This window comes from Pseudomonas sp. UYEF17 (assembly GCF_040546125.1).
GTDB lineage: Bacteria > Pseudomonadota > Gammaproteobacteria > Pseudomonadales > Pseudomonadaceae > Aquipseudomonas > Aquipseudomonas putida_Z.
On the sequence record NZ_JBEPNE010000005.1, the window covers coordinates 1 to 225,385 of the forward strand.

The following is a 225,385-nucleotide window of genomic DNA, read 5'->3' on the forward strand; positions in this document are numbered from 1 at the left end:
TGCTGCAATTCCTGTCGCCGCTGGGCTGGGAGCACATCAACCTCACCGGCGATTACGTCTGGCGGCAGAGCCGCAGACTGGAAGACGGGAAGTTTCGGCCCCTACGGATGCCCGGAAAACCTTAGCGTACGATTTTTTCCGAATTCTGCGAGCCCCCCTGCTTCTGCTGTCGCCTATCCATCCTTACCTTTCCTCGACAACACCCCCCCGACGTTGGCGGCGGTGTGTTGATCAGGTGTCTACCGGCCGATCAATGCGACGGCGACGGAACGTTCTCGTGGAAAGCTGCGCGCTCGATCTGAATGGTGCAGTGATGGATTTCGAACGCGTCGCTGACTGCATCCACGACGGCCGCTAGCACAGCATCTCCATCTGCTGCGTCTCGGACGACCACGTGCGACGTCATCACGTTGCTTCCGCTGCTGACGGCCCAAACGTGCAAGTCATGGACATCCGTGACGCCGTCGACCTTGAGGATCGTGGCCTCGATTGCCGCCACGTTGAGCCCCCGGGGTACACCTTCCATAAGAATCCCCAGGCTCTCTCGAAGCAATTGCCAAGTCCGCGGCAATACCCAAAGGCCGATCGCTACGGCGACAACCGTGTCGACCCAGGTCCAGCCGGTAAAGCGGATAATGAGGGCTGCGATGATCACGCCCAACGATCCGAGCATGTCGCTCCAGACTTCGAGGTAGGCGCCTTTGACGTTGAGGCTCTCGTTGCTGGCAGATGCCAGCAGTCGCATTGAAATCAGGTTGATGATCAGGCCGACAATTGCGATCCACATCATCGCCCCGGTGGCGATCTCCGCCGGCATGAAGAAGCGCTGGTAGGCCTCGTACAAGATGTACATCGCCACCAGGAAGAGCAGCACGGCGTTGAACGTGGAGGCTAGGATCTCCAACCGCGCATAGCCAAAGGTTCTTTTCTGATCCGCCGGCCGCTTTGCGATCTGAAGCGCAATCAACGAAATTGCCAAAGCGGCGGTGTCGGTGAACATGTGAGACGCATCCGACAGCAACGCCAGGCTGCCGGTAATCCATGCGCCGATCACTTCAGCGATCATGAAGCTACCGGTCAGGACCAATGCCATGACTAGTTTCTTCTGATGCCCCTCACGAAGCGCGGCACTGCCATGATCATGATTCGATCCCACGTATTTCTCCTTGCACAGGGTAGTGGTCGCGTTGGATTTCCAGTGTGGCCATGCGCTAATGGGTGGCTTGGCCGCACTGGCTGCAGAATTTTGCTCCTGCTGTCAGGGATGAGCCGCAGGCCGTGCAACCACTCGATAGTGGTGTTCCGCAGTTTAGACAAAAGCGTGCGGACGGGGCGTTTGCGGTCCGGCAGTGCCTGCAAGTCTGCAGATCTTTGATTGGGGCTTGAGCTATTACGCGACCATCCTCAATCACCCGGTCATTACTGTCGCAGGATTGCTGCTGCTCGAAGCGACCATGCCGGTCATGTCGATCACTCCCGTGCCCACTACCGTGATGCTTGCCACCGCCGTGGTTGCCACGGCCGTGGTGGCCGCCCAATAAATTTTTGAGAAAACTCATGGTATTCGTCCCTCATCGATAGGTGACATCAGCACGAGCAAAAGGTGAAAGAAGTGTTCTGCTCGTTAGAATGACTTTTAAGTTAAAGTAAAAGTTCAAAATTAGCGTACGACAAAACGAAGCTGGTTTGTTTATGAAATTTAATTTAATTCGCCAGATGGCATTGACTACTCAAAGAGTCGGACCTGTCCGATTTTTTATCATAGCCTGAGCATTTACAATCGAAAAAGTCATTATCGCGATTCTGTCAGCATTGTAATCGCGAAGTCATCATGACGTTATCGTGTGGCGGAAATAATGCGCCTAGCGAGAGCTAATTTCTCATTTAATCCTATGCCTCACACATCCTAAGCGTCCTCAGGCTAAGGGGATCAAGGTCTCTGGCGCTCTGTACGGCCTGATTCGCTCAGTGTCTGTCGATGGCTTGCCGTTTAGCTCCCGACTATTCATAACCAGCGCCATGGATGAGCAGCTCCCTAGAGTTTGATAATGACACCTTCTAAATCCATTGTTCACATCCTGTTAAGTAAATGGATCCATGCTATTCGCAAAGTTAGACAGGAAGGCATCAGCACCAATTTACTCATCGCGCTAGTAACTTTTTGGTTGTTGTTGTTCGTGAACGCTGAGCTTTGGCGTGTGCTCTGGCGCCTGGCATTCAACACTGATGAAGTTAACTGGTTGCTCGCCGCCAGCCTGCCAGTCGTAGTGTTCGTTTGGGTGTTCACCGTACTTAGCTTGCTGTCATGGTCAAGACTCGCAAAACCTCTGCTGTGCCTGGTGCTGATCAGCGCGTCGTTCGCCAGCTACTTCATGAGTGCTTACGGCATCGTCATTGATTACACGATGTTCACCAACGTCGTGGAGACCGACGTCGGTGAGGTGTCCGAGCTACTGAACTGGAAACTTGGCCTCTGGGTGGCAATGGTAGGGGTATTGCCCGTCTACCTGATCTGTCTGGTGCCCCTGCGACGCAAGCCCTGGACCAAAGCGTTGGGTAGCAGACTCATCGTCCTGTCGCTCGCACTGGTAACCCTTGCTGGTATCGTGCTGAGCCAGTACCAGTCTTATGCCTCCCTCCTACGCAACAATCGGGAGATCCGGCTCATTCTGGTTCCCACCAATTTGTTTGCTGCCGGTCATGGTTACCTGAAACGCAAGCTGGCCACACCGAAAGCGCTGACCTCCATTGGTACCGACGCCGTGGTGACCAGGCAGGGAGCGGCTCGCAAACCCAAGCTGCTGGTACTGGCAGTGGGGGAAACCGCACGTTCCGCCAACTTCTCCCTTAATGGCTACTCCCGCGATACGAATCCAGAGCTGGAAAAGCGCAATGTCATCAGCTTCTCGAATGTGAGCTCGTGCGGCACTGCCACTGCGGTTTCCCTGCCATGCATGTTCTTGGACGTCGGGAGGGATGAGTACAAGGACGGCTTGGCCAAGAGCCGAGAAGGGCTGCTCGATGTGCTTCAGCGGGCAGGCATCAGTGTCATGTGGACTGATAACAATTCGGGCTGCAAAGGGGTCTGTGATCGGGTGCCAAACCACAAGGCTACCCAACACGCAGATGCTCAACTGTGTACCAGCGACGAGTGCAAGGACGGGGTGCTGCTTTCGGAGATGGAGGACTTCATCAAGCGTCAGGAAGGCGATGCAGTCCTGGTGCTCCACTACAAAGGTAGTCACGGCCCGGCCTACTACAAGCGCTACCCCCCGCAGTTCAAGAAATTCGGGCCGGTCTGCGAGACCAATGAGCTCGACAAATGTAAGCAGCAGGAGGTGATCAATGCCTACGACAATTCGATCCTCTACACCGACTACGTGACGGCCGGGCTGATCGACATCCTGGCTGCGAATACCAAATTCGACACTGCGCTCATGTACGTCTCAGATCACGGAGAGTCACTGGGAGAGGGTGGTCTTTACCTGCATGGGCTGCCCTATGCGATGGCCCCAGATGAGCAAACCAAGGTGCCATTGGTGCTCTGGATGTCTGATTCTCTCGCGAAAAGCGAACGCCTCAATGTGGGCTGCTTGAAAGCACAGACGAGCTCGCCACTGAGCCACGACAACCTGTTCCACACCGTACTCGGGATGATGAACGTCCAGACATCCTCGTATCGCTCAGCTCTTGATTTTACTGCCCCTTGCAAGACTTTGACCGGAAGCACCTACTCAGGCCTCTAATGCTGCAACGGGCTGAACACGTGAGGTCGATAGCGATTCCACATCGAGCTGCTTTGACAGCAGCCAGAAGCTCGACTAACTACATAGCAGTACTCAACAACCCAAGCGGAAAAGGAAATTTGCATGAGCATCAAGCCAGGCCCTAAACGCACCAACGAAGATGGCACTCCGGACAAGAGGCAGCGGGTCACGCCTGAGAAGCAGAAGGATCACCCAGACCTGAAACCCCACAAGCATAAAAAGGGGGAGTAGGGCAGAAAAGCAGCTTTTCGGAGCTGCTTTTTTATCTGCAGACAGTGTCCTGAAAAGCTCTCTAGCCCAGGAATGTCAGGCATGAAAGGACGGCTGAAGCCACCTGATGCCACTACCACAGCACGCGTAGTGAAATTCGCTCCGTTGGCGGTGCGAACCTCAAATGCCTTGCCCTTCTGTACGACCGCCACCACTCGGGTACCGCCCTGAAAAGGGAGCTGAAACTCGGCGGCGTATGCCTCCAGGTACTGCACCACTTCATTTCGCACCGGGTAGTCCTTGGGATCGCCAAGAAACGCTCGCCCCGGCAGCGCTGAGTACTCCGATGGTGAGAACAACTGCAAGCTTTCGTAGTAGTTACGCCAGTTACCGCCCGGGGATGTCTGCTCATCCAAGATGAGGTAATCCAAGCCGTGCTGCTGTAAATGCCAGCCAGTCGCCAAACCTGCTTGCCCACCACCGATAACGACCACATCCAGAACGCGATCCAACTCATTCATATATGCGCACTCATGCATATCTAAAGGCAAAAAAAGGCCGGACTACGGACAGCAGATCGATACTAGACCTTTGGTTCGCTGGAGCAGGCCCTCCAGTCGCTCGACGATCGACCCACCATTTACTTCATAGAACACCTGCCGACCCACCTTGGTGGCCTTCACGATCTTGGCGTCATGCAATACCTGCAGGTGCCTGGAGATCACCGAGCGCTCCTGTGGCAGCTCTTTGGCGATTTCGCCGACATCCGCCCGGCCGAGCAAAAGTACGCGCTTGAAAACCGCGACTCTGGAAGGCTCGCAAAGCGCTTTGAAGAAGGTCTCGTCTAGCGACTCGATGGCGGCTTCGATGGCTTGAGCACGGAGATTTTGGTTGGTCGTCATGCAGCCAATATATGTGCATGAACGCGCACATGTAAAGCCACCCATCATCGAGGGGTTGCGACACATTCGAAAAAGCGTATATTCGAAAAACCATATACACTCAGGGTACCAAGTGATGACTGGCAAGACCCGCGTTCTGTTTGTTTGCACCGCAAACGCCGCTCGCTCCCAGCTCGCCGAAGCTTTGCTCCGGCACACAGACCCTGTGCATTTCGAAGTTTTTAGCGCAGGTACCCAGCCTGGCCAAGTCGATCCGCGCACCTATGACGCCCTCGAATATCTCGATATCGATACCAAGGCTCTACGCAGCAAGTCCATCGACGAGTTTGCAGGGGAACGGTTCGACTACTTGATTACGCTCTGCGACAAGGCAGCCCATGAGTGCCTTACTTTGCCTGCCCTCGGCGAGGTTCTGGCGTGGAACTTCGAAGACCCTGTTACCAGTGACCAACACGATGCCTTCCGACGCACGCTTCATGAGATTCATGAGCGCATCAAAATGTTCGTCCTCGTGAAAACTAAACACTGAGAATTGCTATGACTGACTCGCTGACACCTACCAAGGTTTTCAAATGCCTCGCCGACGAGAACCGCATTCGGATGATGCTGCTGATCTCTCGCGAGGAAGAACTCTGCGTCTGTGAACTGACCTGCGCGCTGGAAGAAAGCCAGCCCAAGGTTTCCCGCCACCTGGCGCAACTGCGCACGTGTGACCTGCTGGAAGACCGGCGTCAGGGCCAGTGGGTTTATTACCGCCTGCATCCATCGCTTCCCGGCTGGGTACGTGAGGTCCTGGCGACGACGCTGGAGGCCAACCGCGAATGGCTGAGTGCTAGCACTAAACGACTGGACACAATGGGTGACCGCCCTCAACGCGTCGCCTCCTGCTGCTGATCATTGCCGAGAAAAACCGATGAAAGTTCTGTTCCTCTGCACCGCCAATAGCTGCCGCAGCATCCTCTCCGAGGCTGTTTTCAATCATCTGGCCCCGGCCGGCATGAAGGCCTACAGCGCCGGCAGCCAGCCAAAGGGTGATGTGCACCCGCTGTCCATCACCGCGCTGCAGCGTGCTGGTATCTCCACCGAGGGCCTCAGCAGCAAGTCAAGTGACGCGCATGCCGAGCTGGCACCGGACTTTGTCATCACCGTCTGCGACAAGGCCGCTGGCGAAGCCTGCCCCGTGTTCTTCGGACCAGCAGTGAAAGCCCACTGGGGGCTTTCTGACCCTTCTGACCAGCAGGGCAACACCGCCGAACTGGACGCAGCGTTCGACGTCACGCTTGAGCAGATCAAACGACGCCTCAATGCATTCCTCGCGCTGCCTTTCGAACAATTGGATGCCGCCCAGCTTAAGGCCGAGCTGGCCCGTATCGGAACGCTCTGACGTTTAGGGAGATCCACCATGAGCAAAAGCCGACTTTCCTTTCTAGACCGCTACCTGACGGTGTGGATCTTTCTGGCCATGGGCCTGGGCATTGGTCTGGGCAGCCTGTTCCAGGGATTGCCTGCGTGGCTGAATAGCCTGTCGGTAGGCTCGACAAACATCCCCATCGCCATTGGCCTCATCGTAATGATGTACCCACCTCTGGCGAAGGTGAAATACGAGGAGTTGCCACAGGTATTCAAGGACAAGCGCATCCTTGCCCTGTCGCTGATCCAGAACTGGGTGATCGGCCCGGTCCTGATGTTCGGGCTGGCCGTTGTCTTCCTTTCCGACAAGCCTGAGTACATGACCGGCCTGATCCTCATCGGCTTGGCACGCTGCATCGCCATGGTGCTGGTGTGGAACCAGATCGCCGGTGGCAACAACCAGTACGTGGCGGGTCTGGTCGCCTTCAACAGCATTTTCCAGATCCTGTTCTTTAGCGTGTACGCCTGGATCTTCCTGGGGCTGTTGCCGCCGCTGTTTGGCCTTGAAGGTAGCGTCATTGAGACCAGCTTCCTCGATATCGCCCAATCGGTGCTGATCTACCTGGGCATCCCGTTCCTGGCTGGTTTCCTGACCCGCAAGATCCTGATCAGCAGCAAGGGCGAGACCTGGTACCAGGAGCGATTCATCCCGAAGATCAGCCCGCTGACCCTTGTGGCGTTGCTGCTGACCATCGTCGCCATGTTCAGCCTGAAAGGCGACATGGTGCTGCAACTGCCGCTGGATGTGCTGCGCATCGCTATCCCGCTGACCATCTACTTCGTGGTGATGTTCTTCATCAGCTTCTGGATGGGCAAGCTGTTGGAAGCTGACTACCCACGTACCACGGCGCTGGCGTTCACTGCAGCGAGCAACAATTTCGAACTGGCCATTGCCGTGGCCATCGCCACCTTCGGCCTTGCCTCGCCGGTCGCGTTTGCCACCGTCATCGGGCCCTTGGTGGAAGTGCCGGTACTGATCTCCCTGGTGGGCGTGGCCTTGTGGCTCAAGCGCCGCTGGTTCGATCAGCCATCTGGCGCCTTGACTCAGGAGTAAATCATGACCGAACACCATATCCCGAATATCGACAACGATCTGGTCGACCTGCCGACAGCAGACAAACTGGCAGTCGAGCAAAAGTCCACCCATAACCCTCGCATCCTGCTGCTGTACGGATCGACCCGCGAACGCTCGTTCAGCCGCCTGCTGACGGAAGAAGCGGCACGCCTGCTGGAGCACTTCGGTGCCGAGACGCGGATCTTCAATCCGACCGGGCTGCCACTGGCGGATGACGTGCCCGATGACCACCCCATAGTCAAGGAGCTGCGCGACCTGGTGCTGTGGTCGGAAGGCATGGTCTGGTGCTCGCCAGAGCGCCACGGCGCGATGACTGGCGTGTTCAAGTCGCAGATCGACTGGATTCCACTGAGCATGGGCGCCGTGCGCCCCACTCAAGGCAAAACCCTCGCGGTGATGCAGGTCTGCGGCGGCTCGCAGTCTTTCAACGTGGTCAACCAGCTGCGCGTCCTCGGCCGCTGGATGCGCATGTTCACCATCCCTAACCAGTCGTCCGTGCCGAAGGCCTATCTGGAATTCGACGAGGCGGGTCGCATGAAACCCTCTTCGTACTACGACCGTGTTGTCGACGTAATGGAGGAGCTGGTGAAGTTCACCCTGCTGCTTCGTGATCGCTCCGACTACCTGGTCGATCGCTACTCCGAACGTAAAGAGTCGGCTGAAGAACTATCCAAGCGTGTCAATCAACGATCCATTTGAGGCTTTGTGAGCATGCAATTGCACCCGTATTCAGTGTTGGCTAATTCCGAACTGGTCGGCCAGCTGATCTTCACTCCGTGCCCAGGTACCAAGGAGACATCGGTATCTCAGGCTCTGGCAACGTTGCACGATGCCGGCGCAAGCGCGCTGGTAACCCTGATGCCGAGTGAAGAACTGCTGCAGAACGAGATCGATCTGCTTCCCGAGGAGTGCCAACTGCTGGGCCTCGAATGGTTCCACCTGCCGGTCGAGGATGACGAAGCGCCCGGTGAGCCGTTTGCGGCCGCCTGGAAGGCTCACCGGGAACGCCTGAAAGAGCTGGTGATGACCGGTAAGACGATCGCCATTCACTGCAAGGGCGGCTCTGGCCGCACCGGCCTGTTTGCCGCCCGCCTGATGATCGAGTGCGGCATCCCTGTGCAGGAAGCTGTTTCCCAGGTCCAGGCCCTGCGTCCACGTGCGATCCAGAACCCTGCGCACGTTGGGTATATCAACCAGTTCAGCGACACCCTCTGACCTTTCGCTAATCGCGATTCGAGAAAAAGAACATGGCTATCAAAGTAGGTATCAATGGGTTTGGCCGTATTGGTCGCTTGGCGCTTCGCGCCTCCTGGGACTGGCCGGAATTCGAGTTTGTGCAGATCAATGACCCGGCCGGTGACGCCGAGACCCATGCCCATCTGATCAACTTCGATTCGATCCACGGACGCTGGCACCGTGAAGCCCGCGCAGAGGGCGACGCGGTAGTGATCGAGGGCAAGCGCATCAAGGTCACCGCCAACAAGACCATCGCGGACACCGACTGGTCGGGCTGTGACTTGGTCATCGAGGCCAGCGGCAAGATGAAGTCGGTAGCCGTACTCCAGGCCTACCTGGATCAAGGCGTCAAACGTGTGGTCGTCTGCGCTCCAGTGAAGGAGAAAGGCGCACTGAACGTGGTGATGGGCGTCAACCAGCACCTATTCGACCCGGCGCAGCATCGTATCGTCACCGCCGCTTCCTGCACCACTAACTGCCTGGCCCCGGTGGTCAAGGTGATTCACGAGAACCTGGGCATACGCCACGGCTCGATCACCACCATTCACGACCTCACCAATACCCAGAGCATTCTGGATACACCGCACAAGGACCTGCGTCGCGCCCGAGCCTCGGGCATGAGCCTGATCCCGACCACCACGGGATCTGCCACCGCAATCGCCGAGATCTTCCCCGAGCTACGCGGCAAGCTGAATGGTCACGCCGTACGTGTACCACTGGCCAACGCCTCGCTGACCGACTGCGTGTTCGAAGTGGAACGTGAGACAACGGCTGAAGAGGTCAACGCGCTGCTGAAAGCCGCAACCGAAGGACCGCTGAAGGACATCCTGGGCTACGAAGAACGCCCCTTGGTGTCCATCGACTACCGCACCGATCCGCGGTCCTCGATCATCGATGCGCTGTCCACCCTCGTAGTCAACGGTACCCAAGTGAAGATCTACGCCTGGTACGACAACGAGTGGGGCTACGCCAACCGTGCGGTTGAACTAGCACGCCTGGTCGGCGCAGCGGAGTAAATGGCGATCATGAAGGCGTTGTCAGCCCTGTCTGCGGAAGTGCGTCAGTACCTGCTGGTTACCGGCAATTACTGGGCCTTCACCCTTACCGACGGCGCTTTGCGCATGCTGGTGGTACTGCACTTCCATTCGCTGGGCTACACGCCGCTGCAGATCGCGGCGCTGTTCCTGTTCTACGAAGTGTTCGGCGTGATCACTAACCTCGTGGGCGGCTACCTCGGCGCCCGCCTGGGGCTCAACCGCACCATGAACATCGGCCTTGGCATGCAGGTCTTCGCCCTGCTGATGCTCACGGTACCAGCAGCCTCGCTGACGGTGCCGTGGGTGATGGCGGCCCAGGCGCTCTCCGGCATCGCCAAGGACCTGAACAAAATGAGCGCCAAGAGCTCCATCAAGCTCCTGGTGCCGGACAGCCAGCAAGGCATCCTCTACAAATGGGTGGCCATCCTGACGGGCTCGAAGAACGCTCTCAAAGGCGTGGGTTTTTTCCTCGGGGGAGCATTGCTCGCGTTGCTCGGTTTCACCCAGGCGGTGCTGGCCATGGCGGCGGTGCTGGCCCTGATCTGGATCGGTAGTCTGATGCTGCTGAAAAAGGACTTGGGCAAGGCCAAGGCCAAACCGAAGTTCCGCGACATGCTGTCCAAGAGCCGGGCCATCAACATCCTCTCGGCCGCACGGCTGGTTTTGTTCGGTGCGCGGGATATCTGGTTCGTCGTGGCACTACCGGTGTACCTGAGCTCTGCGTTTGGCTGGGACTTCTGGCTGGTCGGCGGTTTCTTGGCCGTCTGGGTAATCGGCTATGGCATCGTCCAGTCGTTTGCCCCCCATATCACCGGCAAGAGGCGTGGTCATGTACCCGATGGCCGAGCAGCCTTCATCTGGGCAATCGCTCTGGCCGGACTGCCTGCGCTCATTGCCGTGGGCCTGTCGGCAGGCTGGTCGGCAAAGGTAGTCTTGCTCGGTGGGTTGATGCTGTTCGGTGTGCTGTTCGCCGTGAACTCATCGCTGCACAGCTACCTGATCGTCAGTTATGCCAAGGAAGATGGCGTCTCCCTGGATGTAGGCTTCTACTACATGTCCAACGCCCTCGGTCGTTTGGTCGGCACACTGCTGTCAGGTTGGGTGTTTCAGGCCTATGGGTTGGAGGCTTGCTTGTGGGTTTCCAGCGTCTTCGTATTGGTCGCTGCACTCATCTCGATTGCTCTGCCCAGGCACACTGAAATGGCACAGCAGACGCACTGATCTGAGAGGAAATGCGGAAGCCATCAGGCCTTCGCTTTCATCACAAAGTGCTCCATTTCTGCTGCGGTATTTCGGGCCGTGCGGGACACCCCGTTCACAGAACGTGTTGCTTACGCGCCTCCGCCACAGGCGGGACCATCATGACATCGCCCAACCCACCGACTGGCTGGTCAATGACGCGCCCGGGGAGTTTTTCTCTAGCGCAACCGTCCTGGCACAGTTCAATTCTCTAACTCCACTGTCTCCGTTCCAAGCACAAAAGATACCATCATAATTTTTTCGGGTTTTTTCCGAGGCGTACCCCTGCGATTTTTCTCCGGCTGAACCTTTGCTGTGACAACCGTTATTGTTGTGACAACCTTTATTAAACGAAAACCCCCGAGATTTTTTGAAAAGCGATGCTTTGTGACAACCTTTAATTTCGCTTCCACAGGATCAACCTCCCCGCTAGGCCGCGAATTTCCAGAGGTTTTGTGACAGAGTTTATTAATAAGCAACATTTGCGCCCCATCGCGACACAAGGCCGCTCCTACAGGAGAACGCAATTTCCTGTAGGAGCGGCCTTGTGTCGCGATGGGCTGCAAAGCAGCCCCCCGGCTATCTCACATCAAATCTGCATCGCCATCCCGTCCACATTCATCGCTGCCTGGCGCAAGGCCTCGGAGCGGGTCGGGTGGGGGTGGCAGGTGAGGGCGATGTCTTCCGCCGAGGCCGAGAACTCCATGGCCACGCAGAACTCACCGATCATCTCGCTGACACTTGGGCCTACCAGGTGCACACCCAGCACTTCGTCGGTCTCGGCATCGGCGATGACCTTGGCGAAGCCTTCGGTCTCGTGGTTGATCTTGGCCCGGCTGTTGGCCGTGAACGGGAACTTGCCGACTTTATAGGCACGCCCTTCGGCCTTGAGCTGCTCTTCGGTCTTGCCCACGGTGGCCAGCTCCGGGCGGGTGTAGATCACGCCAGGGATAAGGTTGTAGTTGACCTCGTGGGGCTTGCCGGCGATGCGTTCGATGCAGGCCACCGCTTCGTCTTCGGCTTTGTGCGCCAGCATCGGGCCGGAGGTGACGTCGCCAATCACCCAGATACCCGGCACGGAAGTGCGGTGGTGGTCGTTGCCGAGCATGCCGCGCTTGTCGGTTTCCAGGCCCACGCTTTCCAGGTTCAGCCCTTTGGTATAGGGGCGGCGGCCAATGGCGACCAGTACGTAGTCGGCCTGCAGCGTTTCTGCGGTGCCACCGGCGGCCGGCTCCAGGGTCAGGCTCACGCCTTCGGCGCTGGCGCTGGCCTGGGTCACCTTGCTGCCCAGCTTGAACACCATGCCTTGCTTGGCCAGGGCCTTCTGCAGGGTCTTGGCGGTTTCTTCGTCGGTGCCCGGGCAGATGCGGTCGAGGTATTCGATGACCGTGACCTGGCTGCCCAGGCGGCGCCATACCGAACCCAGCTCAAGGCCGATCACGCCGGCGCCGATGACGACCAGGTGCTTGGGCACCTGTGGCAGCGACAGCGCGCCGGTCGAGTCGATGATGCGCTGGTTGTCGATGGTCACGCCTGGCAGGGGCGTAGGTTCGGAGCCGGTGGCAATGACAATGTCCTTGGCCTGCAGTGCGGTTTCGCTACCGTCCTCAGCCTTGACCACGACCTTGCCGACGCCGTCCAGGCGGCCCCAGCCCTTGATCCAGTCGACCTTGTTCTTGCGGAACAGGTACTCGATGCCCTTGGTCAGGCCGGTCACGCTCTCGTCCTTCTGTTTCATCATCTGGGCGAGGTTGAGGGTAGGTTTGACTTCGATACCGAGGTGGGCGAACTCGTCACCACTGGCGGCTTCGTACAGCTCGGAAGCATGCAGCAATGCCTTGGAGGGCATGCAGCCCACGTTCAGGCAGGTGCCGCCCAAGGTCTGGCGGCCTTCCACGCAGGCTACGCTCAGGCCCAGTTGGCCGGCGCGGATGGCTGCGTTGTAGCCGCCAGGGCCACCGCCGATGATCACCACGTCATAGGATTTCATGGGTTCAACTCCAGGATGAAGAAGCGCAAGAGGGGCACAAGGTTAAGCTGAGATGCAAAAATTGTATACAATCTGCTGCGTGGATAAGATCAGTTGGTTCTAGACCATGGTCTCGTTTAGAGGAAACATCCCACGAATGAACTACTCTGATCCGGCGACGTTCGAAATATCAGGCGTCGTGGCCAAATACGGACAGGAGGGTCGTTCATGCTTGCGCAACTTCCACCGGCACTGCAGAGCCTGCATCTGCCGCTGCGGCTGAAACTGTGGGACGGTAACCAGTTCGATCTGGGGCCTAGCCCGCAGGTCACTATCCTGGTCAAGGAGCCACAGCTGATCAGCCAGTTGAGCCACCCGAGCATGGACCAGCTGGGCACAGCTTTCGTCGAAGGCAAGCTGGAGCTGGAGGGCGATATTGGTGAGGCCATCCGCGTATGCGATGAGCTGAGCGAAGCGCTACTGACCGATGAGGACGACGCCCCACCGGAGCGCCGGGCCCATGACAAGAGCACCGACGCCGAAGCCATTTCCTACCATTACGATGTTTCCAACGCGTTCTACCAGCTATGGCTGGATCAGGACATGGCCTACTCGTGCGCCTACTTCCGCGAGCCGGACAACACCCTGGATCAGGCACAGCAGGACAAATTCGATCATCTATGCCGCAAGCTGCGCCTGGACGCAGGTGAGTACCTGCTCGACGTCGGCTGCGGCTGGGGCGGGCTGGCGCGTTTCGCTGCTCGCGAATATGGCGCCAAGGTGTTTGGTATCACCTTGAGCAAGGAGCAACTCAAGCTCGGTCGCGAGCGGGTGAAGGCAGAGGGGTTGGCCGACAAGGTCGACCTGCAGATTCTCGACTATCGCGACCTGCCTCAGGATGGCCGCTTCGACAAGGTTGTCAGCGTTGGCATGTTCGAGCATGTCGGGCATGCCAACCTGGCGCTGTATAGCCAGAAGCTGTTCGGTGCCGTGAGGGAAGGGGGGCTGGTGATGAATCACGGTATCACCGCCAAGCATGTCGATGGCCGCCCGGTCGGGCGTGGCGCTGGCGAGTTCATCGATCGCTACGTCTTCCCCCATGGCGAGCTGCCGCACCTGTCGATGATCAGTGCCAGCATCTGTGAAGCGGGACTGGAGGTGGTAGACGTGGAAAGCCTGCGTTTGCACTACGCCAAGACCTTGCACCACTGGAGCGAGAACCTGGAGAACCAGCTGCACAAGGCGGCGGCGCTGGTGCCCGAGAAGACTTTGCGCATCTGGCGCCTGTACCTGGCCGGGTGTGCCTATGCCTTCCAGAAAGGCTGGATCAACCTGCATCAGATCCTGGCCGTGAAGCCGTACGCCGATGGGCACCATGACCTGCCTTGGACGCGTGAAGACCTGTATCGCTGAATTGCTCCAAAGCATGCAAGCGCGCCACCATACCCTGTGGGAGCGGGTTTACCCGCGAATGCGTCGGTACAGCCACTGACGTCTTCGCGGGTAAACCCGCTCCCACAAGGTCCGCGATAACCAGAGAGGGGCGTACTCGCATCAGAGAATCGGCGAAATCAGCCGCGCAATCCGCATCCCCAGTTGCTGCAGCCGATGAGTATCGCGGCTGTCCTCCGCAGTAATTTCCCGTGCCTGTTCAAAGTCATTGTTCAGCATGTCCTCGACCTGGTCAGCGAAGCCGCGGTCGACCGTGAGCAGGGTGATTTCGAAGTTCAGGCGGAAGGAGCGGTTGTCCAGGTTGGCACTGCCGATCGCGCTGACATCGTCATCCACCAGCACCACCTTCTGATGCAGGAAGCCCGGTTGGTAGCGGAACATGCGCACACCCGCACGTACCGCTTCGAAGGCGAAAAGGCTGGAGGCGGCATAGACGATGCGATGGTCTGGGCGTGACGGAATCAGCACTCGCACATCGACCCCACGCAGTACCGCCAAACGCAACGCGGCGAACACCGCCTCGTCGGGGATGAAGTACGGGCTGGTGATCCACACGCGCCGGGTGGCTGAATGGATCGCCTCAAGGAAGAACAGCGAGCAGGTTTCCTGTGGGTCGGCCGGGCCGCTGGCCAAGGCTTGGCACAGCACGCCGTTGTCCGGGTAGGCATCCGGCAGAATCAGCGGCGGTAGCTGGCGCGTGGCCCAGTACCAGTCTTCGGCGAACGATTCCTGCAGGCAGGCCAGCACTGGCCCGCTGATCTGCACATGGGTGTCGCGCCAGGGTGAGAGCTGCGGGTGGCCACCGAGGTACTCATCGCCCACGTTGTGCCCGCCGATGAAACCGAGCAAGCCATCCACCACCACGATCTTGCGGTGGTTACGGAAGTTCACCTGGAAGCGGTTGAACCAGCCACGACGGGTTGCGAAGGCATGAATCTGTACACCACCGTCGCGCAGCAACTGGCTGTAGCTTGCCGGCAAGGCATGGCTGCCGACACGGTCATACAGCACGAACACCCGCACACCCTCGGCGGCCTTGCGCAGCAGCAGTTGCTGCAGCGCTTTGCCAAGGTTGTCGTCATGGATGATGAAGAACTGCACCAACACCACGTCGCGGGCTTTTTCGATGGCGGCGAATATTGCATCGAATGTTGCGTTGCCATCGATCAGCAGCTTCACCTCGTTATTGGCAAGGCAGGGCATGCGCCCGAGCTTGGGCATGGCGCGCAACGCCGCATAGCTTTCCGACTCGCGGGCGGTAAGGGCTTCTTCTACCCAAGGCCGCCAGTTGAGGTTGGCCATGGCCACATGCATTTCCTGGTTGGCCTGGCGCCGGGCCTTGATGTAGGCATAGAACGAGCGCGCACCGAAGATCAGGTAAGGGATCAGAGTGAGGTAAGGGATAAAGAACAACGGCATGGCCCAGGCGATTGCGCCTTGGGCAGTGCGCACGGTGAACAGTGCGTGCAGTGCGGCGACGATACCCAGCAGGTGAACCAGGCCGAGTAGGTAACCGAAGAAGTAGGGGCTGTGGTAGTCCATATGCATCCTGCTTGCCGAGTACACTTGAGTAACAGAACACGTTCCCGGTCCGCCTTGCAACCTGCAGGTGGATTTGGCGTCTAAGGCTCAGCCCGGCCCGCTTGGCCGGCTTTTTCCAGGAGCGTTCGTCCATGAAGATTCGTCTGCCACTGTTGGCGTTGGCCCTAGGTGTGAGCAGCCCGCTGGTGCATGCTCAGATGCTACAGCCAGGTTTGTGGGAGCTGACCACCAGCAACATGCAGGTCGATGGCAAGCCGTTACCCGACATGGAGTTCATGCTCGGTCAGTTGAAGAACCTGCCGCCAGAGCAGCGCGCGATGATGGAAGGGGTGCTGGCCAAGCAGGGAGTGACTGTTGGGGGTAAGGGGGTGCGCTCGTGCCTGACGCCAGAACAGGTGGCAACCAACGATATCCCACTGCAGGACCCGAAGTCAGGGTGTACCCAGAAGATCACCGACCGCACCGGCAATGTGTGGAAGTTCCAGTTCAGCTGCCCCAAAGCGCAGGGCAGCGGCCAGGCGACTTTCCTCAGTGACCGGGAATTCACCACCCAGGTCAATGGAACCTTCAACGCCTCGGGTGTACAGCAGCAAGGCAGCATGAACACCCGTGCCGTGTGGTTGGGTAATGACTGCGGCTCGGTCAAGCCGCGCAGCTGACATCCCATTGCCACTGGCTGGTCGCGACAGCATCGTGGGCATGCAGGCTTTCTGCATGTTCCACGCGCAGCTTGAAGGCCGTGCTCCATTCCATTTGCCGTAGCGCCTTGTGCAGGCGTCGTGCGGCGTCTTCGCAGAACATCAGGTTCTGGCCGTTGGCCAAGGCAAAGGCTTGTTCGTCTGCGCGCTTCACTGCGGTCTGCACCGCCGTCCCCAGGCTTGCTTCTATCCGGTCGATCAACTCGGTGATTGGCAGAACCTGCTGATTGCTGCGCAGCCTTACCTGGATTTGCGCGTTACTACGTTGGCTATGGGGCGTCGCTACGATGCCTTCGGCGCTGCCAAGCCACTGTAGGACTGCAGATTTGTCGACCTGCTCGGCGCTGAAATGCGCCTGGAACTGCTGCTGAATCAGCTGCCGTGCAAGTGCAGCCGAGCATGGGCAGGTCGAGGAGTAAGGGATGGAAACGGATAGTTCCACGTGGAACATTTCATTTTCGATCCTTGCATCGACTGTGACGGCATAGCTTTTCCAACCCTCCAGCGGGCTGATCAATGCAGGCCTTTTTAGCAGATGCTCGAAGCGCAAACGCAGATAGGCGGCTGAAGAAAGGCCTTCGTGGCTGCTGAGGAAGTCAGCCAGCAGCTGGCGGATGGTGAGCGGCGTCAGAGGCTGATGCTCCAACGACTCCAGGGCGAGATAAAGCCGCGACATATGGATACCGCGTGCGCTGCCGTCTACCAGGCTAACGCCGGCATCGACAGTGGCAGCTGCTGTGCGCCCCTCGAACTGCACAGGTTGGGCGATCCCGCACATACCCACCCAGTTCAAAGGCAAGGCGTATTCATGGGTTTGTGCGGCAATGTCGGGGAGCTTGAGCTGAGTCATCTGCTATTCCAAACAAAAGGGAGATCAGCGGCCACCACCGATCAAGCTGCAATGCCGGGAGGGGTACCCTGGCACGTGGCGGGTTCATTTGTCCTCCCGGTGGGTACTCGTTCGTCACGAACGACTTGGCGAAATTGTATTGTTACTTTATAACATTGCGCAATGCATCGTTTCGAATGCGCTCGCCTGAAGAGGTTTCGCCATGTCCAACCGTCTCCCTGTCACCGTGCTGTCCGGCTTCCTTGGCGCCGGCAAGAGCACCTTGCTCAACCATGTGCTGCGTAACCGCGACAACCTGCGGGTTGCGGTCATCGTCAATGACATGAGCGAAATCAACATTGATGCCAGCGAGGTGCAGCGCAACGTAAGCCTCAACCGTGCCGAGGAGAAGCTGGTGGAGATGAGCAATGGCTGCATCTGCTGCACGCTGCGTGAAGACCTGCTCGAGGAAGTGGCGCGGCTGGCCGAAGAAGGGCGTTTCGATTATTTGCTGATCGAGTCCACGGGGATCTCGGAGCCACTACCGGTGGCCGAGACCTTCACCTTCCGCGACGAACAGGGCCGCAGCCTGTCCGACATGGCGCGTCTGTACACCATGGTCACTGTGGTCGATGGCCTGAACTTCCTGCGTGATTACCAGGCAGCAGACAGCCTGGCCAGCCGTGGCGAAACCCTGGGTGAGGAAGACGAGCGCTCGATCAGTGACTTGCTGATCGAGCAGGTCGAGTTCGCCGATGTACTGTTGCTGAGCAAGATCGACCTGATCAGCCAGCACGAACGCGAAGAGCTTATAGCCATTCTGCGCAGCCTCAATGCCCGGGCGCAGATCGTGCCCATGGTCATGGGCCAGGTACCGCTGGAACGCATCCTCGACACCGGCCTGTTCGACTTCGACCAGGCCGCCCAGGCACCGGGCTGGCTGCAAGAGTTGCGCGGCGAGCATGTGCCGGAAACCGAAGAGTACGGCATTGCCGCCACCACCTGGCAGGCCCGGCGCCCCTTTCATCCACAGCGCTTTTTCGACTTTATCCACACGCCCTGGAGCAATGGCCGACTGCTGCGTTCGAAAGGTTTTTTCTGGCTGGCCAGCAAATACCAGGAGGCCGGCAGCTGGTCGCAGGCAGGCGGCATGATGCGCCATGGCCTGGCGGGCCGCTGGTGGCGTTTCGTGCCCCGCGAGCAGTGGCCACAGGATGTGGATAACACCGCCGCGATCTTGAAGAACTGGGTTGCCGAGAGCGGTGACTGCCGCCAGGAACTGGTGTTCATCGGGCAGAATATTGACTTCGAAAAATTATCCACAGCACTCGATGCATGCCTTTTGACCGATCAGGAAATGGAATTGGGGCACATGGGCTGGTTGCGCCTGCCCGATCCGTTCGGTCCATGGCATGAGGAGGCGGCAGCATGAATCCGGCACGCAAGCCTGTGGGTATTTTTCAGGTATTTGGCGAGACACCGCAGGTGCTGACCGATGTGCTGCAGGATGGCGTGAACCTGGCGGTATGGCGCCGACGCTTGCCGCCACAACTGGAGGACTTTGCCGCGCTGGTAGTCAGCCTCGGCCAGCCCTTGGCAGACCAGCGCGTCATCGATGTGGACGAGCAGCACATGCCGGTATTCACCGAACTCTTGCGCGAAGCGGCCGACTTGCACGGCTATGAGGCATTCGTGGCGGATGTGGCCTGGCTGGTGGCGGCCTATACCTGCCTGGTGGGTGCGCAGCGGGTAGGTTTGCGCCTGCGGGTACTGACAGGCCCGATGTGCCCGCGCTTCCATGTGGATAACGTTCCGCTGCGTCTGCTCACTACCTACGCAGGCCCAGGTAGCGAGTGGTTGAAAGAGGACGCGAGCCCTCGTGGCAACTTACACACAGCAATACTGCCTGTGGATAACGTTCAGCACCTGCAAGCTGGCGACGTGGCTGTGCTCAAAGGTGAAAAGTGGCAGGGCAACGAAGGCGCGGGTCTGGTGCACCGCTCGCCCTCGGGGCAGCTGGGGCGCCTGCTGCTCAGCCTTGACTGGCTGGCCTGACAGCGCATAGTGAGGCATCCCCATCGCCCGAAGCCGCCCCATGCTGCAGAACATTCCCACCCACGTGATTGCCGGCCCGCTGGGGGCCGGCAAGACCACCCTGATCCGTCACCTGCTGGCCCAGCGCCCCGCCAATGAGCGCTGGGCGGTATTGATCAACGAATTCGGCCTGGTAGGCCTGGATGCGGCCTTGCTCAGCCGTGACGAAGACGGCATCGCCATCGGCGAGGTCGCAGGTGGCTGCCTGTGCTGCGTCAATGGCATGCCGTTTCAGGTGGGCCTGGGCCGACTGCTGCGCAAATCCCGCCCTGACCGGCTGTTCATCGAGCCGTCCGGGCTGGGTCATCCCTTGCAGTTGCTTGCTCAGTTGCAAAAAGCCCCTTGGGCTGGAGTGCTGACAATACAGCCCCTTCTGATGGTCGTGGACGCGCAGTCGATGGTCCGGAACGAGCAGCTTCCGGAGGCTCAACAGCAGGCGTTCAATGCTGCTGAAAGCGTTGTCTTGAACAAATCAGAGGCTGTGGATGAAAGTACTAAGTTGTTGATAACTAATAGATTTCATCAAAAGAAAATCTTCTGGGCCGTCCAAGGTAGGCTGCCCTTGTCGGACCTTCCGGCTGTAACTAATGGCATTGTCGACAGCTCGGTTGTGGATAACAGGATTGTCGACAATCTTGTAAATCCACCGACAGCGCTATGGGCAGACCCCGGGCAGCCGATCTGTCTTGCACAGCAGGGAGAGGGAGGTTGGAGCATCGGCTGGCGCTGGCACCCTGGCCAGCAGTTTTATCCACAGCGGCTGCAGGCGTTCTTGCGGGCTTGGCCGTGGCGGCGCGCGAAGGGGGTTATCCACAGCGTGGAGGGCTGGCAATCATTCAATGGCCTGAATGGGGACATGCCCGCCTGGCAGCCAAGCGACTGGCGCAGGGATACGCGTATCGAGCTGATTTTCGACCAGCCGCAATCGCAATCCGCGCTGCAGGCCGGGTTGAGCGAATGTCGTGTCAGCTGATCAGTTGCGCCAGCGGTTGTGCTCCTGGCGCCACTGCTGCATCTCGATGACATTGTCGGTGCGCGGTGGGGTCTTGATCTCGAAGGGGTAGGGCGCCAGTTCAATCTGCACGCTGTGGGCGCCGAACTGGGTCACGGTACCGGGGTGGCGCTGTTCGCCCGTGACGGTGAACTCGAATGCGTAGACGCGCGCCAGGCGCTTGCGGCCGTTGGCGTCACGGACAAAGGCGATACGCTTGAGAGCGACCGCGTCGTCGAGCAGTTCGAGGTCGAGCTTGGCGCAATGCTGTTTGACCCGTTCCAGGGCTTTCTCGCGCAACCCGTGGTTGTGCCACAACCAGGCGCCTGCCGTGGCGACCAGCATCAGGACGAAGAGGTTTTCCAGGGTCAACATTTGCGTATGCTCCAAACAGGTCGATCCAGCTTAACTGCGTCCCTGGCCTGTCGTACAGGTGGCAATCGAGTTCATACTGCGTTGCGCACAATCCCTGAAACAGCTTTGGAAACCTCCCGCATGAAACGTACCCCGCACCTGCTCGCCATCCAGTCCCACGTGGTGTTCGGCCACGCCGGCAACAGCGCCGCGGTGTTTCCCATGCAGCGTATCGGGGTCAATGTGTGGCCGCTCAATACCGTGCAGTTCTCCAATCACACACAGTATGGCCAGTGGGCGGGTGAAGTGCTTGCCCCCGCGCAAATTCCTGCGTTGGTGGAAGGCATTTCCAACATCGGCGAGCTGGGCCATTGCGACGCGGTGCTGTCCGGTTACCTGGGCAGCGCCGAACAAGGTCGGGCGATTCTGGCCGGCGTCGAGCGGATCAAGGCAGTCAACCCAAAGGCTTTGTACCTTTGCGACCCGGTCATGGGGCACCCTGAGAAGGGCTGCATCGTGCCAGCGGAAGTCAGCGAGTTCCTGCTCGACGAGGCGGCTGCCAGGGCTGACATCCTGTGCCCCAACCAGCTGGAACTGGACAGCTTCTGTGGCAGCCGAGCGCAGTCGCTGGAGGACTGCGTGAACATGGCGCGCAGCCTGTTGCAGCGCGGGCCGCAGGTGGTGCTGGTCAAGCACCTGGCCTACCCCGGGCGTGCCGAGGACCAGTTCGAGATGCTGCTGGTGACTGCCGAGCAAAGCTGGCACCTGCGCCGCCCGCTGCTGGCGTTCCCGCGGCAGCCGGTAGGGGTGGGTGACCTGACCTCAGGCCTGTTCCTGGCCCGCGTTCTGCTCGGCGACAGCTGGGTGCAGGCGTTCGAATTCACCGCTGCGGCCGTACACGAAGTGCTGCTCGAAACCCAGGCCTGCTCCAGCTATGAACTGCAGCTGGTGCGGGCCCAGGACCGCATTGCGCATCCAAGGGTGCGCTTCGAGGCACAGCCGCTGGCGCTTTAAATCGCGTCGGTTTTCAGGTCCTGGTAGCGCTTTTCCAGCTCCTGACGGATCTGTCGGCGCTGCTGGCCCTGCAGGAAGCGGCGCTTTTCTTCACTGCTTTGCGGCTGGCGCGGCGGTACCTGCACCGGGCGACGGTTGTCGTCGACCGCGACCATGGTGAAGAAGCAGCTGTTGGAATGGCGCACCGAGCGCTCGCGGATGTTCTCGGTCACCACCTTGATGCCCACCTCCATCGAGGTGTTGCCGGTGTAATTGACCGACGCCAGGAAGGTCACAAGTTCACCCACGTGCACCGGCTCGCGGAAGATCACCTGGTCGACCGACAGGGTGACTACATAGCTGCCGGCATAGCGGCTGGCGCACGCATAGGCCACTTCGTCGAGGTACTTGAGCAGGGTGCCGCCATGTACGTTGCCAGAAAAGTTGGCCATGTCCGGGGTCATCAGGACGGTCATGCTCAGCTGGGCGTTTCCAGGTTCCATAGTGTGCTCACGGTGAGGTTGCGCTGAATCGGGCGAATGGGGGGCATTATCTGCAGACACTTCTGTTCCCCTCTTTTGAATTTGCCTTCCTGGTACGGGACGTTGGCTGACGCTCCATCGTCACGCCGATCATGCCATCAGCGGCGCTTTTCCAGCCGATCTGTTTCTGCATATTGCACCGCCTTTTTGCGGCGGGGTGCGATGTTAACCTGACTACACCCATGCAACATGGGCTTTTCCTGCATTCAAACAGTATGTACTTGCTGCTCGCTCGGGGTTGCCTTGGCAGAGGAGCGGTCTGCCCAGGCATCCAGCAACGGACGAGAAAAGGAGTATCACGCCATGCATGCCATCAGCTTCATCCAGGACCTGGCAGTCATCATGCTGGTTGCTGGCGTGGTCACCATTCTCTTTCACCGCCTCAAGCAGCCTGTGGTGCTGGGCTACATCGTCGCCGGCTTCATCATCGGCCCGCACACCCCACCGTTCGGCCTGATCCACGACGAAGACACCATCAAGACCCTCGCCGAGCTGGGGGTGATCTTCCTGATGTTCTGCCTGGGGCTCGAATTCAGCTTGCGCAAGCTGTTCAGGGTAGGCGCCACGGCGTTCATCGCGGCGTTCCTGGAAATCGTGCTGATGATCTGGATCGGCTTCGAGATCGGCCGCTGGTTCGGCTGGAACACCATGGATTCGCTGTTCCTCGGCGCCATCCTGGCGATTTCCTCGACCACCATCATCGTCAAGGCGCTCAACGACCTGAAGATGAAGAACGAGCGTTTCGCCCAGCTGATATTCGGCGTGCTGATAGTCGAGGACATCCTCGGTATCGGCATCATCGCCCTGCTGTCGGGCATCGCCGTCAGCGGCACGGTCAGCTCGGGCGAGGTGTTCTCCACTGTCGGCAAGCTGTCGCTGTTCATGATCGTTGCGCTGGTCATCGGCATCCTGCTGGTGCCGCGCCTGCTGGCCTACGTGGCCAGGTTCGAAAGCAACGAGATGCTGCTGATAACCGTATTGGGCCTGTGCTTCGGCTTCTGCCTGCTGGTGGTGAAGCTCGAGTACAGCATGGTGCTTGGCGCCTTCCTGATTGGCGCGATCATGGCCGAATCGCGCCAGTTGCTGAAAATCGAGAGCCTGATCGAACCGGTACGCGACCTGTTCAGCGCCATCTTCTTCGTCGCCATCGGCCTGATGATCGACCCCCAGGTGCTGATCGACTACGCCTGGCCGATCGTGGTCATTACCCTGGCGGTGGTGTTGGGCAAGATGTTGTCGTGTGGCATGGGCGCGTTCATTGCCGGAAATGACGGGCGCACATCGCTGCGGGTGGGCATGGGGCTTTCGCAGATTGGCGAGTTTTCCTTCATCATCGCCGCGCTGGGCATGACCCTGCAGGTGACCAGCGACTTCCTGTACCCGGTGGCTGTGGCGGTATCGGCAATCACCACGCTGCTGACACCCTACCTGATCCGTGCCGCCGACCCGCTGTCGCTCAAGCTGGGCAAGGTGGTGCCCAGCCGCCTGGCGCGGGTGTTGTCGTTGTATGGCGAATGGTTGCGCAGCATCCAGCCGCAGGGCGAGGGCGCCATGCTCGCGGCGATGATCCGGCGCATCCTGTTGCAGGTTGGGGTGAACCTGGCGCTGGTGATCGCCATCTTCTTCAGTGGTGGCTATTTCGCCGGGCGGATCGGCAACTGGCTCAGCGAGTGGGTCAGCGATGCCAGCCAACAGAAAGCGCTGATCTGGGGCGCAGCGCTATTGCTGTCGCTGCCATTCCTGATTGCCGCCTATCGAAAGCTCAAGGCGCTGTCGATGCTGTTGGCAGAGATGGGCGTCAAGCCAGAAACGGCCGGGCGGCATACCCAGCGCGTGCGCCGTGTGATTGCCGAGGTGATCCCGCTGTTGTCGCTGCTGGTGATTTTCCTGCTGCTGTCGGCGCTGTCGGCGAGCATTCTGCCAACCAGCGAACTGCTGCTGGTGATTGCCGTGGTGGCTGCGGTGGTGGTGGCCTTGCTGTGGCGCTGGTTTATCCGCGTGCATACGCGCATGCAGATTGCCTTGCTGGAGACGCTGGAGAACAGCCGCGAGAATACGCACTGAAGGGGCAATGCTCCCTGCGCAAGATTTCACCGTCGTCCGAGGGGATGGAGCGGTAGCGATGTCGCCAGGCGCAGAAAGCCTGGCGATTTTAACTACATTGATGGCACTGGGCCATATCTTTCCTGTCTCAGACCCCAGAGCTCAATTCGTAAGCGCGACGCGGCCCCTGTGGGAGCGGGCGTGCCCGCGAAGAATTCAGCGCGGGGTTGGCACCGGCTGCGCCGGTGTTCGCGGGCGCGCCCGCTCCCACAGAGACCCTGCTAAATCAATCAGTCATGTGCAGTTCTATGAGAACGGCCTGGGCAATGGAATAGAGATCAGCTCTCCAACCAGACATCCCGCGCCCAGTGCCACACCGATTCCCAGCTGTCTTCACCGACGATTTCCTCTTCGGCATCCCACAGCACCACGGTGCCATCCTCTTCGACGCAGTAGTAGTTGTCGCCGTCCTGGCACAGTGGAATCAGGTCACGTGGTACGCCGGCATCCCAGGCGTTGGCGGCGACTTCTGGCAGGTAGGTATGCGACTGTGGGTCGGTAACGGTCACCGGCTCCAGTGAGCCATACACCACGTCACTGACGGTCAGCAGGAACTCTTTGAACACGAACGGAATGTTGATGAACAGCTCTTCTTCGATCTCGACCAGTTGGTCCTCGTCGGGAAGCTCAAGGGGCACCGGCACTGGCTCGTTGGCTTCACGGAGTTGTTCGATCACTTCTTCCACGGTTCACTTCCTCTGACCTAGATGACAACGCTGCGCGTTATACCCTAGTAGGCCACTCTGGCAAAAGCAAAAACCCCGGGACAGGCCCGGGGTTTTTTGTGCAGCACGCAGCGGTTAGCCGTTTTGACGGATACCGGCCACCAGCCAAGGCTGGTTTTCGCCCTGGGCGCGAACCATGTGCCAGCTTTCGCTGAACACTTCGCCCTGGTCGAAGCGCGAGTTCTTCGACACGCCACGGAAGGTCAGGGTGGCGTCGGTACGGTCGGCGCGGTCGTCGACACCGTCCAGCTGTACCTCGAGGTTGTCGATGTAGGTGGACTGGAAGCCATCACCCAGTTCGGCGCGCTCGCGCTTGAGGAACTCGAGCATCTGCGGGGTGACGAACTCGGCGATCTTGTCCATCTCGTTGGCGTCCCAGTGCTGCTGCAGCGCCTGGAAGTGGTTACGGGCAGCAGCCAGGAAGTTCTGCTCGTTGAACCAGGCAGGGGCGTTGATCACCGGGGCGGCTGCGGCAGCAGGTGCGGCCGAACCACCGAAGATCGACGGCTGGGCAGGCTGCGCGTGAGCTTCACGCTGCATCGGCGCATGGCCCGGCATGGCCATTTGCGGCTGCTGCTGGCGACGGCGCGCGGCGATGAAGCGGAACACCAGGAAGGCGATGAGCGCCACGATCAGGAAGTCCATGATCTGGAAGCCTTCGAAACCGTCGCCCATGAACATGGAAGCCAGCAGGCCACCGGCGGCGAGGCCGGCCAGAGGGCCCAACCAGCGCGAAGCACCGCTGGCGGCCGGGGCGGCACGGCCAGGTGCGGTCGGCGCGGCGGCAGGCGTGGTTGGCGTGGCCTGGCGGGTCTGGTGAATAGGCGCGGAGCCCGAGCTCTTGCCGCCGCCAAAACGCTTGGCGTTGGCGTCCAGGCTCAGCGTCAGGCCGACGCAGAGCGCCAGAGCGATGCTAAGAAAACGTTGCATAAGTGGGATATCCCCTGTTGTGGATTGCACGCGCGTCATGGTGCACAGGTTCCCGGGCACATGACCAGCGACATAATGTTTCGAGCTTTTGCCTGAATGTTACAAGGTGCTTATGACGGACCTGTAGGAGCGGCCTTGTGTCGCGATAGGGCTGCGAAGCAGCCCCGAGATATCAGTGTCAACGCCATGATTGTGGGGCCGCTTTGCGGCCCTATCGCGACACAAGGCCGCTCCTACAAGGGACTGCGCAGGCTTTTAGATGGCCTCGAGCTTGGCATACCCCAGCATCAGCCACTTGCTGCCTTCGGCAAAATTCACCTGCACCCGCGCCTGGGCGCCGGAGCCTTCGAAGTTGAGGATCACACCCTCGCCAAACACCGCATGCTGAACACGCTGGCCCAGGTTGAACGCGGTCTGCGGAATGCTGGCATTGGCGAACAGGTTGCTGTTCGTGGCCGTCTTGGCCCCGCCGAACGGGCGGCTGACGCTGTTGGACAGGCGCACTTCCTGAACCAGGCCTGCCGGAATTTCGCGTACGAAACGTGACACCTTGTTGTAGGTCTCGCTGCCATACAGGCGACGCGTTTCGGCGTAGGTCATGACCAGCTGGCGCATGGCGCGGGTGATGCCCACATAAGCCAGGCGGCGTTCCTCTTCCAGGCGGCCAGGCTCTTCCAAGCTCATCTTGTGCGGGAACAGGCCTTCTTCCATGCCCACCAGGAACACATACGGGAACTCCAGGCCCTTGGCGCTGTGCAAGGTCATCAGCTGGACGCTGTCTTCATGCTCGTCGGCCTGGGCATCGCCTGCCTCGAGCGAGGCGTGGCCGAGGAACGCCGAGAGTGGCGAGAGGTCGGCGTCTTCTTCGGTGGACTCGAAGTTGCGCGCTGCGCTGACCAGTTCCTCAAGGTTTTCTACCCGTGCCTGGCCCTTCTCACCCTTTTCTTCCTGGTGATAGATGATCAGCCCGGACTGCTCGATAGTGGTCTGGGTCATGGTATGCAGTGGCATGTCCACGACCTTCGCCGCCAACCCCTCGATCAGCTCGATGAACGCACCCAGGGCACTGGCCGCGCGGCCTTTCAGGGCTTTGGCAGCGAGCAGCTGGCACATGGCCTCCCACATCGACAGCTGGCTGTGGCGGGCGTGCTCGCGGATGGCTTCGACGGTTTTTTCGCCAATGCCACGTGGCGGCACGTTGATCACCCGCTCCAGGGCGGCATCGTTGCCACGGCCTTCGATCAGCCGCAGGTAAGCCATGGCGTTCTTGATTTCGGCGCGTTCAAAGAAGCGCTGGCCACCGTAGATGCGGTATGGGATGCGCTCGCGTAGCAGGGCCTCTTCCAGCACCCGTGACTGGGCGTTGGAACGGTACAGGATGGCGATCTCGTTGCGCGCATTGCCCTGCTTGACCAGGCTCTCGATGGTTTCCACCACGTAGCGCGCTTCGTCGTGCTCGTTGTAGGCCGCGTACAGGGTCAGCGGTTCGCCTTCGCCCATGTCGGTCCACAGCTCCTTGCCCAGGCGCCCGCTGTTGTTGGCGATCAGCGCGTTGGCCGCCTTGAGGATGCCGCCGGTGGAGCGGTAGTTCTGCTCCAGGCGGATCATCTCGGCGTCGGGGAAGTCGGCAGTGTACTGGTGAATGTTCTCGATCTTGGCACCGCGCCAGCCGTAGATCGACTGGTCGTCATCGCCCACCGCCATCAGGCTGTCAACGCCGCGCGCCAGCAGGCGCAGCCAGGCGTACTGCACGGCGTTGGTATCCTGGAACTCGTCCACCAGCACGTGGCGGAAGCGCCGCTGGTAGTGCTCCAGCAGGCCCGGGTGGTCGCGCCACAGGTCCAGGGCGCGCAGCAGCAGCTCGGAGAAGTCGATGACCCCGGCGCGCTCGCAGGCTTGCTCATAGGCGGTATAGACGTCGCGCATGGTCGACAGGAACAGGTCGCCCCCGGCCTGGATATGCTGTGGGCGCAGGCCTTCGTCCTTCTGCCCGTTGATGAACCACTGGGCCTGGCGTGCCGGCCATTTCTGCTCGTCCAGGCCCAGCTCGCGCATCACCCGCTTGATCAGGCGCTGCTGGTCGTCGCTGTCGAGGATCTGGAAGTTCTGCACCAACCGTGCTTCCTGCCAGTGGGCCCGCAGCAGGCGATGGGCCAGGCCGTGGAAGGTGCCGACCCACATGCCCGCCGGGTTGATGCCCAGCAGTTGCTCGATCCGCTGGCGCATTTCTGCCGCGGCCTTGTTGGTGAAGGTCACCGACAGGATCGAGTGCGGCGATGCCTGCTCCACCTGGATCAGCCAGGCAATGCGGTGCACCAGCACGCGGGTTTTACCGGAACCGGCGCCAGCAAGCACCAGTTGACGCCCGAGCGTGGCCGCTACGGCCTGGCGTTGGGCATCGTTGAGGGAATTCAGCAGGAGGGAGAGGTCGTCTGTGCGCATCGGGCCATTCTAGGGTGCGGCAGGAAATGGGGCAAACCTCTACTGTATAAATATTCACCTGCCGCATGCCCGTTTATCGAGCCGATGGCAGGTGCCAGGCCACCGCTCGGGCGGCCTGGCAGGCAGTGGTTCAGTCAATCGCCTCGATGGTGCGAATTTCGCAGCGCTGCGAACCGTCGGCATGGATGATCTCCACGGTTTTCCAGCCAGTGCCGCCTGCACGTTCGAAAACCACGGCTTTTTCGGTCAGCACCTGCGGGGTGATTGCGCCGCTATCCAGCAGTTGAAGCTCCAGCACTTCCCAGCCACCCCGGTGGCGCAGCTTGGGCTCGACCAGCACCGGTTCGATGGCCGGAGAGGCGACCGTAACGGTGCCATGAACCCTGAAAACCTGCTTGCCGTGGGCGATGTCGTTGAGTGCAACGAGGTTGGTGATAGTAGCCATTGTCTGCTCCTGTCTCGGGTTGAAAGTAGCGCCAGCGCGCTGGGGCTACTTTCTGCCCTTTAGCCTGCCACGGGAGCAGGGCAGTGCTTCAGCTATGCCAGTGCCTGCCGTGCCTGGCCAGCAGGCTGTTGGCTTGCTCCGGCCCGTTACTGCCTGCCGGGTACGGTCGCGGTGCCTGGAAGTGCTCTTCACAGCCCTTGATGATCGGGTCGATCCAGGCCCAGGCCGCTTCCACTTCATCGCGGCGCATGAACAGCGTCGAGTCGCCCTCCAGCACATCCAGCAGCAGGCGCTCGTAGGCGTCCCAGCGGCGGGTCTGGCTGAACACCTGGGCCAGGTTCAGGTCCAGGTCCACAGGTTCCAGGCGCATGCCCTTGCCCGGGCTCTTGGTCATCATGCGCAGGCTGATGCGTTCGTCCGGTTGAAGCTGGATCAGCAGCTGGTTGACCTGGCCGCCATTGAAAAGCTCGTGCGGCACCGGCTTGAACTGGATGACGATCTGCGATGAGCGCCGTGCCATGCGCTTGCCGGTACGCAGGTAGAAGGGCACGCCCGCCCAGCGCCAATTGTCGATGTGCGCCTCGATGGCGATGAAGGTTTCGGTGTCGCTGTCGTTGTCGACGTCTTTTTCGAAGTAATAGGCCGGCACTTCCTGGCCGCCGATGCGCCCGGCGCCATACTGGCCACGTACGGTCTTGTCCTGCACGTCCTGGCCAGTGATGGGCTTGAGGGCCCGCAAGATCTTCACCTTCTCGTCACGCACCGCTTCGGCCTCGAACTGCGCGGGGGGCTCCATGGCCACCAGGCATAGCAGCTGAAGCAGGTGGTTCTGCAACATGTCGCGGGTCGCCCCGGCGCGGTCGTAGTAGGCGCCGCGGTTCTCTACCCCCAGGGTCTCGCAAACGCTGATCTGCACGTGGTCGACCTGGTTGTTGCGCCACACCGGCTCCAGCAGGGCGTTGGCAAAACGCAGGGCCATCAGGTTCTGCACGGTTTCCTTGCCCAGGTAGTGGTCGATGCGAAATACCTGATTTTCCTCCAGCACTGCGCCAATCGCTTCGTTGATGGCGGTAGCCGATTCCAGCGAGTGGCCGATCGGCTTTTCCAGCACGATGCGCGCTTCGGCGTCGGCCAGGCCGGCGTTACGCAGGTGCTTGGCAATCGGCACGAACAGGTTGGGGGCGGTGGCCAGGTAGAAGATGCGCGTCAAGCCGCCGGGTTCGCCCAGGTAGCGCGCCAGGCGGCCGAAGTCGGCGCTTTGCGAAGCATCCATGGCGAAATAGTCGACCCGCGCGGAAAACCGCTGCCAGACCTCTTCGTCGAAGTCGTTGCGGGCAATTTGTGCCCGGCAATGGCGCTCGGCGAGCTTGAGATAATCGTTACGTGGCAAGTTGCGTCGTGCCAGCGCGATGATGCGCACGGCGTTGTTCAGACGGGCCTCGCGAAACAGGTGGTAGAGCGCCGGAAGCAGTTTGTGCAGGGCCAGATCGCCGGTGCCGCCGAAGACCAGAATGTCGCAAGGAATAGTCAAACCACCACTCTCCACGTTCGTTTAACTGGGCGGGTTGGCGTCCATGTAGTATAACTACAAGATAGCTACAACCCGGCCAGCCGATCATAACCGAGTCCAGCCTGTGAATCTGTTGCAACATATCGCCCAATCGCGCCACCTGCTGCGCAAATCGGAACTCAAAGTAGCCGACCACGTGCTACTCGACCCGGCTGCCGTCATGCACAGCTCCATGGCCGACCTGGCGCACAGCGTGGGTATCAGCGAACCGACCATCGTGCGTTTCTGCCGCGCGATCGGTTGCTCGGGCTTCCAGGACCTGAAGCTGAAGCTGGCGCAGAGCCTGGCTGCGGGGGCCAGTTTCGGCCAGTTCGCCATCCATGAAGACGACTCGGTCGCCGACTACAGCCTGAAGATCTTCGACACCACGCTGCACACCCTGATGGAAGTGCGCGAGCACCTCGACCCGCAGGCGTTGCAGCAGGCGGTGACCGCCATGGCCCAGGCGCAGCGTGTGGAGTTCTATGGCTTTGGCGCCTCCGGTGCGGTAGCGGCCGATGCCCAGCACAAGTTCTTCCGCCTGCTGCTCAGCGCGGCAGCCTATTCCGACCCGCACATGCAGGCGATGTCGGCGGTGACCCTGAAGCCAGGTGATGTGGCGGTATGCATTTCCCAGTCGGGCCGTTCCAAGGACCTGCTGATCACCGCCAACCTGGTCCGTGAGAGCGGCGCCAACCTGATTACCCTGTGCCCCAGCCAGACACCACTGGCGGAGCTGTCGACGGTAAACCTGGCGATCGACGTGCATGAAGACACCGAAATCTACACCCCGCTGACCTCGCGTATCGCCCACCTGGTGGTGATCGACGTGCTGGCCATGGGCGTTGCCATGGCGCGCGGGCCGAGCCTGGTCAACCACCTGAAGAGTGTGAAGCGCAGCTTGCGCAGCCTGCGCTTGTCGCCCAAGTCGATCAAGGCTACCGACGACTGATCTGCATTGCCTGTGCTGGCCCTATCGCCGGCAAGCCGGGCTCCCACACAGTCACCACAGGCCTCGAGTCCTGTGGAGTACCTGTGGGAGCTGGCTTGCCTGCGATAGGGCCAGCACAGGCAGCAAAAATTCACTGTTTTGTCACCATTCCACAGCCAAACCGTAAACCACTCAAGCCAGTCTGAAACTCCCGCATCCTATCTGGGAGACAGGCAATGGCTCGTGACTTCGACGGTACGTACCAACCCAGCGCCAAGGCTCGCAAGCAGCAGGAAAAGGATCAGCGCCGCATGGAATACCGCCGCGCGATCGAGAGCTATTGCGACCAACGTCAACTGCTCCGCGAACTAGTGGACTACCCCGAGCTGCAAGAGCTCACGGTCTGGCAGGCGTCGGCAGCAGCCTCCCCGAAAAACGCTCAACCAGCGCGCTGATCAGCGCACGTTCGCTGCGGATGAACGCCAGGAAAGCCAAGGCCACCGGCGACTGCCGTTTGGCCTTGGACTGCACCACGCACCAGCTGCGGTACAGCGGCAGTTCCTCCACGGGCAGCTCCCTCAGCACACCGGTGGCCAGCTCCAGGTTGACCGCATGGCGGGTAAGCATGGCAATGCCCAGGCCGGCGATCACGCACTCGCGCTGGGCGTCGGCCGAGGCCACCTCCAGGGTCTGGGTGAAATGCACGCGCTTGTCCTTGAAGTATTCCTCGCAAGCCTTGCGCGTGCCCGAACCCTGTTCGCGGACCAGCAGGGTATGAGGCTCCAGGTCCTGCAGGCGCAGTTGCTCCAGCTTGCACAGCGGGTGCTCGGGCGGTGCCACCGCGACGATCGGGTTGTTGAGGAACGGCAGAAACTCCAGGCCCATGTCCTGCGGCACCATGGACATGATGATCAGGTCGTCGCGGTTGTCCGACAGGCGGCGGATGGCCTGGGCGCGATTGACCACCGTCAGGGTCAGGTTTACCTCCGGGTGACGCTGCTTGAAGGCCGCGAACAGGTGTGGCACGAAGTACTTGGCACTGGATTCGATCGCCAGTTTCAACTGCCCCTGCAATGAACCCTGCATGTCCGAAAGCTGCATGTCCAGGCTCTCCAGGCGCCCGAAGATATCGCGGCTGGCGCGTTGCAAGGCCTCGGCAGCTTCGGTCAGGTAGAGCTTCTTGCCCACGTACTCGAACAGCGGCTGGCCGATCAGCTCTTCGAGCTGGCGGATCTGTAGACTAACGGCGGGTTGCGTCAGCGCCATCTCTTCCGCCGCACGGCTGTACGAACGCAAATCGCATACCTCGTTGAAGATCTGCAATTGACGCAAAGTCATACGCATCAAGGACTTACGCATTTTTATCCGCCCTTCGGCAACACCTTGTTACCGCACTATAAGCTTTTGCTAATACAGCCCCTAACAAATATTGATTTTTGTTTATCAACCTACAGCGCTAGGGTGAATGTGCGACTGGCCAGCAACGTCTGGTCACGCGCCGACCGGGAGAACCGGCTCGACTGTTCCTACGGCTTTGGGAAGACTCCAGTGATAAAAAAAATCCTGATCGCCAACCGAGGTGAAATTGCAGTTCGGATCGTGCGTGCCTGCGCCGAGATGGGCATTCGCTCGGTGGCGATCTATTCCGACGCCGACCGCCACGCGTTGCACGTCAAGCGCGCCGACGAAGCCCACAGCATTGGTGCCGAGCCGCTGGCCGGTTACCTGAACCCGCGCAAGCTGGTGAACCTGGCTGTGGAAACCGGCTGTGATGCCCTGCACCCGGGCTATGGTTTCCTGTCGGAAAACGCTGAACTGGCAGAGATCTGCGCCGAGCGCGGGATCAAGTTCATTGGCCCGGCCGCCGAGGTCATTCGCCGCATGGGCGACAAGACCGAAGCACGCCGCACCATGATTGCCGCCGGTGTACCGGTAACCCCGGGTACCGAAGGCAACGTTGCCGATATTCACGAAGCCCTGAGTGAAGGTGACCGCATCGGTTACCCGGTCATGCTCAAGGCCACCTCTGGTGGTGGCGGCCGTGGTATTCGCCGTTGCAACAGCCGTGAAGAACTGGAACAGAACTTCCCCCGCGTCATCTCCGAGGCTACCAAGGCCTTTGGTTCTGCGGAAGTGTTCCTGGAAAAGTGCATCGTCAACCCCAAGCACATCGAGGCGCAGATCCTCGGTGACAGCTTTGGCAACGTCGTGCACCTGTTCGAGCGCGACTGCTCGATCCAGCGCCGCAACCAGAAGCTTATCGAAATCGCCCCGAGCCCACAGCTCACCCCCGAACAGCGCGCCTACATCGGCGATCTGGCGGTGCGTGCGGCCAAGGCAGTGAACTACGAGAACGCCGGTACCGTGGAGTTCCTGCTCGCCGATGGCGAGGTGTACTTCATGGAAATGAACACCCGGGTGCAGGTGGAACACACCATCACCGAGGAAATCACCGGTATCGACATCGTCCGTGAGCAGATCCGCATTGCCTCGGGCCTGCCGCTGTCGGTCAAGCAGGAAGACATCCAGCACCGCGGTTACGCGCTGCAGTTCCGCATCAACGCCGAAGACCCGAAGAACAACTTCCTGCCCAGCTTCGGCAAGATCACCCGTTACTACGCCCCCGGCGGCCCGGGCGTGCGTACCGACACGGCGATCTACACCGGCTACACCATTCCGCCGTTCTACGACTCCATGTGCCTGAAACTGGTGGTGTGGGCGTTGACCTGGGAAGAAGCCATGGACCGCGGCCTGCGGGCCCTGGACGACATGCGCGTGCAAGGGGTGAAGACCACCGCCGCGTACTACCAGGAAATCCTGCGCAATCCCGAATTCCGTAGCGGCCAGTTCAACACCAGCTTCGTCGAAAGCCACCCGGAACTGACCAACTACTCGATCAAGCGCAAACCCGAAGAGCTGGCCCTGGCCATCGCCGCTGCCATCGCCGCCCACGCAGGCCTGTGAGGAACCCCATAATGTCCAAGAAAATTCACGTAACCGACACGATCCTGCGCGACGCCCACCAGTCCCTGCTGGCCACCCGCATGCGTACCGAAGACATGCTGCCGATCTGCGACAAGCTCGACAAAGTCGGCTACTGGTCGCTGGAAGTCTGGGGTGGCGCCACCTTCGACGCCTGCGTGCGCTTCCTCAAGGAAGACCCGTGGGAGCGCCTGCGCAAGCTGCGCGCGGCGCTGCCCAATACCCGCCTGCAAATGCTTCTGCGCGGCCAGAACCTGCTGGGCTACCGCCACTACAGCGACGATGTGGTCAAGGCGTTCGTCGCCAAGGCAGCGGTCAACGGTATCGACGTGTTCCGCATCTTCGATGCCATGAACGACGTGCGTAACCTGCGCGTGGCCATTGAAGCGGTCAAGGCTGCCGGCAAGCACGCCCAGGGCACCATCGCCTACACCACCAGCCCGGTACACACCATCGAAGCCTTCGTGAAGCAGGCCAAGCAGATGGAAGCCATGGGTTGCGACTCGGTGGCGATCAAGGACATGGCCGGCCTGCTGACCCCGTTCGCCACCGGCGAACTGGTCAAGGCTTTGAAGGCCGAGCAGTCGCTGCCGGTGTTCATCCACTCCCACGACACTGCCGGCCTGGCCGCAATGTGCCAGCTGAAGGCTGTGGAAAACGGCGCCGATCACATCGACACCGCCATCTCCAGCTTCGCCTGGGGCACCAGCCACCCGGGTACCGAGTCGATGGTTGCCGCGCTCAAGGGCAGCGAATTCGATACCGGCCTGGACCTGGAGCTGCTGCAGGAAATCGGCCTGTACTTCTATGCCGTGCGCAAGAAGTACCACCAGTTCGAAAGCGAGTTCACCGCCGTGGACACTCGCGTGCAGGTCAACCAGGTACCGGGCGGCATGATTTCCAACCTGGCCAACCAGCTCAAGGAGCAGGGCGCCCTCAACCGCATGAACGAAGTGCTGGCTGAGATCCCGCGCGTGCGTGAAGACCTCGGCTTCCCACCGCTGGTAACCCCGACCTCCCAGATTGTCGGTACCCAGGCGTTCTTCAACGTGCTGGCCGGCGAGCGCTACAAGACCATCACCAACGAGGTGAAGCTGTACCTGCAAGGCGGTTACGGCAAGGCTCCGGGCGTGGTCAACGAGCAGCTGCGCCGTCAGGCGATCGGCAGTGAAGAAGTGATCGACGTGCGCCCGGCCGACCTGCTGAAGCCGGAAATGGCCAAGCTGCGTGCCGATATCGGCGCCCTGGCCCGTTGCGAAGAAGACGTGCTGACTTTCGCCATGTTCCCGGACATTGGCCGCAAGTTCCTCGAAGAACGCGAAGCCGGCACCCTGACCCCTGAGGTCCTGCTGCCAATTCCTGAAGCGGGCGCAGTGGCGTCCCACAGCGGTGAAGGCGTACCGACCGAGTTCGTTATCGACGTGCACGGCGAAACCTACCGCGTCGACATCACCGGTGTGGGCGTGAAGGCCGAAGGCAAGCGCCACTTCTACCTGTCGATCGACGGCATGCCGGAAGAAGTGGTGTTCGAGCCGCTCAACGAATTCGTCGGCGGCGGCAGCAGCAAGCGCAAGCAGGCCAGTGCCCCGGGCCATGTCAGCACCACCATGCCAGGCAACATCGTCGATGTGCTGGTCAAGGAAGGCGACATGGTCAAGACCGGCCAGGCCGTGCTGATCACCGAAGCCATGAAGATGGAGACCGAAGTGCAGGCGGGTATCGCTGGCAAGGTCGTGGCCATCCACGTGGCCAAGGGCGACCGCGTGACACCGGGCGAGATCCTGATCGAGATCGAGGGCTGAGATAAGCCCTCATCTAAAAGCGGTTTACCTCTGGGGAGCGGATGCTCCCCTTTTTTTTGCGTTGAATCTGCCGGCCTCTTCGCAGCACAAGGCTGCTCCTACAGGACCCCGCAAGCCTAAGGTCAGTGTTGTACCTGTGGGAGCGGGTTTACCCGCTAATAGGCCGGCTGATCCAACACAACCCTCAACCTTTACGGCATGCCTCAAGTGTTTCTACCTGACCTCCAGGTTGTTGGTTGGTATCGCTCAACCACCGCTCGAACCCGGCAACCACCGCCGGCCACTCATCATCGGTAATCGAATACCACGCCGTATCCCGATTGTGGTCCTTCACCACCAGGTGCTTGCGGAACACGCCTTCATAGACAAAGCCAAACCGCTCCGCCGCACGCTTGGAGCGTGCGTTGGCGTTGTTGCACTTCCATTCCAGCCGGCGGTTGCCCAGCTCGAAGCCCAGCTTGCCCAGCAAATACACCGCCTCGGTGCCCTTGGGCGTACGCTGCATGGCAGCGCCGAAGGCGATGTGGCCGATTTCGATGCGGCCGTGGTCGGGCACGATCGACATCAGGCTCAGGATGCCCTGGGCCTGGCCGCTGGCGCGGTCGATGACGGTGTAGAACAGTGGGTCGCGGCCAGCGGCGTTGCCTTCCAGCCAACGGTCGAAGGCGGCACGTTCGATGAACGGGCCATAGGGCAGGTAGTCCCACAGCGCCGGGTCGGCCGCCGGGCCTTGCAGCACCTCCCAGAGGTCGTCGCCATGGCGCGCCGGGTCGAGCTTTTCCAGGCGGATGAAGCGGCCGTCGATGGGCTCGGCCTGGGGGGCTGCGGCGGGTTTCCAGTTCAATGCGTCGGTCATGTTCGGCTTAGAACTCTTTGCGGAATTGGATGAAGCCCGAGCGCTCGGCAACCTGTTGGTACAGGCTGATGGCGGTGGCGTTGGTCTCGTGGGTCAGCCAGTGCACCTTGGCGCAGTTGTCGGCCTTGGCTTTGGCGTAGACGTGCTCGATCAGCTGGCGGCCGATGCCCAGGGCGCGCTGTGTGCTGTCCACGTACAGGTCCTGCAGGTAGCAGGCGTTTCCGATGCTCCAGTTGGAACGATGGTAGATGAAGTTGACCATGCCCACTGCCTTGCCATCGACCCAGGCAAGGGCCGAATGGGTCGGTTCGTTCGGGTCGAGCAGGCGTTGCCAGGTGCTGAGGCTGACCTCTTCGGTCAATTCGGACTCATAGAAGTGCAAGTAGGCCTGCCACAGGCCGAGCCAGGCAGCATGGTCTTGGGTGGTAACAGGACGCAGGGTAACGCTGGACATGGGCTATTCCTTCAGAGTTGGCGCATGTGCGCCGCGAGTTGGTTATCCAGGTAATCGGGGCTGGCGCTCAGGCCTTCACGCACGCCGGCAATGTCTTGCTCAGAGCGGTTCTGGCTGAGCTTGCGCGCGCCTTGCAGGCGGGCGATGGGCAGGCGGATGCCGACGATGGCGCGGAGCATGCCATCGAGGTAGTCACGCGGGGCATCGGTGACGTTCCACGGTTCGCCGCGGCCTTGTTCGTGGCGCTCGGTCAGGCGGCTGACAATGGCCAGCAATGGCTCGGCTTCGTGAATCACTTCGGCCGGGCCATAGGCGTGCACGGCCAGGTAGTTCCAGGTTGGCACCACCTTGGGGTTGTCGGCCTTGCTCGGGTAGTAACCGGGGCTGACATAGGCATCGGCGCCGGGGAACACCAGCAGGGCTTCGCCATCTTGCTTCAGGTCGTGCCACTGGGGGTTGGCCCGCGCCAGGTGGGCATAGACGGTGCCGAATTCGCCTTCGGCGATATCGACCAGCACGGGCAGGTGCGTGGCCAGCAGGCCTTGTTCGCCCTTGCTGACCAGGATGGCCAGGCGGGTGTCGAGCATGTGCTGGTGCAGGCGCCCGAGGTCGTGTTCCTGATGGGGTTTGCTGTTGTACATGCTCGGTTTCCTTGTGCGATGGCTCCATCCTAGGCAGGCTATTGGTTCATAGTAAGAGCCATTAACAGCTGTTTTTATAGGTCCAATACCGTGAGCGAGCGCACCCTAGTATTGCCTTTCGACCCTGCCGGAATCGCCCTCGATCGCCGCCGCGGGCTCAGCCAGCAGCTGTACCAGGCGCTACGTGCGCGGGTGCTGGATGGGCGCCTGAGCAGTGGCACGCGGCTACCGGCCACTCGTGATCTGGCCGCCATGCTGGCGCTGTCACGCAACAGCGTGGTGCGGGCATATGACCAGCTATATGCCGAGGGCTACATCGAAAGCCGGGTAGGCGACGGCACCTATGTCAGTCAGTTACCGAAACTCTCCACTGCAAAACTATCCACACAAGTATCCACAGGGTTATCCCGGGGGTTATCAACAGACTTATCCACATTCTCCTCAGAAAATACTGAGGATTTATCCAGCAAACGCTGTTCCAGCGAGCCTTTGCAGCGCCTGAAAAGTAACCATCTGCCGCCCCCAAGAAGCGGTGCACCGCGTGCTTTTCGCGTCGGTATTCCGGCGTTCGACCTGTTCCCGTTCGACGTCTGGGCCAAGCTGCAGGCGGGTTTCTGGCGCAACCCGGCTCCGGCGCAGTTGGGTTATGGTGACCCGGCAGGCGAGCCACTGCTGCGTGAACTGATCGCAGCCTACCTGCGTCGCTCGCGTGGGCTGAGTTGCACTGCTGAACAAATTGTGATCACCAGTGGTGCGCAGCAGGCCATCAGCCTTTGTGCACAGTTGCTGTTGCAGCCGGGCGACGGTGTGGCTGTGGAAAACCCGGGTTACCGCGCAGCCGGGCATGCCTTTGCGCTGGCCGGTGGCAGGTTGTGTGGCGTGCCGGTGGACGAGGATGGCATGGACTGTCGCCGGCTCGGGCAACTGACGGATTGCCGGCTGGCCTATGTCACGCCAGCTCACCAGTACCCGACCGGGGTGACCATGAGCCTGGCGCGCCGCCTGGAACTGCTGGCCTGGGCCGAGCGCAGCGAAGGCTGGATCATCGAAGACGACTACGACGGCGAGTATCGCTACAGCGGTGCGCCCTTGGCCCCGCTAGCGGCGCTCGACCGGCACGGGCGGGTACTGTACGTCGGTACCTTCGGCAAGATCGCTTTTCCGGCGTTGCGCCTGGGCTATCTGGTACTGCCGCCGCAACTGGCGCAGGCGTTCAGCCAGGGCAGGGCGCTGGCGGTGCGGCATTCGGAGGTCAGTAGCCAGTGTGTGATGGCCGAGTTCATGGCCCGGGGGCACTTCCAGCGGCATATCCGGCGCATGCGCAAGGCGGCGTTGAGCCGGCGAAATGTGCTCAAGGCCGGCTGGCCTGTGGATATTCCGGGGTTGGGCGGCATGCCGGAAGTGGCGGCCGGGCTGCATGTGAAAGTCGATGTGGATAACTTTGCGCGGGAGCAGGAACTGGTGGCCAAGGCTGAAGCGGTGGGGGTGGAGGTGACGCCGCTGAGCAATTTCTGGCTGGCGGACAGCGAGGTACCTGTGGATAAAAGGGCAGGGCTGGTGCTGGGGTTTGCGGCGGTGCCGGAGGGGGAGATTGCCGAGGCGTTGATGAAATTGCGCAAGGCTTGGCGGCCTATTCGCGGGTAAACCCGCTCCTACAGGTACAGCGCTGGCCTTGAGTGTGGCGCAGATCCTGTGGGAGCGGGCGTGCCCGCGAAGCAGGCGACTCAGGTACCGGACTTGATCCGCGTCCAGGCCCGGGTCCGCGCCCGCTCTGCATCTCGCGCCAGGGGCTTGAGGGTATACAGCTTGGCCATCGCCTCCGCCGTCGGGTACAGGTTGGGGTTGTTGCGAATCGCCGGGCTCACCTTGTCGGTCGCGTCCTTGTTCGGGTTCGGGTACCCGACAAAGTCGCTGATCGGCGCAATCACTTCGGGCCGCAGCAGGTAGTTGATGAACGCGTGGGCATCTTCCGGGTTGGCCGCGTTCTTCGGAATCGCCAGCATGTCGAACCAGATCGGTGCACCTTCCTTGGGCAGGCGCATGTCCACCACTACGCCATTCTTCGCCTCGACAGCGCGGTTGGCGGCCTGCGAGAAACTGCCGCTGTAGCCCACTGCCACGCAGATATCGCCGTTGGCGATGTCGGCCATGTATTTCGAGGAATGGAAGTAGGTGATGTGCGGGCGAATCTTCAGCATCAGCGCTTCGGCTTTCTTGTAATCAGCCGGTTTGTCGCTGTTCGGTGGCAAGCCCAGGTACTGCAACGCCAGCGGCATGATCTCCGACGGCGAGTCGAGCAGGGCCACGCCGCACTGCTTGAGCTTGGCGATGTTTTCTTCCTTGAAGATCAGGTCCCAGCTGTCCACCGGGGCGTTGTCGCCGAGCGCAGCCTTGACCTTGGCCGGGTTGAAGCCGATCAGCACGGTGCCGTACATGTAAGGCACGGCAAATTTGTTGCCGGGGTCGTTGGCCTCGATCAGCTTCATCAGCGCCGGGTCCAGGTGCTGCCAGTTCGGCAGCTTGCTGCGGTCCAGCGGCTGGAACACCCCCGCTTCGATCTGCTTGGCGAGGAACACGTTGGACGGCACTACCACGTCATACCCGGAGTTGCCGGTCAGCAGCTTGGCTTCCAGCGCCTCGTTGGTGTCGAAGATGTCGTAGACCAGCTTCACCCCGCTGTCTTTCTGGAACTCGGTGAGGGTTTGCGGGGTGATGTAGTCGAACCAGTTGTACACCCGCAGGGTGCGCTGTTCGGCCTGGGCTTGCAGGGCACCGGTGAACAGGGTGGCGGCGATGAACGGGGCGAGCAGACGCTTGAGTCGGACCATTACCGGGCTCCTGGCTGGGCGTGCTGGAAGCCTTCCAGCACATTGACCGCGTTGATACCGATTTCTTCCACAGCGTAGCCGCCTTCCATCACGAACAGGGTCGGCTTGCCGAGTTGAGCGATGCGCTTGCCCATTTCCAGGTAGTCCGGGCTGTCCAGCTTGAACTGCGAGATCGGGTCGTCCTTGAAGGTATCCACGCCCAGCGAGATCACCAGCACATCGGCGTCATAGGCGGCGATGCGCTGGCAGGCGTCCTCCAGGGCAGCGCTCCAGGCGGCCCAGTCGCTGCCGGCCGGCAGTGGGTAGTTGATGTTGCAGCCTTCACCGGCACCCTCGCCGGTTTCATCGGCATAGCCGAGGAAGAACGGGAACTCGTCGCGCGGGTCGCCATGGATCGAGGCGAAGAACACATCGTTGCGGTTGTAGAAGATGTCCTGGGTGCCGTTGCCGTGGTGGTAGTCGACGTCGAGGATGGCGACCTTGCGCCGGCCCTGGTCGAGGAAGGCCTGGGTGGCGATCGCGGCGTTGTTCAGGTAGCAATAGCCACCCATGACTTCGCCGGCGGCATGGTGCCCTGGCGGGCGGCACAGGGCGAAGGCGGAATGGGCGCCTTGCTGGATAGCCGCCTGCGCGGTGAGGGCGACCTGGGCGGCGCTGTAGGCGGCCTGCCAGGTACCGGCGGTGATCGGTGCGCCGGCATCGAAGCTGTAGTAGCCCAGCTCACCGTGCAGGCCGGTGGGTTTTACCTGGCGCAGGGTGCGTGCGGGCCAGGTGAACGGCAGCAAGTCGCCTTCCTGGCCCAGTGCGGCCCAGCGCGCCCAGGCGCCTTCGAAGAAGTCCAGGTAGCCGGCGCTGTGGATGCGCAGCAACGGTGCGCGACCGAAGTCGGTGGGGCCCTGGATGTCGCCAAGGTTGCGCTTTTTGACCTGGTCGAGCACATGGTCGGCGCGTGACGGCATTTCGAAACAGGGCATCAGCTTGCCGTCGATCAGCTCGCAGCGGCCGTGGTGCAGGCGGTGGTCATCGGAATAGATCGTCAGCATTGTTGTTCTCCGGTGGGTACTGGCGTGGGCCCATTCTCATGGGCGGGCCAGTGGGGGAGAACGACGCAAGTGGCCAAAAGGGGATCGATATGGCCAAGCTCTTTGGCTGGATTTGTTGGTGGCCTGTACTGGCCCTTTCGCGGGTGAACCCGCTCCCACAGGTACAGTGTTGCACCTGAGTGTGTGCAATCCCTGTGGGAGCGGGTTCACCCGCGAAAGGGCCGCTACAGGTCAACCGCGAAAATGGCTGGGCGCGACGCCACTCCAACGCTGGAAGGCATGCCGAAAACTGGCGGTCTCGCTGAACCCCAGGCACTCGGCAATCCGATAGATCGGCATCTGCTCATCAGCCAGCAATTGTTTGGCCCGCTCGAACCTCAGTTCATCCAGCAGCTGTTGATAACTGCTGCCCAACGCCTGCAAATGCCGGCGCAGGGTGCGCGATGAGCAGTTCATCTGCCGCGCCAGCCCTTCCAGCCCGGGCGCTGCATCCAGTTGCTGCGCCAGCAGTTGGCGAATCCGCCCCAGCCAGGCCTGGCGGCCGGTGAATTCCAGGTTCAGGCGCCGGCAGCGTTCGCTCATGGCCTTGTGGGTAATCGGGTCGGCCAGCGGCAGTGGCGTGTCCAGCCAGCGCTGTTCGAAGGCAAAGGCATTGTCCTCGGCGTCAAAACCGACCGGGCACTGGAATGCCCCGGCATAGAGTGCGTGGTAACCGGGCCGTGGGTGTTCGAAACGGGCTGCCAGCAGGGGCAGCGGGCGGCCGAGCAGGTCGTCGCAGATGACCTTCAGCGACACCAGGCAGAACTCGGCGTTGAAGGCGGTCAGCGTCGGGCTGTCGTGGTAGTCGCTGGCGCTGAACCAGACGCGCTGGCCGTCGTCGAGCAAACGCAGCTTGAAGACTGTTCCCAGCAGTGCCGGATACTGCAGCGCCAGGCGCAAGGCGTCACCCAAAGTGGCACTGGAGAGCAGGGCGTAACCGAGCATGCCGTAGCACGACACATGCATGCGCCGGCCCAGTTCCAGGCCGATATCCTCGCGCCGGGCAACGGCGTTGGCGCACACCTGCAGTTCCTGCTGGGTGGTGATGCGCGCATCGGCATGGCCCAGGTCTGCCGGGCCGATGCCGCTGCCGGCCAGCAGCGCCGACGCCTCGCAACCGTCTGCCTGGAAGACATTGAGGATCAGCGAAACCGCGTTGAGGGTGGTCAGGTGGCTGTGCAGCATGCTGGGTAATCCCGTTGGGCTGGGACGCATTATGGAGCAAGTTGTGTGCCGATGTTCGGGGGCCGCTCCCACATTGGCCGTTGTACGCAGGGCTTTTGTAGGAGCGGCCTTGCGTCGCGATGGGCTGCAAAGCAGCCCCAAATCCTTCAGGCAAAAAAAAGGCCCGAAGCATAGGCTCGGGCCTTGGAAAGGTTGAGAGGTGTCTAGTCCCTCGACCTGGTGAGACTGTTTACAGCGGCCTGGTTACGCCTTCAGCGGAACCAGACGGGGAGCGATCATGTTTTCCGGACGCAGGATGTCGTCGAGCATCGCGTCGTCCAGCAGCTTCTCTTCGCGCACCAGTTCCAGTACGCCGCGGCCGGTTTCCAGGGCAACGCGGGCGATACGGGTGGCGTTTTCGTAGCCGATGTACGGGTTCAGGGCGGTGACCAGGCCGATCGAGTGCTCGACCAGTTCACGGCAGCGCTGTTCGTTGGCGGTGATGCCGACGATGCAGTGCTCGCGCAGCATGTCCATGGCGCGTTGCAGCAGGCGGATCGAGTCGAAGATCTTGTAGGCGATCAGCGGCTCCATAACGTTCAGCTGCAGCTGGCCACCTTCGGCGGCGACGGTCAGGGCCAGGTCGTTGCCCATGATGGCGAAGGCCACCTGGTTGACGGCTTCCGGGATAACCGGGTTGACCTTGCCTGGCATGATCGAGCTGCCTGGCTGACGCGCTGGCAGGTTGATCTCGTTGATGCCGGTGCGCGGGCCGCTGGACAGCAGGCGCAGGTCGTTGCAGATCTTCGACAGCTTGACGGCGGTACGCTTGAGCATGCCGGAGAACAGCACGAAGGCACCCATGTCGGAGGTAGCTTCGATCAGGTCGGCAGCTGGTACCAGCGGCTGGCCGCTGATGGCAGCCAGGCGCTGTACGGCCAGGGCCTGGTAGCCAGGGTCGGCGTTGATGCCGGTGCCGATGGCGGTACCGCCCAGGTTGATTTCGGTCAGCAGTTCCGGGGCCAGCGAGCGCAGGCGCTGCAGGTCTTCGGTCATGGTAGTGGCGAAGGCGCGGAATTCCTGGCCCAGGGTCATCGGTACGGCGTCCTGCAGCTGGGTACGGCCCATCTTCAGTACGTGGTCGAACTCTTTACCCTTGGCAGCGAAGGCCTGGATCAGGCTGTCGAGGCTGGCCAGCAGGGCGTCGTGGCCCAGCAGCAGGCCCAGACGGATGGCGGTCGGGTAGGCGTCGTTGGTCGACTGCGCCATGTTCACGTCGTTGTTCGGGTGCAGGTACTGGTACTCACCCTTCTGGTGGCCCATGGCCTCCAGCGCGACGTTGGCGATGACTTCGTTGGCGTTCATGTTGGTAGAAGTACCAGCACCGCCCTGGATCATGTCCACCACGAACTGGTCGTGGTAATCGCCTTTGATCAGGCGGGCGCAGGCTGCGGTGATGGCAGCGTGCTTGGCATCGCTCAGGTGACCCAGCTCACGGTTGGCGTCGGCAGCAGCCTGCTTGACCATGGCCAGGGCCACGACCAGCTTCGGGTAGTGCGACAGCGGAACACCGGAGAGGTGGAAGTTGTTGGCAGCGCGCAGGGTCTGGATGCCGTAGTAGGCATCTGCAGGAACTTCAAGGGTACCCAACAAATCTTTTTCGACGCGGAACGATGCAGCGGAGGACATGATGTATATCATCTCGATTTTGACCCGGCACATGCCGGAATGGCGCCAATCCTAGGCCTGAAGGTGATTTTGCGGCCAATGCTGTTGCACGCTAACCTATGCACAAACGGCATAGTGTTTCATGTGACGCCAATTGACATTCGAGCGTGTTCCATTTTGGTGCACGCCAGGAGATGTGCTTCGTGAACCTTGAAAGCAAATGGCTGGAAGACTTCAGCGCGCTGGCCGCCACCCGCAGTTTTTCTCAGGCGGCAGAGCGGCGTTTCGTCACCCAACCGGCCTTCAGCCGGCGCATTCGCAGCCTGGAAGCAGCCTTGGGCCTGCAATTGGTGAATCGTTCCCGCACGCCGATCGAGCTGACAGAGGCCGGCCAGCTGTTTCTCGTCACGGCGCGTACTGTTGTCGACCAGTTGAGCGAAATTCTCCGCCACTTGCATCATCTGGAAGGCGGGCAGGGTGAAGTGGTGCAAGTGGCCGCGGCACACTCGCTGGCATCGGGCTTTTTCCCGCGTTGGGTGGCCCAGTTGCGCAACGACGGGTTGAACATCGCCACCCGCCTGGTTGCGACCAACGTCGGAGATGCCGTGCATGCATTACGCGAAGGTGGCTGCGACCTGATGCTGGCCTTCTATGACCCGGATGCTGCCCTGCAGATGGATGCCGAGATCTTCCCGTCGCTGCACATGGGCACCACTGAAATGTTGCCGGTATGCGCCGTGGATGCCGACGGCAAGCCGTTGTTCGACCTGGAAGGCGAGGGCAGCGTGCCGCTGCTGGCCTATACCGCCGGCGCCTTCCTCGGTCGCTCGGTCAATTTGCTGCTGCGTCAGCGCAACCTGCGCTATACCACCGTCTATGAAACCGCCATGGCCGACAGTCTGAAGAGCATGGCGCTGGAAGGCATGGGCATCGCCTGGGTGCCGCGCCTGTCGATGCGTGGCGAACTGGAGCGGGGCGAACTGGCGATCTGCGGCGGCAGCCAGTGGCACGTGCCGCTGGAAATCCGCCTGTACCGCTGCGCCCTGGTGCGCAAGGCCAATGTAAGGCTGTTGTGGCGCAAGCTCGAGGGGGCGGCGATGGTTGACCCAAAAGTCAGTCAAAGCCCCGAAAAATAAGGGGCGACAGTTGGTCGCCGGGGTGCCTTAAACGCACCACCTTACGGTATACTGCGCGGCCTTTCGACCGGATGCGTCCGGTCCTGATCAGCAAACAAGCCACGCCGGTCGTCCCGCGTGGCTTGTTGTTTTTTGACGCGCCCAAGGGCGCACAAGCGAAGAGGCTCGACGATGAGTGCACTGGTTGGCGTGATCATGGGCTCCAAGTCCGATTGGTCCACCCTTAGCCACACCGCCGATATGCTGGAAAAACTCGGCATTCCCTACGAGGTGAAGGTGGTTTCCGCCCACCGTACCCCGGATCTGCTGTTCCAGTATGCCGAGGAGGCTGAGGGCCGTGGCATCGAGGTGATCATCGCCGGTGCCGGTGGCGCAGCCCACCTGCCAGGCATGTGTGCCGCCAAGACCCACCTGCCGGTGCTGGGCGTGCCTGTGCAATCGTCGATGCTGTCGGGTGTCGATTCGCTGCTGTCGATCGTGCAGATGCCAGCCGGCGTGCCGGTTGCCACCCTGGCCATCGGTCGTGCCGGTGCGGTCAACGCCGCGCTGTTGTCGGCCAGCATCCTCGGCGCCAAGTACCCGCAGTACCACGCGGCGCTCAAGCAGTTCCGCACGGAACAGACCGACACCGTGCTGGACAACCCAGACCCGCGCCAGGCTTGAGGCTCAACCCATGAAGATCGGTGTAATCGGTGGCGGCCAGCTGGGCCGCATGCTGGCCCTGGCGGGTACCCCGCTGGGCATGAACTTCGCCTTCCTCGACCCGGCGCCGGACGCCTGCGCTGCGCCGCTGGGCGAGCACCTGCGTGCCGACTACGGCGACCAGGACCACCTGCGCCAGCTGGCCGACGAAGTCGACCTGGTCACCTTCGAGTTCGAAAGCGTCCCGGCCGAGACCGTGGCCTTCCTCTCGCAGTTCGTGCCGGTGTACCCCAGCGCCGAAGCGCTGCGCATCGCCCGTGACCGCCTGTTCGAGAAGAGCATGTTCCGCGACCTGGGTATCCCTACCCCGGCCTTCGCCGACATCCTCTCGCAGGCCGACCTGGACGCCGCGGTGGCCAGCATCGGCCTGCCGGCCGTGCTGAAAACCCGCACCCTGGGTTACGACGGCAAGGGCCAGAAGGTGCTGCGCACGCCTGAGGACGTGGTCGGTACCTTTGCCGAGCTGGGCAGCGTACCTTGCCTGCTGGAAGGCTTCGTGCCATTCACCGGCGAAGTGTCGCTGGTGGCCGTGCGTGCCCGTGATGGCGAAACCCGCTTCTACCCGCTGGTGCACAACACCCACGAAAGCGGCATCCTGCGCCTGTCGGTCGCCAGCCAGGCGCACCCGCTGCAGGCCCTGGCCGAAGACTACGTGGGCCGTGTGCTCAAGCAACTGGACTATGTGGGCGTGATGGCCTTCGAGTTCTTCGAAGTCGACGGCGGCCTGAAGGCCAACGAAATCGCCCCGCGCGTGCACAACTCCGGGCACTGGACCATCGAAGGCGCCGAGTGCAGCCAGTTCGAGAACCACCTGCGCGCCGTCGCCGGCTTGCCGCTGGGCTCGACTGCCAAGGTCGGCGAGAGCGCGATGCTCAACTTCATCGGTGAAGTGCCGGCGGTGGACAAGGTGGTTGCCATCGGTGACTGCCACCTGCACCACTACGGCAAGGCCTTCAAGGTTGGTCGCAAGGTTGGCCACGCCACCCTGCGCTGCCACGACATGGCCACCCTCGAGCGCAAGATTGCCGAAGTAGAAGCCCTGATCGGCAACTGATCGAACTTCTACCAGCGGCTTGCCCTCTGAAATGGCAACGAGCCAAAGCGCTGTCTAGGCTTTGGCTTGTTCCATCTTCACTGCAGAGGGATTGCCATGGGTATCATTGGAACCATCTTCATCGGCCTTATCGTCGGCCTGCTGGCCCGCTTCATCAAGCCGGGCGACGACAGCATGGGCTGGATCATGACCATCCTGCTGGGGATTGCCGGCTCCCTGCTGGCCACCTACGGCGGCCAGGCGCTGGGTATCTACCAGGCCGGGCAGGCTGCCGGTTTCCTTGGCGCGCTGATCGGTGCGGTGATCCTGCTGGTGATCTACGGATTCATCAAGAAACGTTGAATACTGGTTAGAATGCCCGGCAATTCATTCGAGTTGCCGAGCATTTTGATGCGTGCCTTTTTTCTCGCCCCACTGCTGTTGGCCAGCGCCCTGGCCCATGCCGAACTGCCTGAAACCGACTGGCTGGAGCTGATGCCCAAGTCGGACCAGCAGGCACTCGAGCAAATGCCCGATATCGACCACAATTCGCCGGAAGCCATGGGCACCTTTACCGACAAGGGCGGCCTGAAGCAGAGCAAGGGCCTGCCGGCGGTGATGTACTCGACCAAGACCGTGGCGGCCATGAACGGCAAGGATATTCGCCTGGGCGGCTACCCGGTGCCGCTGGAGAGCGATGCCAAGGGCAACAGCACGTTGTTCTTCCTGGTGCCGTACCCGGGCGCGTGCATCCATGTGCCGCCACCACCACCGAACCAGCTGGTGCTGGTGCGCTACCCGAAAGGCCTGAAGATCGATGATATCTACACACCACTGTGGGTCAGCGGCAAGCTGAAGGTGGAGAAGGTCAGCAATGACCTGGCCGATGCGGCCTATGCGCTGGATGCCGGGAAGGTGAGGGTGGTGGAGGACGCAGACCTCTGATTGCCTTGAAGGGGCTGCTTTGCAGCCCGTCGCGACACAAGGCCGCTCCTACAGGCGACCGTATACCCTTGTAGGAGCGGCCTTGTGTCGCGAAAGGACTGCGCAGCGGTCCCAACGGCTTCAGATCAAAGCGCTTCGCTAGCCACCACCAAGCCAAGCGAATGACTGGCCCCAGGCTTCAATTCCACCAGGTCATCCCACACATTCGCCGTCTCGATGCACAGCATCCGCTGCCACCCGTCATCGGCCATGTCCGGCAGTTCCTTGGCCCGCTCGGTCCAAGGGTTCCAGATCACCGCCGAGCGCGACCCACTGCTGGTCAAGGTAATGCGCCGCTCCCAATGCGGGTCGACGATGCTCAGGGTTTGCGGGGTCGCCAGGTAGATCCGGTCTGTTTCCCCGACAAACCCCAGCGGCCCCTGCTGCTGGCGCTGCTCCCAGTCAGCCAGGGTCTCGATATAGCTCAGCCCCTCGACCCCTTCGACCCGCGCCTGGCGCACGTCACTGACCGCGAAGTAGCTGTGCAGGGCCTGGCTGATGGTAACGGGGGTATTGCCCATGTTGCGGCTGGTCAGGTTCAGCTGCAGGTCTTCGCCCAGCTCCACTACCAGCTTCAGTTCGACGTCATGAGGCCAGCCAGGCAGGTCACCCTGCGCTTCCGGCAGTTCGAATTCGATGCGCAGGCCTTTGCCCGCTTCCTCGATAGCCAGCAATTGCCAGTCGCGCGCGCGCGCCAGGCCGTGCGCGGGTGCCTGTTCGCCGTGGTACATGGCCTGCACGGCCTGGGGGTTGCGCTGCAGGTTGCCGAACCACGGCCAGCACACCGGCACACCGGCGCGTACCGACTTGCCCTGGCGGAAGATGGCCTGGTCGCTCAGCCACAGCAGCGGTGGCTCGCCAACGCGCTGGTAGCTGAGGATCTGCGCGCCCTGCTGGGCTATCAGTAGTTCGGCTTGGTCGCTGCTGATACGCCAGCAGTTGAGTTCGCCATGTTGCTCGGTTACGACCTGGAAGGTAGCCATTGCATTCATCTCATTGATTGCCAGTGGGCCTTGGACCCGGGCACATGCAATGAGTTTACCGCCGGCGTGGCTCAGCGACGAGGTACGGAGCGGGTGCGGCCACTGCCGTCGATGGCGACGAAGACGAAGACTGCTTCGGTTACCTTGCGCCATTCGCTGGACAGCGGGTCGTCGCTCCACACTTCGACCATCATCTGGATCGAGCTGCGGCCGATTTCCAGGGTCTGGGTATAGAACGACAACTGCGCGCCGACGGCGACCGGGACCAGAAAGGCCATGCGGTCGATGGCCACGGTGGCCACGCGGCCGCCGGCGACACGGCTGGCCATGGCGGTGCCGGCCAGGTCCATCTGGGCGACCAGCCAGCCGCCGAAGATGTCGCCAAACCCGTTGGTCTCGCGCGGCAGTGCGGTGATCTGCAAGGCCAGGTCACCTTGCGGGATAGGATCTTCTTGTTCGAGCTCAATCATGCGATGGGGCCTCTGACCCGTGACGCTTTTCGTTGGTGTGGCGCAAAGGCCGGGTAAACGATTCAGCTTGAAACATACTACGCCGATTTCGTTTCACTGAGCGGCCGTAGGGAAACTCTGCGAAACCGCCTGACATAAAGACCGGCGTTTTCGCACAACATCCCACGCTAGCAGCAACCTTTTCCTACGAACTGCCAGTATATAGAGCATAACGGCCAGCGACGACCGTGCATTCATGAATATGTGTAGGGATTTTGTATCGCTTCCGGCGCAGCTCAGCAATTTGCTATCTTCGCCTGTCTCCCACTCCAGAAGCCGCGTGCCAAGCGGCCTGCATGCCTACAAAGAGAACAATCAGCGATGACTTCCGTGCCGAGCAGTATCGAGCAGCCCTCGCGGCCGCTGACCCGCAGTGACTACAAGACTCTCTCACTGTCCGCCCTGGGCGGCGCGCTGGAGTTCTACGACTTCATCATCTTCGTGTTCTTCGCCACGGTGGTCGGCAAGCTGTTCTTCCCCGCCGACATGCCCGAATGGCTGCGCCTGATGCAAACCTTCGGCATTTTTGCCGCCGGCTACCTGGCGCGGCCGCTGGGCGGCATCATCATGGCCCACTTCGGTGACCTGCTCGGGCGCAAGAAGATGTTCACCCTGAGCATCTTCATGATGGCCCTGCCAACGCTGATCATGGGCCTGCTGCCCACCTATGCACAGATCGGCATGTGGGCGCCGATCCTGTTGCTGCTGATGCGCGTGATCCAGGGCGCGGCCATCGGCGGCGAGGTACCCGGCGCCTGGGTATTCGTGTCCGAGCACGTGCCAGAGCGCAACACCGGCTACGCCTGCGGCACCCTCACCGCAGGCCTGACTGCGGGTATCCTGCTTGGCTCGTTGGTGGCGACCCTGATCAACAGCGTCTACAGCGCACAGGAAGTGGCCGATTACGCCTGGCGTATCCCGTTCCTGCTCGGCGGTGTATTCGGCCTGTTCTCGGTGTACCTGCGCCGTTGGCTGCACGAAACCCCGGTGTTCGCCGAGATGCAGCAGCGCAAGGCGCTGGCCGAGGAACTGCCGTTGCGCGCGGTGCTGCGTGACCATCGCGGTGCGATCATCCTGTCGATGCTGCTGACCTGGATGCTGTCAGCCGCCATCGTGGTACTCATCCTCATGACTCCGGCGCTGCTGCAGAGCATCTACCACATCAGCCCCACCGACTCGCTCAAGGCCAACAGCCTGGCCATCGTGCTGCTCAGCTTCGGCTGCATCGGCGCTGGCAGCCTGGCTGATCGTTTTGGCGCGGGCCGGGTGTTCGTGATCGGCAGCCTGTTGCTGCTGGCGACCTCCTGGACCTTCTACCACAGCCTGCCTACGCGCCCCGAGCTGCTGTTCCCGCTGTATGCGGTGACCGGCCTGTGCGTGGGCGTGATTGGCGCGGTGCCTTATGTGATGGTCAAGGCGTTCCCGGCGGTGGTGCGCTTCAGCGGGCTGTCGTTCTCGTACAACGTGGCCTACGCAATCTTTGGCGGGCTGACGCCGATGGTGGTGACTGCGCTGCTGAAAGTGAGCCCGATGGCGCCGGCCTACTATGTGGCGGGGCTGTGTGCCGTTGGTCTGGTTGTGGGCCTGTACCTGCTCGCCAACAAGCGCTGATCGGCACCGATTGGTCAACGCAGTCATTGTAGGAGCGGCCTTGTGTCGCGATGGGCTGCGCAGCAGCCCCAGAGATCGCAAACCCGGCACAAATTGCCGGGGCTGCTGCGCAGCCCATCGCGACACAAGGCCGCTCCTACAGGTATTGCCAAGCAGCTGAGCGGTGATGGCTTTTCATCCAATTGTCATATTCAAGTCATATCGTATTCATGCGGCCTGCAGATACTTGGGCCCGTTCCATCCAACACCCCAATATTCCTGCTAGGAGCAAGGCATGAAACTGAAGCGTTTGATGGCGGCCCTCACCTTTGCCGCCGCTGGCGTTGCAACCGCCAACGCGGTAGCCGCTGTCGATCCTGCGATCCCGACCTACACCAAGACCACCGGTGTGTCGGGCAACCTCTCCAGCGTCGGTTCGGACACCCTCGCCAACCTGATGACTCTGTGGGCCGAGGCCTACAAGAAGGAATATCCGAACGTAAACATCCAGATCCAGGCTGCCGGCTCCTCCACCGCGCCACCCGCGCTGACCGAAGGCACCGCCAACCTCGGCCCGATGAGCCGCAAGATGAAGGACGTCGAGCTGCAGGCCTTCGAGCAGAAGTACGGCTACAAACCGACCGCCATCCCGGTCGCCGTAGACGCCCTGGCTGTGTTCGTGCACAAGGACAACCCGATCAAAGGCCTGACCATGGCCCAGGTCGACGCTATCTTCTCTTCCACCCGCCTGTGCGGTGGCAAAGCCGACGTCAAGACCTGGGGTGACCTGGGCGTGACCGGCGACCTGGCCAACAAGCCAGTACAGCTGTTCGGCCGTAACTCGGTATCGGGCACCTACGGCTACTTCAAGGAAGAAGCCCTGTGCAAAGGCGACTTCAAGCCTAACGTCAACGAACAGCCTGGCTCGGCTTCGGTCGTGCAGTCGATCAGCTCCTCGCTGAACGGCATCGGCTACTCGGGTATCGGCTACAAGACCGCCAGCGTCAAGACCGTGGCCCTGGCCAAGAAGGAAGGCGGCGAGTTCGTTGAAGACAACGAAGCCAACGCCCTGAACGGCACCTACCCGCTGTCGCGCTTCCTGTACGTCTACGTCAACAAGGCCCCGAACAAGCCTCTGGCCCCGCTGGAAGCCGAGTTCGTCAAGCTGGTGCTGTCGCAAGCTGGCCAGCAGGTCGTGGTGAAGGATGGCTACATCCCGCTGCCGGCCAAAGTCGTCGACAAGACCTTGGCTGACTTGGGCCTGTCCCACGCTGGTAACGTCGCAAAAAAGTAAGTAATTGAAGGGGAGGCCGGCGCTGATGCCTGGCCTCTTCCACGAAATTCCAGTCCGAAGCCAGGTTTCCTGTGCGGCGGGCTTTCGTGCGTCACCACTTTGTAATGTTTTTGTCACACGGGACCGCTAGGGTGTGCGCATGAATGATCTGGCCAACTCCAACATGACCCAAAACTCCCAGCCCGTGCGGATTGATTTCAATACGCCGGAGTTGCAACGCAAGCGCCGCATGCGCGCGCTCAAGGACCGCCTGACCCGCTGGTATGTACTGGTGGGCGGGCTTGCCGTATTGGCGGCGATCACCCTGATCTTCTTCTATCTGGCCTATGTGGTGCTGCCGCTGTTCCAGGGCGCCGAGCTGACCAGCAAGAAAGCCCTGGAGCCGACCTGGCTGCAACAGGATGCCGGCAAGCCGCTGATGATCGCGCTTGAAGAGCAGAACCTTGTGGGCATGCGCGTTTCGGACAAGGGCCAGGCACTGTTCTTCGATACCAAGACCGGTAACGAGCTCAAGCGTTTCGACCTGCCGGTACCGGCAGGCACCCAGGTCACTTCGATCAGTGCCGACCAGCCGGGTAGCCCGCTGGTGGTGCTGGGCTTGTCCAATGGCCAGGCGCTGGTGTTCCACCACACCTACAAGATCACCTACCCGGACAACAAGAAAACCATCGCCCCCGGCATCGACTACCCGTACGGCGAGCAACCGTTCGTGCTCGACGAGCAGGGCCGTGCGCTGGAGCATGTCAGCGTCAACGTCAATGGCGACACCCTGCTGATGGCCGGTTCCACCGGCGCGCACCTGCAGGTGGTCGAGCTGACCCGCACCGAAAACATGATGACCGAAGAGGTCACCACCGAGCAGAACCGCATCGAATTGCCGCAGATGACCGAAACGGTGAAGAACATCTTCATCGACCCGCGTCAGCAGTGGCTGTATGTGATCAACGGCCGCGCCACCGCGGACGTGTTCAACCTGCGCGACAAGAGCCTCAACGGCCGCTACAAGCTGTCTGAAAGCGCCGACACCGAAATTACCGCCACCGCCCAGCTGGTCGGCGGCATCTCGCTGATCATCGGCGACTCCAAGGGCGGCCTGGCCCAGTGGTTCATGGCCCGTGACCCGGATGGCGAATCCCGCTTCAAGCTGATCCGCACCTTCCAGATGGGCAAGGCCGCGGTCGTGCAGATCGACGCCGAAGAGCGCCGCAAGGGCTTCGTCGCCCTCGACGCCGCAGGCGAGCTGGGCGTGTTCCACAGCACCGCGCACCGTACCCTGCTGGTCGAGCCGGCCGCCGAAGGCCCTGGCATCCTGGCCCTTTCGCCACGTGCCAACCGCATCATCATCGAAGAAGGCGGCAAGCTGCTGCCACTGAGCCTGCGCAACCCGCACCCGGAAATTTCCTTCAGCGCGCTGTGGGGCAAGGTGTGGTACGAGAACTACGACGAGCCGAAATATGTCTGGCAATCGACCGCATCGAACACCGACTTCGAGCCCAAGCTGAGCCTGTCGCCGCTGACCTTCGGTACCCTGAAGGCCGCGTTCTACGCCATGATCCTGGCGGCCCCGCTGGCGATTGCCGCAGCCATCTACACCGCCTACTTCATGGCCCCGGGCATGCGCCGCAAGGTCAAGCCGGTGATCGAACTGATGGAAGCGATGCCGACCGTGATCCTCGGCTTCTTCGCCGGCCTGTTCCTCGCCCCGTACCTGGAAGGCCACCTGCCGGGCGTGTTCAGCCTGTTCCTGCTGATGCCGCTCGGTATCCTGCTGGCCGGCTTCGCCTGGACCCGCCTGCCCGAGTCGATCCGCCTGCGTATCCCGGATGGCTGGGAAGCGGCGATCCTGATCCCGGTCATCCTGTTCACCGGCTGGTTCGCCCTGACCATGAGCCCGCACCTCGAGAACTGGTTCTTTGGCGGCGACATGCGCCTGTGGATCACCAACGACCTGGGGATAACCTACGACCAGCGCAACGCCCTGGTCGTGGGTATCGCCATGGGCTTCGCGGTCATCCCGAACATCTACTCCATCGCCGAAGACGCCGTGTTCAGCGTGCCGCGCAGCCTGACCCTGGGCTCCCTGGCCCTGGGGGCGACGCCATGGCAGACCCTGACTCGCGTGGTCATCCTCACCGCCAGCCCGGGTATCTTCTCGGCGCTGATGATCGGCATGGGCCGTGCGGTGGGCGAGACCATGATCGTGCTGATGGCCACCGGCAACACCCCGGTGATGGAGCTGAACCTGTTCGAGGGCATGCGCACCCTGGCCGCCAACGTGGCCGTGGAAATGCCGGAGTCGGAAGTCGGCGGCAGCCACTATCGCGTGCTGTTCCTGGCCGCGCTGGTGCTGCTGATGTTCACCTTCATCATGAACACCTTGGCCGAGCTGATTCGCCAGCGTCTGCGCAAGAAATACTCGTCGCTTTGATAGAAAGGTAGCGATCCGTGAAAAAGGACTCCCTCAAAGGCTGGTTCAAGAGCGGCGCCCCAGGCGTCTGGATGAGCGGCGGCGCGGTGGCCATGGCAGTGATCATGACCGTTGGCCTGCTGGCGGTGATTGCCGTGCGCGGCCTGGGCCACTTCTGGCCGGCCGATCTTGTCCAGGCCACCTACAAGGTGCCGGGCCAGGCCGACCACGTCGTCATTGGCGAAGTGGTGCAAAAGGAAGAAGTACCCCGTGCCCGCCTGAAGGGCGCCGGCCTGCCAGTGCCTGACCAAGGCCCGGAGTTCATGACCCGTGAGCTGATCAAGGTGGGCAACCGCGACCTCAACGGCAGCGACTTCACCTGGGTGGTCGGCGACTGGCTGGTCGACGAAAAGCGCCCGACCGACCTGATCGCCCTGGAGCGTCGCGAGTGGGGCAACTTCTACGGCTACCTGGTCAGCGTCAAGGAAGAAGGCCGTGTGGTCGCCGAAGGTGCTGCCGCCTGGGCCGAGCTGCAGGCCCGCCTCAAGCGCGCCAACCAGCTCAACAGCGAACTGCAAAGCCTAGAGAAGAAAGACATCGGCGCCATCAACCATGGCCTCGAGCGCCTGCGTCTGCAGGCGCGCAAGCTGGAGCTGGACGGCAAGCTGGACGCCGCCGCCCAGGCCGACATGGACGCCGAGCGCGCCGAGCTGAACAGCCGCTACAAGGCCATCGAAGACCGCCTGACCGGCCTGCACCAGGCCTTCGCCCGCGACAGCCTGGTGGCCCGCGATGGTGACGGCCGTGAGGTGGAAATCAACCTCAGCAAGGTGGTGCACGCCATCCAGCCGAACGCCATGTCGGGCTTCACCAAACTGGGCGCCTACTTCACCAAGGTCTGGGAGTTCCTCAGCGACGACCCGCGTGAAGCCAACACCGAGGGCGGTATCTTCCCGGCCATCTTCGGTACCGTGATGATGACCCTGATCATGGCCGTGATCGTCACCCCGTTCGGCGTGCTGGCTGCCGTGTACCTGCGCGAATACGCCAGACAGGGCCCGGTGACCCGCCTGATCCGCATTGCGGTGAACAACCTGGCCGGTGTACCGGCGATCGTCTACGGCGTGTTCGGCCTGGGCTTCTTCGTCTATGTGCTGGGTGGCTCGATCGACCGCCTGTTCTTCCCCGAAGCACTGCCGGCGCCAACCCTGGGTACCCCGGGCCTGCTGTGGGCATCTTTGACCCTGGCGCTGCTGGCCGTGCCGGTGGTGATCGTGGCCACCGAGGAAGGCCTGGCGCGTATTCCGCGTACCGTGCGTGAGGGCTCGCTGGCCCTGGGCGCGACCAAGGCCGAGACCCTGTGGAAGATCGTCCTGCCGATGGCCAGCCCGGCGATGATGACCGGCATGATCCTCGCCGTGGCACGCGCCGCCGGTGAAGTGGCACCGCTGATGCTGGTCGGTGTGGTGAAACTGGCCCCGTCGCTGCCGGTGGACGGGAACTACCCGTACCTGCACCTGGACCAGAAGATCATGCACCTGGGCTTCCACATCTATGACGTCGGCTTCCAGAGCCCCAATGTCGAGGCCGCGCGGCCGCTGGTATATGCCACGGCGTTGCTGCTGGTGCTGGTGATTGCGGCCCTCAACCTCTCGGCCGTGTGGATCCGTAACCACCTGCGCGAGAAGTACAAGGCCCTCGACAGCTGATCCTGATTGCAAGCGTGCCGCCCGTGAGCCGGGCGGCCCTTTGAAATGAATTGTTAGCGTATGGAGTTGACCATGCAGCAAGAATCCCATACCCACGGCATCGACATGTCTGCCCTGGGCCGCGACAAGCAGAGCCTGCGCCTGGCCGAAGAAACCGTAGCCATCGAAGTGCCGGGCCTGAGCCTGTTCTACGGCGACAAACAAGCGCTGTTCGACGTGCAGATGAACATCCCCAAGCAGCGCGTGACCGCCTTCATCGGCCCGTCCGGCTGCGGCAAGTCGACCCTGCTGCGCACCTTCAACCGCATGAACGACCTGGTTGACGGCTGCCGCGTGGAAGGCGCCATCAACCTGTACGGCAACAACATCTACCGCAAGGGCGAAGACGTGGCCGAGCTGCGCCGCCGTGTGGGCATGGTGTTCCAGAAGCCCAACCCGTTCCCCAAGACCATCTACGAAAACGTGGTCTACGGCCTGCGCATCCAGGGCATCAACAAGAAGCGCGTGCTCGACGAAGCGGTCGAGTGGGCGCTGAAGGGCGCGGCCCTGTGGGACGAGGTCAAGGACCGCCTGCACGACTCGGCACTGGGCCTGTCCGGTGGCCAGCAGCAGCGTCTGGTCATCGCCCGTACCATCGCCGTGGAGCCGGAAGTGCTGCTGCTCGACGAACCGTGCTCGGCACTGGACCCGATCTCGACCCTGAAAGTCGAGGAACTGATCTACGAATTGAAATCCAAGTACACCATCGTCATCGTGACCCACAACATGCAGCAGGCGGCCCGTGTTTCGGACTACACCGCGTTCATGTACATGGGCAAACTGGTCGAATTCGGGGATACCGACACCTTGTTCACCAACCCGGCGAAGAAGCAGACCGAAGACTACATCACCGGTCGCTACGGCTAGCAGCCGCTCGGGATAGGTACCTGGCCCCTGTGGGAGCGGGTTTACCCGCGAAGCAGGCGCTGCGGTGCTTGGCACCGGCTTCGCCGGTGTTCGCGGGTGAACCCGCTCCCACAGGATGTGTTTGCCAGGGTGGGCCAGGGAATGACACGAACTACTTGAAGCTTGCAGCTTCTTCGCGGAGCGAACGATGATCAACAAAGAAAGCCTTACGCATCACATTTCCCAGCAGTTCAACGCCGAGCTCGAAGAGGTGCGTAGCCACCTGCTGGCCATGGGCGGCCTGGTCGAAAAGCAGGTCAACGACGCAGTTACCGCGCTGATCGAAGCCGACTCGGGCCTGGCCCAGCAAGTGCGCGAAGTCGATGAGCAGATCAACCAGATGGAGCGCAACATCGACGAGGAGTGCCTGCGCATCCTCGCCCGTCGTCAGCCGGCGGCCTCCGACCTGCGCCTGATCATCAGCATCTCCAAGTCGGTGATCGACCTGGAGCGCATCGGTGACGAGTCGACCAAGATCGCCCGCCGCGCCATCCAGCTGTGCGAGGAAGGCGAGTCGCCGCGCGGCTATGTCGAGGTGCGTCACATCGGTGACCAGGTGCGCAACATGGTCCGCGACGCGCTGGACGCCTTTGCCCGCTTCGACGCCGACCTGGCGCTGTCGGTGGCCCAGTACGACAAGACCATCGACCGTGAATACAAGACCGCCCTGCGTGAGCTGGTGACCTACATGATGGAAGACCCGCGCTCGATCTCGCGGGTACTGAGCGTTATCTGGGTCCTGCGTTCGCTGGAGCGTATCGGCGACCATGCGCGCAACATCTCCGAGCTGGTGATCTACCTGGTGCGCGGCACCGACGTGCGTCACATGGGCCTCAAGCGCATGACGGCAGAAGTGCAGGGCACTGCTGTTTCCGACGGCGAAAACGCTAATGTTCCGGCCGAACCTGACGATAAGTAAGGTTGCTCCCGAGCATCGACGCCCGGCCTTGGCCGGGCGTTTTCGTTTGCGGTCGAGGAGCCGGCAGGCACCCGCGAACGATGTGAAGAAGTCCCGGCGTGACCAGGTTGTAGCAAGTGGCCATTATTCGGCGGTAGGCTAGTCGGGATTCAGAAGGAGTATCGATGAGTAAAGTGAATGTGCTGGTCGTGGATGACGCCCCGTTTATCCGTGACCTGGTCCGCAAATGCCTGCGCAATGCCTTCCCGGGCATGACCATCGACGACGCCGTCAACGGTCGCAAGGCCATGGCCATGCTGGGCAAGGAAGCGTTCGACCTGGTTCTGTGCGACTGGGAGATGCCGGAAATGTCCGGTCTGGAACTGCTCACCTGGTGCCGCCAGCAGCCTGAGTTGAAGAACCTGCAGTTCATCATGGTGACCAGCCGTGGCGACAAGGAAAACGTCATCCAGGCTATTCAGGCGGGCGTTTCCGATTTTGTCGGCAAGCCGTTCACCAACGAGCAATTGCTGACCAAGGTGAAAAAAGCCCTGACCAAGATCGGCAAGCTCGACAGCCTGATGGCCAGCGGCCCGGCACGGGTCAACTCGGCGTTCGCCAATGACTCGCTGAATGCGCTGACGGCCGGCAAGCCTGAAGCGGTGAAGGTCACGGCGCCAGCGTCGGCACCAGCACCCGCCAGGCCAGTGGCCAATGCCCCCCGGCCCGCCGCTCCCGCGCCGACCGGCCGTGGCCAGGGCCAGTTGCGCCTGGCCGGCGGCATGCAGCCATGCGTGATCAAGGCGCTGAGCCTGAAAGAGGCCTTGCTGGTGGTGCGCCGTGGCGAAGCGCTGCCCCAAGTGCTGGAAGGCGCGGTGCTGGACCTGGAGCAGGGCGAGAACGCCGAAGTCGCGCGCCTGAACGGCTACTTGCATGCCGTCGCGGCACTGGAACCCAAGCCCGACAGTGACTGGTTGCAACTGACCTTCAAGTTCGTCGACCAGGATGCCCAGAAGCTCGACTACCTGTCGCGGCTGATTGCCCGCGGGACGGCGCAGAAGCACTTCACCCCGGGCGCCTGATCCCAGCCTCACACCGCGCTTTTTGTAGGAGCAGCCTTGTGCTGCGAATGGGCTGCGAAGCAGCCCCGGCAATGCTTGCGGCGGCATTGATACCTGGGGGCTGCTTTGCAGCCCATTCGCAGCACAAGGCTGCTCCTACAAAAAACTGTGCACCCCAGGGCCATCCGACCAACTGTCATACCCGCCGCAAAACCCCCTGCTAGGCTTCGACAAATCATAACTGTCAAAAAGCCACTATCATGCCCGCCCGCCTGCTGCTGTTCTGTGCATTGCTCATGGCCTCGGCGTCGAGCCTGGGCATGACTATCTACGAGATCACCGATGATGGCCGTGTGACCTCCTATTCCGACCGGCCCGGCCCCGGTGCCAAAACCTTGGTGCGGCGCGTACCCATGGTCGAAGTGCCCGAAGGCCAGGTGCTGCTGAACGCGATAACCTTCAACGGCGGCGTGAGCTTTTCGGCCCGCAACCAGCTGCATGTGCCGGTGGAGGTAGAGCTGCGCCTGGACAACCTGGTGAACGCACAAGGCGGCAATGCCCCGCGTACCGTGCGCCGGGTACTGCCGCCGCGCACCACGCAAATGCTCAGCGTGCTCAGGGGCCGGCCCGGGATGTTGCTGAACTACCGCTCGACCCTGCTGCAGGCCATGGGCGACCCGGGCAAGCGGCCCCAGGGCTTCCGCTATGCATTCCCCTGGATTGGCGGGCCGTTCCGCGTGACCCAGGGCCCCAATGGCCGGGTCAGTCATTTTGGTCCCAAGGGGCGTTATGCCATGGACATTGCCATGCCCGAAGGCACTACCATCATCGCGGCGCGGGAAGGGGTGGTGGTGAAGACGGAGAACAGCCAGAGCGGGCGCGGCCCCAACCCGTCGGGCAATTTCGTCAGGATCCTGCACCCGGACGGCACCATGGGCGTCTACCTGCACCTGATGCGCGGTTCGGTGGTGGTGGCAGAGGGGCAACGGGTGCGGCAGGGGCAGATGCTGGCCAAGTCGGGCAATACCGGCAACAGCACCGGGCCGCACCTGCATTTCGTGGTGCAGCGCAATGTGGGGTTGGCGCTGGAGTCGATACCTTATCGGTTCGACAGGCCGATCGGAGGGTTGCCTGACTTCACTGCGGGTAACCCTTGAGATTTTGGGGCCGCTTTGCGGCCCCATCGCGACACAAGGCCGCTCCTACAGGGATACGCGAACCCCTGTAGGAGCGGCCTTGCGTCGCGATGGGCTGCAAAGCAGCCCCCTGGCCCTCAATCCAGCTTGAGCACCTTGGCCAGCACGATCTTCGGCCCTTTCATCTTCTTGATGATGATGCGCAGCCCTTCGACCTCCAGCACTTCCTCTTCTTCAGGCACGCGCTTGAGCGTCTCGTAGACCAGCCCGGCGAGGGTTTCTGCTTCGATATGGTCAAGGTCGACGCCCAGCAGGCGCTCGACCTTGAACAGCGGCGTGTCGCCACGCACCAGCAGCTTGCCCGGCTGGTAGGCGAGGATGCCGCGCTCGGTCTTGCGGTGCTCGTCCTGGATGTCGCCCACCAGCACTTCCAGCACGTCTTCCATGGTCAGGTAGCCAATCACCTTGCCATCGGCTTCCTCCACCAGCACGAAGTGCGCGCCGCCCTTGCGGAACTGCTCCAGCAACTGCGCCAGCGGCATGTGCCGCGACACGCGCTCCAGTGGCCGTGCCAGGTCGTCGAGGTCGATGGTTTCGGGCAGGTGCTCGAGTTCGGCCAGCTCCAGCAGCAGGTCCTTGATGTGCAGCAGGCCGGTGAATTCTTCACGCTCGGCGTCGTACACCGGGTAGCGGCTGAACTTGTGGCGGCGCACCAGGGCCAGGATCTGCTTCAACGGCGCATGGGCGTCGATGCTGACCATGTCCTCGCGCGAGTTGGCCCAGTCGACCACCTCCAGCTCGCCCATTTCCACAGCCGAGGCCAGCACGCGCATGCCTTGGTCGCTTGGGTCCTGGCCACGGCTGGAGTGCAGGATCAGCTTGAGCTCTTCACGGCTGTAGTGGTGCTCGTGGTGTGGGCCGGGCTCGCCCTGGCCGGCAATGCGCAGGATGGTGTTGGCGCTGGCATTGAGCAGGTAGATGGCCGGGTACATCACCCAGTAGAACAGGTACAGCGGCACGGCGGTCCACAGCGACAGCAGCTCGGGCTTGCGGATGGCCCAGGACTTGGGTGCCAGCTCGCCGACCACGATGTGCAGGTACGAGATGACGAAGAAGGCGACGAAGAACGAGATGGCCTTGATCAGCTCGGGCGTGTCCACGCCCAGGTAGGCCAGCAGCGGCTCGAGCAGGTGGGCGAACGCCGGTTCACCGACCCAGCCCAGGCCCAGCGAGGCGAGGGTGATGCCCAGCTGGCAGGCCGACAGGTAGGCGTCGAGCTGGTTGTGTACCTTGCGCAGGATGCTGCCACGCCAGCCATGCAGCTCGGCGATGGACTCGACGCGGGTGGCGCGCAGCTTGACCATGGCGAACTCGGCGGCAACGAAGAAGCCGTTGAGCAGCACCAGGAGCAAGGCAAAGATGATCATGCCGAAATCGGCGAATAACGAGGTGAGGCTGATACCAGGGGAAGGGTCCATGATGGAGTTTTTACGGGGTCCGTCTTCGAGATAGAGAGAAAAAAAGTGCCAGCTCTTGCTGGCACAGGGGGTCCAATGTAGCGGCTGGGGCCGTAAAAGCAAAGGGCGATGGATTCTTTGGGGGCGCTTTGCGCCCCATCGCGACACAAGGCCGCTCCTACAGGAGACCGCGATCCCGTGTAGGAGCGGCCTTGTGTCGCGATGGGCTGCAAAGCAGCCCCCGAGGCCCTCAAGCCTTGCCGTTGGCCAATTGTGCCGGCGCGAAATGACAGGTAAAGGTACTGCCATGCCCCGGCACGCTGCTGATCTCCAGCTTGCCGCGGTGGCGCATCAGCACATGCTTGACGATCGCCAGCCCCAGCCCGGTGCCGCCGGTATTCGACGCACGGCTGGAATCGACCCGGTAGAAGCGCTCGGTCAGGCGTGGCAGGTGCTTGGCATCGATGCCCACCCCCGAGTCCTGAACCGACAGGTGCGCGCCCTGGGCATCGGCCCACCAGCGAATACGGATGCTGCCTTCGTCCTGGGTGTACTTGACCGCATTGAACACCAGGTTGGAAAAGGCACTGCGCAGCTCCGACTCGCTGCCTTTCAGCTGCACGCCGGGCGCGGCTTCCAGGGTGATGCGCTGGTTGCGGGGCCCGGACAGGGCCTGGGCGTCGTTCTTGATCGCTGCGAGCAAGGCATCGACCGCCACTGGCTGGTTGTCCGACGGGTAGTCGGTGGCCTCCAGCTTGGCCAACAGCAGCAGGTCGTTGAGCAGTGTCTGCATGCGCGAGCCTTGCTGGCTCATCTGCTGCAGGGCTCGGCCCCAGCGCGGGTTCACGTCTTCGACGTTGTCCAGCAGGGTTTCCAGGTAGCCGGTGATCACCGTCAGCGGCGTGCGCAGCTCGTGGGACACGTTGGCGACGAAGTCCTTGCGCATCTGCTCCAGCTGATGGATGCGGGTAACATCGCGCACCAGCATCAGGTGCTCGTTGTTGCCGTAGCGGGTGATGTGCAGCTGCACGCGCATGCGGTCGTTGATCGGCGAGGGGATTTCCAGCGGCTCGAGGTAGTTCTCCGCCTCGAAGTATTCCTTGAAGCGCGGGTGGCGCACCAGGTTGGTCACCTGCTGGCCGCCGTCCTGTGGGGTCTTGAAGCCCAGCAGAGTCTCGGCGGCGCGGTTCCACCATTCCAGGTTGCCGTCGCTGTCCAGCATGATCACCGCGTCACGCAGCGCGGCGGTAGACTCCTGCACCCGGTCGATCACCGCCTGCAGGCGGCCGCGCACGCGCTGGTCGCGGCGTTGCAGGTGATAGATGCTGTCGAACACTTCGCCCCAGAGGCCGTAGCCATCGGGCGGTGCTTCGTCGGGTTGGTGGTTGCGCAGCCAGTCATGCAGGCGCAGCAGTTGCTTGAGGGTCCAGCCCAGGTAGAGCGCCAGGCCGATGGCCAGGCTCCAGCCATAGTAGCCGCTGACCAGCCCGCCGATCAGGCAGACGGTGATCAGCAGCAGCAGGTGGCGAATCAGGGTCGCGTGCCAGTTCTGGTTCAATTGACGGTCCTTGTACAACGACGTGCAGCTTGGCGCTTTTCAGCTCGATCAGCTCTTGGTCGAGAAGCGGTAGCCGGTGCCCCGGACGGTTTGTACCAGATTTTCGTAGGCTTCACCCAGTGCCTTGCGCAGGCGGCGGATGTGTACGTCGACGGTGCGCTCTTCGACATAGACGTTACCGCCCCACACCTGGTCCAGCAGCTGGCCACGGGTGTAGGCGCGCTCCTGGTGGGTCATGAAGAACTGCAGCAGGCGGTATTCGGTAGGGCCCATCTCGGCCGGCTTGCCGTCGATGGTCACGCGGTGGCTGATCGGGTCGAGCAGCAGGCCGCCGACTTCGATTGGTGCCTCGCTATCGCTCGGGCCGGTGCGGCGCAGCACGGCTTTCAGGCGGGCGACCAGTTCACGCGGCGAGAACGGCTTGGTGATGTAGTCGTCGGCGCCCACTTCCAGGCCCTGGATCTTGTTGTCCTCTTCACCCTTGGCGGTGAGCATGATGATCGGGATGTCGCCGGTCAGCTCGTCGCGCTTGAGGCGGCGGGCCAGTTCGATGCCGGAGGTGCCCGGCAGCATCCAGTCGAGCAGGATCAGGTCCGGTTTGCGGTCGACGATGATCGCGTGGGCCTGTTGTGAGTTTTCCGCTTCCAGGCAGTCATAGCCGGCCATTTCCAGGGCAACGGCGATCATCTCGCGAATTGGTGCTTCGTCGTCGACGATCAGAATGTTCCTGCCAACCATGCTCAAAACCTCTCCTGGATACGGTGTCTTGGCCCGCATTAGATAACGGAATTATTGCAGCTGTGTGACAGGGTGTTGGCCGTTCTGGCGACATTCCATGACTGAACTAGGCTTGAAAGGGCCGTAGTTGTGGCAACCAGAACTCAATCCCCCCGAAACAATGGTGAATCCAATGACACGACAAACGCTGAGCTGGATGGCCCTTTTCACTGCGCTGGCGCTCCCGGGGGTGGCCTTGGCCGACCATGCGATGGAGAAGGGCGGGATGTTGGTCGATCATGCCGGCATGACCCTGTACACCTTCGACAAGGATGCGGGCGGCAAGTCGATGTGCAATGGCGAATGCGCCACCAACTGGCCGCCGCTGATGGTCAAGGCCAATGACGAACCGGCCAAGGACAAGTGGACAGTGGTGATGCGCGATGATGGCAGCAAGCAGTGGGCCTATGATGGCAAGCCGCTGTACACCTTCATCAAGGACAAGAAGGCCGGCGATATGACCGGTGACGGCATGAAGGACGTCTGGCACGTTGCCAAGCCTTGAGATTGCCGGGGCCGCTTTGCGGCCCATCGCCGGCAAGCCAGCTCCCACAGGTCATGTGCAAGCTTCAAGGGCAGCGCTGCACCTGTGGGAGCTGGCTTGCCGGCGATAGGGCCCTCAGCTTCAACGCAGTGCGTAATCCAACACTACCCCGATAAACACCAGCAACCCCGCCCAGTGATTGTGCAGAAACGCCTTGAAGCACGACTCCCGGTCCAGCTTGCGCGTCGACCAGTACTCCCAGGCAAAGCACGCCGCCGCGCCCAGCAGCCCCAGGTGGAACCAGCCACCCAGCTCGAAGCGGCTGCCGGCCAGCAACAGGCAGCCCAGCGACAGCAGCTGCAAGGTCAGGATGATGGTGCGGTCTGCGTCGCCGAACAGGATAGCGGTCGATTTCACGCCTATCTTCAGGTCGTCATCACGGTCGACCATGGCGTAGTAGGTGTCGTAGCCCACCGTCCACAGCAGATTGGCGATATACAGCAGCCAGGCGCTGGCCGGCAGCTCGCCACCCGCTGCGGTGAAGGCCATGGGAATGCCCCAGGAATACGCCGCCCCCAGCACCACCTGCGGGTAATAGGTGTAGCGCTTCATGAACGGGTAGCAGAACGCCAGTGCCACCGCACCGAACGACAGCCAAACCGTGCGGCTGTTGGTACACAGCACCAGCAGGAAGCTCACTCCGACCAGGATGGCGAACAGCGCCAGTGCTTCGCGCGGGCGGACCCGGCCGCTGGCCAGGGGGCGGTCGGCGGTACGTTTGACGTGGCCGTCCACCTTGCGGTCGGCAAAGTCGTTGATGCAGCAACCTGCAGCGCGCATCAGCACCACACCTAGGCCGAAGATCAGCACGTTGGCAAGGGTTGGTGAACCGTTGCCGGCAATCCACACCGCCGACAAGGTCGGCCACAGCAGCAGGTAGATACCAATCGGCCGGTCCATGCGGCTGAGCTGGACGAAGTCCCAGGCCCGTGGGTGCAGACGGTTGAGCGACTTGAGCAGTTGCAGGTACATCAGCGGTTTTCCTCCTTGGCCGCTTGCCACAATGCTGGCAGAAACACCTCTGCCACCAGCAGGTCCAGGCCGCCACGTTCGAAGCGCGAACGGCGGCCCCACAACGCCGCGTGGGCGGCTTCGCCCGGCAGCCAGGCCTGTGGATAACTGCACACCTCGATGGGGTGGCGGATGAATGCCTGGTCACAGAACAGCAACTCGCCCAGCGAACGGCTGCCCAGGGTTTCCAGGTCCAGCCCGCCGCGCTCCAGGGCGCTGCGGCTGGCGACGCTGCGGGCGAAAACCCAGGGTTGGCCATGGCCGCGCAGGTACACCTCACGCACCCAGCCTTCGGCGCCAGCGGCGATGCCCAGTGCCTGGCATTCGTCATCGCGCAGCGGCTGCCAGCCCTCGAACAGCGGGGTGACGGAGAAGTGATCGTTGGACAGGCGGGTCAGGCGGCGGGTCAGCGAGCCCTCGTCGAACAGCCAGTCAAGGGTGGGCTGGTCGATGTCGGTCGCCAGCCGTGAATACGGCAGCCACGCGACAGCGGCTGCTTGCGGGGATTCGTACGACACGTCGGTCTGCTTGTTACAACCAGAGAGGCGGCGAGCTTAGCATGATTGCCCCGACTGCTTGCATACTGCCGACAGGGCCGCTACAAAGCCCCACGAATTGCGCGCTGGCCTCTTCGCGGGCGCGCCCGCTCCTACAGGTTATACACAACTCCTGTGGGAGCGGGCATGCCCGCGAAGAGGCCATCAGCAGCAACACAACGCTCCAGCCTGAACCGAGGAAACCCACCCCCATGAAAAAGTGGCAATGTATTGTCTGTGGCCTGATCTACGACGAAGCCGAAGGCTGGCCCGACGACGGCATCGCCCCCGGCACCCGCTGGGAAGACGTGCCTGAAGACTGGCTGTGCCCCGACTGCGGCGTGGGCAAGAGCGACTTTGAAATGATCTCCATCGGCTAATCGAGGAAAGCACGACATGACGTCCCCTGTGGTAATCATCGGTACCGGCCTTGCGGGCTACAACCTGGCCCGTGAATTTCGCAAGCTCGATGCGCAGACGCCGCTGCTGCTGATCACCGCCGATGACGGTCGTTCCTACTCCAAGCCCATGCTGTCCACCGGCTTTGCCAAGCAGAAGGACGCCGACGGCCTGTGCATGGCCGAGCCGGGCGCCATGGCCGAGCAACTGAATGCCGAGATTCGCACCCATACCCGCATCAGCGGCATCGACCCGGGCCACAAGCGTTTGTGGATAGGTGAAGAGGCGGTGGAATACCGCGACCTGGTGCTGGCTTGGGGCGCGCAGACGGTGCAGGTGCCGATCGAAGGTGATGGCGGCGATCGAGTGTTCCCGATCAACGACCTGGAAGACTACGCGCGCTTCCGTGCCGCCGCCGTCGGCAAACAGCGCGTGCTGATCCTCGGTGCCGGCCTGATCGGCTGCGAATTCGCCAACGACATGAGCCTGGGCGGCTTCCAGGTCGATGTGGTGGCGCCGTGCGAGCAAGTCATGCCGACCCTGCTGCACCCGGCCGCTGCCACTGCCGTGCAGGCCGGGCTGGAAGGCCTGGGCGTGCGTTTTCACCTCGGCCCGGTACTGACCCGCCTGCAGCAGGTGGCCCAGGGCCTGGAGGCGCACCTGTCCGACGGCAGCGTGATCGCCTGCGACCTGGTGGTTTCGGCCATCGGCCTGCGCCCGCGCACCGACCTGGCCGCCGCCGCTGGCCTGCAGACCAACCGTGGCGTTTGCGTGGACCGCCAGTTGCGCACGTCCCACGCCAACATATTCGCCCTTGGCGACTGTGCCGAAGTCGATGGCATCAACCTGCTCTATGTGATGCCGCTGATGAGCTGCGCCCGAGCCCTGGCGCAAACCCTGGCCGGCAAGCCGACAACGGTCGCCTACGGGCCGATGCCGATCACCGTGAAAACCCCGGCCTGCCCGCTGGTGGTCTCGCCGCCGCCCCAGGGCCACGAAGGCACCTGGCAGGTAGAAGGGCAGGGCAGTGACCTCAAGGTGCTCTGCCTTGATGCAGAGGGCAAGCTGCTGGGCTACGCCCTCACCGGGGCGGCCGTGATGGAAAAGCTGGCCCTGAATCGCCAGCTGCCGGCCGTAATGGCGTAAATAGCTGGCGTTCTGTCGGATTTATCCTGTTGTTGCTTGCACAATGGCCGCCCAGATACTGGCGCGGCCCCTGTGCACGTGCCATCCTCACTTCCGTCTGCCGCAGATTAGAGCCTGCGGTGCCTTGAGCGCTGCTCCCAGGGCAGCACGGCATAACAACAAGAATTCCGTCAAAGAGGCTTCACTATGCGCAAACCAGAACTCGCCGCCGTCATCGCCGAAAAGGCCGATCTGACCAAGGAAAAGGCCAATCAGGTTTTGAACGCGATTCTCGACAGCATCACGGGTGCCCTGGACAAGGACACCGTGACCCTGGTCGGTTTCGGCACCTTCGAAAAACGTCATCGCGGTGCGCGTACCGGCAAGAACCCGCAAACCGGTGAACCGGTCAAGATCAAGGCCAGCAATACCGTGGCTTTCAAGCCAGGCAAGAACCTGCGCGACAGCGTCAACGCCCCCGTCAAGCCGGCCAAGAAAGGCAAGTGATCGCTCCCTGACAACCCCAGTGTCAGCCAAGCGGGCGCCCCAGGGCGCCCGTTGTGCTTTCTGCAGGCAAAATGTTTCGAACTTGCATAAATAGTTCCGGAAAAGGATAGACTGCGCGCCTTAGTCACTTTTAATTCGAGGCGCGTTGATGAAGTTCCGCTTTCTTCTCTGGGCCATGGGGCTGTTGATGGCCAGGGCCAGCCGCAACAACCCGGCATTCCAGCAGCAGCTCAAGGGCAAGGACCTGGTGTTCCAGATGCAGACCCTGGACGGCAAGGTCGCCCGGCACTTCATCGTCAACAATGAACGCGTCAGCAGCAAGGGCGGCGCGCACCCGCAGCCGGCGTTCGCCATTGCCTTCAAGGACGCCGCCTATGGCTTCGCCACCATGCAGGCAGGTAACAAGCAGTTGGCGTTCATGCAGGGGATTCAGGACAAGCACATCCAGATCAAGGGCAACCCGGCGCTGGTGATGTGGTTCCAGGGGTTGATGAAGTACCTGAAGCCGAAGAAGAAGGGCTGAAACTCAATAGGCCTGCTGACTCATACCCTGTGGGAGCGGGTTTACCCGCGAACACCGGCAACGCCGGTGCCATGCACCGCGTCGCGATCTTCGCGGGTAAACCCGCTCCCACAGGGGCCAATCATGTCAGTGCGGTGTGTGGAACTGCGAAGCCAGCTCACGCAGCAGGCTCTCTGCCTCGAGCACCTTGTTCACCACATCCTCGGCCTTGTCCCGGGTAATCCCCAGCCGCTCCAGCAACTCGTCTGGAATCTCCTGCTGCGGCCCCGAGCCAATCCCCCGCGAGCGCAGCAGGCGGGTGGCCAGGCACACCAGGTTGGGGAACGCCGAAAACTCGCCTTCATAGGCCGGGTCGTGCTGGAAGCGCAGCGCGGTGGACAGCTCTTCCGGCATGTCCCACAGCTTCATCAACCAGGCACCGATCTGCTCGCGGCTGATGCCCAGCAGGTGTTGTTCCACGTAGGTGTGGCACAAGTGCGGGTTGACCTCCAGGTGGCGGCAGATCAGCGAGAAGTGCGGCGGGAAAACGTGCGCCAACAGCAGGTAGCCAAAGTTGTGCAGCAGCCCGGCCAGGTAGGTCAGGCCGGCCTCGGGGCGCTCGGCCCGTGGCATGGCGCGGGTCAGGCCTTCGATGATCGCGGCGGTGTAGATCGACTGCTGCCAGTACGGCGTGGCTTGCTGCGGGTGGTCTTTCGGCAGGCTCAGGGTCTTGCCCAGCGCCAGGCCCAGGGCCAGGTTGATCACCAGGTCGAAGCCCAGCACACGCACGATGGCATCTTCTACCGAGCGGATCTTGCCAGGTGAGGCGTAGTAGGGCGATGCCGCCCAGCTCACCACCTGTGCTGCCAGCGCCGGGTCGGTTTCGACCACGCCGGTGATATCGTCGATGCTGGCGTTGGGGTCTACCCGCAGCTTGATGATCTTTTGCGCGGTGTCGGCCAGCGGCGGGATTTCGATGGTTTCTTCCAGACGCTTCTGAATGCGCCGGGCAGTGAAGGCCTGGACGGCGTTGGTGATTTCCCGGGTGTCATCATCGGGGCGGTCGAGGTTGGGGCTGATGGCCTCGACTTCCTGCCCGAAGCTGCTGGCGCTGGCCTTGACCAGCATGCGCTTGAAGTGCGCGCGTTCGATTTCCAGCAGCAGGCCGGCTTCGCCAGACTGGATAAACACTTTATCGGCGTCGAGCAGGCTCTTTTCGTACTGGCACGGCGAGCTGGTCAGCGCCGGGATGCCCGGCAGGGCCTTGAGCTGGTGCTTGTCCAGCATCTGCTTCAGGCGCGGCACCGACACCGCGGTGAGCTTGCGCCCGGTCAGTTCGGCCAGGCGGTTGAGGTCCAGCAGCTGGCTCTGCGGGAACAGCACCATCAGGGCACCGACCTCGTCGTCGAGCAGCACGGCCTGTACCCGCGACGCTGCCGGCAGGTGCGGATGTTCGACCACCTCGCGGTAGGCCACGCCGAGTTTGTCGAGCAGCAGCCGGATGACCGAGGGAGCGTGTGGGGTTGCGGTGTCCAGGGCAACTTCAGTCATGGTCCGTATCCACTGATTCTTTTAAACGCGAAGTATAACCAGCCTGGGGGCAAAACTGGATCCATTATGGGACCAGCGTCACACTTGGCCATATTGCTGGCCATGGCGCAGCCAGCGATCGAGCAGTGGGCTGACGTGCTCCGGCCACCGTGCGATCAGGGCCTGGGCGGCGTCGCGCACGGCCGGCAGCAGGTCGGCGTCGCGCATCAGGTCGGCGACCTTGAACTGCAACAGGCCGGTCTGGCGGGTGCCGAGCATCTCGCCTGGGCCACGCAGTTCCAGGTCTTTCTCGGCGATGATGAAGCCGTCGTTGGTTTCCCGCATGATCCCTAGGCGCTCGCGGCCGATCTGCGACAGTGGCGGGTGGTACAGCAGCACGCAATGGCTGACGGCGCTGCCCCGGCCAACCCGGCCGCGCAGCTGGTGCAACTGGGCCAGGCCCAGGCGCTCGGGGTTCTCGATGATCATCAGGCTGGCGTTGGGCACGTCCACGCCCACCTCGATGACCGTGGTGGCGACCAGCAGCTGCAGGTTGCCGGCCTTGAACTCGGCCATGATCTCAGCCTTTTCCGCCGGCTTCATGCGCCCGTGGATCAGCCCCACCCGCAGCTCGCCCAGGGCGCTGCCCAGCTCCTCGTAGGTGCTTTCGGCGGCTTGGCAGGTCAGCTCTTCGGATTCTTCGATCAGGGTGCACACCCAATAGGCCTGGCGCCCTTCGGCGCAGGCGGCGCGCACCCGCTCGACCACTTCGAAGCGGCGGCTGTCGGCCACCAGCACGGTGTTCACCGGGGTGCGCCCGGGCGGCAGCTCGTCGAGCACCGAGGTGTCCAGGTCGGCGTAGGCGCTCATGGCCAGGGTGCGCGGAATGGGCGTGGCGGTCATGATCAGCTGGTGCGGGCACAATTCCCCGGCCACGCCCTTCTTGCGCAGGGCCAGGCGTTGCTGCACGCCAAAACGGTGTTGTTCATCGATGATCGCCAGGGCCAGGTGCTTGAACTTCACCTCTTCCTGGAACAGCGCGTGGGTACCGACCACCATTGGCGCACCGTTGGCGATCTGCTCCAGGGCGGCTGCCCGAGCCTTGCCCTTGAGCTTGCCGGCCAGCCAGGCCACTTCGATGCCCAGCGGTTCGAGCCAGCGCTTGAAGGTGATGTAGTGCTGTTCGGCGAGGATCTCGGTGGGCGCCATCAAGGCCACCTGGTAGCCGGCCTCCAGGGCCTGCAGCGCGGCCAGGGCGGCGACCACGGTCTTGCCGGCACCCACATCGCCCTGCACCAGGCGCATCATCGGCTCGTGCTGGCTGAGGTCGTAGGCAATTTCATTGGCCACCCGCTGCTGCGCGCCGGTCGGCTGGAAGCCCAGGTTGGCCAGGTACTGCGCCTGCAGGCGCTGGGCCTTGGGCAGCACCGGCGCGCGCAGGCTGCGCAGGCTTTCGCGCAGGCGTTGCTGCGACAGCTGGTGGGTCAGCAGTTCTTCGAAGGCCAGGCGGTGCTGGGCCCAGTGCTGGCCTTCGGCAAGCTCGTCGAGGTCGGCGTCGGCCGGCGGGTTGTGCAGGTAGCGGATGGCATCGTCCAGCGGCGCCAGCTGGTAGTCCCGGGCCAGTTCGTCGGGCAGCCAGTCCGGCAGGCTGCGCGGGCCGAGCAGGCCCAGGCTCTGCTGGCACAGCAGGCGCAGGCGTTGCTGGGTGAGGCCTTCGGTGGACGGATAGATCGGCGTCAGGGTCTGCTCGACCGGTGGCGGCGGCTCGTCGCCGTTCAGTGCGCGGTATTCTGGGTGGTAGATTTCCAGGCCCGAGGCGCCGGGGCGGGCTTCGCCGTAGCAGCGCAGGTGAGTACCACGCTTGAGACCTTCCTTCTGCGCGTTGCTGAAGTGGTAGAAGCGCAGGCTCAGCACGCCGCTGCCGTCACCCAGGCGCACCACCAGGCTGCGGCGCTTGCCCATGGTCACGTCGGCGCCGCTGACCACGCCCTCGATCACCGCGTCCTGGCCAGGGCGCAGCTGGCCTATCGGCACCACGCGAGTGCGGTCCTGGTAGCGCAGGGGCAGGTGGAACAGCACGTCCTGCAGGTTCTCCAGGCCGACCTTGGCGAGTTTCTCCGCCATGGCCTCGCCAACCCCCTTGAGTACCGTGACCGGGACCTTCGACAGCTCACTCATGACTCAGGCCGGTTGTTCCGCAGGGGCTTTGGCGACCGAGCACAGGCGGATCGAGTCGGCGAGAATCTCGATGGCCTTCGGCCGCGGGAAGCTGGCGCGCCAAGCGATGGCCACGGTGCGGAATGGTGCCGGTGCGGTCAGTGGGCGAACCTCGATGACGCCGGGGGCGTAGTGGTGGCTGTGCACCGCCGACAGCGGCAGGATCGACACGCCAAGGCCGGAGGCAACCATGTGGCGGATGGTTTCCAGCGAGCTGGACTCGACCGTGGTGTGCTTGGAGCCTTCACCGCCCTTGTTCAGCGTTGGGCAGGCTTCCAGCACCTGGTCGCGGAAGCAGTGGCCTTCACCGAGCAGCAACAGGCTCTTGTCGTTGAGCATGGCGGTGTCGATGGTCTTTTTCGCCGTCCACGGGTGGTCGGCCGGCATCAGGGCGCAGAACGGTTCATCGTACAGCGGCAGGGTCAGCACGTCGGCTTCGTTGAACGGCAGGGCGATGATCACCGCATCCAGTTCGCCATTGCGCAGCTTTTCGCGCAGTACATGGGTGAAGTTCTCTTCGATGTACAGCGGCATCTGCGGCGCCACGCGGTGCAACTGAGGGATCAGGTGCGGGAACAGGTACGGGCCGACGGTGTAGATGGCACCGACCTTGAGCGGGGCGGTCAGCTGGTTCTTGCCGGCCTGGGCCAGCTCGCGAATGCCCTGGGCCTGCTCCAGTACCTTTTGCGCCTGGGCGACGATGCTTTCGCCGACAGGGGTCAGGCGGACCGCGCTCTTGCTGCGCTCGAAGATCAGCACGCCAAGCTCATCCTCGAGCTTTTTCACACCGACCGACAGGGTCGGCTGGCTCACGTGGCAGCGTTCGGCGGCATGGCCGAAGTGCTGTTCCTGGGCGAGTGTGACGATGTAGCGTAATTCTGTGAGGGTCATAACGTGCGTCCATGAAGTTGCGAGCCCAGCATAGCGGCTGCAATCGATAGACGCACGTTATCAGACTTGCCGATTTGTGACAGAAACAAAAGTCTCAGCGGCGGTCCAGCGAGTAGACGAACGGTGCCACGACTTCGATCGTGCCATTGTTCAGCAACTCGGGTGGCGGCTTGGGTACCGTGCCGGCCCGACGGATCATTTCCAGGGTCGCCCGGTCCAGGGCGGCACTACCCGAGCCACCGGCCATGGAGTACGACACCACCTTGCCTTCGGCGTCGACCACGAAGCGCAGGCGGTTGATGCCCTGCAGACCGCGACGGCGCGCGTCTTCCGGGTAACGCTTGTACTTGGCCAGGTGACGCAGCAGGTCGCTCTGCCAGGTCGGCAGGGCGTTGCTGTTGGACGCAATGCTCGGCGCCGGTGCCGCGGACTTCTGCGGCGGCGTGTTGCTGGGCGGTGCGTCTACCGTTTGTTCGGTCGGCGGTGCTTCCTTCGGCGGCTCAGGCTTTTTCTCGGGCTTGGGCGGCTGTGGCTTGGCCTTCGGCTTGGGCGGCTTGGGAATGGCGATCTTGGGCTTGGGTGCCTCGGCCAGCTTCGGCAGCGGCGGTTCCTCGACCGGCGCCGGTGGCTGCGGCGCCGCTTTCGGTGGCGGTGGTGGCGCAGGCTCCGGCAATGGCGCCAGCTCGACCATCATGGCTGCCGGTGGCAGTTCGATGGCCTGGGGCACCGACCAGTTGAGCGTCAGCAGCACGGCGACCACGTGCACGCCCAGCACGATCGCCAGGCTGCCACCGTAGCGCGCCATGTTAGAGCGCGTTTTTGTCATTTCTTGGCTGCCGTCTCGAGACCTACCAGACCGACTTTCAGGTAGCCGGCCGCGCGCATGTTGTTCATCACTTCCATCAGGTCACCGTAATCCACGCCTTTGTCAGCCTGGAAGAAGATGGTGGTTTCCTTGTCGCCCTTGGTCTTGGCATCGAGCATCGGGCCAAGCTGGTCGGGGGCAGGGACCTGATCGTCACCGACGTACAGCTTCTGGTCGGCCTTGACGCTGACGAACACCGGCTTCTCGGGCCTCGGCGCCGGCTTGGCGGTCGAAGCCGGCAGGTCGACCTTGATGTCGACCGTGGCCAAGGGGGCTGCGACCATGAAGATGATCAGCAGCACCAGCATCACGTCGATGAACGGCGTAACGTTGATTTCGTGGTTTTCGGCGAGGTCGTCGCCACCTTCGTTGAGATGCAGGCCCATGGCTTACCCCACTTTCACCATGTGCGGGGCGGCGCGCTCGCTGCCCTGGTGGTCCAGGTCACGGCTGACCAGCAGCAGCACCTGGGCGGAGGCGTCGGACACCTGGGCCTTGTAGCCGGCGATGGAGCGGGCGAAGACGTTGTAGATGACCACGGCCGGGATTGCGGCGACCAGGCCCAGGGCGGTGGCCAGCAGGGCCTCGGCGATACCCGGGGCAACCACGGCCAGGTTGGTGGTCTGGGTCTTGGCGATGCCGATGAAGCTGTTCATGATGCCCCATACGGTACCGAACAGGCCGACGAATGGCGCAGTGGAGCCGATGGTGGCGAGTACGCCGGTGCCGCTGCTCATGGTGCGGCCGCTGGCGTGTACCAGGCGCTCCAGGCGGAAGCTGACGCGCTCCTTGATGCCTTCTTTTTCGCGGGCGTTGGCCGACAGGCGCATCTCTTCGAGGGCGTCGTGGACCAAGGTGTGGGCCAGGGTGCCTTCCTTGTTGGAAACGTCGCTGGCTTCCTTGAGGCTGGCGGATTTCTTCAGCAGGGCAATTTCACCACGCAGGCGACGCTTGGCGCCCATCAGCTCGAAGCCTTTGGCGATCCAGATGGTCCAGGTGATGATGGAGGCGATGGCCAGGCCGATCATCACCGCCTTGACCACCACGTCGGCGTTCTTGTACATGCCCCATGGGGACAGGTCGTGGGCCATGCCCAGCGAGGTGTCTTCCACCAGGGCTTCGACGCTCGGGTCTACCGCGACCGGGGCATCAACCGGGGTGGCGGCAACTGCGTCGGCAGCCGGTGCTGCGGCTGGGGCAGCGGCCGGCGCAGCTGGTGCGGTAGCGGCAGCAGGCGCGGCAGCATTGGCGGTTGGCTCATCGGCCATGGCCACCGGGGCCAGCACCAGGCTGAGCGTCAGCGCGGCGATGGCGCGCCAGGCGCGCGACGGGGTTGGCGAAGCGGAAGGTTGAGTACGTGTCATGCTGGCCGGACCTGATGAAGAATAAAGTGAACGTTCTCCAAGGCCTCGAGGTAGGCCGAGAACAATTTGGCGGCCATTATTGCAAGTAATTCTTGTTAACAAAAGTAATCTTGTTGCTTTTTTCGCCTATGGTCTAGCCATCCATCGTGTAGCGTGGTCAGGCTGATCAATTGGTCTAGGAGTTTAGAGATGTCAGACCTTTCCGTGATGGTGGTGGGATGTGGTGATGTAGGCGGGCGTCTTGCCCGGCAGATGCTTGCGCGCGGCTGGCAGGTGAGCGGCCTGCGTCGCTCGGTCGGGCAGTTGCCTGCGGGGGTCGTGCCGGTGGCGGCGGACTTGTCCGAGCCATCGATCCCCGACGCCTGGCCGCAGCGCGCGCCGGACTACCTGGTGTATTGCGTGGCGGCCAGCCAGCACGACGAGGCGGGTTACCAGGCAGCCTATGTCGACGGTTTGCGCCATGTGCTGGCCTGGCTGGCCGAGCGCGGCCAACGCCCACGGCGCCTGCTGTTCGTGTCCAGCAGCAGCGTGTATGCACAGAAGGACGGCGAGTGGATCGAAGAAGGCGCGGCCACCGAGCCTGAAGGTTATTCCGGGCGGTTGATGCTGGAGGCTGAGCGGCTGGCGCTGGCCAGCGGCATCCCGGCCAGTGTGGTGCGCCTGACCGGCATCTATGGCCCCGGCCGCGAGTGGCTGCTCAGTCAGGTGCGCCAGGGCTACCGCGTGGCCGAGGAGCCACCGCTGTATGGCAACCGCATCCATGCCGAGGATGCCGCCAGCCTGTTGGCGTTCCTGTTGCAGGCCGATGCCGACGGCAAGGTGCTCGACGATTGCTACATCGGCGTCGACGACGACCCGGCGCCGCTGGCCGATGTGGTGGCCTGGCTGCGGGCGTACATGGGGGTAACCGAGTGGTCGGATGAGCAGCGAGTGCGGCGTACCGGCAGCAAGCGCTGCAGTAATGCCCGGGCGCGGGCGTTGGGCTGGGCGCCGGTATATCCGAGTTACAGGGAAGGCTATGCGGCCATCCTCGAGGGTAAAAACCAGCCTCAGGCCTGATGCGACCCCCTGTAGGAGCGGCCTTGTGTCGCGATGGGGCGCGCAGCGGCCCCAGGATTTCACAGGATTTCAGCGTCGCCGCTTAGAATGCCGGGGCCGCTGCGCGGCCCATCGCGACACAAGGCCGCTCCTACAGGGACCGTGCAGGTTTTCAGTCCAGTTCCAGCACCCACTGGCGCTTGCCGGCCGCCAACACTGGCATTTCATCCGGCTGTGCGCGGTTCACCGCCTGGAAGATCTCCAGCTTGTCGCCATCGCGCTTGAGGATGAACGGCGCGCCACGCTGGTTGCGCTCCAGCCACAGGCTGTCATTGCTGCCACCCATGGTCGCGCAATCACCCGCCAGGCACAGGGCGAAACGGTCTGGCCCTGGCAGGCCGGTGACGTTGCCGGTGTCGCCGAAGCGCACGCTGGCACCTTTACCCTGGCCTTCGATGATCTTCCAGTTACCGCCCAGATAGGCCTGGTACAGGGCTTTCTCGAAGCTGCTGCCCAGTGGCGCATTGGTCGCCGCCGGTGCTTTGGCGCGCACGAAGGTCTGCTTGCCGCCGCTTTGATCGACCGCCTGCAGTTCGTCGCCATCGAGCGACAGCTGTTCGGTCTGGCCACCCTGGAAGCTGGCCTGCCATTGCTTGTCGGTGGCGCTCAGCTGGCCGTCGGCCGCTTCGAAGCCATTGCTGTAGCTGGCCTGTTGGCTGGCGACGTCGAGCTTCCACTCGAACACCGGCCCGTGCTCATTGAGCGCCTGACGCAGGCTGCCGCCCTTGACGGCCGCATTGATGGCGTCCTGGTTGATCCAGGTGCCGTTGAAATCTTCGGGTTTGTGGCTGGCGCAGCCGCCCAGAAGCAGGGCTGCCAGCGCGAGGGGCAGTGCTTGACGCATGACGGGGTAACCTTGCAGAGAAGGGAAGGTGACGGGCAGGGCGCCCGTCACCGGGGGCATCATTCGATGACCAGGATGGCGTCCATTTCGACCTGGGAGCCTTTCGGCAGTGCGGCAACGCCGATGGCGGCGCGGGCCGGGTAAGGCTGCTCGAAGTAGCGGCCCATCACCTCGTTGACCTTGGCGAAGTGGCTCAGGTCGGTGAGGAAGATGTTCAGCTTGACGATGTCCTTGAACGAACCGCCAGCGGCTTCAGCCACGGCCTTGAGGTTCTCGAACACCTGTACGGTCTGGGCTTCGAAGCCTTCGACCAGCTCCATGGTCTTCGGGTCCAGCGGGATCTGGCCCGACATGTACACGGTGTTGCCGGCCTTGATCGCCTGCGAGTAGGTGCCGATGGCGGCAGGGGCCTTGTCGCTGTTGATGACGGTCTTGCTCATGATGACTCCTTGCGGTTGGCGGACTACGTACGCATGCGGGTGATGCGGACCACACCGGTCAGGGTACGCAGCTTCTTGATCACACGCGCCAGGTGCACGCGGTCGTGCACGCTGACCACCAGTTGGACCACGCTGATACGGCCGTCGCGTTCGTCCATGCTGATCTTCTCGATGTTGCCGTCGGCGGCGTTGACACTGCTGGCCAGCAGGGCAATCAGGCCGCGCTGGTGCTCCAGTTCGACACGCAACTCGACATTGAATTCACCGGTGATGTCCTTGGCCCAGGAGAGCTGTACGCACTTCTCCGGGTTGTGGCGGATTTCACTGATGTTGCGGCAGTTTTCCAGGTGCACGACCATGCCCTTGCCGGCTGACAGATGGCCGACGATCGGGTCGCCCGGGATCGGCGTGCAGCACTTGGCGTAGCTCAGCACCAGGCCTTCGGTACCGCGGATCGCCAGCGGGCCTTCCGGTGCCGGCAACTGCTCGCCCTCGGCCGACAGCAGGCGGCGCGCGACCACGTAGGCCATGCGGTTGCCCAGGCCGATGTCTTCGAGCAGGTCTTCGATCAGCTCCAGGCGGTACTCGGCGAGAATCGCCTGGATACGCTCCTGGGGGATCATCTCCAGGCTGCTGTCGAAGCCGGTGAGCACCTTGTTCAGCAGGCGTTCGCCCAGGCTGATGGACTCGGAGCGGCGCTGTTGCTTGAGCGCGTGGCGGATGTGCGTGCGCGCCTTGCCGGTAACCACGAAGTTGAGCCAGGCCGGGTTCGGCCGTGCGCCCGGGGCGCTGACGATTTCCACCGTCGAGCCGCTTTGCAGCGGTTCGGACAGCGGCGCCAGGCGGCGGTTGATGCGGCAGGCGATGCAACTGTTGCCGACGTCGGTGTGCACCGCGTAGGCGAAGTCGACCGCCGTGGAGCCTTTGGGCAGCTCCATGATGCGGCCTTTGGGCGTGAACACGTAGACCTCGTCCGGGAACAGGTCGATCTTCACGCTTTCGATGAATTCCAGCGAGTTGCCGGCACGTTGCTGCAGCTCGAGGATGCCCTTGACCCACTGGCGGGCGCGGGCGTGGCTGCCCTTGGGCTGCTCGTCGTCGTTGGATTTGTACAGCCAGTGCGCGGCGATGCCGTTGTTGGCCATCTCTTCCATCTCGCGGGTGCGGATCTGGATTTCGATGGGCACGCCGTGCATGCCGAACAGCGTGGTGTGCAACGACTGGTAGCCGTTGGCCTTGGGGATCGCGATGTAATCCTTGAAGCGACCGGGCAGCGGCTTGTACAGGTTGTGCACCGCACCGAGTACGCGGTAGCAGGTGTCGACCTTGTCGACGACGATGCGGAAGGCGTACACGTCCATGATCTCGTTGAAGGCGCGGCGCTTGCCGCGCATCTTCTTGTAGATGCCATAGAGGTGTTTCTGCCGCCCGCTGACCTCGCCCTCGATGCCGTCGGCGGCCAGGCAGTTGGCCAGCGAATGCTCGATCTTGGCGACGATCTCCTTGCGGTTGCCGCGAGCGCTTTTCACCGCACGGTGGATCAGCGACGAACGCATCGGGTGCATGGCCTTGAAGCCGAGGTCCTCGAACTCCACGCGCACGGTGTGCATGCCCAGGCGGTTGGCGATGGGGGCGTAGATCTCGAGGGTTTCCTTGGCGATGCGCCGGCGTTTCTCGCCGGACAGCACTTCCAGGGTGCGCATGTTGTGCAGGCGGTCGGCCAGCTTGACCAGGATCACGCGGATGTCGCGGGCCATGGCCATGGCCATTTTCTGGAAGTTTTCGGCCTGCGCCTCGGCCTTGGTCTCGAAGTTCATCTGGGTCAGCTTGCTGACCCCATCGACCAGTTCGGCCACGGTCTCGCCAAACTGCTGGCTGAGGGCTTCCTTGGCGATGCCGGTATCTTCGATCACGTCGTGCAGCATGGCCGCCATCAGGCTCTGATGGTCCATGTGCATGTCGGCGAGGATGCTGGCCACGGCCAGCGGGTGGGTCACGTAAGGCTCGCCACTGCGGCGGCGCTGCCCATCGTGGGCCTGTTCGGCGTAGAAATAGGCGCGCCGGACCAGGTTGACCTGTTCGGGGCCAAGATAGGTCGACAGCCGTTCGGCCAAGGCTTCTATACCCGGCATGGGTTCACCTCCTGCCGAGGAAGGGGGCCTTGCGCCGTGCGACGTCGACCTGGCATCAATCAGACAGCCTCGTTGTTCTCGTCCTCGAACGCGGCGAACACCGGATCCTCGGTGACGATCTCTTCAGCGGCGATGAACTCGTTGGTGACGATGCCTTCGGCGATTTCACGCAGGGCAACAACGGTCGGCTTGTCGTTTTCCCACGCAACGCGTGGCTCTTTGCCGCCGGTCGCCAGCTGGCGAGCGCGCTTGGTCGAGAGCATGACCAGCTCAAAGCGGTTATCCACGTGTTCCAGGCAGTCTTCAACAGTTACGCGGGCCATGGTCTTCCTCAGTAGCAATTGCGGTGGGCGTGCAGCCCAATAATGGGCAGGCGGACTCGATAGTTTAAAAAATCACCAGCCAATAGGGAAGCGCTGTTTTGTCAGGTAGATCGGTGTGGAGTTCTTCGCGGGCACGCCCGCTCCCACAAGTCCTGCACAATTCTCACCGCCGCCGCTTTACCTGTGGGAGCGGGCGTGCCCGCGAAAGGGCCGGAACAGACACCCTCTATACATGAACCTGACGATAACCTCAGAGCATCGCGTCACGCAACCGCGGGGTCAGCTCCTCGAACAGGGTCTGCACCGAGCGCAACGCCCGGCAGTCCGGCCGGGTCAGCAGCCACAGCTGGGTGTCGCAACCCGGCAGCGGTCCGCTCAGCGCATCCACCCCGGGCAGCGCGTGCACCATGTAGTCCGGCAACGCTGCCACGCCGAGCCCGGCCGTGACCAGCTGGGCGATGGTCGACATGCCGCTGCACTGGTAGCGCGGGCTCAAACCCGGGTGCTGCTGGTTGCGCCAGACCACCGTGGGGTGGTCCTGCATCGAGTCGTCGGGGGCGATCCACGGCACGCTGGCAGGTGACTCGGCCAGGCGCTCGCGCCACTGCGGCTGTCCGCAGACCACGTAGGAGGTGGACCCCAGGTTGCGGCCCACCAGGTGCTCCGGCGGCGTGTTGGTCAGGCGCAGGGCAATGTCGGCATCGCGCCGGCTGAGGTTGGCGAAGGTATTGGAGGTGCCCATCTCCAGCGACAAGGCCGGGTAGTTGGGCATGAACTCGGCCAGCGCCGGCAGCAGCAGGCTGTGCATCACCGCCTCGGTACAGGTCAGGCGCACGGTGCCGCTGACCACCTGCTCGCCACTGGTCATGGCGATGCGCGCCGCCTCCAGCGCCTGCTCGGCGCGTTCGGCCTGCTCGGCCAGGGCCTGGGCGGTGTCGGTCGGCAGGTAGCCTTTGCGGCTCTTGACGAACAAGGCTGTGCCCAGCGCCGACTCCAGCCGGCGGATCGAGCGGAACACCGTCGAAACATCGACCTTGAGCAACTCGGCAGCCTTGGCCAGCGAGCGGCCACGTTCCAGGGCCAGGACCAGGGAGAGGTCGGCATGGGTAATCTGATATTGCATTGGTGCACGCTCTGCTTGCCGAATTGCCAATGTCTGTTGCGTTTTGGCCATTTTATAGTGAAACGGCCCCCGGGAATCAATGCGCCCGGTCGGGTAACCAATCCCCACGATGGGAAAGTGAAAAGAACAACAGCTGCAACCATCGTCGCCCGTGAGGCGCCAGCCGTATCCCCCACATCGCCGCAGCAAATCAAAGGATGTACAGCCATGACGTCGGTAACCCCGTGCGCCAGTTCTTCCAGCGAGATGAATGACTTCCTCCAGGCCCATCCGGACACGCAGTACGTCGACCTGCTGATCTCCGACATGAACGGCGTGGTACGTGGCAAGCGCATCGAGCGGGCCAGCCTGCACAAGGTGTACGAGAAGGGCATCAACCTGCCGGCATCGCTGTTCGCCCTGGACATCAACGGGTCCACCGTCGAGAGCACCGGCCTTGGCCTGGACATCGGCGATGCCGACCGCATCTGCTTCCCGATCCCCGGCACACTGTCGGACGAGCCGTGGCAGAAGCGCCCCACCGCCCAGCTGCTGATGACCATGCACGAACTGGATGGCCAGCCGTTCTTCGCCGACCCGCGCGAAGTACTGCGCCAGGTGGTGAGCAAGTTCGATGACCTGGGCCTGGATATCTGCGCCGCGTTCGAGCTGGAGTTCTACCTGATCGACCAGGACAACCTCAACGGTCGCCCGCAGCCGCCGCGCTCGCCGATTTCCGGCAAGCGCCCGCAGTCGACCCAGGTGTACCTGATCGACGACCTAGATGAATATGCCGACTGCCTGCAGGACATGCTCGAAGCGGCCAAGGAACAAGGCCTGCCCGCCGACGCCATCGTCAAGGAAAGCGCCCCGGCGCAGTTCGAGGTCAACCTGCATCATGTTGCCGACCCGCTGAAGGCCTGCGACTACGCGATCCTGCTCAAGCGCCTGATCAAGAACGTTGCCTACGACCATGAAATGGACACCACCTTCATGGCCAAGCCCTACCCAGGCCAGGCAGGCAATGGCCTGCACGTGCACATTTCGTTGCTGGACAAGAAAACCGGCAAGAACATCTTCGCCAGCGACGACCCGCTGCAAAGCGACGCGCTGCGCCATGCCATCGGTGGTGTGCTGGAGACCATGCCGGCGTCGATGGCCTTCCTCTGCCCGAACATCAACTCCTACCGCCGCTTCGGCGCGCAGTTCTACGTGCCCAATGCGCCAAGTTGGGGCCTGGACAACCGTACCGTGGCAGTGCGCGTGCCCACCGACAGCAGCGACAACGTGCGCCTCGAGCACCGCGTGGCCGGTGCCGACGCCAACCCCTACCTGATGCTCGCGGCGATCCTCGCCGGTGTTCACCACGGCCTGACCAACCAGGTCGAGCCGCAGGCACCGATCGAAGGCAACTCCTACGAACAGCTGGAGCAGAGCCTGCCGAACAACCTCCGCGATGCCCTGCGCGCGCTGGACGACAGCGAAGTCCTCAACCAATACATCAGCCCGGACTACATCGATATCTTCGTGGCCTGCAAGGAAAGCGAACTGGCCGAGTTCGAAGTGTCGATTTCCGACCTCGAGTACAACTGGTACCTGCACACGGTGTAAGCCCATGAGCGCAAATGCGGTCCCCTTGATCGGTGTCAGCGCCTGCCGCCAGCAGGTGGGGAAGAACTCGTCGCATACGGTAGGCGACAAGTATGTCGAGGCGGCCGGCTTTGCCGGCTTGCCATTGATCCTGCCGGCCCGTGACGGGGGCAGCGACACGCAGGCGCTGCTGGCCCGTCTGCACGGCATTGTTTTTACCGGCTCACCTTCAAATATCGAACCGCATCATTACAATGGCGCCCCCAGCGCGGCGGGTACCCGGCACGATCTGGCACGCGATCGCCTGACCCTGCCGTTGTTGCAGGCGGCCATTGCCGCCGGTGTGCCGGTGTTCTGTATCTGCCGTGGCTACCAGGAATTGAACGTGGCCCTGGGCGGCAGCCTGCACCAGCGCGTGCAGGAACTGCCCGGCTACCTTGACCACCGTGAACCTGAGGACGCACCCCTGGAGGTGCAATACGGCCCTCGTCACCTTGTCGGCATCGAGCCTGGCGGGTTGTTCGAGCGCCTGGGCCTGGCGGCGCAGTTCGAGGTCAACTCGCTGCACAGCCAGGGCATCGACCGCCTGGCCCCGGGCCTGCGCGTCGAGGCACGGGCCCCGGATGGCCTGATCGAAGCGGTGTCCATGCCTGCGGCGCCGGGCTTTGTGCTTGGCGTGCAGTGGCACCCGGAGTGGCGATTTACCGAAAACCCGGTCTCGCTGCGCCTGTTCCAGGCGTTTCGCGAGGCCTGCATTGCCTACGCAACACGGGAGGGCGCACGGCAGGAGGCATTCTGACGTCACCCGAAGGTCTCGGATGACTTGTTCCCGGCAGCAAGCTTTCAATGAGTGAAAGCGGGCCTTGTACGCAAGGCCTGTGAAAACAATTCCAAAATTTACGGCAAATACTCATGAGCAATTACACAGAAGCCGGCCGCCCACCCGACGTGGCGGCCGACGCGGGCAACACCCAGCGCAGCAAGGGCCTGGCCACCGGCCGGCTGGGCTTGCTGGCCAGCGTGGTGCTGGGCATTTCCACTATCGCCCCGGTCTACACCCTTACCGGTGCCCTTGGCCCGACCGTGCGTGAAGTGGGCGCGCACCTGCCGGCGGTGTTCATCGTCGGCTTCCTGCCGATGCTGCTGGTGGCCTTGGGCTACCGCGAACTGAACTCGGCGGAGCCGGACAGCGGTACTTCGTTTACCTGGTCGGCGCGTGCCTTCGGCCCGATGATCGGCTGGATCGGTGGCTGGGGCCTGGTGGTCGCCACCACCATCGTGTTGTCGAACCTGGCAGGGGTGGCGGTCGACTTCTTCTACCTGTTCCTTGGTCAGATCACCGGCAAGCATGAACTGGCGGCCTTGGCCGACAACCTGCTCATCAACATAACCACCTGTTGCGTGTTCATCGCCCTGGCGGTGTGGATCTGCTGCCGCGGCATGACTACCACCATGACGGTGCAATATGGCTTGGTGGCCCTGCAGTTGCTGGTGCTGATCGGCTTTGCCTTTGCCGCTTTCGGCGAAACCACCGCGCCGCCACCGCTGGAATTCGATTTCGCCTGGTTCAACCCGTTCGGCGTCGAATCGTTCTCGGCCTTTGCCGCCGGGCTGTCGCTGTCGATCTTCATCTTCTGGGGCTGGGACGTGTGCCTGACTGTCAGCGAGGAATCGGTCGGCAGTGACGAGGTGCCGGGCAAGGCGGCCACCTGGACCGTGCTGCTGATCCTCGGCCTGTACCTGTTCACCGCGATTGCCACCCTGCAGTTTGCCGGTATCAGCGAACAAGGCCTGGGCCTGAACAACCCGCGCATCCAGGAAAACGTCTTCGCCCACCTGGCCGGTCCGGTCATGGGGCCGCTGGCGATCCTGATGTCCATCGCCGTGCTGGCCAGCACCGCGGCGTCGCTGCAGTCGACCTTCGTGTCGCCGGCGCGCACCCTGTTGGCCATGGGTTACTACGGTGCGGTGCCGCAGAAGTTCGCCAGCGTCTGCCCTCGTTCGCAGACCCCGCGTTACGCCACCATCTGCGCTGGTGTGGCTGCGGGCCTGTTCTACGTGACCATGCGCACCCTGAGCGAGAACGTGTTGGCGGATACCATCACTGCACTGGGCATGATGATCTGCTTCTACTATTCGCTGACGGCCTTCGCCTGTGTCTGGTACTTCCGCCACAGCCTGTTCGACAGCCTGCGCCACTTCCTGATGCGCGGCTTGTGCCCGCTGGTGGGTGGGGTGATCTTGTCGGTGATCTTCGTGCGTACCGCCATCGACAGCGCCTCGCCGGACTTCGGCAGCGGCTCGCATGTGGGCGGGCTGGGGCTGGTGTTCGTGATCGCCGCGATCATCTCGGTGCTGGGGATCGTGCTGATGATGCTGTCGCGCCTGCGCGCGCCGGCGTACTTCCTGGGGGCTACCCTGCGTCAGCAGGCTACCCTGCCACTGCAGGAATAAGGCTGGGGGCGCTTCGCGCCCCATTCGCAGCACAAGGCTGCTCCTACAATGGCGCGATGTACGCCGTCGATGTAGGAGCAGCCTTGTGCTGCGAATGGGCTGCAAAGCAGCCCCATGCGGTCTTTCAGGAGAGCAGTTCTTTCAGCAGCCCGCTGTTGCGCTGTTGCTGCTTCTTCAGCACCAGGCGGTTCGAGCGGAACACTGCCTTCAAGTCTTCCAGCGCCACGTCGAAGTCATCGTTGATGATCACGTAGTCATACTCGTCGTAGTGCACCATCTCGCTGACCGCTTCCTTCATGCGCCCGGCGATGATCTCTTCGCTGTCCTGCCCGCGGCCATCCAGGCGCTCGCGCAGGGCCTGCTGGCTCGGCGGCAGGATGAACACCGACAAAGCCTCGGGCATCAGCTTGCGTACCTGCTGGGCGCCTTGCCAGTCGATTTCCAGGATCAGGTCATTGCCCTGGTCGAGTACCTCTTGCAGCGCGCTGCGCGAAGTCCCGTAGAAATTGCCGAACACTTCGGCGTGCTCGAGGAAGTCACCCTTGGCGATCAGCCCCTTGAAGTCGTCATGGCTGACGAAGTGGTAGTTCACGCCGTGCTGCTCGCCCGGGCGCATGGCGCGGGTGGTGTGCGAGACCGAGACGCTTACGCGCTTGTCGGCCTTGATCAGGGCGGTGACCAGGCTGGTCTTGCCGGCGCCCGAAGGGGCCGAAACGATGTAGAGGGTGCCGCTGCTGTGGTTCATGGTCGGGGTGGCCTTACTCGATGTTCTGTACTTGTTCACGCATCTGTTCGATCAATACCTTCAGGTTGACCGCCGCTTGCGTGCTGCGTGGGTCGAAGGCCTTGGAGCCGAGGGTGTTGGCCTCGCGGTTGAGTTCCTGCATCAGGAAGTCCAGGCGCCGGCCGGCGGCGCCGCCACCCTTGAGCACTCGGCGCACTTCGGTGACATGGGTGCTGAGGCGGTCGAGTTCCTCGGCCACGTCGCTCTTCTGGGCCAGCAGCACCATCTCCTGCTCCAGGCGCTGCGGGTCGAGTTCGGCCTGCATGTCGCCGAAGCGGTCGAGGATCTTCTGCCGCTGAGCTGCCAGCATTTGCGGCACCAGGGCGCGCAGGGTGGTGACTTCGCTGGCCATGTTGTCCAGGCGTTCGTTGATCAGCCGGGCCAGTTCCTGGCCTTCACGCTGGCGCCCGGCCTTGAGCTCGGCCAGTGCTTCATCGAACAGCGCCATGGCTTCGGTATTCAGTGCCTGCGGGTCGCTGGCGTCGGCCACCAGCACGCCTGGCCACGACAGCACCTCCAGCGGGTTCAGTGGTGCCGGCTGCTTGATCAGGCCAGCCACCTCCTCGGCGGCGGCAACCAGCTGCGCGGCGCGCTCGCGGTCCACCTTCAGCGGTTTGCCGTTGCTGTCTTCGTTGAGGCGCAAGGTGCATTCCACCTTGCCCCGCGACAGGCCCTGGCGCAGGCCTTCACGCACGGCGCCTTCGAGGTCGCGCAGGGCCTCGGGCAGGCGCAGGTGCGGCTCCAGGTAACGGTGGTTGACCGAACGCAGCTCCCAGACCAGGGTGCCTTGGCTGCCGGCGCGCTCGACACGAGCAAAAGCGGTCATGCTGTGCACCTGGGGAGTACCTCGCGTATATGAATGAACGGTGGGAGCCTCTCGGCTGCAAGGCGCAGGATTGTAGCGCAGTGGGGCCTTGGCGCCCAATCCACCCATGTTACCGACGGGTGGCTTGGCCGGCAGGAAAAGGCGACGGGCTGTGTCGGGCGCGACAATAGGCATGTCTTCCCCGGGCCGTGGGCTCTATAATGCTCGGCAGATTCAAAGTCCCAGTACAGGTATCCCAGATGAAACGTCCAAGTGGTCGCGCCGCCGATCAGCTCCGCTCGATCCGCATCACCCGCAACTACACCAAGCACGCCGAAGGGTCGGTACTGGTCGAGTTCGGTGACACCAAGGTCATCTGCACGGTCAGCGTGGAAAACGGTGTGCCGCGCTTCCTCAAAGGCCAGGGCCAAGGCTGGCTGACCGCCGAATACGGCATGCTGCCGCGTTCCACCGGCGAGCGTAACCAGCGCGAAGCCAGCCGTGGCAAGCAGGGTGGCCGCACCCTGGAAATCCAGCGCCTGATCGGCCGTTCGCTGCGCGCCGCGCTGGACATGAGCAAGCTCGGTGACATCACCCTGTACGTCGACTGCGACGTGATCCAGGCCGATGGTGGCACCCGTACCGCGTCCATCACCGGTGCCATGGTCGCCCTGTGCGACGCCCTGGCGGTGATCAAGAAGCGCGGTGGCCTGAAGGCCGGCAACCCGCTCAAGCACATGATCGCCGCAGTGTCGGTGGGCATGTACCAGGGCGAAGCGGTGCTCGACCTGGACTACCTGGAAGACTCCGCCGCCGAAACCGACCTGAACGTGGTCATGACCAGCGCCGGTGGTTTCATCGAAGTGCAGGGTACTGCCGAAGGTGCGCCGTTCCAGCCTGAAGACTTCAACGCCATGCTCGCCCTGGCACAGAAGGGCATGAGCGAGATCTTCGAACTGCAGCAGGCGGCACTGGCCGACTGAACCCAGCCAGGGAGGTGCGGGGCATGAGCGAATCGAACCTGTCGATCACCCCGCCCAATGCCGAAATCCGGCAGTGGGCGATGTTCTGCCACCTCTCCGCGCTGCTGGGCCTGGTGGTGCCGCTCGGGCACTTGCTGGGCCCGCTGGTGCTGTGGCACCTCAAGCGCGAGCAAGACCCTTTCATCGATGCCCAGGGCAAAGAGGCGCTGAACTTTCAGATCAGCGTGACCATTGCCGGGTTCATCTGCTTCCTGCTGATGTTCGTGTTCATCGGGCTGGTGCTGTTCGCCATGCTGATGGTCGCGGTGATGATCCTGATCATCATTGCGGCTGTGCGGGCGAATGAGGGCAAGCCGTATCGCTACCCGATGATCTGGCGGCCGATCAAATAATGCTGGGGCTGCTTTGCAGCCCTATCGCGACACAAGGCCGCTCCTACAAGGGATATGCATTCCCCTGTAGGAGCGGCCTTGTGTCGCGATAGGGCCGCAAAGCGGCCCCATGCCTTCAGATGGTCAACGTCCAGTCATAGTCGACGATCAGCGGCGCATGCTGGGAGAAGCGCGGCTGACGCGGCAGGCGGGCATTGCGCACGAAGCGGCGCAGGCCCGGGGTGAGGATCTGGTAGTCGAACCGGTAGCCCAGGTTGAGCATCTCGGCCTGCTCGTTGTCCGGCCACCAGCTGTACTGGTCGCCCTCACGGCTGACTTCGCGCAGGGCATCGACGTAACCCATCTCGCCAGTGATCGCGTCCATCCACGCACGCTCCGGCGCCAGGAAACCCGGCGACTGCTGGCTGTCACGCCAGTTCTTGATGTCGAGCTTCTGCTGCGCCACGTAGAACGAGCCGCAGTAGATGTATTCGCGACGCTTGCGACGCTGTTTGTCCAGGTACTTGGCGAAGTCGTCCATCAACTTGAACTTCTGGTTCAAGTCTTCGTCGCCGTTCATCCCCGAAGGCAGCAGCAGGCTGGCAATACTGACTTTGTCGAAATCTGCTTGCAGGTAACGCCCGTAGCGGTCGGCTGTCTCGAAGCCCAGGCCGGTGATGACTGCCTTGGGCTGCATGCGCGAATACAGGGCCACACCACCTTGGGCAGGCACCTCCGCGTCGCAGGCATAAAGGAAATAGCCATCGAGCTGGAAAGCTGGGTCATCGAGTTCAAAGGCCGAGGCGCGGGTATCCTGAAGGCAGATGACGTCGGCATTCTGGGCTTGCAGCCAGCTGAGCAAACCACGCTCGGCCGCAGCCTGAATGCCATTTACGTTCACACTGATGATCCGCATAAATGGCCCCAAAAATCTCGTGCGTGTATGATACCCGAGCTCAACCCATTTAGCTAAATCCGTGGTGTCCGGGACTATCCATGCAGCCGTATCAGCGCGACTTCATCCGTTTTGCCATCGATCGCGGGGTACTGCGTTTCGGTGAATTCACCCTGAAATCGGGGCGTACCAGCCCGTATTTCTTCAATGCCGGCCTGTTCAACACCGGTTCCGCCCTGGCCGAACTGGGCCGTTGCTATGCCGCAGCCATCGTCGACAGCAAGATCCCGTTCGATGTGCTGTTCGGCCCGGCCTACAAAGGTATCCCGCTGGCAGCGACTACTGCAGTGGCCCTTGCCGATCAGCATCAGCTCGACGTGCCATGGTGCTTCAACCGCAAGGAAGCCAAGGACCACGGTGAAGGTGGCAGCCTGGTCGGTGCCCCGCTGGCCGGTGATGTGCTGATCATCGACGACGTGATCACCGCCGGTACCGCCATTCGTGAGGTCATGCAGATCATCAATGCCCAGCAGGCCAAGGCCGCTGGCGTGCTGATCGCGCTGAACCGCGAAGAGCGCGGCAATGGCGAGCTGTCGGCTATCCAGGAAGTGGAGCGTGACTTCGGTATCCCTGTGGTCAGCATCGTTTCGCTGACCCAGGTGCTGGAGTTCCTGGCCGATGATCCACAGCTGAAGCAGCATCTGCCGGCTGTCGAGGCTTACCGGGCGCAGTACGGTATCTGATCCGGGCCCGGAAATGAAAAAGGCGACCTTCTTGTGAAGGTCGCCTTTTTTTGTGTCGCCTGTTCTGGCCTCTTCGCGGGCATGCCCGCTCCCACAGGTACAGCACCGCCTTTGAGGGCTGTGGAGATTCTGTGGGAGCTGGCTTGCCGGCGATAGGGCCAGTGCAGGCTAACCAATCAATCAGCGCTGCTTGCGGTTGGTAATCAGGGTACCCACGCCGCTGTCGGTGAAGATCTCCAGCAGCACCGCATTCGGCACGCGGCCGTCGATGATGTGGGAGCTATTCACACCGCCCTGCACGGCATCCAGCGCGCACTTGATCTTCGGCAGCATGCCGCCGTAGATGGTGCCGTCGGCGATCAGTTCGTTGACCTGCTCGGTGGTCAGGCCGGTCAGTACTTCGCCCTGCTTGTCCATCAGGCCGGCAATGTTGGTCAGCAGCATCAGCTTCTCGGCCTTCAGCGCTTCGGCTACCTTGCCTGCCACCAGGTCGGCGTTGATGTTGTACGACTCACCGTTGGCACCCACGCCGATCGGTGCGATCACCGGGATGAAGTCGCCCTTCACCAGCATGTTCAGCAGGTCGGTGTTCACGCTTACCACTTCGCCAACGTGGCCGATGTCGATGATTTCCGGGGTGGTCATCTCGGGAGTCTGGCGGCTGACGGTCAGCTTGCGGGCGCGGATCAGCTCCGCGTCCTTGCCGGTCAGGCCGATTGCGCTGCCGCCGTGGCGGTTGATCAGGTTGACGATGTCCTTGTTGACCTGGCCACCCAGCACCATCTCCACCACGTCCATGGTCGCCGAGTCGGTGACGCGCATGCCGTCGATGAAGTGGCTTTCGATCGACAGGCGCTTGAGCAGGTCGCCGATCTGCGGGCCACCACCGTGGACCACCACCGGGTTGATGCCCACAGCCTTCATCAGCACGATGTCACGGGCGAAGCCGGTCTTGAGCTCCTCGCTCTCCATCGCGTTGCCGCCGTACTTGATCACCAGGGTCTTGCCGACAAAGCGGCGGATGTAAGGCAGTGCTTCGGACAAAACCTCGGCTACATGGGAAGCGGCATCGCGATCGAGGGTCATGCAGGGCTCCTGTAAGGAACAGATAGTCGGTCAGAACGGCAGTTGCAGCTCAGGCTCAACCCGCAGCAACTGGGTACGGAAAACATCCTTGATACGTTGCAATTCGGCGTCGCTGTCGGCCTCGAAGCGCAGCACCAGCACCGGGGTGGTGTTGGAGGCGCGAACCAGGCCCCAGCCGTGGGCGTAGTCCACCCGCACACCGTCGATGGTGGTCAGGTTGGCTTCGCCCCAGTCGGCGTCGCGTTGCAGTGCATCAATGATGCTGAATTTACCCTCGTCGGTCACATCAATATTGATTTCCGGCGTGGAAATATCGTTCGGGAACGCGGCGAACAGGTTTTCGGCGCTCTGCCCGGCCTTGCTGAGGATCTCCAGCAGGCGCACGGCGCTATAGATGCCGTCGTCGAAACCGTACCAGCGTTCCTTGATGAAGATGTGACCGCTCATCTCGCCGGCCAGCAGCGAGCCGGTCTGCTTCATCTTCTTCTTGATCAGCGAGTGACCGGTCTTCCACATCAGAGCGCGGCCGCCGTGCTGCTCGATCAGCGGGGTCAGGCGACGGGTGCATTTGACGTCGAAGATGATCTCGGCGCCCGGGTTGCGCGACAGCACGTCCTGGGCAAACAGCATCAGCAGGCGGTCGGGGTAGACGATGCTGCCGGTGTTGGTCACCACGCCGACGCGGTCGCCGTCACCGTCGAAGGCCAGGCCGATATCGGCGCCGGTTTCCTTGACCTTGGCGATCAGGTCTTCGAGGTTTTCCGGCTTGCCCGGGTCCGGATGGTGGTTGGGGAAGTTGCCGTCGACTTCGCAGAACAGCGGGATCACTTCGCAGCCCAGGGCTTCGATCAGTTGCGGCGCGACCACGCCGGCGGCACCGTTGCCGCAGTCCACGACCACCTTGAGCTTCCTGGCCAGCTTCACGTCTTCGACGATCTGCTGGAAGTAGCGGTCAAGGATCTCGACCTTTTCCACGCGGCCTTCGGCGCGGGTCAGGTCGTTGGTTTTCAGGCGCGTCAGCAGGGCCTGGATCTGTTCGTTGGCCAGGGTGTCGCCAGCGATGACGATCTTGAAGCCGTTGTAGTCCGACGGGTTGTGGCTGCCGGTCAGCATCACACCGGACTTGCCGGCCAGCACGTTGGCTGCGTAGTACAGCGCCGGGGTGGGTACCAGGCCGACGTCGCTGACTTGGCAGCCGGCATCGACCAGGCCCTTGATCAGCTGTTCGACCAGCATCGGGCCGGACAGGCGGCCATCGCGGCCGACCGAAACCTGCGGTTCGCCCTGGGCCAGGCTCTGCGCGCCGATGGCGCGGCCGATCCAGTAGGCGGTTTCGGCGTGAAGGGTCTTGCCGACCACGCCGCGAATGTCATACGCGCGGAAAATGCTGTCTGGCAGTGCGGCGGGTACCAGGTGGGCCATGTCGTTCATCTCTGGAAGCTCCATTAGTCAAAGGCTTTCTGGGCAGGCGCAAACTGAACGCTTGGACGGTGGTTTCGCCAGAGAGTTCGCCATCCTTGGCCTGAACGGTCATTTCTCGGCTCAGTGGCTGCCGGAATGGCCGAAGCCGCCAGCACCGCGCTGGCTTTCATCGAACGCTTCGACGATGTCGAAATGGGCCTGTACCACCGGTACCAGCACCAGCTGGGCAATGCGCTCGCCAACGGCGATGGTGAACGGGGTGTTGCCGCGGTTCCAGCACGACACCATCAACTCGCCCTGGTAGTCCGAGTCGATCAGCCCGACCAGGTTGCCCAGCACGATGCCGTGCTTATGGCCCAGGCCCGAGCGCGGCAGGATTACCGCCGCCAGGCCCGGGTCGCCGATGTAGATCGACAGGCCGGTGGGGATCAGCAGGGTCTGGCCTGGTTCGAGGACGGTGTCTTCCTTGAGCAGGGCGCGCAGGTCCAGGCCGGCGGAGCCGGGGGTGGCGTACTGCGGCAGGGGGAATTCGGTACCCAGGCGTGGGTCGAGGATCTTGGCTTGAAGAGCGTGCATGTAACTTATTGAACCTGATTGAGCCGTTCGGCGATGAAGGCGACCAGTTGCCGGGCAATCTTGCCCTTGCTGGTCTGCGCGAAGAGGGTCTGGTGCTGCTGGCGGTCGATCACGGTCAAGGCGTTTTCCTCGCTGTTGAAGCCGATGCTGGGGTTGGCCACATCATTGGCGACGATCAGGTCGAGGTTCTTGTCCTTGAGCTTGCGCGTGGCGTAATCGAGCAAGTGTTCGGTCTCGGCGGCGAAACCGACGCTGAACGGGCGGTCGGCGCGGCCAGCGATGGTGGCAAGGATATCGGGATTGCGCACCATCTGCAGCAGCATGCCGTCACCGGTCGTAGGATCTTTCTTCAATTTTTGCGTGGCAACGACTTCCGGGCGGTAGTCCGCAACCGCCGCAGAGGCGATGAACAGGTCGCACGGCATGGCAGCTTCACAGGCCGCGAGCATGTCCCGCGCGCTGACCACGTCGATACGGCTGACCCGGTCGGGGGTTGGCAGGTGCACCGGGCCAGTGACGAGGGTGACCCGAGCCCCGGCTTCGGCGGCCGCTTCGGCCAGGGCGAAGCCCATCTTGCCGGAGCTATGATTGGTGATGTAGCGCACCGGGTCGATGTTTTCCTGGGTCGGGCCGGCGGTGATCAGCACGTGCTTGCCGGTCAGTGCCTGGCGCTTGAAGCTTTCCGCGGCACACCAGGCCAGGTCGGTGGCTTCGAGCATGCGGCCCAGGCCGACATCGCCACAGGCCTGGCTGCCGGACGCCGGGCCGAACACCTGGATGCCACGGCTCTTGAGCAGTTCGAGGTTGGCCTGGGTGGCCGGGTCGCGCCACATGGCCTGGTTCATGGCCGGGGCCACGGCAACGGTGGCATCGGTAGCCAGCACCAGGGTGGTCAGCAGGTCGTCGGCCATGCCTTGGGCCATGCGCGCCATGAGGTCGGCGGTGGCCGGGGCGATCAGCACCAGGTCGGCCCATTTGGCCAGTTCGATGTGGCCCATGGCCGCTTCGGCGGCAGGGTCGAGCAGGTCCATGTGCACCGGGTGGCCCGACAGCGCCTGCAGGGTCAGCGGGGTGATGAACTCTGCACCACCACGGGTCATGACGACGCGCACCTGCGCGCCGTGCTCCAGGAGTCGGCGAATCAGTTCGGCGCTTTTGTAGGCGGCAATGCCGCCACCCACGCCGAGAACGATGCGCTTGCGATACAGCCGCTGCATAGGCTTGCCTTTTTCCAGTGAGAGCGGGCGGCGACGTTTGAAAATGCCTGCGGCAGAACGTCGCATGTACGAGGCGAAATAGATTAACACAGGGCCGAAATGGGCCGCAGCAAGGGCAGAGGGGCGGGATGAATATCAGGGAGTGGCCGGCTGAAGAGCGGCCGAGGGAGAAGTTGCTGCAGCGTGGGGCCGGAAGCCTGACGGACGCGGAATTGCTGGCTGTATTTCTCGGCTCAGGTGTGCGTGGGCGCAATGTCGTGGAGCTGGCGCGAGGTCTGCTCGTGAAGTTCGGGGGCTTGCGCCAGTTGCTGGAGGCCGACCGTGAGGCTTTCGTCGGCGAGCTTGGGTTGGGCCCGGTGAGGTTCAGCCAGCTGCAGGCGCTGCTGGAGATCGGGCGCAGGCACCTTGCAACTTCGATTGAGCGGGAATCCGCGATGGACAGCCCGGCAACGGTGAGGCGCTATTTGAAAGCGATGCTGCGGCATGAAGTCAGCGAGGTGTTCGGGTGCCTCTTTCTCGATACCAAGCACAGGCCGTTGGCGTTTGAGATCCTCTTCCGAGGCACGATAGATCGGGCCAGCGTGTACCCGCGGGAAGTGGTGCGGCGGGCATTGCTGCATAACGCAGCGGCCTTGATCCTGTGCCACAACCACCCCTCGGGCAACAGTGAGCCCAGCCAGGACGATGTGCACTTGACCCTGTCGTTGAAGCGGGGGCTGGCGTTGATCGATGTGCGGGTGCTGGATCACATCATCATCGGTGACGGGGAGCCGCTGTCGATGGTCGAGCATGGGTGGATTGTGGCTTAGGCACTTGTGCTGCCTGTCCCGGCCCTTTCGCGGGCTCGCCCGCTCCCACAGGTATCGTGCCAACCTTGAGTGTTGTGCTGTCCCTGTGGGAGCGGGCAAGCCCGCGAAGAGGCCGGTGCAGGCTTACTTGTTCACTGACACCTTGCTGAAATCCAACCGCCCGAACGGGCTCACCTGGTACCCCTCGACCCCTTGGCGCAGCAGGGTCGCCGCCGTCGGGTGCGCCAGCGGCACCCACAGCGCCTGCTGCTGGATCAGCGTCTGTGCCTGCTGGTAAAGCCGGCTGCGCACGCTCTGGTCGTTGGTGGTGCGTCCGGCGCTGATCAGCTGGTCCAGGCGGCTGTCGCAGAAGCGTGCGAAGTTGGTCCCCGACTGCACCGCCGCGCAGGAAAACTGCGGGCTGAGGAAGTTGTCCGGGTCGCCGTTGTCACCCGCCCAACCCATGAACAGCAAGTCATGCTCGCCCGCCTTGGCGCGGCGGATCAGCTCGCCCCACTCGATCACGCGGATCTCGGCCTTGATGCCAATCTTGGCCAGGTCGGCCTGCAGCATCTGCGCACCGAGGCTGGGGTTGGGGTTGAGCAGGCTGCCCGACGGGCGGGTCCAGATCGTGGTGCTGAAGCCCTCGGCCAAACCGGCCTTGGTCAGCAGGGCCTTGGCTTTCTTCAGGTCCAGCGGGTAGCCGGGCAGGTCCTTGGCGTAGCTCCAGGTATTGGGCGGGTAGGGGCCGTTGGCGGCCACCGCGGAGTCTTCGAACACGGCCTTGAGGTAGGCCTGCTTGTCGAAGGCCAGGTTGATGGCCTGGCGCACCTCCGGCTTGTCCAGCGGGGGGTGCTGGCTGTTGATGGCGACGAAGGCGGTCATGAACGCCGGGGTGGTGGCCACCTTGAGGTTGCCGTCCTTGCCGGCTTCGGCAATGTCCAGCGGCTTGGGCGACAACGCGACCTGGCACTCGCCGCGCTTGAGCTTCTGCAGGCGCACGTTGGCATCGGTGGTAATGGCGAAGATCAACGGGTCGACCGCCGGCTTGCCGGCGAAGTAGTCGGGGTTGGCGCGGTAGCGCACCACGGCGTCCTTCTGGAAGCGCTGGAAGATGAACGGCCCGGTACCGACCGGCTGGCTGTTGAGCTTCTCCGGCGTACCGGCCTTGAGCAGTTTGTCGGCGTACTCGGCGGAGTAGATCGAGGCGAAGCCCATGCTCAGGGTGGCCAGGAAGGTGGCGTCCGGGTGGCTGAGGGTGAAGCGCACGGTGTTCGGTGCCGGCGCCTCGATCGCCTTGATCAGGCTGCCCAGTTGCAGCGACTGGGCATGCGGGTAGCCGCCTGGCGCAGTCTTGTGCCAGGCATGGGCGGGGTAGAGCATGCGCTGGAAGCTGAACAGCACATCGTCGGCGTTCAGTGCGCGGCTTGGCTTGAAGTAGGCGGTGGTGTGGAATTTCACGTCATCGCGCAGGGTGAAGTCGTAGATCAGGCCGTCGGCCGATACCGTCCAGCTGGCCGCCAGGCTCGGCACCACCTTGCCTTGCGCCGCGTCGAACTCCACCAGGCGGTTCATCAGCACATCGGCCGTGGCGTTGGTGGTGGTCAGCGAGTTGTACTGCACCACGTCGAAGCCTTCGGGGCTGGCCTCGCTACAGACGCTCAGCGGGGCGGCCTGGGCAACGCCGGCGGCGAACAGGGCGCCTGCGGCGAACAAGGAGTTGAACAATAAGGAAAGGGCGGCTGTACGCATGGTGGCTCCTTGGCTGTCAGTGGCCCATCTGCCAGTGCAGTCTGGAAAAGGCCTACCCTAGTGTGCCCGTCGGGAAATGACCACACCCTTTTTTACAAAATTGGCGACGGGCGGTCGACGGCTGGCGGGGCCTGCCGCTATGCTGGCCCGGCGCGTTCCGGCTCGTGACAATGTGCATCTAATGTTGTTGCGGCCAAGTCTTTCTGGTATAAAGCAGCGCTCTTTTCTAGGGGCTCGGCCTGTCGCATCAGCGGATCCGGTCGATAAGACCTCCAGAATCACGGCGCCTAGGCGCCAAAGACTGAGAGATTAAGCGGCCAACCCATGCCGGGTTGGGCATGTGGTTTTAGAGGGCTGAGTCATGTCGAGAGTCTGTCAAGTTACTGGTAAGGGTCCAGTAACCGGGAACAACATTTCCCACGCAAACAACAAAACCCGTCGTCGTTTCCTGCCGAACCTGCAGCACCACCGTTTCTGGGTTGAATCCGAGAAGCGTTTCGTGCGTCTGCGCGTATCTGCCAAAGGCATGCGCGTTATTGACAAGCGTGGTATCGACGTAGTGCTGGCCGAGCTGCGCGCTCGCGGCGAAAAGTTCTAAGGAGAACGTCATGCGTGAATTGATCCGTCTGGTTTCGAGTGCTGGCACTGGCCACTTCTACACCACCGACAAGAACAAGCGCACCACTCCGGACAAAATCGAGATCAAGAAATACGATCCGGTTGTTCGCAAGCACGTGGTGTACAAGGAAGCCAAGATCAAGTAATTGATCGGCGACCTGAAAAAACCCGCATCCGAAAGGAGGCGGGTTTTTTTATGCCTGCAAGAAAGCCGGGGCCGCTTCGCGCCCCTTTCGCGACACAAGGCCGCTCCTACAGGGACCGCGCAATGCCTGTAGGAGCGGCCTTGTGTCGCGAAAGGGGCGCGGAGCGGCCCCAGAGGCTTACTTCTGCTCGAACATCACATAGATCTTGCGGCAAGGCTCCAGCACCTCCCAGGTGCCCTTGAAGCCGGCCGGGATGACAAACCGATCACCGGCACGCAGGGTCTTGGCTCCGCCATCCTGGTCACGCAGCACCGAAACGCCCTGGACGATCTCGCAGTACTCATGCTCGGTGTAGTTCACCGTCCACTGCCCCACCTCGCCTTCCCACACGCCCGCGGCAAACTGCCCGCAGGGGCTGGAATAATGGTTGTAGACAGCCTGGTCTGGCTCGCCCTTGAGGATTTTTTCCGCCGCCGGGCGGTAGCGTTCGGCCTCGGTAATGACCTGCGCGAAGTCGATGATGCTTTCGATGCTCATGGTTCGGCTCCTGTTGTTGTTTAATAAAATGCACATGAGTAGGCTTTTGAGCCATTCGTGTCAAATATATTGATAGTTTACACGGGCTGGTTTAGGGTGTCGGTAGCCAAAATGCCCTCGACGCTTGGGCAGAATTCTGACAACGCCTGTGAGTCCTCAGTGCGGCGTTGCACCTATACAAGAGGAGGAGTTTCGTATGACCACCCTGACTCGTGCGGACTGGGAACAACGTGCCCAGCAACTGAAGATCGAAGGCCGTGCCTTCATCAACGGCGAATACACCGATGCCGCATCCGGTGAAACCTTCGAGTGCCTGAGCCCGGTCGACGGACGCTTCCTGGCCAAGGTTGCCAGCTGCGACCTGGCCGATGCCAACCGCGCTGTGGAAAACGCCCGTGCCACCTTCAACTCCGGCGTGTGGTCGCAACTGGCCCCGGCCAAGCGCAAGGCCAAGCTGATCCGCTTCGCCGACCTGCTGCGCAAGAACGTCGAAGAGCTGGCGCTGCTGGAAACCCTGGACATGGGCAAGCCGATCGGCGACTCCTCCAGCATCGACGTACCTGGCGCGGCCAATGCCATCCACTGGACTGCCGAAGCGATCGACAAGGTCTACGACGAAGTCGCCCCGACCCCGCATGACCAGCTCGGCCTGGTCACCCGCGAAGCGGTGGGTGTGGTCGGCGCCATCGTACCGTGGAACTTCCCGCTGCTGATGGCCTGCTGGAAGCTCGGCCCGGCCCTGGCCACCGGTAACTCGGTAGTGCTCAAGCCGTCCGAAAAATCGCCGCTGACTGCCATTCGTATTGCCCAGTTGGCCATCGAAGCCGGTATCCCGGCTGGCGTGCTGAACGTGCTGCCAGGCTACGGCCACACCGTGGGCAAGGCCCTGGCCCTGCACATGGACGTCGACACCCTGGTATTCACCGGTTCGACCAAGATCGCCAAGCAGCTGATGGTTTACGCGGGCGAATCGAACATGAAGCGCATCTGGCTGGAAGCCGGTGGCAAGAGCCCGAACATCGTCTTCGCCGACGCTCCGGACCTGCAAGCTGCCGCCGAGGCTGCCGCCAGCGCCATCGCCTTCAACCAGGGCGAAGTGTGCACCGCCGGCTCGCGCCTGCTGGTCGAGCGTTCGATCAAGGACAAGTTCCTGCCGATGGTGGTCGAGGCCCTGAAAGGCTGGAAGCCAGGCAACCCGCTGGACCCACAGACCACTGTCGGTGCCCTGGTCGACACCCAGCAGATGAACACCGTGCTGTCGTACATCGAGGCTGGCCACAAGGACGGCGCCAAGCTGCTGGCTGGCGGCAAGCGCACCCTGGAAGAAACCGGTGGCACCTATGTCGAGCCGACCATCTTCGACGGCGTGACCAACGCCATGAAGATCGCCCAGGAAGAAATCTTCGGCCCGGTGCTGTCGGTGATCGCCTTCGATACCGCCGAAGAAGCCGTCGCCATTGCCAACGACACGCCGTACGGCCTGGCCGCTGGCATCTGGACCTCGGACATCTCCAAGGCTCACAAGACCGCCCGTGCCGTGCGTGCTGGCAGCGTCTGGGTCAACCAGTACGACGGCGGCGACATGACCGCGCCGTTCGGTGGCTTCAAGCAGTCGGGCAACGGCCGTGACAAGTCGCTGCATGCGCTGGAGAAGTACACCGAGCTGAAGGCGACCTGGATCAAGTTGTAATCCCGTGGGGCCGCTTCGCGGCCCATTCGCGGCACAAGGCCGCTCCTACAGGGGTATGCGTTTCCCTGTAGGAGCGGCCTTGTGCCGCGAATGGGCTGCAAAGCAGCCCCAAGAACTCAAGAGGTCAAGGATGCGTTGGGGTACCTACTTCGCCGTACTGGCATCGGTGCTAAGCGTCGGGCTGGCACTCGGCGTGAGCATGCCGCTGGTATCCCTGCGCCTGGAGGCCTGGGGCTACGGCAGCTTCGCCATCGGCGTGATGGCCGCGATGCCGGCGCTGGGCGTGCTGGTAGGTGCCAGCCTGGCCAGCCGCCTGGCCGGCTGGGTCGGCGTGCCATCGGCCATGCGCCTGTGCCTGTGGGGCGGGGCGCTGTCGATCGGCCTGGTCGCACTGCTGCCCAGCTACCCGCTGTGGCTGCTGTTGCGATTGCTGATCGGTATGTCGCTGACCGTGGTGTTCATACTCGGCGAAAGCTGGATCAACCAGCTGGTGATCGAGCAATGGCGCGGCCGCCTGGTGGCGCTGTATGGCAGCAGCTATGCCCTCAGCCAGCTGGCCGGGCCGCTGGTGCTGGGCTTTCTCGGCTCGGATGACGACTTCGGCTTCTGGGCCGCTACCGGCCTGCTGCTGGTGGCACCGCTGATTCTCCTGGGCCGTGGCGGGGCACCCAGCACAGAGGCCTGCAGCGTCACCTTCGGCGACCTGTTCGCCTTCTGCCGGCGCTTGCCGGTGATCGCCTGGGCCATTGCCCTGTTTGCCTCGTTCGAAGCAATGATCCTGACCTTGTTGCCGGTGTATTGCCTGCAACAGGGCTTCAGCACCGAAATCGCCCTGTTCATGGTCAGTACCGTGGTGGTGGGCGATGCGGTGCTGCAACTGCCCATCGGTGCGCTGGCCGACCATATGTCGCGGCGCGCCCTGTTCACCGGCTGTGCGGTGACCCTGCTGGTATCCAGCCTGGCGATTCCGTTGCTGCTGCATACACCGGCGATCTGGCCGCTGTGGGTGCTGTTCGGGGCCAGTGCGGGGGGCTTGTTCACCTTGTCGCTGGTGCTGATTGGTGAGCGCTACCGGGATGATGCGCTGGTGCGGGCCAACGCCCATGTGGCGCAGCTGTGGGGTATTGGCTGCCTGCTCGGGCCGCTGCTGGCCGGGGCAGGCAGCCAGTGGATCAGCGGGCATGCGTTGCCGTTGCTGATGGCTGCGGGGGCTGCGGGGTTGGTGGTGTTGACCCGGCGGCGCGGGGCGTTTGAGCCGGCTTCTGCCTGATGGATTCTGGGGCCGCTTTGCGGCACATCGCGACACAAGGCCGCTCCTACAGGAGATACGCGATCCCATGTAGGAGCGGCCTTGTGTCGCGATGGGCTGCAAAGCAGCCCCAAAATCGCCGCTACAACATCTTCTCCAGGCCAACCGCCTTGCTGATCCAGGCATTGAACCGCCGCCACATCCCGCCCGGTTCGGATGTGAGCATGCGCCGCCTGCCATTTTCCTCGGTCACCCACACCATCTGGTTACCCACCAGCGTCGGCTGATAGCTCAAGGCCGGGGCCATGCCCTGTACCGCCAGCGCGCGGGTGTACTCGGCCAGCTCCGGGCTGTCCACCAGCACCCCGACCTCGGTATTCCACAACACCGAACGCGGGTCGAAGTTGAACGAGCCGATGAAGGTCTTGCGCCGGTCGAACACGATCGCCTTGCTGTGCAGGCTCGAGTCCGAGCTGCCATGGAAGCTCACGCGGTGCCGCGCGCTGGGGTCGCCGGGTTGGCGGCGCAGCTCGTACAGCTGCACGCCATGCTCCAGCAGCGCCCGCCGATACGGCGCATAGCCGCCATGCACTGCCGGCACGTCGGTAGCTTCCAGCGAGTTGGTCAGCAGTTTGACCGAGATACCCGCATCGGCGCTGTGGGTCAGGTACAGCAGGCCGGACTCGCCGGGCACGAAGTACGCCGATACCAGGATCAGCTCGTGTTGCACCTTGCTCAAGTCAGGGGCCAGTTGCTGGGTCAGCAGCAGTTGCGGGTCCGGTTCGTCATCGGCCAGCACCTTGCTCGGCGCATCCCACAGCGCTTGGGCATGGGCCCAGATAAGCTCGTTGCGCCACACATCCAGGCGCGGCTGCGACTGGTAGGCCATCAAGCGGTCATACAGGGCTTTGCGCTGGGTCCTGGCTTCGGCAAGTGAAATTTCCAGACGGTGGCGGCTGGCGCGCAGGTCGCTGGCATCCGGGTCGCGCCAGAGAAAGTCGGTAATCGGCCGGCTCAGGGCGCTGTTCCAGTACTGGTCGAAACTATGGCCGAGCTGTTCGGCCACTGGGCCGACGCCCAGCAAGTCGATGTCGGTGAAGTTGAGGTTGGGTTCGGCATCGAAATACTCATCGCCCAGGTTGCGCCCGCCGACGATGGCCATGCTGTTGTCCACCAGGAACAGTTTGTTGTGCATGCGCCGGTGCTGGCGCGACAGGTTGAACAGGCGGCCCACCGCGCGCGTCACGCCGGTGCTGCGGCCCAGGTGCAGCGGGTTGAACACGCGGATCTGGATGTTCGGATGGGCATCGAGGGTACCCATGATGACGTCCAGGCCGTCGCTGGTGGTGTCGTCGAGCAGGATGCGCACGCGCACGCCACGGTCGGCGGCGCGCAGCAGTTCATGCACCAGGGCGCGGGTGCTGAGGCCATCGTGGACGATGTAGTACTGCAAGTCGATGCTCGCCTGGGCGTTGCGGATCAGTTCGGCGCGGGCGCGGAACGCCTCGTTGCTGTTGGGCAGCAGGCGAAAGCCCGAGCGGCCGCCGTAGGGCGCGGCCTGGCGCAGAACCGAACGGCCGAAGGCCGAGTCGTTGGCAGGTAGCGCCTGGCTGGTTTCGCGGGGCGTGCCGACGCTGGCGCAGCCGGCAAGGCCGAGCAGTAGCACCAGCAGCAGAGGCAGGGCTCGCTGGAGTCTCAAGGGTGGATCGTCCTGTGCAGCAAAGGCTTGATAGGTTGGACCGTGGCGGGCGGCGCAAAGTTACGCGCTGGCGCTTTCTTCATCCAGTAGACGAAGGGCGGTTTCACCAACCTTGCGCACGGCGGCTTCGATCTGCGGCGTCGGCCGCGCGGCGAAGTTCATGCGCAGGCAGTGGCGGAACTTGCCCGAGGCCGAGAAGATGCTGCCCACGGCAACCTGTACGTCCTGCTCCAGTAAAGCCCGGTTCAGGCGCAGCGTATCGAAATGTTCGGGTAATTCCACCCACAGCATGAAGCCACCTTGCGGCCGGCTGACCCGGGTGCCCGCCGGGAAGTAGCGGGTTACCCAATCGCTCATCAGGTCGCGGCCACGCTGGTACTGGCTGCGCATGCGCCGCACGTGGGGTTGGTAGTGCCCGCCGGCGATGAAGTCGGCAATGGCCAACTGCGGCTGGCTGGCCGTGCTGCCGGTGCTGATGTACTTCATGTGCAGCACCCGCTCCAGGTAACGACCGGGTGCCACCCAGCCTATCCGCAGGCCGGGGGCGAGTGTCTTGGAGAACGAACTGCAAAGCAGCACGCGGCCGTCGTCGTCAAACGACTTGAGGGTGCGTGGGCGCGGGTAGGTGTAGGCCAGGTCGCCGTATACATCATCTTCGAGGATCGCCACGTCGTAGCGCTGGGCCAGGCTCAGCAGGGCCTTCTTGCGGGCCTCGGGCATGATGTAGCCGAGCGGGTTGTTGCAGCTGGGGGTGATCTGGATGAGCTTGATCGGCCACTGCTCCAAGGCCAGTTCCAGGGCCTCCAGGCTGATACCGATGACCGGGTCGGTGGGGATTTCCAGGGCTTTCATGCCCAGGCCCTTGAGGGTTTGCATGGCGCCGTGGAAGCTGGGGGAGTCGACCGCGACGATATCGCCCGGCTCGCATACCGCGCGGATGCTGCATGACAGCGCCTCATGGCAGCCGGTGGTTATCACCAGGTCGCCCGGGCCCAGGCGGCAGCCGGAGTCGAGCATCAGCCGGGCCACCTGTTCGCGCAGGGCCAGGTTGCCGTGGATGTTGTCGTAGTACAGGCCGGGCATGTCCTGCCGCCGGCTCAGCTGGGCGAGGCTGCGCAGCAGTGGCTTGAGGGTGGGGCTGTCGATGTCGGGCATGCCGCGGCCGAGCTGGATCACGCCTTGGCGTGGGGTGCTTCGCACCAGTTCCAGCACCTGCTCCCATTGCGAGATGTCTACCGGGCGCTGGGCCGGGCGGCTGACGGCGGGCAGGGCTGGCAGGTGGCGGTGGTCGTTGACGAAGTAGCCGGACTTGGGCCGGGGCGAGACCATGCCGCTGTCTTCCAGCATGCGGTAGGCCTGCTGCACGGTGCTCAGGCTGACCCCGTGCTCCACACTCAGGGCGCGCACTGACGGCAGGCGCTGGCCGGGGCGGTAGAGGCCCTGTTCAATGCGCGCACCGAGCAGCTCGGCGAGGTTCAGGTAAAGGGTCACGGCATACTCCTTCGCTGCAATAGCGTGGCGACCGGTACAGTTGTGCTGAAAATACAGCATTCAGTCGGCCTGCGGCCAATTCTGTATGGGAATAATAAGGCTGTATTGGGTCTGTATTGCCGGTGCTGTCGACGCGCATGCTTTCTCCACGGTATCAACTGAACGAGAGGATGCGGTGATGGGTGGCATGAGCGATGTGCGCTTGCAACTGTTGGCCAAGGAACTGGAAGCCGGGCAGCAAGCCAAGGTGTTCAACGCGCCGGAAGGGTTGGGGCGTTGGGGGCTGATGCTGCATCGCTGGCACACCCGCAGGGCGCTGCTGCAGTTGACCGATGACGAGTTGCGCGATGTCGGGCTGAGCTGGGAGCAGGCCCGGACCGAGGGGCGTAAGCCCTTCTGGAAAGATTGATGCGATCGTTGTGGGAGCGGCCTTGTGTCGCGAAAGGGCCGCACAGCGGCCCCAGGATATTTGCATCGCTGCATGAATTGCCGGGGCTGCTTCGCAGCCCTTTCGCGACGCAAGGCCGCTCCCACAAGGGGCAGTGCGCGGCTTTCAGATCAGCTCTTTCAGACGATGCCACAGCATCCCCAGCGCCAGCAGCGGCGAGCGCAGGTGCTGGCCGCCGGGGAAGGTGATGTGCGGCACCTTGGCAAACAGGTCGAACCGCCCGCTTTCCTGGCCGCTGATGGCTTCGCCGAGCAGGCGCGCAGCCAGGTGGGTGGCGTTGAGCCCATGGCCGGAGTAGGCCTGGGCGTAATACACGTTCGGCTGGCTGGCCAGGCGGCCAACCTGTGGCAGGCGGTTGGCGCCGATGCCGATCATGCCGCCCCACTGGTAGTCGATGCGCACATCGGCCAGTTGCGGGAATACCTTGAGCATCTTTGGCCGCATGTAGGCGGCAATGTCCTTCGGGTCGCGGCCTGAATAGTGGCAGGCACCGCCGAACAACAGGCGCTGGTCGGCGGACAGGCGGTAATAGTCCAGTGCCACGCGCTGGTCACACACCGCCATGTTCTGCGGCAGCAGCGAACGGGCACGTTCCTCGCCCAGCGGCTCGGTGGCGATGATGTAGCTGCCGGCTGGCAGCACCTTGCCGCCCAGTTCGCGGTTGAGGTCGTTGTGGTAGGCGTTGCAACACAGCACCAGAGTCTTGGCGCGCACCCGGCCCTGGGCGGTGTGTACCTGTACTTCCGGGCCGTAGTCGATGCGTGTGACCTCGGACTGCTCGAACAGCTTCACGCCCAGGCGGCTGGCCACTGCAGCCTCACCCAGGGCCAGGTTGAGCGGGTGCAGGTGCCCGGAGCCCATGTCGATCAGCCCGCCGACATAGCAGTCAGCACCGACCACGCTGTGGATGTCGTCCTTGCCGACCAGGCGCAGTTCATGTGCGTAGCCGAGGCTGCGCAGTTCTTCAGCATCCTCCGCAAAGCCCAGCAGCTCGGCGGGTTTGTTGGCCAGGTCGCAGTAGCCCCAGGTCAGGTCGCAGGCGATGGCATGCCTTTCGACCCGCTCGCGGACGATCTGCACGGCTTCCAGGCCCATCAGTTTCAGGCTGCGCACACCTTCCTCACCGATGACCGGGAGGAATTGTTCCAGGCCGTGGCCGACGCCGCGGATCAGTTGCCCACCATTGCGCCCGCTGGCGCCCCAACCGAGCTTGCGCGCTTCCAGCAGGATGACCGAGAAGCCGCGTTCGGCCAGTTCGATGGCGGTGTTCAGGCCCGAGTAGCCGCCGCCGACGATGCACACGTCGGCGCTGTGCTCGCCTTGCAGGAAGGAGTGGTCGGGGTGTGGCGCGCTGCTGGCGGCGTAATAGGAGGCGGCGTGCTGCGCGCTGTAGATCATTGGGCAGGTCCTGAGGCTGGTGGGCTGAGGGGGAGGAGGATAAGCCGGGGTAGGGTGGTGGGCAACAAGGCGAGGGCTGCGCCCTCGTTCGCGGGCTTGCCCGCTCCCACAGGTGCTCCACAATTTTGAGATGGGTGGGTTGCCTGTGGGAGCGGGCAAGCCCGCGAATGGGCCTATAATCTGGCCAATTTCCTAGTTTTGTACCCAGCCATGTCCTGCAACCGCCACAAGATCCACTTCCTGCGCGAACTCATCCCTTCCTTCGAGTGCGAGCCCGGCTGCCATGACTGCTGCGGCCCGGTCACCACGTCGGCGGAAGAAATGGCCCGCCTGCCGCGCAAGTCCCAGGCCGAGCAGGACGCCGCCCTGGAGCGCCTGGACTGTGTGCACCTGGGCCCCAACGGCTGCACGGTGTATGAAGAGCGCCCGATGATCTGCCGCCTGTTCGGCACCACTCCGCGCCTGGCCTGCCCGCGCGGTCGTGGCCCTGAACAGATGATCGAGCCCGCTGCCGAGCAGCTGGTCCACCAGTTCATTGCCACCACCCGCCAGGTGCTGGTCTGACTTCAGTCCGGGATCGGCAGGCAAAGGCTCTCCTTCACCTCTTCCATCACGATGTAGCTCTTCGATTCGCGCACGTGCGGCAGCTTCAGCAGGATGTCGCCGAGCAGCTTGCGGTACGAGGCCATCTCGGAAATACGCGCCTTCACCAGGTAGTCGAAGTCGCCTGAAACCAGGTGGCATTCCAGTACGTGGGGCAGTTTCAGCACCGCGCGGCGGAACTCCTCGAAGGTGTCGCCCGATTTGTAGTCCAGGCTGATTTCCACGAACACCAGCAGGCTGCCCTTGAGGTGCTGCGGGTTCAGGCGGGCGTTGTAGCCCATGATGATGCCCTCGCGCTCCAGGCGGCGGACCCGCTCGGTGCAAGGGGTGGTGGAAAGCCCAACTTTCTCGCCCAGTTCGGTGAAGGAAATACGCCCGTCATTCTGCAGGATACGCAGGATGTTACGGTCGATCTTGTCCAGTTCACGCTTGCTCTGGTGCTGGGTTCTCATAGGGGATGCCCCTCCGTGAAAGGCGATTTTGCCGAGAATTCTCGCCAATAATAGGCTTTTATATAGTGAATTGCACTGCCTTCAAATTCCTATACTGCGCGCATTCATGCCATTTCAATAAAAGTCTGCGGCGCGCCGCGTGCGAGGGATAAAACGATGCGAGTTCTGGTACTTGGTAGCGGTGTGATCGGAACCGCCAGTGCCTACTATCTGGCCCGGCAAGGTTTCGAAGTAACGGTGGTCGATCGCCAGCCGGCGGTGGCCATGGAAACCAGCTTTGCCAACGCAGGCCAGATCTCGCCCGGCTATGCCTCGCCCTGGGCCGCCCCAGGCGTGCCGCTGAAGGCCATCAAATGGCTGTTGGAGCGCCACGCGCCCCTGGCCATCAAGCTCACCGGCGACGTCGACCAGTACCTGTGGATGGCACAGATGCTGCGCAACTGCACCGCCAGCCGTTACGCGGTGAACAAGGAGCGCATGGTGCGCCTGTCCGAGTACAGCCGTGACTGCCTCGACGAACTGCGCGCCGAAACCGGCATCGCCTACGAAAACCGCAGCCTGGGTACCACCCAGCTGTTCCGTACCCAGGCCCAGGTGGATGCCGCGGCCAAGGACATTGCCGTGCTGGAGCAGTCCGGCGTGCCTTACGAGCTGCTCGACCGCGACGGCATTGCCCGCGTCGAACCGGCCCTGGCTGGCGTCAAGGACATCCTGGCCGGCGCCCTGCGCCTGCCAAACGACCAGACTGGCGACTGCCAGCTGTTCACCACCAAGCTTGCCGAAATGGCCGTGAAGCTGGGCGTGGAGTTCCGCTTCGGCCAGGACATCCAGCGCCTGGACTTCGCGGGTGACCGCATCAATGGCGTATGGATCGACGGCAAGCTGGAAACTGCCGACCGTTACGTGCTGGCGCTGGGCAGCTACTCGCCGCAGATGCTCAAGCCGCTGGGCATCAAGGCCCCGGTGTACCCGCTGAAGGGCTACTCGCTGACCGTGCCGATCACCAACGCCGACATGGCCCCGACCTCGACCATTCTCGACGAGACCTACAAGGTCGCCATTACCCGTTTCGACAACCGTATCCGCGTCGGCGGCATGGCTGAAATTGCCGGTTTTGACCTGTCGCTGAACCCGCGTCGGCGCGAAACGCTGGAGATGATCGTCAACGACCTTTATCCTCGCGGCGGTGATCTGAGCCAGGCCAGCTTCTGGACCGGCCTGCGCCCGGCGACCCCGGACGGCACGCCGATCGTTGGTGCCACGGCGTTCCGCAACCTGTTCCTGAACACCGGTCACGGTACTTTGGGCTGGACCATGGCGTGCGGCTCCGGTCGCCTGCTGGCCGACCTGATTGCGCGCAAGAAGCCGCAGATCAGTGCCGAAGGCCTGGACATTTCCCGTTATGGCAACAGCCCGGAAGTGGCCAAGCACGGGCAGACTGCGCCGGCTCACCAGCAGTAATAGCCTGCGCCGGCCTCTTCGCGGCTAAAGCCGCTCCCACAGGGATCGCATGTGCTTGGACATTGTGCGGTCCCCTGTGGGAGCGGCTTTAGCCGCGAAGAACCCAACACCGTTTTCAACCTGTGAACCACCATAAGGCAGCCGCCATGCGTCCCGCCCGCGCCCTGATCGACCTCCAGGCCCTGCGCCACAACTACCGTCTGGCCCGTGAACTGACCGGTGCCAAAGCCCTCGCAGTGATCAAGGCCGACGCCTATGGCCACGGCGCCGTGCGCTGTGCCCTGGCCCTGGAGGCCGAAGCCGACGGCTTTGCCGTGGCCTGCATCGAAGAAGCGCTGGAGCTGCGCGCCGCCGGTATCAAGGCCCCGGTGCTGCTGCTGGAAGGCTTCTTCGAAGCCAGCGAACTGGCCCTGATCGCCGAACACGACCTGTGGTGCGTGGTGCACTCGCTGTGGCAACTGGAAGCGATCGAAAAGACCCAGCTGCACAAGCCGCTCACCGTCTGGCTCAAGCTCGACAGCGGCATGCACCGCGTCGGCCTGCACCCCAAGGACTACCACGAGGCCTACCAGCGCCTGCTGGCCAGCGGCAAGGTCGCGCGCATCGTGCTGATGAGCCACTTCGCTCGCGCCGACGAACTGGATGCCGACGCTACCGCCCAGCAGATCGCCGTGTTCGAGGCCGCGCGCCAGGGCCTGGCCGCCGAGTGCAGCCTGCGCAACTCCCCCGGTGTGCTGGGCTGGCCGCAGGCCCCCAGCGACTGGGTGCGCCCGGGCCTGATGCTGTACGGTGCCACACCGTTCGAAGTGGCCCAGGCCGAGGCCGAGCGCCTGCAACCGGTGATGACCCTGCAATCGCGGGTGATCAGCGTGCGCGAACTGCCTGCCGGCGAGCCGGTGGGCTATGGCGCCAAGTTCGTCAGCCCACGGCCAACCCGCGTTGGTGTGGTTGCCATGGGCTATGCCGATGGCTACCCGCGCCAGGCGCCCAACGGTACCCCGGTGCTGGTAGCCGGCAAGCGCACCCAACTGATCGGCCGGGTGTCGATGGACATGCTCAGCATCGACTTGACCGATGTGCCGGAAGCCACCGTCGGCAGCCCCGTCGAACTGTGGGGCAAGCATGTGCTGGCCAGTGAAGTGGCTGCGCACGCGGGTACCATTCCGTACCAGATTTTCTGCAACCTGAAGCGGGTACCTCGGGACTACGTCGGCGAATGACACGCTGAAGCGGACAGGTTGAGGGGCGGTGTGTTGTAAATACTGAACGGCATTGCCATGATATCGTTCACATCCACCCCCCTTTCCACCGTTTCAGGAGGCTCCAGCTTTGGACGTCGGCGAACGACTGCAAGCCATCCGCAAGCTCAAGGGCCTGTCCCAGCGTGAACTCGCCAAGCGTGCCGGCGTGACCAACAGCACCATCTCGATGATCGAGAAGAACAGCGTGAGCCCGTCGATCAGCTCGCTGCGCAAGGTGCTGAGCGGCATTCCCATGTCCATGGTCGAGTTCTTCTCGGTCGAACTGGAACCTGAAAGCCCCACGCAGATCGTCTACAAGGCCCATGAGCTGATCGATATCTCCGACGGTGCGGTGACCATGAAGCTGGTCGGCAAGTCGCACCCCAACCGTGCCATCGCCTTTCTCACCGAGGTGTATCCACCGGGTGCCGATACGGGGGCCGAAATGCTTACCCACGACGGCGAAGAAACCGGCATCCTGCTCGAAGGCCGCCTGGAGCTGGTGGTCGGCAACGAGATCTTCATCCTTGAAGAGGGCGACAGCTACTACTTCGAAAGCACCCGTCCGCACCGCTTTCGCAACCCGTTCGACCGGCCGGCGCGGCTGATCAGTGCGGCGACGCCTTCAAACTTTTGATCCAGCGCAGTGCATTGATTCGGCAATACCCCTTTCCTGTGTGGGGTCGTTTCACGGCCTCTGGGTTCCCGCTATACTTTTCAACGCTCGCCGATCCGTGGCCGCGAGCGTGATTAGCCACCATGAGGGTGTTCGCGTGAACCAAATCAAGAAGATGCTGGCCGTACCAGCAGCCGTATTCGCCCTCTGGGCAATGAGCGCAACCGCTGCGACCAATGATGACATCGCCAAGCGCCTGGAGCCGGTTGGCCAGGTGTGCGTCCAGGGCCAAGAGTGCAAAGGCATGGAAGTGGCCGCCGCCGCAGGTGGCGGTGGTGCCAAGACGCCGGACGAGATCATCGCCAAGCACTGCAATGCCTGCCATGGCTCCGGCCTGCTCGGCGCACCGAAGATTGGCGATACCGCGGCGTGGAAGGAACGCGCCGACCACCAGGGCGGCCTGGACGGCATCCTGGCCAAGGCCATTACCGGCATCAACGCCATGCCACCGAAAGGCACCTGCGCGGACTGCTCGGATGACGACCTGAAAGGGGCGATCAAGAAAATGTCCGGGCTGTGAGAAACAGCTGAATTGCATGAGGCCCGCCATTGATGGCGGGCTTTGTTTTTGTAGTGCCTGTGCCGGCCCTTTCGCGGCTAAAGCCGCTCCCACAGGTACAGTGCAGGCTTCAAGGGCTGCGGGGACCCTCTGGGAACTCGCAGGTACAGCACAGGACTCAAGGGCGGTGAGGTCTCTGTGGGAGCGGCTTTAGCCGCGAAGAGGCCGGCACAGGCAACCAACCCACCAAAGCCCCTGTCCAACCCCTGAACCCATGGATGTCTCAGGAGGCCCCGATGCACCTCTGCTCCATCGACCAGGCTGTCGAGCAAGTCCTGTCGCGCCTGCCAGCCCACATCCACATGGGCCTGCCGCTGGGCCTGGGCAAGCCCAACGCCTTCGTCAATGCGCTTTACGCCCGCATCCGCGAGCTGCCCGAACGGCAGCTGACCATCTACACGGCCCTGTCCCTCGGCCGTCCGTCACTGGGTGACGGTTTGCAACGGCGCTTTCTCGAACCCTTTGTCGAACGCGTTTTCGCCGACTACGAAGAACTCGCCTACCTCACCGACCTGCGCAACGACACGTTGCCATCCAACATTCGCGTCGAACAGTTCTTCATGCAGCCGGGCAGCCTGCTGCACAGCGCGTCGGCCCAGCAGAGCTACATCAGCAGCAACTACAGCCACGCCGCACGCGACATCAACGCCAAGGGCCTGAACCTGATCGCGCAGCTGGTGGCCGCCACCCCCGAGAGGCCGGTGCACCTGAGCCTGGCCTGCAACCCCGACATCACCCTCGACCTGCTGCCGATGATCGCCAAGCGCCGCGCCGCCGGCGAGACCATCCTCATGCTCGGCCAGGTGCATGGCGAGCTGCCTTATATGCCGGGTGACGCCGAGATACCCATCGATACGTTCGACCTGCTGATCGACACAGCCGAGCAACGCCGCCTGTTCTCCACGCCGAACATGCCGGTCAACACCCAGGACCACTGCATCGGCCTGCACGCCAGCAGCCTGGTTCGCGACGGCGGCACGCTGCAGATCGGCATTGGTGCCATGGGCGATGCGGTAGCTGCCGCATTGCTGGCGCGCCAGGGTGACAACGCCGGTTATCGTGCCGTGCTCGACGCGCTGGGTGCTGGCTCGTGGCAAGCGCTGATCGAACGGGAAGGGGGCCTGGATACCTTCGCCCAAGGCCTGTACGGCTGCAGCGAGATGTTCGTCAACGGCTTGCTGGCGCTGGCCGAAGCGGGCCTGTTGCGGCGCCCGGCGGACGAGCAGGGGGCGGCAGTGCTGCATGGCGGTTTCTTCCTCGGCCCCCAGGCGTTCTACCAGCGCTTGCGGGACATGCCGCTGGAGCAGCGCGCACGGTTTGCCATGACGCGTATCAGCTTCATCAACGAGCTGTACGGGCAGGAGGAGCTCAAGCGCCGCCAACGCCGTGATGCGCGCTTCATCAATACCGTATTCGGCATGACCCTGCTCGGCGCCGGGGTGGCCGACCAGCTGGAGGATGGCCGGGTACTCAGTGGCGTGGGCGGGCAGTACAACTTCGTCGCCCAGGGCCATGCGCTGGAAGGCGGGCGTTCGATCCTGCTGCTGCGCAGCTGGCGTGAGGCGGGCGGGGAGGTAACCTCGAACCTGTTCTGGAACTATGGCCATTGCACCATCCCCCGGCACCTGCGCGATATCGTGGTGACTGAGTACGGCATCGCCGACCTGCGTGGGCAGACCGACAGCGAGGTGATTGCGCGGTTGCTGGCGGTATGTGATTCGCGGTTCCAGCAGGGGCTGATCGAGCAGGCAAAGGATGCCGGCAAGCTGGCCAGGGATTTTCAACTGGAGGCGTGCTTTACCGACAATACGCCGCAGCGGCTGGAGGCGATCAGGGCGCGGCACTCGCGGTTGTTCCCGGAGTATCCGCTGGGCACGGACTTTACGGCTGAAGAGCGGGATTTGCTGCGGGCACTGAACTGGTTGAAGAGCAAGTTCAAGCTGAGCGAGGTGCTGGAGCTGGGCAAGGCAGCGCTGGATGCGCCGGGGCCAGAGGGGTATGCGAGGCATCTTGCGCGGATGCAACTGGATCAGCCGCAGGGGCTGAAGGAAGAGCTTTACCAGCGGTTGCTGCTGGCGGGCTTACAGGCTGCAAAATAAACGCTCGGACATACTGTCCCCTGTGGGAGCGGGTTTACCCGCGAATGCGATGGCGCATCCCAAATCGCATTCGCGGGTAAACCCGCTCCCACAGAGATCGCGTAGCGGCCTTATTCGATGAAGGACACCACACCACCTTCCAGCGACTTCACCCGGGCCAGCGACTCGACGCGATAGCCCTGGCTGTCCAGCTCGGCACGGCCGCCCTGGAACGACTTCTCGATCACGATACCCAGGCCGGCCACGGTGGCGCCGGCCTGCTTGATGATCGAGATCAGTGCCTGCGACGCTTTGCCGTTGGCCAGGAAGTCGTCGATCACCAGCACGCGGTCGCTGCTGTTGAGGTGACGCGGCGAGATGGCCACGGTGTTCTCGGTCTGCTTGGTGAAGGAATACACCGAGGCGGTCAGCAGGTTCTCGGTCAGGGTCAGCGACTGGTGCTTGCGGGCGAAGATCACCGGCACGCCCAGCTTCAGGCCAGTCATCACCGCCGGGGCAATGCCCGAGGCTTCGATGGTGACGATCTTGGTCACGCCCGCGTCGGCGAACAGGCGGGCGAACTCGTCACCGATCAGCTGCATCAGCGCCGGGTCGATCTGGTGGTTGAGAAACGCGTCGACTTTGAGAACCTGATCGGAAAGCACGATGCCTTCTTCGCGAATCTTCTGATGCAGTGCTTCCACTTTGTTTTCCTCGATGTAGCAAAGGTGGCCGCAAATAGCGGCAAAGTTAAAGAGTAATGGTTGATCAGCGTTTGAGCATTGCCCGGATATCGGCCAAGGCGTTGTTGCCCCGTGCAGCCTTTACCTCGACCGGCGCATCGTCCAGGCCTTCCCAGGCCAGGTCGTCCGGTGGCAGTTCGTCGAGGAACCGGCTGGGCGTGCAGTCGATGATTTCACCGTACTGCTTGCGCTTGGCGGCGAAGGTGAAGGCCAGGGTCTGGCGCGCGCGGGTGATGCCCACGTAGGCCAGGCGGCGTTCCTCTTCGATGGTGTCGGCCTCGATGCTGGAGCGGTGCGGGAGGATTTCCTCTTCCATGCCCATGATGAACACGTAGGGGAATTCCAGGCCCTTGGAGGCATGCAGGGTCATCATCTGCACACCTTCGGCGTTCTCTTCCTCTTCCTGCTGGCGCTCGAGCATGTCGCGCAGCACCAGCTTGCCGATGGCGTCCTCGATGGTCATGTCACCTTCTTCGTCCTTCTCGAGGGTGTTCTTCAGCGCTTCGACCAGGAACCAGACGTTGCTGATGCGGAACTCGGCAGCCTTGTCGCTGGCGGTCTGCTGGCGGATCCAGTTCTCGTAGTCGATATCGCGGATCATCTCGTGCAGCGCGGCAATCGGGTCTTCCAGGGCAACCTTGTGGCGCACCCCGTCCAGCCAATGCTTGAAGCGCTGCAAGCGCTCGGTATAGCGGGCGTCCAGATGCTCGCCCAGGCCAAGCTCCTCGCTGGCGGCGTACATCGAAATACCGCGCTCGGTGGCGTAGTTGCCGAGCTTTTCCAGGGTGGTGGAGCCGATTTCGCGGCGCGGTACGTTGATCACCCGCAGGTAGGCGTTGTCATCGTCCGGGTTCACCAGCAGGCGCAGGTAGGCCATCAGGTCCTTGACCTCCTGGCGGCCGAAGAAGCTGTTGCCGCCCGACAGGCGATACGGCACCTGGTGGTGCTGCAGCTTCAGTTCGATCAGCTTGGCCTGGTAGTTGCCGCGGTAGAGGATGGCAAAGTCGCTGTACGGGCGGTTGGTGCGCAGGTGCAGGGTGAGGATTTCCATGGCCACGCGTTCGGCCTCGGCTTCCTCGTTCTTGCAGCGGATGACGCGGATCTCGTCGCCCACGCCCATCTCGCTCCACAGCTGCTTCTCGAACGCGTGCGGGTTGTTTGCGATCAGCACGTTGGCGCAGCGCAGGATGCGGCTGGTGGAGCGGTAGTTCTGCTCCAGCATCACCACTTTCAGGGAGGGGTAGTCCTCCTTGAGCAGCATCAGGTTTTCCGGCCGGGCGCCACGCCAGGCGTAGATCGACTGGTCGTCGTCGCCTACCACGGTGAACTGGTTGCGCATGCCGATCAGCATCTTCACCAGCAGGTACTGGCTGGCGTTGGTGTCCTGGTATTCGTCCACCAGCAGGTAGCGCACGCGGTTCTGCCAACGCTCCAGCACATCGGGGTGTTCCTGGAACAGCTTGACCGGCAGCAGGATCAGGTCGTCGAAGTCCACCGCGTTGAACGCCTTGAGCGTGCGCTGGTAGTGGGTGTAGACGATGGCTGCGGTCTGCTCGCGCGGGTTGCGCGCCTTCTCCAGGGCTTCGGCGGGCAGGATCAGGTCGTTCTTCCAGGCACCGATCATGTTCTTGATCTCGTCGATGCCGTCGTCGCCGGAGTATTCCTTCTGCATGATGTCCGACAGCAACGCCTTGATGTCGGACTCGTCGAAGATCGAGAAACCCGGCTTGTAGCCCAGGCGCTCGTGCTCCCTGCGGATGATGTTCAAGCCCAGGTTGTGGAACGTGCACACCGTCAGGCCACGGCCTTCCCCCGGGCGCAGCAGGGTGGCGACCCGCTCCTTCATCTCGCGCGCGGCCTTGTTGGTGAAGGTCATCGCCACGATGTACTGGGCACGGATGCCGCAGTTCTGGATGAGGTGGGCAATCTTGCGCGTGATCACGCTGGTCTTGCCCGAGCCTGCACCGGCGAGCACCAAAAGAGGGCCGCCGACATAGTCACGGGCTTCCTGCTGCCGGGGATTGAGTCGGGACATGCTAGAAACCGGGGGTCGCCAGAAAATAGCCGCGCATTCTAACAGGCATGGGGCGTTTGTGGCGCGACCGTCTGACGTCTGAGTCAAATATGTAAACGGGATTTGCCGGCTGGCGCAGTTTCGCGCAGGATGCACGACAAAATACGTCGGGATGCTACACCCGTAAAAACATGTATTAAATTGAAAATCATTTTCATTAATGCAGTAGCATACCTGGCAGTTTCCGTTGCACCGTGAAGCCCTAAGGAGCCCGCTTGTCCACGCCTGTCGAACCATTGCGTTTGCTGCTGTTGGCCGATGAGCCGGAATGGGGTGCGCTGCTACGCGAGTGCACGCCCGCACTGGGTGGCAGCGCCGTACTGCTGACGGCGCCGAACTGGGAGTCGGTCGACAGCCTGTTCAACCAGGACCGTCAGGCTATCGTGCTGGCAACCCCGGCCCTGCAGCCCGCGCCCGGGCGCTGCGAGTTGCCGACCATCCTGCTGCTCGACCACGAGCCCCAGGTAGCGCCTACCGCTGTCAGCGACTGGCTGGTGCGTGACCAGCTCAATGTCGACACATTGCGCCGCTCGTTGCGCCATGTGCGCGAGCGCGGCGTGCTGGTGGCCACCTTGCAGCGCCTGGCCGAGCAGGACCCGCTGACCGGCATCGCCAACCGCCAGGGTTTCCAGGCCTTGCTGACCGCGCGGCTGGCCGAGAACGACGGCCGTGGCCTTGCCCTCGGCCACCTGGACCTGGACAACTTCCGCCACGTCAACGACGCCCTCGGCCACCAGAGTGGCGACCGCCTGATCCTGCAGGTGGTGGCGCGCCTGAAACAGCAACTGGAGGCGGGTGACCAGCTGGCGCGCCTGGGCAGCGACGAGTTCGCCCTGCTGATCGACACCCGACGCGACCCCAATCGTGCCGAATCGATTGCCGAGCGGATTGTCGAGGCGTTGGCCGAACCCTACTGGATCGACGGCGAAAGCCTGCTGCTGGGCTGCAGCCTGGGCCTGGCCCATGCCCGCGCCCAGGGTGGTGCCGACCCGCTGATGTGGCACGCGCACATCGCCATGCGCCAGGCCAAGGGCAGCCAGGGTTGCACTTTCCATGTGTTCAACGAACGCATCAACCGCAACGCCCGCAGCCTTGCCGACCTGGAAAGCGAACTGCGCCGCGCCCTGCGCCGGGACGAGCTGGAGCTGCATTACCAGCCGCGGTTGAACCTGGCCGACGGGCGCATCGTCGGCCTCGAGGCGCTGGTGCGCTGGCGGCATGCCGAGCGCGGCCTGTTGCCGCCCAGCGAGTTCGTGCCGCTGGCCGAGCAGAGCGGCCTGATCGTGCCGCTGGGCTACTGGGTGATTTCCCGTGCCCTGCGCGACATGCAGGCGCTGTGCGAGCGCGGCCTGGAGCCGCTGCACATGGCGGTCAACCTGAGCTTCCGCCAGTTCCAGGACAGCCAGTTGCTGGCGACCTTGAGCCGCCTGATTCTCGAACATGGCGTGGATGCCCGCTGGCTGGAGTTCGAACTGACCGAAACGGCGGTGATGCGCCGCAACGAACTGGTGCGCCAGACCATGGACGCCCTGGGGCGCCTGGGCGTGCGCTTCTCGCTCGATGATTTCGGTACCGGGTTCTCTTCGTTCGTGCACCTCAACAGCCTGCCGATCACCTTGCTCAAGGTGGACCGCAGCTTTGTCGCGGAAATGGAAATGCGCGAGGAGAACCGCAAGCTGGTGCACGCCATGATCAACCTGGCGCACAACCTCAACCTGGAGGTGGTGGCCGAAGGGGTGGAGAGCGAAGAACAGATGGCGTTGCTGCGCGGGTTTGGCTGTGACCAGGTTCAAGGCTTCCTGGTCAGCAAGCCGCTGCCGGTGGGGGAGTTGATGGAGTTCTTGCTGCAGGCGACCGGCTGCCAGTTGGAGGCTGCCCGTTAGGGACCTTTCGCGGGCACGCCCGCTCCCACAGTGTCCGTGTCTGTACCTGTGGGAGCGGGCGTGCCCGCGAATAGGCCCTTGAGTCAGGCCGAGGCGGTAGCCTCTCGACTACTTCCTGCCTTGCCCAAAAGCCGCTTCATCCGCCACTCAAAGCCAAAGGTCAGTGCCACCGCCGCACACGCCAGCCCCAACGCCAGCCCCCACCACACCCCGACCGCGCCACCGCCCAGGGTAAAGGTGAACAGCCAGGCGCTCGGCGCCCCCACCAGCCAGTAGCACACCAGGCCGATCAGGAAGGTGGTCTTGGCATCCTTCAGCCCACGGATCGAGCCCATCGCGATCGTCTGCATGCCATCGAACAGCTCGAACCACGCAGCCACCATCAGCAACTGCACCGCCAGCTGGAAGATCGCCGCAAATGCCGGGTCGTCACGGTCGATGAACAGCCCCACCAGCGCATTGGGCAGCAGCCAGAACAACGCGGCGAAGGCAAACATGATCATCGCCCCGAAGCCGATGCCCACCCGCCCGGCACTGCGCGCCGCCAGCAGGTTGCCGGCGCCGTAGTACAGCCCCACGCGCATGGTCACCGCATACGACAACCCGGTCGGCACCATGAACGCCGTGGAGACGATCTGCAGGGCGATCTGGTGCGCCGCCAGCTCTGTACTGCCCAGCACGCCCATGCACAGCGCGGCGAAGGCGAACAGGCCGACTTCCACCATGTAGGTGCCGCCAATCGGCAGGCCCAGCCGCCACAGCTCGCGCAGGGCCGGCAGCGAAGGGCGCGACAGGCCCTTGCGCAGTGGGTAGGCGGCATAGGCCCGGTGCCAGCGGATATACAGCGCCAAGGCAATGGCCATGCCCATCGACACCACCGCGGTGACCAGGCCGATGCCCATCAGGCCCAGCTTGGGCAGGCCGAACATGCCTTCGATCAGCGCCAGGTTGAACAGGTAGTTGAGTACCGTGCCGACCAGGCTGATGACCATCACCGGGGTCGACCGGCCCAGCGCGCTGGTGAAGCCGCGCAAGGCCATGAAGGTCAGGTAGCCGGGCAGGGCCAGTGGCAGCAGGGTGAGGAATTCGGCGGCCGAGGCAACGTTCTCGGGCTTTTGCCCGAACAGCAGCAGTACCGGCTCAAGGTTCCACAGCACCAGCGCAGCGAACAGCGCCAGGCCCCAGGCCAGCCACAGGCCACCTTGCGCCAGGCGGGTGGCGCCCTCGATGTCGTTGGCGCCCTTGCGAATGGCCACCAGGGTACCGACCGCAGCGATCACGCCAAGGCAGAAGATCGACACGAACGAGTAGCTCGCCGCGCCCAGGCCGCCGCCAGCCAGGGCTTGAGGGCTGATGCGGGCCATCATCAGGGTATCGGTCAGCACCATCAGCATGTGCGCCAACTGCGAGGCGATCAGCGGCCCGGCCAGGCGCAGCAAAGCCTTGAGTTCTGTGGTGGGCGCGACATGCATGGGGGCAGTCCTTTTCCTGGGGTGATCAACGAAGGGCGATTCTGAGGCTTTGGTCAACTTTGTACAAAAGGATAAAAGCGATCATTGGCATGAGTCTGACTCATGTATATATGCTTCCCGGTGATTCATATCACAGCCCCGTATGGCAGGTGCCTCATGTCCCGTCAGCTCCCCCCGCTGTATGCCCTGCGCGCATTCGAAGCCGCCGCGCGGCTAAGCTCCTTCACCCGTGCCGGCGAAGAGCTGTCGATTACCCAGAGCGCGGTCAGCCGGCATATCCGCACGCTGGAGGAGCATTTTGCCTGTCGCCTGTTCGTGCGCAGCGGCCGCAGCCTGCAACTGACCGAAGCGGCGCGGGTGTTGCTGCCCGGTGTGCGTGAAGGCTTTGCCGCGCTGGAACGGGCTTGCGATACCTTGCGCGGTGAGGATGACATCCTGCGCATGAAGGCCCCCTCGACCCTGACCATGCGCTGGTTGCTGGCGCGCCTTAGCCGCTTTCGCCACTTGCAGCCTGGCAACGAAGTGCAGCTGACCAGCGCCTGGATGGATGTCGACCATGTGGACTTCAACCAGGAACCGTTCGATTGCGCGGTGTTGCTCAGCGACGGGGTGTTCCCGCCGGAATGGGAAGTGCGCAGGTTGTTCCCGGAGCTGCTGATCCCCGTGGGTGCGCCAGACCTGCTCGACGAAGAACCTTGGGACGAGCGTCGGCTGGCCTGCATCGAGCTGCTGCACCCCACGGTGGACAAGCGCGACTGGCGGGAATGGTTGGAGCGCATGGGGCTGAGTGACAAGGTTTCGCTCAAGGGCGGGCAGGTGTTCGACACCCTGGAGCTGGGCATGATTGCCGCGGCGCGTGGCTATGGCATTTCCATGGGTGATTTGCTGATGGTGGCCGAGGATGTCGCGCAGGGGCGCTTGAGCCTGCCTTGGCCGACGGCGGTGCCCAGCGGGATGGATTATTACCTGGTGTGGCCGCGCACTCGGCCAGGGGGCGAGCGGTTGCGGCGTTTGAGCGCGTTTCTGGAAGAGGAGGTGGCGGCGATGGATTTGCCGGATGTGCAGATCCTGCCGGCCCTTTGATCGCCTGTACCGGCCTCTTCGCGGGCTTGCCCGCTCCCACAGGGTTATCGCATGCCTTGAAGCCTGCGCTGTACTTGTGGGAGCGGGCGAGCCCGCGAAGAGGCCGCGATGCCTTACATCGAGCCCAGGTTCAACGCCTGTGCACACGCCTGCAGCGACCGACGCTCGCTCTGCGCATACAGCGCCAGCTCATCCTGCACCTGCAGCCCCAGCGCCGCTTCGAACGCGTCGCGGTTGGCGTTGCTGCCGTACTCGGCCTGCGCATCGTCACCCAGGTTGGACTGGAAGATCCCCGCCGCGCTCACCGGCAGGAAGTCCTCGTACACCAACGCCTCGAAGTGCACATGGCCAGCCTCGATCAGCCCTTCCAGTGTGGTCGGGCGGCCGTCCTGGTCGCGCGCAGCCAGGCCTTTCTCGGTGGCGAAGTAGCGGAAGTAGGCCAGCCCTTGTTCACGCATCTGTGCCAGGTCATCCGGGAACTCGGTAAAGGTGTCCTTCAGCAACGCCATGTAGCGTTCGGCATTGGCCTCGGCCGGGGCGCCACCCAGGGCGGCGCGGGTGGCATCGAGCAGCTTGTCGTACAGCTGGCGACCTTTCGGCGTCAGCGCCGCGCCGCGTTGCTCGATTTCGCCGAAGCGCGCGGTATGGCTGCCTTCGCTGCCCTGCTGATCGCTGAACGCGACCTTTTCCTGCAGGGCCTTGAAGCTGGTCTGGCGCAACAGGATCGGGTGGCGGCGGGTGGGCGGGCCTTCGACCACGGCCTTTGGCGGGATGCCCTTGGCCGGCATGCCAAGCTGGATTGCATCGATGTCCAGGGTGCGCGGGGTCAGGTGGTTGATGTGCGGGCCCTTGAAGGCCACCACATCGGCGATCAGGCGGTGCTGGTCGTGCAACTGCTGGTACTGCTCGGCAGTGACGGTGGCGTCATGGTGCCAGCGGAAGGTGTGCAGCGCTTCCTGCACGAACGCTTCGGCATCGGCGGCGTTCAGGCCACCATCGCGCTCGCATTGGGCGATCAGTTCGAGGGCGCGGGTGGTGAAGATCTGGCGCTTGGCCAGGATGCTCTCTGCCAGCTCGCGCAGTTGCGGGTTGTCGATCAGTTCCAGGCGCAGCAGCGAGGTGAACACGCGGAACGGGCTGACGTGCAGCGACTGCTCGTGCACCGCGCGGAAGGCGGTGGAATGCACCGGCACGCCAGCGGAACTGAGGTCGTAGTAGCCGACCGGCTGCATGCCCATGACCGCGAACAGTCGGGCGATGGTGGCCAGCTCTGCGGCGGTGCCGACACGGATGGCGCCGTGGCGCTCCTGATCCAGGCGCTCGATTTCGCCGGTCCAGCGCAGGGCCTCGGCAACCTCGGGTTGCTGGGCCATGACCTGCTGGTTGATTTCGCTCACCAGCTCCAGCAGCGTGCCGTACAGGGGCACTTCCTGTTTGTACATGAGCGACATGGCGGCAGAGAACTGCGCGCGGATGCTGTCGGGGCTGACGAAATCGTGGGCGGGCATCGCTAGCTTCCTGGTTGGGTTCGGACGCTTACATGAAAGCTGGGAATGCACTTTGCTCACAAGCGAAAAAAAGTGAGTGTGTCATTCCTTTTTTGATCGACCTCAAGGGCCCTTTCGCGGGCACGCCCGCTCCCACAGGGTGCGCAGTCTGAACCTTATGAAGTACCTTGTGGGAGCGGGCGTGCCCGCGAAGAGGCCCTCAAGCCGATAACTGCTCACGAATCCATTCCACCAATGCCCTTACCTTGGGCACCTCCGCCGCATGCTCGGCATACGCCAGGTAATGCGCCCCGGCACTGCGCATCGCATGGTTCCACGGCACCACCAAACTCCCCTCGGCCAGCTCCTTCGCCGCCAGGTAGCGCGGCACCAACGCCACCCCGCACCCGGCCTGCGCCGCGCTCAAGGCCATGTAGAAGGTATCGAAGCGCGGCCCGTGGTAGGCGCTGACGCTCTGCAAACCCAATTCCAGGAACCACTCGTGCCAGGCTTCTGGCCGCGACGTGCTCTGCAGCAGCACCAGTTCGGCCAGCTCCCCGGCATCGTTCAGTTCTCGCCCGGCCAGCAACTCCGGCGCGCACACCGGCACCACCTCCTCACCGAACAGCTCCACGCAGGTGGCCCCCGGCCAGGTGCCCTGGCCATAGAAGAACACCACGTCCGCCGAGCCCTGCAGCAGGGCGAACGGTTCCATCTCGTTGCGGATGTCCAGGTGGATGTTGCTGTGGCGCTTGCCAAAGCCCTTTAGGTGCGGGATCAACCAGCGCACGCCAAAACTCGGCTGAGTGGCTACCTTCAATATCTCGGTCTGCTCGCCGTAGGTGAGCACGTAGCGGCTGGACATATCCACCTGGGTGAGGATCTTGTTGACCTCGGCCAGGTACAGGCTGCCCGCCGGCGTCAGCTGCAGGCGGCGACGGATACGCAGGAACAGGTGGTGGCGCAGCATGTCTTCAAGCTGCGCCACCTGCTTGCTGACCGCGCTCTGGGTCAGGTGCAGCTCTTCGGCGGCACGGGTAAAGCTCAAATGGCGGGCTGCAGCTTCGAAGCACTGCAGGGCGGTCATGGAGGGCACCAGGCGTTTGGACATAGCGGTCTCTGCGGCTCAAATCATTACCTGACGGAATGATATGCGGAATAAAGGTCGTTTGTTGCACCGGTGTGATCGGATTAATACTGATCCACATCATTTTTCCACCCCATCACCCGATGTAGGAGATGCACAAATGGTTGCTGGACTGCTCGAGCGCCTTGGCGTTGCTGCCGAGGCTTACACCCAGGGCGACTACCCTGTTCACACGCCGATCGACGGCAGCCAGATCGCCTCGGTGAAACTGCTCGGCAAGGCCGAGACCATCGCCCGCATCGATCAGGCCCAGAGCGCCTTCGAAGCCTGGCGCAGCGTGCCGGCCCCGCGCCGTGGCGAGCTGGTGCGCCTGTTCGGCGAAGTGCTGCGTGAGCACAAGGCCGACCTCGGCGAGCTGGTTTCGATCGAAGCCGGCAAGATCACCCAGGAAGGCCTGGGCGAAGTGCAGGAAATGATCGACATCTGCGACTTCGCCGTTGGCCTGTCGCGCCAGCTGTACGGCCTGACCATCGCTTCCGAGCGCCCTGGCCACCACATGCGTGAAACCTGGCACCCGCTGGGCGTGGTCGGCGTGATCAGCGCCTTCAACTTCCCGGTCGCAGTCTGGGCCTGGAACACCGCCCTGGCCCTGGTCGCCGGTAACTCGGTGGTATGGAAACCGTCCGAGAAGACCCCGCTGACCGCCCTGGCCTGTCAGGCGCTGTTCGAAAAAGCCCTGAAAGCCTTCGGTGATGCCCCGGCTGGCCTGGCACAACTGGTGATCGGCGGCCGTGAAGCCGGCGAAGCCATGGTCGACGACCCGCGCGTACCGCTGGTCAGCGCCACCGGCAGCACCCGCATGGGGCGCGAAGTCGGCCCACGTGTGGCTGCCCGCTTCGGCCGCAGCATCCTCGAACTGGGCGGCAACAACGCCATGATCCTGGCCCCGAGCGCCGACCTCGACCTGGCCGTGCGTGGCATCCTGTTCTCCGCAGTCGGCACCGCCGGCCAGCGTTGCACCACCCTGCGCCGCCTGATCGTGCACCGTTCGATCAAGGACGAAGTGGTTGCCCGCGTCAAAGCCGCCTACGGCAAGGTGCGCATCGGTGACCCACGCAAGGACAACCTGGTGGGCCCGCTGATCGACAAGCAGTCGTTCGACGCCATGCAGGGCGCGCTGGCCAAGGCCCGCGACGAAGGTGGCCAGGTATTTGGTGGTGAGCGTCAGCTGGCCGACCAGTACCCGAACGCCTACTACGTATCGCCTGCCATCGCCGAAATGCCGGCGCAGAGCGACGTGGTGCGCCACGAAACCTTCGCCCCGATCCTGTACGTGCTGGCCTACGACGACTTCGAAGAGGCCCTGCGCCTGAACAACGAAGTGCCACAAGGCCTGTCGTCGTGCATCTTCACCACCGACATCCGTGAGGCCGAACGCTTCCAGAGCGCCTCGGGCAGCGACTGCGGCATCGCCAACGTCAACATCGGCACCAGCGGCGCCGAGATCGGCGGTGCGTTCGGTGGCGAGAAGGAGACTGGCGGTGGCCGTGAGTCCGGTTCGGATGCCTGGAAAGGCTACATGCGTCGCCAGACCAACACCGTGAACTACTCGCGCGAACTGCCGTTGGCGCAGGGTATCGTGTTCGACTGATGGGTTGATGCTGCATGGCCGGGGGCTCAGCCCCCGGTTCGCGGGCAAGCCCGCTCCCACAGGTACCCCACAGATTTCGAAACCTGTGTACCTCCTGTGGGAGCGGGCTTGCCCGCGAATGGGCCCTAACGCGGCCCCAAACAAGAACAAATTGCTGGAGCCGGGCCATGTCCGAACTGCGTCAAGAATGCTTGTGGGAATTCGTCAGCAAACCGACCGTCGCCGCCCAGGCCCTGGCCGGTGAGCACAAGGCCGATGTCTGCGTGATCGGTGGCGGCATTACCGGCCTGTCGGCGGCCATCCACCTGCTCGAACAGGGCAAGTCGGTGATCCTGCTGGAGGCCTGGAAGATCGGTCACGGTGGCTCCGGGCGCAACGTCGGCCTGGTCAACGCCGGCACCTGGATCCGCCCCGACGATGTCGAGGCCACCCTTGGCCTGCAGCAGGGCAGCCGCCTGAACAAGGTGCTCGGCGAAGCCCCGGCCGAAGTGTTCGCCATGATCGAACGCCTTGGCATCGACTGCCAGGCCCAGCACAAAGGCACGCTGCACATGGCGCACAACGCCACCGGTATCGCCGACCTCGAGGCCCGCCACGAACAATGGCGCCGCCGGGGTGCCGATGTGGAGCTGCTGACCGGCGCCCAATGCCAGGAATACTGCGGCACCGACAAGATTTCCGCCGCGCTGCTCGACCGCCGCGCCGGCACCATCAACCCCATGGGCTACACCCAGGGCCTGGCCGCAGCGGTGGCACGCCTGGGTGGCAAGCTGTTCCAGCAGTCTTCGGTCGAAGGCCTGGAGCGTGACGGCGATGCCTGGCGGGTGAAGACCGCACGTGGTTCGGTGCGCGCCGACAAGGTGGTGATTTCCACCGGCGCCTACACCGAAGGCGACTGGAGCAACCTGCAGAAGCAGTTTTTCCGCGGCTACTACTACCAGGTGGCATCCAAGCCGTTGCAGGGTGCTGCAGCCGACAAGGTGCTGCCACATGGCCAAGGCTCGTGGGACACCCGCACCGTGCTCAGCAGCATCCGTCGCGACGACCAGGGCCGCCTGCTGCTCGGCAGCCTGGGCCGGGTCGACAACAAGCCGGCCTGGTTCGTGCGCAGCTGGGCCGACCGCATCCAGAGCCACTATTACCCGGAGCTGGGCAAGGTCGAGTGGGAAATGCACTGGACCGGCTGCATCGACTTCACCCCAGACCACCTGATGCGCCTGTTCGAACCGGCGCCGGGGCTGGTGGCGGTGACCGGCTACAACGGGCGGGGCAATACCACCGGGACCGTGATTGGCCGGGCGTTTGCCGAGTTCCTGCTGAAGGGGGAGGCGGGCAGCCTGCCGATTCCGTTTTCGCCGATGAAGGGCGTGAGTGCGCCCTCGCTGCGGACTGCGTTCTACGAGTCCGGGTTCTCGCTGTACCACGCGGGGCAATGCTTGAGAGTTGTGTTGTAAATACAGGCCTCTTCGCGGGCATGCCCGCTCCCACAGTGAGTGCTGTGGTGGACATGTGGGAGCGGGCGCGCCCGCGAAGAGGCCGGCACAGGCTTACTTGTGCAACCAGCTGAGAAAGCCGCCCTTCTTGATCGAAACCGGCTTCTGCAGCAACAACGACTCCCGGCTCTGCCGCCGAAACCGTTGCAACTTGCTCAACGCCGTCTGCACATCGCCGCGTTGCACCAGGCAGCTCTTCACCTGTTCCTTGTCGATCCGATACAGCACGCAACCGGTCAGCGTGCGGAACTCGGCCAGCGAGTCCTCTTCGTCGATGATTCCTTCGATCCCCAGCACCTCGCCCGGCCCCATGCGCCCGGCCTCGACAAGCTTGTCGCCATCGCGGATCGACGCCGAAACCACCCCGCTGCCAATCACCAGCAAATGATCGGAATGCTCGCCCACGCCCAGGATTACCTGGTCGGCCAGGTATTCCACCGCCGTCATGCGCTGGCTCAACGCATCGCGCTCTTCCGCGCTCAGCGAGCGGAACACCCGCACCTCGTCCAGCACCTCGCGCTGGCGGCTGCGTGGTGGCATGGCCAGGTCGGTGTTCCACATCACCCCGCTGGCCTCCAGGTGCCGGTGGGCCAGGTCGAACAGCTGGTTGCGCGCGTCGCCCTTGGCGCCCGCGTCGGCCACGAAGCCACTGGCTTCGTACTCCACTGATTCCAGCGTCGAGGCTTTCACCGTCACCTTTGGTCCTGGTGTTGCAAGAATGGCACTGACGCCTTGCAAGGCCTTTTCCAGCGCATCGAACACCCGCTTGGGCCGCACCTTGGCCGGCACCACCACGCTGATCGACACCCCGTGCACATCGGCAGGGCGGCTGTGGTTGAGCAGCCGGGCCTTGGCCGCCACCGAGTTGGGGATTACCGCCAGGCTTCCGGTGCTGGTGAGCAGGCGGGTGGCACGCCAGTCGATTTCCAGCACCTTGCCTTCGGTGCTGTCGATGGAGATCGAGTCGCCAATCTGATACGGCCGTGTGGTGTTCAGGATGATCCCACTGAACACGTCGGCCAGTGTGCTCTGCAGCGCCAGGCCGATGACGATGGCCATTACCCCCGACGTGGCCAGCAGGCCCTTGACCGGCAACTGCAACACATAGCCTGCGGCAGCGACCACGGCAGCCAGGAAGATCAGCGCCCCCAGCACATCCTGCAGCAAACGCCCGCCATGGCTGCCGCGGGCCACCAGCAACAGGCCGAACACCACCGTCACCGTGCGTGCGCCGAACAGCCACCAGCCGATCGCCAGTACCGTGGCGATCAGGTTGCGCGAGACATCATCGGGCCAGGGTGGTGGTTGCATCGGGCTCATGCCGGCAGCCACCAGTACCGAGCTGAACAGCAGGAACAGCACCAGCCGCGCGCCGATGCGCCAGGCCCGGTGCTGGAGAGGGATCAGTTGCCAGAGCACGAGGTCGAGCAGGATCAGGGCGGTGCCGAGCAACAACGGGTATGACTGGATGAACGCCAGCATGGTGGTCTCGGGTGAGGGGAGGGCTGTGGGTAGTAATAGAGCAGGTTGGCCGGGCAGGCAATGGCAGCCTGTGCCGGCCTCTTCGCGGGCTTGCCCGCTCCCACAGAAGTTGTGCATGAGTTGATGGATACGCGATCCCTGTGGGAGCGGGCAAGCCCGCGAAGAGGCCGGCAAATCCAACACCAATCCATCGTTCACAAAACAGAACGCTAGATCCAAAAACCGCTATCTACCGCCAAAAATGTCATGGTTTTAATCTTCTCCACATGCACGGGCACCGCCAGCCGGTGCCCGCCAAGGCAGCACACCTGTCCAATCCAGCGCCCGTCCGCCGTTGCACAGTGGATGCGGGCAAGCTCATCCCAAGGAACGCCGATGAACACCGCACCCCAAGACAACCGCAACGTCGTGACCCTGGTCATCCAGCACAAGGTTCGCGCCGCTTCGCTGGAGGCCTATGAAGCATGGCTCAAGCGCACGGTCAGCACTGCGCGCCGCCAGCCGGGGCACCTGGACGTCAACGTCATCCGCCCTGACGACGGCGGGCTGCATTTCACCACCGTGGTGCGCTTCGCCGATGCCAGCCTGCTGCAAGCCTGGGTCAACTCGGCCGAGCGCCAGACACTGGTCAGCGAAGTACTGCCGCTGCTCGAAGGCGGTGACCACACCCAGGTGCACGACGACCCGGAATTCTGGTTCACCCCGCCGAGCACCAACGCAGCGCAACCGCCGCGCTGGAAGCAGGCGCTGCTGACCTACCTGGTGATCTGCCCGATGACCATGATCATTCCACAACTGCTGGCGCCGCTGTTCGCACGCTTCCCGCAGCTGGGTGGCGCGATCACCAGCAACCTGATCGTCAACCTGTTCGTCATCCTGCCCGTGGTGTTCTACATCATGCCTTGGGTAACCCGCCGCTGCGCCAACTGGCTGCGTGGCTGAGCCAGGCCTTTACCTCGACATTTTCAAGGAGATACCGACATGAGCACGTTCGTTACCCGCGATGGCACTTCGATCTACTTCAAGGACTGGGGTAGCGGCAAACCTGTGCTGTTCAGCCACGGCTGGCCACTGGATGCCGACATGTGGGATTCGCAGATGGAATTCCTGGCCAGCCGCGGCTACCGCGCCATCGCCTTCGACCGCCGTGGTTTCGGCCGTTCGAGCCAGCCATGGAACGGCTACGACTACGACACCTTCGCCGATGATATCGCCCAGCTGATCGAACACCTCGACCTGCGCGACGTGACCTTGGTGGGCTTCTCGATGGGTGGCGGCGACGTCAGCCGCTACATCGCCCGCCACGGCAGCGAGCGGGTGGCCGGGCTGGTGCTGCTGGGCGCGGTGACGCCGGTGTTCGGCAAGCGTGACGACAACCCTGAAGGTGTCGACCTGTCGGTGTTCGGGGGTATCCGCGCCGGCCTGCGTGCCGACCGGGCGCAGTTCATCGCCGATTTCGCCGCGCCGTTCTATGGCATCAACCATGGGCAGCAGGTGTCCCAGGGTGTGCAGACCCAGACCCTGAACATTGCGCTGATGGCATCGATCAAGGGCACCCTGGATTGCGTGACCGCGTTCTCCGAAACCGACTTCCGCCCGGATATGGCCAAGATCGATGTGCCAACCCTGGTGATCCACGGTGACGACGACCAGATCGTACCGTTCGAGAGCACCGGCAAGCAGGCGGCGGAGCTGATTCGCGGGGCTGAGCTGAAGGTGTACGCGGGGGCGCCGCACGGGTTTGCGGTGACTCATGCACAGCAACTCAACCAAGACTTGCTGGCGTTCCTTCAGAAGTAACTGTGCTGGGGCATTCGCGGGCGCGCCCGCTCCCACAGGGACACCACCGGCCTTGAAGACTGTGGTATCCCCTGTGGGAGCGGGCGTGCCCGCGAAGAGGCCAGCCCAGGCAGCACAAATGCTGAACAGGGCTAACCTTCAACCACCCACCGCACATCCATCCAAGCCTTGCCCCCACACCAACCGGCATGCTCCGCAGTTGCGCCTGCCCGCTGCCGCACCCAGACGGAGAACACCATGTCCCAGGACCGCAACGACAAGACCCGTCGCCAGTTCCTCGCCACCAGTACCGTGCTCGGTGCCGCCGGCGCGCTCTGGTCCGCATTGCCTTTTACCGGTTCCGCCGGTTCCGCTCACGCATCCACCCAAGGAGGTTCCATGACCGCCGATCTGATTCTGTTCAACGGCAAACTGCACACCGTTGATCGTGAAAAGCCCACCGCGACCGCTGTCGCCATCAAGGATGGCCGTTTCATCGCAGTGGGCAACGACGCCGAAGCCATGGCCCACAAGGGCGCCACCACGCAGATCATCGACCTCAAGCAGCGCACGGTCATCCCCGGCCTGAACGACTCGCACCTGCACCTGATCCGTGGTGGCCTGAACTACAACCTGGAACTGCGCTGGGAAGGCGTGCCTTCGGTGGCCGATGCCCTGCGCATGCTCAAGGACCAGGCTGCGCGCACGCCAACCCCGCAGTGGGTGCGCGTGGTCGGTGGCTGGAACGAGTTCCAGTTCGCCGAAAAGCGCATGCCCACCCTGGAGGAAATCAACCAGGCCGCACCTGACACCCCGGTATTCCTGCTGCACCTGTATGACCGCGCACTGCTCAACCGCGCCGCGCTCAAGGCCGTCGGCTACACCAAGGACACGCCCAACCCGCCGGGCGGCGAGATCCAGCGTGACAAGTTCGGCAACCCGACCGGCATGCTCATCGCCCGCCCCAACGCGATGATCCTCTACGCCACCCTGGCCAAGGGGCCGAAGCTGCCGCTGGAATACCAGGTCAACTCCACCCGCCAGTTCATGCGCGAGCTCAACCGCCTGGGCCTGACCAGCGCCATCGATGCCGGTGGTGGCTACCAGAACTACCCGGACGACTATCAGGTGATCCAGGAGCTGGCCGACAACAACCAGCTGACCGTGCGCATTGCCTACAACCTGTTCACCCAGAAGCCCAAGGAAGAGCTGGACGACTTCCGCAAGTGGACGTCCAGCGTGAAGCTGCACAGCGGTACCGACTTCCTGCGCCACAATGGCGCCGGCGAAATGCTGGTTTTCTCCGCCGCCGACTTCGAGGACTTCCTCGAACCGCGCCCGGACCTGCCGCAAACCATGGAACAAGAACTGGAGCCGGTGGTGCGCCACCTGGTCGAGCAGCGCTGGCCGTTCCGCCTGCATGCCACCTACAACGAATCGATCACGCGCATGCTCGACGTGTTCGAGAAGGTCAACCGGGACATTCCGTTCAATGGCCTGCCGTGGTTCTTCGACCACGCCGAAACCATCACCCCGCAGAACATCGAGCGTGTGCGTGCGCTGGGCGGCGGTATCGCCATCCAGGATCGCATGGCCTTCCAGGGTGAGTATTTCGTCGACCGCTACGGCGCCAAGGCTGCCGAGCAGACCCCGCCGATCAAGCGCATGCTCGACATGGGCGTGCCGGTGGGCGCCGGTACCGACGCCACTCGCGTGTCCAGCTACAACCCGTGGACCTCGCTGTACTGGCTGGTCAGCGGCAAGACCGTCGGTGGCATGGAGCTGTACCCGGAAGGCCTCAGCCGTGACACCGCGCTGCAGCTGTTCACCCAGGGCAGCGCCTGGTTCTCCAGCGAGCAGGGCAAGAAAGGCCAGATCAAGGTGGGCCAGCTGGCCGACCTGGCGGCGCTGTCGCTGGACTTCTTCAGTGTCGATGAAGAGGCGATCAAGGGCATCGAGTCGGTGCTGACCGTGGTCGACGGCAAGGTGGTGTATGGCGCGGCGGAATTCGACAAGCTCGGCCCGCCCCAGGTGCCGGTGCTGCCGGAGTGGTCGCCGGTGACCAAGGTGCCGGGCCACTGGCGCGTGGGCACGCCGTCGCTGGCAGCGGTGGCGCACCAGTGTGTCGGGCCTTGCGGGGTGCATGCGCACAGCCATGAGAAGGCACGGCATTCGAGTGTGCCGGTGAATGACTTCCAGGGCTTCTGGGGGGCGTTGGGTTGTTCGTGCTTTGCTTTCTAAGCTGAGCTGATGTGAAAAAGGGGGCCAGTTATTGGCCCCCTTTTTTGTTCCTTCTGTGCTGGCCCTATCGCCGGCAAGCCAGCTCCCACAGGTACTGCACAGCCCTCAGGACCTGTGGAGACCTTGTGGGAGCTGGCTTGCCGGCGATAGGGCCGGAGAGGCCAGCATCAATGGTGAGCCTTGTGCTCAGCTCCAGCCAACAGATGCCGAATCTTCACTTTCACCCCATCGGTCTGCAGCATCCGCACCCTGGCCTCGATCTTCAGCTCACCCCGGGTAACCCGGTGGTGATGCCTCAAATGCTCCAGCCACGATTCCTCGAAGAAGAACTCCAGCCACAACGCCGGGTCCGCACTGTCGCGCATCAACCCCCACGACAACGCGCCATTGCGCTTGCGCATCGCCTCCAGCTCCCGCGCTGCCTGCTGGAACGCCTCGGCCTTGGCCGGGTCGATGTGGTATTCCACGGTGACCATCACCGGCCCGCTTTCCTTGTCCATGTCGTCGCTCAGCAGTGGCACCGGCCAATGCAGTGACGGCGTCAGCTCCTCGGCTGCGGTTTCCGGCAGCGTCACCTTGCAGGTCAGCAGCGTGCCCAGTGCCAAGCCTCCTGCGGCCAGCAGCAGGCTCAAGGTGATCGTTGCATGGCTGGCCAGCGTGCCCCATAGCAACCCGCCACTGGCCATGGCACCAAAGAAGATCAGGATGTACACCGACAGCGCCCGCGCCCGCACCCAGGCCGGCACCGAGGTCTGCGCCGCCACCTGCAGGTTGGACAGCACGGCAATCCACGCCGCGCCGCTGAGCAGCATTGCCGGCAGCAGCACATAGAAGTTGCGCACCAGCGCCAGGGCCAGCAGGAACAGGGCATACAGCAGGCTGGCCAGCAGCACCAGGCGGTCGCGGCTGATGCGTTCGCGCAGGCGTGGCAGCAAGGTGGCGCCGGCCACCGCGCCAATGCCGATGGCCGCCAGCAGCAGGCCGAAATCGGCGGCGGTGCCCTGCATCTCGCCACGCACGATCAACGGCAGCAGCGAGGTGCCGGCGCTGGCGCAGAAAAAGAATGCCAAGGCGCGCAATATCACCGCCTGCAAGGGCTTGGCACTGCGCGCGAAACGCAGCCCGGTGCGCATGGCGCCGACGAAGCGCTCGGCCGGCAGCAGCGGCTCCTTCACCTCGCGCTTCCACAGGAACAGCACCAGAATCACCCCGGCGAACGAGATGGCATTCAGGGCGAAGGTCAGCCACGGGCCGACCATGCTCACCACCACGCCCGCCAAAGCCGGGCCGATGGCGCGCGACACATTGATACCGACACTGGAAAGCGCCACCGCGTTGGCCAGGTCGTCCTTGCCCACCAGCTCCGGTGTCAGCGCGCTCCAGGCCGGCATCATCAGTGCCGTGCCGATGCCCAGCGCCAGGGTAAGCACCAGCAGCAGGGTGACGTTCATCAGCCCGAGCAGGGTCAGGGCCGCCAGCACCACGGCCACCGAAGACATCCACAGTTGCACCAGCAACAGGTAGCGGCGCTTGTCGACAATATCCGCCGCCGCGCCGGCCGGCAGGGCGAGGAAGAACATCGGTAGCGAGCCGGCTACCTGGATCAGGGCCACATGCAACGGGCTGGCCGACAGTGTGGTCATCAGCCAGCCGGCGCCCACCTCGTGCATCCAGGTGCCGATGTTGGAAGCGATGGTGGCGATCCACAGCATGCGGAAGGTGGCGTTGCGCAATGGGCTCCAGGCGCCTGAAGGGGTCGTGCTCATGTCAGAAGCTGCCTTTGAGTGGGTATTCGATGATCAGGTAGATCCGGTCGATGTCATCGCCGGCCTGTGCCTGGTTGGCGCGGTGGCTGACGTGGGAAAACGACAGGCTCAGGTCCTTGGCGGCGCCCGACTGCACCACGTATTTCAGGTCGATGTCGCGCTCCCAATGGTTGCCGCCGTCGCCGTACTGGCCCACATAGGCGCCGCCTGCCGGGGCATGGCTGCCGTCGATGCCACGGCCGCTGACGTAGCGGCCCATCAGGCTCAGGCCGGGGGCGCCGAGGGTGGCGAAGTCGAGGTCGTAGCGCAGTTGCCACGAGCGCTCGCCGGGGCCATTGAAGTCGGCGTACTTGATCGAGTTGGCCAGGTAGATGGAGTCGCCGCCGACGAAGTCGAACGGGGTATCGCCCTCGACCTTCTGGTAGGCCAGGCTCAGCGCCTGGGCGCCAAAGCTGTACCTGGCCAGCAGGCTGTAGGCGAGGGTGTGGATTGCCCCGGCACTGGCATTGCCGGTGTCGCGGGTCTTGTACAGGTTGCCGTCCAGGCGCCAGTTGCCCTCGGCCAGGTTCAGGTTGAGGTAGGCCTGGCGCCAGGTGTCCTCCAGTTGGCCTGCGTACAGTGCGCCACCAAATGGCCCGTCAAGTGCGAACGCGGCGCCGGCCAGGCTGATGGCACGGTTGTCGGTGATAGCGCCGTAGCCGCTGAAGTCATCATGGCTGGAGCTGTTGTCCTGGTTGTTGAAGGCGGTGAAGTGCCCGGCCTGCAGGCGCCAGTCGGGCAGGTCGGTGTTGTCCAGGAACCAGCCGGTGGCGTACTCCGGGTGCAGGCGTTTGTCGCTGGTGTCGAACACCGGGGTTTCCACGGTCATTTCGCCGTAGCGCAGTTGGGTGTTGCCCATCCGCAGCTTGAGTGCGGCGCCGGCGCTGGAGTAGTCGGACTCGGCGCGGCCATCGCTGTCGCGCGGCAGCAGGCCGGTGCCGGCATGGCCGCGGCCGCCGTCCAGCTTGAGGCCGAGAAAACCATGGGCATCGATGCCGACGCCGAGCGTGCCCTCGGTGAAGCCGGAGCGGATTTCGCCAATGAAGCCCTGGGCCCATTCCTGGCGGTAGTTCTGGCCACTGCCGGAGGGCGAGCGGAAGTCGCTGTGTAGGAAGTAGTTGCGGCTGAGCAGCGACCAGCCGGGCTCTTCGGCCTGGCTGAGCGCCGGGCACAGGGCTAGGGTGGCGAGCAGGGCGCGGCCTGGTCCGTGAGTGGCGCGGATCATGAGGGCTCCGGGAGGGATGATCCGGGAATGTGGATGAAGGATAGGCCAGGGGTCTTGTATGTGTGTGCTCTGGCTGGTTTTGCCTGTGCCGGCCTCTTCGCGGGCGAGCCCGCTCCTACAGGTTTTGCACAGGGTTCAGAGCCTGTGGTGAACCTGTGGGAGCGGGCGAGCCCGCGAAGAGGCCGGTACAGCCAACCCAGAACTCAAGCCATGTCGCTGATGGCAAACTCCTCGGCCAGATGGTCGATCAGCGCCCGCACCGACGGCAGCAACCCCCGCCGCGACGGGAAGATCGCATGCACGATGCCGCAACGCGGGTGCCATTCCGGCAACAACTCCACCAGCCGCCCCGCCGCCAGGTCTTCACGCACCGCCACCCGCGGCAGGTGCGCAATACCCACCCCGGCCACCACGAAATGGCGCAGGGCGAACAGGTCGTCCGTCACCATGCGCGGTGTGTGCGGGATGACGATGCTGTGGCTGCTGTCCTCACCCTGGAACAGCTCCCATTGGTACTCACGCTGGGCGCTGCCCCAATGCAGGCTCGGCAGCGTGCCGAGCAGCTGCGGGTCGAAGCCCTTGGGCAACTGCTCCAGGTACTGCGGCTGGCCGACCAGGCACTGGGTACTGTTGCTCAGTACCTTCATCACCATGTCGGTGTTCTCCAGCGGCGGAAAGCGCACCCGCAGGGCAATATCGAAGCCCTCGTGCAGCAGGTCGACGCGGCGGTTGGTGCTCTCGATGAACAGCTCCACCTGCGGGTACTTGAGCATGTAGCGGGTCAGCATCGGCCCGACCCAGGAATTGAGCAGGGTGGTCGGGCAACTGATACGCACCAGACCGCGCGGTTCGCTGCGGTTGCGCTCGATGATCTCCGCCGCGCCCTCGGCCTCCACGCGCATGGCCAGGCAGCGGTTGTAGTAGGCCTGGCCGATCTCGGTGAGCGAACAATGGCGGCTGGTGCGGTGCAGCAGGCGCACGCCCAGGCGGTCTTCGAGATCGGCGATGCGCCGGCTTAGCTTCGACTTGGGCATGTCCAGCGCCCGGCCAGCCGGGGCGAAGCCGCCGTGTTCGACTACCTGGGTGAAGTAGTAGAGGGAGTTGAGGTCTTCCAATGATCGGTCTCCAGGTACTTGGTTGCCTGTGCCGGCCCTTTCGCGGGTAAACCCGCTCCCACAGGTACTGCACAGGGCTTAAGCCCGGCGCCATCCCTGTGGGAGCGGGTTTACCCGCGAAGAGGCCGGCACAGCCCCTACAAATCCATCGTTCATAAAACGGAACGCTAAAGCCAAATTCTGCTATCTACCGCCACAAAGGTGATGATTTTAATCTGTGCCCATCAACGCGAAACACCCCCGAATGCTGAAAAATTCATAACCCTTAGGAGCACAGACCATGAGCAAATTCACCTACAACCGCCTGAACAAAGACGACGCCGCTGTCCTGCTGGTCGACCACCAGGCTGGCCTGCTGTCCCTGGTCCGTGACATCGAGCCGGACAAGTTCAAGAACAACGTGCTGGCCCTGGCCGACCTGGCCAAGTTCTTCAACCTGCCGACCATCCTCACCACCAGCTTCGAGCAAGGCCCCAACGGCCCGCTGGTACCAGAGCTGAAAGCCCTGTTCCCGGACGCCCCGTACATCGCCCGCCCGGGCCAGATCAACGCTTGGGACAACGAAGATTTCGTCAAGGCGGTGAAGGCCACTGGCAAGAAGCAGCTGATCATTGCCGGCGTGGTGACTGAGGTCTGTGTAGCGTTCCCGGCGCTGTCGGCCCTGGAAGAGGAGTTCGAAGTGTTCGTGGTAACCGATGCTTCCGGCACCTTCAACGAAATGACCCGCGATGCTGCCCATGACCGCATGAGCCGCGCCGGCGCGCAAATGATGACCTGGTTCGGCGTGGCCTGTGAGCTGCACCGCGACTGGCGCAACGACATCGAAGGGCTGGCGGCGCTGTGCTCCAACCACATTCCGGATTATCGCAACCTGATTACCAGCTACAACGCGCTGACTGCGGGTAAGTAACAGCCCGTTAGTTGAATGCAAAAAGGCCGGCTTCCTCTGTAGGGAGCTGGCCTTTTTTGTTTGCTGCGCTGGCCCTTTCGCGGGTAAACCCGCTCCCACAGGTACTGCACAGTTTCAGCGCCTGTGGTGATCCTTGTGGGAGCGGGTTCACCCGCGAAGAGGCCAGCAAGGACAACATCAATTCATGGGCTGCGACTCAATCCCATCCAGCAATGCCTCAACCAATCCTTCTGCCATTTCGAGCGCATTCAGGTTGCTCCAGAACAGGCTCTTGCCGGTTTCATCCAGGTGTTCCAGGGCTTTGTAGCCACAGTCGTAGGCGCCGCGCAGGTACTGGGCGACATGCACCAGGGCGTCGTGGGCAGAGACGCCCGGGTTTACTGTGAACAAAGGTGGATGGCCGGCATCGCAGCGGCTGAAAGCGCGCTCTTTGGTGTCGGGAAGAGGTGGATTGGGGACAATTTTTTTCATAGCCAAACTCCGATAGAGGTTGGCCGGCACCATCCGTTTCCACGCGAAGGGTGGCGGCTGCACGCGGGGTGGAAAGCCAGGCTATCGGAACCCCGGCAGGCCATTCGGCCTCCCGCGCGCAGCTGCCATGACAACAGCTATTCCGATTTACCTGCCGGGTTTCCACACCCGATCGCTGAACCGACAGCGACCCGGCAAGCCTAGAGAGCAGGCTTTCCCCGGACAATCAGACGGGCTTCGACACGGTGCGTAGGATAATTCGTCAGATGGTATGGCTGAGTAGGAAATGGCTCGCAACGAAGTAGGATGCTGCTGATATTTTTGTGCACTGGGTCCGCTGCGCGGCCCTTCGCGGGCACGCCCGCTCCCACAGGAATAGCGCAAGCCTGGCAAGCGGTGCAGTACCTGTGGGAGCGGGCATGCCCGCGAAGGGCTGCATAGCAGCCCCAGTTGTGGGAAGGATCAGGAACGCTCTGACAATGCGGTCAGACGTTGCGACCTGATGTCTAGAGCTGAAAGGGAGGAGCATTGGGGAGCCAATCTAGGAGATTTCAAATGCCCCTCTATAACCCACCGCATCCGGGAGAGTCGCTGCTCTGCGATGTGCTGCCAGCGATTGAAATGACAGTTTCGGGATTAGCCCAGCACCTTGATTATCCACAGGTGCAATTGGCCGCTGTACTTGATGGTAGTGCCGCCATTTCACCCGATCTAGCTTATAGACTTGAGCGCGCCGGCCTCGGCCCAGCCCGGCAGTACCTCCGCGAGCAGGCTGCTTATGATCTTTGGCAGGTCACTCACGGTGATCATCCTTAGTTAGCGCTGTTTTGCCTGTTTACTCGCTTGACGGGGCATTGAGTCACGGCCACCAAGAGTATGTCGTGAGGCCTCTGGCGCCTATGAGATCGAGCGCCGCCCGCGCGGCGCTTCGCAGCACAAGGCTGCTCCTACATCTGTTTCGGGCCAATTATTCCTGGGACAGAAGCGCGCGGCCTCCTGGTGTCCATCTCTAATCGCGCCGGACAAACAAGGCGGTCGCGCGCGCAGGTACAGGCGTTACTGGCCCGAAACAGATGTAGGAGCAGCCTTGTGCTGCGAAGCGCCGCGCGGGCGGCGCTCGATCGCAAGGGCGCTGCATCTCTACAGCCAATGCGCTCGAAACCCTCAATCCGCATCCGAATCAAACAACCGCTCCAACTCCGCCCGGGCCTCCTTGGCCGTCTGCATCACCTTGGCCCGGTCATCACGCACCTGCCCCTGGGCCACCAGCACCTCTTCGTCATGCTGGGTAAACCGCGCAATCCGGTCCGCCGCCTGCGCGTCGCTCAACCCCAACCCCACCAATGCCCGGCGGGTCATCTCCAGGCTGGAGTAGAACGTCTCGCGAATTGGCTCGGCGCCGACATCCGCCAACTTGTGCACATGCTGGCGGTTACGCGCGCGGGCCAGCACTTTCAGGTGCGGGTACAGGCGTTTCACCCGTTCAGCCGTGTGAATGGCAGCTTCCGGGTCATCGATGGTGATGATGAAGTATTCCGCCTCGCCCACCTTGGCGGCATGCAGCACCTCGGGGCGCAGTGGGTCGCCGTAGAACACGGGTACCTGTTCGAACATGCGGGTCATCTCGATGGTGTCCACCGAGGTTTCCAAGGCAATGAACGGAATCTTCTGTGCCCGCAGGATGCGCGCGACGATCTGGCCCATGCGGCCCATGCCGACGATCACCACCCGTGGCGTGTCAGCCTGGATCTGCTTGTAATGCTCCGGCACCTCACGCGCCGGTTGCGGGCGCTTGAGGGCGTGGGCGCAGCCAATCATCAGCAGCGGGGTAATGGCCATCGACAGGGTGATGGTCATCAGCAGCAGGTCGTAGGTCTGGGTGTCGAACAAGCCTTGGTCCTTGCCCAGCTTGAACACCACGAAGGCAAATTCGCCACCGGCAGCCAGCACCATGCCCAGGCGCAGGGCGCTGGCGCTGTTCAGGCCACCGGCCAGGCGCCCGACGCCGATCAGCAGTACCAGCTTCACGGCCACCAGCAGCAGGGTCAGGCCCAGCACCACCAAAGGCATTTCAAGCAGCAGGCGCAGGTTGGCGCCCATGCCGACGCTGATGAAGAACAGCCCCAGCAGCAGGCCCTTGAACGGTTCGATCTGCGATTCCAGCTCGTGGCGGTATTCCGAGTCGGCCAGCAGCAGGCCGGCGAGGAAGGCACCCAAGGCCATGGAAATGCCGGCTTCTTCCATCAGCCAGGCTGTGCCGATCACAACCAGCAGCGCGGTGGCGGTGGACACTTCCGGCAGGCCGGTGCGGGCCACGGTGCGGAACACCGGGCGCAGCAGGTAGCGGCCACCGACGATGACCACGGCTATGCTGGCGAACACCTTCAGGCCATGCTCCAGGCTGTCGCCGTGGCTGGTGTCCGGGCCACTGGCGGCCAGCAGCGGAACCAATGCGATCAGTGGGATGGCGGCGATGTCCTGGAACAGCAGGATGGCGAACGCCAGGCGGCCGTGCGGGGCGTTGAGCTGCTTGCTTTCGGCCAGGCTCTGCAGGCCAAGGGCGGTGGACGACAGCGCCAGGCCCAGACCGAGCACGATGGCCGCCGGTAGCGTCTGGCTGAAGCCGAACAGGGCGATGGCGCCGATCAGCGCACCGGTCAGCAGCACCTGGGCGGTACCGACGCCGAATACGGACTTGCGCATCAGCCACAGGCGCTTGGGCGACAGCTCGAGGCCGATGATGAACAGCAACAGGACCACGCCCAGCTCGGAAATGTGCGCCACACTTTCGGTGTCGCGGATCAGGCCCAGCGCCTGCGGGCCAATGATCACGCCGGCGAGCAGGTAACCGAGCACGGCCCCCAGGTGCAGGCGCTTGGCCAGGGGGACGGCGAGGACAGCGGCGAGCAGGAAGATCACCGCGGTTTGCAGAAGGCTGCCTTCGTGTGGCATTGGCTCGTACTCCATGAGCTGCCGGGGCAGCGTTAGATCAGTTTGGCGGACAATTCTGGGGAATGTGGGAGTGCCAGACAATCTGCTGTGAGGAAGACACATTGTCCTGAATCAGGTGACAGTCGTGCTGGCCTCTTCGCGGGTGAACCCGCTCCCACAGGTACAGCGGTGTCTTCAAGCCTGCGCAACACCTGTGGGAGCGGGTTCACCCGCGAAGAGGCCGGCACAGGAAATCTGCATACTCAACTGCCACCAAACTGCGCCCGATACTGCGCCGGCGTCATGCCAATCCGCTCGCAGAACACCTTGCGCAAATGCCGGTCACTGCCAAACCCGCACTGCGCAGCCACTACCTTCAACGGCAGGTCGGTGCCTTCCAGTAGCTTGCGCGCGCGGTCGATGCGTGCGTTCTGCAAGTATTGCAGCGGCGTGATGCCCACCTCGCGCTGAAAGGTGCGGGCGAAGTTGCGCCCGCTCATGGCCACCAGGTCGGCCATCTTCTGCACGGTGAAGGCTTGCTCGATATGGTCGACGATATACGCCTGCACCCGGGCAATCGGCGAATCATCCCGCGGTACAGCCGCCAGCAGTGGCCCGTAGGGTGTCTGCCCACCCTGGCGATGGCGGGCGACCAGCAGCACCTTGGCCACTTCCAGGGCCAGCGCCTTGCCGTGGTCTTCGGCCACCACCGCCAGTGCCAGGTCGATGCCAGCGGTGATGCCGCCCGAGGTAATCAGGCAGCGGTCGATCACGTAGATCTGTTCGGTCTCGACCTTCGCCTCGGGGAACGCCTGTGCCAGGCGCTCCACGTAGTTCCAGTGGGTGGTGCAGCGATAGCCGTCCAGCAGCCCGGCCCGGCCCAGCAGGAATACTCCCGTGCAGATGGCACCAAAGCGTTTGGCCTGGCGCACGGCCTGGGGCAGCCAGCGCTCGATGCCTGGCAGGGCGATGTCATAGGCGCCCGGGCCGCCTGGCACCAGCAACAGGTCGACGGCTTCCGGCAAATCCTCCAGACGCAGGTCGGCTACCACTTTCAACCCGCAGGAGCCGCGCACCGCTGCCTGCCCTTCGGCCAGGGTCAGCAGCCGGTACTTCCGCTCGGCAGGAAGGAAGCGGTTAGCAATGGCAAACGCGTCCATGGGCCCGGTCACGTCCAGCAACAGCACATCATTGAACAGCACCATGGCCACGGTGCGGTGGGCGGGTTTTTCCTGCATGGCTCTTTTGCCTTGAATGCCGGCCGCCACTGGCGGCCTGAAGCTGAATACGAAACGCATCTTAAGGTATCGGTAAAACAGCCAGGGCCAGCAGCGCGCAATTAACAACAATTCAGGTTTGGCTCAGGACTTTGTCATGTGCCGGGGGCGAGACTTTCTGCATTGAACAGGAGAGTCGCCATGCACCCCGGGACGCCCCAAGCACCGCTGCAACCCCCCGGCGCACTGACGCCAGCACGGTTGCGCCGGGCCAAGGAACTGATGTTGCACAGCCCGTTGTCGATCATCGAAATCGCCGGGGTATGCAACCTCACCCGCAGCCACTTCTCCCGCGCATTCAAGGTCAACACCGGCCTCTCGCCCCAGGCCTGGCGCCTGCTGGCACGCATGGAAAAGGCCAAGCGCCTGCTCGCCACCGAGGCGCCGATCACCCACGTGAGCCTGGAATGCGGCTTCTGCGACCAGGCCCATTTCACCCGTGCCTTCAGCCGCCTGGTCGGCCAGCCGCCCAAGGCCTGGCGCCAGGCGCAGGCCCATCCTTAAGCCGAACCTATCCGCCGGTATAGCCCCTTGTGGACAGTGCCGGCCCGTTTTCCCAACCCAAGGAGTCACCCCGATGAGCCAACCCGATTACAAGCGCCTGAACAAAGACGACGCCGTGGTGCTGCTGGTCGACCACCAGACCGGCCTGATTTCGCTGGTGCAGGACTTCTCGCCCAACGAGTTCAAGAACAACGTGCTGGCCCTGGGCGACCTGGCCAAGTTCTTCGGCCTGCCGACCATTCTCACCACCAGCTTCGAGCAAGGCCCGAACGGCCCGCTGGTGCCCGAGCTGAAAGAGATGTTCCCGGATGCGCCGTACATTGCCCGCCCTGGCCAGATCAACGCCTGGGACAACGAAGACTTCGTCAAGGCGATCAAGGCCACTGGCCGCAAGCAGTTGATCATCGCTGGCGTGGTGACCGATGTGTGCGTGGCGTTCCCGACCCTGTCGGCGCTGGCGGAAGGTTTTGAAGTGTTCGTGGTGACCGATGCTTCGGGCACCTTCAACGAAACCGTGCAGCAGGCGGCCTGGGTGCGCATGACCCAGGCGGGTGCACAGATGATGAACTGGTTCTCGGTGGCCTGTGAGCTGCACCGCGACTGGCGCAATGACATCGAAGGGCTGGGTAACCTGCTGTCGCAGCGCATTCCCAACTACCGCAACCTGATGAACAGCTATGCGGCCCTGAGCGCCCGTTGATGTAAACCTGTACCGGCCCCTTCGCGGGTGAACCCGCTCCCACAGGAACCGTGCAGTTCTCAAGCTGTGCACTATCCCTGTGGGAGCGGGTTCACCCGCGAAAGGGCCGGTACAGGCTCAAGAAGGATTCACAGGCAGCGTAAAGCGAACCCGACACCCCCCCAACTCCGACACCAGCGCCTGCAACTGCCCACCATGGGCCTGCACCACCGAGTTGCAGATCGCCAAGCCCATCCCCATGCCGCCGATCTTGGTGGTATGAAACGCATCGAACACTCGCTCGCGCTCATCCGCTGCAATCCCCGGCCCGTTGTCGTCCACGCAGATTTCCACCCCATCCCCGACCACCGCCGACGCAATCCGCAGCACCCCATCGCTGCGATACCCCGCCAGCGCCTCCAGGCCATTGGTAATCAGGTTGAACACCAACTGCTGCAACTGCACCGGGTCGGCCATCACGCTCACCCCCGCCTGCAAGCGCATCTGCACATCCACCATGCCCTTGGCGGCATCGGCCGAGGTCAAGCGCACCACTTCGCGGATCAGTTCGTCCAGCTTCACTACCTTGAGCTGCATCGGTGACTGCTTGGCCAGCGAGCGCAGTGCACGCACGATGTTGGCGGCCCGTTCGCTGTCGTTGCGGATGTCTTCCAGGCCGGCAATCGCCTCTTCCAGGTCGGGCTTGGCGCGTTTCAGCCAGCGCAGGCTGGCAGCGGCGTTGGAGGCGATGCCCAGCAGCGGCTGGCTGATCTCGTGGGCGATGGACGCGGACAGCTCGTTCATCACCTGCAGATGCGCCGTGCGCGCCAACTCCGCGCGGGAGCGGCGCAACTCGGCCTCCATCTGGGCGCGGGTCTGGTTGTCTTCGGCCAGGCGTGTGTAGAACTTGGCGGTTTGCAGCGACACCGCTGCCTGCGAGGCGAGGATTTCCAGCATGGCCAGGCGCTGACTGCCGAACAGGTTCGGGACCAGGCGGTTTTCCAGGTACACCAGGCCGATCAGCACGCCCTGGATCACCAGCGGCAGGCACAGCACCGAACGGGCCTTGCGCGCCTGCAACTGCTGGCGGAAGGCCTCGGGGCAATCGCTTTGGGCATCGTTGAGCACCAGGGGCTTCTTGGTGCGCATGGTGGCGTTGATGATCGACAGCGGCGCCTGGGTCATGAACTTCTGGCAGTCGTCCATGCTCACGTGCAGCCCGGCGTCGTCGATGTAGGCGAGGGCCGCCATCTGGAATTCGGCACCGCTGACGATCAGCAGCGCACCGTGGTCGGCGCCGGAATGCTGGGTCAGCTGGCCCATCAGGGTTTCGATCAGGCCCTCGAGCAGCACTTCCTCGGACAGCGCCCGTGCTGCCTCGATGCCGGCTTCCAGGTCGAGCTTGGCCTGGTGGGTGGCGCGGTGGCATTCCTGGATCGGCTGGGTGCGCAGGAACGGGTGCAAAGCCTCCAGCTGGTGCACCTTGCCGGTCGCGCCCCAGATATGGAAACAGTCGCGGGCGATGCGCAGGTGCAGGTTGGCGCCGGAGATCAGGCCGCTGGGGATGCATACCTCGGCCAGCTGTTCGTGGGCCAGCGCCTGCTCGTGGATGAAACCGGCGGCGGTGGCGGCGATCTGTGCCTGGTCGAAGCAGCGGATGGCGGCCAGGCCGTCGCCTTCGAGCTTGGCGATCACACCTTCGATCAGCAACAGCTTGTTGCGGAAGGTGGCCGGGTTGAAGCCGGCCCAGCGGCCGAAGCGCTCGCGCAGGGCGTGTAGCTCGCGCAGCTTGTCGGCAAGGCTGCCAATGGCCTCGGGGCTGCCAAGGGCCAGGCCGCGGAACAGGTGATAGTCGGCCAGGTTGATGTGCGCCGGTACCGCCCAGGTGTTGTCGCCGGTCAGTGCCAGGTTGCGCATGGCCTGCGGGATGTTGCCCAGGTAGAAATCGCACATGCCGGCCATCAGGTACTGGAAGAACCGCGTGGCAGGCGATTTCGAGGCTGTGGCCGAGGCCGGGCAGGGCGTGCCGCTCAATTTGGCGACGAACGCTTGCTGGGCCTGCAGGATCTGCTCGATGTCGCGGTAACCGTAGCGACGCACGGTGGCCAGGCCTTGCGCCAGTTCCTCCACCACGTCCGGCAGGTAGCGGCCCATGAACAGCGAATCGGAAACCAGGTGGTTGCAGGCATAGCAGCTCATCGCCAGGTCACCGCTCACGCGCCCTGAATCGACCGCATCCAACGCGGTGCGGCGGGCGAACTCCATGGGCGAGGTCCAGGCGCTGACCTGGTCCAGGGCCAGCAGCGCGCTGGTCAAGTCAGCGTCGAAACCGTGTCGTTCTATCAGCTTGAGCGCAGCCAGGCAGCAAGCATGGCCATCATGGTAGGCGCCGAAGCGCTCGGCAATCATCACCCCGTACCAGGCCATGCCGTAGGTGCTGCCCGGGGCGACGCCGTGCAGCAGCGACAGCTCCATGAGCTTGGCCAGGTGCAGGAAGCAGATGTCGTCCTTTACGAAAAACGATGACGACAGGGTGGCCAGCAGGCTGATGGCAACCGTCACTTCCTCCGAATCGGTGCGCTGCAGCGACTCCAGGCAGTGGCGGCCTTTCTGTTCGACCAAGGCCTGTACATGGGCATGACTGGCCTCGACCTGTTGCCAGTCGACACCCCGCACCGGGCTTATACCCAGCAAGTCCAGGCCGGATATGGCGCTGTCGATGGCCGCCTGATAGTCGCCGCGCAAGGTGTACAGCAGCGCCTGCAGGCGGCACACCCGCGCCTGGTCCAACGCCGAGCGAGCGCGCTGGCGGCATTCTGTGATGCGGGCCTCGGCCGCGATCATTCGCGACAGTTGCATGTCGCACTCGGTGGCCATGCAGGCGATGGCAAAGCCATGCGTGGCGCGGCTTTCCAGCGTTGCGCCGTGGTGCAGCAACTGCTCGGCCGTGTGCAGGTAGCCAGCTGTCTGTTCGAAAGCGCCGCCGTCGCGTGCGCGTGCTGCGGCTTCGCGTAAAAGCTGCAGGAACGCTTCGCAGTCATCCGCTGCAAACCCGCATGGGCTGGCGCGTTGCAGCTGGTTGGCAAGCTCGAACAGTGCCTCGTGCAGGCGCCCCGGCCAGGCCTGGCGCATGGCCAGGGCGATATTTGCATGCAGCTGGGCGCGCTCGCGCGCGGGCGTGAGAGCGTACGCGGCTTCCATCACCCGCTCGTGAGCGAAGCCCAGGCCGTTCTGGCCCGATTGCAGGAAACCCGCGCCAATCAAGGCTTTCAACGGTTCGCCGGGCACTTGAGAGAGCACCTGCTGAAGCAGGCGTTCATCGCAGCGGCTGCCCGCTGCGCTGGCCACTCGCAGCAGGTCGCGCTGCGGCTCTGGCAGGCGCGCCAGGCGGTGGATCATCAGGTCGGCGACATTGTCGGAATAGCGGTGGCGGGCCACGGCCTTCAGGCACCATGACCAGCGCATGGCCTGGGTGTCGAAGGTGAACAGCTGGTCCTCGACCAGGGCCCGGAGAATCTGATTGATGAAGAACGGGTTGCCCGCCGTCTTGTCGTGCACCAGCTCGGCCACCTGCAATGCGTCCTCGGGGCCGACGTGGTAGCGCTCGCCGATCAGCTCGGTCACCGCGCCCACCGCCAGGGGCCGCAGGTTCAGCGTGGTGCTGCGCACCGCTGCAGGCAGGGCAAGGGGTGTACTGCTGGCTGGCGCATCATTGCGCCGGGCGAAGATCAGCAACAGGTTGCCGGGCGCGTGAGCCAGCAGTTGCGCCAGCAGTTGCTGGCTGGCGTCGTCGACCCACTGCAGGTCATCGAAGAACAGCACCAGCGGCTGGCCGGGGCGGCTGAACACCTGCAGGAATTCGACGATCGCCCGCAGCTCCTTCTGCAGCGCCAGGCGTGTGGGCTTGGCTGGCAATTCGGGCAGGGGGCCGAGGACCAGTTGCAGGTCTGGCGCCAGCTTGCCGAGCAGCCGGCCGTGGCCCTTGATGCGGCGCAGGATCTCGCGGCGCAGAGTGTCGAGGTCCTGGCTGTTCTGGGCCAGCAACTGGGTGGTCAGCGCGCCGAGAATTTCGACCCAGGGCGCGTAGGGCACGGCCTGGGCAACGCCGTTGCACTTGCCGGTGGCCCAGTAACCCTGGGCGTTGGCCTTGAGTGCTGCCTCGACCAGGCTCGACTTGCCCATGCCGGTAGCCCCATTGATGAACAGGGCCTGTGGCTTGCTGTCACGGCGCAGGGCCTTGAGCAGCAGGGCGATGGCCTTCTGCTCGGCGCAGCGGCCATACAGGCGTGCGCGGTCGGGCGTGACCGGGTCGGCACAGCCTGGTTCGAAGGCCTCCATGGACTTGCTGGCGGCCCACTGCCGCTGGCAATGGGCCAGGTCCACCGCCAGGGCGCGGGCACTCTGGTAGCGGGCGTCCGGCTCTTTGGCCAAGGCCTTGGCCAGGATCCTGCTGAGCGGTTGCGGCACATTGCTGTCCACTTCGCAGGCCGCTCGTGGCTGCACGCCGGCATGCAGCTGGCGCCAGTGCTGGGTGTCGCGTCCGGCTAGCGGCAATTCGCCCAGCAGTAGCTGGTAGAGGATCGCGCCAAGGGCATAGATGTCGGTGCGTCGGTCGCTGCTGCTGCCGTGCGGGCAGACCTGTTCCGGTGCCAGGTACGCCCAGTTGCCGAGCGCGGTGCCCTGTTCGCTGATCAGCTCCGCCGGGTCGGCGCGAAAGCAGCCCAGCCGCACTCGCTGGTTGGAGTGCAGGCACACATGTTCGGGCTGCAGCGCGCCGTGCAGCACGTTACGTTCGTGGGCCTGGGCCAAGGCAGTGGCCGCGTTTACCGCAATCTCGAGAAACGGCGTCAGGGCTGCAGGGCCTTCTGCGATAAGGTCGGCGATGGAGCGGCCGGCCGGGTACACCAGTAGCGGGCCTTCGGCCGAACGCACGAACGCCGAGGGGATCACCGCCCACTGCGGGTCGAGTTGCAGGCGGTAGTCACGTTCCAGGCGCTGGCAGGCGGCGGGGGCCTCGCGCGGGGCGCGCACGGCGATCCAGGCCTGGTGGGTGGCAGGGTCGCGCAGGCGGAAGTAGCTGAGCTCACCTTCCTGGCCCAGCGCGCTGATGTCGCACCGGTTCAGCCAGCCCTCGTCGACGGTCTGGTCGTAATCGATGGGCCTGTGGGCAAGGCGTTCATCGAGCATAAGGCACCCCTGCTAGCGACATCCTGACGCGCGAGTATACGCAGCGAGCCCAGCACGGATGCGGCCTGCAGCCTGCTTGGCAGGAACGGGCACGCTGTTGTCCGTTATCGTCCCCTGGGGGCTGGCGGGCTTTTGTATAGTCCCCAGGCCAACCTATCCCTCGGGATAATTGTCTGAAGGCGTACGCTGGCCTAGGCTGCCCGGGGCTGGGAAACGCCCATGCCCGCGCGAGGAAGCCATGATCCGAATAGGTAATGCCCAGGTGTCGCTGGAGCGGCGCGAAGCCTTTGTTGATGGCAAGCCGATCCTGTTGGGCGGGCGTGCCTTCGAGGTGCTGGCGACGCTGATCAAGGCCAAGGGCCGGGTGGTCGGCAAGGACGAGCTGTTCAGCCAGGTGTGGGCTGGCACGGTGGTGGAGGACAACAACCTGCAGGTGCAGGTGTCCTTGCTGCGCAAGGCCTTTGGCGACCGTGGCCTGATCCAGACCGTGCCGCGCCGGGGCTATCGCCTGGCCGCCGAGATCAGTCTCGAGGTGCCTGGCGAGGCGTTGGGCAAATCGCCGCTGTGCGCCGTGGCCGACACTGTCGAGTTGTTCGATGAGCACTTGAACGTGCCAGTGCTGGTGGTGGATGACGACCCGTCGGTGCGCACGGCGTTGGGCCGCCTGCTGCGCTCGCAGGACATTCCGCATCATTTGTTCGCCAGTGCCGAGGCGTTGTTCGAGGCTCGCCTGGAAACCCCCTATGCCTGCCTGTTGCTGGACATGCACCTGCCCGATACCAGCGGCCTGGAGGTACAAGACGCGCTGCGCCGGCTGGCGCTGCCCTGGCCGGTCGTGTTCATGACCGGCTTCGGCACCATCCCGATGACCGTCCAGGCCATGCGTGCCGGGGCCGTGGAGTTTTTGACCAAACCGTTCGACGAAGACCAGCTGCTGACACTGCTGCAGGCGGTGCGCACGCGTGCCGTGGCCGAAGGGCGCAGGTGGCACCATGCGCGGCAGGTCGAGGAAAAGTACCAGCGCCTGACCCAGCGCGAGCGCCAGGTGTTCTCGCTGGTGGTTGGCGGCCTGTCGCACAAGCAGATCGCCAAGCAGATCGGCACCAGCGAGGTGACGACCAAGGTGCACAAGAAGAACATCATGAACAAGATGCAGTCCCGCTCGCTGCTGGAGCTGGTGGCCATGCACAACGTCATCGGGGCGCAGCCTGAGGGCCTGGGCGGCGCATGAGCAGAGCGGTGTGCATCGTCGACGACGATGCGTCGGTGCGCAAAAGCCTGGCAAACCTGCTGCGTTCGGCAGGTTTCGAGACCTTGTCGTTTGCTGCAGGGGACCTGTTCCTGGCCTCGGCACTGGCGCGGCAAGCGGGGTGTGTGCTGCTCGACCTGAGGATGCCTGGAATGAGCGGGCTGGCGGTGCAGCGCGAACTGGCCCGGCTGGAGTGGCGTTTGCCGGTGATCTGCATGTCGGCGCATTGGGATGAAGGGGCGGTGCGGGCGGCGATGGCGCTTGGGGCGCTGGTCTGCCTGGGCAAGCCATTTTCTGAAGAGGTGCTGCTGAAGGTGGTTGAAGATGCTTTGCTGGGCAGCCAGTGATGCCTGTGTCGGCCCTTCGCGGGCTTGCCCGCTCCCACAGGGATCTCCACAACCCTTGAAACTGTGGTGTCTCTTGTGTCGCGATGGGCTGCAAGGCAGCCCCGGCGATCTAGCTGCTCCCCGGCCGGTACTGCAGGGCCTCGGCCAGATGCGCCCGGCCAATTGCCTGGCTGCCTTCCAGATCCGCCAGCGTCCGCGCCACCTTCAACAACCGGTGTGCCGCGCGCAACGACAGGGTCAGCCGTTCACAGGCCCCCTCCAGCCAGGCCTGGTCCGCCGCTGCCAACCCACAATGGTGGCGCAACCCCTCAAGGTCGAGAAACGCATTCGCACACCCTTGCCGCCGCTGTTGCAGTTCACGTGCCTCGGCTACCTTGGCCGCCACATCGGCACTGGTCTCACCGCAGGGCTGGTTGTTCAGCGTGGTGCTCTCCCGGGCCACGGTCAGGTGCAGGTCGATACGGTCCAGCAACGGCCCGGACAGCTTGTTGCGATACCGCGCGATCTGCTCGGTACTGCAGCGGCAGCGGCCAGTGGGGTCGCCCAGGTAGCCGCAAGGGCAGGGGTTCATTGCCGCCACCAGTTGGAAACGTGCCGGGAAGCGCACCTTGTCGCGGGCCCGGGCAATCACGATCTCGCCCGACTCCAGCGGCTCGCGCAACACCTCCAGCACGCGCCGCTCGAATTCCGGCAATTCATCCAGAAACAGCACGCCATGGTGGGCCAGGGTGATTTCGCCCGGTTGCGGCCGGCTGCTGCCGCCGACCAGCGCCGGGCCGGAGGCGGAGTGGTGTGGATGGCGAAAAGGCCGCTGCGGCCAGCTGCTCAGAGGCGCATGGCCGCTGACCGACTGGATCGCCGCCACTTCCAGTGCCTCGTGCTCGTCCAGCGGTGGCAGCAGCCCTGGCAGGCGGCTGGCGAGCAAGGTCTTGCCGGTACCGGGAGGCCCGGTGAACAGCAGGTTATGTGCCCCGGCCGCCGCTAGCAGCAGTGCACGCTTGGCAGCTAGTTGGCCCTGCACCTCGCTCAGGTCCGGGTACGGGCGTTGCTGCAGGATCAGGCCGTTGGCCGCATACGGCGGCAACGGCACCTGGCCGTTCAGGTGGGCGACTAGCTCCAGCAGGTGCCCCACCGCATAAACCACCAGCCCGCCTGCCAGGCTGGCCTCCTCGGCATTCTCCCGTGGCACCACCAGCGCCCGGCCTGCTTCGCGTGCCGCCAGTGCCGCGGGTAGCACGCCCTGCACCGGGCGCAACTTGCCAGACAGTGCCAGTTCGCCCAGGCACTCGACCTCGGCAAGGGTGGCCGTTGGTACCTGGCCATCGGCGGCGAGGATACCCAGGGCAATGGCCAGGTCATAGCGCCCGCCATCCTTGGGCAGGTCGGCGGGGGCGAGGTTCTGGGTGATGCGCCGCTGCGGATAGTTCAAACCGGAGTTGACGATGGCGCTGCGTACCCGGTCCTTGCTCTCTTTGACCGTGGTTTCCGGCAGACCGACCAGCGTGAGATGGGGCAAGCCGTTGGCCAGGTGGGTTTCGACGCTGACCGCCGGTGCCTGCACGCCCACCTGGGCGCGACTGTGGACGAGGGCTAGGGACATGGACGCTCCGTTGTCGCTGAAAAGGGCCGCTTCCTGCGGCTTTGCAAGCATAGCCAGCGCGGCCCGGGCCGGAGCTACAAGTGTGCGTCGTGGTTTTTCAGGCTAGGGCGTTACCCTGTATTTTCATGCCCTTGCGCATTCATTCATCCTGCGGGGCTGGATTCAGCCGTGCTTCCAGTTCGGCTACCTGTTTTTCCAGGGCCTCGAGGCGCGCGCGGGTGCGCGCCAGGACGACCATCTGGCTGTCGAATTCTTCGCGGCTGACCAGGTCCAGCTTGCTGAAGGCACCTTGCATCAGCACCTTGAACTGGCTTTCCAGTTCGGCGCGGGGCTGGGCGGTATCGCTGCTGAACAGGCGCGAGGCCTGGTCGCTCAGGGCATCGAGAAGGGCTTTGGGCGCGAGCATGGGGCTGTCCACTGATACTGGGAAATGGCCGGCAGTGTAACACGGGCGAACCTGGCCCTTGATTGCACATTGGTCCTTGTGGGAGCGGCCTTGTGTCGCGAAAGGGCTGCGCAGCAGCCCCGGGATATCGGTTGCGCAGCATGCATTGCCGGGGCCGCTGTGCGGCCCTTTCGCGACACAAGGCCGCTCCCACAAAAATCATTCGCCCTCGCCACGCGGTTGCACATTTTTCGAGCAATGCGCCAGGTCGGTATGCACCGAAATTGTGCATGTTACGCATGCTGGCGACTGGCCAATCCCGACTGATTCACATAACTCGCTGTTTTCCCGTGCTTTGACGGAACTGGCAAGGTTTCTGCAAAGACCACTGCGAGCCATGCACTGATGCAGTTCCTTGTGACCAGGCAGTGCGCACGCGGAGCCGGATGCCGACGACGCGTTACAAAGCCAAGCGCTGCGCTTAGACTTGAGACGGGTTTGTTTTCCTGGGGCAAGTCCACCAAATCGGGAGAGAGTTTCATGAAGCTAGTCACAGCCATCATCAAGCCGTTCAAGCTGGACGACGTGCGCGAGTCGCTGTCGGAAATCGGCGTGCAGGGCATCACCGTCACCGAAGTCAAAGGCTTCGGTCGGCAGAAGGGCCATACCGAGCTGTATCGCGGTGCTGAATACGTGGTCGATTTCCTGCCCAAGGTGAAGATCGATGTCGCCATCGATGACAAGGACCTTGATCGGGTAATCGAAGCCATCACCAAGGCAGCCAACACCGGCAAGATCGGTGACGGCAAGATTTTCGTGGTGAATCTGGAGCAGGCGATCCGTATCCGTACCGGCGAAACCGATACCGACGCGATCTAAGCAGCAACAAAGCCTCACCAAACCCAACGCCCCAGGAGAAAACAACATGACTCTGCGTAAGATCGCAGGGCTAGGAGCCCTATTGTCCCTCGTAATGCCCGGGCTTGCCCTGGCCGAGGAAGCTGCCCCAGCGCTGAACTCCGGCGACACCGCCTGGATGCTGACCGCAACGGCGCTGGTGCTGTTCATGACCATTCCGGGCCTGGCCCTGTTCTATGGCGGCATGGTGCGTTCCAAGAACGTGCTGTCGGTGATGATGCAGTGCTTTGCAATCACTGGCCTGATGAGCATTCTCTGGGTCGTCTACGGCTACAGCATGGCCTTCGATACCACCGGTATGGAAAAGGGCGTGCTCAACTTCAATTCCTTCGTCGGCGGCTTCTCCAAGGCATTCCTCAGCGGCGTCACGCCCTCGAACCTGACCTCGGCTGCCGCGCTGTTCCCTGAAGCGGTATTCATCACCTTCCAGATGACCTTCGCCATCATCACCCCGGCGCTGATCGTCGGTGCCTTCGCCGAGCGCATGAAGTTCTCCGCGATGCTGGTGTTCATGGGCATCTGGTTCACCCTGGTCTACGCGCCGATCGCGCACATGGTCTGGAGCGGCGACGGTGCTCTGATGTGGGACTGGGGCGTGCTGGATTTCGCCGGCGGCACCGTGGTGCACATCAACGCCGGTATCGCGGGCCTGGTCTGCTGCCTGGTGCTGGGCAAGCGCAAGGGCTACCCGACCACCCCGATGGCCCCGCACAACCTGGGCTACACCCTGATGGGCGCGGCCATGCTGTGGATCGGCTGGTTCGGCTTCAACGCGGGCTCTGCCGCTGCCGCCAACGGCACCGCCGGCATGGCCATGCTGGTGACCCAGATTGCCACCGCCGCCGCGGCCCTGGGCTGGATGTTCGCCGAGTGGATCGGCCACGGTAAGCCGAGCGCCCTGGGTATCGCTTCGGGCGTGGTCGCCGGCCTGGTCGCCATCACCCCGGCTGCCGGTACCGTAGGCCCGATGGGTGCCCTGGTGATCGGCCTGGTCTCGGGTGTGGTCTGCTACTTCTGCGCCACCAGCCTCAAACGCAAGCTGGGCTATGACGACTCGCTGGACGCCTTCGGCGTGCACGGCATCGGCGGTATCATCGGCGCCATCCTCACCGGCGTGTTCGCAGCCCCGGCATTGGGCGGCTTCGGTGCCGTCACCGACATCGGCATGCAGGTCTGGATCCAGGCCAAGGGCGTGATCTTCACCGTGGTCTACACCGCCATCGTCACCTACGTGATCCTCAAGGTGCTGGATGTAGTGATGGGCCTGCGGGTCAGCGAAGAAGAAGAGTCGGTCGGCCTCGACCTGGCTCAGCACAACGAGCGCGGCTACAACCTGTAACTGCGACGCGGTAAAAACTTGCCCGGCTTGCCGGGCATTTTTTTGCCAGATTTTTAGCATTTCCCGCACGGCAAACGGTTTATCCGACACGTTCGCGACGTAGGCGGAAATCTTACAAAACGCAGAGCATTCATGGTGCTTTGCTTTTTCTGCTGGCGCGCTAGAATGCGCGCCGAAGGGTGTTTGACGAGTAGTCCACACGCTTCGCCAGCCTTTGCTAGGCTTGCCAATAGCGTGTGGCCAGCAGGGGCTAAAGGATTTGTCAGGTCCTGCCAGGAGCAGGGCCTGCTGGGTGCCGCCTCCCATCAGGAGCGCCGACCCTAGGGCAGTGGCCTAACCCACGGCCAGTTGAATTTTCACTGGTGGCTGCCGGTCTACGGCTGCACTGGTCTATAACTAACCTGCTTTTCGCAAGTCATGAGGTAGAACATGAGCGACGACGATCTGGAAAATGATGACCTCGAAGTAGGCGACGAAGACGAGGGCGATGAAGGCCTCGAAGCGGCAGCTGATGACGGCGCCGAAGACGCTGGCGATGACGACAGCAGCCCGGCACCCGCTGCCAAGGGCAAATCCAAGGCCGCGGTCTCGGTAGACGAGATGCCGAGCATGGAAGCCAAGCAGAAGGAGCGTGACGCCCTGGCCAAGGCCATGGAAGAGTTCCTCGCTCGCGGCGGCAAGGTTCAGGAAGTCGAGGCCAACGTGGTCGCCGACCCGCCCAAGAAGCCGGACAACAAGTACGGCAGCCGCCCTATCTGAGTGGCTGATCGAAAAAAAGCCCGCCGTCGCTGCGGGCTTTTTTGTGCCTGTGGGTTATGGGTTGCCTGTGCCGGCCTCTTCGCGGGCACGCCCGCTCCCACAGGGACCTGAGGGCGGTGGTGAACATGTGGGAGCGGGCGTGCCCGCGAAGAGGCCGCGAAGCGGCCCCTGTCAGCGCCAGCGCGCGAGGATGTCGGGTAACTGCGACAGGCGCTGGATCTCGGCGTCTGGCGCCTGTTCGCCTACCCACGCCTTGCCCTGCGGGTTGAACCACACCGCGCGCAGCCCGGCACGCTGGGCGCCGGCGATATCATCGCCCGGGTGGTCACCGATGTGCACCGCTGCGCTGGCCTCCACGTCACCGCGGCGCAGGGCTTCGAGGAACGGCGCCGGGTCCGGCTTGCCGATGCCGAGGTCCTCGGCACACAGGGCAAAGCGGAAATAGTCCGCCAGCCCCAGCCGGCTCACGTCGGCATTGCCGTTGGTGACCACGCCCAAGGTGTAGTGGTGGCGCAGGATCTCCAGCACCGGCTGCACCTCCGGAAAAATCTCAACCTGGTGACGGGCATGCAGGAATACTTCGAAACCTTCGTTGGCCAGCTCCTGCGCATGCTTTTCGCTGTAGCCGACTTCTTCCAGGGCATGGAACAGCACCCGTCGGCGCAGGGCGCTGATGCGGTGCTTCAGGCCGGGTTCGGCCTGCACCAGGCGCTCGCGAATGGCGAACAGGTGCTCCACCGGCACGCCGCCAAGGATTGGGGCGTTGGCTTCGAGCCAGTCGCGCAGCACGACTTCCGCGCTGGCAATCACCGGCGCGGTATCCCACAGGGTGTCGTCGAGGTCGAAGGTGATCAGCTTGATGCTCATGAGTCTGTGCCTTTGCTGCGTTTGGCCCGAGGGTGGGCGCTGTCGTACACCGCGGCCAGGTGCTGGAAGTCCAAGTGGGTATAGATCTGCGTGGTGCCGATGTCGGCATGGCCGAGCATCTCTTGCACTGCGCGCAGGTCCTGGGACGATTCCAGCACGTGGCTGGCGAAGGAATGGCGAAGCATGTGTGGGTGCAGGTGCTGGCCCAGCTCGCGCTCACCGGCCGCCTTAACGCGTTGCTGAACGGCCCGTGGGCTGATGCGGTTGCCCTGGCGGGTGATGAACACCGCGCGGTCGCGCGGGTTGCCGATGCCGCGCAGGCGGTACCAGGCCTGCAACGCTTCGCGGGCCTTGCGGCCGACCGGCAGCACGCGGGCCTTGCCGCCCTTGCCCAGCACCTGCACCAGGCCGGCGGCGAGGTCCAGGTGATCGAGGTCGAGGTTGGTCAGCTCGGACAGGCGCAGGCCCGACGAATAGAACAGTTCGAGGATGGCCTGGTCGCGACGGGCGATGAAGTCATCGTCGACACCGCCATCCAGCAGTTGCAGGGCGCGGTCGGTGTCCAGCACCTTGGGCAGCCGGCGTTCGCCCTTGGGCGCGCTCAGGCCGCTGGCCGGGTCGTGCTGGCACAGGCCTTCGCGGTTGAGATAGCGGTACAGGCCACGCACCGCCGACAGCAGCCGGGCCAGGCTGCGCGAGGACTGGCCGTGGTGGTGCTGGCGGGCGATCAACTGGCGCAGTTGCTGGATCTGCAGCGCCTGCCAATCGGCAATGCCGTGCTCCTTGCAGTAGGCGACCACCTTGTCCAGGTCGCGACGGTAGCCCAGCAGGGTGTGCTCGGACACCTGGCGCTCGTTGCGCAGGTGTGCGCAATAAGCCTCCAGCTGGCGTTCCATCAGCGTACCGGGCGCAGGGTCTGGGTAACGCGTGGCACAACGCGGCCAAGTACCTCGGCAATGTAGCCAAGGAACAAGGTACCGACGCTGCTCTTGTAGTGTTGCGGGTCGCGGCTGCCGATCGCCAGCACCCCGTGCAGGCCCTGGTATTCCAGGGCAGCCACGGCGCTGGAGCCCACTTCCCGGCGCTGTTCTTCACCGAACAGGAAGGCCAGCTCGTGCTCGCGCAGGTTGCCGCTGACCGTCTTGCCGCCGCCCAGCAGGGCGCCGATGGCCTGCTGTGCTTCGGCGTTACTGACCCAGCGCCCGACCGGCGCGACGTTCTCGCCGAACAGAATCAGGCTGACGAAGGGCACCTGGAATTCCTGGCGCAGGCTGTCTTCGACCGCCATCACCACTTCTTCCAGGCTGCCGGCGTCGAGCAGGTCGAGGATCAGCCGGCGGGTCTTGTCGAACAGCCGGTCGTTGTCGCGGGCCACGTCCATCAGTTGTGACAGGCGGTGGCGCATCTCGATGTTGCGGTCGCGCAGCAGCTTGAGCTGGCGTTCCACCAGCGACACGCTGTCGCCACGCTGGTGCGGGATGCGCTGTTCGATGAGCAGCTCGTCGTGCTCGGCGAAGAAGGTGGGGTGGGCGCGCAGGTAGGCGACCACCGCTTCGGCATCGAGCTCGGCGGACTGCTGGGGTACAACCTGGGGCTGATCGGTCATGGCGGTTACTCGCTTAGAGACGAACCTGTCCTTCGTAGACGCGTACGGCCGGGCCGGTCATCAGTACGGGCTTGCCGGGGCCGGCCCATTCGATGTGCAGGCGGCCACCGGGCAGGTCGAGGGACACCGGGGAGTCCATCCAGCCCTGGCTGATCGCCGCCACGGCGGCGGCGCAGGCGCCGGTGCCGCAGGCCTGGGTTTCGCCCGCACCACGTTCCCACACACGCAGGTTGGCGCGGTGGCGGTCGATGACCTGGAGGAAGCCGGCATTCACCCGCTGCGGGAAGCGTGGGTGGTTCTCGATCTTCGGGCCCAGCTGGTGCACAGGGGCGGTACGCACATCGTCGACACGCAGCACGGCATGCGGGTTACCCATGGACACGGCGGCAATCGAATGCACCTGGCCGTCGACTTCCAATGGGTAGTTCAGCGCCTGCTCGTCGGCGACGAAGGGGATTTCGGCAGGGATGAAGCGCGGTGGGCCCATGTCGACACTGATCTGGCCGTCGTTCTGCACGTCCAGCTCGATGATGCCGCTCTTGGTTTCCACGCGGATGCGCTTTTTCGCGGTCAGGCGCTTGTCCAGCACGAAGCGGGCGAAGCAGCGCGCACCGTTGCCGCACTGCTCGACCTCGGAGCCGTCGGCATTGAAGATGCGGTAGCGGAAGTCCACTTCCGGGTTGTTCGGCGCCTCGACGATCAGCAACTGGTCGAAGCCGATGCCGGTGTGGCGGTCACCCCATTGCTTGGCGTGCTTGGGCTGGATGTGCGCGTGCTGGCTGACCAGGTCGAGGACCATGAAGTCGTTGCCCAGCCCATGCATCTTGGTAAAACGCAGCAGCATGGGCTTACTCCGGCAGCAGGCTTTCGCCAGCGTACAATTCGGCGATGGTCTCGCGGCGGCGTACTTCGAAGGCCTGGTCGCCGTCGACCAGGATTTCAGCGCAACGGCCACGGGTGTTGTAGTTGGAGCTCATGACAAAACCATAGGCGCCCGCGGACTGTACGGCCAGCAGGTCACCTTCGGCCAGGTTCAGCACGCGGTCCTTGCCGAGGAAGTCGCCAGTCTCGCAGATCGGGCCGACCAGGTCGTAGGCACGGCCTTCGCCTGCGCGTGGCTTGACCGCGCTGACACCCATCCAGGCCTGGTACAGGGCCGGGCGGATCAGGTCGTTCATCGCCGCATCGATGATGGCGAAGTCCTTGTGCTCGGTGTGCTTGAGGTATTCCACGCGGGTCAGCAGGACGCCGGCGTTGGCCACGATGTAGCGGCCCGGCTCGAACACCAGGGCCAGGTCGCGGTCGCCGACGCGCTCGCGGATCGCCTTGATGTAGTCGGCCACCAGCGGCGGCTCCTCATCGCGGTAACGCACGCCGACACCGCCACCCAGGTCCAGGTGGCGCAGGTGGATGCCGCACTCTGCCAGGCGGTCGACCAGCACCAGCAGGCGGTCGAGGGCATCGAGGAAAGGCTCGACGGTGGTCAGTTGCGAACCGATGTGGCAGTCGACACCGACCACTTCCAGGTTCGGCAGCTGCGCGGCGCGCACGTAGATGGCCTCGGCGTCGGCGATGGCGATGCCGAACTTGTTCTCTTTCAGGCCGGTGGAGATGTACGGGTGGGTGCCGGCGTCGACGTCCGGGTTGACCCGCAGCGAGATCGGGGCAACCTTGCCCATCTCGGCGGCCACCACTTGCAGGCGCTCCAGTTCGTCGGTGGATTCGACGTTGAAGCAGTGCACGCCGACTTCCAGGGCACGGCGCATGTCGTCGCGGGTCTTGCCGACGCCGGAGAACACCACGCGGTCGGCACGGCCGCCAGCGGCCAGCACGCGCTCCAGCTCACCGCCGGAGACGATGTCGAAGCCTGCGCCCAGGCGCGCCAGCACGTTCAGTACGCCGAGGTTGGAGTTGGCCTTGACCGCGAAGCACACCAGGTGCTCGGTGCCTTGCAGGGCGTCGGCGTAGCTACGGTACTGGGCCTCGATGTGGGCGCGCGAATACACGTAGGTCGGGGTGCCGTAGCGTTCGGCGATGGCCGACAGGCCCACGCCTTCCGCGAACAGCTCGCCGTCGCGGTAGTTGAAAGCGTTCATCTGGTTTCCTTACTGCGCTGGCGACTGCTCGGGCTCGGGCTCGAGCTCCGGCTCTGGCTGCTGCTCTTGTACCGGGGCCGGCTTGGCTTTTGGCTGGTGCTGGTGCGACTTGTGCGCTTTGCCGTTATCGCTGTCTTCTGGCAGATACAGCGGACCTTTCTGGCCGCAGGCCGAAACGAGGCAGGCAACAGCGACCAGCGCCGCGAGGGAGGAAATCAGGCGCTTCATGGGTGAAATCCTTAGAAATATGCAGTATTGCGCCCGAGTATACCGAGCGACCGACGGCTTGCCTATGCAAGGGCCGGCCCGCCGGGCGGGCTATTCTTACCGCCTGCAAGGGCCCTTTCGCGGCTGAAGCCGCTCCCACCTCGACCGCATCGGCCTCACGCCATGTGCAGTACTGTAGGAGCAGCCTTGTGCTGCGAAGAGGCCGGTACTGGCAACACATATCTGCAGCCTTGCCGGCCTCTTCGCAGCACAAGGCTGCTCCTACAGCTACTGCACTGGTCTCGGGCCCTGTAGGAGCGGCTTTAGCCGCGAAGGGGCAAGTGAAGGTAGCGGCTAAACCTTTGCATTCGGCGGCAAGCGCCCGTATCTTGCCGGGCTTGCCTGTAACGCAGCCAATTTCGAGGTTCCTGCAATGAGTTTGAGTGAAGCGCGTTTCCATGATCTGGTCGACGCGACCCAACAGGCCCTGGAAGACCTGTTCGACGAGAGCGGCCTGGACCTGGACATGGAGAACTCCGCTGGCGTCCTCACCGTCAAGTTCGAAGGCGGCGCCCAGCTGATCTTCAGCCGCCAGGAGCCGCTGCGCCAGCTGTGGCTGGCCGACCGTTCCGGCGGTTTCCACTTCGACTACGACGAAGACAGCGGCAAGTGGGTGTGCGAGAAGAGCGAAGAGCTGTTGGGCGAAATGCTCGAGCGCATCGTCTGGGAGCGGGCCGGCGAGAAGCTGGACTTCGACGAGATCTGACATGAGCAGCACCCAGGCCCGGCCGCCCAAGCCGCTCTACAGCAACGTCAGCCCTGCAGTACCGTCGCCCTGCATCAGCGTTTGCCGGCTGGACGAACAGCGGGTCTGCACGGGTTGCCACCGGCATGTCGAGCACATCCGCGAATGGCGTTCGGCCGATGACGAACGGCGCCGGCAGATCTGCCGCGAGGCCCAGGCCCTGCGCGACCAGGCTAAGGCACACTGATCGCAGGGGCTTGAGTATTTACCCGGCTGTGGTAACGTCGGGTTCTGCGTCGGTGACGCCAAAGCCTTCACAAACCCCGCCCTTGGGCGGGGTTTTGCTTTATCTGCACGATGAAAACCGCCTGTTCAAAGGAGTCTGACTGGATCATGAGCACCAAGCCTTCCCTCATCCTCACCCGATTGGACGTACAACGTCTGGAGCGTCTGATCGACAGCCTCGACGAGAGTACGCCGGGTGTGCTCGCCCTGCAGGACGAGCTGGACCGCGCCGAGCAGGTGGTCGGTCACGAGGAAGTCCCGGCTGGCGTGGTGACCATGAACTCGCGCGTGCACTGCCGTGAGGAAGCCAGCGGCAAGGACTACCATCTGACCCTGGTGTACCCGAAGGATGCCGGGCCGGAAGGCAAGGTCTCGATCCTGGCGCCGATCGGTTGCGCCTTGCTGGGGTTGTCGGTGGGCGCGCAGATCGACTGGCCGGCCCCGGGGGGCAAGACCCTCAAGCTGAAGCTGCTGGAAGTGGAATACCAGCCGGAAGCGGCGGGCGATTTCGACCTGTAAGGGCCAGGGGGCCGCTGTGGGAGCGGGTTTACCCGCGAAGAAGGCGACGCGGTGTATGGCACCGGCTTCGCCGGTGTTCGCGGGTGAACCCGCTCCCACATGTGTCCCCCGGCAACTCAGGATCCTTCTGCCAAAACCTGCTCCAACCCCTCATTCAAAGCCTGCTCCAGCTCCCGCTTGTAGCGCAGGTACAGCTGCGTCGACCCCAGCTGGTCATCCAGCAACTCGGACAAATCCAGGTCAGTGATGTAGCAGCGGTACTGTCCTGCACCACGTCGCTGCCCGAGGATTTGCCGGGCCGCTACCGCATATAGCTGTTCACCATGCTCCAGTTCGGAAAACTCCTGCTGGTCGCAATACAGCGTCACGTGCGCCGCACCCGCCACCCCGGCCTGGATGATCGCCTGCACCTCATAGTAAGGCTGGTCGCTACCCTCGAGCGGGGCCTGGCGCGGCTCGATGCTGCGCGCCTTGCCTGGCCCGGAAGGCAACAGTTGCGCGTAGTGGATGTCCAGTGAGGCCGCGCGCTGGGTGTCCAGCGGCAGCCGGGCATCACGGCGCATCACCACCGAGCGCAGAAAGCGCTGCAGCGGCAACAGCAGGTGGGCTTCGTCGTGCAGGGGCAGGCGTTGCTGCCACAGGGCATTGTATTCATCCAGCACGTACAGCTCGGCCCAGCCACCCTGCAGGCGGTAGAACACCTGGATGCAGGCCGGCCGGCCCTGCTCCAGCACCAGGTGCAGGTCGTGGTCCTGCAGGGCGTTGGCATCCAGGTATAGCGGGCTGTAGGCGCTACGCTCTTCGCCCAGGTGGTCCAGCAGTGCCTCGTGCTCGGCCAAGGTGGTGAGGCCGACATGCCCGGCCAGCAGCTCCAGCACATGGGTGTGCTGGGCCACCTGCAGCAGGTAGCGGTGGTTCAGGCCCTGGTCCAGCAGCAGCTGCACGGTGTCGAAGATTTCCTCCACGCGTTGGCCGATGGCTTGGGCGCGGCTGTGGCAGAAGCAGCGCACCCGCACCCTCGGCCGGTGGCCGCGCAGCACGGGGCTGTTGAGGAAGTCGCGCAGGCAGCGCACCAGCGCGTGCTCGCCGTCATAGCGCTGGACCAATACCTCGTTCCAGCTGTTGAGGGTGACCTGGTCCAGGGTCAGGACCAGGTTTTCGCGCACGCCTGCATAGCTCAACGAGTCGGTACGCTCGGTGGTCATCAGGATGTTCAGGTCGCGGTGGTGGCGCAGTGGGTCGATGGCGACGTTGACCAGCAGCAGCACCTCGTCGGCAACGCTGGGTTGCAGCAGGCGCACTTCGCTGACGGTCGGCAAGGGCAGGGGGATGCTCTGCTGCAGGCAGCCGACCAGGTTGAACAGCTCGAATTCGCTGAGGTCGCTGACACCCGGGTGCAGCGCCAGGCGCGTGCTGCTGTCGATCACCCCGTTGCGATGGGCCCAGGTCAGCAGTTCGAGCAGTTCGCGGCAACGCTTGAGCGGGCTGAAGTGGTCCACCTCATGGGGGCTCAGGTTGCCGGTGTACAGCTCCCAGTGGTGGCTGCCGGGCTCTTTGCGGTTAGGCGCCTGGACCAGGGTCAGGGTGCCTTCGGCCAGGTCCGGCGCGATACCGGGGTTGATCACTTCGACCTTGCCGGCGCGGCGCTCGAAGGCCGCGTAAAGGCGCCGGCCCAGCACATTGAGATCGCGCTGGTCGGCGCGGCTGCTGGCGTTCTGGGTGCGGGCGAACTGGCTGAGAAAGCGGTAGCTGTGGTTCAGTTCGGCCACCAACTCGCGGCGCTCGACGGCAACCTGTTGCACTTTCCATTGGTTGCGACTGTCCAGCAGGGCCAACTGGCGCTCGTCCCAGCCCCACTCGTCGGCCAGGCGCTGCAACAGCCGGCGTTGCCAGCCATTGGCCCGGGCCGGGTCGCTGAGCTTCTTGTTCACCTTCAGGTACAGGCTGCGCCGCACCAACTCCAGGCGCGCGTGTTCGCCACGCTGCAGCAGGTAGCGCTCGATGCGCCGGTACACCATCACGTACGGGTCCAGCTCGTCGAGGTCGAGCTGGTTGGCGAACACTGCCTGCTTGTAGTCCAGGCTCAGGCAGCGTACTGCGGGGTGTTCGCTGGCATAGGCCTCGGTCAGCAGCAGCTTGAGCAGCGACTTGTAGGGCGAGTCGATGCCTTTGAACAGTTGCCACAAGCCGGCGCCGACGAATTCGCCGGGCGGAATGTGCGCCAGGTTGCCGAGATCGAGGGCATCCTGGCTGCGGATGAAGCGCTTGGACAGCAGGGTCTGGGTATAGGTGTGGTAATCGTGTTCCTGGTAGACCGGCACCAGCCACCACAGTGGCGTGCGCCCGGCCAGCCAGATAGTCGTGCGGTAGAACTCGTCCAGCAGCAGGTAGTGCTGGGTGGTGCCGCAATCGTCGGAACCGAGCTGGCCCTCGCGTTGGCCCTGGGCGAAACCTTGCGTGTCGATCAGGAAGAAGTGTGCCTCGGCACCCAGGCTTTCCGCCCATGCCTCCAGCAGTTGGCATTTGCGGCGCAACTCGCCCAGCAGCTCGTCGGCCAGACCGGGTGCATGGCACACCCACAGGTCCATGTCGCTGTGCTCGGCCTGGGCCAGCGAGCCCAGGCTGCCCATCAGGAACAGGCCGTGGATCGGCCGCGGCGGGTTGCCATGGCGGGCCTTGTAGGTGAACGAGCGGGCCAGGCGCTGGGCCTCGACTACCAGGTCGGCGCTTGGCTCGTAGCCCGATACGCCGGCGGGGGTGCTGCCGGAGACATAGCCCGGCAGCAACGGGTGGTTCACATGAAACAGCAGCGGCAGCAGCGTCAGCACCTGTTGCTGGCGCGTCGACAGGCCCTCCAGGGCCCGCTGCAGCCGGCCCTGGTTGAGCCGCAGGAAGCGCGCACGCAATGTCGCCAGGACCTTGCGGTCGACGCCTTCGTCCAGGTCGGGGCGGATTTCGTGGGGGTGGTTCATTGCGCACTCGGGCAGGCCAGCGGAGCTGTGGCGAGTGTAGCCTGAGTGGCGGGGTCGGATAAGCGGCAATTGAAATATTGGCGCCATTTTCCCAGCGCGCGTGGGCGGCGGCTGCAGCTTTCGTTGCGCTTGAGGCATGATGGGGGTCTCAAGCTGATTGCGAGGTTTTCCGATGCGTGTGTGGATCGATGCCGACGCCTGCCCCAAGGCGGCCAAGGATCTGATCGTCAAGTTCGCCCTCAAGCGCAAGTTCGAGGTAGTGATGGTGGCGGGCCAGGCTGTGGCCAAGCCGGCGTTCGCGATCGTGCGCCTGATCGTGGTGCCCAGCGGCATGGACGCGGCCGATGATTACCTGGTGGAGCACGCCGTGCCTGGCGAGCTGGTGATCTGCAGTGACGTGCCGTTGGCCGACCGCCTGGTGAAAAAGGGCGTGGCGGCACTGGACCCGCGCGGGCGCGAGTTCGACGAGCGCAACATGGGTGATCGGCTGGCGGCGCGCAACCTGTTCACCGAGCTGCGCGAGCAGGGCCAGGTGGGGGGAGGGCAGGCGCCTTATGGCGAGCGCGAGAAACAGGCGTTTGCCAATGCGCTGGACCGGATCATTGCCCGGTTGTCCAAACCCTGAAGCGACCCGGCTGGCGGGATGGACACGACGTGTGGGAGCGGCCTTGTGTCGCGAAAGGGCCGCGAAGCGGCCCCAGGATTTCAGCTTCGCCGCATAAATTGCCGGGGCCGCGCTGCGGCCCTTTCGCGACACAAGGCCGCTCCCACAGGGACCGCGTCAGATTCTGAATCTTGCACCCGTTACTCGTGCGTCAGCTCCAGCACCCGGTCCACCAGCTTGTAGATCCCGCCAGCCGCTTCACTGATCGACTTGGCCTCCATGTACGCCGGGGTGGTCACCAGCTTGCGCTGGGTGTCCTCGACAATATCGTGCACATCGCACTCTTCATGGGTGCCACCCATCTTCGTCACGGCCGCCGCAGTGCCGGCGTCGGTACCGATGGTGCAGACCACGCCTGGCCCGTAGATCTTCGCCGCCAGCGCCGGCGAGATGCAGATCAGGCCAACTGGCTTGCAGGCATCGGCAAAGGCTTCGGCCAGGGCCAGCACATCTGGGTGGACGCTGCAGTTGGCGCCTTCCACGGCAAAGTTGGACAGGTTCTTCGCCGCCCCGAAACCGCCCGGCACGATCAGCGCATCGAAGTCTTCGGCCTTGGCTTCGCGTATGTCCTTGACCTCGCCGCGGGCAATGCGCGCCGACTCCACCAGCACATTGCGCGATTCGGGCATTTCCTCGCCGGTCAGGTGGTTGATCACATGCATCTGCGCAATGTTCGGCGCGAAGCACTGCACCTGCGCACCACGCTGGTCGAGGCGCAGCAGGGTGATCACGCTTTCGTGGATCTCGGCGCCGTCATAAACGCCACAGCCGGAAAGAATCACCGCTACTTTTTTTGTCATGCTTTTTACTCCAGTGTCGAGGCGCTAAATGTCCTCTAGTTTGGCAGATGTAGCCATAGGGATTCCTGCAAGCGCGGCCTAATCTTGGCGGATAACACCTGAGGTCGTACCCATGGACCTGATCCTGCTGGCCGTGCCGTTCTTCTTCGTGCTGATCGCCGTCGAACTGCTGGCCGACCGTGTGCGCGGCCAGCGCAACTTCACCCTGGCCGACTCGATCAACAGCCTCAGCACCGGTGCGCTGTCGACCAGTACCGGGTTGCTGACCAAAGGGGTGGGGCTGGTGACCTATGCCCTGGCGTTCGAGCACATGGCGTTGCTGCGCCTGCCGCCGCAGGCCTGGTGGGTGTGGCTGCTGGCCTTTGTCCTGTACGACTTCTGCTACTACTGGCTGCATCGTCTTGGCCACGAGCGCAACGTGCTGTGGGCTGCGCACTCGGTGCATCACCAGAGCGAGGAATACAACCTCACCACGGCGCTGCGCCAGACCAGCAGCGGGTTCATCTTCTCGTGGCTGTTCTACCTGCCGCTGGCGTTGCTCGGTGTGCCGCCGCTGGTGTTCATCACGGTGGCGTCGCTCAACCTGCTGTACCAGTTCTGGGTGCATACCCGGCACATTCCCAAGTTGGGCTGGCTTGAGTGGGTGTTGATCACGCCATCCAACCATCGCGTCCACCATGCGCAAAATCCTGCTTACTTGGATCGCAATTACGGCGGCGTGTTCATTCTCTGGGATCGTCTGTTCGGCACCTTCAAAGAGGAAGACCCGGCCGAGCCGGTGGTGTTCGGGGTGACCACGCCGCTGGCCAGCTGGAACCCGCTGTGGGCCAACCTGCAGTTCTATGCCCAGCTCTGGCACGACGCCCGTCGCGCCGGCAGCCTGTGGGACAAACTGCGCATCTGGTTCATGCCCACCGGCTGGCGCCCGGCCGATGTGGCTGCACGCTACCCGCAGGCCAAGCAGGACCTGGCGTTGTTTCGCAAGTTCGAGGTTGCCCTGGGCCGTGCGCAGCAGGCCTATGTGGCGGTGCAATTCGTGGGTTACGTGGCGCTGGGCAGCTATCTGATGGAGGTGGCCGAGCGCGTGCCAACCGCCGCCCTGGTACTCGGCTGGGCGCTGATGGCGTTTGGCTTGTTCGTGCTTGGCGCGCTGCTGGAGAACCGGCCATGGGCCGTGCGCCTGGAGCTGGTACGGCTGCTGGCGAACGCGCCGGCGCTGTACCTGGCCGGCGCACTGGGCCTAGCGGTGGTCGTGCCGCTGGCCTGGTTGCTGCTCGTGGCTTACAGCCTGCTCAGCCTCTGGGGCCTGGGCCTTGCCCGCCGCCTTGCGCTCCGCGCGCAACGTGCGGAAGCGCCGGCGCAGCCACAGCAGGCCGCCCAGCGCCAACAGGCCACCGAGCACCCATAGCTCGTAGCGCTTCACGTTGCCCAGCAGGCCTTCGAGGATGGCGCCGAAGTGATACGCGGCCGCGCCCAGGGCCACTGCCCAGATGGCAGCGCCAAGACCATTCAGCAGCAGATAGCGGCGTGGCGGGTAGCCGGACAGGCCAATGGCCACCGGCATGACCGTGCGCAGGCCATAGACGAAGCGGAAACTCAGTACCCAGATGTCGGGGTGGCGACGGATGTGGTCCAGCGCCCGGTCACCCATCGCCTGCCAGCGTGGTTTGCGTGCCAGGATCCTGCGCCCGTGGCGACGGCCCATGAAGTACCACAGCTGGTCGCCGGCATAGCTGCCGAAAAACGCCACCAGGCACACCAGGTTGATGTCCATGTAACCGCGGAACGCAAGGAATCCCGCAAGCACCAGAATGGTCTCGCCTTCGAAGAAGGTGCCTAGAAAAAGGGCGAAGTAGCCGAAATCCTGCAGGAATTGTTGAAGCATTTTCTGAGGTGCTGGCGAAATGAACGCGAAGCCTACCCCTTCGCGCGCGTTCGTGAAAGTGTCCAAATGTGTCTCGACATGAACAATTCCTGCTCGGAGAATGCCAAAAGCCACGCGCCATGGCTTGCCCTGGCGTGTAACACAGGCGTCATAATGGGCGCTTATCTTGCCGCTCAATAGATGATAGGGCGTTAACGTCCTCAGGAACGCCAGATGAATAATGAAGTGCTAACCCCTGTCGCGATCAAGGATGCCCAGGAACTCCCCGAAGAGATGGTGCAGACCCCGCCAGACCTGCCGCCGGCGCCCCTGCCTGCCGTGGAACCGGTGGCAGAGCCTGCGGCTCCGGCACCCGCGCCGGCCCCTGCAATCATCATCCCAGGCCTGGACGACAGCAGCCTGTACATTCATCGCGAACTCTCGCAGCTGCAGTTCAATATCCGTGTGCTGGAACAGGCGCTGGACGAGAACTACCCTCTGCTCGAACGCCTCAAGTTCCTGTTGATCTTCTCCAGCAACCTCGACGAGTTCTTCGAGATCCGCGTCGCCGGCCTGAAGAAGCAGATCAACTTCGCCCGTGAACAGGCCGGTGCCGACGGCCTGCAGCCGCACCAGGCGCTAGCACGCATCAGCGACCTGGTGCACAGCGAAGTGGAGCGCCAGTACGCGATCCTCAACGACGTGCTGCTGCCAGAGCTGGAAAAGCACCATATTCGCTTCATCCGCCGGCGTTACTGGACACCCAAGCTCAAGACCTGGGTGCGCCGCTACTTCCGCGACGAAATCGCCCCGATCATCACCCCGATCGGCCTCGACCCTACCCACCCGTTCCCGCTGCTGGTGAACAAGAGCCTCAACTTCATCGTCGAGCTCGAGGGTGTCGACGCCTTCGGCCGCGATTCGGGCCTGGCGATCATCCCGGCCCCGCGCCTGCTGCCGCGGGTCATCCGGGTGCCGGAAGAGGTGGGTGGCCCGGGCGCCAACTACGTGTTCCTGTCGTCGATGATTCACGCGCACGCCGACGACCTGTTCCAGGGCATGAAGGTGAAGGGCTGCTACCAGTTCCGCCTGACCCGTAACGCCGACCTGGCGCTGGACTCCGAAGAGGTCGACGACCTGGCCCGCGCCCTGCGCGGCGAGCTGTTCTCGCGCCGCTACGGTGACGCGGTGCGCCTGGAGGTGGCCGACACCTGCCCGAAACACCTGTCGGACTACCTGCTCAAGCAGTTCAGCCTCAGCGAAAGCGAGCTGTACCAGGTCAACGGCCCGGTCAACCTTACCCGTCTGTTCAGCATCACCGGCCTGGACAGCCACCCTGAGCTGCAGTACACGCCGTTCACCCCGGCGATCCCCAAGCTGCTGCAGAACGCCGACAACATTTTCAGCGTGATCGGCAAGCAGGACATCCTGCTGATGCACCCGTTCGAGTCCTTCACCCCGGTGATCGACCTGCTGCGGCAGGCCGCCAAGGACCCGCACGTGCTTGCCGTGCGCCAGACCCTGTACCGTTCCGGGGCCAACTCGGAAATCGTCGACGCGCTGGTGGACGCGGCGCGTAACGGCAAGGAGGTCACTGCGGTGATCGAGTTGCGGGCGCGCTTCGACGAAGAGTCCAACCTGCAGATGGCCAGCCGCCTGCAAGCGGCCGGTGCGGTGGTGATCTACGGCGTGGTCGGCTTCAAGACCCACGCCAAGATGATGCTGATCCTGCGCCGCGAGCAGGGCGAGATCGTGCGTTATGCGCACCTGGGCACTGGTAACTACCACGCCGGCAACGCCCGCCTGTACACCGACTACAGCCTGCTGACCTCCGACGACGCCCTCACCGAGGACGTCGGCAAGCTGTTCAGCCAGCTGATCGGCATGGGCAAGACCCTGCGCATGAAGAAACTGCTGCACGCGCCGTTCACCCTGAAGAAGGGCATGCTCGACATGATCGCGCGGGAAACCCAGTTCGCCCTCGAAGGCAAGCCGGCGCATATCATCGCCAAGTTCAACTCGCTGACCGACGCCAAGGTCATCAAGGCGCTGTACAAAGCCAGCCAGTCGGGCGTGAAGATCGACCTGGTGGTGCGTGGTATGTGCTGCCTGCGCCCAGGCATTCCGGGGGTTTCGCACAACATTCAGGTGCGCTCGATCATCGGCCGCTTCCTGGAGCACACGCGGGTGTTCTACTTCCTCAATGGCGGCGAAGAGCAAATCTACCTGTCCAGTGCCGACTGGATGGAGCGCAACCTCGACAAGCGTGTCGAGACCTGCTTCCCGGTGGAAGGCAAGAAGCTGTTGCTGCGGGTGAAGAAGGAGCTGGAAGGCTACCTTACCGACAACACCCACGCCTGGACCCTGCAGCCGGACGGGCGCTACGTGCGCAGCACGCCAACCGGCAACCAGAACCCGCGCAGTGCCCAGGCGACCCTGCTGGAGCGCCTGAGCAACCCGGTCCTCAACGTACGCTGAGGACGAAGCCGACCCGGGCCAGCCACTCCGCCTCGTTGGCGAAGTCGGCCTGGGTCAGCTGGTTCTGTTCCAGCCAGCCCTCAGGGAAGGCCACATCGAGGCTGCTGTCGGCAGCCTTGAGCTCGACCTTCGGCATCTGCTGGTTGCCACGGATGTGGTGGAACAGGATGGCGAAGCGCAGCAGCACGCACAGGCGCAGCAGCTTGACCCCTTCCTCACCCAGCTCGGCGATCTTGTCCTTGGGGATGTTGCGGCGGTGGCCGCGCACCAGCAAGGCCATCATCTGCTGGTCCTCGCGGGAGAAGCCCGACAGGTCGGAGTGTTCGATCAGGTAGGCGCCGTGCTTGTGGTAGTGGTAGTGGGCGATATCCAGGCCGATTTCGTGCACTTTCGCCGCCCAGCCCAGCAGATCGCGCCAATTCCCGTCTTTGAGGTCCCACGCTTCGGCCACTTGGTCGAAGGCGTGCAATGCCTTGCGCTCGACGCGCGCAGCCTGGCCCTGGTCCACGTGGTAGCGCTCCATCAGCGAGTTCAGGGTGCGTTCGCGCACGTCTTCGTGGTGGTGGCGGCCCAGCAGGTCGAACAGCACGCCTTCGCGCAGGGCGCCGTCGCAGTGGTCCATGCGCTGCAGTTCCAGGGCATCGAAGATCGCTTCGAGAATCGCCAGGCCCGCCGGGAAGATGGTGCGGCGGTCCGGCTTGACGCCTTCGAAGTCGATCTTGTCGACCTCACCCAGCTTGAACAGCTTGCGCTTGACCCAGGCCAGCCCCTCGGCGTTGACCTCGCCATTGCCCAGGCCGCCTGCCTTGATGGCGGCGCCGATGGCACGAATGGTACCGGACGAGCCGATGGCCTCGTCCCAGGTCAGGCGGTGCAGGGCATTCTCGATGCTCATCAGCTCGAGGCGCGCGGCGGTGTAGGCCTGGGCGTAGCGGGCCGGGGTGATCTTGCCGTCGCGGAAGTAGCGCTGGGTGAAGCTGACGCAGCCCATCTGCAGGCTTTCGCGCAGCAGCGGCTCGAAGCGCTGGCCGATGATGAACTCGGTGCTGCCGCCGCCGATATCGGCCACCAGGCGCTTGCCGGGGGTATCGGCCAGGGTATGCGACACGCCCAGGTAGATCAGGCGCGCTTCTTCACGGCCGGATATCACCTCGACCGGGTGGCCAAGGATGGCTTCGGCGCGCTGGATGAATTCGTTGCGGTTGCGCGCTTCGCGCAAGGCGTTGGTACCGACGATGCGCACCGAGCCTGCCGGCATGCCGTTGATCAGTTGGGAAAAGCGCTTGAGGCAATCCAGGCCTCGTTCCATTGCCTCTTCACTGAGCTTGCGTTCTTCGTCGATGCCAGCGGCCAGCTGAACCTTCTCGCCGAGCCGCTCGAGAATGCGGATTTCGGTATGGTGGGCCTTGGCCACGACCATGTGAAAGCTGTTGGAGCCAAGGTCGATGGCGGCGATCAGGGACAGGTTCTTCGCGATGGTTTGCGGCATGATCTGGTTGTTCTCGGTCGTTAACCCGGCAATCGTGCCACGATAGCAGGCTGTCGCCAACGCGTGGTACATAGCCGTTGAGCTGGCCTTGATGCAAGGCAATGTGCCATTCGATGCTATGACGTTTGTATGACAGTTTCGATTCGTGGCGTCTTGCACAACTATAGTTACACTCAATCGTCCGCGGCTTCCTGTAGGAGACGGGTGCGGCTATGATGGGCAACGTTTTTTATTGCTTACGACCTTGGAGATTTCCATGAGCGACAAAATCAAACACGTCACCGACGCCAGCTTCGAAGCCGACGTACTGCAGGCTCAAGGCCCGGTGCTGGTCGACTACTGGGCTGAATGGTGCGGCCCATGCAAGATGATCGCTCCGGTTCTGGACGACATCGCTGCTACCTACGAGGGCAAACTGACCGTCGCCAAGCTGAACATCGACGAGAACCAGGAAACCCCGGCCAAGCACGGCGTGCGTGGTATCCCGACGCTGATGCTGTTCAAGAACGGCAACGTCGAAGCCACCAAGGTCGGCGCCCTGTCCAAATCGCAGCTGGCCGCGTTCCTCGACGCCCACCTGTGATGTGAAAAAGCCCCGCAGATGCGGGGTTTTTTTTGCCTCTGCAAAGGCAGTCTTGCCCATGTAGGAGCAGCCTTGTGCTGCGAAAGGGCCGGTAAGGCTGACGTTGTCGCTGCGGCTGATGGCCTCTTCGCAGCACAAGGCTGCTCCTACTGACAGGTGTGTTGCAGCAGAAAATGGCAGGGCAAAACCACTAGACGCAGAAAAAAGCAAGTGTTACATTCGGCCTCGCACTGCTTCTCCAGTGCCCTCTACACGCCGTCGCCGAAGCATCCCTAATTCGAATCAGTACGCGATCCTGTCGCCATCTAGCGGCGCGGCCTCATTAAGCCAGAAGCTTAATTCTCCCTTCTTACATGATTACGTCACTCCCCTTATGAACCTGACTGAACTCAAGCAAAAGCCGATTACCGATCTTTTGGAAATGGCCGAACAGATGGGCATCGAAAACATGGCCCGTTCGCGCAAACAGGACGTGATTTTCGCCCTGCTGAAGAAGCACGCGAAAAGCGGCGAAGAGATCTCGGGTGACGGCGTGCTGGAGATTCTCCAGGATGGTTTCGGTTTCCTGCGTTCGGCTGATGCGTCCTACCTGGCCGGCCCTGACGATATCTACGTCTCGCCCAGCCAGATCCGCCGCTTCAACCTGCGTACCGGTGACACCATCGTCGGCAAGATCCGCCCGCCGAAGGAAGGGGAGCGTTACTTCGCCCTGCTGAAGGTCGACACCATCAACTTCGACCGCCCGGAAAACGCGAAGAACAAGATCCTGTTCGAAAACCTGACGCCGCTGTTCCCGAACAAGCGCCTGAAGATGGAAGCCGGTAATGGCTCCACCGAAGACCTGACCGGCCGCGTCATCGACCTGTGCGCCCCGATCGGCAAAGGCCAGCGTGGCCTGATCGTTGCTCCGCCGAAAGCGGGCAAGACGATCATGTTGCAGAACATCGCGGCCAACATCACCCGCAACAACCCCGAGTGCCACCTGATCGTCCTGCTGATCGACGAGCGCCCGGAAGAAGTGACCGAAATGCAGCGCACCGTGCGCGGCGAAGTGGTTGCTTCCACCTTCGACGAGCCGCCAACCCGCCACGTGCAGGTTGCCGAAATGGTGATCGAGAAGGCCAAACGCCTGGTCGAGCACAAGAAGGATGTGGTCATCCTGCTGGACTCCATCACCCGTCTGGCGCGTGCCTACAACACCGTGATCCCGAGCTCCGGCAAGGTACTGACCGGTGGTGTCGACGCCCACGCCCTGGAGAAGCCAAAGCGCTTCTTCGGTGCCGCGCGTAACATCGAGGAAGGCGGTTCGCTGACCATCATCGCCACCGCGCTGGTCGAAACCGGCTCGAAGATGGACGAAGTGATCTACGAAGAGTTCAAGGGCACCGGCAACATGGAGCTGCCGCTGGACCGCCGCATCGCCGAGAAGCGCGTGTTCCCGGCCATCAACATCAACCGTTCCGGTACTCGCCGCGAAGAGCTGCTGACCGCCGACGACGAACTGCAGCGCATGTGGATCCTGCGCAAGCTGCTGCACCCGATGGACGAAATCGCCGCCATCGAGTTCCTGGTCGACAAGCTCAAGCAGACCAAGACCAACGACGAGTTCTTCCTGTCGATGAAGCGCAAGTAAGCGTTTCAGGCCGGAATTGATTGGGGCCGCTTCGCGCCCCATCGCGACACAAGGCCGCTCCTACAGGGGAATGCGTAATCCTGTAGGAGCGGCCTTGTGTCGCGATGGGGCGCGAAGCGGCCCCAAGTCATTTTTGGCTATTAGGCACTGAACGGCGCTACACTCTGCACCCCCGACCGATACGGCCAACACGAGGCTCCTGCATGCAGTATCGCGACTTGCGCGACTTCATCCGTGGCCTGGAACAGCGCGGCGAGCTCAAGCGCATCCAGGTTCCGATCTCCCCCGTCCTGGAAATGACCGAGGTCTGCGACCGCACCCTGCGTGCCAAGGGCCCTGCATTGCTGTTCGAAAAGCCCACCGGCTTCGACATCCCGGTGCTGGGCAACCTGTTCGGCACCCCGGAGCGCGTGGCCATGGGCATGGGCGCCGAATCGGTCGATGAACTGCGGGAAATCGGCAAGCTGCTGGCCTTCCTCAAGGAGCCTGAGCCGCCGAAGGGCCTGAAGGATGCCTGGTCCAAGCTGCCGATCTTCAAGAAAGTCGTGTCGATGGCGCCGAAAGTGGTCAAGGACGCGGTATGTCAGGAAGTGGTGGTCGAGGGGGACGATGTCGACCTCGGCGCTCTGCCGATCCAGCACTGCTGGCCGGGCGACGTGGCGCCGCTGATCACCTGGGGCCTCACCGTCACCCGCGGCCCGAACAAGGACCGCCAGAACCTGGGCATCTACCGCCAGCAGGTGATCGGCCGCAACAAGGTCATCATGCGCTGGCTCAGCCACCGTGGCGGGGCCCTGGACTACCGCGAATGGTGCGAGAAGAACCCTGGCCAGCCGTTCCCGGTCGCCGTGGCCCTGGGCGCTGACCCGGCCACCATCCTCGGCGCCGTGACCCCGGTGCCGGACACCCTCTCCGAGTACGCCTTCGCCGGCCTGCTGCGCGGCAACCGCACCGAACTGGTCAAGTGCCGGGGCAGCAACCTGCAGGTACCGGCCACCGCCGAAATCATCCTGGAAGGCGTGATCCACCCGGGCGAAATGGCCCCGGAAGGCCCGTACGGCGACCACACCGGCTACTACAACGAAGTGGACAGCTTCCCGGTGTTCACCGTCGAGCGCATCACTCATCGGCAGAAACCGATCTACCACAGCACCTACACCGGCCGCCCGCCAGATGAGCCGGCGATCCTCGGCGTGGCGCTGAACGAAGTGTTCGTGCCGATCCTGCAGAAGCAGTTCCCGGAAATCGTCGATTTCTACCTGCCGCCGGAAGGCTGCTCGTACCGCATGGCGGTGGTGACCATGAAGAAGCAGTACCCGGGCCACGCCAAGCGTGTGATGCTGGGTGTGTGGTCGTTCCTGCGACAGTTCATGTACACCAAGTTCGTTATTGTCACCGATGACGATATCAATGCCCGCGACTGGAACGATGTGATCTGGGCCATCACCACACGCATGGACCCCAAGCGTGATACGGTGATGATCGACAACACCCCGATCGACTACCTGGACTTCGCGTCGCCGGTATCCGGGTTGGGGTCGAAGATGGGCCTGGACGCCACGCACAAGTGGCCGGGCGAGACTACACGCGAATGGGGACGGGTCATCGTCAAGGACGAAGCCGTCACCCGCCGTATCGATGAGCTGTGGGATCAGTTGGGAATAGATTGATGCAGGTAACGTTGCAGCCGTCCGGGGCGGTGCTGGCGCTCGAACCCGGGGAACGGATCCTGGATGGAGCGCGGCGGCTGGGCTATGACTGCCCGAACAGCTGCCGCAATGGCAATTGCCATGTCTGCGCCGCGTTGTTGGTCGAAGGCCGGGTACGCCAGGAAGGTGAAGTCCGCGACCATGGCGAGCTGTTCACCTGCATTGCCGAACCGCTGGAGGACTGCGTGTTGCTCTGGGATGGTGTGCTCGCCCTGGGCGAGTTGCCGGTGCGCAAACTGGCGTGCAGTGTCAGTGAGTGCGTCGAGGTCGGTGGCGACGTCTGGCGCGTGCGATTGCGCGCGCCGGCTGGCAGGCCGCCGCGCTACCACGCGGGGCAGTACCTGATGATCGAGCGCGAAGGCGGCAAGCAGGCAGCGTTTTCGCTGGCTTCCGCACCCCATGCCGGGCGCGAGCTGGAGCTGCATGTGCTGGCGCGCGAGCCCAGTGCGGTGCAACTTATCGAGCAGCTCAAGCGCGACGGCCTGGCGCGCATCGAAATGCCGTTCGGCGACACCCACCTGGCCGAGTTGCCCGACGGGCCGCTGGTGCTGATCGCTGCTGGCACCGGCATGGGCCAGATGCACAGCCTGGTCGAGCATTGCCGGGCTCAGGGTTTCAAGCACCCGGTGCACCTGTACTGGGGCGTGCGCCGGCCCGAGGACTTCTACCAGATCGAGCACTGGGACGAATGGCAGCGCCTGCCCAACCTGTTCCTGCATCAGGTGGTCAGCGACCTGTGCGGTTGGGAAGGCCGTTGCGGCATGTTGCATGAGGCGGTCTGCGAGGACATCGCCGACCTCAACAGCGTGCATGTATATGCCAGCGGCTCGCCGAACATGATCTATGCCACGCTCGACGCCCTGGTCGAAGCCGGCATGGATGCGCACCGCATGCGCGCCGATGTGTTTGCCTACGCACCACGCGGCTAATAACCGAAGTTTGAAAGTATGGGTATAAGGCGGTAATTGTTACCGCCTTGGCTAATAACTTTCACAGTTGCCGAAACAGTACTTTCCAGTCGTCGGGAGCGCGGATGAAACTCTGGCGCGAGGGCTTGAGTATTCCTGCACTTCTGTCCTATGGTTACTGCAAGCGCCCTTGGTACAGAGGCTGGGGGCGCATCGTAATCGAATCTCGCTACATCCGTAGTTCACAGGGATAATGGCGGCAGCTTATGTCGGCACTTGAAAGTATGTCCTGGGAAGTTTCATATCCACCGACACTCGACTTCGGTCAGCAACATACTCGCGAACAGTTGTTCAATTCCATGAAGACAACCATGTCTCGCCATCAGGGTGGGCCGGTGTGGCTGTTCGCCTATGGTTCGTTGATCTGGCGACCGGAGTGCAACTCGGTGGAACGCCAACGCGCGCGGGTACATGGTTACCACCGTGGTTTGTACCTGTGGTCGCACGAACACCGCGGCACCCCGGAAACCCCCGGGCTGGTGTTCGGCCTGGACCGTGGGGGCTCCTGCAGTGGTTTTGCCTACCGGCTGGATGAAAGCAGCCTGGACGAGTCGCTGATGGCCCTGTGGCAGCGCGAGATGCCGTACCCGGCGTACCGGCCGCACTGGCTCAGTTGCCGGTTGGGTGATGGCAGCAAGGTGCAGGCCCTGGGCTTCGTGCTGGAGCGGCATCTGCCGTGCTATGCCGGGAACCTGCCGGACACCCTGCTCAGCCAGATCCTGGCCAGTGCCAAGGGGCGCTATGGCACCACGCGTGATTATGTCGAACAGACCTTGAATGCCCTTCGCAGCCACCAGATGCCCGATCGCAACCTGGAGGCGCGGTTCAGGCGCTGCCATAACCTGCGCGAAGTTTGATTAGCCTGCACCGGCCTCTTCGCGGGCACGCCCGCTCCCACAGGATCACCACAGCCTCGAGCGGCATGGTATTCCTGTGGGAGCGGGCGTGCCCGCGAAAAGGCCGGAACTGTCTTACCTGGCCAGCACCACCAACTTACCCACAGCCTGACGCTGCCCCAACTTTTCAATGGCAGCCCCTGCCTCTGCCAGTGGATAAGTCTGCGACACCAGCGGCTTCAACTTGCCTTCGGCATGCCATGCAAACAGCTGCCGGAAGTTGGCCGCATTGTCCTCCGGCTGGCGCTGGGCAAACGCCCCCCAGAACACCCCGAGCACCGCCGCGCCCTTGAGCAACACCAGGTTGGCCGCCAGCTGCGGGATGGTCCCGCTGGCAAAACCCACCACCAGCAACCGACCATTCCAGGCCAGCCCGCGCACTGCCTGCTCGAACAACTCGCCACCCACCGGGTCGTAGATCACGTCCACGCCTTGGCCGCCGGTCAGGCGCTTGATCTCGTCACGCAGGCTGGCCTGGCTGTAGTCGATCAGTTCATCCGCGCCGGCTGCCTTGGCCACGGCCAGTTTTTCCGCACTGCTGGCGGCCGCGATCACCCGCGCGCCCATGGCCTTGCCGATCTCCACCGCCGCCAGGCCGACCCCGCCGGACGCGCCCAGCACCAGCAGGGTCTCGCCCGCCTGCAACTGGCCGCGCTGGCGCAGGGCGTGCATGGAGGTGCCGTAGGTCATGCCGAATGCCGCTGCGGTGGTGAAGTCCATGCTCGGCGGGATCGGCAGCACATTGTAGAACGGCACCGCCACCTGCTCGGCGAATGCACCCCAGCCGGTCAGCGCCATGACCCGGTCGCCGACCTTGAACGCGCCGGCCTTTTCCCCGACGGCGGCCACCACGCCCGCTGCCTCGCCGCCGGGGGAGAACGGCAACGGTGGCTGGAACTGGTACTTGCCTTCGATGATCAGGGTGTCGGGGAAGTTGACCCCGGCGGCCTGCACATCCAGCAGGATCTCGTTTTTCTTCGGCACCGGGCTGGCCACCTCTTCCAGCACCAGGTCGCGCGCCGGGCCCAGGGTTTTGCACAACACAGCTTTCATCGGGGCTATTCCTTTGCGGGTCGTGGCCGATAAGTGTAGGAGTGCCGCCTGCCCGGTCAACGAGCATGGGGCGCCCTGATGTGCAGGCATAAGTGGCGGCACAAGCCCGGGCTTGGGTTTGAGCGGCATGCTGGGTAAGCTGGCGCCAACTGTATTGAGGAGCAAATTCGTGAAAGCGTGGATCTTGATGGTGCTGGCGCTGCTGCTGCCGGCTGCGGCCATGGCCGAGGAAGCCAAGGAAGGGGCGCCGAAAGTCGCCTACATCAGCCTGAGCCCGCCCTTTGTCGGCAACTACGCCCTCGACGGCAGCCCGCGGCTGCGCGTGTACAAGGCCGACGTGGCCCTGCGCGTGACTGGCGACGAAGCCGCCAAGGCGGTGAAGCACCACGAGCCGCTGATCCGCAACCAGCTGGTGGCCCTGTTCACCCAACAGTCGGTGGACAGCATGAGCAACGTCGAAGCCAAGGAGCATCTTCGCCAGGAAGCGCTGAAACAGGTGCAGCAGGTGATGGAAGCCGAAGAGGGCAAGCCGATCGTTGAAGACCTGCTGTTCAACAACCTGATCGTGCAGTGATCCACTTTGTCTGACTAACTCGGTCCCTGTAGGAGCGGCCTTGTGTCGCGAAAGGGCTGCATGGCAGCCCCTGGCAATTGATGCGGTATAGCCGAAATCCGGGGGCCGCTATGCGGCCCTTTCGCGACACAAGGCCGCTCCTACAAGTGCCCGCTGAGCCTGAGCATCATCAAGACGCCAGGCTTCGGCGAAACCGCGCCAGCGCCACACCGAAGAACACCAGCCCGATCACGGCCAGCGCCAGGATGTCCGGCCACACCACCGTCCAGCCGGCATCACGGAACAGGATTGCGGCGCCAAGGCTGACAAAGTGCGTCGACGGCGACCCTTGCATCACCCACTGCAGCCACTGCGGCATGCTGTCCAGCGGTGTGCTGCCGCCGGACAGCAACAGCATCGGGATGATCACCGGGATTGCCAGCAGGCCGAATTGTGGCGTCGAGCGCGCCAGGGTGGCGAGGAAGATGCCCAGTGCGGTGCTGGCGAACAGGTACAGCGCGGTCACGGCCAGGAACAGGCCCATCGAACCGGAGAGCGGCACGCCAAGCGCGCTCTTGACCACCACCACCAGCGAAATCCAGGTGCAGATCACCACCACCAGCGCGTTGCTGGCGATTTTCGCCAGCATGATTTCCAGCGCAGTCAGCGGCAGCACCAGCAGGTGGTCGAGGGTGCCGTGCTCGCGCTCGCGCAGCAACGCGGTGCCGGTGAGGATGATCGCCAGGATGGTGATGTTGTTGACGATCTGGATCACCGCCAGGAACCAGCCACCCTCCAGGTTGGGGTTGAACAGGGCCTTGGCGTTGATTGCCACCGGGCTCTGCGTGTTGTTGCGCTGGCTGTAGTCGAGCAACTCGCGTTCGAAGATGCGGCCGATATAGCCGGCCCCCATGAACGCCTGACTCATCGCCGTGGCGTCGACATTGATCTGTAGTTCCGGTGATCGTCCGGCCAGCAGGTCGCTCTGGAAATTCACCGGCACGTTGATCACGAAGGTGTACTGGCCGCTGTCCATGGCCTGGTCCAGGCGCCCCGGGGCCAGCGGCACGGCGGGCTGGAATTCGGGTGGTTGCAGGGCTTCGCCGAGCTTGCGCGACAGCAGGCTGTGGTCTTCGTCCACCACCGCGACGCTGGCGTTGTGCACGCCGATCACCGAGCCGGCTGCGGGCATGTAGATGGCCACGCTGAAGGCATACAGCAGGAACAACAGCAGCACGCTGTCATGGCGCAGGCTGGTCAGCTCTTTCAGGCCCAGGCGCAGGGTGTGGTTCAGGCGCGACATCTCAGGCCTCCTGCTTCTTCAGCATGGCCAGGCTCAGGCCAGTGAACACGACAAAGAAACTGAGCAGGATCAGGCACTGCGGCCACAGTTCGCGCAGGCCCAGCGCCTTGGTGAAGGTGCCGACCGCGATGTCGAGGAAGTAGCCCGCCGGGAACAGCTGGCCCATCACCGCCGCCGCGCCGTCCAGCGACGAGCGTGGCACGATCAGCCCTGAAAACTGGATGGTCGGCAGGCTGGTGATGATCATGGTGCCCAGGATGGCGGCGATCTGGGTGCGGGTGAAGGCCGAGATCAGCAGGCCCAGGCTGGTGGTCGCCAGCAGGTAAGCGACGCCACCACAGGCCAGGGCCAGCACGCTGCCCTTGAGCGGCACGCCGAACAGCCAGCGGTTCATCGCCACCAGCAGCGCCAGGTTGACCAGGCTCACGGCCAGATAGGGCATCTGCTTGCCGAGCAGAAACTCCAGGCGGGTGAGGGGTGTGGCGTAGAAGTTGGTGATGGAGCCGAGCTCTTTCTCGCGGACGATACCCAGCGCGGTGAGCATGGCCGGAATGAAGGCCAGGATCAGCGCCATTACCCCCGGGCCGATGGCGTTCACGCTGACCACATCCTGGTTGTAGCGAAAACGGGTTTCCAGGCGCACCAGGTCCTGGCGCGGCTGCGGCTGTGGGCTGGCCTTGGCCAGTTGCTCGAGGTTGGCCTGATGCACGGCTTCCACGTAGTTGCGGCTGGTTTCCGCGCGGAACGGCATGCCGCCATCGAGCCAGGCAGCCACCACCGGTTGACGCCCGGCGTACAGGTCGCGGCCAAAGCCGGGTGGGATTTCCAGCGCCAGTTTGATTTCCGAGCGCTGCAGGCGCTGGTGCATTTCGCGGGTATCGCGGATGGGCGCCTGTTCGGCGAAATAGCGTGAACCACGGAAGGCTTCCAGATAGGCCCGGCTTTGCGGGCTCTGGTCCTGGTCGTGTACGGCGAAGGCGAGGTTTTCCACATCCAGCGAAATGCCATAGCCGAAGATCACCATCATGAACACCGCCCCCAGCAGGGCGAAGGCCAGGCGTACCTTGTCGCGCAGCAGCTCCTTGCCCTCACGGCTGGCCACCGCCAGCAGGCGACGCAGGCTGAAACCCTGGCGCAGCGCCGGCGCAGGCGTGGCGGCCTGTTCCAGCACGGCGTTGTCGGTGGCTTGCGGCGCCAGTTCCTGGGCCTGTTCCAGGCAGCGTACGAACGCATCTTCCAGGGTGTTGCCCTGGTACTGGCGTTGCAGGGCTCCCGGCGTGTCGCAGGCCAGCACCCGGCCTGCATGCATCAGCGAGATGCGGTCGCAGCGTTGAGCTTCGTTCATGAAGTGGGTAGAAAGGAAAATGGTCACGCCCTGCTCGCGTGACAGCTCCACCAGCAGGCGCCAGAAGTCGTCACGGGCAGCCGGGTCGACGCCGGAGGTGGGTTCGTCGAGGATCAGCACTTCCGGGCGGTGCAGCACCGCCACCGCCAGTGACAGGCGCTGGCGCAGGCCGAGGGGCAGGGCGCCGGATGGCTGGTCGGCGATGGCACCCAGGTCGAAGCGCTCGATCAGTTGGTCGATACGCTGGGCGCTCTCGGCCTTGGGCAGGTCGAACAGGCGGGCATGCAGGGCCAGGTTCTGCCGGGTGCTGAGCTCGCCATACAGCGAAAAACTCTGCGACATGAAACCGACCCGCTTGCGCGTGGCCAGGTCGCTGGCATCCACCGGGCGGCCGAGCAGGCTGGCGCTACCTTCGCTGGCCGGCATCAGGCCGGTGAGCACTTTCATGGTGGTGGTCTTGCCGCAGCCGTTGGAGCCCAGGAAGCCGAAGATCTCCCCGCGGCCAATGGCGAAGCTGACCTTGTTCACTGCAGTGAAATCGCCAAAGCGCAGGGTCAGGTCGTGGGCCTCGATGGCGACCGAGGTGTCAGTGGCCGGGCGCGGTGGAATGATGAGCGGAGGGTGTTGTGCCTTGCCCGCACCTTGGTAATGGGTGAAGGCGTCGTCCAGCTTGCCACTGGGGGTGACTGCGGCAAGTTCATGGCTGGGGCCGGCGGCCAGCAGGCGGCCGCCATCGAGCATCAGGCAATGCTCGAACTGTTCGGCCTCTTCCATGTAGGCGGTGGCCACCAGCAGGGTCAGTTGCGGGCGCTGCGCGCGTACCTGTTCGACCAGCTCCCAGAAGCGCCGCCGCGACAGTGGGTCGACGCCGGTGGTCGGCTCGTCGAGGATCAGCAGGTCCGGCTCGTGGATCAGCGCGCAGCACAGGCCCAGCTTCTGTTTCATGCCGCCCGACAGCTTGCCCGCCGGGCGCTCGGCAAAGCGCTGCAGGTCGGTGGCCTGCAGCAGGTTGGCCATGCGCTGTTCGCATTCGCGGCGGCCGAGGCCGAACAGGGTGGCGAAAAAGCGGATGTTCTCGCTGATCGACAGCTCCGGATACAGGTTGTTGCCCAGCCCCTGCGGCATGAACGCCACTTTCGGGTACAGCGCCGCGCGATGGCGCCGCTGGCGGATCGAGCCACCCAACACCTGCAGTTCGCCCTGTTGCAGGCGCTTTACACCGGCGATCAGCCCCAGCAGGGTCGATTTGCCAGCCCCGTCAGGGCCGATCAGCGCGCAGCGGGTGCCCGCCGGCAGGCTGAACCCGAGGGGGTGCAGGGCCACCAGGTCGCCGTAGCGATGGCTGATACCCTCGGCCAGCAGTGCCGGGGCGTTCATTGCAGGTTGGCCGGCCAGTCCACCTCAGCCGTGCGTACATAGCCGGCGCCTGGCATGCCCGGCTTGGCCTGCGGTACGGCGCCCTGGTCGGTCAGGCGCAACTTGACCCGGAACACCAGCTTCTGCCGCTCGTCGCGGGTTTCCACCTGCTTGGGGGTGAACTGGGCCTTGGCCGCGACAAAGGCCACCTTCGCCGGCAGCGCCCGCTCGGGCAGGGCGTCGAGCACGATCCGCGCCTGGTCGCCGACGGTCAGCCGGCCGCTGGTGGAGGCGGGCAGGTAGAGGTTCATGTACTGGTCGCTGGGGTCGATCAGCATCAGTACGCGGCCGCCGGCACCCAACACTTCACCGGGCTCGGCCAGGCGCAGCTGGATGATGCCGTCGATCGGTGCGCGCAGGCTGCTGTCGTCGATTTCGCTGGTGAGCTGCGCCACCTGGGCCTCGGCGGCGCCGATGGCGGCCTTGATCGCCGCCAGTTGGGCGCGGGCGGCGACCACGGCGGCGTTGGCCGTGTCGAAGCGCGCTTGCTGTTGGTCGAGCAACTGCTGGCTGGCGTATTTGCGCTGGAAGATCTCGCGCACGCGCTTGAGCTCCTGGCTGGCCAGCAGCAGTTCGCTTTGGCGCAGCTGTACGCTGGCCTGGGCGGCGGCGTAGTTTTCCCGAGCGCGCAGCACTTCGGCTTCGGCCTGGCTGCGCTGGGCTTCCATGGTACGGGTGTCGATGCGCGCCAGCAGCTGGCCGCGAGTTACCTTGTCACCTTCGTCGACCAGCACTTCGGCCAGGCGGCCGGGGATTTTGCTGGCGATTTGCACTTCGGTGGCTTCCAGGCGGCCGTTGCCCATGCTCAGGCCTTCGGGCAACTGGTCGCGGAGCGACTTCCAGTACCCCAGCCCACCGGCTGTTGCGAGTAGGGCGATCAGCGCGGTGGCGAAGATCCTGGGGGCGTATCGGTTCATCGTTCTGCATCCTTGCGGTCATGCACACTGCATCATGGCCTGCGGCCATTGGCGATGTGTTGATATCAATCAAAGGCCCCCACAGTCCCTGTAGGAGCGGCCTTGTGTCGCGAAAGGGCTGCAAAGCAGCCCCGGCAATCCATGGGGTGACGCTGATATCCCGGGGCCGCTGTGCGCCCCATCGCGACACAAGGCCGCTCCTACAGGGGACCGCGCCGGTCAGCAAGATCTGACCTTAGCCGCAGTTTCAACGCAAAGCGACAATCACCGCCCATTGCTCTGGCGTCACCGGCATCACCGACAGGCGGCTGCCCTTCTGCACCAGCGGCAGTTCGGCCAGGCCTGCCTGCTGTTTCAGCCAGCCCAACTCCAGCACCCGTGGCAGGGTTTGCACATGGGCCACATCCACCGCGCTCCACGGGTTCTTGTCGGCCGTGGCCTTGGCATCGTAGTAGTGGCTTTGCGGGTCCAGCGCGGTCGGGTCGGGGTAGGCGACGCGGGTGATCCTGGCAATGCCGGCGATGCCCGGCTGCGGGCAGCTGGAGTGATAGAAGAAGAACTCGTCGCCAACGCTCATGGCCCGCAGGAAATTGCGCGCCTGGTAGTTGCGCACGCCGTCCCAGCGCGCTTCGCCGAGGCGGCCGAGGGCTTCGATGGAGAGCTCGTCGGGCTCGGATTTCATCAGCCAGTAGGCCATGGGTGCTGCTCCTGAAAAGGTTTGAAATAACCTGTTGCATGAAACCGACAGTCGGTTGGCGTCAAGGTTTGCGTGCAGACGCAGGTTGTCGGAAAATGCGCCCCGTTTAAAGCGCGATGCTCCGGCGATACCCAGAAAATTGCCGAGCCTGAACAGTTTGCCTGGGGGGCAATCTTCGATGAATCAACGTAACAAGCCGGATCTGCTGTGGATTCTGGTGTTCATTTTCGGCCTGGGTGTGGTCACGACCGGTTATGCGCAAGGGATCTGGGAGCGCAAGCTGGACAACGCCTATCAGATGCCGGTCGACGCCAGCCAGCCGCAACGTTGATGCCCCCGCCGGCGCCGCTCAACGCGGCGCCAGGTACCAGCCACGGTCCGAGACCGTCCCCTGCAGCGGTACATCCCAACTGGCCTGAGCCAGCCGCTCGACCTTCTGGCATTCATGTGCCAGCCCCAACAGCAAAGGCTTTTTCCAGGTCTGGCGACGTGCCTGGTAGGCCAGGCTGCGATCATAGAAGCCACCGCCCATTCCCAGGCGACCGCCCACTTCGTCGAAACCGACCAACGGTAGCAGGATCAGGTCCAGCGACCAGATCGGGCGCTGGCGCTTGCGCTCGGTGACCGGCTCGGGAATGCGAAAGCGGTTGGGCTTGAGCTTCTCGCCCTGCTCGAAGCGCTGGAACACCATGCGCGTGCGCGGCCAGGCGTGCAGCACCGGCAGGTAGGTGCGCTTGCCGCGGCGCTGGGCTTCGCGCAGCAGCAGGTAAGGGTCGATCTCGCCGTCGTTGGGCAGGTACAGGGCAATATGCCGGGCGCGTCGGAACAGCGGGTGCTGCGCCAGCTGGCGGTACAGGCCAAGGGCGGCCTGGCGTTGCTGGGCAGGGGTAAGAGCGCGGCGGGCATTGCGGAGCAGGCGACGGAGCTGGGGGCGGGTGAGCTGCGCGGTGTCGGTCATGGCACGGGCGATCCCAGGTGCTGGCCGACGTGGTCGGCCAAAACGAATTGCCCGCCGGAAGGGGCGGGCAAGAGAATTCAGGCTCCCCGATAAGACCGCTATCGGTGTAGCCCTTGAACCCGAAAGTTCAAGGTGGAGATTGCAGGGGGCGTTAAGGCTTTCCGTCGGGCGGACATGCACACCGGCCCCAGCGTGCAACCCCCGTGGTTGTGCGTATCGGCTCAGGGACATAACCGACTGGCGCATCCCCCAGGGAGTGGCGCCAGTATACCAATCTCAGCCGATTTTGGTATCCGCGTCGTCGGACAGTGCCTGGTCGACCCGTTCCAGCAGGTCGCGCACCTGTTCGCGGGTGGTGCCGCCTGCCGGGGCATCGTTGCGGTCTTCCTGGCGGTGCAGCATTTCGTGGGTGATGTTCAACGCTGCCATGACCGCGATGCGGTCGGCGCCGATCACCTTGCCGCTGCTGCGGATCTCGCGCATCTTGCCGTCCAGGTAGCGCGCGGCGCTGACCAGGTTGTTGCGCTCTTCCGGCGGGCAGATGATCGAATATTCCTTGTCGAGGATCTGCACGGTGACGCTATTGCTTGAACTCATGAGTCTTGCTCCAGAGCCTTGAGGCGTAAAATCATCGACTCGACCTTGCGCTTGGCGATCTCGTTCTTTTCGATGAGGTGGGCGCGCTCTTCGCGCCAGGATTTTTCCTGAGCTACTAGGAGTGCATTTTGCCGTTTTAGTTGCTCGACACGTTCGATCAGCAACTCGAATCGGCTCATCAGTGCCTGCAGGTCGTTCTCTTGCGTGGGTTGCACTCGATTCGCTCCGTCGTTGAGTCACCTGGCGATGATGCCTCTCCCTGGGCGGCGACGGCCAGTGCCGATGGTCTTGGCGCGCCTGCCGGTGCTAGGATACAAGGTCTCCATTCTAGTCATTGCGCCGTCTGGCGCCTAGCTGCCCATGCCCAATACCCAATCGCCCTACATCGCCTTCGCCATGCTGCTGTCCAGCAATGGTCATCCTGTCACCCCGGCCGAACTGCACGGCCTGCTGATCGGCCGCAGCTGCGCCGGTGCCGGCTTCGACGCCGACGGCTGGCTGGCCGATGCCGCCCAGCTGCTGGAAACCGAGCCCGGTGACACCGTGCGCAACGCCCTGGTCGGCCTGCAGGAAATGGTCAAGGGCGAGCTGACCAGCGACGACATGGCCATCGTCCTGCTGCTGCCTTCCGACGACGCCGCCCTGAGCGACCGCGCCACCGCGCTGGGCCAGTGGTGCCAAGGCTTCATCACCGGTTTCGGCCTGAATGCCGGTGGCAAGGACCTGTCCGACGAGGCCAAGGAAGTGCTGCAGGACCTGGTGGCCATTTCCCAGGTCCAGGAAGCCCTCGAGGAATCCGAGGACGGCGAGAGCGACTACATGGAAGTCATGGAATACCTGCGCGTGGCGCCGTTGCTGCTGTTCTCCGAGCTGGCCAAGCCGGCCGCCCCCGCACCCAAGCCATCGCTGCACTGATCAACCGGGGGTAGTCTGCCCATGAGCCACATTCCCAAGGCCGAGTATGCCCGTCGGCGCAAGGCGCTGATGGCGCAGATGGTCCCCAACAGCATCGCCATCCTGCCCGCCGCCGCGGTTGCCATCCGCAACCGCGACGTCGAGCACGTTTACCGCCAGGACAGCGACTTCCAGTACCTCAGCGGTTTCCCCGAGCCGGAAGCGGTGATTGCGCTGATCCCGGGGCGCGAGCATGGCGAATACGTGCTGTTCTGCCGTGAACGCAACCCCGAGCGCGAGCTGTGGGATGGTCTGCGGGCCGGCCAGGAAGGTGCGGTGCGCGATTTTGGCGCAGACGATGCCTTCCCCATCACCGACATCGACGAGATCCTGCCGGGCCTGATCGAAGGCCGTGAGCGGGTGTACAGCGCCATGGGCAGCAACCCCGAGTTCGACCGCCGGCTGATGGACTGGATCAACGTGATCCGCTCCAAGGCCCGCCTGGGCGCCCAGCCGCCGAACGAGTTCGTTGCGCTGGATCATCTGCTGCATGACATGCGCCTGTATAAATCGGCAGCGGAAGTGAAGGTGATGCGCGCTGCCGCAGACATCTCGGCGCGGGCCCACGTGCGGGCCATGCAGGCCTGCCGGGCCGGGTTGCACGAATACAGCCTGGAAGCCGAGCTGGACTACGAGTTCCGCAAGGGCGGGGCGAAGATGCCGGCCTACGGCTCTATCGTCGCGGCCGGGCGCAATGGCTGCATCCTGCACTATCAGCAGAACGACGCCCCGCTCAAGGATGGCGACCTGGTGCTGATCGACGCCGGCTGCGAGATCGACTGCTACGCCAGCGACATCACCCGTACCTTCCCGGTCAGCGGGCGCTTTTCGCCCGAGCAGAAGGCCATCTACGAGCTGGTGCTCAAGGCGCAGGCCGCGGCGTTTGCCGAAATCGCCCCCGGCAAGCACTGGAACCACGCCCATGAGGCGACCGTGCGGGTCATCACCGAGGGCCTGGTGGAGCTGGGCCTGCTGACGGGCGAGGTGCAGGCGCTGATCGACAGCGAGGCCTATCGTGCCTTCTACATGCACCGTGCCGGGCACTGGCTGGGCATGGATGTGCACGATGTGGGCGAGTACAAGGTGGGCGGCGAGTGGCGGGTGCTTGAACCCGGCATGGCGCTGACCGTCGAACCGGGCATCTACATAGGCGCCGACAATCAGGCCGTGGCCAAGAAATGGCGCGGCATTGGTGTAAGGATCGAGGACGACGTGGTAGTGACCAGGCAAGGCTGTGAAATCCTGACTTCGGGCGTGCCGCGCACGGTCGCCGAGATCGAGGCGCTGATGCAGGCCGCCCGCAAGGACGCGGCATGAATCGGGTAAACCTGGCGATCATCGGTGGCGGCCTGGTGGGCGCGAGCCTGGCCCTGGCCCTGCAGGCGGGGGCCAAGGCGCGAGGCTGGAAGATCCTGCTGATCGAGCCGTTCGCCCCCGGTGACAGCTTCCAGCCCAGCTACGACGCGCGTTCGTCGGCACTGTCGTTCGGTACCCAGCAGATCTACCAGCAGCTGGGCCTGTGGCAGGCCATCGGCCATCGCGCCGAGCCGATCCGGCAAATTCACGTATCCGACCGCGGCCGCTTCGGCGCCACCCGCCTGGATGCCCTGGAAGAGGGCGTGCCGGCGCTTGGCTACGTGGTGGAAAACGCCTGGCTGGGCCAGTGCCTGTGGCAAGGGCTGGACAGCGAGGTGGTGAGCTGGCGCTGCCCGGCGGAGGTGACCGCGATGCAGGCCATCGAAGGTGGCTACCGCCTGCTGCTGAACGACGACACCCAGCTGGAGTGCGACCTGGCGGTACTGGCCGACGGTGGCCGCTCCGGCCTGCGCGAACAGCTGGGCATCCATGTGCGCCACACGCCCTACCAACAGAGCGCGTTGATCGCCAATATCACCCCGGGCGAGGCCCACGGTGGCCAGGCCTTCGAGCGTTTCACCGAAGAAGGCCCCATGGCCCTGCTGCCGCTGCCGGATAACCGCTGCGCGCTGGTCTGGACCCGCCAGGGCATGGACGCGCGACGCCTGGCCGACATCGACGAGCGCAGTTTCCTGCGCGAGCTGCAGGGCGTGTTCGGCTATCGCCTGGGCGCCTTGCGCCAGGTCGGCGCGCGGCACCTCTACCCACTGTCGCTGATCGAGGCCCAGGAACAGGTGCGGCCGCATCTGGTGGTGCTGGGCAACGCCGCGCACAGCCTGCACCCCATTGCCGGCCAGGGCTTCAACCTGTCGCTGCGTGACGTGCAGGCGCTGGCCGAGGCGCTGCTGGCCGGGCCGCAGCAGCCTGGTGACCTGACCACGTTGCAGGCCTACCACCAGCGCCAGCGCCTGGACCAGGCCATGACCATCGGTTTTTCCGACCAGGTCACCCGTCTGTTCGGCAGCAGCCAGCCATTGCTGGCCGCAGGCCGCAACCTTGGCCTGCTCGGGCTCGACCTGCTGCCACCGGCCAAAAGCTGGTTCGCCCGCCAGGCCATGGGCCTGGGCACCCGCCCCGATCCGCGAGGTCAGGCATGAGTGACGCCGCGCGCAGGCTGGCGCGCCGGGCGTGCCTGTTGCGCTGGCGGCTTAACCTGTTCCCGCCGCACCTCGGGGCTGGTATCCGCGTGCAGCACATCAGCCCGGACCTGCGCAGCGTCAAGGTGGCGATGAAACTGACCCGCTGGAACCGCAACTACGTCGGCACCCAATGCGGCGGCAGCCTGTACGGCATGGTCGACCCGTTCTACATGCTGCTGTTGATCGAGCAGCTGGGGCGTGACTACATCGTCTGGGACAAGGCCGCCAGCATCGATTTCATTTCGCCGGGCAAAGGCCCGGTGTATGCCGAACTCCACGTCGATGACGCATTGCTGGACGAAATCCGCCAGCAGACCGCCACCGGCAAGAAATGCCTGCCGCGTTTGCAGGTCGATATCCGCGACGGCGCCGGCGAGCTGGTGGCGCGGGTCGATAAAACCCTATATGTGCGGCTCAAGCCGCAAGCGAGGCTGGCGTAAGGCATGGAAATGCGCGCAGATCTGTTGATTGTCGGTGCCGGTATGGTCGGCAGCGCCCTGGCCCTGGCGTTGCGCCACAGTGGCTTGCAAATCCTCTTGCTCGACGGCGGCCCGCTGACGGTCAAGCCGTTCGATGCCCAGGCCCCGTTCGCGCCGCGTGTCAGCGCGCTGTCGGCAGCCAGCCAGCGCATCCTAGAGCGCCTTGGCGCCTGGGATGGCATTGCCCGGCGGCGTGCCACGCCATACTCGGACATGCATGTGTGGGATGGCAGCGGCACCGGGCAGATTCACTTCTCGGCGGCCAGCGTGCATGCCCAGGTGCTCGGCCACATCGTCGAGAACCGGGTGGTGCAGGATGGCCTGCTGGAGCGCCTGCATGACAGCGACATCGGCCTGCTGCCCAACGCGCGGCTCGAACAGCTGCGCCGCTCCGGCGACGAGTGGCTGCTGACCCTCGCCGATGGCCGCCAGCTGCGTGCGCCGCTGGTGATCGCGGCCGACGGTGCCAACTCGGCAGTGCGGCGCCTGGCCGGCTGCGAAACCCGCGAGTGGGATTACCTGCACCATGCCATCGTCACCAGCGTGCGTTGCAGCGCCGGGCACCAAGCCACGGCCTGGCAGCGCTTCACCGATGAAGGGCCATTGGCGTTCCTGCCGTTGACCCGCGATGGCCAGCAGGACTGGTGCTCGATCGTGTGGTCGACCACCCCGGAGCATGCCGAGCAATTGATGGCGCTGGATGAAGCGGCCTTCCTGAAGGCCCTGGAGCGGGCTTTCGAGGGGCGCCTGGGTGATGTGCTGCAGGCCGACCCGCGGGTGTGCGTGCCGCTGCGCCAGCGCCACGCCAAGCGCTATGTGGATGAAGGCCTGGCATTGATCGGCGATGCCGCGCACACCATTCACCCGCTGGCCGGGCAGGGCGTGAACCTAGGCTTCCTCGATGCTGCGGTGCTGGCCGAGGTGCTGGTCAACGCCTGCGAGCGTGGCGAGCGACTGGCGGATGTGAAGGTGCTGAGCCGTTACGAGCGGCGGCGAATGCCGCACAACCTGGCGCTGATGGCGGCGATGGAAGGGTTCGAGCGGTTGTTCCAGGCCAACCCGTTGCCGTTGCGCTGGTTGCGTAACAGCGGGTTGAAGCTGGTGGAACAGATGCCGGAGGCCAAGGCGCTGTTCGTGCGGCAGGCGCTGGGTTTGAGCGGTGACCTGCCCGATCTCGCCAAAGCCTGAAGATCTTGCACGATCAGTTGTAGGAGCAGCCTTGTGCTGCGAAGAGGCCCGTGAAGCCAGCCAATCATTTAGATTGGGCTGCCGGCCCTTTCGCAGCACAAGGCTGCTCCTACAAAGGCGGCGCAAGTTCTGCAACATCCGGTAACGCCTATGTAGATGAGTCGGAAAATGGGATTCACTACCATTTGCGCCTCTCATACGATCCGAGGAGTGCTTTCCATGTTGCCACGCAAGCCCCTACTGGCCGCCCTGGCCCTGACCCTGTTCGGCGGCACCGCCCACGCAGCGGACGAAGTGGTGGTGTACTCCTCGCGCATCGACGAGCTGATCAAGCCGGTGTTCGATGCCTATACCGCCAAGACCGGGGTCAAGATCAAGTTCATCACCGACAAGGAAGCCCCGCTGATGCAGCGCATCAAGGCCGAGGGCGAAAACGGCGTGGCCGACCTGCTGCTGACCGTCGATGCCGGCAACCTGTGGCAGGCCGAGCAGATGGGCATCCTGCAGCCGATCAAGTCCGACATCATCGACCAGAACATCCCGCCGCAGTACCGCGCCTCGTCTCACGACTGGACCGGCCTGAGCCTGCGCGCCCGCACCATCATCTACTCCACCGAGCGGGTCAAGCCACAGGAGCTGAGCACCTACGAAGCCCTGGCCGACAAGCAGTGGGAAGGCCGCCTGTGCCTGCGCACGGCGAAGAAGGTGTACAACCAGTCGCTGACCGCCACCCTGATCGAGACCCACGGCGAGGCGAAGACCGAGCAGATCGTCAAAGGCTGGGTCAACAACCTGTCCACCGACGTGTTCTCCGACGACAACGCAGTGATCCAGGCCATCGAGGCCGGCCAGTGCGACGTGGGCGTGGTCAACACCTATTACTACGGCCGCCTGCACAACCAGAACCCGAAACTGCCGGTGAAGATCTTCTGGCCCAACCAGGGTGACCGTGGCGTGCACGTGAACCTGTCGGGCATCGGCCTGACCAAGCATGCGCCACACCCGGAGGCGGCGAAGAAGCTGGTGGAATGGATGACAGGTGAAGAGGCGCAGAAGCTGTTCGCCGACATCAACCAGGAGTTCCCGGCCAACCCGAAGGTCAAGCCATCGGAAGAAGTGGCAGCGTGGGGCAGCTTCAAGGCTGACAGCATTCCGGTGGAAATCGCCGGCAAGCGCCAGGCTGAAGCGATTCGCTTGATGGATCGGGCTGGCTGGAACTAAGCGCCAGGCTTTATCCTTCCGGGGCCTTTCAGGGCCTCTTCGCGGGCATGCCCGCTCCCACAGGGACCGCACAACCCTCAAAGGCAGTGCAGATCCTGTGGGAGCGGGTTCACCCGCGAACGACCGCGCAGCGGTCGCCATCGCAATCGAGAATCAAGCCTTGCCCCACACCCCCCAACGCCGCTGGTACCTCCCGGTCACCCTGGTCGCCGCCCTGGTGCTCCTGCCCCTGAGCGTCCTGCTGTTGTCCTGGCAGTCGATCGACCTGCAGATCTGGTCGCACCTGCTCGACACCCAGATGACTCGCCTGCTGGGCAATACCCTGACGCTGGTGGTGGGTGTGGGCATCGGCGTCACCGTGCTGGGCGTCAGCCTGGCCTGGCTGACCAGCCTCTGCGAGTTCCCTGGCCGGCGCTGGCTGGACTGGGCGCTGATGCTACCGTTCGCCATCCCGGCCTATGTGCTGGCGTTCGTCTTCGTCGGCCTGCTGGACTTCGCCGGCCCGGTGCAGAGCGCCCTGCGCGAGGTATTCGGGCCGATGCGCCTGCCGCGGGTGCGCTCCACCGGCGGGGTGATCGTCGTCCTGGTGCTGGTGTTCTACCCCTATGTCTACCTGCTGGCGCGCAGCGCATTCCTGGCCCAGGGCAAGGGCCTGATGGAAGCGGCGCGGGTGCTGGGGTTGTCCCCGCTGCAAGCGTTCTGGCGTGTGGCCCTGCCCATGGCACGGCCCGCGATCGGCGCCGGTATTGCCCTGGCCCTGATGGAAACCCTGGCCGACTTCGGCGCGGTGGCGGTGTTCAACTTCGACACCTTCACCACGGCCATCTACAAGACCTGGTACGGCTTCTTCAGCCTGTCCAGCGCGGCCCAGCTGGCCAGCCTGTTGCTGCTGGCGGTGATGCTGGTGCTGTATGGCGAGCGCCGTGCCAGGGGGGCCAGCCGCAGCGGCAACGAGCGGCCGCGCGGGCAGGCGCTGTATCACCTGCGCGGGTTCAAGGCGTTGCTGGCCAGTGGCTGGTGCCTGCTGGTGTTCGCCTGCGCCTTCGTCATCCCGCTGCTGCAACTGCTGGCGTGGTTCTGGCAGCGCGGCCGGCATGACCTGGACGAGCGCTATGTCGGCCTGGTGCTGCACACCCTGTACCTGGGCGGCATGGCGGCGCTGGTCACGGTGTGTGTGGCGTTGCTGCTGGCCTTTGCCCGGCGCCAGGCGCCGACGGGCGGTATCCGCGCCGGGGTAGGCCTGGCCAACCTGGGCTATGCCTTGCCCGGCTCGGTGCTGGCGGTGTCGATCATGCTGGCCTTCAGTTACCTCGACAACCACCTGGTCATCCCGCTGTCCAGCTGGCTGGGCGGTGCCGGCAAGCCGCTGCTGCTGGGTAGCCTGGCGGCGTTGCTGCTGGCCTACCTGGTGCGCTTCATCGCGGTGGCCTACGGGCCGCTGGAGAGCAGCCTGGAGCGTATCCGCCCGTCACTGCCCGAGGCATCCCGCAGCCTGGGCGTCGGTGGCGCGGGTTTGTTTTTCAAGGTGTATCTGCCGCTGCTGGTGCCTGGCGCGCTCAGCGCCGCTCTGCTGGTGTTCGTCGACGTGCTCAAGGAAATGCCGGCCACCTTGCTGATGCGCCCGTTCGGCTGGGACACCTTGGCGGTAAGGGTGTTCGAGATGACCAGCGAGGGCGAGTGGGCGCGTGCATCGTTGCCGGCACTGACCCTGGTGCTGGTGGGCCTGCTGCCGGTCATCGGCCTGATCCGCCGTTCGGCACGTCGACCCGGTCACAGTCACTGAGGGTGCCAGCCCGCGCCCTTGCGGCTACAATGCGCGGCATTCGCGCGGCGGGTCCTACACAAGAAGAGCTGACGACCCGACGTCATCGACCGCCGCCGCTTCGCCACGCCCGGAAGGAGAAACCCATGGGACAGCGCACGCTTTTGTATGACCTGCACCTGGCGCTTGGCGCCAAGACGGTCGATTTCGGTGGCTGGGACATGCCCCTGCACTATGGCTCGCAGGTCGAGGAGCACCATCAGGTGCGCAGCGATTGCGGGGTGTTCGATGTTTCCCACATGACCGTGATCGATGTCGATGGTAGCGACGCCACTGCCTGGTTGCAGCGTCTGCTGGCCAACGACGTGGCCCGCCTCGACGACACCGGCAAGGCGCTTTACAGCCCGCTGCTGCAGGCGCAGGGCGGGGTGATCGATGACCTGATCGTCTACCGCACGGAAGATGGCTATCGTCTGGTAACCAACGCCGCCACCCGCGCCAAGGTGCTCGACTGGCTGCAGCTGCAGCGTGACGGTTTTGCCGTGGACTTCAAGGTCCGCCCCGACCTTGCCATCCTTGCCATCCAGGGCCCGCACGCCCGAGATAAGGTTGCAGCGCTGCTCAGCCCCGCGCGTGCCGCGCTGATCCGCGAGTTGCGCCCGTTCGAAGGCGTTGCCGAAGGCGATTGGTTCATTGCCCGCACCGGTTATACCGGTGAAGACGGCCTGGAGATCATCCTCCCCGGCGAGCAGGCCGTGGCTTTCTTCAACGACCTGGTCGGTGCCGGTATTGCCCCCAGCGGCCTTGGTGCCCGCGATACCCTGCGCCTGGAAGCCGGCATGAACCTGTACGGCCAGGACATCGACGAAACCCACACCCCGCTTACCTCCAACCTGGGCTGGAGCATCGCCTGGGAGCCGGCCGAGCGCGACTTCATCGGCCGCGCCGGGCTGCTGGCGGAAATCGAGCACGGCGTGCAGGAAAAACTGGTCGGCCTGGTGCTGGAAGAGCGCGGCGTGCTGCGTGCCCACCAGGTGGTGCGTGTAGCCGGTATTGGCGAAGGGGAGATCACCAGTGGTAGTTTCTCGCCTACGCTGAGCAAGTCCATTGCCCTTGCACGCGTGCCCATGGCCACCGGCGACCGGGCCGAGGTGGAAATCCGCGGCAAGTGGTACCCGGTGCGGGTGGTCAAACCGACCTTCGTGCGCCACGGCAAGATCCTGATCTGAACAATTTTTAACCGGCGGGCGTACCGCTGAGCCAATCGAGGAATTCAAGACATGAGCAATATCCCCGCCGACCTGCGTTTTGCCGAAAGCCACGAGTGGGCTCGCCTGGAAGCCGACGGCACCGTGACCGTGGGTATCAGCGACCACGCCCAGCAAGCCCTGGGTGACGTGGTGTTCGTCGAGCTGGCTGAAGTCGGCAAGGTGTTTGGCGCTGGCGACGCTGCCGGTGTGGTCGAGTCGGTCAAGGCCGCTTCGGACATCTATGCCCCGGTCGGTGGCGAAGTGATCGCGGTCAACGAAGAACTGGCTGACAGCCCTGAGCTGCTCAACGAAGAACCTTACGAGTCGTGGATCTTCAAGCTGAAGCCAAGCAACCCGGCCGAGCTGGACAAGCTGCTGGATGCTGCTGGTTACGCAGCCGCTATCGGCGAGTAAGACCGCGTTGCCTTCTTCGCGGCTAAAGCCGCTCCCACAGGTACTGCATAGCGTCTGATACCTGTGCGGTCCCTGTGGGAGCGGCTTTAGCCGCGAAGAGGCCGGGCCTGCAAGCAACTTTCCCCGCAGAATCGGCAATCCCTTCCTAGACTTGTAAGTCTCCATGAGAGCTGTTCCAGGAAGAGAGCGTCGTCATGTCCCAGTCGCCATCCCTGCATCAACTGCAAGAGCTCAACCCATTCCTGCGTCGCCACCTGGGCCCGGATGCCACGGAGCAGCAGGCCATGCTCAATGCGCTGGGTGTCGCCAGCCGCAGTGAGCTGATCGAGCAGACCGTACCGCCAGACATCCGCCTCAATCGCCCCCTCGACCTGCCGCCGGCACTGGACGAACAGGCCGCCCTGGCCAAGCTCGCCGGTTACGCCGGGCAGAACCAGGTCTGGACCAGCCTGATCGGCATGGGCTACCACGGCACCATCACCCCCACGGTCATCCTGCGCAACGTGCTGGAAAACCCGGGCTGGTACACCGCCTACACGCCTTATCAGCCCGAGATTGCCCAAGGCCGGCTGGAGGCGCTGCTGAACTTCCAGCAGATGGTCATCGACCTCACCGGGCTGGCCCTGGCCAATGCCTCGCTGCTCGACGAAGCCACCGCCGCCGCCGAGGCCATGGCCCTGGCCAAGCGGGTGGCGCGCAACAAGAGCAATGCCTTCTTCGCCGACGAGCACTGTCACCCGCAGACCCTGTCGGTACTCAAGACCCGTGCCGAGGGCTTCGGCTTCGAGCTGATCGTCGACTCTGTGGATAACCTTGGCAAACACGCGGTTTTCGGGGCCTTGCTGCAGTACCCGGATACCCACGGCGAGGTGCGCGACCTACGCCCGCAAATCGACCATTTGCACAGCCAGCATGCCCTGGCCTGCGTAGCCGCCGACCTGCTCAGCCTGGTGGTGCTGGCACCGCCCGGGGAGCTGGGAGCCGATGTGGTGCTGGGCTCGACCCAGCGCTTTGGCGTACCGATGGGCTATGGCGGCCCCCACGCGGCCTATTTCGCCTGTCGCGATGACTACAAGCGAGCCATGCCGGGGCGCATCATCGGCGTGTCGCGCGATGCCCGTGGCAACACCGCGTTGCGCATGGCCCTGCAGACCCGCGAGCAGCATATCCGCCGCGAGAAGGCCAACTCCAACATCTGCACGGCCCAGGTGCTGCTGGCCAACATTGCCGGCTTCTACGCGGTGTACCACGGCCCGGAAGGCCTGCAACGCATTGCCCAGCGCGTGCACCGGCTGACCTTCATCCTGGCCGCCGGCCTCGAGGCCAAGGGCATCAAACGCCTCAATCAGCACTTCTTCGACACCCTTACCCTGGACGTCGGCGGTGCCCAGGTGGCCATCATCGAAAGCGCCGAGGCCGCGCAGATCAACTTGCGCATCCTTGGCCGCGGGCACCTGGGCGTGAGCCTGGACGAGACCTGCTCGGAGCAGACGGTGCTGCGCCTGTTCGACATCTTCCTGGGGGTGGACCACGGCCTGGATATAGCCGCACTCGACCAGCTGGCCCTGCCCGAAGGCATCCCCGCCAGCCTGGTGCGGCGCACGCCGTTCCTCGCCCACCCGGTGTTCAACCTGCACCACAGCGAAACCGAGATGCTGCGCTACCTCAAGCAGCTCGAGAACAAGGACCTGGCGCTGAACCAGTCGATGATCCCGCTGGGTTCGTGCACCATGAAGCTCAACGCCACCAGCGAGATGATCCCCATCACCTGGCCTGGCTTTGCCCAGCTGCATCCGTTTGCCCCGGCGTCCCAGGCCATCGGCTACAAGGCGATGATCGACGAACTGGAAAGCTGGCTGTGCGCCATTACCGGCTTCGATGCCATCTGCATGCAGCCCAACTCCGGTGCCCAGGGCGAGTACGCCGGCCTGATGGCCATTACCCGCTACCACCGCAGCCGCCACCAGCCGCAACGCACGCTGTGCCTGATTCCGTCGTCGGCCCACGGCACCAACCCGGCGTCGGCGCAAATGGCCGGCATGGAGGTGGTGATCGTCGATTGCGACGACGATGGCAACGTCGACCTGGTCGACCTCAAGGCCAAGGCCCACTCGGCCGGGGATCGGTTGTCGTGCCTGATGATCACTTACCCGTCGACCCACGGCGTGTATGAAGAGGGGATTCGCGAAATCTGCGAAGTGGTCCACCAGCACGGTGGCCAGGTGTACATGGATGGCGCCAACCTCAATGCCCAGGTGGGCCTGGCGCGGCCGGCGGATATCGGCGCCGACGTTTCACACATGAACCTGCACAAGACTTTCTGCATTCCCCACGGTGGTGGCGGGCCGGGCATGGGCCCGATCGGCATTCGCGCGCACCTCAAGCCGTTCGTCGCCAGCCACCCGGTGGTGCCGGTACCCGGCCTGGACCCGAACAACAGCGCGGTCAGTGCCGCGCCCTGGGGCAGTGCGAGCATTCTGCCGATCAGCTGGATGTACATAGCCATGATGGGGCCGCAGCTGGCCGATGCCAGCGAGGTGGCGATCCTCTCGGCCAATTACCTGGCCAGCCAGCTGGGTGGCGCCTTCCCGGTGCTCTACCGCGGGCGCAACCAGCGGGTGGCGCATGAGTGCATCCTCGACCTGCGGCCGCTGAAGGCGCTGACCGGCATCAGCGAAGAGGACGTGGCCAAGCGCCTGATGGACTATGGCTTCCACGCGCCGACCATGTCGTTCCCGGTGCCGGGCACGCTGATGGTCGAGCCGACCGAGAGTGAGTCGAAGGCCGAGTTGGACCGCTTCGTCGAGGCGATGCTGGCGATTCGGGCGGAAATTGGCGAAGTGCAGGAGGGCAACTGGCCGGCGGAGAACAACCCGCTCAAGCATGCGCCGCATACCCTGGCCGATGTGCTGGCGGTGTGGGACAGGCCCTACAGCCTGGAACAGGCGGTGGCGCCCAGTGCTCACGTGCGCCAGCACAAGTACTGGCCAGCGGTGAACCGGGTCGACAACGTGTATGGGGACAGGAATTTGTTCTGTGCTTGTGTGCCGGTGGAGGCTTACCGCTAATTGTGGTTTGCCTGTGCCGGCCTCTTCGCGGGTAAACCCGCTCCCACAGGGCTTGTACAAGTTTTGAATACTGTGCAGTACCTGTGGGAGCGGGTTCACCCGCGAAGCAGGCGACGCGGTTACTCAGCTACCGCATTCTTGGCCAGGATGGCATTGGCCAGTTCCATGTCGGAAGCCTGCATCCCCGGGTTCTCTGCGCGGGCCTGGCGAATCGCCGCTTCAAGGAACGGCCCGCGGATCGCGCCTTCGCTGGCCACGAAGCTGCCGGCGTCATCCTGCGCCGCCATCACCAGCTTGTGATCCCCGGAGGTCAGGTAGCTCGATGCCGTGGTAGCACCGGTAGTCATCACGTTACGCCAGAAGGTATCGGCCATGGCCGAGCCGATAGGCAGCGAAAGCAAGGCAGCGGCAGCGATGGCGGTTTTGAAACGCATGTTGAAACACCTCGAAGGGTGAGGGTTGAAGATGCGCGATTTGATCCTGCCACAGGGGTGCAAGTTCCTTGAATACAAAGGATTTTTGCTCAGGAACAGGCCCGTAGCACTTCCTCTTGGCGGGTCTGCCCGCAGGCTACCTTGGCTTCGCCGCAGCGGCGCAGATCGAGCAAGCCATCGGCCACGGCCTGGCGCCGCAAACTGGCCAGATCGCTGCCCGGCCCTATCAGGGCGCGCAGGCTGTCGCTGGGCACCAGCAGCTCGAACAACCCTGTGCGGCCATGGAACCCCGTGCCACGACAGGTACGGCACGGCTGGCCTTCGGCCAGCGCTGCACCACCCCGGCAATCCGCGCACAGTGTGCGCACCAACCGCTGGGCCATTACCCCCACCAGCGTTGCCTTGATCAGGTAGTCGGCCACACCCAGCTCCTGCAGGCGGGTGATCGCGCTACAGGCGTCGTTGGTATGCAGGGTCGACAGCACCAGGTGCCCGGTCAGGGCCGCCTGCACCGCCACCAGGGCGGTCTCGCGGTCACGGATTTCGCCGATCATGATGATGTCCGGGTCCTGGCGCAGCATGGCCCGCACACCGTTGGCGAAACCCAGGTCCAGGGCGGGCTGCACCTGCAACTGGTTGAAGGTGGGATCCAGGCGCTCGATCGGGTCCTCGATGGTGCACAGGTTGACCTGCGGCGTGGCCAGCAGCTTGAGGCTGGCGTACAGCGTGCTGGTCTTGCCGGACCCAGTGGGGCCAGTGACCAGGATGATGCCCTGGCGCTGGCGCAGCAGGCCTTGCCACTGGTCCAGCTGTGGCCCATCCAGGCCCAGCCGGTCGAAGCCTTCTTGCAGCTGTTGCGGGTCGAACAGGCGCAGCACCAGTTTTTCGCCGAACGGGGTCGGCAAGGTCGACAGCCGCAGTTCCACCTCGCCGCCGCCAGGCAGGCGGCTTTGCAGCCGGCCATCCTGCGGCCGGCGCTTTTCCGCGACGTCCATGCGCCCCAGGTGTTTCAGGCGGCTGACCAGCGCCAGGGTCACCCCGGCGGGGAAGGCATAGACGTTGTGCAGCAGGCCGTCGATGCGGTATCGCAGCTGGCCCTGCTCGCGGCGTGGTTCCAGGTGGATATCGCTGGCGCGTTGCTCGATGGCGTACTGCAGCAGCCAGTCGACGATATGCACGATGTGCGCGTCGTCCGCACTGGCCTCGGCCTGGCGCTTGCCCAGCTCCAGCAGCTGTTCGAGTTCGCCCAGGCTGGCTGACTGCTGGTGTTGCGCGCCCTTTACCGATTGGGCCAGGCGGTGGAACGACTGCCCTGCCTGGCGGACCTGCTGCGGGTTGGCCAGCACGCGACGGATCGGCCGGCCCAGGCTGCGGGTGAGGTCGGCCAGCCAGTCGTCCTGGTAGGGCTGGGCGCTGGCGACGGTGACGCTGGAGGCGTCGGCGGCGACGATAAGGATGCCGTGGCGCTGGGCGAAGGCCGGGGATATCAGGCCGGTGACCTGGGGCAGGTCCAGTTGCAGCGGGTCGATGCGCAGGTAGGGCTGGCCGAGCTTGCTGGCCAGCCATTGGCAGAGGCGGTCCAGGTCCAGGGGCTGGCCAGGGTGTCGACGGTCTTCCAAGGCGCAGGCGGCGATCTGTTCCAGCGGGTGGGCGGTGGGGTGAGTGGCGGCGTGCTCGAGTACCTGCAGGGTGTCGTTGGCGTGCAGGTGCTGGTCGGCGAGCAGGGCCTGGAGTACGCGCTTGAGGTCGAGTGCCGGGTTGTCGGGTGTGTGCATGGTTGGCGTCCGTGCCTGATAGGGGAGTGCTGATCAAGGCTAGCCGGGCGAGGGAGAATTACCGAGGGTGAAAGGTTGCGGAATCTTGCAGTGCCTGTACTGGCCTCTTCGCGGGCTCGCCCGCTCCCACGGGTACACCACAGGGCTGAGGCCGGTGGTAATCCTGTGGGAGCGGGCGAGCCCGCGAAGGGGCCAAAGTGGATGGCTCAGACCACCGCCAGCTCCACCCGCTGCAGGTTGCTCAGGCTCACCTCACCCACACACACCAGGTTACGCAGTTTCTGCGCAATCACCTCGGCCCGGTGCCAGCTCAGGCCGCCGATGCCGACCTCGATATCCAGCCAGTCATCCTGCTGGCTGACCTGCACGCTGTGCGGGGTCAGGAACTGCAGGGCAAACAGGTTGAGCACCCGGCACAGGCTGTCAGGCTCGGCCTCGGCCTGCAGGCGATAGTGCACGGTGCTGTGGGCGCTGCTGGCGGCCCAGGCGTCGGTACGGGGCTGTGCGTTCATGCTGGTCTCCGCAAATGTGGGAGAAATTCTTGCACGTTGGCGGCGGTATTTTTTCGCTATGATTTGATCATTTCGCTGTATTGGCGAATTGTTCTATTCATGAAGTGCTGTTCAGGAGAATTATTGATGCACAGCGAGCTGGACGCCTACGACCGCCGTATCCTCGAACTGCTGCAGGAGGACGCTTCGCTGTCCAGTGCGCAGATCGCCGAACGCGTGGGGCTGTCGCAATCGCCGTGCTGGCGGCGTATACAGCGGTTGAAGGAGGAGGGGGTGATTCGCGGGCAGGTGACCTTGCTGGACCGCAAGAAGGTCGGCCTGAACACGCAGATATTCGCCGAGGTGAAACTGAACGCCCACGGGCGCTCCAACTTCACCGAATTCACCGACGCAATCCGCGGGTTTCCGGAGGTGCTGGAGTGTTATGTGCTGATGGGGTCGGTGGACTTTCTGTTGCGCATAGTCACCCCGGATATCGAGGCTTATGAACGGTTCTTCTTCGAAAAGCTGTCGAACGTGCCGGGGATACAGGAAGTGAACTCGATCGTGGCGCTGTCGGAGATCAAGTCCACCACCAGCCTGCCACTGTCGCGGTAAGACCGTTTCAGACCCGCTGACGCGGTCCCTGTAGGAGCGGCCTTGTGTCGCGAAAGGGGCGCGAAGCGCCCCCAGGCTTTGTGCACCAAGCAGATATTGCCGGGGCCGCTGTGCGGCCCTTTCGCGACACAAGGCCGCTCCTACAAAGGCTGCGTCAGCCTTCAGAAGGGCTCACGCCTTGAGCAGGTGCTTCCAGCCGCGGCTCTGATCCACCGCCCGAGCCTGTTCGATACGCGCTTCCAGCACTTCATCGCTGATCGGCTGTTCAGCCAGCTCATGCAGCTTCTTCAGGTCGCCATACAGGCGGTCCATCTGCGGCGCTTCCAGCACCTGACGGGCATGGTGCAGCCAGGCCAGCAGCTGTTCGATACGCGGCAGTTGCTCGGCCAGGTCTTCCGGACGCTGGGTGTACAGCGGCAGCTTCAACGCTCGGCCTTCTTCGCCCAGCAGGTGCGCCAGCCAGCTTGCCAGCTGCGCCTTGCCCTGGCGCTCGCCACGGCCTTTGCGCTCCACGGTCCAGGCACGGGCCAGCAGCCAGCGCGAGGTTTCCAGCGAGAACTGGCCCCAGCGCACGTCCTCCAGCTCTTCGGCGAACTGCTCGGGGGCGGCGCGGCGGATATCTTCGTCTTCGTTGCCGGCCTGCACCAGCGGGCGCCAGTCTTCGAGCAGGGCGTCGAGGCTGCTGCGCAGGTCTCGGGTGGTGGCGCGGGGGGCGGCCTGGCCCAGGCTGGCGGTAATGGCACGCAGCTCGCTCAGGCACTCGACCCAGTCTTGCAGCAGGCGCCAGTGGCCGTTGTGGCGGTATTGCTCGGCCAGGCGCTGGCTGCTGCCCAGCAGTTGCCAGGCCAGTGCGGCGTAGGCGTCGTCCACGGCCATTTCGGCTTCCAGCTCGGTGTGCGGCAGGCCCAGCTCGTAGCTGTCCGGCTCCAGCAGGCGATAGCCACGCTCGGCCTTGCTGATGTCGCATGGCATCAGCGGCAGGCTGGCGGCCAGCTCGGCGGCCAGTTCCAGCAGTGCCTGCGGCTCGCCTTCACGCAGTTCCAGTTCCAGCTCGCAGATTTCTTCCTTGCGCTTGCCGGCGATCACGAAACCCTGGTCCAGCGCGGCCTCGATCACCACCTTGCTCTTGCCACGGCCCCAGGCGATTTCGGCGTATTCACGGCTGAAGTCGGTGGTGAACAGCGGTTTGATGGTCTTTTTGTCCAGGTTGGCCAGTTGCGCGGGCCAGCAGCTGTCGTCGAGCTTCTTCAGGTCGAGCTTGACCTTGTCCAGCTGCCATTCGTGCTCGTTGCGCTCGGACAGGCCGGCCACGCTGGTGCCGCGGCACTTGAGGGTCTGGATGATGGCCTCGCCATCGCGGCGCAGGCGCAGGGCGACACGGGCGGCGGAGAGCTCGCGCTCGGGGGTGTCGAAGTACTGGTTGAGCAGTTCGCGGGTCTGCCAGCCGGACTTGTTGCGCTTTTTCAGCAGAGGGTGCTCGCGCAGGGCGGCAAGGGTCTCGCGGCTGGCGCGGAGCTTGAGTTCGGTTTCTTTGTGCATCACAGGCTCGAAGGAGGGGGCGTGGTTACCCAGCAGTCTACAGGAGTCGGCTCTCGTCTGTTGGATCGTGGTGGCCTTCTTCGCGGGCTTGCCCGCTCCCACAGGTACAGCATCGCTTTCAAGGGCGGTGCAGTCCCTGTGGGAGCGGGCAAGCCCGCGAAGAAGCCCACACGGTTGGACGGCATTGCTATGATGGGCAACGCTTCCGAGGAGTACGCGCATGCCGTTGCCGACGCTGAAAGACCAGTTCGCCGCCCTGATCGCCGCGCCCTCGGTCAGTTGCACCCAGCCTGCGCTGGACCAGTCCAACCGCCAGGTCATCGACCTGCTGGCCGGCTGGCTGGGTGACCTGGGTTTCAAGTGCGACATCCAGCAGGTCAGCCCCGGCAAGTTCAACCTGCTGGCCAGCCGTGGCACCGGCCCGGGTGGCCTGGTGCTGGCGGGGCACAGCGACACCGTACCCTATGACGAACAGCTGTGGGCCAGCGACCCGCTGAGGCTGACCGAAACCGATGGCCGCTGGGTCGGCCTGGGCAGCTGCGACATGAAGGGCTTCTTCGCCCTGGTCATCGAGGCGGTCATCCCGCTGCTGGAGCACGATTTCAAGCAGCCGCTGCTGATCCTCGCCACCTGTGACGAAGAAAGCTCCATGTCCGGCGCCCGCGCCCTGGCCGAGGCCGGCCAGCCGCTCGGCCGTGCGGCCGTGATCGGCGAGCCCACCGGGCTGCGGCCGATCCGCATGCACAAGGGCATCCTCATGGACCGCATCGACATCCTCGGGCGCAGCGGCCATTCGTCGGACCCAAGCCTTGGCCGCAGCGCCATGGAGGCCATGCACGCGGTGATGGGCGAGTTGATGGGCCTGCGCCAGCAATGGCAGCAAACCTACCGCAACCCGCAGTTCACCGTACCGACCCCTACCATGAACTTTGGCTGCATCCACGGCGGTGACAACCCCAACCGTATCTGCGGCCAGTGCGCCCTGGAATTCGACCTGCGCCCGCTGCCAGGCATGGACGTGGAGCAACTGCGCGCAGCCATCCGCGCCAAGCTGGTGCCGGTGGCAGAGCGTTTTGAGGTGCGCATCGACTATGCGCCGCTGTTCCCGGAGGTGCCGCCATTCGAGCAGGCTGCCGACGCCGAGCTGGTGCAAGTGGCGGAGCGCCTGACCGGCCATCGCGCCGAAGCGGTGGCGTTCGGCACCGAAGCGCCTTATCTTCAGCAACTGGGTTGCCAGACCATCGTGCTGGGCCCCGGCGACATCGCCTGTGCCCACCAGCCCGGCGAATACCTTGAAATGTCACGAATCGAGCCTACCGTGCGTCTATTGCGTGACCTGATCCGGCACTATTGCCTGGACTAAACGTCAACCGAACTGTTTCGTTCCTGCCTAGAGGAGACCGCGCGTGACCGCAAGCCTGTTCCGACGATGATCCTGAACGCCCCCTGTATCGCCGTTCTCCGTCCACTTATCCACAGGCCCTGTCATGCCCGACTACGTCAACTGGCTGCGTCATGCCTCCCCGTATATCAATGCCCATCGCGACTGCACCTTCGTGGTCATGCTCCCTGGCGATGGGGTGGAACACCCTAATTTCGGCAACATCGTCCACGACCTGGTGCTGCTGCACAGCCTGGGCGTGCGCCTGGTGCTGGTGCATGGCTCGCGCCCGCAGATCGAAAGCCGCCTGGCTGATCGCGGCCTGACCCCGCACTACCACCGTGGCCTGCGCATCACCGATGCCGCCACCCTGGATTGCGTGATCGATGCCGTCGGCGCCTTGCGCCTGGCCATCGAGGCACGCCTGTCGATGGACATCGCCGCTTCGCCGATGCAGGGCTCGCGCCTGCGCGTGGCGTCCGGCAACCTGGTCACGGCGCGGCCGATCGGCGTGCTCGAAGGCGTGGACTACCACCACACCGGCGAAGTGCGCCGGGTCGACCGCAAGGGCATCAGCCGCCTGCTCGATGAGCGCTCCATCGTGCTGTTGTCGCCGCTGGGCTACTCGCCCACGGGTGAAATCTTCAACCTGGCCTGCGAAGACGTGGCCACCCGCGCCGCCATCGAACTGGGTGCCGACAAGCTGCTGCTGTTTGGTGCCGAGCCGGGCCTGCTGGATGCCGATGGCAAGCTGGTGCGTGAGTTGCGCCCGCAGCAGGTTGCCCCGCATCTGCAGCGCCTGGGCAGCGATTACCAGGGCGAATTGCTGGATGCCGCGGCCGAAGCCTGCAAAGGCGGCGTGGCGCGCAGCCATATCGTCAGCTATGCCGAGGACGGCGCCTTGCTGACCGAGCTGTTCACCCGTGGCGGTGGCGGTACGCTGGTGTCGCAGGAGCAGTTCGAAGTGGTGCGCGAGGCGACCATCGAGGACGTGGGCGGTTTGCTGGAACTGATCAGCCCGCTGGAAGAGCAGGGCATCCTGGTGCGCCGTTCGCGTGAGGTGCTGGAGCGGGAGATCGAGCAATTCAGCGTGGTCGAGCGCGAGGGCATGATCATCGCCTGTGCGGCGTTGTACCCGATTGCCGACTCCGATGCCGGCGAACTGGCGTGCCTGGCGGTGAACCCGGAGTACCGCCATGGCGGGCGTGGCGACGAGCTGCTGGAGCGCATCGAAAGCCGGGCGCGGCAGTTGGGGCTGAACACCCTGTTCGTGCTGACGACGCGTACTGCGCACTGGTTCCGCGAACGCGGGTTTGCGCCGAGCGGGGTCGAGCGCCTGCCGGCGGCGCGGGCTTCGCTGTACAACTACCAGCGCAATTCGAAAATATTCGAGAAGCCTCTGTAAGCCTGTACCGGCCTCTTCGCGGGCTCGCCCGCTCCCACAGGTACACCGCAGGCTTCAGACCTTGTGAGTACCCTGTGGGAGCGGGCAAGCCCGCGAAGCAGGCGACACCGATCTCGAACAAAAACGCCGCCCTTGTGGGCGGCGTTCTTGTTTACACGGTATGCAGGTACCAGTTGTACTCGAGGTCGGAGATCGAGTGCTCGAACTCCTCCAGCTCGCTCTCCTTGCACGCGACGAAGATGTCGATGTACTTCGGATCGATGTACTTGTTGAGGATCTCGCTGTCGTCCAGCTCGCGCAGGGCATCGCGCAGGTTGTTCGGCAGGCTCTGCTCCAGCTGCTCGTACGAGTTGCCTTCGATCGGCTCACCCGGCTCGACCTTGTTGGTCAGGCCATGGTGCACGCCGGCCAGTACGGCGGCCATCATCAGGTACGGGTTGGCGTCGGCACCGGCCACGCGGTGCTCGATGCGCACGGCGTCCGGCGAACCGGTCGGCACGCGCAGGGCCACGGTGCGGTTGTCCAGGCCCCAGCTTGGCGCGTTCGGCACATAGAACTGCGCGCCGAAGCGGCGGTACGAGTTGACGTTCGGGCAAAGGAACGCCATGGACGCGGGCAGGGTCTCGAGCACACCGCCGACAGCGTGACGTAGCGCGGCGTTCTGCTCGGGATCCTCGCTGGTGAAGATGTTGTTGCCATCCTTGTCCAGCACGGAAATATGTACATGCAGGCCGTTGCCTGCCTGGCCCGGGTAGGGCTTGGCCATGAAGGTGGTGTCCATTTCATGGTCGTAGGCGATGTTCTTGATCAACCGCTTGAGCAGTACCGCGTAGTCGCAGGCCTTGAGCGGGTCGGCCACGTGGTGCAGGTTGACTTCGAACTGCGCCGGGGCGCTTTCCTTGACGATGGCGTCGGCCGGGATGCCTTGCTCCTTCGCGCCTTCCAGGATGTCCTGCAGGCAGTCGGCATATTCGTCGAGGTCGTCGATCAGGTACACCTGGGTCGACTGCGGGCGCTTGCCCGAAATTGGCGAGCGTGGCGGCTGCGGGCGGCCGTTCACGTTCTCCTGGTCGATCAGGTAGAACTCCAGCTCGAACGCGGCACAGATGGTCAGGCCCATCTCGGTGAACTTGTCGACCACCTGGCGCAGCACTTCACGCGGGTCGGCAAAAAACGGCTCACCTTCGAGCTCGTGCATGGTCATCAGCAGCTGGGCAGTCGGGCGCTTCTGCCAGGGTTCGTTGGAGAGGGTGCCGGGGATCGGGTAGCAGATGCGGTCAGCATCGCCGATGTCCAGGCCCAGCCCGGTGCTTTCAACGGTGGAGCCGTTGATGTCCAGGGCGAAGAGGGAGGCAGGCAGGTTGATGCCTTTCTCGTAAACCTTGTGGAGGCTGGTGCGCTCTATGCGCTTGCCACGCACCACACCATTCATATCTGCAATCAGAAGGTCAACGTAGAGAACCTCAGGATGTTCCTTAAGGAACGCGTTCGCTTCGTTAAGCTGAACGGCACGCGGGGGTACCGACATGATGCAACACCTTTGTTGTTAAAAATATCAATCAAGGGGGGCTTGCAAGACCAGTCAATCGAAAAGACAAACTGATGTCAAGCCAACCCCATGATGCCCTGAAATGGCACATCGACGGCAGATTTGCTGCATCTCGGGGCAAACCATTATCCGCTATTTCCCGCGCAAAGGGCTATCTTCGACCAACCGTGTTTTATTTTTTACGGAGGTGTTGTGTAAAAAAATGAACAAGGCTAAGCTCGGTCTCAACCCAGAACACAATAATACGAGGGTCACATGGTCCGCTTGCCGAGACCTGAAAGCACTGCCTGCGCAGTGCCATCGGGTACATCCGTCATTTTTGCAAGCTTCGTCAATGGCGTGGCCGCCCTGGCCGCAATAATTGACGTTTGGCGCTCCCGGACATGCCCTCGTAGCGGCTTGCCGCCCTTCGTTTCGTCTTCCTGCCCTTCGAACTCATTACGGATGCACCTGTTTTCAGTGTATCCACTGTGGCTCTGCGCGGGGGTTTTTGCTTTAGCAATGTACTCCATCCAGAATCAGTGCGCGGACCACCTTACCTCCTGAGGTATTTATGAGTAACAACCTCGACCAGCTCACCGATTGGTTGAAAGAGCACAAGATCACCGAAGTCGAATGCATGATCAGTGACCTGACCGGCATCACGCGCGGCAAGATTTCGCCTACCAACAAATTCATCGCCGAAAAAGGCATGCGCCTGCCCGAGAGCGTGCTGCTGCAGACCGTGACCGGCGACTACGTCGACGACGACATCTATTACGAACTGCTGGACCCGGCGGACATCGACATGATCTGCCGCCCCGACGAGAACGCCGTGTTCCTGGTGCCATGGGCCATCGAGCCGACCGCCCAGGTGATCCACGACACCTACGACAAGAAGGGCAACCCGGTCGAACTGTCGCCGCGCAACGTGCTGAAGAAAGTCCTCAAGCTTTACGCCGACAAGGGCTGGCAGCCGATCGTCGCGCCGGAGATGGAGTTCTACCTGACCAAGCGCAGCGAAGACCCGGACTTCCCGCTGCAGCCCCCGGTAGGCCGTTCGGGCCGCCCGGAAACCGGCCGCCAGTCGTTCTCGATCGAAGCCGCCAACGAATTCGACCCGCTGTTCGAAGACGTCTACGACTGGTGCGAACTGCAGCAGCTGGACCTCGACACGCTGATCCATGAAGACGGCACGGCGCAGATGGAGATCAACTTCCGTCATGGCAACGCCCTGCACCTGGCCGACCAGATCCTGGTGTTCAAGCGCACCATGCGCGAGGCCGCGCTCAAGCACAATGTGGCCGCCACCTTCATGGCCAAGCCCATGACCGGCGAGCCAGGCAGTGCCATGCACCTGCACCAGAGCGTCGTCGACGTGGCCACCGGCAAGAACATCTTCAGCAACGACGACGGCAGCATGAGCGAACTGTTCCTGCACCACATCGGTGGCCTGCAGAAGTTCATCCCCGAGGCATTGCCGCTGTTCGCCCCCAACGTCAACTCGTTCCGCCGCTTCCTGCCCGACACCTCGGCGCCGGTGAACGTGGAATGGGGCGAGGAAAACCGTACCGTCGGCCTGCGCGTGCCGGACGCCGGCCCGCAAAGCCGCCGGGTCGAGAACCGCCTGCCAGGCGCCGACGCCAACCCTTACCTGGCCATCGCCGCCAGCCTGCTGTGTGGCTACATCGGCATGGTCGAAGGCATCGACGCCAGCGCGCCGGTGCAGGGGCGTGGCTACGAACGCCGCAACCTGCGCCTGCCACTGACCATCGAAGATGCCCTGGAACGCATGGAAAACAGCCGTGCACTGGTGCAGTACCTGGGCAAGAAGTTCATCACCGGCTACGTCGCTACCAAGCGCGCCGAGCACGAGAACTTCAAGCGAGTCATCAGTTCCTGGGAGCGTGAGTTCCTGCTGTTTGCTGTCTGATCAACTTGGTGCCGCAGGACGCGGCTGTCGAACAACGGAGAAGCACATGAGCGTCAACAACCCGCAAACCCGTGAATGGCAAACCCTGAGCGGGGAGCATCACCTCGCGCCCTTCAGCGACTACAAGCAGCTGAAGGAGAAGGGGCCGCGCATCATCACCAAGGCCCAGGGTGTGCATTTGTGGGATAGCGAGGGGCACAAGATCCTCGACGGCATGGCTGGCCTGTGGTGCGTGGCAGTGGGTTATGGCCGTGAAGAACTGGTGCAGGCGGCAGAAAAGCAGATGCGCGAGCTACCGTACTACAACCTGTTCTTCCAGACTGCCCACCCGCCTGCGCTGGAACTGGCCAAGGCAATCTCCGACGTGGCGCCGCAAGGCATGACCCATGTGTTCTTCACCGGCTCCGGCTCCGAAGGCAACGACACCGTGCTGCGCATGGTCCGCCATTACTGGGCGCTGAAAGGCAAGCCACAGAAGCAGACCATCATCGGCCGCATCAACGGCTACCACGGCTCCACCGTGGCTGGTGCCAGCCTGGGCGGCATGAGCGGCATGCACGAGCAGGGCGGCCTGCCGATCCCGGGCATCGTGCATATCCCGCAGCCTTACTGGTTCGGCGAAGGCGGCGACATGACCCCGGATGAGTTCGGGGTGTGGGCGGCCGAGCAATTGGAGAAGAAAATCCTCGAAGTCGGCGAAGACAATGTCGCCGCCTTCATCGCCGAGCCGATCCAGGGCGCCGGCGGCGTGATCATCCCGCCGGAAACCTACTGGCCGAAGGTGAAGGAGATCCTTGCCAAGTACGACATCCTGTTCGTCGCCGACGAAGTGATCTGCGGTTTCGGCCGTACCGGCGAGTGGTTCGGCTCCGACTACTACGACCTCAAGCCCGACCTGATGACCATCGCCAAGGGCCTGACTTCCGGTTACATCCCCATGGGCGGTGTGATCGTGCGTGACACCGTGGCCCAAGTACTCAGCGAAGGTGGCGACTTCAACCACGGCTTCACCTACTCCGGCCACCCGGTAGCGGCCGCCGTGGGCCTGGAAAACCTGCGCATCCTGCGTGACGAGAAAATCGTCGAGAAGGCGCGCAGCGAAGCGGCACCGTATTTGCAAAAGCGTTTGCGTGAACTGCAGGACCACCCTCTGGTGGGCGAGGTACGCGGCCTGGGCCTGCTCGGCGCGATCGAGCTGGTCAAGGACAAGGCCACCCGCAGCCGTTACGAGGGCAAGGGCGTGGGCATGATCTGCCGCACCTTCTGCTTCGAAAACGGCCTGATCATGCGCGCGGTGGGTGACACCATGATCATTGCGCCGCCGCTGGTGATCAGCCATGCAGAGATCGACGAACTGGTGGAAAAGGCACGCAAATGCCTGGACCTGACGCTCGAAGCGATCCTCTGACAGTTTGCTAGGCTAGCGATGTGACATTAAGTCGTTACAAGGCCCTGCTTTCCTTGATACAGAGCCTTGTAACTTGCCAGACTAGCGACTGTTTCAGTCGCCGCGCGCTCTGCACCGTAGGTCCTGGCTGCTGAACAGATGGCTAAATAAAAAATTCTGGAGCATTACGCATGAATAAAATGGGCAAGACGTTGCTGGCCGCCGCCCTGATGGGTGCCATGGCTACCGCTGTTCAGGCTGAAGACAAGGTGTTGAACGTCTACAACTGGTCGGACTACATCGCTCCGGACACCATCGCCAAGTTCGAGAAACAGTCGGGCATCAAGGTCAAGTACGACGTCTTCGACAGCAACGAAACCCTCGAAGCCAAGCTGCTGGCAGGCAAGTCGGGCTATGACATCGTCGTGCCTTCGAACAACTTCCTGGCCAAGCAGATCAAGGCTGGCGTGTACGAGGAACTGGACCGCTCCAAGCTGCCGAACTGGAAGAACCTCGACCCTGACCTGCTCAAGGCCGTTGGCGATGCCAGCGACAAGGACAACAAGCACGCCTTCCCGTACATGTGGGGCTCGATCGGCATCGGCTACAACCCGGAGAAGGTCAAGGCCGCGCTGGGCGTGGACAAGATCGACTCGTGGGACGTGGTGTTCAAGCCTGAGAACATCGCCAAGCTCAAGAGCTGCGGCGTGAGCTTCCTGGATGCCCCGACCGAAATGCTGCCGGCTGCGCTGCACTACCTGGGCCTGCCGAGCAACAGCACCAAGAAGGAAGACCTGAAGGCCGCCGAGGACCTGTTCCTCAAGATCCGTCCTTCGATCACCTACTTCCACTCGTCCAAGTACATCGGCGACATGGCCAACGGCAACATCTGCGTAGCCGTCGGTTACTCGGGTGACCTGGAGCAGTCCAAGGCCCGTGCCCACGAAGCCGGTGACAAGGTCAAGGTGGACTACGTCATTCCGAAGGAAGGTGCCGGTACCTTCTACGACATGGTCGCCATCCCCAAGGATGCCGAGCATAAAGACGCTGCCTACCAGTTCATGAACTTCCTGATGCAGCCGGAAATCATGGCCGAGATCACCAACGCCGTGCGCTTCCCGAACGGCAACGCTGCCGCCACCCAGTTCGTGGACAAGGAAATCACCAGCGATCCGAGCATCTATCCGCCAGCTGAAGTGAAGAAGCAGCTGTACGCGATCGCTGCGCCTGAAGCGTCTGCCCAGCGTGTGATCACCCGCAGCTGGACCAAGATCAAGTCGGGCAAATAAGCCCGATGCGGTACCTCTGGGCCGGGGAATCCCGGCCCAGAGCCAGTGAAAGGCAATTGATGATTGCGGCATCGAAGCTGCGAAGGTAAGTTGCGCGCCGGTTTTGCGTGTGCGGCAGCATTGTCGCTACCCAGGCACTGATTGTGAGGACCACCCACTTGTCCATTTCTGTATTCCGCAAGGCCTTGATGGCTGGAGCGGGCCTGACGCTGGCATGCAGCGTCCAAGCGGCGCCTACGGTGCACTTCTACAACTGGTCCGACTACGTCGGCCCGACCACACTCGCGGACTTCGAGAAAGCCACGGGCATCAAGCCCGTGCAAGACGTGTTCGACTCCAACGAAACCCTGGAAGGCAAGCTGCTGGCCGGCAACACCGGCTATGACGTGGTAGTGCCATCCAACCATTTCCTCGGCAAGCAGATCAAGGCGGGCGCGTTCCAGAAGCTCGACAAGAACCTGCTGCCCAATTATTCCAACCTGGACCCGGCGTTGATGAAACGCCTGGAAAAGAACGACCCGGGCAACCAGTACGCCGTGCCTTACCTGTGGGGCACCAACGGCATCGGTTACAACGTCGACAAGGTGAAGGCCGCGCTGGGCGTGGACACCATCGACTCCTGGGCAGTGCTGTTCGAGCCCGAGAACATGAAGAAGCTCGCCAAGTGCGGCGTGGCCTTCCTCGACTCGGCGGACGAAATGCTGCCGGCGGTGCTCAACTACATGGGGCTGGACCCCAACAGCACCAATGCCAAGGACTACCAGGCCGCCGAGAAGAAACTGCTGGCGGTACGCCCGTACGTGACCTACTTCCACTCGTCCAAGTACATCACCGACCTGGCCAACGGCGACATCTGCGTCGCGGCAGGTTTCTCGGGTGATGTGTTCCAGGCCAAGGCCCGCGCCGAAGAAGCGAAGAAGGGCGTGAACCTGGCCTACGCCATTCCCAAGGAAGGCGGCAACCTCTGGTTCGACGTGCTGGCGATCCCCAAGGACGCCAAGAACGTCAAAGAGGCGCATGCCTTCATCAACTATTTGCTGAAGCCTGAGGTTATCGCCCAGGTCAGTGATTACGTCGGTTACGCCAACCCGAACCCCAAGGCTGGCGACCTGATGGACCAGGCCGTGAGGACTGACGCCGCGGTTTACCCACCGCAGGAAGTGCTGGACAAGATGTTCGTGAACTCAGAGTTGCCACCCAAGGTGCAACGGCTGATGACCCGTAGCTGGACCAAGGTCAAGTCGGGCAAGTAAAAATCCAGGCCCGTGGCGGCACCTGTAGAACAGGGCTCGCGGGCACAAAAATCTTGTTGGGAGTTTCACTCATGGCAGTTGCCTCCGGTGCCTATAAAAAAGCCCTCGAGGGTGGCCAGCAACCCAAGCAGGTGCTGGTCAAGATCGACCGGGTCACGAAAAAGTTCGACGAAACGGTAGCCGTGGACGATGTGTCCCTGGAAATCCGCAAGGGCGAGATCTTCGCCCTGCTGGGTGGCTCCGGTTCCGGCAAGTCCACCTTGCTGCGCATGCTGGCCGGCTTCGAACGCCCGACCGAAGGGCGGATCTTCCTCGATGGCGTCGACATCACCGACATGCCGCCCTACGAGCGGCCGATCAACATGATGTTCCAGTCCTACGCGCTGTTCCCGCACATGACCGTGGCGCAGAACATCGCCTTCGGCCTGCAGCAGGACAAGATGCCCAAGGCCGAAATCGACGCCCGCGTGGCCGAGATGCTCAAGCTGGTGCACATGACTCAGTACGCCAAGCGCAAGCCGCACCAGCTGTCCGGCGGCCAGCGCCAGCGCGTGGCCCTGGCCCGCTCGCTGGCCAAGCGCCCCAAGCTGCTGCTGCTCGATGAGCCGATGGGTGCACTGGACAAGAAACTGCGTTCGCAGATGCAGCTGGAACTGGTGGAGATCATCGAGCGCGTGGGCGTGACCTGCGTGATGGTGACCCACGACCAGGAAGAGGCCATGACCATGGCCCAGCGCATCGCCATCATGCACCTGGGCTGGATCGCCCAGATCGGTTCGCCGGTGGACATCTACGAGACGCCTACCAGCCGCCTGGTGTGCGAGTTCATCGGCAACGTCAACCTGTTCGAAGGTGAAGTGGTCGACGACGCCGAAGGCCACGCGATCATTGCCAGCCCGGAGCTGGAGCGCAAGATCTATGTCGGCCACGGCATCACCACGTCGGTGGAAGACAAGCACATCACCTATGCCCTGCGCCCGGAAAAGATGCTGGTCACCACCCAGCAACCGACCTGCGAGCACAACTGGTCGCGCGGCAAGGTTCACGACATTGCCTACCTGGGTGGCCATTCGGTGTTCTACGTCGAGTTGCCGAGCGGCAAGGTCGTCCAGTCGTTCGTCGCCAACGCCGAGCGCCAGGGCACGCGCCCGACCTGGGGCGATGAAGTGTACGTGTGGTGGGAAGACGACAGCGGCGTGGTACTGCGGTCATGAAACTGCGCAAGCTCAAGCGAGCCTTCCAGCGTATTACCCCGGAGGGGCGGCACCTGGTGATCGGCGTGCCGTTCATCTGGCTGTTCCTGTTCTTCATGCTGCCGTTCTTCATCGTGCTGAAGATCAGCTTCGCCGAAGCCGACGTGGCTATCCCGCCGTATACCGAGATCTACAGCTACGTCGAAGACAAGCTGCAGCTGGTGCTCAACCTGGCCAACTATGGCCTGTTGACCGAGGATGAGCTGTATATCTCGGCCTACCTGGGCTCGCTGAAGATGGCCTTCTTCAGCACCCTGCTGTGCCTGCTGATCGGCTACCCGATGGCCTATGCCATCGCCAACGCCAAGAAGGAAACCCAGACGGTCCTGCTGTTGCTGATCATGATGCCGACCTGGACCGCGATCCTGATCCGCGTCTATGCCTGGATGGGTATTCTCAGCAACAACGGCCTGCTCAACGGCTTCCTGCTGTGGACCGGGTTGATCGACCAGCCGCTGCAGATCCTCAACACCAACCTGGCGGTGTACATCGGCGTGGTCTATTCGTACCTGCCGTTCATGATCCTGCCGCTGTTCGCCAACCTGGTGAAGCACGACCCGAGCCTGCTCGAGGCCGCTTCGGACCTGGGTTCGAGCACCTTCAACAGCTTCTGGAAGATCACCGTGCCACTGTCGAAGAACGGCATCATCGCCGGCTGCATGCTGGTGTTCATCCCGGTGGTGGGCGAGTTCGTGATCCCTGAACTGCTTGGCGGCCCGGAAACCCTGATGATCGGCAAGGTGCTGTGGCAAGAGTTCTTCAACAACCGTGACTGGCCGGTGGCCTCTGCGCTGGCGGTGGTGATGCTGGCGATCCTGATCGTGCCGATCCTGCTGTTCAACCGCAGCCAGGCCAAAGAAATGGAGGGCAGGGCATGAAGCGCTTCAGTTTCTCCAAGCTGATGCTGGTGCTCGGCTTGCTGTTCATCTACCTGCCGATGCTGATCCTGGTGATCTACTCGTTCAACGCCTCCAAGCTGGTGACGGTATGGGGTGGCTGGTCGGTGAAGTGGTACGTCGGCCTGCTCGACAACACCCAGTTGATGGGTTCGGTGATGCGTTCGCTGGAAATCGCCTGCTACACGGCGGTGGCGGCGGTGGCGCTGGGTACCTTGGCGGCGTTCGTGCTGACCCGGGTTACCCGCTTCAAGGGCCGTACGCTGTTCGGTGGCCTGGTCACCGCGCCGCTGGTAATGCCTGAGGTGATCACCGGCCTGTCGCTGTTGCTGCTGTTCGTGGCCATGGCGCAGATGATTGGCTGGCCGCAGGAGCGCGGCATCGTCACCATCTGGATCGCCCATACCACGTTCTGTGCCGCGTATGTGGCGGTGGTGGTGTCGGCACGCCTGCGTGAGCTGGACCTTTCGATCGAGGAAGCGGCGATGGACCTGGGTGCCAAGCCGTGGAAGGTGTTCTTCCTGATCACCATCCCGATGATCGCGCCGTCGTTGGCGGCGGGCGGCATGATGTCGTTCGCCCTGTCGCTGGATGACCTGGTACTGGCGAGCTTCGTCTCCGGCCCTGGTTCGACCACCTTGCCGATGGAAGTGTTCTCGGCGGTACGCCTGGGCGTGAAGCCGGAGATCAACGCCGTGGCAAGCCTGATCCTGCTGTCGGTGTCGCTGGTGACCTTCTTCGTCTGGTACTTCAGCCGCCAGGCCGAAGAGCGCCGTCGCAAGGCGATACAGCAGGCGATCGAAGAGGGCGCTGCGGCGAATGCTTCGCAGCCACAGGTCAAGCGCCCGGCGCAGGTGGCTGCGTCGGCCTGACCCGGCCTCTTCGCGGGTGAACCCGCTCCCACAGGGTCATGTGCAGTCTTCAAGACCTGCGCAGTACCTGTGGGAGCGGGTTCATCGGGGCGCCGAACCGCCGCGAATGCCCCAGCACAGATTCAAAGCCAGACTGCATCCCAATGTGGATAGTCCCTGACACTACTGACCAAGCCAGCCCGCAAGGGGTTGGCAACAATGTATCTGGCAACATGCACCATGCTCTCCTCCCGCCGCAGTGCCCGGTCCTGATACCCAGGCTGCCATACCGGATCATGCTCAACCCCCGCCTGATGCAAAACCAGACTGGACCTGGACTTGAACCTGCGCATCAAGGTGCCCAACGTCGTACCTTTCAACTCGATCAGCCAATGCAGATGGTCCGGCATCAGCACCCAGGCCAGTGATCGGCAGGCATGTTCCTGGTCTGATTGTCGCAGTTGGTGAATGACCAGCCGGGCATGGTGGAAATCATGGAACAGCGGCTTGCGCTGGTGGGTGACGGTGGTCAGCAGATAGAGCCGGCCAAGTTCTGAATAGCGACCACGGCGAAGCAGGTGAGACTGGGCTCGCGACATTGGCTTCTTCCTTGAATAGCAGGTGACTTTTCAAAGGTAGTGGCTGAGATGCAGGTGCTGTGTAGATCATGGTTTCTGGATATGGCAGAGACTTGCGGATGGCAGTACCGGCCCTTTCGCGGGTAAACCCGCTCCCACAAGGATCTGTGCAGCCTTCAGGGCTTGCGCATGCCCCAGTGGGAGATGCAGGTGCTGTGTAGATGATTGTTTCTGAATATGGCAGAGATTTGTGGATGGCAGTACCGGCCCTTTCGCGGGTAAACCCGCTCCCACAGGTATTGCACAGGTCCTGAAGGCTGCACATAACCCTGTGGGAGCGGGTTCACCCGCGAAGAGGCCCTCGAGGTGTACGACTTTTCATCAACTCAAACCAAAGGCTTCAGTCGGATCGGCTTGGGAATTATCCTACGAGCCGTGTGGAAGCTGCTCTGTTGCTGGGGAAATGCCCCAGGGATAACGTACTTGGGACTGGGTGTGAGAACCCAACGATATAGTGCTTTCGTCATGGCAACCGTGCGCGGGCAGACTTACGTCTGGCTGCGTTCCTATATCCGCGGTTTCTCACCTCGCGTACGGTTGCCGCCCTGATCCGTGAGAAAGATGAAGGTGGCAACTCCTTGTCCAGATATAGGAGATCCACCATGACCAATTCTGCTCCAGGCACTCCCCATCCATCACACAGCAGCACCGTCGGTAAAGAAACCTGCATGGACCTTTTCCGCGTCCAGGCCAATATCCCCTTCAACCATGCCTTCTCCGAACTCTCCGTAATGCTCGGTTGCATCAATCACCTGACGACCGAAGCCGAGATGGAAAATGACCGGCTGGCCGGTAGTGCCGCGAGAATTCTCAGTGGCTTTGCCAAAGCACTGATCGATGACATCGAGCTGGGACTGAACAAGGCTTCAGTTCAACTCTGACCTGTACCGGCCTTTTCGCGGGCACGCCCGCTCCCACACAGTCATGTGCAGCCTTCAGGGTTTGCTCAATACCTGTGGGAGCGGGTTCACCCGCGAAAAGGCCCGCGCAGGCGCTGAAAATGCCGACTAATCTCCATCATTGTCGGTTATCCAACCCTTAACTCCATTCCGGGTTGCGAACATCATTAGCAGACATAGCCACGTGGTAAGGGGGAGGTGCAGCTCCGGGAGTGCTGACTCCCGGACTGCCTTCAATATTAGCAAGTGGGGTCATCTCAATATTCGTGGTAGGAGTTACATCCGCGTAAGGCGGTGGACCGAAAGGTGCGTAGTCAGGAGGCGGTCCAGATTGGACAGGAGATTGGACAGGTACTTCTGTTTGCCGCCGGCGCCGAAGGAACGGGGCAGATAGTCGACTAGATGAAGTGACACGCATTATAACCAAGCCGGTCCCTACTGCAGCCGCAGTGAGTGCCAAGAACGAATAGAGTTCAGCCTTTTTGGGCTTCGTAACCGCCGTCGCAATTGCTCCTGCAATTGATGCTGCTATCAAGGTTAACGATAAAACATCCAAGAGCATTTTACGCGGGAAGTGCCCCGAGGGATCAGTACTATTCACCGGATCCCCCACACAATACGCATAAGCGTTCAGGCCACCCTCCTCAAACGGGCTTAGATTATCTGGGCTAAAGAACCTTCGGAGTATCGGGCTAAAGAGACGATAACCATTGCCTAGGAAGTAACAGCCTGTTGTCGTGTCTAGCTGCTCGCCGTTGAATGCGAAGGGGTTATTCGATTTGCTCTCGCCTGGGCGTCGGCCATAGGGGGTATAAGCGAACTGCGTCTTACCGGTGTGTCCAAATTCGCTCATGACGGTGTTGGTATTGTTCACCGTCATGATAGAACGCGATACCTCAGCACCTGATGTGCATTGCGCCAGGAGGCTACCCTGATGCCGGAAGATGGAGCGTGTTACAGACCCGCCGAGTTCGGTGGAAACACGGCCGTTCTGGTAGAAGCGGCGTGAACTTTTTGCAGCGGCCATGGGGCCTCCGAGGGTTCAAGGGTGAACAGAAAAATGCCTCTCTGTGGTGCCACTATCGGGGCGACCGGTTGGGGACACTATGTAATGCCCTGGCGATGATCGGCTACTGGCAGAAATGCCAGGTTTTCAACGAACAAGTTGCGCCGAGCCCGCCCTGTGACACCGGCCTCGGAATGTCTCCCTTGCGCATGTGGCCAGTGCCGTTTGTCCAACCCTGAACTACGCTGACAGTCGCATCCCACGAATCATTTGCGCGCAAGCAAGGAGCCTGCATGACGTTGATACGTCCGCTGTTGGTCGTCTGCCTGGGGCTTGTGTCCCTGCTGTCGGGCTGTAGTAAGGAAGAAACCACCGAAACACTGCCACGCGTAGGCGTGCAACAGGTATCACCCACCGATTTCGCTGCCAGGGTCACCCTGACTGGCGATGTGCAGGCGCGGGTGCAGACCGACCTGTCGTTCCGTGTGGGCGGCAAGATCATCTCGCGCAGTGTCGATGTCGGCGACCACGTAAAGGCCAACCAGGTGCTGGCGCGGCTGGACCCGAAAGACCTGCAGAACAATGTCGACTCGGCCAAGGCCGAGGTGTTCGCCGCGCAGGCGCGGGTCACCCAGACCAGCGCTGCCTTCGTACGCCAGCAAAAGCTGTTACCCAAGGGCTACACCAGCCAGAGCGAATACGATTCCGCCGAAGCCGCGCTGCGCAGCAACCAGAGCGCGCTCAAGGCCGCGCAGGCGCAATTGGCCAATGCCAACGAACAACTGAGCTATACCGCGCTGGTCTCCGAGGCCGATGGGGTCATCACCGAGCGCCAGGCTGAGGTCGGCCAGGTGGTTCAAGCGACCATGCCAATCTTCAGCCTGGCCACCGATGGTGATCGTGATGCCGTGTTCAATGTCTACGAATCGCTGCTGGTGGCCCCGCCCAGCGACGCCGGCGTGATCGTCAGCCTGCTGGACGACCCCAAGGTCCAGGCCCGTGGCTTCGTGCGTGAAATTACCCCTACGGTGTCTGCGCAAAGCGGCACGGTACAGGTCAAGGTCGGGCTGAGGGATGTGCCGCCAGGGATGCAACTGGGTGCACCGGTGACGGCCACCACCAATGCCCAGGGCCGACCAAGTATCGAGCTGCCATGGTCGGCACTGACCAAGGCCCTGCATGAGCCCGCCGTCTGGGTAGTGGGCGAGGGTGACAAGGTAGAGCTGCGCAAGGTCGAGGTCAGCCGTTACCTCACCGGCAGGATCGTGGTCGCCAGTGGCCTGAAAGGCGGCGAGACCGTGGTGGTCAATGGCGGGCAGTTGCTGCACCCCGGCATGCAGGTGCTGAAGATCGATGCCAAGGGCAACGGGGGTGAGCTATGAAGCGCCTGCTGCTGATGCTGTCGGCCGGCGTGCTGTTGGCCGGCTGCAGTAGCGAGGATGAAGTGCCGGAGCCGATTCGGCCGGTACTGTCGGTCAAGGTCGAACCCCAGGTGCAGTCGCAGCTGGGCCGTTTCGCCGGCAGTATCCAGGCACGTTTCGAAAGCACCTTGGGCTTCCGGGTATCCGGGCGTATCGCCCGGCGCTGGCTGGATGTGGGCGCCCAGGTGAAACCGGGGGACACCCTGGCCACCCTCGACCCGACCGACCAGCAGAACCAGTTGCGTGCCGCCGAAGGCGACCTGGCCAAGGTGCAGGCGCAGTGGATCAACGCCCAGGCCGATGCCCGCCGCCAGCAACAGCTGTACGACCGTGGCGTAGGCGCCCAGGCCCAGCTGGATATCGCCCAGACCAACCTTAAAACCACCAGTGCGGCGTTGGAGCAAGCGCGCTCTGCGCTCAGCCAGGCGCGTGACCAGCTCGATTACAGCACCCTGCGCACCGACCACGCCGCGGTAATCACTGCCTGGCAGGCCGAAGCCGGGCAAACCGTCACCGCCGGCCAGGCTGTGGTAACCCTGGCCAGGCCGGATGTGAAGGAAGCGGTGATCGACCTGCCGATCGGCCTGGCCGAGCAGTTGAGCAAAGGCCTGACCTTCACCGTTGCTTCGCAGCTGGACCCGACCATCAACACCACCGCCAGCCTGCGGGAACTGGAGCCCCAGGCCGACGCCACCACGCGCACCCGCCGCGCGCGCCTGACCCTGGCCAGCACCCCGGCGGCCTTCCACCTGGGCACCGCCATCAGCGTGACCCTGAGTTCGGAGGTGTCGCCGCGCAGCGAACTGCCCTTGAGTGCCTTGCTCGAGCGCGACGGCAAGACGCAGGTATGGGTGATCGATACGCAGCAGAAGACTGTGGCCACTCGTGACGTGGCCCTGATCGGCCGCACCGCCGACAGCATCGTCCTGAGCTCGGGCGTACAGCCCGGCGAGCGGGTGGTGACTGCGGGCGTGAACAGCCTCAAGCCCGGCCAGAAGGTCACCTTCGACGAGGATGCGCAATGAAAGGAAGCTTCAACCTGTCCGACTGGGCACTCAAGCATCAATCGTTCGTCTGGTACCTGATGTTCGTTGGCCTGCTGATGGGGATCTTCTCCTACTTCAACCTGGGCCGTGAGGAAGACCCGTCGTTCACCATCAAGACCATGGTCATCCAGACCCGCTGGCCCGGCGCGACCCAGGACGAAACCCTGTACCAGGTCACCGACCGTATCGAGAAGAAGCTCGAGGAACTCGACTCCCTCGACTACACCAAAAGCTACACCCGCCCCGGCGAATCCACGGTCTACGTGTACCTGCGCGATACCACCAAGGCCAAGGACATCCCGGAAATCTGGTACCAGGTGCGCAAGAAGATCCAGGACATTCGCGGTGAATTCCCTGCGGGCATCCAGGGGCCCGGGTTCAACGATGAATTCGGCGATGTGTTCGGTTCTATCTATGCCTTCACCGCCGACGGCCTGACCCTGCGCCAGTTGCGCGACTATGTGGAACAGGCGCGGGCCGAAGTGCGCGATGTGCCCAACATCGGCAAGATCGAGCTGATCGGCACCCAGGACGAAGTGCTTTACCTGAACTTCTCCACCCGCAAGCTGGCAGCCCTGGGCATCGATCAGCGCCAGGTCATGCAGGCCCTGCAATCGCAAAACGCCGTGACCCCTGCCGGTGTGATCGAGGCCGGGCCGGAACGTATCTCGGTGCGTACCTCCGGGCAGTTCACCTCGGAAAAGGACCTGCAAACCGTCAACCTGAAGATCAACGACCGCTTCTTCCGCCTGGCCGACATCGCCGATATCGAGCGCGGCTACGTCGACCCCCCTTCGCCGATGTTCCGCTACAACGGCCAGACGGCGTTGGGCCTGGCCATCGGCATGAAGGCCGGCGGCAATATCCAGGTGTTCGGCGCGGCGCTGAAAAAGCGCATGGACAAGGTGATCGAAGACCTGCCGGTGGGCGTCGGGGTGCACACTGTTTCCGACCAGGCCGTGGTGGTCAAGCAAGCGGTGGGCGGCTTCACCAGTGCGCTGTTCGAGGCGGTGGTGATCGTGCTGGCGGTGAGCTTCGTAAGCCTCGGCGTGCGTGCCGGGCTGGTGGTGGCCTGCTCGATCCCGCTGGTGCTGGCCATGGTGTTCGTGTTCATGGAATACAGCGGCATCACCATGCAGCGGATTTCGCTGGGGGCGCTGATCATCGCCCTGGGCCTGCTGGTGGACGATGCGATGATCACCGTGGAGGTGATGGTCACACGGCTGGAGATGGGCGAAAGCAAGGAGCAGGCGGCGACTTTTGCGTATACCTCCACCGCCTTCCCCATGCTTACCGGCACCCTGGTGACGGTGGCCGGCTTCGTGCCGATCGGCCTCAACGCCAGTTCGGCGGGTGAGTACACCTACACGCTGTTTGCGGTAATTGCCGTGGCGCTGATGGTGTCGTGGGTGGTAGCGGTGTTCTTCGCCCCGGTGCTCGGCGTGCACATTCTCAGCAGCGCCAAGCTCAAGCCCCACGAAGCCGAGCCTGGCCGTGTCGGCCGGGTCTTCGAGCATGGTTTGTTGTGGTGCATGCGCAACCGCTGGCTGACCATCATCGGCACCGTGGTGCTGTTCGCCCTGGCGATCTTCTGCGAGCGTTTCGTGCAGAACCAGTTCTTCCCGTCCTCGGACCGCCCGGAAATCCTCGTCGACCTCAACCTGCCGCAAAACGCCTCAATCGAAGAGACGCGCAAGGTGGTCGACCGCTTCGAGGCGCGGATCAAGGACGACCCGGACCTGGTGCACTGGAGTACCTACATCGGCCAAGGCGCGATCCGCTTCTACCTGCCCCTCGATCAGCAGCTGCAGAACCCGTACTACGCGCAGTTGGTGATCGTCAGCAAGGGCTTCGAGGAACGCCAGGCCATGATGGACCGCCTGCAGAAGATCCTGCATGAAGAGTTCGTTGGCGTCGGCACCAACGTGCAATCGCTGGAAATGGGCCCGCCAGTGGGCCGGCCGATCCAGTATCGGGTCAGCGGCGCCAATATCGACCAGGTACGCAAGCACGCCATCGAGCTGGCCACCTTGCTCGACCAGAACGAGCACATCGGCGAGATGATCTACGACTGGAACGAGCCGGGTAAGGTGCTGCGCGTGGAAATCGCCCAGGACAAGGCGCGCCAGCTGGGCCTGTCGTCGGAGGATGTGGCCAATGTGATGAACAGCATCGTCAGCGGTGTGCAGATCACCCAGGTCAACGACAACATCTACCTGGTCGACGTGGTCGCCCGTGCCGAGGACAGCGAGCGTGGCTCGCCCGATACCCTGCAGAACCTGCAGATCCTGACACCCAACGGCACCTCGATCCCGCTGCTTGCGTTCGCCACCGTGCGCTACGAGCTGGAGCAGCCGCTGGTGTGGCGCCGTGACCGCAAGCCGACCATCACCATCAAGGCCTCGGTCAACGGCGACATCCAGCCCACCGACCTGGTGGCCCAGCTGAAACCGAAGATCGACGAGTTCGCCAGCAAGTTGCCGGTCGGCTTCGAAGTGGCCACCGGCGGTACGGTGGAGGAGAGCGCCAAGGCGCAGGGGCCGATCCGCAAGGTCATCCCGCTGATGCTGTTCCTGATGGCGACGTTCCTGATGATCCAGCTGCACAGCGTGCAGAAGCTGTTCCTGGTGGTCAGCGTGGCGCCGCTGGGGCTGATTGGCGTGATCATTGCGCTGGTGCCCACAGGTACGCC

At 63.4% G+C, this 225,385-nt stretch carries 204 protein-coding genes, 1 other RNA gene and 2 pseudogenes (1 of these 207 cut by a window edge); 112 read left to right on the forward strand and 95 right to left on the reverse strand.

Features of this window, described 5'->3' with window-relative positions:
• Nucleotides 1-250: 250 nt before the first annotated feature.
• Nucleotides 251-1,156 carry a cation diffusion facilitator family transporter gene (locus ABIB24_RS09740; protein WP_047595902.1) on the reverse strand — a complete coding sequence of 302 codons (906 nt, stop codon included), beginning with the start codon at nt 1,154-1,156 and terminating at the stop codon, nt 251-253.
• A 55-nt stretch (nt 1,157-1,211) separates the two neighbouring features.
• Nucleotides 1,212-1,412 (reverse strand): zinc ribbon domain-containing protein, encoded by a 201-nt coding sequence (locus ABIB24_RS09745; protein ID WP_224459391.1) that lies wholly within the window; start codon nt 1,410-1,412, stop codon nt 1,212-1,214.
• Here ABIB24_RS09745 and ABIB24_RS09750 point away from each other — a divergent pair.
• Both ABIB24_RS09750 and ABIB24_RS09755 read left to right on the forward strand, forming a co-directional pair.
• Nucleotides 1,383-1,541, forward strand: a complete 159-nt coding sequence (locus tag ABIB24_RS09750) for a hypothetical protein (protein ID WP_224459398.1) — start codon at nt 1,383-1,385, stop codon at nt 1,539-1,541. The two genes, ABIB24_RS09745 and ABIB24_RS09750, sit on opposite strands and share 30 nt — an antisense overlap.
• A 507-nt stretch (nt 1,542-2,048) precedes the next feature.
• Entirely contained in the window at nt 2,049-3,746 is a 1,698-nt protein-coding gene (locus ABIB24_RS09755; RefSeq protein ID WP_044047182.1) for a phosphoethanolamine transferase, read from the forward strand.
• A gap of 209 nt (nt 3,747-3,955) precedes the next feature.
• Here ABIB24_RS09755 and ABIB24_RS09760 read toward each other — a convergent pair whose 3' ends face one another.
• Together ABIB24_RS09760 and ABIB24_RS09765 are read right to left on the reverse strand one after the other, a co-directional pair.
• A complete protein-coding gene (locus ABIB24_RS09760; protein WP_013974864.1) occupies nt 3,956-4,498 on the reverse strand; it encodes a flavin-containing monooxygenase in 543 nt (180 codons plus the stop codon).
• Between the two features lie 42 nt (nt 4,499-4,540).
• A complete protein-coding gene (locus ABIB24_RS09765) occupies nt 4,541-4,879 on the reverse strand; it encodes an ArsR/SmtB family transcription factor (RefSeq protein WP_013974863.1) in 339 nt (112 codons plus the stop codon).
• Nucleotides 4,880-4,994: 115 nt separating this feature from the next.
• Between ABIB24_RS09765 and ABIB24_RS09770 the strand changes: the two genes are divergently transcribed.
• From ABIB24_RS09770 to arsJ, 8 genes are read left to right on the forward strand one after another with little or no spacing between them, the layout of a single operon-like run.
• On the forward strand, nt 4,995-5,408 hold the full coding sequence (locus ABIB24_RS09770; protein ID WP_044047181.1) for an arsenate reductase ArsC: 414 nt from the start codon (nt 4,995-4,997) through the stop codon (nt 5,406-5,408).
• Between the two features lie 8 nt (nt 5,409-5,416).
• A complete protein-coding gene (locus ABIB24_RS09775) occupies nt 5,417-5,773 on the forward strand; it encodes a metalloregulator ArsR/SmtB family transcription factor (RefSeq protein ID WP_044047180.1) in 357 nt (118 codons plus the stop codon).
• Between the two features lie 19 nt (nt 5,774-5,792).
• The gene (locus tag ABIB24_RS09780) at nt 5,793-6,263 is read left to right on the forward strand and encodes an arsenate reductase ArsC (RefSeq protein ID WP_044047179.1); all 471 of its coding nucleotides are present in this window, start codon (nt 5,793-5,795) and stop codon (nt 6,261-6,263) included.
• Between the two features lie 18 nt (nt 6,264-6,281).
• Nucleotides 6,282-7,343 (forward strand): ACR3 family arsenite efflux transporter, encoded by a 1,062-nt coding sequence (gene arsB / locus ABIB24_RS09785; RefSeq protein WP_054912979.1) that lies wholly within the window; start codon nt 6,282-6,284, stop codon nt 7,341-7,343.
• 3 nt (nt 7,344-7,346) lie between these two features.
• On the forward strand, nt 7,347-8,063 hold the full coding sequence (gene arsH / locus ABIB24_RS09790; RefSeq protein ID WP_013974858.1) for an arsenical resistance protein ArsH: 717 nt from the start codon (nt 7,347-7,349) through the stop codon (nt 8,061-8,063).
• Nucleotides 8,064-8,075: 12 nt separating this feature from the next.
• Nucleotides 8,076-8,579 carry a cyclin-dependent kinase inhibitor 3 family protein gene (locus ABIB24_RS09795; RefSeq protein WP_013974857.1) on the forward strand — a complete coding sequence of 168 codons (504 nt, stop codon included), beginning with the start codon at nt 8,076-8,078 and terminating at the stop codon, nt 8,577-8,579.
• 32 nt (nt 8,580-8,611) lie between these two features.
• Nucleotides 8,612-9,616 carry an ArsJ-associated glyceraldehyde-3-phosphate dehydrogenase gene (locus ABIB24_RS09800; protein WP_013974856.1) on the forward strand — a complete coding sequence of 335 codons (1,005 nt, stop codon included), beginning with the start codon at nt 8,612-8,614 and terminating at the stop codon, nt 9,614-9,616.
• 9 nt (nt 9,617-9,625) lie between these two features.
• Entirely contained in the window at nt 9,626-10,858 is a 1,233-nt protein-coding gene (gene arsJ / locus ABIB24_RS09805; RefSeq protein WP_044047293.1) for an organoarsenical effux MFS transporter ArsJ, read from the forward strand.
• A gap of 607 nt (nt 10,859-11,465) precedes the next feature.
• On the opposite strand, the gene lpdA is transcribed toward arsJ, so the two are convergent.
• Nucleotides 11,466-12,866, reverse strand: coding sequence for a dihydrolipoyl dehydrogenase (gene lpdA / locus ABIB24_RS09810; RefSeq protein ID WP_286918187.1), 1,401 nt, complete (start codon nt 12,864-12,866; stop codon nt 11,466-11,468).
• 207 nt (nt 12,867-13,073) lie between these two features.
• Between lpdA and cfaB the strand changes: the two genes are divergently transcribed.
• The gene (gene cfaB / locus ABIB24_RS09815; protein WP_025341157.1) at nt 13,074-14,258 is read left to right on the forward strand and encodes a C17 cyclopropane fatty acid synthase CfaB; all 1,185 of its coding nucleotides are present in this window, start codon (nt 13,074-13,076) and stop codon (nt 14,256-14,258) included.
• Between the two features lie 141 nt (nt 14,259-14,399).
• On the opposite strand, the gene cls is transcribed toward cfaB, so the two are convergent.
• Nucleotides 14,400-15,839: a cardiolipin synthase gene (cls, locus tag ABIB24_RS09820; protein ID WP_274079278.1), complete on the reverse strand. Its 1,440-nt coding sequence runs from the start codon at nt 15,837-15,839 to the stop codon at nt 14,400-14,402.
• A 131-nt stretch (nt 15,840-15,970) separates the two neighbouring features.
• Here cls and ABIB24_RS09825 point away from each other — a divergent pair, with 131 nt between their 5' ends.
• Nucleotides 15,971-16,498 (forward strand): DUF3617 domain-containing protein, encoded by a 528-nt coding sequence (locus ABIB24_RS09825; protein WP_015272374.1) that lies wholly within the window; start codon nt 15,971-15,973, stop codon nt 16,496-16,498.
• On the opposite strand, the gene folE2 is transcribed toward ABIB24_RS09825, so the two are convergent.
• The gene (gene folE2 / locus ABIB24_RS09830; protein WP_025341155.1) at nt 16,482-17,387 is read right to left on the reverse strand and encodes a GTP cyclohydrolase FolE2; all 906 of its coding nucleotides are present in this window, start codon (nt 17,385-17,387) and stop codon (nt 16,482-16,484) included. The genes ABIB24_RS09825 and folE2 overlap by 17 nt on opposite strands.
• Nucleotides 17,388-17,589: 202 nt before the next feature.
• On the opposite strand from folE2, the gene zigA reads away from it, so the two are divergent.
• The 3 genes from zigA to ABIB24_RS09845 are packed head-to-tail and all read left to right on the forward strand — an operon-like array spanning nt 17,590 to nt 20,433.
• Nucleotides 17,590-18,798, forward strand: coding sequence for a zinc metallochaperone GTPase ZigA (gene zigA, locus ABIB24_RS09835; RefSeq protein WP_354316388.1), 1,209 nt, complete (start codon nt 17,590-17,592; stop codon nt 18,796-18,798).
• Complete coding sequence (locus tag ABIB24_RS09840; protein WP_274079279.1) at nt 18,795-19,421, forward strand: DUF1826 domain-containing protein; 627 nt, start codon at nt 18,795-18,797, stop codon at nt 19,419-19,421. The genes zigA and ABIB24_RS09840 overlap by 4 nt, the downstream gene beginning before the upstream one ends.
• 40 nt (nt 19,422-19,461) lie before the next feature.
• On the forward strand, nt 19,462-20,433 hold the full coding sequence (locus tag ABIB24_RS09845) for a CobW family GTP-binding protein (RefSeq protein WP_274079280.1): 972 nt from the start codon (nt 19,462-19,464) through the stop codon (nt 20,431-20,433).
• Here ABIB24_RS09845 and ABIB24_RS09850 read toward each other — a convergent pair whose 3' ends face one another.
• Complete coding sequence (locus tag ABIB24_RS09850; protein ID WP_015272369.1) at nt 20,434-20,826, reverse strand: DUF3301 domain-containing protein; 393 nt, start codon at nt 20,824-20,826, stop codon at nt 20,434-20,436.
• 120 nt (nt 20,827-20,946) lie between these two features.
• On the opposite strand from ABIB24_RS09850, the gene pdxY reads away from it, so the two are divergent.
• A complete protein-coding gene (pdxY, locus tag ABIB24_RS09855) occupies nt 20,947-21,819 on the forward strand; it encodes a pyridoxal kinase PdxY (protein ID WP_025341151.1) in 873 nt (290 codons plus the stop codon).
• Here the strand turns inward: pdxY and ABIB24_RS09860 are convergent.
• Nucleotides 21,816-22,301 carry an acyl-CoA thioesterase gene (locus ABIB24_RS09860; RefSeq protein WP_003260046.1) on the reverse strand — a complete coding sequence of 162 codons (486 nt, stop codon included), beginning with the start codon at nt 22,299-22,301 and terminating at the stop codon, nt 21,816-21,818. The genes pdxY and ABIB24_RS09860 overlap by 4 nt on opposite strands.
• Nucleotides 22,302-22,643: 342 nt before the next feature.
• Between ABIB24_RS09860 and ABIB24_RS09865 the strand changes: the two genes are divergently transcribed.
• Nucleotides 22,644-24,404: a cation:proton antiporter gene (locus tag ABIB24_RS09865; RefSeq protein ID WP_274079281.1), complete on the forward strand. Its 1,761-nt coding sequence runs from the start codon at nt 22,644-22,646 to the stop codon at nt 24,402-24,404.
• 317 nt (nt 24,405-24,721) lie between these two features.
• On the opposite strand, the gene ABIB24_RS09870 is transcribed toward ABIB24_RS09865, so the two are convergent.
• The 5 genes from ABIB24_RS09870 to zwf form a co-directional block, all read right to left on the reverse strand.
• Complete coding sequence (locus tag ABIB24_RS09870) at nt 24,722-25,129, reverse strand: SMI1/KNR4 family protein (RefSeq protein WP_025341149.1); 408 nt, start codon at nt 25,127-25,129, stop codon at nt 24,722-24,724.
• 114 nt (nt 25,130-25,243) lie between these two features.
• A complete protein-coding gene (locus ABIB24_RS09875; protein WP_013974842.1) occupies nt 25,244-26,098 on the reverse strand; it encodes a Tim44 domain-containing protein in 855 nt (284 codons plus the stop codon).
• A 255-nt stretch (nt 26,099-26,353) separates the two neighbouring features.
• A complete protein-coding gene (uvrD, locus tag ABIB24_RS09880; protein ID WP_274079282.1) occupies nt 26,354-28,540 on the reverse strand; it encodes a DNA helicase II in 2,187 nt (728 codons plus the stop codon).
• Between the two features lie 130 nt (nt 28,541-28,670).
• On the reverse strand, nt 28,671-28,985 hold the full coding sequence (locus tag ABIB24_RS09885; protein ID WP_274079283.1) for a hypothetical protein: 315 nt from the start codon (nt 28,983-28,985) through the stop codon (nt 28,671-28,673).
• A gap of 88 nt (nt 28,986-29,073) precedes the next feature.
• Nucleotides 29,074-30,516, reverse strand: a complete 1,443-nt coding sequence (gene zwf, locus ABIB24_RS09890; protein WP_025341145.1) for a glucose-6-phosphate dehydrogenase — start codon at nt 30,514-30,516, stop codon at nt 29,074-29,076.
• A 103-nt stretch (nt 30,517-30,619) separates the two neighbouring features.
• Here zwf and hexR point away from each other — a divergent pair, with 103 nt between their 5' ends.
• Nucleotides 30,620-31,486 (forward strand): transcriptional regulator HexR, encoded by an 867-nt coding sequence (hexR, locus tag ABIB24_RS09895; protein ID WP_011536461.1) that lies wholly within the window; start codon nt 30,620-30,622, stop codon nt 31,484-31,486.
• A gap of 215 nt (nt 31,487-31,701) precedes the next feature.
• Nucleotides 31,702-31,920 carry a PA3496 family putative envelope integrity protein gene (locus ABIB24_RS09900; protein ID WP_080563834.1) on the forward strand — a complete coding sequence of 73 codons (219 nt, stop codon included), beginning with the start codon at nt 31,702-31,704 and terminating at the stop codon, nt 31,918-31,920.
• Here the strand turns inward: ABIB24_RS09900 and ABIB24_RS09905 are convergent.
• Entirely contained in the window at nt 31,862-32,824 is a 963-nt protein-coding gene (locus ABIB24_RS09905; RefSeq protein WP_137162683.1) for a LysR family transcriptional regulator, read from the reverse strand. The genes ABIB24_RS09900 and ABIB24_RS09905 overlap by 59 nt on opposite strands.
• A 189-nt stretch (nt 32,825-33,013) precedes the next feature.
• Between ABIB24_RS09905 and ABIB24_RS09910 the strand changes: the two genes are divergently transcribed.
• Nucleotides 33,014-34,429 carry an acetyl-CoA carboxylase biotin carboxylase subunit gene (locus tag ABIB24_RS09910; protein ID WP_013974837.1) on the forward strand — a complete coding sequence of 472 codons (1,416 nt, stop codon included), beginning with the start codon at nt 33,014-33,016 and terminating at the stop codon, nt 34,427-34,429.
• Nucleotides 34,430-34,440: 11 nt separating this feature from the next.
• Nucleotides 34,441-36,249 carry a sodium-extruding oxaloacetate decarboxylase subunit alpha gene (oadA, locus tag ABIB24_RS09915; protein WP_025341144.1) on the forward strand — a complete coding sequence of 603 codons (1,809 nt, stop codon included), beginning with the start codon at nt 34,441-34,443 and terminating at the stop codon, nt 36,247-36,249.
• Nucleotides 36,250-36,433: 184 nt separating this feature from the next.
• Here the strand turns inward: oadA and ABIB24_RS09920 are convergent, their stop codons facing one another.
• Genes ABIB24_RS09920 through ABIB24_RS09930 form a run of 3 tightly spaced genes read right to left on the reverse strand, consistent with a single transcriptional unit; the run spans nt 36,434 to nt 38,200 of the window.
• Nucleotides 36,434-37,105, reverse strand: a complete 672-nt coding sequence (locus ABIB24_RS09920) for a GNAT family N-acetyltransferase (RefSeq protein WP_354316389.1) — start codon at nt 37,103-37,105, stop codon at nt 36,434-36,436.
• Nucleotides 37,106-37,112: 7 nt separating this feature from the next.
• A complete protein-coding gene (locus ABIB24_RS09925) occupies nt 37,113-37,559 on the reverse strand; it encodes a GNAT family N-acetyltransferase (RefSeq protein WP_354316390.1) in 447 nt (148 codons plus the stop codon).
• A gap of 11 nt (nt 37,560-37,570) precedes the next feature.
• A complete protein-coding gene (locus tag ABIB24_RS09930) occupies nt 37,571-38,200 on the reverse strand; it encodes an FMN-binding negative transcriptional regulator (protein WP_354316391.1) in 630 nt (209 codons plus the stop codon).
• A gap of 90 nt (nt 38,201-38,290) precedes the next feature.
• On the opposite strand from ABIB24_RS09930, the gene pdxR reads away from it, so the two are divergent.
• Nucleotides 38,291-39,844 carry a MocR-like pyridoxine biosynthesis transcription factor PdxR gene (gene pdxR / locus ABIB24_RS09935; protein WP_137162680.1) on the forward strand — a complete coding sequence of 518 codons (1,554 nt, stop codon included), beginning with the start codon at nt 38,291-38,293 and terminating at the stop codon, nt 39,842-39,844.
• Nucleotides 39,845-39,924: 80 nt separating this feature from the next.
• Here the strand turns inward: pdxR and ABIB24_RS09940 are convergent, their stop codons facing one another.
• The 4 genes from ABIB24_RS09940 to aspA all read right to left on the reverse strand — a co-directional run bounded on the left by ABIB24_RS09940 (nt 39,925) and on the right by aspA (nt 44,963).
• A complete protein-coding gene (locus tag ABIB24_RS09940) occupies nt 39,925-41,028 on the reverse strand; it encodes a polyamine ABC transporter substrate-binding protein (protein ID WP_085615988.1) in 1,104 nt (367 codons plus the stop codon).
• Nucleotides 41,028-42,071, reverse strand: a complete 1,044-nt coding sequence (locus ABIB24_RS09945; protein WP_354316392.1) for a histone deacetylase family protein — start codon at nt 42,069-42,071, stop codon at nt 41,028-41,030. Before ABIB24_RS09945 ends, ABIB24_RS09940 begins: the two co-directional genes overlap by 1 nt.
• A 231-nt stretch (nt 42,072-42,302) precedes the next feature.
• Nucleotides 42,303-43,295 (reverse strand): AraC family transcriptional regulator, encoded by a 993-nt coding sequence (locus tag ABIB24_RS09950; protein ID WP_274079287.1) that lies wholly within the window; start codon nt 43,293-43,295, stop codon nt 42,303-42,305.
• Nucleotides 43,296-43,538: 243 nt separating this feature from the next.
• Entirely contained in the window at nt 43,539-44,963 is a 1,425-nt protein-coding gene (aspA, locus tag ABIB24_RS09955) for an aspartate ammonia-lyase (RefSeq protein ID WP_003260072.1), read from the reverse strand.
• A 182-nt stretch (nt 44,964-45,145) separates the two neighbouring features.
• Here aspA and ABIB24_RS09960 point away from each other — a divergent pair, with 182 nt between their 5' ends.
• The 5 genes from ABIB24_RS09960 to ABIB24_RS09980 all read left to right on the forward strand — a co-directional run bounded on the left by ABIB24_RS09960 (nt 45,146) and on the right by ABIB24_RS09980 (nt 48,758).
• Nucleotides 45,146-46,078, forward strand: a complete 933-nt coding sequence (locus ABIB24_RS09960) for a LysR substrate-binding domain-containing protein (RefSeq protein WP_161797629.1) — start codon at nt 45,146-45,148, stop codon at nt 46,076-46,078.
• A 171-nt stretch (nt 46,079-46,249) separates the two neighbouring features.
• Complete coding sequence (gene purE, locus ABIB24_RS09965; protein WP_003253304.1) at nt 46,250-46,741, forward strand: 5-(carboxyamino)imidazole ribonucleotide mutase; 492 nt, start codon at nt 46,250-46,252, stop codon at nt 46,739-46,741.
• 10 nt (nt 46,742-46,751) lie between these two features.
• The gene (locus ABIB24_RS09970; protein WP_025341133.1) at nt 46,752-47,834 is read left to right on the forward strand and encodes a 5-(carboxyamino)imidazole ribonucleotide synthase; all 1,083 of its coding nucleotides are present in this window, start codon (nt 46,752-46,754) and stop codon (nt 47,832-47,834) included.
• Nucleotides 47,835-47,930: 96 nt separating this feature from the next.
• Nucleotides 47,931-48,176 (forward strand): GlsB/YeaQ/YmgE family stress response membrane protein, encoded by a 246-nt coding sequence (locus tag ABIB24_RS09975; protein ID WP_012274863.1) that lies wholly within the window; start codon nt 47,931-47,933, stop codon nt 48,174-48,176.
• Between the two features lie 48 nt (nt 48,177-48,224).
• Complete coding sequence (locus ABIB24_RS09980) at nt 48,225-48,758, forward strand: DUF3299 domain-containing protein (protein ID WP_161797630.1); 534 nt, start codon at nt 48,225-48,227, stop codon at nt 48,756-48,758.
• A 125-nt stretch (nt 48,759-48,883) separates the two neighbouring features.
• Here ABIB24_RS09980 and ABIB24_RS09985 read toward each other — a convergent pair whose 3' ends face one another.
• Entirely contained in the window at nt 48,884-49,780 is an 897-nt protein-coding gene (locus ABIB24_RS09985) for a D-hexose-6-phosphate mutarotase (protein WP_137162676.1), read from the reverse strand.
• 71 nt (nt 49,781-49,851) lie between these two features.
• Nucleotides 49,852-50,250, reverse strand: a complete 399-nt coding sequence (locus ABIB24_RS09990) for an acyl-CoA thioesterase (RefSeq protein WP_003253317.1) — start codon at nt 50,248-50,250, stop codon at nt 49,852-49,854.
• A gap of 360 nt (nt 50,251-50,610) precedes the next feature.
• Between ABIB24_RS09990 and ABIB24_RS09995 the strand changes: the two genes are divergently transcribed.
• The 8 genes from ABIB24_RS09995 to ABIB24_RS10030 all read left to right on the forward strand — a co-directional run bounded on the left by ABIB24_RS09995 (nt 50,611) and on the right by ABIB24_RS10030 (nt 61,350).
• Entirely contained in the window at nt 50,611-51,900 is a 1,290-nt protein-coding gene (locus tag ABIB24_RS09995) for an MFS transporter (RefSeq protein ID WP_003258167.1), read from the forward strand.
• Nucleotides 51,901-52,174: 274 nt separating this feature from the next.
• Entirely contained in the window at nt 52,175-53,173 is a 999-nt protein-coding gene (locus ABIB24_RS10000; protein ID WP_013974822.1) for a phosphate ABC transporter substrate-binding protein PstS, read from the forward strand.
• A gap of 139 nt (nt 53,174-53,312) precedes the next feature.
• Nucleotides 53,313-55,601 carry an ABC transporter permease family protein gene (locus tag ABIB24_RS10005; RefSeq protein WP_085588835.1) on the forward strand — a complete coding sequence of 763 codons (2,289 nt, stop codon included), beginning with the start codon at nt 53,313-53,315 and terminating at the stop codon, nt 55,599-55,601.
• A 71-nt stretch (nt 55,602-55,672) separates the two neighbouring features.
• Nucleotides 55,673-57,289 carry a phosphate ABC transporter permease PstA gene (pstA, locus tag ABIB24_RS10010; RefSeq protein WP_354316468.1) on the forward strand — a complete coding sequence of 539 codons (1,617 nt, stop codon included), beginning with the start codon at nt 55,673-55,675 and terminating at the stop codon, nt 57,287-57,289.
• A 72-nt stretch (nt 57,290-57,361) separates the two neighbouring features.
• The gene (gene pstB / locus ABIB24_RS10015; RefSeq protein WP_003258171.1) at nt 57,362-58,195 is read left to right on the forward strand and encodes a phosphate ABC transporter ATP-binding protein PstB; all 834 of its coding nucleotides are present in this window, start codon (nt 57,362-57,364) and stop codon (nt 58,193-58,195) included.
• A gap of 187 nt (nt 58,196-58,382) precedes the next feature.
• Nucleotides 58,383-59,153 (forward strand): phosphate signaling complex protein PhoU, encoded by a 771-nt coding sequence (gene phoU, locus ABIB24_RS10020; protein WP_013974818.1) that lies wholly within the window; start codon nt 58,383-58,385, stop codon nt 59,151-59,153.
• Between the two features lie 164 nt (nt 59,154-59,317).
• Nucleotides 59,318-60,214 carry a response regulator gene (locus ABIB24_RS10025; protein ID WP_137162673.1) on the forward strand — a complete coding sequence of 299 codons (897 nt, stop codon included), beginning with the start codon at nt 59,318-59,320 and terminating at the stop codon, nt 60,212-60,214.
• 239 nt (nt 60,215-60,453) lie between these two features.
• A complete protein-coding gene (locus tag ABIB24_RS10030; RefSeq protein ID WP_354316393.1) occupies nt 60,454-61,350 on the forward strand; it encodes a M23 family metallopeptidase in 897 nt (298 codons plus the stop codon).
• Nucleotides 61,351-61,466: 116 nt separating this feature from the next.
• On the opposite strand, the gene ABIB24_RS10035 is transcribed toward ABIB24_RS10030, so the two are convergent.
• From ABIB24_RS10035 to phoB, 3 genes are all read right to left on the reverse strand, one after another.
• Complete coding sequence (locus tag ABIB24_RS10035) at nt 61,467-62,807, reverse strand: hemolysin family protein (RefSeq protein WP_013974815.1); 1,341 nt, start codon at nt 62,805-62,807, stop codon at nt 61,467-61,469.
• Between the two features lie 229 nt (nt 62,808-63,036).
• Nucleotides 63,037-64,344 (reverse strand): phosphate regulon sensor histidine kinase PhoR, encoded by a 1,308-nt coding sequence (gene phoR / locus ABIB24_RS10040; RefSeq protein WP_025341127.1) that lies wholly within the window; start codon nt 64,342-64,344, stop codon nt 63,037-63,039.
• 48 nt (nt 64,345-64,392) lie between these two features.
• Nucleotides 64,393-65,082 carry a phosphate regulon transcriptional regulator PhoB gene (phoB, locus tag ABIB24_RS10045; protein WP_003253341.1) on the reverse strand — a complete coding sequence of 230 codons (690 nt, stop codon included), beginning with the start codon at nt 65,080-65,082 and terminating at the stop codon, nt 64,393-64,395.
• Nucleotides 65,083-65,254: 172 nt separating this feature from the next.
• Between phoB and ABIB24_RS10050 the strand changes: the two genes are divergently transcribed.
• Entirely contained in the window at nt 65,255-65,626 is a 372-nt protein-coding gene (locus ABIB24_RS10050; RefSeq protein ID WP_085615970.1) for a COG4315 family predicted lipoprotein, read from the forward strand.
• A 120-nt stretch (nt 65,627-65,746) separates the two neighbouring features.
• Here the strand turns inward: ABIB24_RS10050 and ubiA are convergent, their stop codons facing one another.
• Together ubiA and ABIB24_RS10060 are read right to left on the reverse strand one after the other, a co-directional pair.
• Nucleotides 65,747-66,637 (reverse strand): 4-hydroxybenzoate octaprenyltransferase, encoded by an 891-nt coding sequence (gene ubiA, locus ABIB24_RS10055; protein ID WP_286918168.1) that lies wholly within the window; start codon nt 66,635-66,637, stop codon nt 65,747-65,749.
• Complete coding sequence (locus tag ABIB24_RS10060) at nt 66,637-67,194, reverse strand: chorismate--pyruvate lyase family protein (protein ID WP_075046768.1); 558 nt, start codon at nt 67,192-67,194, stop codon at nt 66,637-66,639. Before ABIB24_RS10060 ends, ubiA begins: the two co-directional genes overlap by 1 nt.
• A 230-nt stretch (nt 67,195-67,424) precedes the next feature.
• On the opposite strand from ABIB24_RS10060, the gene ABIB24_RS10065 reads away from it, so the two are divergent.
• The 4 genes from ABIB24_RS10065 (at nt 67,425) to ABIB24_RS10080 (ending at nt 69,766) form a co-directional block, all read left to right on the forward strand.
• Entirely contained in the window at nt 67,425-67,592 is a 168-nt protein-coding gene (locus ABIB24_RS10065; protein ID WP_003253349.1) for a rubredoxin, read from the forward strand.
• A 16-nt stretch (nt 67,593-67,608) separates the two neighbouring features.
• Complete coding sequence (locus ABIB24_RS10070) at nt 67,609-68,757, forward strand: NAD(P)/FAD-dependent oxidoreductase (protein WP_085588827.1); 1,149 nt, start codon at nt 67,609-67,611, stop codon at nt 68,755-68,757.
• A 186-nt stretch (nt 68,758-68,943) separates the two neighbouring features.
• Nucleotides 68,944-69,243: an HU family DNA-binding protein gene (locus ABIB24_RS10075; RefSeq protein ID WP_013974808.1), complete on the forward strand. Its 300-nt coding sequence runs from the start codon at nt 68,944-68,946 to the stop codon at nt 69,241-69,243.
• Between the two features lie 148 nt (nt 69,244-69,391).
• The gene (locus ABIB24_RS10080) at nt 69,392-69,766 is read left to right on the forward strand and encodes an SCP2 sterol-binding domain-containing protein (RefSeq protein WP_025341122.1); all 375 of its coding nucleotides are present in this window, start codon (nt 69,392-69,394) and stop codon (nt 69,764-69,766) included.
• Between the two features lie 126 nt (nt 69,767-69,892).
• Here ABIB24_RS10080 and ABIB24_RS10085 read toward each other — a convergent pair whose 3' ends face one another.
• The 6 genes from ABIB24_RS10085 to exbB all read right to left on the reverse strand — a co-directional run bounded on the left by ABIB24_RS10085 (nt 69,893) and on the right by exbB (nt 76,612).
• Complete coding sequence (locus ABIB24_RS10085; RefSeq protein WP_075046765.1) at nt 69,893-71,296, reverse strand: aminoacyl-tRNA deacylase and HDOD domain-containing protein; 1,404 nt, start codon at nt 71,294-71,296, stop codon at nt 69,893-69,895.
• Nucleotides 71,297-71,374: 78 nt separating this feature from the next.
• Entirely contained in the window at nt 71,375-73,453 is a 2,079-nt protein-coding gene (gene recG / locus ABIB24_RS10090; RefSeq protein WP_039612341.1) for an ATP-dependent DNA helicase RecG, read from the reverse strand.
• A 3-nt stretch (nt 73,454-73,456) separates the two neighbouring features.
• Entirely contained in the window at nt 73,457-74,383 is a 927-nt protein-coding gene (locus tag ABIB24_RS10095) for a hydrogen peroxide-inducible genes activator (protein WP_013974805.1), read from the reverse strand.
• Nucleotides 74,384-74,477: 94 nt separating this feature from the next.
• A complete protein-coding gene (locus tag ABIB24_RS10100; RefSeq protein ID WP_016489831.1) occupies nt 74,478-75,209 on the reverse strand; it encodes an energy transducer TonB in 732 nt (243 codons plus the stop codon).
• Entirely contained in the window at nt 75,206-75,634 is a 429-nt protein-coding gene (gene exbD / locus ABIB24_RS10105) for a TonB system transport protein ExbD (protein ID WP_013974803.1), read from the reverse strand. Before exbD ends, ABIB24_RS10100 begins: the two co-directional genes overlap by 4 nt.
• Nucleotides 75,635-75,637: 3 nt before the next feature.
• Nucleotides 75,638-76,612, reverse strand: coding sequence for a tonB-system energizer ExbB (gene exbB / locus ABIB24_RS10110; protein ID WP_274078285.1), 975 nt, complete (start codon nt 76,610-76,612; stop codon nt 75,638-75,640).
• A 189-nt stretch (nt 76,613-76,801) separates the two neighbouring features.
• Between exbB and ABIB24_RS10115 the strand changes: the two genes are divergently transcribed.
• Nucleotides 76,802-77,671: an SDR family oxidoreductase gene (locus tag ABIB24_RS10115; protein ID WP_274078284.1), complete on the forward strand. Its 870-nt coding sequence runs from the start codon at nt 76,802-76,804 to the stop codon at nt 77,669-77,671.
• Nucleotides 77,672-77,822: 151 nt separating this feature from the next.
• Here ABIB24_RS10115 and ABIB24_RS10120 read toward each other — a convergent pair whose 3' ends face one another.
• The 5 genes from ABIB24_RS10120 to ABIB24_RS10140 all read right to left on the reverse strand — a co-directional run bounded on the left by ABIB24_RS10120 (nt 77,823) and on the right by ABIB24_RS10140 (nt 82,572).
• Nucleotides 77,823-78,554: a hypothetical protein gene (locus ABIB24_RS10120; RefSeq protein WP_274078283.1), complete on the reverse strand. Its 732-nt coding sequence runs from the start codon at nt 78,552-78,554 to the stop codon at nt 77,823-77,825.
• Between the two features lie 59 nt (nt 78,555-78,613).
• Nucleotides 78,614-78,994, reverse strand: a complete 381-nt coding sequence (ridA, locus tag ABIB24_RS10125; protein ID WP_003253379.1) for a deaminase RidA — start codon at nt 78,992-78,994, stop codon at nt 78,614-78,616.
• A gap of 23 nt (nt 78,995-79,017) precedes the next feature.
• Entirely contained in the window at nt 79,018-81,126 is a 2,109-nt protein-coding gene (gene spoT / locus ABIB24_RS10130; protein ID WP_013974799.1) for a bifunctional GTP diphosphokinase/guanosine-3',5'-bis pyrophosphate 3'-pyrophosphohydrolase, read from the reverse strand.
• A 59-nt stretch (nt 81,127-81,185) separates the two neighbouring features.
• Nucleotides 81,186-81,449: a DNA-directed RNA polymerase subunit omega gene (gene rpoZ, locus ABIB24_RS10135; RefSeq protein ID WP_003253383.1), complete on the reverse strand. Its 264-nt coding sequence runs from the start codon at nt 81,447-81,449 to the stop codon at nt 81,186-81,188.
• Between the two features lie 250 nt (nt 81,450-81,699).
• Entirely contained in the window at nt 81,700-82,572 is an 873-nt protein-coding gene (locus tag ABIB24_RS10140; protein WP_013974798.1) for a LysR family transcriptional regulator, read from the reverse strand.
• 207 nt (nt 82,573-82,779) lie between these two features.
• Between ABIB24_RS10140 and ABIB24_RS10145 the strand changes: the two genes are divergently transcribed.
• The 3 genes from ABIB24_RS10145 to ABIB24_RS10155 all read left to right on the forward strand — a co-directional run bounded on the left by ABIB24_RS10145 (nt 82,780) and on the right by ABIB24_RS10155 (nt 86,595).
• Nucleotides 82,780-84,162, forward strand: a complete 1,383-nt coding sequence (locus ABIB24_RS10145; RefSeq protein WP_015272334.1) for a glutamine synthetase family protein — start codon at nt 82,780-82,782, stop codon at nt 84,160-84,162.
• 4 nt (nt 84,163-84,166) lie between these two features.
• A complete protein-coding gene (locus ABIB24_RS10150; protein ID WP_046613698.1) occupies nt 84,167-84,940 on the forward strand; it encodes a gamma-glutamyl-gamma-aminobutyrate hydrolase family protein in 774 nt (257 codons plus the stop codon).
• 113 nt (nt 84,941-85,053) lie between these two features.
• Nucleotides 85,054-86,595 carry an APC family permease gene (locus ABIB24_RS10155; protein ID WP_013974795.1) on the forward strand — a complete coding sequence of 514 codons (1,542 nt, stop codon included), beginning with the start codon at nt 85,054-85,056 and terminating at the stop codon, nt 86,593-86,595.
• 124 nt (nt 86,596-86,719) lie between these two features.
• Here ABIB24_RS10155 and gmk read toward each other — a convergent pair whose 3' ends face one another.
• Nucleotides 86,720-87,340 carry a guanylate kinase gene (gene gmk, locus ABIB24_RS10160; protein WP_085588808.1) on the reverse strand — a complete coding sequence of 207 codons (621 nt, stop codon included), beginning with the start codon at nt 87,338-87,340 and terminating at the stop codon, nt 86,720-86,722.
• 13 nt (nt 87,341-87,353) lie between these two features.
• Nucleotides 87,354-88,205, reverse strand: coding sequence for a YicC/YloC family endoribonuclease (locus ABIB24_RS10165; RefSeq protein ID WP_354316397.1), 852 nt, complete (start codon nt 88,203-88,205; stop codon nt 87,354-87,356).
• 239 nt (nt 88,206-88,444) lie between these two features.
• Here ABIB24_RS10165 and rph point away from each other — a divergent pair, with 239 nt between their 5' ends.
• Nucleotides 88,445-89,167, forward strand: a complete 723-nt coding sequence (rph, locus tag ABIB24_RS10170) for a ribonuclease PH (protein WP_013974792.1) — start codon at nt 88,445-88,447, stop codon at nt 89,165-89,167.
• Nucleotides 89,168-89,190: 23 nt separating this feature from the next.
• Nucleotides 89,191-89,559: a DUF4870 domain-containing protein gene (locus ABIB24_RS10175; RefSeq protein ID WP_003258195.1), complete on the forward strand. Its 369-nt coding sequence runs from the start codon at nt 89,191-89,193 to the stop codon at nt 89,557-89,559.
• A gap of 115 nt (nt 89,560-89,674) precedes the next feature.
• Here ABIB24_RS10175 and crc read toward each other — a convergent pair whose 3' ends face one another.
• Complete coding sequence (crc, locus tag ABIB24_RS10180; RefSeq protein ID WP_003253401.1) at nt 89,675-90,454, reverse strand: catabolite repression control protein Crc; 780 nt, start codon at nt 90,452-90,454, stop codon at nt 89,675-89,677.
• Between the two features lie 80 nt (nt 90,455-90,534).
• Between crc and pyrE the strand changes: the two genes are divergently transcribed.
• Nucleotides 90,535-91,176, forward strand: a complete 642-nt coding sequence (gene pyrE, locus ABIB24_RS10185) for an orotate phosphoribosyltransferase (RefSeq protein WP_003253405.1) — start codon at nt 90,535-90,537, stop codon at nt 91,174-91,176.
• 180 nt (nt 91,177-91,356) lie between these two features.
• Here the strand turns inward: pyrE and argB are convergent, their stop codons facing one another.
• The 4 genes and pseudogenes from argB to coaBC all read right to left on the reverse strand — a co-directional run bounded on the left by argB (nt 91,357) and on the right by coaBC (nt 95,477).
• Nucleotides 91,357-92,262, reverse strand: a complete 906-nt coding sequence (gene argB, locus ABIB24_RS10190; RefSeq protein WP_003258198.1) for an acetylglutamate kinase — start codon at nt 92,260-92,262, stop codon at nt 91,357-91,359.
• 30 nt (nt 92,263-92,292) lie between these two features.
• Nucleotides 92,293-93,660 (reverse strand): annotated as a pseudogene (locus ABIB24_RS10195) (phosphomannomutase/phosphoglucomutase); the annotation flags it as partial.
• Nucleotides 93,661-93,804: 144 nt separating this feature from the next.
• Complete coding sequence (gene dut, locus ABIB24_RS10200; RefSeq protein WP_015272329.1) at nt 93,805-94,260, reverse strand: dUTP diphosphatase; 456 nt, start codon at nt 94,258-94,260, stop codon at nt 93,805-93,807.
• Nucleotides 94,261-94,265: 5 nt separating this feature from the next.
• A complete protein-coding gene (gene coaBC, locus ABIB24_RS10205) occupies nt 94,266-95,477 on the reverse strand; it encodes a bifunctional phosphopantothenoylcysteine decarboxylase/phosphopantothenate--cysteine ligase CoaBC (RefSeq protein ID WP_003253409.1) in 1,212 nt (403 codons plus the stop codon).
• A 128-nt stretch (nt 95,478-95,605) separates the two neighbouring features.
• Between coaBC and radC the strand changes: the two genes are divergently transcribed.
• Nucleotides 95,606-96,286: a RadC family protein gene (gene radC, locus ABIB24_RS10210; RefSeq protein WP_025341108.1), complete on the forward strand. Its 681-nt coding sequence runs from the start codon at nt 95,606-95,608 to the stop codon at nt 96,284-96,286.
• A gap of 123 nt (nt 96,287-96,409) precedes the next feature.
• Here radC and ABIB24_RS10215 read toward each other — a convergent pair whose 3' ends face one another.
• Nucleotides 96,410-98,017, reverse strand: a complete 1,608-nt coding sequence (locus ABIB24_RS10215) for an ABC transporter substrate-binding protein (RefSeq protein ID WP_354316398.1) — start codon at nt 98,015-98,017, stop codon at nt 96,410-96,412.
• A gap of 361 nt (nt 98,018-98,378) precedes the next feature.
• On the opposite strand from ABIB24_RS10215, the gene rpmB reads away from it, so the two are divergent.
• Together rpmB and rpmG are read left to right on the forward strand one after the other, a co-directional pair.
• Complete coding sequence (rpmB, locus tag ABIB24_RS10220) at nt 98,379-98,615, forward strand: 50S ribosomal protein L28 (protein WP_003258972.1); 237 nt, start codon at nt 98,379-98,381, stop codon at nt 98,613-98,615.
• 10 nt (nt 98,616-98,625) lie between these two features.
• Complete coding sequence (rpmG, locus tag ABIB24_RS10225; RefSeq protein ID WP_003253507.1) at nt 98,626-98,781, forward strand: 50S ribosomal protein L33; 156 nt, start codon at nt 98,626-98,628, stop codon at nt 98,779-98,781.
• Nucleotides 98,782-98,958: 177 nt separating this feature from the next.
• On the opposite strand, the gene ABIB24_RS10230 is transcribed toward rpmG, so the two are convergent.
• A complete protein-coding gene (locus tag ABIB24_RS10230) occupies nt 98,959-99,318 on the reverse strand; it encodes a cupin domain-containing protein (RefSeq protein ID WP_085615957.1) in 360 nt (119 codons plus the stop codon).
• A 196-nt stretch (nt 99,319-99,514) separates the two neighbouring features.
• Between ABIB24_RS10230 and ABIB24_RS10235 the strand changes: the two genes are divergently transcribed.
• Entirely contained in the window at nt 99,515-101,008 is a 1,494-nt protein-coding gene (locus ABIB24_RS10235) for an aldehyde dehydrogenase (RefSeq protein ID WP_013974786.1), read from the forward strand.
• Between the two features lie 130 nt (nt 101,009-101,138).
• Nucleotides 101,139-102,278: an MFS transporter gene (locus ABIB24_RS10240; protein ID WP_274078280.1), complete on the forward strand. Its 1,140-nt coding sequence runs from the start codon at nt 101,139-101,141 to the stop codon at nt 102,276-102,278.
• Nucleotides 102,279-102,399: 121 nt separating this feature from the next.
• Here the strand turns inward: ABIB24_RS10240 and ABIB24_RS10245 are convergent, their stop codons facing one another.
• Nucleotides 102,400-103,956, reverse strand: a complete 1,557-nt coding sequence (locus ABIB24_RS10245) for a phospholipase D family protein (protein WP_075046758.1) — start codon at nt 103,954-103,956, stop codon at nt 102,400-102,402.
• Between the two features lie 60 nt (nt 103,957-104,016).
• Nucleotides 104,017-105,447 carry an aminotransferase-like domain-containing protein gene (locus ABIB24_RS10250; protein WP_274078279.1) on the reverse strand — a complete coding sequence of 477 codons (1,431 nt, stop codon included), beginning with the start codon at nt 105,445-105,447 and terminating at the stop codon, nt 104,017-104,019.
• Between the two features lie 178 nt (nt 105,448-105,625).
• Between ABIB24_RS10250 and ABIB24_RS10255 the strand changes: the two genes are divergently transcribed.
• The gene (locus ABIB24_RS10255) at nt 105,626-105,856 is read left to right on the forward strand and encodes a DUF1127 domain-containing protein (RefSeq protein WP_085615949.1); all 231 of its coding nucleotides are present in this window, start codon (nt 105,626-105,628) and stop codon (nt 105,854-105,856) included.
• Between the two features lie 144 nt (nt 105,857-106,000).
• On the opposite strand, the gene ABIB24_RS10260 is transcribed toward ABIB24_RS10255, so the two are convergent.
• Complete coding sequence (locus ABIB24_RS10260) at nt 106,001-107,293, reverse strand: NAD(P)/FAD-dependent oxidoreductase (RefSeq protein WP_354316403.1); 1,293 nt, start codon at nt 107,291-107,293, stop codon at nt 106,001-106,003.
• Nucleotides 107,294-107,503: 210 nt separating this feature from the next.
• Between ABIB24_RS10260 and ABIB24_RS10265 the strand changes: the two genes are divergently transcribed.
• Entirely contained in the window at nt 107,504-107,857 is a 354-nt protein-coding gene (locus ABIB24_RS10265) for a YkgJ family cysteine cluster protein (protein WP_013974780.1), read from the forward strand.
• 2 nt (nt 107,858-107,859) lie between these two features.
• Here the strand turns inward: ABIB24_RS10265 and dadR are convergent, their stop codons facing one another.
• Nucleotides 107,860-108,348, reverse strand: coding sequence for a transcriptional regulator DadR (gene dadR / locus ABIB24_RS10270; protein ID WP_003258963.1), 489 nt, complete (start codon nt 108,346-108,348; stop codon nt 107,860-107,862).
• A 156-nt stretch (nt 108,349-108,504) separates the two neighbouring features.
• On the opposite strand from dadR, the gene dadA reads away from it, so the two are divergent.
• The 5 genes from dadA (at nt 108,505) to ABIB24_RS10295 (ending at nt 114,384) form a co-directional block, all read left to right on the forward strand.
• Nucleotides 108,505-109,809, forward strand: a complete 1,305-nt coding sequence (dadA, locus tag ABIB24_RS10275; RefSeq protein WP_013974779.1) for a D-amino acid dehydrogenase — start codon at nt 108,505-108,507, stop codon at nt 109,807-109,809.
• A 146-nt stretch (nt 109,810-109,955) separates the two neighbouring features.
• On the forward strand, nt 109,956-111,029 hold the full coding sequence (gene alr, locus ABIB24_RS10280; protein ID WP_025341100.1) for an alanine racemase: 1,074 nt from the start codon (nt 109,956-109,958) through the stop codon (nt 111,027-111,029).
• A 109-nt stretch (nt 111,030-111,138) separates the two neighbouring features.
• Entirely contained in the window at nt 111,139-111,687 is a 549-nt protein-coding gene (locus tag ABIB24_RS10285; protein ID WP_013974777.1) for a cupin domain-containing protein, read from the forward strand.
• A 154-nt stretch (nt 111,688-111,841) separates the two neighbouring features.
• Entirely contained in the window at nt 111,842-112,246 is a 405-nt protein-coding gene (locus ABIB24_RS10290; protein WP_038408395.1) for a c-type cytochrome, read from the forward strand.
• 275 nt (nt 112,247-112,521) lie between these two features.
• Entirely contained in the window at nt 112,522-114,384 is a 1,863-nt protein-coding gene (locus ABIB24_RS10295; protein ID WP_274078276.1) for an acetyl-CoA hydrolase/transferase C-terminal domain-containing protein, read from the forward strand.
• 110 nt (nt 114,385-114,494) lie between these two features.
• Here the strand turns inward: ABIB24_RS10295 and ABIB24_RS10300 are convergent, their stop codons facing one another.
• The gene (locus ABIB24_RS10300) at nt 114,495-115,067 is read right to left on the reverse strand and encodes a xanthine phosphoribosyltransferase (protein ID WP_003253535.1); all 573 of its coding nucleotides are present in this window, start codon (nt 115,065-115,067) and stop codon (nt 114,495-114,497) included.
• Nucleotides 115,068-115,131: 64 nt separating this feature from the next.
• Nucleotides 115,132-117,141 (reverse strand): DNA helicase Rep, encoded by a 2,010-nt coding sequence (gene rep, locus ABIB24_RS10305; RefSeq protein ID WP_015272320.1) that lies wholly within the window; start codon nt 117,139-117,141, stop codon nt 115,132-115,134.
• A gap of 254 nt (nt 117,142-117,395) precedes the next feature.
• Here rep and ABIB24_RS10310 point away from each other — a divergent pair, with 254 nt between their 5' ends.
• Nucleotides 117,396-119,063 carry a putative bifunctional diguanylate cyclase/phosphodiesterase gene (locus tag ABIB24_RS10310; protein ID WP_459757383.1) on the forward strand — a complete coding sequence of 556 codons (1,668 nt, stop codon included), beginning with the start codon at nt 117,396-117,398 and terminating at the stop codon, nt 119,061-119,063.
• A gap of 83 nt (nt 119,064-119,146) precedes the next feature.
• On the opposite strand, the gene ABIB24_RS10315 is transcribed toward ABIB24_RS10310, so the two are convergent.
• Nucleotides 119,147-120,535 carry a NorM family multidrug efflux MATE transporter gene (locus ABIB24_RS10315; RefSeq protein WP_354316406.1) on the reverse strand — a complete coding sequence of 463 codons (1,389 nt, stop codon included), beginning with the start codon at nt 120,533-120,535 and terminating at the stop codon, nt 119,147-119,149.
• Between the two features lie 156 nt (nt 120,536-120,691).
• Here ABIB24_RS10315 and ABIB24_RS10320 point away from each other — a divergent pair, with 156 nt between their 5' ends.
• On the forward strand, nt 120,692-121,618 hold the full coding sequence (locus tag ABIB24_RS10320; RefSeq protein WP_013974772.1) for a LysR substrate-binding domain-containing protein: 927 nt from the start codon (nt 120,692-120,694) through the stop codon (nt 121,616-121,618).
• A 113-nt stretch (nt 121,619-121,731) separates the two neighbouring features.
• Here ABIB24_RS10320 and hglS read toward each other — a convergent pair whose 3' ends face one another.
• Both hglS and ABIB24_RS10330 read right to left on the reverse strand, forming a co-directional pair.
• On the reverse strand, nt 121,732-123,126 hold the full coding sequence (gene hglS, locus ABIB24_RS10325; RefSeq protein ID WP_354316407.1) for a 2-oxoadipate dioxygenase/decarboxylase HglS: 1,395 nt from the start codon (nt 123,124-123,126) through the stop codon (nt 121,732-121,734).
• A gap of 199 nt (nt 123,127-123,325) precedes the next feature.
• Nucleotides 123,326-124,216, reverse strand: a complete 891-nt coding sequence (locus ABIB24_RS10330; protein WP_137162658.1) for a LysR family transcriptional regulator — start codon at nt 124,214-124,216, stop codon at nt 123,326-123,328.
• A gap of 136 nt (nt 124,217-124,352) precedes the next feature.
• Between ABIB24_RS10330 and amaB the strand changes: the two genes are divergently transcribed.
• Nucleotides 124,353-125,843: an L-piperidine-6-carboxylate dehydrogenase gene (amaB, locus tag ABIB24_RS10335; RefSeq protein WP_003253547.1), complete on the forward strand. Its 1,491-nt coding sequence runs from the start codon at nt 124,353-124,355 to the stop codon at nt 125,841-125,843.
• Between the two features lie 167 nt (nt 125,844-126,010).
• Nucleotides 126,011-127,297 carry an L-pipecolate oxidase gene (gene amaA / locus ABIB24_RS10340; protein WP_013974769.1) on the forward strand — a complete coding sequence of 429 codons (1,287 nt, stop codon included), beginning with the start codon at nt 126,011-126,013 and terminating at the stop codon, nt 127,295-127,297.
• Between the two features lie 93 nt (nt 127,298-127,390).
• Here the strand turns inward: amaA and ABIB24_RS10345 are convergent, their stop codons facing one another.
• Nucleotides 127,391-128,818, reverse strand: coding sequence for a mechanosensitive ion channel domain-containing protein (locus ABIB24_RS10345; RefSeq protein WP_354316409.1), 1,428 nt, complete (start codon nt 128,816-128,818; stop codon nt 127,391-127,393).
• Nucleotides 128,819-129,193: 375 nt separating this feature from the next.
• Between ABIB24_RS10345 and ABIB24_RS10350 the strand changes: the two genes are divergently transcribed.
• The 3 genes from ABIB24_RS10350 (at nt 129,194) to ABIB24_RS10360 (ending at nt 132,838) form a co-directional block, all read left to right on the forward strand.
• On the forward strand, nt 129,194-129,760 hold the full coding sequence (locus tag ABIB24_RS10350; RefSeq protein ID WP_354316410.1) for an antibiotic biosynthesis monooxygenase: 567 nt from the start codon (nt 129,194-129,196) through the stop codon (nt 129,758-129,760).
• A 39-nt stretch (nt 129,761-129,799) separates the two neighbouring features.
• The gene (locus tag ABIB24_RS10355) at nt 129,800-130,618 is read left to right on the forward strand and encodes an alpha/beta fold hydrolase (RefSeq protein WP_354316411.1); all 819 of its coding nucleotides are present in this window, start codon (nt 129,800-129,802) and stop codon (nt 130,616-130,618) included.
• A gap of 378 nt (nt 130,619-130,996) precedes the next feature.
• Complete coding sequence (locus ABIB24_RS10360) at nt 130,997-132,838, forward strand: amidohydrolase (protein ID WP_015272310.1); 1,842 nt, start codon at nt 130,997-130,999, stop codon at nt 132,836-132,838.
• 167 nt (nt 132,839-133,005) lie between these two features.
• Here the strand turns inward: ABIB24_RS10360 and ABIB24_RS10365 are convergent, their stop codons facing one another.
• The 3 genes from ABIB24_RS10365 to ABIB24_RS10375 form a co-directional block, all read right to left on the reverse strand.
• On the reverse strand, nt 133,006-134,604 hold the full coding sequence (locus tag ABIB24_RS10365) for an MFS transporter (RefSeq protein WP_137162655.1): 1,599 nt from the start codon (nt 134,602-134,604) through the stop codon (nt 133,006-133,008).
• Between the two features lies 1 nt (nt 134,605).
• Nucleotides 134,606-135,868 carry an OprD family porin gene (locus ABIB24_RS10370; RefSeq protein ID WP_354316413.1) on the reverse strand — a complete coding sequence of 421 codons (1,263 nt, stop codon included), beginning with the start codon at nt 135,866-135,868 and terminating at the stop codon, nt 134,606-134,608.
• A 203-nt stretch (nt 135,869-136,071) separates the two neighbouring features.
• Nucleotides 136,072-136,983, reverse strand: a complete 912-nt coding sequence (locus tag ABIB24_RS10375) for a LysR substrate-binding domain-containing protein (protein WP_025341085.1) — start codon at nt 136,981-136,983, stop codon at nt 136,072-136,074.
• Nucleotides 136,984-137,263: 280 nt separating this feature from the next.
• Here ABIB24_RS10375 and ycaC (ABIB24_RS10380) point away from each other — a divergent pair, with 280 nt between their 5' ends.
• Nucleotides 137,264-137,893, forward strand: coding sequence for an isochorismate family cysteine hydrolase YcaC (ycaC, locus tag ABIB24_RS10380; RefSeq protein ID WP_013974760.1), 630 nt, complete (start codon nt 137,264-137,266; stop codon nt 137,891-137,893).
• A gap of 177 nt (nt 137,894-138,070) precedes the next feature.
• On the opposite strand, the gene ABIB24_RS10385 is transcribed toward ycaC (ABIB24_RS10380), so the two are convergent.
• Nucleotides 138,071-138,364: a hypothetical protein gene (locus ABIB24_RS10385; protein WP_015272306.1), complete on the reverse strand. Its 294-nt coding sequence runs from the start codon at nt 138,362-138,364 to the stop codon at nt 138,071-138,073.
• A gap of 555 nt (nt 138,365-138,919) precedes the next feature.
• Here ABIB24_RS10385 and ABIB24_RS10390 point away from each other — a divergent pair.
• Complete coding sequence (locus ABIB24_RS10390) at nt 138,920-139,180, forward strand: HigA family addiction module antitoxin (protein ID WP_123085540.1); 261 nt, start codon at nt 138,920-138,922, stop codon at nt 139,178-139,180.
• A 348-nt stretch (nt 139,181-139,528) separates the two neighbouring features.
• Here the strand turns inward: ABIB24_RS10390 and ABIB24_RS10395 are convergent, their stop codons facing one another.
• Entirely contained in the window at nt 139,529-141,316 is a 1,788-nt protein-coding gene (locus tag ABIB24_RS10395) for a monovalent cation:proton antiporter-2 (CPA2) family protein (protein ID WP_085588765.1), read from the reverse strand.
• Between the two features lie 242 nt (nt 141,317-141,558).
• The gene (locus ABIB24_RS10400) at nt 141,559-142,533 is read right to left on the reverse strand and encodes a GlxA family transcriptional regulator (RefSeq protein ID WP_075046737.1); all 975 of its coding nucleotides are present in this window, start codon (nt 142,531-142,533) and stop codon (nt 141,559-141,561) included.
• A 180-nt stretch (nt 142,534-142,713) separates the two neighbouring features.
• Between ABIB24_RS10400 and ABIB24_RS10405 the strand changes: the two genes are divergently transcribed.
• The gene (locus ABIB24_RS10405; RefSeq protein ID WP_084785302.1) at nt 142,714-143,076 is read left to right on the forward strand and encodes a helix-turn-helix domain-containing protein; all 363 of its coding nucleotides are present in this window, start codon (nt 142,714-142,716) and stop codon (nt 143,074-143,076) included.
• A gap of 73 nt (nt 143,077-143,149) precedes the next feature.
• Nucleotides 143,150-143,776, forward strand: a complete 627-nt coding sequence (gene ycaC, locus ABIB24_RS10410; RefSeq protein ID WP_004375560.1) for an isochorismate family cysteine hydrolase YcaC — start codon at nt 143,150-143,152, stop codon at nt 143,774-143,776.
• A 117-nt stretch (nt 143,777-143,893) separates the two neighbouring features.
• Here ycaC (ABIB24_RS10410) and ABIB24_RS10415 read toward each other — a convergent pair whose 3' ends face one another.
• The gene (locus ABIB24_RS10415) at nt 143,894-148,942 is read right to left on the reverse strand and encodes a trifunctional serine/threonine-protein kinase/ATP-binding protein/sensor histidine kinase (protein ID WP_274119864.1); all 5,049 of its coding nucleotides are present in this window, start codon (nt 148,940-148,942) and stop codon (nt 143,894-143,896) included.
• Nucleotides 148,943-149,180: 238 nt separating this feature from the next.
• Here ABIB24_RS10415 and ABIB24_RS10420 point away from each other — a divergent pair, with 238 nt between their 5' ends.
• On the forward strand, nt 149,181-150,173 hold the full coding sequence (locus tag ABIB24_RS10420) for a response regulator (RefSeq protein ID WP_075046734.1): 993 nt from the start codon (nt 149,181-149,183) through the stop codon (nt 150,171-150,173).
• Nucleotides 150,170-150,538, forward strand: a complete 369-nt coding sequence (locus ABIB24_RS10425; RefSeq protein WP_075046733.1) for a response regulator transcription factor — start codon at nt 150,170-150,172, stop codon at nt 150,536-150,538. The genes ABIB24_RS10420 and ABIB24_RS10425 overlap by 4 nt, the downstream gene beginning before the upstream one ends.
• 109 nt (nt 150,539-150,647) lie before the next feature.
• Here the strand turns inward: ABIB24_RS10425 and ABIB24_RS10430 are convergent, their stop codons facing one another.
• Both ABIB24_RS10430 and ABIB24_RS10435 read right to left on the reverse strand, forming a co-directional pair.
• Complete coding sequence (locus tag ABIB24_RS10430) at nt 150,648-152,138, reverse strand: YifB family Mg chelatase-like AAA ATPase (RefSeq protein WP_137162651.1); 1,491 nt, start codon at nt 152,136-152,138, stop codon at nt 150,648-150,650.
• A 139-nt stretch (nt 152,139-152,277) separates the two neighbouring features.
• Nucleotides 152,278-152,544 (reverse strand): accessory factor UbiK family protein, encoded by a 267-nt coding sequence (locus ABIB24_RS10435; RefSeq protein ID WP_025341076.1) that lies wholly within the window; start codon nt 152,542-152,544, stop codon nt 152,278-152,280.
• A gap of 519 nt (nt 152,545-153,063) precedes the next feature.
• Between ABIB24_RS10435 and glnK the strand changes: the two genes are divergently transcribed.
• From glnK to sutA, 3 genes are all read left to right on the forward strand, one after another.
• Nucleotides 153,064-153,402 carry a P-II family nitrogen regulator gene (gene glnK, locus ABIB24_RS10440; protein WP_002555808.1) on the forward strand — a complete coding sequence of 113 codons (339 nt, stop codon included), beginning with the start codon at nt 153,064-153,066 and terminating at the stop codon, nt 153,400-153,402.
• A 46-nt stretch (nt 153,403-153,448) separates the two neighbouring features.
• A complete protein-coding gene (locus ABIB24_RS10445; RefSeq protein ID WP_025341075.1) occupies nt 153,449-154,780 on the forward strand; it encodes an ammonium transporter in 1,332 nt (443 codons plus the stop codon).
• 429 nt (nt 154,781-155,209) lie between these two features.
• Entirely contained in the window at nt 155,210-155,539 is a 330-nt protein-coding gene (sutA, locus tag ABIB24_RS10450) for a dormancy-specific transcriptional regulator SutA (protein WP_013974748.1), read from the forward strand.
• 171 nt (nt 155,540-155,710) lie between these two features.
• Here the strand turns inward: sutA and ABIB24_RS10455 are convergent, their stop codons facing one another.
• The 6 genes from ABIB24_RS10455 to lptM are packed head-to-tail and all read right to left on the reverse strand — an operon-like array spanning nt 155,711 to nt 160,336.
• Nucleotides 155,711-156,406, reverse strand: coding sequence for an HAD family hydrolase (locus tag ABIB24_RS10455; protein ID WP_013974747.1), 696 nt, complete (start codon nt 156,404-156,406; stop codon nt 155,711-155,713).
• Nucleotides 156,403-157,302: a tyrosine recombinase XerC gene (gene xerC / locus ABIB24_RS10460; RefSeq protein ID WP_013974746.1), complete on the reverse strand. Its 900-nt coding sequence runs from the start codon at nt 157,300-157,302 to the stop codon at nt 156,403-156,405. Before xerC ends, ABIB24_RS10455 begins: the two co-directional genes overlap by 4 nt.
• Nucleotides 157,302-158,012, reverse strand: coding sequence for a DUF484 family protein (locus tag ABIB24_RS10465; RefSeq protein WP_015272252.1), 711 nt, complete (start codon nt 158,010-158,012; stop codon nt 157,302-157,304). The genes xerC and ABIB24_RS10465 overlap by 1 nt, the downstream gene beginning before the upstream one ends.
• A 13-nt stretch (nt 158,013-158,025) precedes the next feature.
• Nucleotides 158,026-158,856, reverse strand: a complete 831-nt coding sequence (gene dapF, locus ABIB24_RS10470; RefSeq protein ID WP_075046727.1) for a diaminopimelate epimerase — start codon at nt 158,854-158,856, stop codon at nt 158,026-158,028.
• A gap of 4 nt (nt 158,857-158,860) precedes the next feature.
• Nucleotides 158,861-160,108, reverse strand: a complete 1,248-nt coding sequence (lysA, locus tag ABIB24_RS10475; RefSeq protein WP_137162648.1) for a diaminopimelate decarboxylase — start codon at nt 160,106-160,108, stop codon at nt 158,861-158,863.
• Between the two features lie 9 nt (nt 160,109-160,117).
• On the reverse strand, nt 160,118-160,336 hold the full coding sequence (lptM, locus tag ABIB24_RS10480) for an LPS translocon maturation chaperone LptM (protein WP_025341070.1): 219 nt from the start codon (nt 160,334-160,336) through the stop codon (nt 160,118-160,120).
• Nucleotides 160,337-160,748: 412 nt separating this feature from the next.
• Between lptM and cyaY the strand changes: the two genes are divergently transcribed.
• From cyaY to rnk, 3 genes are all read left to right on the forward strand, one after another.
• Nucleotides 160,749-161,081: an iron donor protein CyaY gene (gene cyaY, locus ABIB24_RS10485; protein ID WP_004575827.1), complete on the forward strand. Its 333-nt coding sequence runs from the start codon at nt 160,749-160,751 to the stop codon at nt 161,079-161,081.
• Nucleotide 161,082: 1 nt separating this feature from the next.
• Nucleotides 161,083-161,307: a DUF1289 domain-containing protein gene (locus ABIB24_RS10490; protein WP_013974742.1), complete on the forward strand. Its 225-nt coding sequence runs from the start codon at nt 161,083-161,085 to the stop codon at nt 161,305-161,307.
• A gap of 146 nt (nt 161,308-161,453) precedes the next feature.
• Nucleotides 161,454-161,864: a nucleoside diphosphate kinase regulator gene (gene rnk / locus ABIB24_RS10495; protein ID WP_025341069.1), complete on the forward strand. Its 411-nt coding sequence runs from the start codon at nt 161,454-161,456 to the stop codon at nt 161,862-161,864.
• 116 nt (nt 161,865-161,980) lie between these two features.
• Here the strand turns inward: rnk and ABIB24_RS10500 are convergent, their stop codons facing one another.
• Nucleotides 161,981-164,836, reverse strand: a complete 2,856-nt coding sequence (locus ABIB24_RS10500; protein ID WP_274078270.1) for a class I adenylate cyclase — start codon at nt 164,834-164,836, stop codon at nt 161,981-161,983.
• A 172-nt stretch (nt 164,837-165,008) separates the two neighbouring features.
• Between ABIB24_RS10500 and ABIB24_RS10505 the strand changes: the two genes are divergently transcribed.
• Nucleotides 165,009-165,461, forward strand: coding sequence for a YaiI/YqxD family protein (locus ABIB24_RS10505; protein WP_013974739.1), 453 nt, complete (start codon nt 165,009-165,011; stop codon nt 165,459-165,461).
• Nucleotides 165,462-165,640: 179 nt separating this feature from the next.
• On the opposite strand, the gene elbB is transcribed toward ABIB24_RS10505, so the two are convergent.
• Entirely contained in the window at nt 165,641-166,300 is a 660-nt protein-coding gene (gene elbB / locus ABIB24_RS10510; RefSeq protein WP_025341066.1) for an isoprenoid biosynthesis glyoxalase ElbB, read from the reverse strand.
• A gap of 310 nt (nt 166,301-166,610) precedes the next feature.
• Here elbB and ABIB24_RS10515 point away from each other — a divergent pair.
• Nucleotides 166,611-167,039: pseudogene (locus tag ABIB24_RS10515) on the forward strand (sterol desaturase family protein); the annotation flags it as partial.
• Between the two features lie 501 nt (nt 167,040-167,540).
• On the opposite strand, the gene ABIB24_RS10520 reads toward ABIB24_RS10515, so the two are convergent.
• On the reverse strand, nt 167,541-168,185 hold the full coding sequence (locus tag ABIB24_RS10520; RefSeq protein WP_085704029.1) for a DedA family protein: 645 nt from the start codon (nt 168,183-168,185) through the stop codon (nt 167,541-167,543).
• A 213-nt stretch (nt 168,186-168,398) separates the two neighbouring features.
• Here ABIB24_RS10520 and ppk1 point away from each other — a divergent pair, with 213 nt between their 5' ends.
• A complete protein-coding gene (gene ppk1, locus ABIB24_RS10525) occupies nt 168,399-170,642 on the forward strand; it encodes a polyphosphate kinase 1 (RefSeq protein WP_025341064.1) in 2,244 nt (747 codons plus the stop codon).
• Here the strand turns inward: ppk1 and ppx are convergent.
• Nucleotides 170,629-172,131: an exopolyphosphatase gene (gene ppx / locus ABIB24_RS10530; protein ID WP_085592489.1), complete on the reverse strand. Its 1,503-nt coding sequence runs from the start codon at nt 172,129-172,131 to the stop codon at nt 170,629-170,631. The two genes, ppk1 and ppx, sit on opposite strands and share 14 nt — an antisense overlap.
• A 256-nt stretch (nt 172,132-172,387) precedes the next feature.
• On the opposite strand from ppx, the gene trxA reads away from it, so the two are divergent.
• The 5 genes from trxA (at nt 172,388) to ABIB24_RS10555 (ending at nt 177,881) form a co-directional block, all read left to right on the forward strand.
• Nucleotides 172,388-172,714 (forward strand): thioredoxin TrxA, encoded by a 327-nt coding sequence (trxA, locus tag ABIB24_RS10535; protein WP_012274768.1) that lies wholly within the window; start codon nt 172,388-172,390, stop codon nt 172,712-172,714.
• A gap of 373 nt (nt 172,715-173,087) precedes the next feature.
• Entirely contained in the window at nt 173,088-174,347 is a 1,260-nt protein-coding gene (gene rho, locus ABIB24_RS10540; RefSeq protein WP_003253661.1) for a transcription termination factor Rho, read from the forward strand.
• A 203-nt stretch (nt 174,348-174,550) separates the two neighbouring features.
• A complete protein-coding gene (ubiD, locus tag ABIB24_RS10545) occupies nt 174,551-176,017 on the forward strand; it encodes a 4-hydroxy-3-polyprenylbenzoate decarboxylase (RefSeq protein ID WP_025341062.1) in 1,467 nt (488 codons plus the stop codon).
• Entirely contained in the window at nt 176,017-176,985 is a 969-nt protein-coding gene (locus ABIB24_RS10550) for a CDP-6-deoxy-delta-3,4-glucoseen reductase (protein ID WP_274078269.1), read from the forward strand. The genes ubiD and ABIB24_RS10550 overlap by 1 nt, the downstream gene beginning before the upstream one ends.
• A gap of 245 nt (nt 176,986-177,230) precedes the next feature.
• Nucleotides 177,231-177,881 (forward strand): gamma-glutamylcyclotransferase, encoded by a 651-nt coding sequence (locus tag ABIB24_RS10555; RefSeq protein ID WP_025341060.1) that lies wholly within the window; start codon nt 177,231-177,233, stop codon nt 177,879-177,881.
• 114 nt (nt 177,882-177,995) lie between these two features.
• Here the strand turns inward: ABIB24_RS10555 and ABIB24_RS10560 are convergent, their stop codons facing one another.
• Nucleotides 177,996-178,973, reverse strand: coding sequence for an NADPH:quinone oxidoreductase family protein (locus ABIB24_RS10560; protein ID WP_025341059.1), 978 nt, complete (start codon nt 178,971-178,973; stop codon nt 177,996-177,998).
• A gap of 169 nt (nt 178,974-179,142) precedes the next feature.
• On the opposite strand from ABIB24_RS10560, the gene ABIB24_RS10565 reads away from it, so the two are divergent.
• Nucleotides 179,143-179,547 (forward strand): flagellar basal body-associated protein FliL, encoded by a 405-nt coding sequence (locus tag ABIB24_RS10565; RefSeq protein ID WP_025341058.1) that lies wholly within the window; start codon nt 179,143-179,145, stop codon nt 179,545-179,547.
• A 169-nt stretch (nt 179,548-179,716) separates the two neighbouring features.
• Here ABIB24_RS10565 and ABIB24_RS10570 read toward each other — a convergent pair whose 3' ends face one another.
• The 4 genes from ABIB24_RS10570 to ABIB24_RS10585 all read right to left on the reverse strand — a co-directional run bounded on the left by ABIB24_RS10570 (nt 179,717) and on the right by ABIB24_RS10585 (nt 185,204).
• Nucleotides 179,717-180,829 (reverse strand): ABC transporter permease, encoded by a 1,113-nt coding sequence (locus tag ABIB24_RS10570; protein WP_274078268.1) that lies wholly within the window; start codon nt 180,827-180,829, stop codon nt 179,717-179,719.
• Nucleotide 180,830: 1 nt separating this feature from the next.
• Nucleotides 180,831-183,551: a ribosome-associated ATPase/putative transporter RbbA gene (gene rbbA / locus ABIB24_RS10575; protein WP_274078267.1), complete on the reverse strand. Its 2,721-nt coding sequence runs from the start codon at nt 183,549-183,551 to the stop codon at nt 180,831-180,833.
• Nucleotides 183,548-184,507 carry an HlyD family secretion protein gene (locus ABIB24_RS10580; protein WP_354316417.1) on the reverse strand — a complete coding sequence of 320 codons (960 nt, stop codon included), beginning with the start codon at nt 184,505-184,507 and terminating at the stop codon, nt 183,548-183,550. Before ABIB24_RS10580 ends, rbbA begins: the two co-directional genes overlap by 4 nt.
• 247 nt (nt 184,508-184,754) lie before the next feature.
• Nucleotides 184,755-185,204 (reverse strand): EVE domain-containing protein, encoded by a 450-nt coding sequence (locus ABIB24_RS10585; RefSeq protein WP_286918141.1) that lies wholly within the window; start codon nt 185,202-185,204, stop codon nt 184,755-184,757.
• Between the two features lie 178 nt (nt 185,205-185,382).
• Between ABIB24_RS10585 and ABIB24_RS10590 the strand changes: the two genes are divergently transcribed.
• Entirely contained in the window at nt 185,383-185,535 is a 153-nt protein-coding gene (locus ABIB24_RS10590; protein ID WP_013974724.1) for a hypothetical protein, read from the forward strand.
• 18 nt (nt 185,536-185,553) lie between these two features.
• On the opposite strand, the gene ABIB24_RS10595 is transcribed toward ABIB24_RS10590, so the two are convergent.
• From ABIB24_RS10595 to ABIB24_RS10610, 4 genes are all read right to left on the reverse strand, one after another.
• Nucleotides 185,554-186,162 carry a 5-formyltetrahydrofolate cyclo-ligase gene (locus ABIB24_RS10595; protein ID WP_003259369.1) on the reverse strand — a complete coding sequence of 203 codons (609 nt, stop codon included), beginning with the start codon at nt 186,160-186,162 and terminating at the stop codon, nt 185,554-185,556.
• Between the two features lie 79 nt (nt 186,163-186,241).
• A non-coding RNA gene (ssrS, locus tag ABIB24_RS10600) (6S RNA) lies at nt 186,242-186,421 on the reverse strand.
• Between the two features lie 17 nt (nt 186,422-186,438).
• The gene (locus ABIB24_RS10605) at nt 186,439-186,759 is read right to left on the reverse strand and encodes a cell division protein ZapA (protein ID WP_003259368.1); all 321 of its coding nucleotides are present in this window, start codon (nt 186,757-186,759) and stop codon (nt 186,439-186,441) included.
• Complete coding sequence (locus ABIB24_RS10610; RefSeq protein WP_029886233.1) at nt 186,756-186,938, reverse strand: TIGR02449 family protein; 183 nt, start codon at nt 186,936-186,938, stop codon at nt 186,756-186,758. Before ABIB24_RS10610 ends, ABIB24_RS10605 begins: the two co-directional genes overlap by 4 nt.
• 181 nt (nt 186,939-187,119) lie before the next feature.
• Between ABIB24_RS10610 and ABIB24_RS10615 the strand changes: the two genes are divergently transcribed.
• The 10 genes from ABIB24_RS10615 to gcvP all read left to right on the forward strand — a co-directional run bounded on the left by ABIB24_RS10615 (nt 187,120) and on the right by gcvP (nt 199,650).
• A complete protein-coding gene (locus tag ABIB24_RS10615; protein WP_003259367.1) occupies nt 187,120-187,674 on the forward strand; it encodes a YecA/YgfB family protein in 555 nt (184 codons plus the stop codon).
• Between the two features lie 21 nt (nt 187,675-187,695).
• Nucleotides 187,696-189,030: a Xaa-Pro aminopeptidase gene (gene pepP / locus ABIB24_RS10620; RefSeq protein WP_025341052.1), complete on the forward strand. Its 1,335-nt coding sequence runs from the start codon at nt 187,696-187,698 to the stop codon at nt 189,028-189,030.
• A complete protein-coding gene (gene ubiH, locus ABIB24_RS10625) occupies nt 189,027-190,226 on the forward strand; it encodes a 2-octaprenyl-6-methoxyphenyl hydroxylase (protein ID WP_046613628.1) in 1,200 nt (399 codons plus the stop codon). Before pepP ends, ubiH begins: the two co-directional genes overlap by 4 nt.
• Nucleotides 190,223-190,708, forward strand: coding sequence for a DUF4442 domain-containing protein (locus tag ABIB24_RS10630; RefSeq protein WP_274119815.1), 486 nt, complete (start codon nt 190,223-190,225; stop codon nt 190,706-190,708). Before ubiH ends, ABIB24_RS10630 begins: the two co-directional genes overlap by 4 nt.
• A 9-nt stretch (nt 190,709-190,717) precedes the next feature.
• Nucleotides 190,718-191,935, forward strand: a complete 1,218-nt coding sequence (locus ABIB24_RS10635; RefSeq protein ID WP_354316418.1) for a 2-octaprenyl-3-methyl-6-methoxy-1,4-benzoquinol hydroxylase — start codon at nt 190,718-190,720, stop codon at nt 191,933-191,935.
• Between the two features lie 219 nt (nt 191,936-192,154).
• Nucleotides 192,155-193,156, forward strand: a complete 1,002-nt coding sequence (locus ABIB24_RS10640; RefSeq protein ID WP_274078265.1) for an extracellular solute-binding protein — start codon at nt 192,155-192,157, stop codon at nt 193,154-193,156.
• Nucleotides 193,157-193,316: 160 nt separating this feature from the next.
• A complete protein-coding gene (locus ABIB24_RS10645) occupies nt 193,317-194,939 on the forward strand; it encodes an ABC transporter permease (protein WP_075046708.1) in 1,623 nt (540 codons plus the stop codon).
• A gap of 125 nt (nt 194,940-195,064) precedes the next feature.
• A complete protein-coding gene (gene gcvT / locus ABIB24_RS10650) occupies nt 195,065-196,147 on the forward strand; it encodes a glycine cleavage system aminomethyltransferase GcvT (RefSeq protein WP_025341046.1) in 1,083 nt (360 codons plus the stop codon).
• A 51-nt stretch (nt 196,148-196,198) separates the two neighbouring features.
• On the forward strand, nt 196,199-196,582 hold the full coding sequence (gene gcvH / locus ABIB24_RS10655; protein ID WP_354316419.1) for a glycine cleavage system protein GcvH: 384 nt from the start codon (nt 196,199-196,201) through the stop codon (nt 196,580-196,582).
• Nucleotides 196,583-196,776: 194 nt separating this feature from the next.
• Nucleotides 196,777-199,650, forward strand: coding sequence for an aminomethyl-transferring glycine dehydrogenase (gene gcvP, locus ABIB24_RS10660; RefSeq protein WP_354316420.1), 2,874 nt, complete (start codon nt 196,777-196,779; stop codon nt 199,648-199,650).
• Nucleotides 199,651-199,769: 119 nt separating this feature from the next.
• Here gcvP and ABIB24_RS10665 read toward each other — a convergent pair whose 3' ends face one another.
• The 3 genes from ABIB24_RS10665 to ABIB24_RS10675 form a co-directional block, all read right to left on the reverse strand.
• Nucleotides 199,770-200,084, reverse strand: coding sequence for a DUF2388 domain-containing protein (locus ABIB24_RS10665; RefSeq protein ID WP_003259356.1), 315 nt, complete (start codon nt 200,082-200,084; stop codon nt 199,770-199,772).
• 89 nt (nt 200,085-200,173) lie between these two features.
• On the reverse strand, nt 200,174-201,859 hold the full coding sequence (locus tag ABIB24_RS10670) for a GspE/PulE family protein (protein ID WP_274078261.1): 1,686 nt from the start codon (nt 201,857-201,859) through the stop codon (nt 200,174-200,176).
• A 206-nt stretch (nt 201,860-202,065) separates the two neighbouring features.
• Nucleotides 202,066-202,371 carry an ACT-like domain-containing protein gene (locus tag ABIB24_RS10675; RefSeq protein WP_003259353.1) on the reverse strand — a complete coding sequence of 102 codons (306 nt, stop codon included), beginning with the start codon at nt 202,369-202,371 and terminating at the stop codon, nt 202,066-202,068.
• Between the two features lie 126 nt (nt 202,372-202,497).
• On the opposite strand from ABIB24_RS10675, the gene ABIB24_RS10680 reads away from it, so the two are divergent.
• Nucleotides 202,498-202,968, forward strand: coding sequence for an Lrp/AsnC family transcriptional regulator (locus ABIB24_RS10680; RefSeq protein WP_015272225.1), 471 nt, complete (start codon nt 202,498-202,500; stop codon nt 202,966-202,968).
• Nucleotides 202,969-203,139: 171 nt separating this feature from the next.
• Here ABIB24_RS10680 and ABIB24_RS10685 read toward each other — a convergent pair whose 3' ends face one another.
• A complete protein-coding gene (locus tag ABIB24_RS10685; protein ID WP_003259352.1) occupies nt 203,140-204,507 on the reverse strand; it encodes a CYTH domain-containing protein in 1,368 nt (455 codons plus the stop codon).
• 220 nt (nt 204,508-204,727) lie between these two features.
• Between ABIB24_RS10685 and argE the strand changes: the two genes are divergently transcribed.
• On the forward strand, nt 204,728-205,870 hold the full coding sequence (gene argE, locus ABIB24_RS10690; RefSeq protein WP_354316421.1) for an acetylornithine deacetylase: 1,143 nt from the start codon (nt 204,728-204,730) through the stop codon (nt 205,868-205,870).
• Between the two features lie 124 nt (nt 205,871-205,994).
• A complete protein-coding gene (gene argA, locus ABIB24_RS10695; RefSeq protein ID WP_013974710.1) occupies nt 205,995-207,293 on the forward strand; it encodes an amino-acid N-acetyltransferase in 1,299 nt (432 codons plus the stop codon).
• A 151-nt stretch (nt 207,294-207,444) separates the two neighbouring features.
• On the opposite strand, the gene ABIB24_RS10700 is transcribed toward argA, so the two are convergent.
• On the reverse strand, nt 207,445-208,821 hold the full coding sequence (locus tag ABIB24_RS10700; protein ID WP_015272222.1) for a glutamine synthetase family protein: 1,377 nt from the start codon (nt 208,819-208,821) through the stop codon (nt 207,445-207,447).
• Between the two features lie 272 nt (nt 208,822-209,093).
• Nucleotides 209,094-209,354: a hypothetical protein gene (locus ABIB24_RS10705; RefSeq protein WP_354316422.1), complete on the reverse strand. Its 261-nt coding sequence runs from the start codon at nt 209,352-209,354 to the stop codon at nt 209,094-209,096.
• Nucleotides 209,355-209,395: 41 nt separating this feature from the next.
• On the opposite strand from ABIB24_RS10705, the gene ABIB24_RS10710 reads away from it, so the two are divergent.
• The 7 genes from ABIB24_RS10710 (at nt 209,396) to ABIB24_RS10740 (ending at nt 217,704) form a co-directional block, all read left to right on the forward strand.
• On the forward strand, nt 209,396-210,754 hold the full coding sequence (locus ABIB24_RS10710) for a glutamine synthetase family protein (RefSeq protein ID WP_013974708.1): 1,359 nt from the start codon (nt 209,396-209,398) through the stop codon (nt 210,752-210,754).
• Nucleotides 210,755-210,800: 46 nt separating this feature from the next.
• Entirely contained in the window at nt 210,801-212,162 is a 1,362-nt protein-coding gene (locus tag ABIB24_RS10715) for an aspartate aminotransferase family protein (protein ID WP_137162633.1), read from the forward strand.
• A 170-nt stretch (nt 212,163-212,332) separates the two neighbouring features.
• Nucleotides 212,333-213,430: a polyamine ABC transporter substrate-binding protein gene (locus ABIB24_RS10720; protein WP_025341036.1), complete on the forward strand. Its 1,098-nt coding sequence runs from the start codon at nt 212,333-212,335 to the stop codon at nt 213,428-213,430.
• A 158-nt stretch (nt 213,431-213,588) separates the two neighbouring features.
• Nucleotides 213,589-214,683, forward strand: a complete 1,095-nt coding sequence (locus ABIB24_RS10725) for a polyamine ABC transporter substrate-binding protein (RefSeq protein ID WP_137162632.1) — start codon at nt 213,589-213,591, stop codon at nt 214,681-214,683.
• Nucleotides 214,684-214,754: 71 nt separating this feature from the next.
• Nucleotides 214,755-215,897, forward strand: a complete 1,143-nt coding sequence (potA, locus tag ABIB24_RS10730; protein ID WP_013974704.1) for a polyamine ABC transporter ATP-binding protein — start codon at nt 214,755-214,757, stop codon at nt 215,895-215,897.
• Complete coding sequence (locus tag ABIB24_RS10735) at nt 215,894-216,814, forward strand: ABC transporter permease subunit (protein WP_013974703.1); 921 nt, start codon at nt 215,894-215,896, stop codon at nt 216,812-216,814. The genes potA and ABIB24_RS10735 overlap by 4 nt, the downstream gene beginning before the upstream one ends.
• Nucleotides 216,811-217,704: an ABC transporter permease subunit gene (locus ABIB24_RS10740; protein ID WP_003258560.1), complete on the forward strand. Its 894-nt coding sequence runs from the start codon at nt 216,811-216,813 to the stop codon at nt 217,702-217,704. Before ABIB24_RS10735 ends, ABIB24_RS10740 begins: the two co-directional genes overlap by 4 nt.
• 122 nt (nt 217,705-217,826) lie before the next feature.
• Here ABIB24_RS10740 and ABIB24_RS10745 read toward each other — a convergent pair whose 3' ends face one another.
• Nucleotides 217,827-218,282 carry an REP-associated tyrosine transposase gene (locus ABIB24_RS10745; protein ID WP_137162631.1) on the reverse strand — a complete coding sequence of 152 codons (456 nt, stop codon included), beginning with the start codon at nt 218,280-218,282 and terminating at the stop codon, nt 217,827-217,829.
• Nucleotides 218,283-218,923: 641 nt separating this feature from the next.
• On the opposite strand from ABIB24_RS10745, the gene ABIB24_RS10750 reads away from it, so the two are divergent.
• A complete protein-coding gene (locus ABIB24_RS10750; RefSeq protein WP_025341033.1) occupies nt 218,924-219,202 on the forward strand; it encodes a DUF3077 domain-containing protein in 279 nt (92 codons plus the stop codon).
• Nucleotides 219,203-219,359: 157 nt separating this feature from the next.
• Here the strand turns inward: ABIB24_RS10750 and ABIB24_RS10755 are convergent, their stop codons facing one another.
• Nucleotides 219,360-220,247, reverse strand: a complete 888-nt coding sequence (locus ABIB24_RS10755; RefSeq protein ID WP_137162630.1) for an RHS repeat-associated core domain-containing protein — start codon at nt 220,245-220,247, stop codon at nt 219,360-219,362.
• Between the two features lie 272 nt (nt 220,248-220,519).
• Here ABIB24_RS10755 and ABIB24_RS10760 point away from each other — a divergent pair, with 272 nt between their 5' ends.
• The 3 genes in view from ABIB24_RS10760 to ABIB24_RS10770 are tightly spaced (each overlapping or abutting the next) and all read left to right on the forward strand, a layout consistent with a single transcriptional unit that may run on beyond the window.
• A complete protein-coding gene (locus ABIB24_RS10760; protein WP_075046698.1) occupies nt 220,520-221,608 on the forward strand; it encodes an efflux RND transporter periplasmic adaptor subunit in 1,089 nt (362 codons plus the stop codon).
• On the forward strand, nt 221,605-222,672 hold the full coding sequence (locus tag ABIB24_RS10765) for an efflux RND transporter periplasmic adaptor subunit (RefSeq protein WP_137162629.1): 1,068 nt from the start codon (nt 221,605-221,607) through the stop codon (nt 222,670-222,672). Before ABIB24_RS10760 ends, ABIB24_RS10765 begins: the two co-directional genes overlap by 4 nt.
• Nucleotides 222,669-225,385 carry the 5' portion of an efflux RND transporter permease subunit gene (locus ABIB24_RS10770; protein WP_274078257.1) on the forward strand. The gene runs 337 nt beyond the window's last position, so 2,717 of the gene's 3,054 nt are visible here — the first part of the coding sequence; its start codon is at nt 222,669-222,671; its stop codon lies off the right edge, out of view. Before ABIB24_RS10765 ends, ABIB24_RS10770 begins: the two co-directional genes overlap by 4 nt.

What these genes read in the sequence shown, in the direction of transcription:
- ABIB24_RS09755 (WP_044047182.1), top strand. Translation starts at nt 2,049, where the DNA reads ATGACACCTTCTAAATCCATTGTTCACATCCTGTTAAGTAAATGGATC.
- ABIB24_RS09760 (WP_013974864.1), bottom strand. Translation starts at nt 4,498, where the DNA reads ATGAATGAGTTGGATCGCGTTCTGGATGTGGTCGTTATCGGTGGTGGG.
- ABIB24_RS09765 (WP_013974863.1), bottom strand. Translation starts at nt 4,879, where the DNA reads ATGACGACCAACCAAAATCTCCGTGCTCAAGCCATCGAAGCCGCCATC.
- ABIB24_RS09770 (WP_044047181.1), top strand. Translation starts at nt 4,995, where the DNA reads ATGACTGGCAAGACCCGCGTTCTGTTTGTTTGCACCGCAAACGCCGCT.
- ABIB24_RS09775 (WP_044047180.1), top strand. Translation starts at nt 5,417, where the DNA reads ATGACTGACTCGCTGACACCTACCAAGGTTTTCAAATGCCTCGCCGAC.
- ABIB24_RS09780 (WP_044047179.1), top strand. Translation starts at nt 5,793, where the DNA reads ATGAAAGTTCTGTTCCTCTGCACCGCCAATAGCTGCCGCAGCATCCTC.
- arsB (WP_054912979.1), top strand. Translation starts at nt 6,282, where the DNA reads ATGAGCAAAAGCCGACTTTCCTTTCTAGACCGCTACCTGACGGTGTGG.
- arsH (WP_013974858.1), top strand. Translation starts at nt 7,347, where the DNA reads ATGACCGAACACCATATCCCGAATATCGACAACGATCTGGTCGACCTG.
- ABIB24_RS09795 (WP_013974857.1), top strand. Translation starts at nt 8,076, where the DNA reads ATGCAATTGCACCCGTATTCAGTGTTGGCTAATTCCGAACTGGTCGGC.
- ABIB24_RS09800 (WP_013974856.1), top strand. Translation starts at nt 8,612, where the DNA reads ATGGCTATCAAAGTAGGTATCAATGGGTTTGGCCGTATTGGTCGCTTG.
- arsJ (WP_044047293.1), top strand. Translation starts at nt 9,626, where the DNA reads ATGAAGGCGTTGTCAGCCCTGTCTGCGGAAGTGCGTCAGTACCTGCTG.
- lpdA (WP_286918187.1), bottom strand. Translation starts at nt 12,866, where the DNA reads ATGAAATCCTATGACGTGGTGATCATCGGCGGTGGCCCTGGCGGCTAC.
- cfaB (WP_025341157.1), top strand. Translation starts at nt 13,074, where the DNA reads ATGCTTGCGCAACTTCCACCGGCACTGCAGAGCCTGCATCTGCCGCTG.
- cls (WP_274079278.1), bottom strand. Translation starts at nt 15,839, where the DNA reads ATGGACTACCACAGCCCCTACTTCTTCGGTTACCTACTCGGCCTGGTT.
- ABIB24_RS09825 (WP_015272374.1), top strand. Translation starts at nt 15,971, where the DNA reads ATGAAGATTCGTCTGCCACTGTTGGCGTTGGCCCTAGGTGTGAGCAGC.
- folE2 (WP_025341155.1), bottom strand. Translation starts at nt 17,387, where the DNA reads ATGACTCAGCTCAAGCTCCCCGACATTGCCGCACAAACCCATGAATAC.
- zigA (WP_354316388.1), top strand. Translation starts at nt 17,590, where the DNA reads ATGTCCAACCGTCTCCCTGTCACCGTGCTGTCCGGCTTCCTTGGCGCC.
- ABIB24_RS09840 (WP_274079279.1), top strand. Translation starts at nt 18,795, where the DNA reads ATGAATCCGGCACGCAAGCCTGTGGGTATTTTTCAGGTATTTGGCGAG.
- ABIB24_RS09845 (WP_274079280.1), top strand. Translation starts at nt 19,462, where the DNA reads ATGCTGCAGAACATTCCCACCCACGTGATTGCCGGCCCGCTGGGGGCC.
- ABIB24_RS09850 (WP_015272369.1), bottom strand. Translation starts at nt 20,826, where the DNA reads ATGTTGACCCTGGAAAACCTCTTCGTCCTGATGCTGGTCGCCACGGCA.
- pdxY (WP_025341151.1), top strand. Translation starts at nt 20,947, where the DNA reads ATGAAACGTACCCCGCACCTGCTCGCCATCCAGTCCCACGTGGTGTTC.
- ABIB24_RS09860 (WP_003260046.1), bottom strand. Translation starts at nt 22,301, where the DNA reads ATGGAACCTGGAAACGCCCAGCTGAGCATGACCGTCCTGATGACCCCG.
- ABIB24_RS09865 (WP_274079281.1), top strand. Translation starts at nt 22,644, where the DNA reads ATGCATGCCATCAGCTTCATCCAGGACCTGGCAGTCATCATGCTGGTT.
- ABIB24_RS09875 (WP_013974842.1), bottom strand. Translation starts at nt 26,098, where the DNA reads ATGCAACGTTTTCTTAGCATCGCTCTGGCGCTCTGCGTCGGCCTGACG.
- uvrD (WP_274079282.1), bottom strand. Translation starts at nt 28,540, where the DNA reads ATGCGCACAGACGACCTCTCCCTCCTGCTGAATTCCCTCAACGATGCC.
- ABIB24_RS09885 (WP_274079283.1), bottom strand. Translation starts at nt 28,985, where the DNA reads ATGGCTACTATCACCAACCTCGTTGCACTCAACGACATCGCCCACGGC.
- ABIB24_RS09900 (WP_080563834.1), top strand. Translation starts at nt 31,702, where the DNA reads ATGGCTCGTGACTTCGACGGTACGTACCAACCCAGCGCCAAGGCTCGC.
- ABIB24_RS09905 (WP_137162683.1), bottom strand. Translation starts at nt 32,824, where the DNA reads ATGCGTAAGTCCTTGATGCGTATGACTTTGCGTCAATTGCAGATCTTC.
- oadA (WP_025341144.1), top strand. Translation starts at nt 34,441, where the DNA reads ATGTCCAAGAAAATTCACGTAACCGACACGATCCTGCGCGACGCCCAC.
- ABIB24_RS09920 (WP_354316389.1), bottom strand. Translation starts at nt 37,105, where the DNA reads ATGACCGACGCATTGAACTGGAAACCCGCCGCAGCCCCCCAGGCCGAG.
- ABIB24_RS09925 (WP_354316390.1), bottom strand. Translation starts at nt 37,559, where the DNA reads ATGTCCAGCGTTACCCTGCGTCCTGTTACCACCCAAGACCATGCTGCC.
- ABIB24_RS09930 (WP_354316391.1), bottom strand. Translation starts at nt 38,200, where the DNA reads ATGTACAACAGCAAACCCCATCAGGAACACGACCTCGGGCGCCTGCAC.
- ABIB24_RS09940 (WP_085615988.1), bottom strand. Translation starts at nt 41,028, where the DNA reads ATGGTCCGACTCAAGCGTCTGCTCGCCCCGTTCATCGCCGCCACCCTG.
- ABIB24_RS09945 (WP_354316392.1), bottom strand. Translation starts at nt 42,071, where the DNA reads ATGCTGACGATCTATTCCGATGACCACCGCCTGCACCACGGCCGCTGC.
- ABIB24_RS09950 (WP_274079287.1), bottom strand. Translation starts at nt 43,295, where the DNA reads ATGCTGCACAGCCACCTGACCACCCTCAACGCGGTTTCGCTGATCCTC.
- aspA (WP_003260072.1), bottom strand. Translation starts at nt 44,963, where the DNA reads ATGTCCTCCGCTGCATCGTTCCGCGTCGAAAAAGATTTGTTGGGTACC.
- purE (WP_003253304.1), top strand. Translation starts at nt 46,250, where the DNA reads ATGAGTGCACTGGTTGGCGTGATCATGGGCTCCAAGTCCGATTGGTCC.
- ABIB24_RS09970 (WP_025341133.1), top strand. Translation starts at nt 46,752, where the DNA reads ATGAAGATCGGTGTAATCGGTGGCGGCCAGCTGGGCCGCATGCTGGCC.
- ABIB24_RS09975 (WP_012274863.1), top strand. Translation starts at nt 47,931, where the DNA reads ATGGGTATCATTGGAACCATCTTCATCGGCCTTATCGTCGGCCTGCTG.
- ABIB24_RS09980 (WP_161797630.1), top strand. Translation starts at nt 48,225, where the DNA reads ATGCGTGCCTTTTTTCTCGCCCCACTGCTGTTGGCCAGCGCCCTGGCC.
- ABIB24_RS09985 (WP_137162676.1), bottom strand. Translation starts at nt 49,780, where the DNA reads ATGGCTACCTTCCAGGTCGTAACCGAGCAACATGGCGAACTCAACTGC.
- ABIB24_RS09990 (WP_003253317.1), bottom strand. Translation starts at nt 50,250, where the DNA reads ATGATTGAGCTCGAACAAGAAGATCCTATCCCGCAAGGTGACCTGGCC.
- ABIB24_RS09995 (WP_003258167.1), top strand. Translation starts at nt 50,611, where the DNA reads ATGACTTCCGTGCCGAGCAGTATCGAGCAGCCCTCGCGGCCGCTGACC.
- ABIB24_RS10000 (WP_013974822.1), top strand. Translation starts at nt 52,175, where the DNA reads ATGAAACTGAAGCGTTTGATGGCGGCCCTCACCTTTGCCGCCGCTGGC.
- ABIB24_RS10005 (WP_085588835.1), top strand. Translation starts at nt 53,313, where the DNA reads ATGAATGATCTGGCCAACTCCAACATGACCCAAAACTCCCAGCCCGTG.
- pstA (WP_354316468.1), top strand. Translation starts at nt 55,673, where the DNA reads ATGAGCGGCGGCGCGGTGGCCATGGCAGTGATCATGACCGTTGGCCTG.
- pstB (WP_003258171.1), top strand. Translation starts at nt 57,362, where the DNA reads ATGCAGCAAGAATCCCATACCCACGGCATCGACATGTCTGCCCTGGGC.
- phoU (WP_013974818.1), top strand. Translation starts at nt 58,383, where the DNA reads ATGATCAACAAAGAAAGCCTTACGCATCACATTTCCCAGCAGTTCAAC.
- ABIB24_RS10025 (WP_137162673.1), top strand. Translation starts at nt 59,318, where the DNA reads ATGAGTAAAGTGAATGTGCTGGTCGTGGATGACGCCCCGTTTATCCGT.
- ABIB24_RS10030 (WP_354316393.1), top strand. Translation starts at nt 60,454, where the DNA reads ATGCCCGCCCGCCTGCTGCTGTTCTGTGCATTGCTCATGGCCTCGGCG.
- ABIB24_RS10035 (WP_013974815.1), bottom strand. Translation starts at nt 62,807, where the DNA reads ATGGACCCTTCCCCTGGTATCAGCCTCACCTCGTTATTCGCCGATTTC.
- phoB (WP_003253341.1), bottom strand. Translation starts at nt 65,082, where the DNA reads ATGGTTGGCAGGAACATTCTGATCGTCGACGACGAAGCACCAATTCGC.
- ABIB24_RS10050 (WP_085615970.1), top strand. Translation starts at nt 65,255, where the DNA reads ATGACACGACAAACGCTGAGCTGGATGGCCCTTTTCACTGCGCTGGCG.
- ubiA (WP_286918168.1), bottom strand. Translation starts at nt 66,637, where the DNA reads ATGTACCTGCAACTGCTCAAGTCGCTCAACCGTCTGCACCCACGGGCC.
- ABIB24_RS10065 (WP_003253349.1), top strand. Translation starts at nt 67,425, where the DNA reads ATGAAAAAGTGGCAATGTATTGTCTGTGGCCTGATCTACGACGAAGCC.
- ABIB24_RS10070 (WP_085588827.1), top strand. Translation starts at nt 67,609, where the DNA reads ATGACGTCCCCTGTGGTAATCATCGGTACCGGCCTTGCGGGCTACAAC.
- ABIB24_RS10075 (WP_013974808.1), top strand. Translation starts at nt 68,944, where the DNA reads ATGCGCAAACCAGAACTCGCCGCCGTCATCGCCGAAAAGGCCGATCTG.
- ABIB24_RS10080 (WP_025341122.1), top strand. Translation starts at nt 69,392, where the DNA reads ATGAAGTTCCGCTTTCTTCTCTGGGCCATGGGGCTGTTGATGGCCAGG.
- ABIB24_RS10085 (WP_075046765.1), bottom strand. Translation starts at nt 71,296, where the DNA reads ATGACTGAAGTTGCCCTGGACACCGCAACCCCACACGCTCCCTCGGTC.
- recG (WP_039612341.1), bottom strand. Translation starts at nt 73,453, where the DNA reads ATGAGTGAGCTGTCGAAGGTCCCGGTCACGGTACTCAAGGGGGTTGGC.
- ABIB24_RS10095 (WP_013974805.1), bottom strand. Translation starts at nt 74,383, where the DNA reads ATGACCCTCACAGAATTACGCTACATCGTCACACTCGCCCAGGAACAG.
- ABIB24_RS10100 (WP_016489831.1), bottom strand. Translation starts at nt 75,209, where the DNA reads ATGACAAAAACGCGCTCTAACATGGCGCGCTACGGTGGCAGCCTGGCG.
- exbD (WP_013974803.1), bottom strand. Translation starts at nt 75,634, where the DNA reads ATGGGCCTGCATCTCAACGAAGGTGGCGACGACCTCGCCGAAAACCAC.
- exbB (WP_274078285.1), bottom strand. Translation starts at nt 76,612, where the DNA reads ATGACACGTACTCAACCTTCCGCTTCGCCAACCCCGTCGCGCGCCTGG.
- ABIB24_RS10115 (WP_274078284.1), top strand. Translation starts at nt 76,802, where the DNA reads ATGTCAGACCTTTCCGTGATGGTGGTGGGATGTGGTGATGTAGGCGGG.
- ABIB24_RS10120 (WP_274078283.1), bottom strand. Translation starts at nt 78,554, where the DNA reads ATGCGTCAAGCACTGCCCCTCGCGCTGGCAGCCCTGCTTCTGGGCGGC.
- ridA (WP_003253379.1), bottom strand. Translation starts at nt 78,994, where the DNA reads ATGAGCAAGACCGTCATCAACAGCGACAAGGCCCCTGCCGCCATCGGC.
- spoT (WP_013974799.1), bottom strand. Translation starts at nt 81,126, where the DNA reads ATGCCGGGTATAGAAGCCTTGGCCGAACGGCTGTCGACCTATCTTGGC.
- rpoZ (WP_003253383.1), bottom strand. Translation starts at nt 81,449, where the DNA reads ATGGCCCGCGTAACTGTTGAAGACTGCCTGGAACACGTGGATAACCGC.
- ABIB24_RS10140 (WP_013974798.1), bottom strand. Translation starts at nt 82,572, where the DNA reads ATGCAATATCAGATTACCCATGCCGACCTCTCCCTGGTCCTGGCCCTG.
- ABIB24_RS10145 (WP_015272334.1), top strand. Translation starts at nt 82,780, where the DNA reads ATGACGTCGGTAACCCCGTGCGCCAGTTCTTCCAGCGAGATGAATGAC.
- ABIB24_RS10150 (WP_046613698.1), top strand. Translation starts at nt 84,167, where the DNA reads ATGAGCGCAAATGCGGTCCCCTTGATCGGTGTCAGCGCCTGCCGCCAG.
- ABIB24_RS10155 (WP_013974795.1), top strand. Translation starts at nt 85,054, where the DNA reads ATGAGCAATTACACAGAAGCCGGCCGCCCACCCGACGTGGCGGCCGAC.
- gmk (WP_085588808.1), bottom strand. Translation starts at nt 87,340, where the DNA reads ATGAACCACAGCAGCGGCACCCTCTACATCGTTTCGGCCCCTTCGGGC.
- ABIB24_RS10165 (WP_354316397.1), bottom strand. Translation starts at nt 88,205, where the DNA reads ATGACCGCTTTTGCTCGTGTCGAGCGCGCCGGCAGCCAAGGCACCCTG.
- rph (WP_013974792.1), top strand. Translation starts at nt 88,445, where the DNA reads ATGAAACGTCCAAGTGGTCGCGCCGCCGATCAGCTCCGCTCGATCCGC.
- ABIB24_RS10175 (WP_003258195.1), top strand. Translation starts at nt 89,191, where the DNA reads ATGAGCGAATCGAACCTGTCGATCACCCCGCCCAATGCCGAAATCCGG.
- crc (WP_003253401.1), bottom strand. Translation starts at nt 90,454, where the DNA reads ATGCGGATCATCAGTGTGAACGTAAATGGCATTCAGGCTGCGGCCGAG.
- pyrE (WP_003253405.1), top strand. Translation starts at nt 90,535, where the DNA reads ATGCAGCCGTATCAGCGCGACTTCATCCGTTTTGCCATCGATCGCGGG.
- argB (WP_003258198.1), bottom strand. Translation starts at nt 92,262, where the DNA reads ATGACCCTCGATCGCGATGCCGCTTCCCATGTAGCCGAGGTTTTGTCC.
- dut (WP_015272329.1), bottom strand. Translation starts at nt 94,260, where the DNA reads ATGCACGCTCTTCAAGCCAAGATCCTCGACCCACGCCTGGGTACCGAA.
- coaBC (WP_003253409.1), bottom strand. Translation starts at nt 95,477, where the DNA reads ATGCAGCGGCTGTATCGCAAGCGCATCGTTCTCGGCGTGGGTGGCGGC.
- radC (WP_025341108.1), top strand. Translation starts at nt 95,606, where the DNA reads ATGAATATCAGGGAGTGGCCGGCTGAAGAGCGGCCGAGGGAGAAGTTG.
- ABIB24_RS10215 (WP_354316398.1), bottom strand. Translation starts at nt 98,017, where the DNA reads ATGCGTACAGCCGCCCTTTCCTTATTGTTCAACTCCTTGTTCGCCGCA.
- rpmB (WP_003258972.1), top strand. Translation starts at nt 98,379, where the DNA reads ATGTCGAGAGTCTGTCAAGTTACTGGTAAGGGTCCAGTAACCGGGAAC.
- rpmG (WP_003253507.1), top strand. Translation starts at nt 98,626, where the DNA reads ATGCGTGAATTGATCCGTCTGGTTTCGAGTGCTGGCACTGGCCACTTC.
- ABIB24_RS10230 (WP_085615957.1), bottom strand. Translation starts at nt 99,318, where the DNA reads ATGAGCATCGAAAGCATCATCGACTTCGCGCAGGTCATTACCGAGGCC.
- ABIB24_RS10235 (WP_013974786.1), top strand. Translation starts at nt 99,515, where the DNA reads ATGACCACCCTGACTCGTGCGGACTGGGAACAACGTGCCCAGCAACTG.
- ABIB24_RS10240 (WP_274078280.1), top strand. Translation starts at nt 101,139, where the DNA reads ATGCGTTGGGGTACCTACTTCGCCGTACTGGCATCGGTGCTAAGCGTC.
- ABIB24_RS10255 (WP_085615949.1), top strand. Translation starts at nt 105,626, where the DNA reads ATGGGTGGCATGAGCGATGTGCGCTTGCAACTGTTGGCCAAGGAACTG.
- ABIB24_RS10260 (WP_354316403.1), bottom strand. Translation starts at nt 107,293, where the DNA reads ATGATCTACAGCGCGCAGCACGCCGCCTCCTATTACGCCGCCAGCAGC.
- ABIB24_RS10265 (WP_013974780.1), top strand. Translation starts at nt 107,504, where the DNA reads ATGTCCTGCAACCGCCACAAGATCCACTTCCTGCGCGAACTCATCCCT.
- dadR (WP_003258963.1), bottom strand. Translation starts at nt 108,348, where the DNA reads ATGAGAACCCAGCACCAGAGCAAGCGTGAACTGGACAAGATCGACCGT.
- dadA (WP_013974779.1), top strand. Translation starts at nt 108,505, where the DNA reads ATGCGAGTTCTGGTACTTGGTAGCGGTGTGATCGGAACCGCCAGTGCC.
- alr (WP_025341100.1), top strand. Translation starts at nt 109,956, where the DNA reads ATGCGTCCCGCCCGCGCCCTGATCGACCTCCAGGCCCTGCGCCACAAC.
- ABIB24_RS10290 (WP_038408395.1), top strand. Translation starts at nt 111,842, where the DNA reads ATGCTGGCCGTACCAGCAGCCGTATTCGCCCTCTGGGCAATGAGCGCA.
- ABIB24_RS10295 (WP_274078276.1), top strand. Translation starts at nt 112,522, where the DNA reads ATGCACCTCTGCTCCATCGACCAGGCTGTCGAGCAAGTCCTGTCGCGC.
- rep (WP_015272320.1), bottom strand. Translation starts at nt 117,141, where the DNA reads ATGTCCCGACTCAATCCCCGGCAGCAGGAAGCCCGTGACTATGTCGGC.
- ABIB24_RS10315 (WP_354316406.1), bottom strand. Translation starts at nt 120,535, where the DNA reads ATGCATGTCGCGCCCACCACAGAACTCAAGGCTTTGCTGCGCCTGGCC.
- ABIB24_RS10320 (WP_013974772.1), top strand. Translation starts at nt 120,692, where the DNA reads ATGTCCCGTCAGCTCCCCCCGCTGTATGCCCTGCGCGCATTCGAAGCC.
- hglS (WP_354316407.1), bottom strand. Translation starts at nt 123,126, where the DNA reads ATGCCCGCCCACGATTTCGTCAGCCCCGACAGCATCCGCGCGCAGTTC.
- ABIB24_RS10330 (WP_137162658.1), bottom strand. Translation starts at nt 124,216, where the DNA reads ATGTCCAAACGCCTGGTGCCCTCCATGACCGCCCTGCAGTGCTTCGAA.
- amaB (WP_003253547.1), top strand. Translation starts at nt 124,353, where the DNA reads ATGGTTGCTGGACTGCTCGAGCGCCTTGGCGTTGCTGCCGAGGCTTAC.
- amaA (WP_013974769.1), top strand. Translation starts at nt 126,011, where the DNA reads ATGTCCGAACTGCGTCAAGAATGCTTGTGGGAATTCGTCAGCAAACCG.
- ABIB24_RS10345 (WP_354316409.1), bottom strand. Translation starts at nt 128,818, where the DNA reads ATGCTGGCGTTCATCCAGTCATACCCGTTGTTGCTCGGCACCGCCCTG.
- ABIB24_RS10350 (WP_354316410.1), top strand. Translation starts at nt 129,194, where the DNA reads ATGAACACCGCACCCCAAGACAACCGCAACGTCGTGACCCTGGTCATC.
- ABIB24_RS10355 (WP_354316411.1), top strand. Translation starts at nt 129,800, where the DNA reads ATGAGCACGTTCGTTACCCGCGATGGCACTTCGATCTACTTCAAGGAC.
- ABIB24_RS10360 (WP_015272310.1), top strand. Translation starts at nt 130,997, where the DNA reads ATGACCGCCGATCTGATTCTGTTCAACGGCAAACTGCACACCGTTGAT.
- ABIB24_RS10365 (WP_137162655.1), bottom strand. Translation starts at nt 134,604, where the DNA reads ATGAGCACGACCCCTTCAGGCGCCTGGAGCCCATTGCGCAACGCCACC.
- ABIB24_RS10370 (WP_354316413.1), bottom strand. Translation starts at nt 135,868, where the DNA reads ATGATCCGCGCCACTCACGGACCAGGCCGCGCCCTGCTCGCCACCCTA.
- ycaC (WP_013974760.1), top strand. Translation starts at nt 137,264, where the DNA reads ATGAGCAAATTCACCTACAACCGCCTGAACAAAGACGACGCCGCTGTC.
- ABIB24_RS10385 (WP_015272306.1), bottom strand. Translation starts at nt 138,364, where the DNA reads ATGAAAAAAATTGTCCCCAATCCACCTCTTCCCGACACCAAAGAGCGC.
- ABIB24_RS10390 (WP_123085540.1), top strand. Translation starts at nt 138,920, where the DNA reads ATGCCCCTCTATAACCCACCGCATCCGGGAGAGTCGCTGCTCTGCGAT.
- ABIB24_RS10395 (WP_085588765.1), bottom strand. Translation starts at nt 141,316, where the DNA reads ATGCCACACGAAGGCAGCCTTCTGCAAACCGCGGTGATCTTCCTGCTC.
- ABIB24_RS10400 (WP_075046737.1), bottom strand. Translation starts at nt 142,533, where the DNA reads ATGCAGGAAAAACCCGCCCACCGCACCGTGGCCATGGTGCTGTTCAAT.
- ABIB24_RS10405 (WP_084785302.1), top strand. Translation starts at nt 142,714, where the DNA reads ATGCACCCCGGGACGCCCCAAGCACCGCTGCAACCCCCCGGCGCACTG.
- ycaC (WP_004375560.1), top strand. Translation starts at nt 143,150, where the DNA reads ATGAGCCAACCCGATTACAAGCGCCTGAACAAAGACGACGCCGTGGTG.
- ABIB24_RS10415 (WP_274119864.1), bottom strand. Translation starts at nt 148,942, where the DNA reads ATGCTCGATGAACGCCTTGCCCACAGGCCCATCGATTACGACCAGACC.
- ABIB24_RS10420 (WP_075046734.1), top strand. Translation starts at nt 149,181, where the DNA reads ATGATCCGAATAGGTAATGCCCAGGTGTCGCTGGAGCGGCGCGAAGCC.
- ABIB24_RS10425 (WP_075046733.1), top strand. Translation starts at nt 150,170, where the DNA reads ATGAGCAGAGCGGTGTGCATCGTCGACGACGATGCGTCGGTGCGCAAA.
- ABIB24_RS10430 (WP_137162651.1), bottom strand. Translation starts at nt 152,138, where the DNA reads ATGTCCCTAGCCCTCGTCCACAGTCGCGCCCAGGTGGGCGTGCAGGCA.
- ABIB24_RS10435 (WP_025341076.1), bottom strand. Translation starts at nt 152,544, where the DNA reads ATGCTCGCGCCCAAAGCCCTTCTCGATGCCCTGAGCGACCAGGCCTCG.
- glnK (WP_002555808.1), top strand. Translation starts at nt 153,064, where the DNA reads ATGAAGCTAGTCACAGCCATCATCAAGCCGTTCAAGCTGGACGACGTG.
- ABIB24_RS10445 (WP_025341075.1), top strand. Translation starts at nt 153,449, where the DNA reads ATGACTCTGCGTAAGATCGCAGGGCTAGGAGCCCTATTGTCCCTCGTA.
- sutA (WP_013974748.1), top strand. Translation starts at nt 155,210, where the DNA reads ATGAGCGACGACGATCTGGAAAATGATGACCTCGAAGTAGGCGACGAA.
- ABIB24_RS10455 (WP_013974747.1), bottom strand. Translation starts at nt 156,406, where the DNA reads ATGAGCATCAAGCTGATCACCTTCGACCTCGACGACACCCTGTGGGAT.
- xerC (WP_013974746.1), bottom strand. Translation starts at nt 157,302, where the DNA reads ATGGAACGCCAGCTGGAGGCTTATTGCGCACACCTGCGCAACGAGCGC.
- ABIB24_RS10465 (WP_015272252.1), bottom strand. Translation starts at nt 158,012, where the DNA reads ATGACCGATCAGCCCCAGGTTGTACCCCAGCAGTCCGCCGAGCTCGAT.
- dapF (WP_075046727.1), bottom strand. Translation starts at nt 158,856, where the DNA reads ATGCTGCTGCGTTTTACCAAGATGCATGGGCTGGGCAACGACTTCATG.
- lysA (WP_137162648.1), bottom strand. Translation starts at nt 160,108, where the DNA reads ATGAACGCTTTCAACTACCGCGACGGCGAGCTGTTCGCGGAAGGCGTG.
- lptM (WP_025341070.1), bottom strand. Translation starts at nt 160,336, where the DNA reads ATGAAGCGCCTGATTTCCTCCCTCGCGGCGCTGGTCGCTGTTGCCTGC.
- cyaY (WP_004575827.1), top strand. Translation starts at nt 160,749, where the DNA reads ATGAGTTTGAGTGAAGCGCGTTTCCATGATCTGGTCGACGCGACCCAA.
- ABIB24_RS10490 (WP_013974742.1), top strand. Translation starts at nt 161,083, where the DNA reads ATGAGCAGCACCCAGGCCCGGCCGCCCAAGCCGCTCTACAGCAACGTC.
- rnk (WP_025341069.1), top strand. Translation starts at nt 161,454, where the DNA reads ATGAGCACCAAGCCTTCCCTCATCCTCACCCGATTGGACGTACAACGT.
- ABIB24_RS10500 (WP_274078270.1), bottom strand. Translation starts at nt 164,836, where the DNA reads ATGAACCACCCCCACGAAATCCGCCCCGACCTGGACGAAGGCGTCGAC.
- ABIB24_RS10505 (WP_013974739.1), top strand. Translation starts at nt 165,009, where the DNA reads ATGCGTGTGTGGATCGATGCCGACGCCTGCCCCAAGGCGGCCAAGGAT.
- elbB (WP_025341066.1), bottom strand. Translation starts at nt 166,300, where the DNA reads ATGACAAAAAAAGTAGCGGTGATTCTTTCCGGCTGTGGCGTTTATGAC.
- ABIB24_RS10520 (WP_085704029.1), bottom strand. Translation starts at nt 168,185, where the DNA reads ATGCTTCAACAATTCCTGCAGGATTTCGGCTACTTCGCCCTTTTTCTA.
- ppk1 (WP_025341064.1), top strand. Translation starts at nt 168,399, where the DNA reads ATGAATAATGAAGTGCTAACCCCTGTCGCGATCAAGGATGCCCAGGAA.
- ppx (WP_085592489.1), bottom strand. Translation starts at nt 172,131, where the DNA reads ATGCCGCAAACCATCGCGAAGAACCTGTCCCTGATCGCCGCCATCGAC.
- trxA (WP_012274768.1), top strand. Translation starts at nt 172,388, where the DNA reads ATGAGCGACAAAATCAAACACGTCACCGACGCCAGCTTCGAAGCCGAC.
- rho (WP_003253661.1), top strand. Translation starts at nt 173,088, where the DNA reads ATGAACCTGACTGAACTCAAGCAAAAGCCGATTACCGATCTTTTGGAA.
- ubiD (WP_025341062.1), top strand. Translation starts at nt 174,551, where the DNA reads ATGCAGTATCGCGACTTGCGCGACTTCATCCGTGGCCTGGAACAGCGC.
- ABIB24_RS10550 (WP_274078269.1), top strand. Translation starts at nt 176,017, where the DNA reads ATGCAGGTAACGTTGCAGCCGTCCGGGGCGGTGCTGGCGCTCGAACCC.
- ABIB24_RS10555 (WP_025341060.1), top strand. Translation starts at nt 177,231, where the DNA reads ATGTCGGCACTTGAAAGTATGTCCTGGGAAGTTTCATATCCACCGACA.
- ABIB24_RS10560 (WP_025341059.1), bottom strand. Translation starts at nt 178,973, where the DNA reads ATGAAAGCTGTGTTGTGCAAAACCCTGGGCCCGGCGCGCGACCTGGTG.
- ABIB24_RS10570 (WP_274078268.1), bottom strand. Translation starts at nt 180,829, where the DNA reads ATGTCGCGCCTGAACCACACCCTGCGCCTGGGCCTGAAAGAGCTGACC.
- rbbA (WP_274078267.1), bottom strand. Translation starts at nt 183,551, where the DNA reads ATGAACGCCCCGGCACTGCTGGCCGAGGGTATCAGCCATCGCTACGGC.
- ABIB24_RS10580 (WP_354316417.1), bottom strand. Translation starts at nt 184,507, where the DNA reads ATGAACCGATACGCCCCCAGGATCTTCGCCACCGCGCTGATCGCCCTA.
- ABIB24_RS10585 (WP_286918141.1), bottom strand. Translation starts at nt 185,204, where the DNA reads ATGGCCTACTGGCTGATGAAATCCGAGCCCGACGAGCTCTCCATCGAA.
- ABIB24_RS10590 (WP_013974724.1), top strand. Translation starts at nt 185,383, where the DNA reads ATGAATCAACGTAACAAGCCGGATCTGCTGTGGATTCTGGTGTTCATT.
- ABIB24_RS10595 (WP_003259369.1), bottom strand. Translation starts at nt 186,162, where the DNA reads ATGACCGACACCGCGCAGCTCACCCGCCCCCAGCTCCGTCGCCTGCTC.
- ABIB24_RS10605 (WP_003259368.1), bottom strand. Translation starts at nt 186,759, where the DNA reads ATGAGTTCAAGCAATAGCGTCACCGTGCAGATCCTCGACAAGGAATAT.
- ABIB24_RS10610 (WP_029886233.1), bottom strand. Translation starts at nt 186,938, where the DNA reads ATGAGCCGATTCGAGTTGCTGATCGAACGTGTCGAGCAACTAAAACGG.
- ABIB24_RS10615 (WP_003259367.1), top strand. Translation starts at nt 187,120, where the DNA reads ATGCCCAATACCCAATCGCCCTACATCGCCTTCGCCATGCTGCTGTCC.
- pepP (WP_025341052.1), top strand. Translation starts at nt 187,696, where the DNA reads ATGAGCCACATTCCCAAGGCCGAGTATGCCCGTCGGCGCAAGGCGCTG.
- ubiH (WP_046613628.1), top strand. Translation starts at nt 189,027, where the DNA reads ATGAATCGGGTAAACCTGGCGATCATCGGTGGCGGCCTGGTGGGCGCG.
- ABIB24_RS10630 (WP_274119815.1), top strand. Translation starts at nt 190,223, where the DNA reads ATGAGTGACGCCGCGCGCAGGCTGGCGCGCCGGGCGTGCCTGTTGCGC.
- ABIB24_RS10635 (WP_354316418.1), top strand. Translation starts at nt 190,718, where the DNA reads ATGCGCGCAGATCTGTTGATTGTCGGTGCCGGTATGGTCGGCAGCGCC.
- ABIB24_RS10640 (WP_274078265.1), top strand. Translation starts at nt 192,155, where the DNA reads ATGTTGCCACGCAAGCCCCTACTGGCCGCCCTGGCCCTGACCCTGTTC.
- gcvT (WP_025341046.1), top strand. Translation starts at nt 195,065, where the DNA reads ATGGGACAGCGCACGCTTTTGTATGACCTGCACCTGGCGCTTGGCGCC.
- gcvH (WP_354316419.1), top strand. Translation starts at nt 196,199, where the DNA reads ATGAGCAATATCCCCGCCGACCTGCGTTTTGCCGAAAGCCACGAGTGG.
- gcvP (WP_354316420.1), top strand. Translation starts at nt 196,777, where the DNA reads ATGTCCCAGTCGCCATCCCTGCATCAACTGCAAGAGCTCAACCCATTC.
- ABIB24_RS10665 (WP_003259356.1), bottom strand. Translation starts at nt 200,084, where the DNA reads ATGCGTTTCAAAACCGCCATCGCTGCCGCTGCCTTGCTTTCGCTGCCT.
- ABIB24_RS10670 (WP_274078261.1), bottom strand. Translation starts at nt 201,859, where the DNA reads ATGCACACACCCGACAACCCGGCACTCGACCTCAAGCGCGTACTCCAG.
- ABIB24_RS10675 (WP_003259353.1), bottom strand. Translation starts at nt 202,371, where the DNA reads ATGAACGCACAGCCCCGTACCGACGCCTGGGCCGCCAGCAGCGCCCAC.
- ABIB24_RS10680 (WP_015272225.1), top strand. Translation starts at nt 202,498, where the DNA reads ATGCACAGCGAGCTGGACGCCTACGACCGCCGTATCCTCGAACTGCTG.
- ABIB24_RS10685 (WP_003259352.1), bottom strand. Translation starts at nt 204,507, where the DNA reads ATGCACAAAGAAACCGAACTCAAGCTCCGCGCCAGCCGCGAGACCCTT.
- argE (WP_354316421.1), top strand. Translation starts at nt 204,728, where the DNA reads ATGCCGTTGCCGACGCTGAAAGACCAGTTCGCCGCCCTGATCGCCGCG.
- argA (WP_013974710.1), top strand. Translation starts at nt 205,995, where the DNA reads ATGCCCGACTACGTCAACTGGCTGCGTCATGCCTCCCCGTATATCAAT.
- ABIB24_RS10700 (WP_015272222.1), bottom strand. Translation starts at nt 208,821, where the DNA reads ATGTCGGTACCCCCGCGTGCCGTTCAGCTTAACGAAGCGAACGCGTTC.
- ABIB24_RS10705 (WP_354316422.1), bottom strand. Translation starts at nt 209,354, where the DNA reads ATGGAGTACATTGCTAAAGCAAAAACCCCCGCGCAGAGCCACAGTGGA.
- ABIB24_RS10710 (WP_013974708.1), top strand. Translation starts at nt 209,396, where the DNA reads ATGAGTAACAACCTCGACCAGCTCACCGATTGGTTGAAAGAGCACAAG.
- ABIB24_RS10715 (WP_137162633.1), top strand. Translation starts at nt 210,801, where the DNA reads ATGAGCGTCAACAACCCGCAAACCCGTGAATGGCAAACCCTGAGCGGG.
- ABIB24_RS10720 (WP_025341036.1), top strand. Translation starts at nt 212,333, where the DNA reads ATGAATAAAATGGGCAAGACGTTGCTGGCCGCCGCCCTGATGGGTGCC.
- potA (WP_013974704.1), top strand. Translation starts at nt 214,755, where the DNA reads ATGGCAGTTGCCTCCGGTGCCTATAAAAAAGCCCTCGAGGGTGGCCAG.
- ABIB24_RS10735 (WP_013974703.1), top strand. Translation starts at nt 215,894, where the DNA reads ATGAAACTGCGCAAGCTCAAGCGAGCCTTCCAGCGTATTACCCCGGAG.
- ABIB24_RS10740 (WP_003258560.1), top strand. Translation starts at nt 216,811, where the DNA reads ATGAAGCGCTTCAGTTTCTCCAAGCTGATGCTGGTGCTCGGCTTGCTG.
- ABIB24_RS10745 (WP_137162631.1), bottom strand. Translation starts at nt 218,282, where the DNA reads ATGTCGCGAGCCCAGTCTCACCTGCTTCGCCGTGGTCGCTATTCAGAA.
- ABIB24_RS10750 (WP_025341033.1), top strand. Translation starts at nt 218,924, where the DNA reads ATGACCAATTCTGCTCCAGGCACTCCCCATCCATCACACAGCAGCACC.
- ABIB24_RS10755 (WP_137162630.1), bottom strand. Translation starts at nt 220,247, where the DNA reads ATGGCCGCTGCAAAAAGTTCACGCCGCTTCTACCAGAACGGCCGTGTT.
- ABIB24_RS10760 (WP_075046698.1), top strand. Translation starts at nt 220,520, where the DNA reads ATGACGTTGATACGTCCGCTGTTGGTCGTCTGCCTGGGGCTTGTGTCC.
- ABIB24_RS10765 (WP_137162629.1), top strand. Translation starts at nt 221,605, where the DNA reads ATGAAGCGCCTGCTGCTGATGCTGTCGGCCGGCGTGCTGTTGGCCGGC.